Source organism: Lysobacter koreensis, assembly GCF_042677045.1.
GTDB lineage: Bacteria > Pseudomonadota > Gammaproteobacteria > Xanthomonadales > Xanthomonadaceae > Lysobacter_K > Lysobacter_K koreensis.
This window is the reverse complement of record NZ_JBHTIH010000002.1, coordinates 281,910-511,836: the sequence shown is the minus strand read 5'-3', so window position 1 is coordinate 511,836 and position 229,927 is coordinate 281,910. Positions and strand designations below refer to the sequence as shown.

Genomic DNA, 229,927 nt, shown 5'->3' with positions numbered 1-229,927 from the left:
GCGGCGTTCCACGTTCGCGCGATCGACGATCCGAAACTCGCCGCGCAGCGGGAAGCCGCCGCCGAGCGCGCGCAGGTCGCCCAGCTGCAGGCGCTCGTTGTCGCCCGCGCCGACCCGGATCATGGTCTGCAGCTCCTGAGTTTCGGTCCGGCGCAATTCCCTGGCGTTCGACGCGCGGCGGATCGCGCCGCCGATCGGCGCGTCGCCGCGCACCACCGCATCGCCACCAAGCAGGCGGTTGGCCTCGATCGCCAGCGCGCGCTGCGCGCGGTCGGTGACGAAACCCACCGACGTCACCGCGACCACCGCCAGCACCAGTGCCGCCAGCAGGATGCGCACGTCGCCTGCGACCAGGTCACGCCGCAGCTGGCGCCACGCCAGCGCGAGGATGGTCATGATCCCTGTCGCTCCTGTGCGACCAGCACACCGCTGTCCAGGCGCAGGCGCCGGCTGCAGCGCGAGGCGAGATGCTCGTCGTGGGTAACCAGCACCAGTGTCGTGCCGGCGTCGGCGTTGAGCGCGAACAGCAGTTCGATGATCGCCTCGCCGGTGTGGGTGTCGAGGTTGCCGGTGGGTTCGTCGGCGAACAGCAGCCCTGGTCGCGTCACGAACGCGCGGGCGAGGGCGACGCGCTGCTGTTCACCGCCGGACAACTGGCGCGGGTAGTGGGCCAGGCGCTCGCCCAGCCCGACCTTGTCGAGGATCGCCTTGGCCGCCGGCTCGACCTCGCGGTCGCCGCGCAGCTCCAGCGGCAGCATCACGTTCTCCAGCGCGGTCAGCGAGGGCAACAGCTGGAAGCTCTGGAACACGAAGCCGACTTTTTCGCCGCGCACCCGGGCACGGCCGTCCTCGTCCATCGCCGACAACGCCTCGCCATCGAGCATTACCGAGCCGGTGCTGGGCGTGTCCAGGCCTGCCATCAGCGCCAGCAGAGTGCTCTTGCCTGAACCGGACGCTCCTACTATCGCAACCGAATCGCCTTGGGCAATCGTGAACTCGACCCCATCCAGGATCGTGAGCTCGCCCGACGGCAACGGCACCCGCTTGCCCAGGTTGGTGACTTTCAGCGCCTCGCCATGCTGCCGCGCGAGGCGGGCATCGGTCTGGTCAGCGTTGGGTACGACGGAATCGGCCATGATCTTCCTGGTGAACAATGTTGCCGGCCGTTGTCCGGCCAGCCAATGGAGAAATGCGATGCGATCACGATATGCGGCATGGCGGTCGCGGGTTCAATGTGCCGTTGGTGGGGCCGCCGTGCTGCTGGCTTTGCTGGGCTGCGCGCCGGCGGATCAACCGACTGCTTCTGCAAAGTCGGCCCCTGCAAAGTCACTGCCTGCAGAGTCAGCGCCCACGACGGCACCGGCGGTGAACGCCAACACCGCGAACATGCGCACGGTGCTGGTGCTCGGCGATTCGCTCGCCGCCGGCTACGGACTGGCCGCTTCGCAGGGCTGGGTCGCGCTGACCGCGGACCGGATCGGCAAGACCAAGCCGGGCTGGCGCGTGGTGAATGCCAGCATCAGCGGCGAGACTACCGCTGGCGGCGCGGCGCGGATCGATGGCGAACTCAAGCGCACGCGCCCGGCGGTGGTGGTGATCGAACTGGGCGCCAACGACGGCCTGCGCGGCCTGCCGTTGGCGCAGACGCGCGCCAACCTCGACGCCATGGTGCGCGCGGCCAAGGCCAGCAACGCCCGCGTGCTGCTGATCGGCATGCGCATGCCGCCCAACCTGGGCAAGGCCTACACCCAGGGCTTCGAAGCCAACTACCGCACCGTGGCCAGCCAGCACGGGGTAGCGCTGCTGCCGTTCCTCCTCGCGCCGATCGCGCTGGATCGCAGCGCCTACCAGGCCGACAACCTGCATCCGGTCGCCAGCGCGCAACCCAAACTGCGCGACCACGTCTGGCCGGCGCTGGAGCCGCTGCTGAAATAGCGCATCGTCGACCCTCAGGGTTCGGCAATCTCGCGGTCTGTCAACGGCTTACGCCAGCGCGCTGGCATTGCCACAATCGATGCATCCCGGCCGCGCCGGTTCATTCGACGGAAGCAATGCACGACATCAGCCCCAGGCTCGCCCGCACGATCGCCCAGACCATCGCCACCGAGATCGGCGCCCAGCCCGCGCAGGCGCTGGCCGCCATCGGCCTGCTCGACGAAGGCGCGACCGTGCCGTTCATCGCGCGCTACCGCAAGGAAGTGACCGGTGGCCTCGACGACACCCAATTGCGCAACCTCGAAGTCCGCCTGGGCTACCTGCGCGAGCTGGAAGACCGCCGCGCCACGGTGCTGGCGAGCATCGCCGAGCAGGGCAAGCTGAGCGACGAACTGCGCGGCGAGATCGAAGCGGCCGACAGCAAGGCGCGCCTGGAGGACCTGTACCTGCCGTACAAGCCCAAGCGCCGCACCAAGGCGCAGATCGCGCGCGAAGCGGGGCTGGAGCCGCTCGCCGACGGCCTGCTGGCCGATCCGATGCTGACCCCGGAAACCTTCGCTGCCGGCTTCGTCGATGCCGACAAGGGCGTGGCCGATACCAAGGCCGCGCTCGAAGGTGCGCGCGCGATCCTCATGGAGCGCTGGGGCGAGAACGCGGCGCTGGTCGGCGAACTGCGCGGCTGGCTCAGCGAGGTCGGCGTGATCCGCGCCCGCCTGGCTGAGGGCAAGGAGAACGAAGGCGCGAAGTACCGCGACTACTTCGACCACGCCGAATCGCTGGCGAAGATCCCGTCGCACCGCCTGCTGGCGCTGTTCCGCGCGCGGCGCGAGGAGGTCCTGTTCCTCGACCTGGAGCCGGGCACCGATCCCGACCCCGGCCACGCCCAGGCGGAAGGCCGCGTCGCCCACCATGCCGGCATCCAGGCGCAGGGCAGGCCCGCCGACAAGTGGCTGCTCGACGCCTGCCGCCTGACCTGGCGCGCCAAGCTGCACCTGCACCTGCTGCTGGACCTGTTCGGCCAGGCGCGAGAGCGCGCCGAAGCGCAGGCGATCGACGTGTTCGGCGACAACCTCAAGGACCTGCTGCTGGCTGCGCCGGCCGGACCGCGCGCGGTGCTCGGACTCGATCCGGGCATCCGCACCGGCGTCAAGGTCGCCGTGGTCGACCGCACCGGCAAGGTGGTCGCCACCGACACGATCTACCCGCACGAGCCGCGCAAGCAGTGGGATGCCTCGGTGCACACGCTGCGCGCGTTGTGCGCCCAGCACGCGATCGAACTGATCGCGATCGGCAACGGCACCGCCTCGCGCGAGACCGACAAGCTCGCAGGCGACGTGATCAAGCTGTGCCCGGAACTCAAGCTGCAGAAGATCGTGGTCAGCGAGGCCGGGGCGTCGGTGTACTCGGCCTCCGAGCTGGCCGCGCGCGAGTTCCCCGAGCTCGACGTCAGCCTGCGCGGCGCGGTCTCGATCGCGCGGCGCCTGCAGGACCCGCTGGCTGAGCTGGTGAAGATCGAGCCCAAGGCGATCGGCGTCGGCCAGTACCAGCACGACGTCGACGGCTACCGGCTGGCACGCGCACTGGATGCCAAGGTCGAGGACTGCGTCAACGCGGTCGGGGTGCACGTCAATACCGCGTCGGCGGCGTTGCTGACGCGCGTGTCGGGCCTGTCGGCGACGGTCGCCGAGAACATCGTCCGCCATCGCGACCAGCACGGGCCGTTCCGCTCGCGCCGCGCGCTGCTCGACGTGCCGCGGCTGGGCGACAAGACGTTCGAACAGTGCGCGGGCTTCCTGCGCATCGCCGACGGCGAACAGCCGCTGGATGCATCGTCCGTGCACCCGGAGGCCTATCCGCTGGTGCAGCGCATCGTCAAAAGCTGCGGCCGCGAAGTAAAGCAGGTGATCGGCGACGGGGCGTTCCTGCGCACGCTCAGGCCCGAGCAGTTCACCGACGAGCAGTTCGGCGTGCCCACCATCCGCGACATCCTCAAGGAACTCGAGAAGCCCGGCCGCGACCCACGCCCTGAGTTCAAGGCCGCGCGCTTCGCCGACGGCGTCGAATCCCTGAAAGACCTGCAGGTCGGCATGATCCTGGAGGGGGTGGTCACCAACGTCGCCGCGTTCGGCGCGTTCGTCGACATCGGCGTGCACCAGGACGGGCTGGTGCATATCTCGGCGTTGTCCGACCGCTACATCAAGGACCCGCGCGAGGCGGTCAAGGCCGGTGACATCGTCAAGGTCCGCGTGCTGGAGGTGGATATCCCGCGCAAGCGCATCGCGTTGACCCGGCGCCTGGACGACAGCGTGCCCGCGCCGCAGGCGCCGCGGCCCGCGCAGCGAGAGGCGTCGCGCCCAGCGCGGCCGTCCGAACGCAGCCGCGAGGGCCGATCCGGACGCAATCCCGAGGCGGCCAAGCCTGTCCTGGCCAACAACGCGCTGGCGGACGCCTTCGCGCGGGCCAAGCGCACGGAATGAGCACGGGGTTGGCGAGGTTGGCCGGGCGACGGACACGCCATTGCCGCCCCGCGCGCCGCGCCTTCACGCTTCGGGCTTGTATGCTCTGAGCGGAATGGACGCGAATCGATCCTCGGACTCTCCCGTGTTGAGCGGCCTGCTGCCGCGCGGGGGCTACCTGTTTGCCCTGGCGGTGTTGCTGGGTTCGCTGGCGTTGGTTTTCGCGACCTGGCAGAACGCGCGCGAGCGCGAGCTGCATGCCGCCGAGCTCGAGTTCGTCGGCAAGACCGACGAGGTGGTCGACCTGATCCGGCAGCGCCTGGTGAACTACGAGTTGGTGACGCGCGGCGGCGCGGCCCTGTTCGCCTCGGTGGCGCGGCCGACGCCCCGGCAGTGGCAGGCCTATGTAGAGGGAATGCAGATCGGCGAGCGGTTCCCGGCCATGCTCGGGCTGGGATTCGCGGGCTATGTCAGCGGCGGGGGCCTGGGCGAGCTGCAGCTCGAATGGCGCGATGCGGGCTACGGCATCCTCGACGTGCGCCCGCACGGACGACGCCCGTTCTACGGGCCGATCCTCTACCTGGAGCCGCGCACGATCGCGAACGTGCAGGCGGTGGGCTTCGACATGTACTCGGAGGCGACCCGACAGGCTGCGATGCAGGCGGCGGCGGAAAGCGGGGAGGCGCGCATGACCGGCTCCGTGCACCTGATCCAGGACGCCGCCGAGAAAAAGACCGGACTGCTTCTGTACCTGCCGGTCTATCGTGGTGGCGACCGTCCGGCAAGCGTCGCGGCGCGGCGTGAGTCGCTGCAGGGCTGGGTCTACGTGCCGTTCCGGCTGGATCCGTTCCTGGCCGCCGCGTTGGGTAGCACCGCGTACCGGGATGCGCGATTTCGCGTCTACGACATCACCGGCGGGGCCGAGGAGCTGCTGTTCACGACGGCCATCGCGTCCGGCGAGGAAGCGCCGGCGTTCCAGCACAGCACCACTGTCGAATCCTACGGCCGGCAGTGGCGAGTCGAGTTCGATTCGCCGCCCGAGTCGCTGGCGGCGCCCAAGTTGCAGGGGCTGCAGAACATGTTGGGGCTGGGGCTGTTCGCTTCCTTGCTGATGTACGGCCTGGCCTGGATGCTCGCGCGCACCGAGGGCCGGGCGCAGGCGATCGCGACCCGCATGACCGAGGAGTACCGCCGCAGCGAACTGCGCTTCCGCGTCGCGATGCAGTACTCGGCGATCGGCAAGGCGTTGCTGGACAGCGAGGGCAGGATCGTCGAGGCCAATCCGGCACTGGCGGCGATCGTCGGCCAATCGCCGGACGTCCTGGCCGGAAGCCGCTTCGACGCCCTGTTCGAGGACGACGATACCGACACCCGCACCACCCGCCGGTTCGTGGCGACCGACGAGCAGGGCGTGTACCGGTCGACCCGTCGCCTGCACAGGGAAGGCGGCGTCCCGCGCCATGCCCAGCTGACCTTCGCTCCAGTGCCAGGCAACATCGACCAGGACATCGCCGGGCTGGTGCAGGTCGAGGACGTCACCGAGCGCGTACGCGCCGAAGCCCGCGTACACGCGCTCAATCGCACGCTCGAAGCGCGCGTCGCGTTGCGCACGCGTGAACTGAGTCTGGCCAACCAGGAACTGGAGGCGTTCGCCTACACCATCTCCCACGACCTGCGCGCGCCGCTGCGCGCGATCGATGGCTTCAGCCGGATCCTGTTCGAGCGCTACGCGGGCGCCGTCGACGAGCATGGACGCGACTACCTGGGCCGGGTGCGCAAGGCTGCCGCACGCATGGGCGAACTGATCGATGCGATGCTGAAGATGTCGCGGCTCACCCGCAGCGAACTCAAGCTCGAGCGCATCGACCTGAGCCAGGTCGCGACGGAGATCCTCGAGGAGCAGCACCTGGCCGATCCCGGACGGGTGGTGGAACGGCATATCCAGCCAGGGCTGGAAGTGACCGGCGATGCGGCGTTGCTGCGCAACCTGATGTCGAACCTGCTGGTCAACGCCTGGAAGTTCACCCGCGACCAGCCGGCGGCCCGCGTCGAGGTGGGCTTCACCGATGACGCGGACGGGGGCGAATTCTTCGTGCGCGACAACGGTGCGGGCTTTTCGCAGGACTATGTCGACAAGCTGTTCCGGCCATTCCAGCGCCTGCACAGCCAGGGCGAGTTCGCCGGCCACGGCATCGGCCTGGCGTCGGTCAAGCGCATCGTCGAGCGCCACGGCGGCATGATCCGCGCCGAGGGCCGCGAAGGGCAGGGCGCGACCTTCTATTTCACGCTGCCCAATCCAACGCGCGTGGAGTAACGCCGCCCCCAGCGATGCTCGCGCTCGGCGCGCTCAGGCGTTCCGGTTGTGGCCGCGCATCACGCGCAGCTTGTCGCGCGCCCAGTCGCGGTCCTTGCTGGCAGCGCGCTTGTCGTGGTCCTGCTTGCCCTTGGCCAGCGCCAGCTCGATCTTGACCTTGTTGCCCTTCCAGTACAGCGCGGTGGGCACCACGGTGTAGCCGTCGCGCTGGATCGAGCCGATCAGGTTGTCGATCTCGCGACGGTGCATCAGCAGCTTGCGGGTGCGGCGCTCCTCGGCGACCACGTGGCTCGAGGCCGAGATCAACGGCGTCATCTGCGCGCCGACCAGGAACATCTCGCCGCCGTGGACGACCGCGTAGCTGTCGCCGATGTTGGCGCGGCCGGCGCGGATCGACTTCAGCTCCCAGCCCTGCAGGGCCAGGCCGGCCTCGAAGCGTTCCTCGAGCTGGTAGTCGTGGCGCGCGCGCTTGTGCAGCGCGATCGTCTTGACCGCAGGCGCGGCTTTGCCCGCCGCGCCGCCGCCGCCCTTTCCTTTATCCTTGCCTGTCTTGGTGCTTGTGTTCTTGGCCATCGCGCCATTGTCCCCGATTGCACGGCCCTTTAGCGAACCGACCGCCCGTTCATGCCGACCATCCGCCGTTCCGCCCTAGTCGAACACTCCACCGCGCGCATGTTCTCGCTGGTCAACGACGTGGCCGCGTATCCGCGCCGCTTCGACTGGTGCGACGCCGCGCAGGTGCTGGAAGCCAGCGATGCGCACATGGTCGCGCGCCTGGAGTTGGGGCTGGGCGCACTCCGAACCTGGTTCACCACCCACAACACGCTGGCGCCACCGCACCACATCGACCTAAAGCTGGTCGACGGGCCGTTCCGTAGCCTCAGCGGGCGTTGGGAGTTCCACGCACTCGACGAATCGGCGTGCAAGGTCACCCTGATCCTGAACTTCGAGCCGACCGTGAAGCTGCTGGCCCCGGCCATGGCGCTGGGCTTCCAGAGCCTGGCCGACCGCATGGTCGACGATTTCATCCGGGTGGCCGACAGCGACGCGGATGTGACCGAGGCGGAGGAAGCGCTTCTGCAAGCCGAAGGCACAGGCGAGCCCGGCGACAGCGGCTCGGTTCGATGAAGATCGAAGTGGTGCGCGCGTGGCCGCGGCGATTCGAGAGCGTCGAACTGGAATTGCCGCAAGGCAGCCGGGTAGCCGACGCGCTGGCCGCGGCAGGGTGGGTCGATCAGGCCGACACGCTGGCCTACGCGGTACACGGCGTGCGCGTGGATCGGGCTACCGGCCTGAAGGAAGGCGACCGGCTGGAGTTGCTGCGGCCCTTGCAGGTCGACCCGATGGACGCACGTCGGCGTCGCGCGCAGGCGCGGAAAACGCCCGGCTAGGTCGCCCGCTTAGGTCGGTGATCGGTTGGTAGCCGCGTTCGAGCCGGCCACGCCGGGGCCGTCGCAGCGCTGAAGCGAAAAGCAGCGAGCGCTCAGCCGCCGCCGCGCTTCTTCTTCTTGTCCTTGGCCAGGTTGCGGCCAAACTGCTTCACCGAGGACTTGGCCAAGGCCTCGTCCTGCTCGGGGAAGTAGTCGCCTTCCCACTTGCTCAGGGCATCGCCCTCGAACCACAGCGTGAGGTTCTTGGCCTCGACGCGCCCGGTGCGGCCGACGCGCTGCGTGGCCGTGTAGTCCCAACGCTCCTGATGGAACGGGTCAGCGATCGACGGGGTACCCAGCAGCAACGTCACCTGTTGCTTGCTCATGCCGGCCTGCAACTGGTCGACCGCAGCCTTCTCCAGCAGGTTGCCCTGGTAGATCGGCTGGCGGTAGATGACGCCGCAACCGGCGGTCAGCAGGGCAACGAGCAGTACGGGCAGGAGCTTGCGCATGAGGTGTCTGGGCCACTCGCGGCGGCAGTCGAATAGTCGGCCGATGATACACTGAAGCCATCGCCGCGGACCCTCGCGGCGGCCGCGTTCATGCGGCGTTCGGGGCGATTTTTACCCCAGCCCGGCGTGGCAATCCCAGAGGATCGACATGGAATCGCAGGACCTGCGCAACGCCGGACTCAAGGTCACCCATCCGCGGATGCGGATCCTAGAGTTGCTCGAGCAAGCCAAGCCGCGGCACATGACGGCCGAGGACATCTACCGGCTGCTGCTCGACCAGAGCGAGGACATCGGGCTGGCGACCGTGTATCGCGTGCTGACCCAGTTCGAGGCGGCCGGCTTGGTGCTCAAGCACAACTTCGAGGCCGGGCAGTCGGTGTACGAACTCGACCGCGGCCAGCACCACGACCACATGGTCGACATCGAGACGGGCAAGATCATCGAGTTCGAAAGCAGCGAGATCGAAGAGCTGCAACGCAAGATCGCGGCCAAGCTGGGCTACGAGATCGAGGAGCACTCGCTGGTGCTGTACGTGCGCAAGAAGCGCTGAGCGCGCCGCGATAGCGCCGCGAAACGCTAACAGCCCTAGCGGGAATGAGCGCGTCGCAACGCGCGGAGATATCGAGTCACCAGGCCTTCTTGGCGATCAGACCACGTCGCTGAGCAACCGCTTCGCCGCCGCCCGCGCCTCGCGGGTCAGCTCGACGCCGCCGAGCATCCGCGCCAGCTCCTCTTCGCGTTGCTTCGCGTCCAGCGACGCCACCGCGCTCTGGGTCACTCCTTCGTTGGCCGCCTTGCTGACGCGGTAGTGGCCGTGGCCCTGGGCAGCGACCTGCGGCAAGTGGGTCACGCATAGCACCTGGCGCTTGGCGCCGAGCGCACGCAGCTTCTGGCCGACGATCTCGGCCACGCCGCCGCCGATGCCCGAGTCCACCTCGTCGAACACCATGGTCGGCACCGCGTCCAGGCCCAGCGCGGCGACCTCGATCGCCAGCGAGATCCGCGACAGCTCGCCCCCGGACGCGACCTTGCGCAGCGCGCGGGCCGGCTGGCCGGGGTTGGCGGCGACCAGGAACTCGACGCGCTCGCTGCCGTTCGGGTCCGGGCGGTCGCCGTCCTGCGGCTCGATCGCGATGTCGAAACGCCCGCCGCCCATGCCCAGCTCCGCGATCAGCGCGGTGGTCGACGCCGACAGCGATTCGGCGGCTTTGCGCCGCGCCGCGCCGAGCGTGGCCGCTGCCGCGCGCCAGGCCTCGCGGGCGGCATCGATTTCCGTATCGAGCTTGAGCAGGCGTTCGCCGGCGCCGCGCAGGGTTTCCAGTTCGGCCGCGATCGCGTCGCGCTGGCCCGCCAACTGCTCGGGTGCGACGCGGTGCTTGCGGGCCAGCTCGTGGATGCGGCCCAGCCGGCGTTCCAGCGTCTCGAACGCCGACGGGTCCAGGTCGAGGTCGCTGCGCACGCGGTCTAGCTGGGCGAGGGCCTCGTCGAGCTGGATCGCGGCGTTGTCGAGCATGCCGTCGACTTCCAACAGGCGCGGTTCGTGCGCGCTGACGCGCTGCAATTCGCCGCGCACCTGCTGCAGCGAGCGCGACAGGGACGGGCCGTCGTCGCCGCCGAGCTGGGCAAAGGCGCTCTCGCACGCAGCGATCAGGTCCGAGGCGTGGCCCTGCCGGCGGTGGTCCGATTGCAGCTTGGCGATCGACTCCGGGTCCAGGGTTTCGCGCTCGAGTTCGCCGTGCTGGTGCTCGAGCCACGCGATGCGGTCGGTGACGTCGCCCGCCGCGGACAGCGTGTCGCGCTCGCGCAGCAGCGCGTTCCACGCCTGCGCCGCCCCGACCACCACCGAGCGCTGCGCGTCGGTGCGGCCGTAGGCGTCGAGCAGGGCCAGTTGGCTGGGTTTGGACAGCAGCGCCTGGTGCTCGTGCTGGCCGTGGATCTCGACCAGGTAGGCCGTGAGCTGCGTGAGCTGGGCCAGGGTCACCGGGCGGCCGTTGATCCAGGTCCGCGAGCCGCCGTCGGCACGGATCACGCGGCGGATCTGGCACGCCGCCTCGGGCGGGCGGACGCCTTCGTCGCTGTCCTCGTCGGTCTGGTCGAGTTCGTTCTCGCGCAGCCACGCCAGCGCCAGTGGGGCATCGTCGAGGCTGAAGTCGGCGACCAGCTCGGCGCGCTGCGCACCGTGCCGGACCACGCCGCTGTCGGCGCGCAGGCCCGAGAGCAGGCCCAGTGCATCGACGAGCAACGACTTGCCCGCGCCAGTCTCGCCGGAGATCACGGTCAGGCCCGGGCCGAAGGTAAGTTCGGCCGCGCTGACCACGGCGAACTGCTTGAGGGAGAGGTGGGTAAGCATTGGCCGCGATTCTAAGGGTGGATGGCGCCGTTGTTGCGGCGAGCCTGATCGGCGGGCGTCGCTGAACCTGAGATTCGCGCTGCCTACCCGGTCCGACAGCGGCGATCACGTCGGCTTGCGCGACCCGCGCCGGCGACGTATATCCAGCCCATGTCCCGCAAACCCGCCGACCCCAGCCTCGACCCGCGCGCGCGCCAGCTGTTGCGCACGCTGATCGGGCGCTACATCCGCAGCGGCGAGCCGGTCGGTTCGCAGACGCTGATGCGCCACGCCGGGCTCGACGTCAGCGCGGCGACGATCCGCAACATCCTGGCCGACCTGGAGGACGTGGGCCTGCTCAGTGCCCCGCACACCTCGGCCGGACGGGTGCCGACCGCGCAGGGTTACCGGCTGTTCGTGGATTCGCTGCTGCAGGTGCGGCCGCTGCCCGAGAGCGAGATCGCGCGCCTGCGCAGCGAGCTGCCGGCCGGGTCGGGCACCCAGGCCCTGCTGGGCAGCGCGTCCGAGCTGCTCTCGGCGATGACCCATTTCGTCGGCGTGGTCAGCGTGCCCAAGCGCGAGCAGTTCGCGTTCCGGCGGATCGACTTCGTGCCGCTGGACGGGCAGCGCGTGCTGGCGATCCTGGTGTTCGCCGACAACGACGTGCAGAACCGCATCATCCAGACCCGCCGCGCCTACGAGGCCGGCGAGCTGGAGCGCGTGGCCAACTACCTCAACAGCCACTTCGCCGGCCGCAATGCCGCCGACATCCGCGCGACCTTGCTGCACGAACTCAAGTCCGCGCAGGCGGAGATGGAAGTGCTGCTGAGCCAGTCGATCGAGCTGGCCGAGCAGGTGCTGGTGCCTGGCCACGACGACATGGTGCTGGCCGGGCAGACCCGGCTGATGGGCCTGCAGGAACTGACCGACGTCGACCGCCTGCGCGAGCTGTTCGAGGCGTTCGCGCGCAAGCGCGAAATCCTGCAACTGCTCGAACGCACCGTGCATGCGCCCGGGGTGCGGATCTTCATCGGCGAGGAGACCGGGCTGGCGCCGCTGGAGGGGGTTTCGCTGGTGACCGCGCCATACACCGCCGGCGGCCAGGTGCTGGGGGTGCTGGGCGTGATCGGGCCAACCCGGATGGCCTACGACCGGGTGATCCCGGTGGTTCAGGCCGCGGCTGATGCCCTGGGCAGTGCCTTCGACCCGCCCTGAACGCCTGCGGTAGCGCGCCCGGCGCGCCGTGAGTCCCACCGCGCGCACCGGCCAGTCCCGGCACCATCGCGATGGGCCCACGCTGTTCCCTTGAAGCCCCCTCACCCCGCCCCCATAGCGGTGGGGTGTTGCGCACCGGCGCGCAAGAAGGACGAGCTGAGAGCATGATGACGACGATCGACCCCACGCAAGACGCGGCCGCCGAGGCCACCACCGAATCCACCAACCCGCTGGCCGCCGAACTCGAAGCCGCCCAGGCCGAGCTGACCCGCTTGCGCGAAGACTCGCTGCGCGAGCGCGCCGAGCTCGACAACCAGCGCAAGCGGCTGTCGCGGGATGTCGACATGGCCCGCAAGTTCGCCAACGAGCGCTTGTTGGGCGACCTGCTGCCGGTGATCGACAGCCTCGAGGCTGGCCTCAACGTGCCCGGCGACACCGCCGCGCACCTGCGCGAGGGCATGGAGCTGACGTTGCGGCAACTGCTCAAGGTCGCCAGCGACAACGGCCTGACCGCCGTCGATCCCGCCGGCCAGGCCTTCAATCCCGAGCACCACCAGGCGATGAGCATGGTCGAAAGCCCCGAGCACGCCCCCGGCCACGTGGTGCAGGTCTACCAGAAGGGCTGGCTGCTGAACGAGCGCCTGCTGCGCCCGGCGCTGGTGGTGGTCAGCAAGCACGATTGATCCAGCACGAATGGGGGTAGGGCGGGTTTTAGCCTGCCGACTCTCAAACGGCGGGCTAAACCCGCCGTCCAAAAATGGGGTTGGCGCTTGAAGTGCCTGCGGCCGACCCCAAATCACGCACATCGGCGGCCCGACCGCCACGTACATCAAAGAACCACAGAGGAAACAACCCCATGGGCAAGATCATCGGCATCGACCTGGGCACGACCAATTCGTGCGTTGCGGTCATGGAAGGCGGCAAGGCCAAGGTCATCGAAAACGCGGAAGGCGATCGCACCACGCCATCCATCGTCGCCTACACCAAGGACGGCGAGATCCTCGTCGGCGCCTCGGCCAAGCGCCAGGCCGTCACCAACCCCAAGAACACGTTCTACGCGGTGAAGCGCCTGATCGGCCGCAAGTTCACCGACGCCGAAGTGCAGAAGGACCTCGGCCTGGTGCCGTACGGCATCGTCGCGCACGACAACGGCGACGCCTGGATCAAGACCCTCGACGGCAAGACCATGGCCCCGCAGCAGATCTCCGCTGAAGTGCTGGCCAAGATGAAGAAGACCGCCGAGGCCTACCTGGGCGAGACCGTCACCGAGGCGGTCATCACCGTGCCGGCGTACTTCAACGACAGCCAGCGCCAGGCGACCAAGGACGCGGGCAAGATCGCGGGCCTGGAGGTCAAGCGCATCATCAACGAGCCGACCGCGGCCGCGCTGGCCTACGGCATGGACAAGAAGGGCGGCGACCGCAAGATCGCGGTCTACGATCTGGGCGGCGGCACGTTCGACGTGTCGATCATCGAGATCGCGTCCGTCGACGGCGAAATGCAGGTCGAGGTGCTGGCCACCAACGGCGACACCTTCCTGGGTGGCGAGGACTTCGACAAGCGCGTCATCGATTACCTGGTGGAAGAGTTCCAGAAGGACCAGGGCATCGACCTGCGCAAGGACCCGCTGGCACTGCAGCGCCTCAAGGATTCGGCCGAGCGCGCCAAGATCGAGCTGTCGTCCGCGCAGCAGACCGAGGTCAACCTGCCGTACGTCACCGCCGACGCGTCCGGCCCGAAGCACCTCAACATCAAGCTGACCCGGGCCAAGCTCGAGTCGCTGGTCGAGGACCTGGTCAAGAAGACGATCGAGCCGTGCCGCATCGCGCTCAACGACGCCAGCCTGCGCGCCAGCGACATCAGCGAAGTGATCCTGGTCGGCGGCCAGACCCGCATGCCCAAGGTCAGCCAGGCGGTGGCCGATTTCTTCGGCAAGGAGCCGCGCAAGGACGTCAACCCGGACGAGGCCGTGGCCGTGGGTGCCGCGATCCAGGGCGGCGTGCTGCAGGGCGACGTCAAGGACGTGCTGCTGCTCGACGTGACCCCGCTCAGCCTGGGCATCGAGACCCTGGGCGGGGTGTTCACCAAGATCATCGAGAAGAACACCACCGTCCCGACCAAGGCCTCGCAGACCTTCTCGACCGCCGAGGACAACCAGTCCGCGGTGACCGTGCACGTGCTGCAGGGCGAGCGCGAACAGGCCCGCTACAACAAGTCGCTGGCGCGCTTCGACCTGGCCGGGATCGAGCCGGCGCCGCGCGGCATGCCGCAGGTCGAGGTGTCGTTCGACATCGACGCCAACGGCATCGTCCACGTGACTGCCAAGGACAAGAAGACCGGCAAGGAGCAGAAGGTCGAGATCAAGGCCGGCTCGGGCCTGTCCGAGGAAGAGATCGCCAAGATGGTCGCCGACGCCGAGGCCAACCGCGAGGAAGACCAGAAGTTCCACGAACTGGTGCAGGCGCGCAACCAGGCCGACGGCCTGATCCACATGGCCCGCAGCACCATCAAGGAACACGGCGAGAAGCTGCCCGGCGAAGCCATCGGTGCGGCCGAGGGCGCGATTGCCGAGCTGGAAACGGCGATGAAGGGCGACGACAAGGGCCAGATCGAGGCCAAGTCGAAGGCGCTGGAAGCCGCCTCGCAGGCGCTGTTTGCGGCGGTCCAGACGCAGCAGCCGGGTCCGGATGCCGAGGGTCCGGGCGCGGGCGCGGGTGCGGGCAAGTCCGATGACGTGGTGGACGCCGAGTTCACCGAGGTCAAGGACGACAAGCAGGCCTGATCGAGCCGGCTTGATCAAGTCGACTGGGACCAGGCTATCAGCAACGACAACGCAACAGCGCGACGGGCAGGCCACCACGGCCTGCCCGTCTGTTTAGGGAACAACGGCAGCATCGATGAGCAAGCGCGACTACTACGAAGTTTTGGGCGTGGCCCGCAACGCCTCCGACGAGGACCTGAAGAAGGCCTATCGCCGCAGCGCGATGAAGCACCACCCTGACCGCAACCCGGGCGACCACTCGTCCGAGGCCGCGTTCAAGGAGTGCAAGGAGGCGTACGAGGTGCTGACCGACGCCGGCCGGCGCCGCGCCTACGACCAGCATGGCCACGCCGCGTTCGAGCACGGCATGGGCGGCGGTGGCCAGGGCCACGCCGACATGGGCGACATCTTCGGCGACATCTTCGGCAACATCTTCGGAGGCGGTGGCGGCGCGCGCGCACCGCGCCGCGGCGCCGACATCGGCTACGTGATGGAGCTGTCCCTAGAGGAGGCCATCAACGGGGTCGAGAAACAGATCGAGATCCCCACGCTCGACGAATGCGACAGCTGCGATGGCAGCGGATCCGCCGACGGCAAGGTCGAAACCTGCGCCACCTGCCACGGTCGCGGCCAGGTGCGTTTCCAGCGCGGCATCTTCTCGATGCAGCAGGCCTGCCCGCATTGCGACGGCCGCGGCCAGAGCATCTCCAACCCGTGCGGCGACTGCCGCGGCCAAGGTCGCGTCGAGCGCACCAAGACCCTGCAGGTCAAGATTCCCGCCGGCGTCGACAACGGAGATCGCATCCGCCTGGCGGGCGAGGGCGAGGCTGGCCCGGCCGGTTCGCCGCCCGGTGATCTGTACGTCGACGTGCGCGTGCGCGAGCACGAGATCTTCCAGCGCGACGGCGACGACCTCCATTGCGACGTGCCGATCCGGATCTCGCAGGCCGCGCTCGGCGACACCATCCGCGTGCCCACGCTGGGCGGCGAAGTCGAATTGCGGATCCCGTTCGAGACCCAGACCGGCAAGCTGTTCCGGTTGCGCGACCAGGGCGTGAAATCGGTACGCAGCCGCAAGGTCGGCGACCTCTACTGCCGGGTCGTGGTCGAGACCCCGGTCAACCTGACCCCGGAACAACGCGAGCTGCTCGAGAAATTCGAAGCGACGTTCGTCGGGGAGGGGGCACGCAAGCATTCGCCGCGTTCGTCCACCTTTCTAGATGGCGTCAAGGGCTTCTGGGATCGCATGACCTCGTGATCGCATCGCGGGCGGCTGCTGCGCCCGCGCTTGTCGCCCCGTGCCGGCACCGCTAGCCTGCACGCATGACTTCGAGCACCACCAAGACCGGCACCACGATCCGCATCCTGATCCACGGCGCGTCCGGGCGCATGGGCCAGGCCTTGCTTCGCCTGGCGGCCGAGCGCGACGACGCCAAGGTCGTGGCCGCGGTGTCACGCGCGCAGCCCGCGCAGCGGGTGGTCGACGGCGTGCCGTACTTCGCGGCCAAGGAGATGCACGGCGTGCCGGCGTTCGACGTCGCGATCGACTTCAGCCTCGCAGGAGGGTTCGACGGCATTCTGGGCTTGTGCGCCGAGCGCGACGCAGCGTTGGTCTCGGGGACAACTGGGCTCAGCGACGCCCAGCGCGCCGCGCTCGAATCCGCCGCGACCCGCATCCCGGTTTTGTCGTCGGCCAACTTCAGCCTGGGCGTGGCGGTGCTGAGCGAACTGGTCGAGCGCGCCGCGGCGGCGCTGCCGGGCTGGGATTGCGACATCGTCGAGGCCCACCACGTGCACAAGAAAGACGCACCCTCCGGCACCGCGCTGGCCCTGGGTGCCTGCGCCGAACACGGTGGCGCATCCCCGCGTTACGCCTCGCTGCGCGCCGGCGATATCGTCGGTGAACACTTCGTTCAATTCACCGCCGCCGGCGAGCGCATCGAGCTGAACCATCGCGCCACCAACCGCGACATCTTCGCCCGCGGCGCGCTGCACGCCGCCACCCGCCTGCCTGCGCGCGTGCCCGGCCTGTACCGGTTGCGCGACCTGCTGGCCTGATCCGTGCCCTCGAATGGCGCAAATCACCGAATTTGATGCTGGCTTTGGCGGCCGCTCGCCGCTAGAATTCTCGCTCGCCTGAACCCCGCCCGCCGGACCGGTCCCGCACCGAGTCCGTGTTTTGCTGCAACCCGGTTTTTCCGGGGCGCGCTCGGCGGTTTCAGTACCCCCGGCAGCCAAGGCGAACCCCCGTGACCCATCCCGCAATCCTCGCGCTCGAAGACGGCACCGTTTTCGAGGGCATTTCCGTAGGCGCGCCCGGCCTTTCCGTCGGCGAGGTGGTGTTCAACACTGCGATCACCGGCTACCAGGAAATCCTGACCGACCCCTCCTACGCGCGCCAACTGGTGACGCTGACCTATCCGCACGTCGGCAACACCGGCTGCACCGACCAGGACGACGAGGCCGGCAAGGTCTGGGCCTCGGGCCTGATCGTGCGCAACGTGCCGCGCCGGCCGAGCAACTGGCGCAGCCAGGTCGCGCTGCCGGAGTGGCTGGCCAAGCGCGGTGTGGTCGCGATCGCCGACATCGACACCCGCAAGCTGACGCGCCTGCTGCGCGACAGCGGCGCGCAGAACGGTGCGCTGATGGCGGGCGAGGGCATCGACGCGGCCAAGGCGATCGAGGCGGCGCGGCAGTTCCCCGGCCTCAAGGGCATGGACCTGGCGAAGGAAGTCTGCACCCGCGAGCGCTACGAATGGCGCGACGGCCAGCTCGACCTCGACAGCAACACGTTTGCGCAGGCCGATGCGAAGTTCCACGTGGTCGCCTACGACTTCGGCTGCAAACTCAACATCCTGCGCATGCTCGCCGAGCGCGGCTGCCGCGTGACCGTGGTGCCGGCGCAGACGGGCGCCGAGGAAGTGTTCGCGCTCAAGCCCGACGGCGTGTTCCTGTCGAATGGTCCCGGTGATCCGGCCCCGTGCGACTACGCGATCGCCGCGATCAGGGAGTTCGTCGAGCGCAAGGTCCCGACCTACGGCATCTGCCTCGGCCACCAGCTGCTCGGCCTGGCGGTCGGCGCGCAGACGGTCAAGATGAAGTTCGGCCATCACGGTGCCAACCACCCGGTACAGGACCTCGACACAGGCCGGGTGATGATCACCAGCCAGAACCACGGCTTCGCGGTCGACGAGACGACGCTGCCAGCCAACGCACGTGTCACGCATCGCTCGCTGTTCGACGGCAGCAACCAGGGCATCGAACTGACCGACGCGCCCGCCTTCAGCTTCCAGGGTCACCCGGAAGCCAGCCCCGGCCCGCACGACGTCGCGCCGCTGTTCGACAAGTTCGTCGCACTCATGAAGGAAGTCCGTTGAACGCTTTTCTGCGCAGTATGTGCCTGTTGTTGTTGTGCTTCCCGTCCATCGCAGCGGCCGACGCACCGACACCGCAAAGCATCGTGGCCGTGGAGCGGATGCTCGGCCTCGACGTGACGATCGACTACGTGCTTGCCAAGCTGTTTGAGACGGATGCAAGTTTCGAGGTGTTTCCGCCGGGCCAGCGCAAATGCCTTCTCGATTCGCTGACCGAGAACGCGCACGCCGATATGCGGCAGAGCATCGGTTCGATGTTCGGCGACGACGCCACGGCGGTCGCATGGATCGCGTTTGCGAAGACCCCGGGCGGCAGCAAAGTGCTCGGGGCGATGCGCGACATGACGATCGCCCAGGTCAAGGGGCAGCCCGTTCCTGACATGGCGGCAGTAGAGGCCGGCCTGGGTGCCGCGGAACGCCAGGACATTGCGGCTTTCATGCAGACTCCTGCCGCTGAAGTGATGCAGAAGAAATTCCCGTCGTTCGGCTCAGCGGATCAGGACGCCGCCGCCGTTGAGGTGGCTGCGCAAAACTGCGGGATCGTGCGCAAGTAAGGAACCCTGCGACTGGATACGCGTCGCCCACCGGCGCTGCGTGACAACGAGTCGAACCAGCAATGTCGGGCTGCCACGGTGCGCCCGAAGAATCCATGAGGAAGCCATGCCCAAGCGCACCGACATCAAGACCGTCCTGATAATTGGCGCCGGCCCGATCGTGATCGGCCAGGCCTGCGAGTTCGACTACTCCGGCGCGCAGGCGTGCAAGGCGCTGCGTGACGAGGGTTACCGTGTGGTGCTGGTCAACAGCAATCCGGCCACGATCATGACCGACCCGGACATGGCCGACGCCGTGTACATCGAGCCGATCAACTGGCAGACGGTCGAGAAGATCATCGCCAAGGAAAAGCCTGACGCACTGCTGCCGACCATGGGCGGCCAGACCGCGTTGAACTGCGCGCTCGACCTCGCCGACAACGGCGTGCTGGAGAAGTACGGCGTCGAGCTGATTGGTGCGAAGCGCGAAGCGATCATGATGGCCGAGGACCGCGAACTGTTCCGCGTGGCGATGGCCGAGATCGGCCTGGACTGCCCGAAGGCGGAGGTCGCCAAGACCCTCGAGCAGGCGCTCGATATCCAGACGCGGGTTGGGTATCCGACCATCATCCGTCCGAGCTTCACCCTCGGTGGCAGCGGCGGCGGCATCGCCTACAACCGCGAGGAGTTGGTCGAGATCGTGACCCGCGGCCTGGAGCTTTCGCCGACCACCGAAGTGCTCGTCGAGGAATCGGTACTGGGCTGGAAGGAATTCGAGATGGAGGTGGTCCGCGACACCAAGGACAACTGCATCATCGTCTGCTCGATCGAGAACTTCGACGCGATGGGCGTGCACACCGGCGACTCGATCACCGTCGCGCCAGCGCAGACCCTGACCGACAAGGAGTACCAGCGCCTGCGCGACGCCTCGATCGCGGTGCTGCGCAAGATCGGCGTCGACACCGGCGGCTCCAACGTACAGTTCGGCATCAACGCGCAAAACGGGCGCGTGGTGGTGATCGAGATGAACCCGCGCGTGTCGCGTTCCTCGGCGCTTGCCTCCAAGGCGACCGGATTCCCGATCGCCAAGATCGCCGCCAAGCTGGCCGTGGGCTACACGCTCGACGAATTGCGCAACGAGATCACCGGTGGCGCGACCCCGGCGTCGTTCGAACCGACGATCGACTACGTCGTCACCAAGATCCCGCGCTTCGCCTTCGAGAAGTTCCCGCAGGCCGACGCGCGCCTGACCACGCAGATGAAGTCGGTCGGCGAGGTGATGGCGATGGGTCGCACCTTCCAGGAATCGCTGCAGAAGGCGTTGCGCGGCCTGGAAACGGGCAAGGTCGGCCTCGACCCGACCGGCCTGGACCTGGGCAGCGAAGCCGACCTGACCAAGCTCAAGCGCGAGATGAAGGAGCCCGGGCCGGAGCGCATCTTCTATATTGGCGACGCCTTCCGCGCCGGCATGAGCGTCGAGGACGTGCATGCGCTGTCGTTCGTCGACCCGTGGTTCCTCGACCAGATCGAGGAGATCATCGCGACCGAGAAGGACGTGGCCGACGCCGGCCTGTCCGCGCTCGACGCCAAGCGCATGCGCGCGCTCAAGCGCATGGGCTTCTCCGATGCACGCCTGTCACAGCTGACCGGCACCGACGAGACCGCGGTGCGCAGCCTGCGCCGTGCGTTCGGCGTGCGTCCGGTTTACAAGCGCGTGGATTCCTGCGCGGCCGAGTTCGCCACCGACACCGCCTACCTGTACTCGACCTACGAGAACGAGTGCGAGGCCAAGCCGACCGGCCGCGACAAGATCATCGTGCTCGGCGGCGGCCCGAACCGGATCGGGCAGGGCATCGAGTTCGACTATTGCTGCGTGCATGCCGCGCTCGCGCTGCGCGAGGACGGCTATGAAACCATCATGGTCAACTGCAACCCGGAGACCGTGTCGACCGATTACGACACCTCCGACCGCTTGTACTTCGAGCCGCTGACGCTCGAGGACGTGCTGGAGATCTGCGACCTGGAAAAGCCCAAGGGCGTGATCGTGCAGTACGGCGGCCAGACCCCGCTCAAGCTGGCGCAGGCGCTGGAAGCCAATGGCGTGCCGATCATCGGCACCTCGCCCGATTCGATCGACCTGGCCGAGGACCGCGAGCGTTTCCAGCAGCTGGTCCAGCAGCTCGGCCTCGCCCAGCCGCTCAACCGCACCGCGCGCAACCCCGAGGAGGCGCTGCGACTGGCATCGCAGATCGGCTATCCGCTGGTGGTGCGCCCGAGCTACGTGCTCGGCGGCCGCGCCATGGAAATCGTGCACTCCGACGCCGACCTCTCGCGCTACATCCGCGACGCGGTCAAGGTCTCGAACGACTCGCCGGTGCTGCTCGACCGCTTCCTGGACAACGCGGTCGAGGTCGACATCGACATCATTGCCGACCGTGAAGGCCACGTGCTGATCGGCGGCGTGATGGAGCACATCGAGGAGGCTGGCGTGCATTCGGGCGACTCGTCGTGCTCGCTGCCGCCGTACTCGCTGTCTGCCGCGACCCAGGCCGAACTGCGCAAGCAGGTGGTAGCGCTGGCCAAGGCATTGAACGTGGTCGGGCTGATGAACACCCAGTTCGCGGTGCAGACCGACGAGCACGGCCGCGACACGATCTTCCTGATCGAAGTGAACCCGCGCGCCTCGCGCACGGTGCCGTTCGTGTCGAAGGCCACCGGCATGCCGCTGGCCAAGATCGCCGCGCGCTGCATGGTCGGGCAGACGCTCGCGTCGCAGGGCGCGCTCAAGGAGATCGTGCCGGACTACTACTCGGTCAAGGAAGCCATCTTCCCGTTCGCCAAGTTCCAGGGCGTCGACCCGATCCTGGGGCCGGAGATGCGTTCGACCGGCGAGGTCATGGGCGTCGGCCGCAACTTCGGCGCGGCGATGGCACGCGCGCAGGAAGCCGGCGGCATCAAGGCGCTGCCGGCGACCGGCAAGGTGTTCATCTCGGTGCGCGACCCCGACAAGCAGCGCGTGCTGCCGGTGGCGCAGGACCTGATCGGACGCGGCTACACGCTGGTCGCCACCCACGGCACCGCCGCGTTCCTGCGCGAGCAGGGGCTGGCCTGCGCGGCGATCAACAAGGTCACCGAGGGCCGGCCGCATATCGTCGACCTGATCAAGAACGGCGAGATCGTCTACATCATCAACACCACCGAGGGTCGCCAGGCGATCACCGACTCGTTCTCGATCCGCCGCGAGGCCCTGCAGCACCGCCTGACCTACTCGACCACGGTCTCCGGCGCGCGTGCGCTGGTGCATTCGCTCGAGTACCGCGGCACCGGCCCGGTGTGGTCGTTGCAGGAACTGCACGCGGAGCTGAAGGCCACGGCCTGATGGATCCCTGGCCGCCATTCCCGTGAAGAGGGGGTGGCGGCCACGACGCCAACGCGAGGTCGTTCCGGGCACAATCGGGCGTCCCCAACGAACTGGTCGGCCGTGCGCCGACGCGAGGAACAGGCAATGAGAGCACCGTTGACGGTGAAGGGCGCGCAGCGTTTGCGCGCCGAGTTGGAAGAACTGAAGTCGGTCAAGCGACCGGCGGTGATCCATGCGATCTCGGAAGCGCGCGCCCACGGCGATCTCAAGGAGAACGCCGAGTACCACGCCGCGCGCGAACAGCAGAGCTTCATCGAGGGCCGCATCAAGCAGCTCGAGTCGGAGCTCTCGCATGCGCAGGTGATCGACATCGCCGCGCTCAACGCTGGGTCGCGGGTCGTGTTCGGCGCGACAGTCGAGCTGGCCGACACCGAGACCGACGAAGAGCGCACCTACCAGATCGTTGGCGACCTCGAGGCCGACATCAAGCAGGGCCTGATCGCGATCTCGTCGCCGGTGGCGCGCGCGCTGATCGGCAAGCACGAGGGCGACAGCGTCACCATCGAAGCGCCGGGCGGCACCCGCGAGTACGACATCGTCGGCGTCAGCTACGTTGCCTGAGCGCGGCGACTCCGGGCTTCGCGACCCCGCCGTGGCCGCCTGACGTGGCGAGCGCCACGCTGCTGCTGCCCGAACGCAGCCGACTGGCACCGCAGCGGCTGCCCCCGACGCTCGCCACCTGGCTGGGGCGCGCCGATCGCACACTCGAAGGCGGCACCCAGGTGGCGCGCGCGTTCGACGTGTTGCCGCGCGGCTGGCCGGTCGCGGCGGCCACCCGCCAGCGCGACGTCGGCGACGCCGCGCATGCGATGTGGCTGCGCGCCGACCCGGTGCACGTGCGTCCTGACATCAACGGTGCACGCCTGCTGGCGTTCGGTGACGCGCTGTCGATCACCACGGAAGACAGCACCGCATTTCTGCCGGCACTGAAGCCGTTGTTCGGCGACGCCGGTTTCCCGATCGACGCGCCCACGCCGACACGCTGGTACCTGCAACTGCCACGCGGCGCGAAGTTGCCGGCGTTCACCAGCCCCGACGACGCGCTCGGCGCCGACCTGTTCGAGCAGTTGCCGGGCATCAGCGACAGCGCGGGCAGCGAGGGCCGCCGCTGGCGCGCGTTGCTCAGCGAGGCGCAGGTGGTGCTGCACAACCACCCGCGCAACGCGCAGCGCGCCGCGGCCGGCCTGCCGACGATCAACTCGCTGTGGTTCTGGGGCGCCGGCGCCGTGCCCGACCACGTGCGCATGCCGTTCGACCGGGTCCAGACCGACGACGACGCGATGCAGGCGTTCGCCGCCCTCGCCAAGGTCGCTGCCGTGCACCTGCCGCCGCGTTGGCAATCGGTCGAGGGCAACAGCATCGTCGACCTGCGCCAGGCGCGCGACCTGGCCGCGTTGGCGAACGACTGGCTGCTGCCGTTGCGGGCCGACCTGCAGGCGCGGCGACTCGGGCGCGTGCGCTTGGATTTCGCCGACGGCGCGCAGTTCGATCTCGCCCCCAGCCAGCGCTGGCGCTTCTGGCGCCGCCCGCTGCCAGCACTCGACGCATGAACGGCGACGGCGCCTTGCCCGGCCCGCGGCTGCGTCGCCGCACCACCGCCGACGCGGGCCGTTGGCCCGAGGCGGTGCCGCCGCTGCTGCGCCGGCTTTATGCCGCGCGTGGCGCCACCGCCATCGAACAGGCGCAGCCACGCCTGGCACAGCTGCTGCCGCCCGATTCGCTCGGCGGACTCGACGCGGCCACCGCCTTGCTCGTCGATGCGATTGCCCGCGACCGCCACATCGTCGTCGTCGGCGATTTCGACTGCGATGGTGCCACGGCGTGTGCGGTAGGCGTGCGTGGCCTGCGCCTGCTGGGCGCGAAGCGCGTCTCGCACGCGGTGCCCAATCGCATGGTGCACGGCTACGGCTTGTCGCCGGCGCTGGTGGAAGAACTTGCCGGGTTGCAGCCCGATCTGCTGGTCACCGTCGACCACGGCATCGCCTGTCACGCGGGCATTGCCGCGGCCAAGGCGCGCGGCTGGCAGGTGCTGGTTACCGACCACCATTTGCCCGGTGAAACCTTGCCGCCGGCCGACGCCATCGTCGACCCGAACCTGCGCGGCGATGCATTCCCGAGCAAGGCGCTGGCCGGCGTCGGGGTGATGTTCTACGTGCTGCTGGCCTTGCGCCGGCACCTGCGTGCGGTCGGCGCATTTGCCGCGGCCGAACCGGATCTGGCCGTGTTGCTGGATCTGGTGGCGGTCGGCACGGTGGCCGACCTGGTGCCGCTGGATGCGAATAATCGCGCCTTGGTTGGCGCGGGGCTTCGCCGCCTGCGCGCGGGGCAGGGCTGCGCGGGCTTGCGCGCGCTGATCGAAGTCGCCCAGCGTGACGCGCGCCGGCTGACTGCGGCCGACATCGGTTACGGCATCGCCCCGCGCCTCAACGCCGCCGGTCGGCTCGAGGACATGGCGCTGGGCATCGAATGCCTGCTTACCGACGACCTGGCGCAGGCCCGCGACATCGCCGCGACCTTGAACGAGATCAACGGCGAGCGCCGCGCGGTGCAGCAGCAGATGACCGAGGACGCCGAGATCGCCCTGGCGCGCGTCTCGCTAGTCGATGGGGCAGTGCCCGCTGCGGTCTGCCTGTTCGATGCGCAGTGGCATCCGGGGGTGGTCGGCCTGGTCGCGTCCAAGATCAAGGAACGCCTGCACCGGCCGGTGGTGGCGTTTGCGCCGGCCGAACCCGGGAGCGGCACGTTGCGCGGCTCCGCGCGTTCGATTCCCGGGTTCCACATCCGCGATGCGCTGGCCGAGGTCGACGCCCGGAACCCCGGGCTGATCGAGCGCTTCGGTGGCCACGCGATGGCGGCCGGGCTGTCGCTGCCGGCCGAGGCGCTGGACGCGTTCGAGCGCGCGTTCCAGGTCTGCGCGGAGCGCCTGCTGACCCCCGAGCTGTTGCAGGCCAATGTGCTCAGCGATGGCGAGCTCGCCGGCGACGAGTTCAACCGCGACAGTGCGCAGGCGCTGCGCGATGGCGGGCCGTGGGGGCAGGGGTTCCCCGAACCGCAGTTCGACGGCGAATTCGAGGTGCTGGCCACGCGCGTGGTCGGCGAGCGCCACCTCAAGCTGGAGCTGGGGCTGGTGAAGCCCGGCCACGCCGGCCTGCGTTTGAACGCGATCGAGTTCGGCGGCTGGAATGGGGTGGTGCCCGCCGGTCGCATCCGCATCGCCTACCGGCTCGAGCCGGACGACTACCGCGGCGGCAACGCGATCCAGCTGGTGGTCGTGCACCGCGAACCGGTCTGAGCCTCCCAGGCGTCCTGCACGGCGGTCGCTGTTAACCCCATCGCCGAAACCCGTGCGTTGGATAGCGCGACGGTTATCAACCCCGGGGGATGCGATGCGCGCAACGACGATGTGGATGGGTGTGCTGCTGGCGGTGGTCGCCGCCGGCGGAGTGGCGCAGGTGCGCGGCCCGGTGACCGCGCCGCCGTTGATCTCCAGCGACGGCGCGGAGATGCCGATCGTGCTGCAGTCCGCGCAGCTGTCGGTGCAGGCGGACGGCGGCATCGCCCGCAGCACGATCGAACTGGTGCTGCGTAACCCCAACGCGCGCCAGCTCGAAGGCCAGCTGCAGTTCCCGCTGTTGCCGGGGCAGCAGGTGGTGGGGTTCGCGCTCGACTTCGACGGCCAGCTGCGCCCAGCGGTGCCGGTGCCGAAGGCGAAGGGACGGCAGGTGTTCGAGGCGATCGAACGGCGCGGGGTCGATCCGGCACTGCTGGAGCAGACCCAAGGCCAACATTTCCGCCTGCGGGTGTATCCGATCCCGGCCCGCGGTACGCGGAGAGTGCAACTGACCTTCATCGAGCCGATGCAGCGCGAAGCAGGCGGCTGGTTGCTGCGGTTGCCGCTGCAGTTCGCCGCCCCCGCCAACGGCGTGGACCTGCGCGTGGCCGGTGGCAGCGCTATGCCGCGGATTACCGGCACGTTCGCGCCGGTCGCGCTGCGCAGTGACGGCGCCGGTTACGTCGCGCGGTTGCCGCGCACCAGCTACCGCGCCGACACCGCGCTCGACCTGCATTTCGCCGGCGCCACCCAGGCGCGCGCGTACACGCAGGCCCTTGAAGGCGAGCACTACTTCTTCGCTGAAGTGCCGCTGGCGGTCGTCGGTGCCGCACGGCCACTGCCGAAGGTGCTCGGCCTGCTCTGGGACAGTTCGGGCTCGGGCCGGCAACGCGACCACGCCGGCGAACTGGCCTTGCTGGATCGCTATCTGCGCGCGGCCGGCGACATCGAGGTGCGCCTGATCCGCCTGCGCGATCGCGCCGATCCGATCGAGCGTCACGTCGTGCGTGGCGGCGATTGGAGCGTGCTGCGCCGTTCCCTGCAGGCGACGGTCTACGACGGCGCCACCGACCCGGGCGGCTGGACGGTCGAGCGCGACGTCGGCGAGTACCTGCTGGTCAGCGACGGCCTGTTCAACTACGGCCAGCGTCGCCTGCCGGCGTTGCGCAAGTCGCAACGGCTCTACACGTTGAATTCCGTCGGCGCCGCCGCCGACAACGTGCGCCTGTCGGCGTTGGCGCAGGCTGCTGGTGGGCGCGCGATCACGTGGCAAGGCGCGGGCGAGATCGAGCGCGCCGCGCAGGAACTGCTGCACGACGGCCCGCGCGTGATGGCCCTGGACGCCAGCGGTGCCGACGGACTGGCAATGGCGTCCGACCGCGCCGATGCGGGCTACCTGCGCATCGCCGGCCGCCTGACGCAGCCGCAGGCCCGCGTGCGGATCCGGATCGCCGAGGCCGGCCGCACGCGCAGCATCGAGCTGCCGGTCGCAGCCGATGGCAGCGAAGGTGGGCTCGCCGCGCATCTGTGGGCCGACTACACGTTGCGGACCCTGCGCGCCGACCCCGAACGCAACCGCGCCGCGATTGCGCGGCTGGGCCAGCGCTTCGGCATCGTGACCCCGGAGACCTCGCTGATCGTGCTCGATACCGTCAGCGACTACGTGCGTTACGACATCGCGCCGCCGGCGGCATACCGCGCCGAGTTTGCCCGCCTCAAGGCCGAGCAGGGCAAGGCCGAGCACGCGTCGCGCCAGCAGCACCTCGACGGCATCGCGGCCGAGTACGCCGAGCGCATCCGCTGGTGGTCGACCGCGTTTCCGAAGGACCGGCCGGCCGCCAAGCACGTCGACCTGCGACCGATGGCCACCGCGGTGATCGCCCAGGCGTCGGCCGAGGCGGCGACCAGCCAGCGCGAAACACCCGCGCCTCCGCCGGCACCGTCCGCGGCGCCGGCCAGCGCCCGCAGGCAGCTGCGCGCGGCCTCGCCCGCATCCGCCGACAGCCTCGATCGCATCGAAGTAACCGGTTCGCGCATCGATGCGTCCGCCGCGGCCAGCGGCGGCGACGAAGGCGCCGGCGCGAGCATCGCCCTGCAGGCGTGGCAGCCCGATTCGCCGGTCGCGCGTCGCCTGCGCGCCGCCGCCCCGGGTCGCGTCTACGCGCTGTACCTGGACGAACGCGATTCGTACGCCAACAGCACGGCGTTCTACCTCGACGTGGCCGACGTGCTGTTCGCGATCAAGCAGCCGCGACTGGCGCTGCGCGTGCTGTCCAACCTCGCCGAACTGGAGCTGGAGAACCGCCAGGTATTGCGCGTGCTCGGCTACCGTTTGCTGCTGGCCGGGCAGCCGGGCTTGGCGCTGCCGGTGTTCGAGCAGGTGGCGCGGCTGGCCGAGGAAGAGCCGCAGAGTTTCCGCGACCTCGGCCTGGCCCATGCTGCGGCCGGCCAGCCACAACGCGCGGTCGACACACTCTACGAGGTCGTGCAGCGGCCCTGGGACGGACGCTTCTCCGGCGTGGCGATGATTGCGCTGGCCGAGCTCAACGCGGTGATCGCAACCGCCCACACGTCCCTGGACACGGCCCGCATCGACCCGCGCCTGCGCCGCAACCTGCCGCTGGATCTGCGCGCGGTGCTGAGCTGGGACAGTGACAACAGCGACATGGACCTGTGGGTGACCGATCCCGACGGCGAACGCTGCTACTACTCCAACCGCAACACCCACCAGGGCGGCCGCCTGTCCAACGACTTCACCGGCGGCTACGGCCCCGAGGAGTTCGTGCTGCGCGAAGCCAAGCCCGGCAAGTACAAGGTCGAGGCGAACTTCTTCGGCGACCGCCAGCAGCTGGTCACCGGCGCGACGACCCTGCACCTGTGGCTCAGCACCGGCTTCGGCACCGTCCGCCAGGACGACCAGAAGGTCACCTTGCGGCTGCGCGAGCGCTCGGAGACCGTGCTGGTCGGCGAGTTCGAGGTTCGGTGAACGGCAGCCGGAAGCCGGGCGCTGACAGGCTTCCGGCCTTGGCCGCGGCCGCATCGTGGACTGGGCCGCGGTCCTGCAGCCCGCACCGCTGGTAGAATTGCCGACCGCCAACCGCAGCAAGACAACCGGACATGATCGAACTCAATCCCGTCCGCCAGCGCATCGCCGACCTCAAGGGTCGGCTGGACTCGCTCAGGGGGTATCTTTGACTACGACAGCAAGGTCGAACGTCTCGAAGAAGTAAACCGGGAGCTCGAGAGCCCGGATATCTGGAACAACGCCGAACGCGCCCAGACCCTGGGCCGCGAGCGCTCGGCGCTGGAGAAAGTGGTGCTGGGCATCCGTCGCCTGACCGAGGGCCTGGTCGGCGCCGACGAACTGCTCGAACTGGCCGAGATGGAAGACGACGAGGGCACCGCGCTCGCCGTGGTCGCCGACATCGACACATTCACCAAGGACGTCGAGAAGCTGGAGTTCCAGCGCATGTTCTCCGGCAAGATGGACAGCAATTCGGCGTTCGTCGACATCCAGGCCGGCGCCGGCGGTACCGAGGCCCAGGACTGGGCCGAGATCCTGTTGCGCATGTACCTGCGCTGGGCCGAGTCGCGCGGCTGGAAGGCCGAGTTGATGGAAGTCAGCGGCGGCGATGTCGCCGGCATCAAGTCGGCGACGTTCCGGGTCGAGGGCGACTTCGCCTACGGCTGGCTCAAGACCGAGACCGGCGTGCACCGGCTGGTGCGCAAGTCGCCGTTCGACTCCGACAACCGCCGCCACACCAGCTTCACCTCGGTGTTCGTGTCGCCGGAAGTCGACGACAACATCGACATCGTGATCAATCCCGCCGACCTGCGCACCGACGTCTACCGCGCCTCCGGCGCCGGTGGCCAGCACGTCAACAAGACCGAGTCGGCGGTGCGCATCACTCACGTGCCGACCAACACCGTCGTCGCCTGCCAGACCGGTCGCAGCCAGCACGCCAACCGCGACACCGCGATGAAGATGCTGGCGGCCAAGCTGTACGAGCTGGAAGTGCAGAAGCGCAACGTCGAGCGCGACGCGCTCGAGGCGACCAAGTCCGACATCGGCTGGGGCAGCCAGATCCGCAACTACGTGCTCGACCAGAGCCGGATCAAGGACCTGCGCACCGGCATCGAGCGCAGCGACACCCAGAAGGTGCTCGACGGCGACCTCGACGAGTTCGTCGAAGCCAGCCTGAAGTCCGGCCTCGAGGCTGGCGCCAAACGCATCGACCACGTTTGACGTTCGTGATCCCCGCGCAGGCGGGGATCCAGCGAACTTGGTTCTGCTTGCGAATCCGAAACGCGATCGCCCTGGATCCCACCCTCCGCGGGGTGCCGATCAAAACCAACCCCAAAGCACCTATCCCGCCATGACCGACAACGCCGCACCGACGCACGCCGACGAGAACTTCCTGATCGCCGAACGCCGCGCCAAACTCACGGCGCTGCGCGGGCAGGGCGTCGCGTTCCCGAACGATTTCCGCCGCGCCGACTACGCCGGCGACCTGCAGGCGACTTACGCGGATGCGGGGCAGTGGACCGCCGAGACGCTGGAAGCGACGGGCCAGCGCGTCGCGGTCGCCGGCCGCCTGCTGCTCAAGCGGGTGATGGGCAAGGCCAGCTTCGTGCAGATCCAGGACGAGTCGGGGCGGCTGCAGCTGTTCCTGCAATCCAACGCACTGGGCGAGACCTACGACGCGTTCAAGGGCTGGGACGTGGGCGACATCATCGCCGCCGAAGGCGCGTTGACCCGCACCAAGACCGGCGAACTGTCGGTCAGGGTCGACACGCTGCGGCTGCTGACCAAGGCGCTGCGGCCGCTGCCAGACAAGTTCCACGGGCTGTCCGATGTCGAGCAACGCTACCGCCAGCGCTACGTCGACCTGATCGTGTCGCCGGAGGCACGCGAGGTGTTCGTCAAGCGTTCCAAGCTGATCCGCGCGATGCGCGAGTGGCTGGATTCGCGGCGTTTCCTCGAGGTCGAGACGCCGATGATGCATTACATCCCCGGTGGCGCCGTGGCCAAACCCTTCGTCACCCACCACAACGCGCTCGACCTGCAGTTGTACCTGCGCGTGGCGCCGGAGCTGTACCTCAAGCGCCTGGTGGTCGGCGGCCTGGAGCGCGTCTACGAGATCAACCGCAACTTCCGCAACGAGGGCGTGTCGACCCGGCACAACCCCGAATTCACCATGCTCGAGCTGTACGAGGCCTACGCCACCTACACCCAGATCATGGACCTGACCGAGGGCATGATCCGCGACATCGCCCAGTCGGTGCTCGGCACCACCGCGCTGAGCTGGGACGGCCACCCGATCGATATCGGCCCGGCGTTCCGGCGCTGGTCGATGACGGATGCGGTGCTCGAGCACAACCCGCAGATCCAACGCGAAGAACTGCGCGACCTGGAAAAGATGCGCGCCCACTGCGCGGCCCTCGGCATCCCGGTCAAGCCCGGCTACGGCTGGGGCAAGCTGCTGCTGGAGGTGTTCGAGAAGACCGTCGAGCACACCCTGATCGCGCCGACCTTCATCACCGACCACCCGGTCGAGGTCAGCCCGTTGGCCCGTGCCTGCGACCGCGACCCGGAGCTGACCGACCGCTTCGAACTGTTCATCGGCGGCAAGGAACTGGCCAATGGCTTCTCCGAGCTCAACGATCCGGAAGACCAGGCAGCGCGTTTCCAGGCCCAGGTCGACCAGAAGGAAGGCGGCGATGACGAGGCGATGCACTTCGACGCCGACTACATCCGCGCCCTGGAGGTCGGCTTGCCGCCCACGGGCGGGCTGGGGGTCGGCATCGACCGGCTGGTGATGCTGATGACCGATTCGGCCTCGATCCGCGACGTGCTGCTGTTCCCGTACATGCGCCCCGAGACCGGCGGCTGACCCGTTCCCGTGGCGTGAAAACAGCGCGGCTGCCAGAACCGCGGCCGCGATGTATTCTCATGCCGTAGCCATCACGGATCGATGGCGCCACCCAGGTACCTGCGTGAACGTCGTCATCGTCGATGATCAAACCTCCGCGCGCACCATGCTGCGCCACATCGTTGAAGACATCGCGCCCGAGCTCGCGGTGCACGACTTCGGCGAGCCGGAGGTCGCGCTGGGTTGGTGCGAGAGCCACCATCCCGACCTGCTGTTGCTGGACTACCGCATGCCCGTCATCGACGGGCTCGAGTTCGCGCGCCGCTTCCGCCGACTACCGCTGAACCGCGACATCCCGATTATCCTGGTGACGGTGGTCGGCGACGAGCCGATCCGGCAGGCCGCGCTCGATGCCGGGGTGATCGATTTCCTGGTCAAGCCGGTGCGCCCGCGCGAGCTGCGCGCGCGCTGCCGCAACCTGTTGCAGCTGCGACAGCAGTCCGAGAACGTCAAGCAGCGCGCGCTGTCGCTGGAGCAGCGGCTGCTGTCGAGCATGCACGAGGTCGAGGAACGCGAGCGCGAGACCCTCTCGCGGCTGGCCCGCGCGATCGAGTACCGCGACACCGGCACCAGCGCTTACCTCGAACGCATGGCCCGCGTCGCCGGCCTGGTCGCCGAGCAGTTGGGCATGTTCGAGGACGAGGTGCGGATGATCGAGATGGCCGCGCCCTTGCACGATATCGGCAAGATCGCCATCCCCGACGCGGTGTTGATGAAGCCCGGCCCGCTGAGCGAGGAGGAGACCGCGGTCATGCGCCGGCATCCGCTGATCGGACACGAGTTGCTCAGCGGCAGCCAGAACCGTTTCATCCAGACCGGCGCGCTGATCGCGCTGCGCCACCACGAGCGCTTCGACGGCAGCGGCTACCCCGATGGCCTTGCCGGCGAGGAGATCCCGTTGGAAGCAAGGATCGTGGCCGTGGCCGACGTGCTGGATGCCTTGATCTCCCCGCGGCCGTACAAAAAGGCCTGGGACCTGGACGCCTCCTTGGCCTACCTAATCGACCAGCGCGGCCGGCTGTTCGATCCGCGTTGTGTGAACGCGCTGCTGGACAGTCGATCGCGACTGGAGGATATCTGCCAGCGATTCTCGGCCACAGCGCGACGCCCGGGCCTGTCGTGAGTCCATGAACCACCTGATTGCCGGCCTGAAACGACGCCTCTCCGATCGCCCCGACAGCGAGCATGGGCAGGCGTTGGTGCGGCTGGTGATCGCCTGCCTGATCGTGGCCTACCTGTGGGGTCTGCGTGGGGTCGGCGACCGGGGCAGCGCCAGCGAGACCATGTTGCTGGTCATGCTGGCCGAGGCGGTGGTGGGGCTGGCCCTGCTCGCCGCGATCGTGATCGCGCCGGGTGTCTCGCACCCGCGCCGCTGGATCGGGATGCTGGCCGATTACACGACGCTGGCGACGCTGATGTCGCTGGATGCCCCCTCGTTGGCGCCGCTGTACGTGCTGATCCTGTGGGTGACCATCGGCAACGGCTTGCGTTACGGCCCCACCTACCTGTACTCGGCATCGGCGCTGGCGTCGGTGGCATTCCTGGCGGTCGTGCTCGGCGCGGACTACTGGCGCGCGCAACCCTATCTGGCGGGTGGGCTCGCGCTGGGCCTGGTTGCGATCCCGGCCTATCTCTCGTCGTTGTTGCGCAGCCTGCAGAAGGCCACCGAGGAGGCCGAGCGCGCAAACGCCGCCAAGAGCCGGTTCCTGGCCAACATGAGTCACGAGTTCCGCACGCCGCTCAACGGCATCATCGGCATGGCCGAGTTGATGCACGGAACCCGGCTGGCCCCGGATCAGCGCGAGTACGCCGAGGTCATCCACACCTCGGCGCAGTCGCTGCTGTTGCTGGTCAACGACGTGCTGGACATCTCCGCCATCGAGGCGGGCAAGCTCCAGCGCAAGGACGTCGATTTCAACCTGCAGGAAATTCTGCAGCGCCTGCAGAAGATGCTCCAGCCGCTGGCAACCACCAAGGGGCTGTCGCTCAAGGTTGACATCGGGCAAGACGTGCCGGTGCGCCTGCATGGCGACAGCGGGCACCTGGCCCAGATCCTGCTGAACCTGATGCACAACGCGATCAAGTTCACCGAGGAGGGCAGCGTGGCCCTCTCGGTGAGCCTGGTCGAAACCGACAGTGACCCGCTGCGCCTGCGTTTCTCGGTGCGCGATACCGGCATCGGCGTGCCGGATGGAGACATGGACAGGATCTTCCTCGCCTTTGAGCAGAGCGAGACAGGTCCGACCCGCCGGTTCGGAGGCACCGGCCTGGGGACCACGATCGCCAAAACCCTGAGCGAACTGCTCGGCGGGCGGATCGGACTGGAGGCCAACCCTGGTGGTGGAAGCCACTTCTGGGTCGAGTTGCCGATGCAGCTCCAGGACATCACCCTGGTGCAATCCGGCCTGGACCGGGATCAGGGGAACAAGGTCGTCTCGTTCGACGACCCGTTCATTCGCCACCGGACCCGCGTGCGCGGCCTGCGGGTGCTGATCGCCGACGACCAGTCCGCCAACCGCATCGTGCTGACCCGGATACTCGAGCGGGCAGGCCATCGCGTGCAGGCGGTGGTCGATGGCGAACAGGCGCTGGATGCGCTTGAAGGCAATCCGTTCGATCTGGCCGTGCTGGACATGCACATGCCCGGGCTCAGCGGCCTGGATGTGATTCGCCAGCTGCGCTTCATGCAAGCCGGCAGCGCGACGAGGACGCCGTCGATCGTCCTGAGCGCCGATGCCACGGTGCAGGCAGCGGAAGCGGCCAGCGAGGCGGGTGCGCGGGCGTTCCTCACCAAGCCGGTCGTGGTAGGCCGCTTGCTGGAGACCATCGCCGAGGTCATGGACGTGCAGAAGCTGCCGGCCGTGCGCGCGATCAGCGATGTCGTGCGCCCGGTCACCAACCCGGCGGTGCTGCAGGAATTGGCGGACATGGGGTTGGGCGCGACATTCCTGCGCGATTTCGTCGAGCAATGCATCAAGGACGCCAACGCCTGCCAGGCAGATCTCGCGAAAGCGGGCGCGACCGGCGACTGGGAGCAGTTCCGCGAAATCGCCCACGCCTTGAAAGGCATCTCGGAGAACCTCGGCGCGCACTCGATGGCCGAGCGTTGCTCGCAGATCATGCGCGCCAACGAAGATGCCCTGGCGCGCGAGCAGCACAAGCTGGTGACCGAAATGTCCAACCAGCTTTCAGCGGTAGCCGAACTCAGCCGGCAGGAAGTCACCCGGCTCACGCGGACCGGCCGCAGCACGGATGTTCCCGACGTTTCCTGACCGCGGTCGCGGAGGATCCTGCCACGTCAGATGACGTGGCTGGATCCACTTCCCCCCAACAGATCCAGCGAGCTTGGTCAGGCGGATGCAGAGATCTGCGGGCTGGCTTCGGCACGTTTCTGCTGCGCGCGAATCAGGCGTTCCATGGTTTTCAGGCCACGGTCGTTGAGCCGCATCGCCGCGTCGACCCATTCGGTGGTCACCGACAACAGCTCATCCAGGCTCACCGGGCGACACGCCTGTCGGACCGTGTTCATCGCGCGCAGCGAATTGCCCATGCGCTGGTGGCGCTTGATCAGGTCGCGGGCGGCCTGCATGCCTTGGCCTTTGGGCACCACCATGTCCACCACCCCCATCCGGAGCAGTTCCTCGACCGGATAGACGCGGGCGTCGAGCATCATCCGCTCGGCTTGGGTCGGCGTTACCCGCCGGGTCAGGAACGTGTAGGCGCCCATTCCGGGGAAGAGGTCGAACAGCACCTCGGGGAAGCCCATGCCCGCACCTTCCTCGGCAATGATCGTGTGGCAGCACAACGCCGCCTCGAACCCACCTCCGAGCGCGTCACCCTGGATGACTGCGATGCTATGTACACGGTCTTCATACAGCCGATAAAAGTTGAACGCGACCTCGACGCACAGCCGTGCGTACTCGAGCAGCCGGCCGCGATTGTTGCTGCGGATCAGATGGGCGAACAACGACAAATCGCCGCCAAGGTTGAACACGTCTGCGTCGGACGCCAGCACCAGGTGGTGGATGCCTGCCTGCGGATTCTGGTCGGCGGCCAGGTCGCGACGGATCCGGTCCTGGGTGCGCTTCATTTCCTGCAGCAGGCGCTCCGAGAAGCAGGGGTGGTACACCGGCGAGGGGTTGGCGTGCATGTAGCACCAGTCCACCTGCCCGGAGGCTTCGGTGACCTGGCGGAACAACGCAGGATCGGCATTGACATGGAGGCGAGTAGGGATCGACATGGTAGAGCTCCGGAGGACGTAAGCAGGCTAAAGCGCCTGCATTTCGATGCTACACCTGGCTCCGGACACAAATGAAAAACCCCTCCGGAGAGGGGTTTTTCTTCATGAATCCCGGCTCTTGCGAGGTTCAGGAAGCCGGTGGATCGCGCAGTTCACGACGCAGGATCTTGCCGACGTTCGTCTTGGGCAGTTCGGTGCGGAACTCGACGAACTTGGGGTGCTTGTATCCGGTGAGATTGGTGCGGGCGTGCGCCTTGACCTGCTCGGCGGTGAGCGCGGGATCCTTCTTGACAATCACGACCTTGACCGCTTCGCCGGACTTGTCGTCTGGGACGCCCACCGCGGCAACCTCAAGCACACCGGGCATCATCGCGATCACGTCCTCGATCTCGTTGGGGTACACGTTGAAGCCGGACACCAGGATCATGTCCTTCTTGCGGTCGACGATGAAGAAGAACCCGTTCTCGTCCATCTTCGCCATGTCGCCGGTGTGCAGCCAGCCGTCCGCGTCCATCACCTGCGCGGTCTCCTCGGGCCGCTGCCAGTAGCCCTTCATCACCTGCGGGCCCCTGATGCACAGCTCGCCGACTTCGCCCATCGGCATCTCGTTGCCGTTCTCATCCTTGACGCAGGCATCGGTGGACGGGATCGGCAGGCCGATCGCGCCGTTGTACTCGGCCAGGTCCATCGGGTTGATGCACGCCGCCGGGGAGGTTTCGGTCAGGCCATAGGCTTCGAGCAGGGTGCTGCCGGTGACCTGCTTCCAGCGCTCCGCGACCGCCCGTTGCACGGCCATGCCACCGCCGAGGGTCAGGTGCAGCTTGGAGAAATCGACCTGGTCGAAGCCCGGGGTGTTGAGCAGTCCGTTGAACAAGGTATTCACGCCGGTGATCGCGGTGAACGGGACCTTCTTCAGTTCCTTCACGAACCCGGGCATGTCGCGCGGATTGGTGATCAGGTGGTTGAGCCCGCCGAACTTCATGAAGACCAGGCCGTTCGCCGTCAACGCGAAGATGTGGTACAGCGGCAGCGCGGTGATGATGATTTCCTCGCCGAGCTTGACGTTGGTGCCGACCCACGCGGCGGCCTGCTGCATGTTCGCCACCAGGTTGCGGTGGGTCAGCATCGCGCCCTTGGCCACGCCGGTGGTGCCGCCGGTGTACTGCAGGAAGGCGATGTCCTGCGGGTCGATCTTGATCTCCGGCAGGGTCTGCATCTGGCCCAGCGTCAGCGCGTCCTTGAAGCGGATCGCGCCGGCGATGTCGTAGTCGGGGACCATCTTCTTCACGTGTTTGAGCACGAAGTTGACGATCGAGCCCTTCGGGAAGCCGAGCATGTCGCCCAGACCGGTGGTGATGACCTGCTTGACCTGGGTACCGCCGATCACTTCCTGGACGGTGGTGCCGAAGTTGTCGAGCACCACGATCGCGCTGGTACCGGAATCCACCAGCTGGTGCTTGAGCTCGCGCGCGGTGTACATCGGATTGGTGTTGACCACCGTCAGCCCGGCGCGCAGCACGCCGAAGGTGGCGATCGGATATTGCAGGCAATTGGGCATCATGATCGCGACGCGATCGCCCTTCTTGAGCTTGAGTTCGCCCAGCAGGTAGGCGGCAAACTGCGCGCTGAGCTTGTCGATCTGCGCGTAGGTCAGGGTCTTGCCGAGGTTGGCGAACGCGGGGCGGTCGCGGTAGTTGGCGACCGCGGCTTCGAACACGGAGACGATCGAGGGGTACTCATCGACGTCGATCTGCGCGGGAACCCCTGCCGGGTACTGGGCCAGCCACGGACGTTCAATACTCATCGCGATCCCCTTGTTGCTCGCTGTTGTCGTTGCACGCCGGTCGCGGATGCGCTGCCGTACGGTCGTTGCAAGGATTGGAGCATAGGCTCTAGGGACTGGCAAGGCGGCCACGGAGGGTTCGTGCAGCCGATACTGTCGGCATCCGCGGCCACGCAGCGTGTGTCCGGTAGAACTGGGAGTGATGGACCATGCTCGCTTCGCGAACGATCCATGCCTGCTGGGTCGGAGTGCTCCTGATGCTGCTGGCGGTCGGGTGCGGCCGCACGTCGCCGAAGCAGCGATTGCGCGACTCTCTGGACGGGTTGAAGGCATCGCTGGAAGCGCGCGACGTCGCGGGGATGCAGCAGTGGCTCGCGGACGATTTCATCGGCCCCGAAGGGCTCGATCGCACCGGCGCAAAGCGGATTGCGCAGGGAGTGTTCCTGCGCCATGGCGACATCGGAGTGAACGTGGGTCCGCTGGACGTTTCACTGCGGCCGCGCCACGCCACGGTGAGCTTCAGCGCGGCGCTGACCGGCGGTTCCGGCGGCATGCTGCCGGAGACAGCGCAGCTGTACGACGTCGAGACGGGCTGGCGTCTGGACGACGGCGAATGGCGTTTGACCAGCGCTCGCTGGACGCCGCGACTCTAGCTTTCGCGAAGCGCGAGGGACGAAACGAAAAGAGCGGCCGTAGCCGCTCTTTTCGCACCCACCGAGCATCGGCAAGAAAGCGTGGTTTACGCCGCTTTTTCGCCGCCAGTTGGCGCAACAAGTAGTAATGCAGGATGCCGCCGTGGTGGCTGAGTCAGGGTGTTTGCGAACCATTGGTTCGCGCCCTGACGAAGACCGGCGGCCATGCCGCCGGCGGGCTTCCGCCCCTCAACTTGCGATCAGGCTGCCTTCCTTGCTGCCAACTGCCGCAGGACGTAGTGCAGGATGCCGCCGTGGCGGAAGTACTCGACTTCCTTCGGCGTCAGCAGCAGCACCTTCACTTCAAACGTCTTTTCGCTGCCGTCGGCCTTGCGGGCCACGATGGTCGCGGTCTTGGCAGCGCCATCGGCGAGGCCGACCACGTCGATCGTCTCCGAACCATCGAGGCCATGCGACTTGGCGTTCTCGCCGGCATGGAACTGCAGCGGCAGCACGCCCATGCCGACCAGGTTGGAACGGTGGATGCGCTCAAAGCTCTCGGCCACGACCGCCTTCACGCCCAGCAGGTTGGTGCCCTTGGCCGCCCAGTCGCGCGACGAGCCGGTGCCGTACTCCTTGCCGGCGAACACCACCAGCGGCACGCCGTCGGCCTTGTACTTCATCGCCGCGTCGTAGATCGCCAGCTTCTCGCCAACGCTGCCGGTTTTGTCGAAGTACAGGGTGTTGCCGCCTTCCTCGCCACCGAACATCAGGTTCTTGATGCGGATGTTGGCGAAGGTGCCGCGCACCATGACGTCGTCGTTGCCGCGACGCGAACCGTAGCTGTTGAAGTCGGCCGGCTGCACGCCGCGCGCCTGCAGGAAGCGGCCCGCCGGCGAGTCTTTCTTGATGTTGCCCGCTGGGGAGATGTGGTCGGTGGTGATCGAGTCGCCGAACAGGCCCATGACGCGGGCGCCATGGACGTCGTCGATCGAGCCGACCTGCATGGTCATGCCATCGAAGTAGGGCGGGTTCTTGATGTAGGTCGAGGACTCGTCCCACTGGAACGATTCGCCTTCCGGCGAGGCGATCTGGTTCCAGCGGCTGTCGCCCTTGAACACGTCGGCGTAGTTCTGCGCAAACAGCTCCGGACCCACGGTCGCGGCGATCATGTCGCCGATTTCCTTGTTGGTCGGCCAGATGTCGCGCAGGTAGACCGGCTTGCCGTCGGGCGTGTGCGCCAGCGGGTCGTTGGTCAGGTCGATGTCGACCGTGCCGGCGATCGCGTAAGCCACCACCAGCGGCGGCGAGGCAAGGTAGTTCATCTTCACTTCGGAGTGCACGCGGCCCTCGAAGTTGCGGTTGCCCGACAGTACCGACGCCACTACCAGGTCATTCTCGGCGATGCCCTTGGACACCTCGTCCGGCAGCGGGCCGGAGTTGCCGATGCAGGTGGTGCAGCCGTAGCCGACGACGAAGAAGCCGAGCTTCTCCAGGTCGTCCATCACCCCGGCCTTCTTCAGGTAGTCGGTGACCACCAGCGAGCCCGGCCCGAGCGAGGTCTTGACCCACGGCTTGGCCTTGAGGCCGAGGCGCGCGGCGTTGCGTGCCAGCAGGCCGGCACCGAGCATCACTGCCGGGTTGGAGGTGTTGGTGCAGGAGGTGATCGCGGCGATCACCACCGAGCCGTCGTTGAGGTCGCAATCCTGGTCGTGGATGCGGATGTTCGACTTCGGCTTGGCGGCCAGGTGTTCGGCCTGCGGCTGGTCGCCGCCTTCGGCGTCCATGCGCTTGACCTCCGTCTTGCGCGCCGGCCGGTTGGCGGTCAGGCCTTCGAGGTTGGCGTGGAAGTTGTCCTTCATGCCGCTGAGCAGCACGCGGTCCTGCGGGCGCTTGGGGCCGGCCAGCGACGGCTTGATCTCCGCCAAGTCGAGTTCCAGCGTGGCCGAGTAGCTCGCGTGCGGCGAGTTGGCGTCGTGCCACAGGCCCTGGGCCTTGGCGTAGGCCTCGACCAGCGCGATCTGCTCCTCGCTGCGACCGGACAGGCGCAGGTAGTTCACGGCCTCGGCATCGATCGGGAAGATGCCGCAGGTTGCGCCGTATTCCGGTGCCATGTTGGCGATCGTGGCGCGATCGGCCAACGGCAGGTGCTGCAGGCCTTCGCCGAAGAACTCGACAAACTTGCCGACCACGCCGAGCGAACGCAGCATCTGGGTGACGGTCAGCACCAGATCGGTGGCGGTGGTGCCCTCGGGCAGCTTGCCGGTCAGCTTGAAGCCGACCACCTGCGGGATCAGCATCGACGAGGGCTGGCCGAGCATCGCGGCCTCGGCCTCGATGCCGCCCACGCCCCAACCGAGCACGCCGATGCCGTTGATCATGGTGGTATGGCTGTCGGTACCGAACACGGTGTCCGGAAACGCCTGCAGCACGCCGTCGACCTCACGGCCCATGACCACGCGGGCCAGGTTCTCCAGGTTCACCTGGTGGACGATGCCGGTGTTCGGCGGCACCACCTTGAAGTTCTCCAGCGACTTCTGGCCCCAGCGCAGGAAACTGTAGCGCTCCAGGTTGCGTTCGAACTCGATCTTGCCGTTGAGTTCCAGTGCATCGGCGCGGCCGAACACGTCGACCTGCACGGAGTGGTCGATGACCAGTTCGGACGGTATCAGCGGGTTGATCTGGTTCGGGTTGCCGCCCAGCTTGGTGACCGCGTCGCGCATCGCGGCCAGGTCGACCACGCACGGCACGCCGGTGAAATCCTGCAGCACCACGCGCGCCGGCATGAAGGCGATCTCGGTGTCCGGCTCGGCCTTGCAATCCCACTGGGCGACGGCTTCGATGTGGTCCTTGCCGACCGTCATGCCGCCATCTTCATGGCGCAGCAGGTTCTCGAGCAGGATCTTCATCGAGTAGGGCAGCTTCGACAGGTCGAAGCGCTGGCCCAGGATGGGCAGGCTGAAATAGGTGTACGACTTGCCGTTGACGTCGAGTTGCGCGCGGGTGGCGAAGGAGTCTGCCATTGGGGGCTCCGTGGCTGCAGCTAAAGGGGAAAGCGCGGGAGACAACACCGCGAGAAAGCCCCGTAATTATGCCGCAAACGCCGGCGTGTTGCCCGCGCCCGACCCTGTACTTTCGTCCTGCGACGCCGATACGAGACGCAACGCGACGCCCGCCCGGTGGTCGTACGCCGTTGGATCCGAGGCTTGCCCGGACCGATTCGTGGTTGAGCCTGAAGAGCGATCCGAGCGCGGCTCGGATCTGCGACACGGGCGCCAGTCAGCCCAGGTGCGCGCGCACCGCGGCCGCCAATTCGCCCCGACGCAACAGGAAATCCCAGAGGCTGCCGCCGAGTTGCCGCCACAGCACCGCCGAACGCACCGCGGCCAGCAGCACCGCGCGGACTTCGGCAACCACCGTTGCCTGCCCCAGGTAATGCGGGTTGCCCTGCACCTGGACCCGCGGACGCAGGTGGCTCAGGGTCTCGGAGTACAGGCCGCCGAGCGCCGCCAGCACTTCGGGGTGGGTGCTGCTGCCCAGGCGTTGCGCGGCGGCGGCTTGCGCGCGGATGCCGGCCTGCACGCGGCGCGCCATCGCGTCGTCGCGGACGAAGCGCCGTTCCAGCTGCATCACCGCCAGCGCGAGCCGCGGCAACTGCTCGTCGCGCGACTGGCTGGTGAAGTAGTCGCGCAGCAGCATCAGGCCTGGCCGCAGCGCAGTGCTGTCGCCGTAGACGTCGGCCGGTGAGTCCGCATCGATGCGGAACACCGAGTCCAGCGCGGTCCCCAGCACGCTGGCATCGGCGTGGCCGGTGTCGGCGATGCGGCGCACCTGGGCCAGCGCCTGCACCAGCCCGGCCAGCGCGAGCACGCGCCCGGACATCGGGTTGAACACCACCGGGCTGAACCCGGCCTGCGTGACCCGTGCTCCGGCGCCGGATTCTGGGGTAGGGGATTCGGTCATGCAGCAGCGGCCTTCATTCGGAGTTCGAGTGGTGCGTCGGTGGCGGCGATCACCGCGCCGCCGAGGCAGATGTCGTCGTGATACAGCACCAGCGACTGGCCAGGCGTGACCGCGCGTTGCGGGCGGGCGAAGCGCACCTGCACGGTACCGTCGGTCTTGAGCATCACCTCGCAGGCCTCGTCGGCTTGCCGGTAGCGGGTCTGCGCCGTACATGCGAAGCGGCTTGCCGGTGGTGCCCCCGCGACCCAGTGCGCCGTTTCCGACCACAGCACCTGCGACTGCAACCACGGGCTGTCGATGCCCTGTTCTACGTACAGCACGTTGCCGGCGACGTCCTTGCCGACGACATACCACGGCGCCGGTTCGAACCCGCGCACACCGCCGATGTTCAGCCCTTCGCGCTGGCCGAGTGTGAAATAGAACACGCCAGGGTGCTGGCCCACGACGCGGCCGTCCGGGGTGCGGATCTCGCCCGCGCGGGCGGGCAGGTAGCGCGCGAGGAACTCGCGGAAATCGCGCTCCCCGATGAAGCAGATGCCGGTGGAATCCTTCTTCGCCGCGGTCGGCAGGCCGGCGTCGCGGGCGATCGCACGAATCTCGCTTTTCAGGATGCTGCCCAGGGGAAACCGGGTTGCCGACAACTGCGCCTGGCCCAGCTGGTGCAGGAAATAGCTCTGGTCCTTGCTGCGGTCGATCGCGCGCAGTAACTGGAACTCGTCGCCCTGGCGTTCGACGCGGGCGTAGTGGCCGGTGGCGATGAACTCCGCGCCCAGTTCGCGCGCGGCGTCAAGGAAGTGCTTGAACTTGATCTCGCGGTTGCACAGCACGTCGGGGTTGGGGGTGCGACCCGCCGCGTACTCGGCGAGGAAGTGCGCGAATACGCCTTGCCAGTACTCGCCGGAGAAATCGCGGAAGTGGATCGGCAAGCCCAGCCGCCCGCACACCGCGACCGCGTCGCGGCGGTCGTCGTCCGCGCGGCAGTCGCCGCTGCCGTCGTCGGCCCAGTTCTGCATGAACAAGCCGGCCAGCGGTTCGCCGGCATCGCGCAGCAGCAACGCCGCCACCGACGAGTCGACGCCGCCGGACATGCCGACGATGGTGCGAACGCCCGGGACCGGCGCCGCCTTGGCAGGCATCGGGCTCATGCCAGGTGCTGCATCAGGTCCAGCGGGTGGCGGCGCCCGGCCAGGAAGTCCGTCGCCGTGCGCCAGACCAGCGGGCTGCGATGACGGACGCGTTCGGCCTCCAGCTCGGCCGGGGACAGCCACAGGGCGCGGACGATGCCCTCGTCGAGGTTGCGCGACGGGTCGTGGGCAACCGGCTCGGCGGCGAACGCGAAGCGCAGGTAGTGGCGACCACCGCTGCCGTCCGGTTGCGACGGTGCTTTCCACTGGTAGGCACCGACGAACGCGGTGAGGCGCACGTCCCAGCCGGTCTCCTCGCGGGTTTCGCGCAAGGCGGCCTCGACCAGGCTCTCGTCGGGCTCCAAGTGCCCGGCCGGCTGGTTCAACACCAGGCGGCCGGCAACGGTCTCCTCGACCATCAGCAGCCGGCCGCCGTCGACGACGACCGTGGCAACGGTGACGTCAGGTTGCCAGAAGCGGCCTTCGCGATAGCTCACGGGGGATTGATCCTCGTCCATCCAACACGAAACGTGTTCCACGGCATTTTGCAGCCCGCCTGCCGGGGCGTCCATGTGGTTTTTTCCCGAATGGGCGCCGACGGGCCCGGCTTATAATCGCCGCCATGCCCAAGCACACCGAACAAGAACACGAGCACGGCCACGGCGCGATGGTCGAAACCAGCAAGCCGGAGGTGGCACGGCCGCCGCTGTTTTCCGTCCTGCTGCTGAACGACGATTACACCCCGATGGACTTCGTGGTCGAGGTGCTGCTGCGCTTTTTCCCGCTCAACGTCGAAAAAGCCACCCAGATCATGCTGCACGTCCACACCCGGGGCCGCGGCGTATGCGGCGTGTTCACCCGCGAAGTGGCCGAATCCAAGGTGGCGCAGGTGAACGAATTCTCCAGGCTCAACCAGCACCCCTTGCTGTGCACGATGGAAAAGGCCTAGAACGTCAGGAAACAAGGCCTGAAAGGCCCGCGGGGGACGTCTGTAGCAAGTGAGGGAACGAGTTCGCAGGGCCCGGGTCAAAGGCTGGTGACTCGGTGACATGTCGGGGCCGGTTGGTCATGCTGGCTTGAGCAGGCCGGCTTGAGCAGGCCGGCAGGAGTGGTGTCAGGAAAGCGCGGCATGGAAATGCCGCGGTGCGTCCCCATCTAGGATCGCAGTAGCTTCCGGAGACTTTCGTCCCATGTTCAGCAAGGATCTCGAATACAGCATCGGCCAGTGCTACAAGCGCGCCCGCGAGGCGCGCCACGAGTACATGACGGTCGAACACCTGCTGTTGGCACTCCTAGACAATCCCTCGGCCGAAGGCGTGCTCAAGGCCTGCGGCGCCGATTTTGCGCGCCTGCGCAGCGACCTCGAGCAGGCGATCGAGACCTCGGTCTCGGTGCTGCCCGAGGACATCGACCGCGACACCCAGCCGACGCTGGGCTTCCAGCGCGTGCTGCAGCGCGCGGTCTACCACGTGCAGTCCTCCGGCAAGAAGGAAGTCACCGGCGCCAACGTGCTGGTCGCGATCTTCGGCGAGAAGGACTCGCACGCGGTCTATTTCCTCAACCAGCAGGACGTGGCGCGGCTCGACGTCGTCAACTACCTGTCGCACGGCATCGCCCGCCACGGCTCGGACGAGGGCTCGTCCTCGGACGACAGCGAGGCCAAGCCGGCCGAGGGAGGCGAGGGCGAGGGCAAGTCCGACGCCCTGGCCGAGTTCGCCGTCAACCTCAACCAGCTTGCGCGCGACGGCAAGATCGACCCGCTGGTCGGCCGCGCCGACGAGGTAGAGCGCACCATCCAGGTGCTGTGCCGCCGCCGCAAGAACAACCCGCTGTACGTAGGCGAGGCCGGCGTCGGCAAGACCGCGATCGCCGAGGGCCTGGCCAAGCGCATCGTCGACGGCGACGTGCCCGAGGTGCTGGCGAACGCAACGATCTTCGCCCTCGACCTGGGCGCACTGGTTGCCGGCACCAAGTACCGCGGCGACTTCGAAAAGCGGCTGAAGGCGGTGCTCGCGCAGCTCAAGAAGTTGCCCGAATCGGTGCTGTTCATCGACGAGATCCACACCATCATCGGGGCCGGCAGCGCCAGCGGCGGCACCATGGACGCGAGCAACCTGATCAAGCCGGCGCTGTCGTCAGGCGACCTGCGTTGCATCGGCTCGACCACCTTCCAAGAATACCGCGGAGTGTTCGAGAAGGACCGCGCGCTCGCGCGGCGCTTCCAGAAGATCGACATCGTCGAGCCGACCGTGGGCGAGACCTTCGAGATCCTGCAGGGTCTGAAGCCCAAGTACGAGGCGCACCACGGCGTGACCTACGCCGACGAAGCGCTGCAGGCGGCGGTCGACCTGTCGGTCAAGCACATCGGCGACCGGTTGCTGCCGGACAAGGCGATCGACGTGATCGACGAGGCGGGCGCCCGCCAGCGCTTGCTGCCCGAGTCGGTGCGCAAGAGCCGGATCGACACCGAGGAGATCGAGGCGATCGTGGCCAAGATGGCGCGCATCCCGGCCAAGCAGGTGTCGGCGTCGGACAAGGACGTGCTCAAGAACCTCGAGCGCAACCTGAAGATGGTGATCTTCGGCCAGGATCCGGCGATCGGTACCCTGACCTCGGCAATCAAGCTTGCGCGCTCGGGGTTGGGCAACCCGGACAAGCCGATCGGCAACTTCCTGTTTGCAGGGCCCACCGGCGTCGGCAAGACCGAGGTCACCAAGCAACTCGCGCTGCAGCTGGGCATCGAACTGGTGCGTTTCGACATGTCCGAGTACATGGAGCCGCATTCGGTCAGCCGCCTGATCGGCGCGCCCCCGGGCTATGTCGGTTTCGACCAGGGCGGTCTGCTGACCGAGAAGATCGTCAAGACGCCGCACTGCGTGCTGCTGCTGGACGAGGTCGAGAAGGCGCACCCGGACATCTTCAACATCCTGCTGCAGGTCATGGACCGCGGCGTGCTGACCGACACCAACGGGCGCGAGGCGAACTTCCGCAATGTGATCCTGGTGATGACCACCAATGCCGGCGCGGCGCTGGCGGCAAGGCGCTCGATTGGTTTTACCCAGCAGGACCATTCGACCGATGCGATGGAGGTGATCCGCAAGGGCTTCACCCCGGAGTTCCGCAACCGCCTGGATGCGGTGGTGCAGTTCCAGGCGCTGGGCTTCGAGCACATCCTGCGCGTGGTCGACAAGTTCCTGATCGAGCTGGAGGCGCAGCTGCACGACAAGAACGTGACGCTGTCGGCGACCCCGACCGCGCGCGACTGGCTGGCGCAGCACGGCTTCGATCCGCTGATGGGAGCGCGGCCGATGGCGCGTGTGATCCAGGAGAAGATCAAGCGCCCGCTGGCCGACGAGTTGCTGTTCGGCAAGTTGACCGGCGGCGGCCGCGTGTCGATCGACGTGCGCGACGACGAACTGGTGGTCGACATGCAGTCCGAGCCGGAGAAGCTGCTGCCAGTGACGGTGTAGGACCGGCCCGAGGCCGTTCCACAAAAAAGGCGGCCAATGGCCGCCTTTTTTATCAATAACTTACCGCGATTACTTCATGCGATAAGTGATCCGACCCTTGCTCAAGTCGTAGGGGGTCATCTCAATCTTCACCTTGTCGCCGGTCAGGATGCGGATGTAGTTCTTGCGCATCCGCCCGGAGATGTGGGCGATGATCTCGTGGCCGTTCTCGAGGCGCACGCGGAACATGGTGTTCGGAAGGGTCTCCGCCACCGTGCCCTCGAATTCGATCACGTCATCTTTTGCCATGTGTTTCCTGGATTCACTGTATAGACGGGCACAACGCGCCCGCGAAGCCCGGCATTCTGACACGCGCCCCGGGGTCGGCGCAAAAGGCACCTGCGGATCTGCCAGCGGGGTTCAGGTCGACGGATCCGCCAGGAGCCGTGCGGGCCAGGTACCGAAGCGCGACGTCCAGGCGTTAGGGGGCTCGGGCATCTGCGTCTGCACCGCGACCTGGGCGAGGAAATCGTCGCGCGGCCACAGCTCGGCGCCGAGGCTCAGCAGGTGCGCGTTCTCGACCTGCGCATCGAGCAGCGGCCAGTCCCAGCCGTGCAGGCACCGGGCGAGGGCTGCCAATGCGACCTTGGAGCCGCCCGATTGCGTGCTGAACATGCTTTCGCCGAAGAACATCCGGCCCACCGCCACCCCATAGATGCCGCCCACCAATTGCTGGCCGTCGAACACCTCGACCGAATGCGCGTGGCCACGGTGGTGCAACTCGACATAGGCCGCGCGCATCTGCGCGGTAATCCAGGTGCCGTGCTGGCCGTCGCGGGGGATTCGCGCACAGGCGTCGATCACCTGCTCGAATGCCGTGTCGGCGCGCACGCTCCAGCATGAGCGCCGCAGCTCGCGCCGGAAGCGCGACGACAGCCGCACACGTCCAGTGCGGAACACGGTGCGTGGATCCGGGCACCACCACAGGATCGGCTGGCCATCGGAATACCAGGGGAAGATCCCGTGGCGATAGGCGTTGAGCAGCCGCGGCGGTGTCAGGTCGCCGCCGATCGCGAGCAGGCCATCGGGCTGCCGCAACGCCGACGCGCCCGGCGGGAACGGCGCATCGGGGTCAGCCGGCAGCAGGGGCGGGCGCAGGGCCATCGCGTTCCTCCGTGGCGTGATCGCCCTTGAAGGGCGAGTGCGCGGCGAGGGTAGCGGCGTAGCGTCGCACCGACGCGGATTCCTGTGCGCACCACGGCCGCAGCGCGTCGCGAAAACCCTCGTGGGCCAGCCAGTGCCGGCTGCGCACGAGCGTCGGCAGGAAACCGCGCGCGAGCTTGTGTTCGCCCTGCGCGCCGGGTTCGAAACGGGCCAGGCCTTCGCGCAGGCAGTAGTCGATGCCTTGGTAATAGCAGGTCTCGAAATGCAGGCCGGGCAGGGGTGCGGTCGCACCCCAGTAGCGCCCGAACAAGGTATCGCCGCCGCGCAGGCACAGCGCGCCCGCGATCGCACTGCCGTCGCGCTCGGCGAAGAACATCACCAGTGCCTGCGGCATCGCCTCGGCCAGATGGCGCAGGAACTCCAGCGTCAGCGCCGGGTGGTTGCCGTACTCGGCGAACGTCTGCAGGTAGAAGCTGTGCATCGCCGCGAGGTCGGATTCGCTGGCCTGCGCGCCTTCCACAATGCGGAAGCTCACGCCGGCGCGGGCGACCTTCGCACGCTCCTGGCGGATGTTCTTGCGGTGCTTGTGGTCGAAGGCGGCCAGGAACTGGCCAAAGTCCTGCCAGCCATCACGGTTGTGCCAGTGGTACTGCACATCGACCCGGGCCAGCCAGTGTTCCGCGAACGCGGTGTCGTCTTGTGCTTCATGGAAATTGACGTGCGCCGACGACCAGCCCTGGCGTTCGCAGAGGCCGGTCATGGCCTCGAGCAACTGCTGCCGACGGGCCTGCGTGGTTGCCAACAGACGCGGACCGGTGACGGGCGAGTAGGGCACCGCGCACAGCCATTTGGGGAAATAGTCGAGGCCGTGCTGGGCGTAGGCGTGCGCCCAGGCATGGTCGAACACGAATTCGCCGTGCGAGTTTTCCTTCAGATAGGTCGGCGCCGCCGCGACCAGCTGGTCGCCGTCCCAGAGCGTGAGGTGGCGTGGGCTCCAGCCCCATTGCGGGCGCAGGCAGCCGTGCTGTTCCAGCCCAGCCAGGAACGCGTGCGCGACAAACGGGTTGCGGCCGTCGTGCAGCGCGTCCCAATGCGCCGCCGATACATCGGACAGCGCGCCAAGGATGCGCGCGTCCGTCATGGGCCGCTGAACGGCATCAGCCGTCCTTGTCGAGGAACTTCTCGGCGTCCAGCGCGGCCATGCAACCGAAGCCGGCGGAAGTGATCGCCTGCCGGTAGACCTGGTCGGCGACGTCACCGGCGGCGAACACGCCGGGCACCGATGTCTGCGTCGCGTTGCCGTGCAGCCCCGTCTGGATGGTCAGGTAGCCGTTCTTCATCTCCAGCTGGCCTTCGAACAGCGTCGTGTTCGGCGTATGACCAATCGCGACGAACAGGCCGTGGATGGCGATCTCGCGGGTCGACTCGTCCTGCACCGATTTCACCCGCAGGCCGGTCACGCCGGCGTCGTTGCCGAGCACCTCGTCGACCTGGTGGTGCCAGATCGGCTCGATCTTGCCGCTCTGGATCTTGGCCTGCAGCTTGTCCTGCATGATCTTCTCGGCGCGCAGCGTGTCGCGGCGATGCACCAGGTAGACCTTGCGGGCGATGTTCGACAGGTACAGCGCTTCTTCGACGGCGGTGTTGCCGCCGCCGATCACCGCTACGTCCTGGTCCTTGTAGAAGAAACCGTCGCAGGTCGCGCAGGCGGAGACGCCGCGGCCCTTGAACGTCTCTTCCGACGGCAGGCCCAGATACTTCGCGGTCGCGCCAGTGGCGATGACCAGCGCGTCGGCGGTGTAGTCGCCGTTGTCGCCCTTCAGCCGGAACGGACGCTGCGAGAGGTCGGCGGTGTGGATGTGGTCGAACACGGTTTCGGTGTCGAAACGCTCGGCATGCGCCTGCATGCGCGCCATCAGGTCAGGGCCCATCAGGCCGTGGGCATCGCCGGGCCAGTTGTCGACTTCGGTCGTGGTCATCAGCTGGCCGCCCATCTGCAGGCCGGTGATCACCAGCGGCTTCAGGTTGGCGCGCGCGGCGTACACGGCCGCGGTCCAGCCGGCAGGGCCGGAGCCGAGGATGACGAGACGGGAGTGCTTCGATGGGGTCATGGGTATAATCGCGGTCGATTTTGGGACGCGCCGGATGCGCGGAACTGGCCACCGGACGATGTCGTGTGACGGTGGGCGTGCGAACGCCATAGCTTGGAGGCGGCGTCCCGGCAAAACAAGGCGCGCAGCGACTCGACAGTGCCTCGTCGACGTTTCGCGCACCATCGGACAACCTGGCCTGGGATGCGCCGCGGACGCGGCGTTTTTTCTGGACCGCAACGGAGAGATCGTGATGCGTATTGGCGTACCGAAGGAAACCAAAACCCTGGAAGGGCGTGTCGCGCTGGTGCCAGAAGCGGCGGGCGACCTGATCAACCGCGGCCACGAAGTGTGGTTGGAGAAGGACGCGGGCATCAAGAGCGGCTTCAAGGACGAGCAGTACACCCGGCTCGGGGTCAAGATCGCGCCCGATGCCGCCGCGCTGTACGAAAAAGGCGAGCTGATCGTCAAGGTCAAAGAACCGATCGAAGGCGACCTGGCGCTGCTGCGCAAGGACCACCTGCTGTTCTGCTACCTGCATCTGGCGCCGCTGCCCGCACTGACCAAGCGGCTGCTGGATATCGGCCTGACCGGCGTCGCGTTCGAGACCGTCGAACTGCCCAACGGCGACCTGCCGCTGCTCGCGCCGATGTCGATCATCGCCGGCAAGATCGCGGTGCAGGTCGGTACCCACCTGCTGCACCAGCCCATGGGCGGCAAGGGCAAGCTGCTCGGCGGGCTGCCGTCGACCGAGCGCGGCAAGGTCGTGGTGTTCGGCGCCGGTGCTGCCGGCGGCAACTCCGCCGCGCTGGCCGCGGCCGGCGGCTCGAACGTGGTGGTGTTCGAAAAGCGCCACGACCGCATGGAAGAGATGATGCGCCTGGGCAACAACGTCACTGCGCTGTTCCCGTACGCTGAAGTGGTCGCGCGCGAGGTAGCTTCGGCCGACCTCGTAATCGGCGCGGTGCTGGTCACCGGCGCGGTGGCGCCGCACGTCCTCACCCGCGAAATGCTCAAGCACATGGAAGACGGCAGCGTGGTCGTCGACATCTCGATCGACCAGGGCGGCTGCTTCGAGACGTCGCGTCCGACCACCTGGAAGGAGCCGACCTACGTCGAAGAGGGCGTGACCCACTTCGCGGTGACCAACATGCCCGGTGCGGTGCCGCAGACCTCATCGCAGGCGATCTGCGCGGCGATCCTGCCGTGGGTGAACAAACTGGCCTGGGGCGACACGCCCGGCCACAGCTGGCGCGACAACCCGGCGCTGGTGCGCGGGATCAATGTCGAGGGCGGCCAGTTGGTTCACCCGGCGTTGCAGGGCATGAAGCTCTGATCGGCCCCTGATCGAACCCTGTCATTTGGCAGGGTTCCGCCGTATATTCAATAACTAACGGAACCTAGCTCAGGCAGAACATCATAGTGGCGCAAGCGTCCACCGCAAGTCGCAAGAAGAGCCCGGCCGCGGATGCCGCCAAGCGTGCGCCACCGTCGCCGCGGCGGCAGCGGCTGATGCGCGACATCGCGCTGATCGTGATCGCGCCGTTCCTGCTGTACCTGCTGGTCAGCCTGGTCACGTTCTCGCCGCAGGATCCGGGCTGGTCGCAGTCGGGCAGCGTTACCGCGCCACTGCACAACGCCGGCGGCCACGTCGGTGCCTGGATCGCCGACGTGCTGCTGTACCTGTGCGGTTATGTGGCGTTCCTGTTGCCGGTGATGCTCGGCCTGATCGCGTGGATCGCGTTGTTCGGCATGGATGCGGATGGCGATGGCGATGCCGACCTCGGGCCGGCGCTGCGCCTGGTGGGCATCGTCGGCTTCCTCGTCGCCGCGACCGGCCTGCTGGAGCTGCGTGTCGGCCTGGCCGCGGATTTCTCCGCGCGCAGCGGCGGCATCCTCGGGCAGTTGGTCGGCAAGTCGCTGTACAGCGGCTTCGGCCCGGTCGGCGGCAACCTGTTCCTGCTGGCGTTGCTGCTGGTGTCGGTGACGCTCGCCACCGGCATTTCGTGGCTGGCGGTGATGGACCGGATCGGTCAGTGGACGCTGTCGCTGGGTCCATTGCTGGGCAAGCTGTTCCGCCGCGGCAGCCAGCAGGCGACCGAATGGCAGCAGACGCGGGCACTTCGCGAGGAGCGCGAGGAAGTGCGCAAGGTCGACACCGAACTGCGCGCGAAGCGGGCGCCGGTCAGGATCGAGCCGCCGCCGGCGCCGGTCGTCGAGAAAAGCGACCGCGCCAAGCGCGAGCAGCAGATCCCGCTGTTCCACGTCGGCGACGGTAGCGGCATCCCGCCACTGGCCCTGCTCGACGATCCCAAGCCGCAGCCCAAGGGCTACAGCGAGGAAACGCTGGAGACGATCTCGCGGCAGATCGAGTTCAAGCTCAAGGATTTCCGCATCGACGCGCAGGTGGTCGGTGCCTACCCGGGGCCGGTGATCACCCGTTTCGAGGTGCAACCCGCGCCGGGCATCAAGGTCAGCCAGATCAGCTCGCTCGACAAGGACATCGCCCGCGGCCTGTCGGTGAAGTCGGTGCGCGTGGTCGACGTGATTCCGGGCAAGTCGGTGATAGGCCTCGAAACGCCGAACACCACGCGCGAGATGATCTACCTGTCCGAGCTGCTGCGTTCGAAGGAATACGACAAGTCGACCAGCCCGCTAACGCTGGCGCTGGGCAAGGACATCGCCGGCCGGCCGACCGTGGCCGACCTGGCGCGCATGCCGCACCTGCTGGTCGCCGGCACCACCGGTTCGGGCAAGTCGGTCGCGGTCAACGCGATGGTGCTGAGCCTGCTGTACAAGGCATCCGCGAAGGACCTGCGGATGCTGATGATCGACCCGAAGATGCTCGAGCTCAGCGTCTACCAGGGCATCCCGCACCTGCTGGCGCCGGTGGTCACCGACATGAAAGAGGCCGCGAATGGTCTTCGCTGGTGCGTGGCCGAGATGGAGCGCCGCTACAAGCTGATGAGCACCGTCGGCGTGCGCAACCTGGCCGGCTTCAACAAGAAGGTCAAGGACGCGCGCGACAGCGGCCAGCCGATGATGGACCCGCTGTTCAAGCCCAATGCCGAGTTGGGCGAGGCGCCGCGGCCGCTGGAGGAACTGCCGTTCATCGTGATCTTCATCGACGAATTCGCCGACATGATGATGATCGTCGGCAAGAAGGTCGAAGAGTTGATCGCACGCCTGGCGCAGAAGGCGCGCGCGGCCGGCATCCACCTGATCCTGGCGACCCAGCGGCCGTCGGTAGACGTGATCACCGGCTTGATCAAGGCCAACATCCCGACCCGCATCGCGTTCCAGGTATCGAGCAAGATCGACTCGCGCACCATCCTCGACCAGTCCGGTGCCGAGACCCTGCTGGGCCACGGCGACATGCTCTACCTGCCACCGGGGACGGCCATGCCCGAGCGCGTGCACGGCGCGTTCGTCAGCGACGAGGAAGTGCACCGCGTGGTCGAGCACCTCAAGCAGATCGGCGGCGGCCCGGACTACATCGACGGCGTCCTCGACGAAGTGCAGACGATGGGCGACGGCGTCGTGGTCGGCGCGACCGGATTGCCGGAAAGCGGTGGCGGGGCAGGGGACGAGTCTGACCCGCTCTACGACGAGGCGGTACGCATCGTCACCGAGACCCGACGCGCCTCGATCTCGGGCGTGCAGCGGCGGCTCAAGATCGGCTACAACCGCGCCGCCCGCCTGGTCGAGGCGATGGAGGCAGCCGGCATTGTTTCCCCGCAGGAACACAACGGCGACCGCAGCGTGCTGGCGCCGCCGCCACCCAAGCCCTAAGCTGCCGGCGGGGGACCACGCGTTTCGACTCGAGGAAGGTCAGTCATGACAGTTCCGGGAAGTCCGATATTCGCCGCCGCCGTATTTGCCACCAGCGTCGCTTCGTTGTTGGCCGCACCTCCGGCCCGTGCGCAGGAATGGCTTCGGTGGCAGCACCCATCCATTCCGCTGGGCGTCGACCCGGCCAAGCAGGTTTTGCCGGCAGCGCCACCCGCCAGCGCATCGTCGACGATATCCCGAGCGGCTCCGCAGCCTGCGTTGTCCGCAGCCGCGACGCGCCAATCCCGCGTGCCCGGACAAAAGGCCCGCGCAGCCTTAAAAACTGGCTCGACCCAGGCACTGCTGACGCCGGTGCTCACCAATCCGGTTGGGCTGCCCGAACCGTTGCCAGCCCCCGTTCGTACAGCCGTCGAAACGACGACGCTGTCGGACTTGCACCTCCAGCCCGCAGCGAGCGGGGAAGCATCGGAAACGTCGATGCACACCGATCCGTGCGAAGAGGCCGATGGCTGCGGACGCTTGGAGACGACGCGTTCCGGCGTGGGCGTCAGCAGCGCACCGGAAACCGAAGACGCCAAGCGCAAGCCGGAAACCGCGGCCAAACGGCACGTCATGCAAGCGGTGCGATCGGTGTGGTGACGGAAATGGCGGACTGAACGAACACGGTTGTGGTCTGATGGCCGCCGTTGCCCGACAAGGCCTATTCAGCTGGCCCGGGGCAGACTCGCCGCATACGCAACCGGAGTGACCCATGATTCGTTTCGCTCGCTACACCGTGCTCGCCACCGCGTTGTTTGCCACGACCGCTTTCGCCGGCGCGCGCGACGACCTGAATACCTTCACCAAGGGGTTGAAGGGCCTCGACGGCCAGTTCAGCCAACAGGTGTTCGACCCCAAGGGCAAGCTCAAGGAAGCCTCGAGCGGCAAGGTCGCGCTGTCCGCGCCACGTTTGTTCCGCTGGGAGTACGTCAAGCCGTTCCCGCAACTGATCGTGGCCGACGGCAAAAGCGTGTGGGTGTACGACCCGGACCTCAAGCAGGCAACCAAGCGCGCTCAAGGCGCCGAGGAGCAGAACAGCCCGCTGTCGGCGCTGATCGACCCGGGCAAGCTCGATGCGCAGTTCGTGGTCAAGGATGCGGGCAATGCCAATGGCCTCAGTTGGCTGACGCTCGCACCCAAGGGCAACAAGGAAGCCGGCTTCAGCTCGGCGCGGCTGGGCTTCGGCAAGGGCGGTCTGGCCAGGATGGATGTGGTGGACGCGCTCGGCCAACGCACTCAGATCATCTTCAGTGGCTGGAAGCGCAACCCGGCCTTCGCCAAGGGCACCTTCAAGTACAGCCCCGCCAAGGGCGTGGACGTGATCGGCGGCTAAGGCAGTCTCGATCGGTTGGCGAGGCGAAAGGCGGGCTCAGGCCCGCCTTTCGTTTATGTAGCTGACAAAGCGTTCAGCAGGCCTCGCGCCGATCACGGTCCATCCACAAGCAGGCCTTGAGAGTGGCTGCAAGCTTCGCCACCGGCGGGCAACAGCAGGATCCGGCCATGCGTCGTTCGGCACTCACCCTCGCACTCGTCCTGGTCGGCGGATTGACTTTGTCCACGGCAGTCGCCCAAGCCGATGGCACCAGCAAGCAGGTAGCGATCCAGGCGCAATCGCTTGACCGACAGCCGGAGTCGCGCATCGAGGGGGATGAAGCCATGGACGGCGCCGTCGCCGCGGCCGTGATTGGTGCCGTCGCGCGCCAGTTCGGCGAACGTGAGGTCGGGGTCAAACTAGACTCCGTGGCGGTGATGCCGGCCAGCGTGCGTGATCGCGACGTCAGTGGTAGCGGTCGCCTGCGGATCGGCGACGACGAAGCCTGGATCCCGTTCCGCTTCACCGCGCTGTACGACACCAGCGCCACCAGCGTCAGCCAGCCCTACCTGGTGATTGGCGACACCGCGGGCGGCGAGCCGATTGCGAACGACTCCAAGCTCGCTCTCGCGTTGTCCGATCGGGTCGGTTCGTCTCTTCGCGACGAGTTTGCGCAGCAACCGGTGCGCCTGTTGATGGACCAGGTGACCACCAATGCCGCCGGTAGCCGCTACCTGCGCGTGCAGGGCATCGGCACGGCCGACTTCGGCCGCGAAGGCGCGACCACCGCACAGATCGAAGCCCTCTACGACCGTCGCAGCGGGCAGTGGTTGCGGGTCGATTACGAACTGGGTACCACCGCCAACTGGGATGAGGTTTCCACGCGTCCGCTGGCCAGCCGCTGACGGAGTGAGCTTCGTCGCTGCTTGATGGAACCAAGCGTCATCCCTGGCATATCCGCACAGGGCATTGACCCTCATCCTTGGGTGGTGCGTAGGCCAAACCCCCTCGGTTTGTACCAGCGGCAACTTGATATCGTGTCGGCTTCGATCGACCTGCAGCATTGCCAGCACCCGTGCCCCGACGCCCCTCTGCGCCATCCCTCCCGTCCCCGGACTTGTTGAGCGTCGATCGCGACGCCATGCGGCCGCTGGCCGAGCGCATGCGGCCACGCACGCTCGACGAGATGGTCGGGCAGCGGCGCTTGCTCGCCGCAGGTTCGGCGTTGCGCCGCGCGGTCGAGTCCGGCCACGTGCACTCGATGATCCTGTGGGGACCTCCGGGCTGCGGGAAGACCACGCTGGCGTTGCTGCTCGCGCGCTATTCGCAGGCCGAGTTCCGGGCGATCTCGGCGGTGCTGTCCGGCTTGCCCGAGGTGCGCCAAGTGCTGGCCGAGGCTGCCCACCGTTTCGCCGAAGGCCGGCGCACGGTGCTGTTCGTGGACGAGGTGCACCGCTTCAACAAGACCCAGCAGGACGCGTTCCTCCCGCACATCGAGCGCGGCACGATCCTGTTCGTCGGCGCGACCACCGAGAACCCTTCGTTCGAGCTCAACTCGGCCTTGCTGTCGCGCTGCCGCGTGCACGTGATGGAGGCGGTGTCGGCCGACGACATCACCGCGGCCCTGCGCAGCGCGTTGAAGGACGACGCGCGAGGCCTGGGTAGGCAGGGGCTGTCGGTGTCCGACGCATCCCTGTCGCAGATCGCCAGTGCCGCCGACGGCGACGTGCGCCGTGGGCTGACCCTGCTTGAGATCGCCGCGGAGCTGGCGCAAGGCGAAGACGGGCAGATCACCGAGGCCACGCTGATGCAGGTGCTGGCCGACCGCACCCGTCGGTTCGACAAGGGCGGCGACCAGTTCTACGACCAGATATCGGCGCTGCATAAATCGGTACGCAGCTCCAATCCGGACGCGGCGCTGTACTGGTTCGCGCGCATGCTCGATGGCGGCTGCGACCGCAGCTACCTCGCCCGGCGCTTGACGCGGATGGCGGTGGAAGACATCGGGCTGGCCGATCCGCGCGCGCTGCAGATGGCCATCGAATCGTGGGACGCCTACGACCGTCTGGGCAGCCCCGAAGGCGAGCTCGCGCTGGCGCAGCTGGTCGTCTATCTGGCGAGCACGGCCAAGTCGAACGCGGCCTACGTGGCTTTCAACGCTGCCAATCGTGACGTGCACGAATACGGCACCCAAGAGGTGCCCATGCACCTGCGCAATGCACCGACCAAGCTGATGAAGCAACTCGGTCATTCGAAGGGCTACCAGTACGACCACGACGCCAGCGGCGGCGTGGCACTGGACCAGACCGGGTTTCCCGACGCGATGGGCGAGCGCATCTACTACGAGCCGGTCGAGCGCGGGCTGGAAATCAAGCTCGGCGAGAAGCTCGCACGCTTGCGAGATTCGCGCCGCGCCTCCAGGGGACCGGCGGACGACGACGAGGCGGCGCGCTAGCAGCCTGTACGGAACGTCGACGAGGCGCCTTTTCGTGCCAACGCCTGACCGTCCAATATTCGCCAGACGCCGCGCGGTAGCGATCACGTAACGACCAAATGGGATGCAACTTCGCTTGCAAGCCCTTGATCTGCCTTGGGGTGGACCTAGGGCCTGGTAGTGGACAGGGCTTCGCGTTGCAGCCTTGATACGTCCTGCGTAATCGCCCCAAGGAACCGGCTATCTGCAGCGGATCAGGGCGTTATCGCTGCTATTGCGAGCGGCGCTTCAAGCATTAGCCACACGAGATGGTTTCAATCCTGAAACCTCAGTCCGCCATTCAATTTGGATTTATCGACAGAATGCGTCTGCGCGGCTTTGTCTGGCGAATAAACCACACAAAATCAATCTGTTGCGCGCACGAACCGCGAGTGGCGCCGGATATGCATGGTATTGAGTGCCGCCGTATCGGACGCCTTCCCCCGGCGTGATGCCGGCGCGCAGGAGAACTCCTAATGGCTATTCGCAAAACCATCATCGCGACGGCAGTGCTCTTGGCAATTGGATCCCTGGGATCCGTCTGGGCCGCGGAAAACACCGAGAACGGCCCCGGACAGAACTGGGCACAGATCGCGATCGACTCGATCGACGACAACAGTGACAACTCCGACAACTCCGACAACTCCGACAACAGCACGGGCGACAACCGCGACAATGACGGCGAAGCCGACGCGGATGGCGGCTACGGCAATGCCGCGGCCAACAACGGATCCACCGCGACATCCAATTTCTCCAACTCCTTCAATCGCAACAAGGCGATAGCCGAGACTGAACTCAACGGATACGTGTCCGACAACAACGTCCACGACATCGGCAACTACGCGAACAACAGCGGCAATGCCAATGGTGGTTCGGGCGGCGACGGCGGCGACGGCTACGGTGGCGACGGCTACGGCGGCGAAGGCAACGGCGGCGGCGGCTCCGGCGGCGATGGCGGCAACGGCGGCAGCGGCGGTGACGGCGGCAACGGCGGCAACGGCGGCAGTGCCTCCAACGGCAGTGCGACAGCCGGCGCAGCCAGCAACGGCGGCACCAGCATCGGTGATGCCACCGCAGGCAACGGCGCCCGCGGCGGAGACTCCTATGACAACGAAAGCGGCCGTGGCGGCGACGGCGACGGCGACGGCGGTGATGCCGGAGCGGCAAGCCTGGCAGCCGGCGGCGACTCCGCTGCACTCGGAGCCGGTGGTGACGCCGGAGCCGGTAGCGACGCAGACGGTGGCGACGGGATCGGCCTCGGAGCCGGGCTGGGTGCTGGCGGGGACGCTGGCGCCGGTAGCCTCGCCGGTGGCGGCGGTGGCGGTGGCGGCGGCGGCGGCGGTGACGGCGGCGACGACGCCGGTCCCGGCCGTGCTGGCGACGGCGGCGACGGCGGCGCAGGTGGTGCGGGTGGTACCGGAACCGCTGGTGATGCGACCGCCACGGGCGGCGACGGCACCGGTACGGGTACCGGCACCGGCACCGGCGGCGACGGCACCGCAGGCTCGGCCACGGCAAGTGGCGGCAGCGGCTCCGGCACGAGCACTGGCGGCGCGGGTTCGTCCGGCGCAGCGACTGCCACGGGCGGCGCAGGCACGGGCACCGGCGGAGACAGCGGTGCGGTAGCCAGCACGGCCGGTGACGGCGGTGATGGCGGTGCGGCGACCAATGGCGACGCCGACAACGGCGGCTCCTCGACCAGTGCCACCAACGGCAGCGCGACTGCCGGCAACGGCGCGGTGGGTGCGGCCGGTGCGGCCGGTGCGACTGGCGGTGCGGGCGGCGTCGGCAACGGCGGCGACGGCAACGGCGGTGAAGGCAACGGCGGCGTCGGCAACGGCGCAGTCGGTGGTGCAGGCGGGGCGGGCGGTTCGATCGCCGTCGACGCCGGCAGCTTCGACATGTCGAACCAGATGAACGGTTCCGCCAACGCGGCAGCCGGCCTGATGGTGATGGCGCAGAACAGCGGTGCCTCCTCGCTCATCCAGCAAGGCGTGACCGTGCAAGCCAACTTGAACGTCGGTAACTAAGCGTTCCCTCGATGCGTCGTGGTTGCCCCCGCACCACGGCGCATCGTCGCGCACGTCCGGCTCTGCTGCGCTTCGGCGTTAGCCCGAGAGTTGGACACGGCGAGAAGCCTTCGTCGTGCCGTGCGCGGACCAGCGGGAACCCACGGGTGAAGGAGATTACCCATGCGATCGTTCAAGTCCATTGCCCATGCGGGCGCTGCCGCCCTGGTGGCGACGCTCGGCCTCATCCAAGTCGCGGGCGCCACCGATCTGGGCGCGGCGGCGTCCCCTGTTTATCTCGCACCTCTCCCCGTCGCGGCTGATCTGGGCGCGATGGCGCTGGAAGCCAGCCAACCGCCCAGCCAGGTCGACGGCATCGGCCAGGCGCTGGACAGCGGCGAGTTGGAGGACTTCCGCGGCGGCGACGAGAGTTTCCAAGAAGTCGACATCAACGGCCAGGTCACCGGCAACACGGCCAACCGTATCGTCAGCGGCGGCAACTCGGTGTCGGACGGCGCGTTCGGCAACGCCAGTGGCATCAACACCGTGATCCAGAACAGCGGATCGAACGTGCTGATCCAGAACGGCATGATCGTCAACGTGCAGTTCGTGGACCCGGGGCTGTGAAGCAAGCCGCGCTGTCCTTGGTGATGGCAGGGATGCTGGCCCTGGCGGGCGCCGCGTCGGCGTCGACGGTGGACCTGCGCGTTCCCCATGGCGCCAGCTACAAGGTGCAGCTGACCAGCCTCAAGGAAGCACGCTTCCGGACCACGGTGCCGCAGCGCTACGATTTCAGTTGCGGTTCGGCCGCCACCGCGACCTTGCTGACCTACCAGTACGGCCATCGCGTCACCGAAGCCGATGTGTTCACCAAGATGTACGCATCGGGCAACAAGGCAAAGATTCGCGCCGAGGGGTTCTCGCTCCTCGACATGCGCCGCTACCTGCTGTCGCAGGGCTTCGAGGCGGACGGATTCGATCTGCCGCTGGAGAAATTGCTGGAGGAGGGACTGCCTGCGATCGTCCTCCTCAACGATCGCGGCTACCGCCACTTCGTGGTGATCAAGGGAATGAAGGGAGGCCGGGTCCTGATTGGAGATCCCGCGCGCGGCACGCGCGCAATGACGCGCCCGCAGTTCGAACGCCTGTGGGATAACCGCGTGCTCTTTGTCGTCCACAACCGGCGCGAGGTCGCGCAGTTCAACCTCTCGCGCGATTGGCGCACCGCGCCGCCGGCGCCCATGGAGATGGGCGTGCAGCGCGACGGGTTGCGCAACATCGTCATGCCCAGGCGCGGCCCGGGAGACATCTGACCATGAAACGCATCGCACGCCTGATGGGCATCTTCGGCGCCTTGGCGGTCACGGGCTTGGGCTACGCCGACCTGGCGCACGCCCAGCAGGCACATACGCCGCTGGGCCTGGAATGGGTCGCCGTCGACCTCGACCGGCTTGACGGCATGCGCGGCGGCTTCGTGACACCGACCGGAATGATGCTGTCGTTCGGCATCGAACGGGTGGCTTTCATCAACGGCGAGCTGGTCGCGGCGGCGCGCATCAACATCCCCGACATCAGCACCATGACCGTGGAGCAGGCGCAGGGGCTGTCGGCGCTCAACGAGACGCTGCTGGTGCAGGTGGGGGCGGACAACACCTTCCAGCCCTCCGGGATGCAGGGCGTGGTGATCCAGAACACGCTCGACGGGCAGCAGATCAGCACGCTGACCACGCTCAATGTCAGCGTCAGCACCTTGGGCATGTTCCAGGAAATGAATACTTATGGCGCCTTACACGGCGCCTTGATCAACGCTGCGGGCGGACCGTAGGCGTATGGGGACTTTCAGCAGGGGATGGCCATGAAGCGGACGACCACCACCACGGCCACTTCGCTGGTGCTCGCCAATTGCGTGTCGCTGGCCCTCGTTGGCCTGGCGCATGCGCAAACGGCCCCAGCCACCACCGAAGAAGCCAGCGGCGACGCGCGCCTCGACCAACTCGAACACCTGGTCAAGGCCCAGACCGAGCAGCTCGAAGCGCTGCGCGACACCCTGGCCGAGCAGGAACGCAACGTCGCCGAACTGCGCAGCGCCTTGGCCGAGGAGCGCCTGGACAACGTGCGCGGCTTGGGCGGGGTGAGCGGGCAGGCCGGGGCGCTGCCGCTACTGACGCTGGATGCGGCGGCCGCCGCGACGGGCGCGCAGCAACTCCCCGCCAATCCACCCCGCGAACCGGTCCAGGAATCCAAGACGCAGCAACCGGTGGGCCGCGCGCCCGCGGAAGCGGAGCGGCCGCCGGAAGTCGCGCAGATCTTCGATCAGCCCGGTGTCTTGACCCCGAGGGGCAAGTTCGTCGTCGAGCCGGCGGTGCAGTTCGGCTACTCGGCCAACGATCGCGTCGCGCTGGTCGGCTTTACGGTGATCCCCGCGATCCTGATCGGCCTGATCGATGTCCGCCAGGTCAAGACCACCAGCGCCAATGTCTCGCTGACCGGCCGCTACGGCCTGACCAACCGCCTCGAAATCGAGGCGAAGGTGCCGTACGTCTACGTCAACGGCGACACCGTCAGCCGCGAGATCTTCACCGGCTCGGCGCAGGACAAGGTGTTCAACGCCAGCGGCCACGGCATTGGCGATGTCGAGGTCACCGCGCGTTACCAGCTCAACCGCGGTGCAATGGACCGTCCGTTCTACGTCGGCTGGCTGCGCTACAAGAGCCGCACCGGCAAGGACCTGTTCGAGGTTGTCACCGACTGCGTCACGCGTTGCGTTGCCAATGCGACAGGCACCGGCCTGCCGCTGGAACTGCCCATCGGCAGCGGCTTCGAATCGATCCAGCCCGGCCTGACCTGGTTGTACGCGTCCGACCCGGTGGTGTTCTTCGGCAGTTTCAGCTACCTCTACAACTTCCCGCGCAAGAACGTCTCGCGCACGGTGCTGTCGGGCGCACCGCCGCCGTTTTCGCCGACCAGCACCGAGTTCATCGGCGAGGTCAAGGCCGGCGACATCATCGGCTTCAACGTTGGCCTGGGCCTGGCCTTGAACGAGAAGGCCGCGATCAGCATCGGCTACGACCAGAACCTGGTCGGCAAGACCGAACAGAACGGCATGGACGTGCCCGGTTCGGTGCGGGTGATTCTGGGCACGCTGCTGCTGGGAGGTTCCTATCGGTTCAACGAACGGGTCAGCCTCAATGTCGCGCTCGGCGTGGGCGTGACCCGTGACACCCCGGACGTATCGCTTACGGTGCGCGTGCCGATCACGTTCTAGAAGGCGGGGGATCGCTTTCCGCGCGGTGTCGTCGCGCGGACGTAGCTGAGATTCGTATGTCGGCCGTTGCCAGCGACCGCCACTGGCGTTCACGCCGACCTACGCCCGGGTATGGTTTTTTCGTCGATGCGGACCGAGACAAGCCACCGTCGACGCCGCACAATTCGACTTCCCAACCCAGCCATCCACGATGACTCGACCTTCCTCGTTCGACTACGAGCAGTTGCTCGCCTGCGCCCACGGCGAGATGTTCGGTCCCGGCAACGCGCGCTTGCCACTACCGCCGATGCTGATGTTCGACCGCATCACCCGGATCGCGACCGAAGGCGGGCAGTACGGGAAGGGCGTGATCCACGCCGAGCTCGACATCCATCCGGACCTGTGGTTTTTCGAGTGCCACTTCGAAGGCGACCCGGTAATGCCCGGTTGCCTGGGCCTGGATGCGTTGTGGCAGCTCGCCGGTTTCTACCTGCCGTGGCTCGGAGAACCCGGCCGCGGCCGCGCGCTCGGCGTCGGCCAGGTGAAGTTCACCGGACAGGTGCTGCCAAGCGCCAAGCTGGTGCGTTACGAGATCGACATCCGCCGGGTAATGCGCGGCAAGTTGGCCTTGGTGATCGCCGACGGACGCATGCTCGTGGACGGCCGCGAGATCTACGTCGCCAGCGACTTGCGCGTGGGGCTGTTCAGTTCGACCGAGGGTTTCTGAGCATGGGCCAGGCATCTACGCCCGCTGTGGGCAGGCGCGTCGTCATCACCGGCATGGGTATCGTCTCGTGCCTGGGCAACGACCAGGACACCGTATCGGCGTCGCTGCGCGAAGGCCGTGCCGGCATCCGCCACGTGCCCGAGTACGCAGAACTGGGCATGCGCAGCCAGGTTGCCGGCATACCGGACATCGACCTGGACGCGCAGATCGATCGCAAGCTCAAGCGCTTCATGGGCGACGCGGCGGGCTACAGTTATGTCGCGATGCGCGACGCGATCAGCGATGCCGGCCTCAGCGACGCGCAGGTCCGCGATGTGCGCACCGGCCTGATCGCCGGCTCCGGTGGCGGCTCTGCCCATTGGCAGATCGAGACCGGCGACCTGCTGCGCAACAAGGGCGTGCGCAAGGTCGGGCCGTACATGGTGCCGCGTACGATGTGCTCGACGGTGTCGGCGACGCTGGCCACCGCGTTCGGCATCCGCGGCGTCAGCTATTCGATCTCCGCCGCGTGCGCGACCTCCGCGCACTGCATCGGCGCGGCCGCCGACCTGATCCGCCACGGCGCGCAGGACGTGATCCTTGCCGGCGGCGGCGAGGAAGTGCACTGGGGCATGACCTCGCAGTTCGATGCGATGGGCGCGCTGTCCACGCACCACAACGACACCCCGCAATCCGCGTCGCGGCCGTACGACATCGACCGCGACGGCTTCGTCATCGCCGGCGGCGGTGGCATGCTGGTGCTGGAAAGCCTCGAGCACGCGCAGGCGCGCGGCGCGCGCATCCTCGCCGAACTGGTCGGTTACGGCGTGACCTCCGATGGCGTCGACATGGTCGCGCCGTCCGGAGAGGGCGCGGTGCGCTGCATGCGCATGGCGTTGGCCGGCGTCGACGCGCCAATCGACTACCTCAACACCCACGGTACTTCGACGCCGCTGGGCGACGTGGTCGAGCTGCAATCGGTGCGCGAAGTGTTCGGCACCGACGTGCCACCACTGTCGTCCACCAAGGCGCTGTCCGGCCACTCGCTGGGCGCGGCGAGCGTGCACGAGGCGATCTATTGCCTGCTGATGCTGAAGGATGGATTCCTGGCCGGTTCGGCCAACATCGCCCAGCTCGACCCGGCCGCGGAAGGCTTCCCGATCCTGCGTGAAAGCCGGGCGGGGCAGGTCGATACGGTGATGTCGAACAGCTTCGGTTTCGGCGGCACCAACGGCAGCCTGGTACTGGCGCGCTATCGCGGTTGACCTCGCCCAAACCCCAAGCCCGCAGTTACGCTGCGCGTTGACAGGGACGAGGATTCACCGATGAAGGACCAGATTGGATCGCGCAGCATCGCGTCGGCGTGCGCGTTGGCACTTTTGCTGCTCGCGCAGTTGCCTGGATCCGCGCGTGGCCAGGCCGTCTACAAATGCGTCGCCAAGGGCAGGCCACCGAGCTACCAGAGCCAGCCGTGCCCATCCAGCTCGAGGATCGCTGCGATTCGCGAGTACCGGCCCGAAGCGCCGCCAACCCACGAGCAGCTGCTGGAGAGGCGTCGCCGGGAAGCCCAAGGCCGTCAGGACTCGGCATACCTGTCGCGCATCGCCGGGACCGATCGACAAGCTGGGCGGCAACGCGACAGCGCGCGCGGTCACGTGCTGCCAACCGGCGGCAACGCATGCGAAAGCGCGAAACGCGACCGCGATGCGTGGGAACGCCGCGTAGGGCTGTCGCGATCATATGACGCGCTGCGGGCGTGGAACGACACCGTGCATCGGGCGTGCCGGTAGGGGAGGAAGCAGAGAAAAGGCGAGGATAGGCACACGCCCGGAAATCTCCCGATCCCAGGTCGATTCGAGCGGCCGCTTTCACGCAGGCCTGACGAGGCGCTGGTAATGCTCCACCGCTCTGAAGCTTGGAGCGACGTGGTGTTCAAGCCCCTGATTCTCGCTGCTCTGTCCGCGGCTACGTCTGCCTCTTCCGGACTCGCGAACAAGCCGATCGGCGCGCTGGATCTGACCCGTTACGCCGGCACCTGGCATGAGATCGCGCACCTGCCGATGTACTTCCAGCGACATTGCGTGGACACGATCACCGCCACTTACACTCCGCGCAGCGATGACACGATCGAAGTGCGCAACGCTTGCCGCACCCAATCGGGCGAGATGGATGAATCGGTCGGCGCCGCGCGCCCGGTCGCAGGCTCGCCCGGGGCGCTGAAAGTTCGCTTCGCGCCCGAGTGGCTGTCGTGGCTACCGGTTGTCTGGGCTGATTACTGGGTCGTGGACCTGGATAGCGACTACCAGTGGGCGGTGGTTGGCGGCCCGTCCAGGAAATACCTGTGGGTGCTGTCACGTCAGCCGGACATGGATCGCGCGGTGTTCGAAAGCATCAAGGCACGGGCGGCCAAGCGCGGTTATCCCGTAGATCGCCTGAAAATGGCGGCACCGCTGCGCTGAACGGCATGGGGAATCGCCTTGATCCTTGGCCTAGGGCTCGCGACCGGGGGGGGGTGAGCGCCGGTGATGCGCGCTCAGCCGCACTTCGAACGCGAAGCGCTGCAGGCCGATGTGGATGTAATCCAGCAGGCCTACGAGGCCCTGCATCCAGAACTGTACCGTTACAACACCCCCGCATCCATGCGCGCCCATTTCGCCGCGCTGCGTGCTGACCTCGACGGCCACCGCATCTTGGCCGACACCTATCTGGCGCTGGCGCGTTTCGCGGCGCAGGTTCGCTGCGGACATAGCTACGCTGATTTCAGGGTGGAATCAGACGGTGGACTAGGGGGAAAATTGGCGGCCTGACCAGCATCGCCGTGAGGAGGCGACGGCTGAGATTCAGCGGCACAGCCACAAGTGCGTGCATGCTTTACTTCGCATAATGCATATTATGTAAATAAGTCCGCTAGTGGGTCGGTCAGAACCCGGAGGCCCCGCTAGAACCAGACTCGAACGCCCACCACCACCTTGGTTTCTTCGACGTCCTCTCCCGCAGCGCGGCGGAACCCTGCAGTGCCGCCGTAGCCGCGCTCCCAGACCACGCCAAGGTACGGCGCGAACTGCCGGGTGAATTCGTAACGCAGGCGCAGCCCGGCTTCGACGGTGCTCAGGCCCGAGCCAATCCCGCGACGTGCGTCGTCCTTGCCATGGAACTCGGCTTCGGCTTGCCATTGCAGGATCAGCCGGTTGGTCAGCAGCGTGTCGTACTCGGCTTCCACTCGTGCCGCGGTCTGGCCGGACTGGCCGAAATAGGCGGTGGCTTCGACCTCGAATTTCTGCGGCGCCAGGCCCATCACGCCTATGGCCGCAAACGTCTGCGACGGACCTTCGCCAAAGTCGTGGCGGACGCCGGCGACCACGTCCCACCAGCGGTCGACGCTGCGGCCGTACAGCACCTCGACTTCGGCGGACTCGGTGTCCACATCGACCTGTTCGCCTTCGCTGCGCAGCCAGGCACGGTTGAGGTCGGTGCCGACCCAGGCCAGCGCCTCCCAGCCGATACCGCGGCCTTCATCGGCGTCCCAGCTCTCCAGGCGATCGAGCAACCAGTACGAGTGGACGGTCTGGTCGTGGGCGCCGTGACCGGCGACATCGGGAAACGCGGCGATGCGGTCGGCTTCCGTCACCACCGGGATGGGTTCTCGTGGCTGGCTCTCCGGCATCGGCGTGCCGTGGCCCATCGCCGCGTGATCCAGCGGTGGCGCGGGATCCTGCGCCACGGGCGGCGCATGGCCCATGGCGGCATGGTCCTCAGCTGAAGGCGCGGGCACCGGCGCCGCCGGCATCGCGTGACCCGCGTGCGGATCGGCGGCAGGTTTCTTCGAGACGGGTTTCTCGGCGGCGGTCTTTGTCGCCGGAGATGAAGCCGGCGGCAGGTGCATGGAGTGATCGACCTCCTGCGCAAATGCAGGACCACCACCGATCGAGACAGCGAACGCCACTCCAAGCAAGCGCAGCCGTGGCACCGAAAGCACCGAGGCCATGGCGCTCATTCCCGCACCTCCACTTCCCGCATCATTCCCGCTTCCATGTGATACAGCAGGTGGCAGTGGTAGGCCCAGCGGCCGAGTGCGTCGGCGCGCACGCGGTAGCTGCGCTTGCTGCCCGGTGGCATGTCGATGGTGTGCTTGCGAACGAGGAAGTTGCCGTGCTCGTCCTCGAGGTCGCTCCACATGCCATGCAGGTGGATCGGGTGGGTCATCATCGTGTCGTTGACCAGCACGATGCGCATCCGCTCGCCGTAGTTGAGCTTCAATGGCTCCGCGCCGGAGAACTTGATGCCGTTGAACGACCACGCAAACTTTTCCATGTGGCCGGTGAGGTGCAACTCGACCGTGCGACTGGGCTCGCGGCCATCCGGGTCGGCGAAGCTGCTCTTGAGCATCGCGTAGCTGAGGACTTTGCGGCCGTTGTCGCGCAGGCCAATGCCGGGGTCGTCGAGCTTGGGCACCGGCGCCATTGTCTGCATGTCGACCAGCGGGTTGCCCGCCTCGCTGGCCGGATGCGACTGCATCTCCCCTGCCCCGTGGTCCATGGCCGGCATGTCGTGGCCACGGTGATCCGTGCCGGCGGAGTCCGTCTTCGCGCCCGACGATGCTGGCATCGTATGCCCCATGTTGGCGCCGCAACCGCCTTCCATGCCCTTCATGTTCGACATGTCATGGCCGCCGCCCATGCCGCCGTGACCCATGTCGTCCATGGTCAGGATTGGGCGCGGATCCACCACGGGCACCGGCGCGCGCAACCCTTCGCGCACCGCCAGCGTGCCGCTGACGTAACCGGTGCGCCCCATGTCCTGCGCAAAGATGGTGAACGCATCCTGGCCCGACGGCTCGACGATGACGTCGAAGGTTTCCGCCACCGCGATGCGGAATTCGTCGACCGACACCGGATGCACGTACTGGCCATCGGCGGCGACCACGGTCATCTTCAGGCCCGGGATGCGCACGTCGAAGTACGTCATCCCCGAGCCGTTGATAAAACGCAGGCGAACCTTCTCGCCTGAGCGAAACAGGCCGGTCCAGTTGCCCAGCGCGGTCGTACCGTTCATCAGGTAGGTGTAGGTGTTGGCGTTGACGTCCGACAGGTCGGTCGGCGTCATGCGCATCTCGCCCCACAACTTCCGGTCCGCCAGCGTCGCCTTCAGGCCGTGGCGTTGCGCATCGCGCAGGAAGTCGCCGACGGTGCGCTTGGAGCGGTTGTCGTGATCCGACATCTTCTTCAGTCGCGCGAACAACGCCGCCGGGCTGAGGTCGGTCCAGTCGCTGAGCAGCACCACGTAGTCGCGATCGAAGCGGAAAGGCTCCGGTTGCTCGGGGTCGATGATCAGCGCGCCATACAGCCCCGCCTGCTCCTGCAGCGCCGAGTGGCTGTGGTACCAGTAGGTGCCGCCCTGACGCACGTCGAAGCGGTAGTGGTAGGTCTCGCCGCGATGGATGCCGTTGAAGCTGATGCCCGGCACGCCGTCCATGTTGGCCGGCAACAAGATGCCGTGCCAATGGATCGACGTCTCGTGGCCGTGGATCGAGTTGGCGGGCAACTGGTTCGACACGCGTAGGTTAACGGTCGTGCCTTCGCGCCAGCGCAGTACCGGTGCAGGCAGCGAGCCGTTGACGGTAATCGCCGATCGCGTGCGTCCGGTGAAGTTCAGCGGCGTCTCGCCGATGGCCAGGTCGAACTCGGTGCCGACCAGCACCTGGGTAGTGCCCGGCGACTTGAGCGCCCAACTCGGCTTCGGCCACAGGCCGAGTCCCGCGATCGCCCCGCCCGCGGCCACGCCCTGGACGAAGCGACGGCGGGATGGCTGCGGCAGTTCCTGGGACCAAGAATCCGGAAAATCGGAGGACACGGGACACTCCTTCAAGGGTTGGAACACCGCGCTGGCACCTGCGCGCTTCGATGCGGATCATCGCGCGCGAACCGCCGCCCCATCGCAGTGGACGAGAACCAAACAAAAAGGCCGCAATCCGTCGGGATTCCGGCCTTTCTGATGTCGCTACAGCCGCAACTACAGCTTAAATGGTGGAGGTGGGGGGAATTGAACCCCCGTCCGAAGGCACTCCATCCCCGGCACTACATGCTTAGCGCTCCGTTAGATCTCGCCCCTGGACAGCACGGCGCGCAAAGCGCATCCCGGGGCCAGCCTGCTTTGGGTTAACCGGTGACTGGCAGGCGGCCATCTCCGGCGATTCCGTGATAATGACCCTACGTCGCGAGCACGGACACAAGCGATTTCGGGGCTTAGGCCTTAAGCGGCCAGTGCGTAGTTGTCGTCGTTGGCAACTAGAGTTTTGCAGCTGGATTAACGAGGAAAGCTACCCCCTCGGCATGCGCCAAGTGATTTCGCGACCCCCGTCGAAGCCAGTGCACCCCCGGGGAAAACGATTTCGCTAGCCCGGCCAGTATAGGGGCGTCTGGCCCGCACACAAGGCACGAGCCGCCGGCTGCCAGCCCGCGTTCACCGATCCGCGCTCACCCGGCCGATACGGCGTTCGCGCTTTGCTGGCGCCCTTCCCTCCCCGCGATCGCCCATGCCTTCCTTCGACTTCGCGCCATCGGTCCGTCCTTCATGGACCTGAAAAGCGGCTATCCGTTCTGGGCCATCAAGAACGGGCTGATGCACGCATTCCCACCCCTCCAGGCCGATCTGCGCTGCGAGGTGGCGGTGGTTGGCGCCGGCATCAGCGGCGCATTGATTGCCGATGAATTGGCGCGCCACGGCCACGAAGTGGTGGTGATCGAGGAGCGCGAGGTCGGCTGGGGCAGCACCGCGGCGAGCACTGCGCTGCTGCAGTACGAGATCGACACCTCGATGGTCGACCTGGCCAAGCAGTACGGCGAGGCCGATGCCGCACTGGCCTACCGCGCCTGTGCCGAGGCGATCCCGATGCTGCAAGCGCTGGCCAGCGAAATCCGCGACGTGGATTTTGCCCGAATGCGCAGCCTCTACTACGCCAGCAAGGCGCGGCATGTCGGGGCGATGCAGGACGAACTCGCCCTGCGCCGCCAGTACGGTTTCGCGGTCCGCTGGTTGGGCGCGGACGCGCTACGCGACGAGTACGGGATCGACGCCCCAGGCGCGATCCTCAGCGCGCTGGCGGCGCGGATCGACCCCTACCGGCTGGCTTACCGGTTGCTGGCGCGGCTGCGTACGCGCGGCACCGCCGTGTACGACCGCACCCGGATCGATCACCTCGTCGCGACCGCGCGCGGCGTCACCTTGCACACCGACTACGGCCACCGCGTGCACGCGCGGCACGTGGTGATGGCGACGGGCTACGCCGCCCAGCGCTGGCTCAAACAGCGGGTAGCCAGCAACCGCAGCAGCTACGCCTACGTCACCGACCCGATCGACGATGCCGCGCTGGGCGAGTTGCGGCGGACGATGGTCTGGGAATCCGCCCGCCCCTACCTTTACCTGCGCAGCACCGGCGACGGGCGGCTGGTGGTCGGCGGCGAGGATGACGCGGTCGACGTGCCCGCCCGCCGCGATGCGCGCGTGCAGGCCAAGTCGAAGCGGCTGATGAAGAAGTTGCACCGGCAATTCCCCCATCTCGACGTGACGCCGACATTCGCGTGGGCGGGCACGTTCGCCGAGACCGAGGACGGGCTGCCCTTCATCGGGGCTCATTCGCAGTATGGAGCGCGGGTGCTGTTCGCGATGGCCTACGGTGGCAACGGCATCACCTACAGCATGGCCGGTGCGCCCCTGCTGCGGGCCTTGATCGAAAGGCGGCGCCACCCGCTGGCGCCCCTGTTCGGCTTCGATCGGTTGAAGTAGCGGAAACGAAACGGCCGGGCGATCCCCGGCACGGAAAAGGCGGGGCATTCGCATGCCCCGCCTTTTCTTTTGTTCATCACCGGGTTGCACTTCCCTGTGCGCGTGCTCGTCCCTGACATCACCCCCCGCTAGCTGGTTCTATGCAGCCGACTCACACGGCCCGGGGGCGATCCCAGGCCTGCGCGATCACGAACGCACCGGGACCAGCGTGATCTCGACCCGGCGGTTCTGCGCGCGGCCCGAATCGGTCTCGTTGCTCGCCACCGGGCGCGACTCGCCGGCGCCGGTGATGATGAAGCGCTCGCGCATCAGGCCCTTGCCCATCAGGTAGTTGCCCACGCTGTTGGCGCGCTGTACCGACAGCGTCTGGTTGTAGCCATCCGAGCCGACGGAATCCGTGTGACCCGCGACCTCGACGATGGTCTGGTTGTACTCGGTGAGCGTGCTGGCGACGCCATCGAGCACGTTGTAGAACTGCGGCTCGAGGCTGGAGCTGTTGAACGCGAACGTGATGTTGCTGGGCATGTTCAGGGTGATGTTGTCGCCCTGGCGGACCACGTCGACGCCGGTACCGGCCATGCGCTCGCGCAGGGCGCGTTCCTGGCGGTCTTGGTAGTTGCCGATCGCGCCGCCGGCCAGGCCGCCGACACCGGCGCCGACCAGCGCGCGCTGGCGGCGTTCGGTAGCGTCGTCGCCGCTGAGCAGCCCGGCGACCGCACCCGCAACGGCGCCGATGATCGCGCCCTTCTGGGTGCGGTTGTTGTCATTGTCCTGCGGCCGCGACTGGTCCGGGTACTGCTGCGGCTGGCCGCCGTAGTAGCCGCCACCGCCGGTGGCGCAACCGGCTACCAGCGCGGTCATCACCGCGGCGGCCATTGCAAGCTTGATCTGGGTCTTCATGCGTCGTTCCTTCCTGTGGCTGTGGGCCTGAAATGTCGGCCCAAAGCTAATCACGGGAACGTCGGCGGCAGGTGACGGCGCGTCTTCCCTATTCAGCTTTTGGCAGGAATGCTCAGCCGGCGACCATCGCTTCGGCCGCGGCGGCATCCAGCGTCGCGTCCCAGTTGCCCATCAGCGCCAAGTACAGCAGCTTGTCGAACTCGGCGGCGAAGCGGCCGATGATCGCGTCGGGGTCCGGTATCAGCTTGCCGTCGGCGATCAGGCCGAAGTGCACCCGGCCGTTGTAGCTCAGAATGGAGATGCCGACGCCGATCGAGCCGGTCTGCGGCACCCAGAACATCATCTCGCGCAGCGTGCAGCCGGCCATGTACAGCGGCTGCTGCGGGCCGGGCACGTTGGTCGCCACGGCGGTCGCCTTGCGGCTGAACAACTCCAGCGCGACGCCCTGCAGCGCCGACGGCGCCATACCAAGCGCGGCAAGAAGCCCATACGCCACAATCGCTTGTCGTGAATTCTTCAGGTTATTCATGCATTCGGCCACCCGCTCCACGCGCCGGATGGGGTTCCCCTCCCCGACCGGCAGGTCGAGGAACACCAGGCCGAAGTGGTTGCCCAGCTGCTTGGCATGTTCCAGCGGCCGCAGGTTGACCGGCACCGTCGCGCGCAGGGTCACGCCATCGACGTGGTCGCCGCGCTCGATCATGTAATTGCGCAGCGCGCCGGCGGCGGTCGCCATCAGCACGTCGTTGACGGTGCAGTCGCAGGCGCGGCCGACCGCCTTCACTTCCTCCAGGTCCAACGGTTCGGCCCAGGCCACCCGCTTGCTGACGCCGAGCTTGCCGCGCAGCAGCGACGGCGGGTCGTCGGACAGCGCCAGCGCATGCAGCAGTTCGCGCGCGATCTCCCCGCCCTCCTTCGCCAGCACGCCGGCCAAGCTGGGGTGGCGGTACATTTCCATGCCCTTCTCGACCACCTTGCCGCCGAGCTTCATGTACTTGTCGACCGCGCCGACGCGCCGCGCGACGTCGGCGTGGTCCTTCTTCAGCCAGGCGCGCGAGAGCTCGCTGCCCTTTTCCGGCACGCGGGTGGTGTCAGTCAGCGACAGCAGCACCTGCACCAGCGCGATGCCGTCGGCATAGCTGTGGTGGATGCGCGCCACCAGCGCGCAGCCGCCGTCGTAGCGCTCCACCAGGTGGAACTGCCACAGCGGCCGGGCGTGGTTGAGCGGGCTGGACGCGAGTTGGCTAACGAAGCGCTCGAGCGCGCGCTTGCCGCCGCGGCCGGGCAATGCGGCGTGCTGCACGTGCCATTCGAGGTCGAAGTTCTCGTCGGTCTGCCACGACGCACCTGCGGGCGTGTCGACCGCCTTCTGCTTGAAGCGGTAGTAGGCGAGGAAGCGCTGCTTGATCACGCGCCGCAATTTGTCGAGCGACATCGGCTCGGCGAACATCAGCACGCCGGTGATCATCATCGGATTGGTCGGGCGTTCCATCCGCAGCCACGCGGTGTCGACCCGCGACATCGGTTCGCGGCTGGCGCGCTTGCGCGTTGGTGCAGTCGCCATGCAACCCCTCCGAAGGTCCGGATCGAGTGAATCACGCGCCCGCGAGGTGCGTCAACGCGAGGGCCTGTCAGCGCTATCCGCGCAGCTTGCTATACGCGGCCAAGGCGCCATCGCGACCCTCGGCCAGGTCGACCACCGGTTGCAGCGGGTAGCCAGGCGCCAGCGACTGCAAGGCGCGTCGATCCCGCCATGGTGCAAACCGCAGCGGCACCGGCAAGGCGGCAAGCTCGGGCACCCAACGGGCGATGTAGCGGCCGTCGGGGTCGAACTTCTCCGCCTGCGTGACCGGATTGAACACCCGGAAGTACGGCGCGGCATCGGCGCCGGTCCCCGCCGCCCACTGCCAGCCGAGCGTGTTGCTGGCCAGGTCGGCGTCGACCAGCGTGTCCCAGAACCAGCGCGCGCCGTGGCCCCAGTGGTAGCGCAGGTGCTTGGTGAGGTAGCTGGCGACGATCATGCGCACGCGGTTGTGCATCCAGCCGGTGGCCCACAGCTCGCGCATTCCGGCATCGACGATCGGCACGCCGGTGCGCCCGTGCTGCCAGGCTTCGAGCGCAAGCGGCGAGACCCGCGCCCAGTCGAAATCGTTGAAGCGCGGGTTGAAGTTCTGGCCCGGCGTGTGCGGGAAGTGGTGCAGCAGGTAGTGGGCGAACTCGCGCCAGCCCAGCTCCTTGATCGCGGTGTCGATGTCCTGCCCGTTGGCCTCGCCGCGCCGGGCCTCGAGTGCGTGCACGACCCGCCACGGCGCGATCTCGCCGAAGTGCAGGTGCGGCGACAGCCGCGAGGTGCCGACCCGGTCCGGCCGGTCGCGCTGCGTGGCATAGCCGCGCAATGCCCCGTCGGTGAAGGTTTCCAACGCGTCGCGTGCACCGGCTTCGCCGGGCGTCCACTCGTCCCAGAACCGGCGATCCCAGTCGCGCGCCGGTGCCAGCTTCAGCGCCTGAAGTTCGACGCCGTCAGGGCCGTCGTCGAAGGCCGGCAACGAGGCCGGTGCCTCTTCCAGCGCCGCCAGCCGCCAGTCGGCCAGCGCCGCGCGCCAGAATGGGGTGAACACCTTGTACGGCGTGCCCTGCTTGGTCTGCAGCGTCCATGGCTCGAACAACAGCGCCGCATTCGCGCTCTCGGCGCGCACGCCCTGGGCGCGCAGCTTCTGCTTGATGCGGGTATCGCGTTTCTCCAGCGCCGGCTCGTAACGCCGGTTCCAGAACACTGCCTGCGCGCCGCTGGCCGCGACCAGCGTCTGCAGCGTCGCCAGGCTCGGGCCGAAGAAACAGCGCAGCCGCGAGCCGCGTCGGCGCAAGTCGGCGTCCAGCGCCGCCAGCGAGTGGTGCCGCCACGCGTCCGAGGCCGCGCCCGGCGTCCACTCGCCCTCCTCGTCGGGGGCGTGGATGTAGACCGGGATCGGCGTGTAACCCGCGTCGAGCGCGGCGCGCAGCGCGGGGTTGTCGGCCAGGCGCAGGTCGTTGCGGAACCAGACCAGGGCGAACGCCATCACTTGCTCCGTACCATCGGCCGCATCGCCAGGAGACCAAGGCCGAAGCCGATTGCTTGCCCGCCGCTCCAGCGGGCATCGTCCGACAGCGGGAACACGGCGAGCGGGGGCGCACTGTCGGCATGGCCGTGGCCGCCAAGCGGATACCGCGCGGCCATGGCCTTGCGCGCAGCGTCAGAGCCGAGCAGCTTGGCCACGGCCGGCATCTGCGTTAGCCCCATGCGGGCGGAGTCGTGCCGCGGGCCGGCGCCAATGCAGGCGAGCCACCGCGATACTCGCGCGGAATGCGGTCGTTGAGGCCGGTGAGGATCTCGTAGGGAATGGTGCCAGCACGCTCAGCCACCGCTTCTGCGCTGATGCGCTGCCCCTCCTGCTCGCCGATAAGCACCACTTCGTCCTCGTTCCACGCGCTGTCGAGACCGATGTCGACCATGAACTGGTCCATGCACACGCGCCCGACGACCGGATAGCGTTGGCTACGGATCAGCACCTCTCCTCGCGAGGACAAGGCGCGCGGGTAGCCGTCGCCATATCCGATGGGAATCGTGACCACACGGGTGTCCGTCGCCGACGCCCAAGTGGCGCCATAGCTGACCGGGTTGTTGGCCTTGACCACCTTGAAGTAGACCACCTGCGATACCAGCGACAGCGCCGGTTTGACCGTCACCGTGGGCTGCGACGCAGGATCGGGCAGCACGCCGTACAGCAGGATGCCGGGACGCACCATGTCCAGATGGGTCTGCGGAAAGTGCAGGATGCCGCCGGAATTGGCGAGATGGCGCAGCGGCATCGGTGCGCCGAGGCGGCTGATGTGTTCGCACGCTTCGAGGAACCGTTCCAACTGTTCCGCGGTCATCGGCGAGTTGGGGTCGTCGGCACAGGCCAGATGCGAATAGATGCCTTTGAGCTCGCACCACGTCGACGCCACCGCCGCCTCGATGAAGGACTTGGCGGAGTAGCTGTGCACGCCAATCCGCTCCATCCCGGTGTCGATCTTCAGGTGGATCACGGCCTTGCGGCCCAGCGCCTGCGCGGCGGCTTCCACCTGGCGCAGCTTGTCCAGCGAGGAAACGGTGATCTCCAGGTCGTGAACGATGAACTGCGCGACCTGTGGGCCGAAGATGCCGCCGAGCACAAGGATCGGCGTGGTGATGCCGGCCTGGCGCAAGGCGACGCCCTCCTCCACGAACGCCACGCCCAGTTGTTCGACGCCTTGCGCCTGCAGGTGCAAGGCCACCGGCACCAAGCCGTGGCCGTAGGCATTGGCCTTGACGATCCCCATGACCGGTACGCCGACGTGCGACCTGATGTTGGACAGGTTGAAGGTCAGGTGGTCGAGGTCCACGACGATCCGGGTGGGACGCTGGCTCGCGGGTGTGGTCATGGCGCCTGTACGTGACTGCCCACCGCGGCGGGCCATGGCCAAATTGTAGCGCCGCCTACCGCTGGCTCCACCAGTTCGAACCCAAGATGCCGATGACGCAGCAGTGAGTTGCTGGGGCCGCTACTCGAAGCTGCCGACCGAGTCGTGCGAGAGGTTGTCGAAGCGCGTGTACTCGCCGAAGAACTTCAGCTTGATCGACCCGGTCGGGCCGTTACGCTGCTTGCCGATGATGACCTCCGCCAGACCCTTGTCCGGCGAGTTTTCCTTGTTGTAGTAGTCGTCGCGGTAGATGAACACGATCACGTCGGCGTCCTGCTCGATCGCGCCGGACTCGCGCAGGTCGGCCATCACCGGGCGCTTGTCGGCGCGGCTTTCCAGCGAGCGGTTGAGCTGCGACAACGCGATCACCGGCACATTGAGTTCCTTGGCGAGGTGCTTGAGCGAGCGCGAGATCTCCGAGATCTCGGTCGCGCGGTTCTCGTTGTTGCCGGGCACCGCCATCAACTGCAGGTAGTCGATCACGATCAGGCCCAGGTCGTGCTCGCGCTTGAGCCGCCGCGCCTTGGCGCGCAGCACGTCGGGCGACAGGCCGGGAGTGTCGTCGATGAAGATCTTGGCGTCGCGCAGCATGCGGATCGCGCTGGTGACGCGGCTCCAGTCCTCGTCCTCGAGCTGGCCGCTGCGCAGTCGCTGGGCGTTGACGCGGCCATTGGACGAGATCAGGCGCAGCGCGAGCTGGCTGGCCGACATTTCCATCGAGAACACCGCAACCGCCTTCTTGGTGCGGATCGCGGCGTGCTCGGCCATGTTCAGCGCGAGCGTGGTCTTGCCCATCGCCGGACGCGCGGCGAGGATCAGCAGGTCGGTCGGCTGCAGGCCGGCCGTCATCTCGTCGAATTCGGTGTAGCCGGTCGGCAGCCCGGTAACGGTGCCGCCGTTCGCATAGCGCGTCTGCAGTACGTCGAACGCTTCCGACAGCGCCTTGTTGACCGGGGTGAAATCGGTGCGACCGCGCGCGCCGGCCTCGGCGATCGCGAACACCTGCTGCTCGGCGGCCGAGAGGATCTCGCTGCTGTCGCGGCCGTCGGGCTGGAAGCCGTCGTTGACGATGCCGGTACCGACCTCGATCAGCTGCCGCAGCACCGCCTTGTCGCGCACGATCTCGGCGTAGGCGACGATATTCGCGGCCGACGGCGTGGTGCTGGCCAGTTCGATCAGGTAGGCGCCACCGGCGACCTGCTCGGACTCGCCGATCGACTCGAACCACTCGCCCAGGGTGACCGCGTCGAAGGGTTTGTTCTTCTCCGCCAGCTCGCGGATCGCGCGGTAGATCAGCTGGTGGTCGCGGCGGTAGAAGTCGCGGTCGGTGAGCTGGTCGGCGACCCGGTCGTAGGCGTCGGGGGCGAGCATCAGGCCGCCGAGCACCGCCTGCTCGGCCTCGATCGACTGCGGCGGCACGCGCAGCTGGTCGATGCGCTGTTCGGCGCGGGTCTCGAAGCGCTTCTCGCCGCGCTCGCCGCGGAAACCAGGACGTGCATTCATTGCTATTGGGGTTTCCTTCGGCGGACGACGCGTGCGGGCAGCGCGGCCGGGATGCAGCGGCTGGTGAGGGATAGTAGAGGCCGCGTGCGCCGCGGCGTTGCAGATAAGTCTGTGGATATCAGCGGGATAACCTTTCGCTGGAAAGGTCCTGCCGTGGTCATCGCACGGCGGCGTCTCGCCGGTTGCGACCAGCGCGCAGTCTGTCGCCGTTGGTCGGAAGGCCTGCCGCAGGAACGTCGCTCGTCCCAAGCAGCTCGCGGCTACGCCCGGATCTGCGCGCACTCAGCAATACCCGACCACCGGAAACACGAAAGGCGCCTTTCGGCGCCCTTCGCTTGACCAACCGCTGATCCGATGGATCAGGCGGCTTCGCCGACCACGATCACCTTGACGGTGGCTTCGATGTCGGCATGCAGGTGCACGATGACCTCGTGCTCACCGGTGCGGCGCAGCGGGCCTTCGCCCAGCACCACTTCCGACTTCTCGACCTTGTGGCCGATCTTGGTCAGCGCTTCGGCGATGTCGCGCGGGCTGATCGAGCCGTACAGCTTGCCTTCGGCGGCGGCATTGGCGGTGATGGTGACTTCCGCGCCTTCCAGCGCGGCCTGGCGGGCTTCGGCGCCTTCCAGGTTGGCCTTGGCCTTGGCTTCGTACTCGGCGCGCTTGGCTTCGAAATCGGCCAGGTTGGCGGCGGTGGCCGGAACGGCCTTGCCGTGCGGGACCAGGAAGTTGCGGCCGTAGCCCGGCTTGACGTTGATCTTGTCGCCCAGCTTGCCGAGGTTCTGCACGTTCTGCAGGAGGATCAGTTGCATGGTGTTGCTCCGTTTTCGTTAGCGGACCTGTAGGCCCGCAGCGGGATTCGCTGTCCGAATGGGGCTGCCGCGTTGGATGCGGCGTCGCCCGTGCCCTCGCCCGCCGGAGCGGACGAGGAAAATCGGTGTCCCCTCCTCGGAGGGGACAGCGAACTCAGGCGTTGTGGTTGTCGGTGTACGGGATCAGGGCGAGGAAGCGCGCGCGCTTGATGCACGTCGCCAGCTGGCGCTGGTACTTCGCCTTGGTGCCGGTCACGCGGCTCGGGACGATCTTGCCGGTCTCGGTGAGGTTCTGGCGCAGGGTGTTGAGATCCTTGTAGTCGATCTCCTTGACGCCCTCGGCGGTGAACTTGCAGAACTTGCGGCGGCGGAAAAACTTGGACATGGGGGCGTTCCTTATGCGGCTTCGGCGTTGTCGTCGGTGGCGGAGTCGTCGGCGGACGGGGCGCTGCCCTCGTCGTCACGACGGCGGCGCTCGCCGCGCTCACCGCGCTCGGGCTTGTCGGCCTTCTCGTCCTTGAACTTCATGATCAGCGACTGCTCGGTGTCGGCCGCGTCGCGCTTCATGACCAGGTGGCGCAGCACCGCATCGTTGAAACGGAAACCGTCGACCAGCTCGTTGAGCACGGCCTGGTTGACTTCGATGTTGAGCAGGACGTAGTGGGCCTTGACCAGGTTCTCGATCGGGTACGCCAGCTGGCGGCGGCCCCAGTCCTCGAGACGGTGGATCTTGCCTTCCCCGCCCTCGATCAGCGACTTGTAGCGCTCGACCATGGCCGGGACCTGCTCGCTCTGGTCCGGATGGACCAGGAACACGACTTCGTAATGACGCATTGGGTGATTCCTTGTGGATGTCGCCCGCACCTTTCGGCGCGGGTCGGGTAGCCCCCCGCCACCCGGGCATCGCAATGCCGGGCGCGGTAGGGCAAGGTCCCGCCAGGCACAAGGCCTGTGGGAGCCGGAAAGTATGGCAGGTTCAATGGCTTAGGGGCAAATCGCGGGATCTGGAAACGCGCCACCCGCCCCCACGCGTGTCGCGGAGCCAGCAGAGGCGGTTCCGCCGACGCCGTCGGCCCCGCCCGGCGGCACTAGGGGCTTCCCCGTGGCTCAGCCCTTGGCGGGCTTGCGCGCCTGCTCCGCGATCCAGGCGTCGATATGCGCCTCCAGCGCCTGCAGCGGCACCGAACCGGTGACCAGCACCGCGTCATTGAAATCGCGCACGTCGAAACGCTCGCCCAGCGCCAGGCGGGCGCGCTCACGCAGTTCCGAGATCTTCAGCTGGCCGATCTTGTAGGCCAGCGCCTGGCCGGGCCAGCCGATATAGCGGTCGATCTCGTTGACCACGTCCTGGCGGGTCTTGGGGGCGTTGTCCATGAAGAACCCGATTGCCTGGTCGCGGCTCCAGCCCTTGCTGTGCATGCCGGTGTCGACCACCAGCCGGACCGCGCGCCACATGTCGTAGGCCAGCTGGCCCATGCGGTCGTAGGGGTCGTCGTACAGACCCATGTCGTAGCCCAGGCGCTCGGCATACAGGCCCCAGCCCTCGCCGTAGGCGGTGAAATAGCCGGTACGCCGGAACATCGGCATTTCCGGCAGCTCCATCGCCCGGCTGATCTGGAAGTGGTGGCCCGGAACGGCCTCGTGCAGCGACAGCGCCATCATTTCCCAGGTCGGGCGCACCTCCGGCTTGTACAGGTTGACGTAGTAGTAGCCGGCGCGGCTGCCGTCGATCGCGCCGCCCTGGTAGTAGGCGGTGGTGGTGTCCGGGGCGATGTTGTCCGGGATCGCTCGCACGCCGTACGGCAGGCGCGGGATGACCTTCGAGATCTTCACCAGCTGCGGGTCGATCCGCTTGGAGATCGCCTGGTAGGCCTCCAACAGCGCCTCCGGCGTCTTGTGGAAGAACTTCGGGTCGCTGCGCAGGTGGTCGAAGAACTGGGGCAGCGTGCCCTGGAAGCCGACCTCGGCCTTGACCTTCTCCATCTCGGCGCGGATGCGCGCGACTTCCTTGAGGCCGGTCTGGTGGATCTGGTCGGCGCTGAGGTCGGTGGTGGTGAACTGGGCGGCGAGGAAATCGTAGTAGGCCTTGCCATCGGGCAGGTCGGCCGCTGCGATCGATTCGCGGGTGTTGGGCAGGTACTCGTCGTTGAAGAAGGTCGCGAACTGGCGGTAGGCCGGCACCACCCGCTCGCCGATGATCTGCTTCGCCTGCGCTTGCAAGGCGGCGCGCTCGGCCTGCGGCACGGTGTCGGGGAACTTGGTGAATGGTTTGTAGAACGGGCTCTTCGCCGGATCCTCGACGACCTGCGCGGCGATCTGCCCGGTCACGCGCTGCATCAGCACCTTCGGCGGCGTGTTGCCGGCTTTCAGCCCCTCGCGCAGCAACACGGTGGTCTGCTCGACCATCGTCGGCACGGCTTCCAGACGCTTCAACCAATCGCGGTAGTCCTGGACCGTGGCAAACGGCAGCACCTCGGCAATGCCCTCCGCGGTCTGGACGCCGCCGCGCTGGCTCACCGGGCGCTGCCATTCCTTGTACTTCTGCCGCTCGACGCCGCGTTCGAGTTGCCAGGCCATGACGTCGTAGCTGAGCCGGTCGCCGGCCGACAACGCATTGCGGTCGATCGCCTTGAGGCGTTTGAGTGCATCGCGGTCGGCGGCTTCGCGGGCGGCAATCGCCGCCAGGCTGTCATCGGTCCAGCGGTCGTTGTAGCGCTTGTCGCCGCTGTAGCTGGCGCCTTCCGGGCTCTCGCGCAGGCCGCGCTCCCATTCCTCTTCGAACAGGCGGTGCAGCGATTGGCTGGCCGACGTGGCCGTGGCCGTCGGGGCGGTGCCCGACTGGGCGGCGGCAGGCGTTGCGGACAGCGCCGTCGCGATGGCGACGGCAAGCAGCAGGGATCGGATCACGGCCAAACTCCGGGAGGTCAGCGTCGGAGTCTACCGCCCGCCTACCCGCCCCGATCCATGACCGAAGCTGGCGGCTCAGCGCCTGGCCCGGAATCGCCGCCGGCCGCGCTCAGGCTGCGTCGGCGTTGGTGGTGAAGCTCTCGCCACAGCCGCATTCGGCGCTGGCGTTGGGATTGCGGAACACGAACTGCTCGCCCAGGCGCTGCTTGACCAGATCGATCTCCGTACCGTCCACCAGCGGCAGGCTCACCGCATCGACGAATACGCGCACGCCGTCCTGATCGAACACGGTGTCGCCCTCGCGCTGGTCGCGGGCCAGGTCGGCCGTGTGCTGCCAGCCCGAGCAACCGGTCTTGGTCACACCGAAGCGCAAGCCGAGCGCTTCCGGGGTCTCCACCAGGTAGCGTTGGACACGGGCCAGTGCGGAGGGGCTGAGGACAACGGCCATGCAAGATTCCTGCTTCGGTGCGCGCTGCTGCCGCGGTTGCGGTCGATGGTGGCGCTGGAGTTGCCAATGGAAGGGTGAAGTATAGCGGCGGCGGCGTGCCGCTCCGGTTAAACTCCGGCCTCTTCCATATCGGCCCGTACAGGCCAGGATTCAAGGCATGACGGTGGTCAGCCCATGACAGTCACAAGCGTGCAGCACGCGCTCGCGGGCAAGATGCCTGCCGACGGCGAAGTCACGGTCCGCGGCTGGGTGCGTACCCGGCGTGATTCGAAAGCCGGGCTGAGCTTCGTCAACGTCAGCGATGGCTCCTGCTTCGCGCCGATCCAGGTCGTAGCGCCTAATACCTTGGCCAACTACGAGTCCGAGGTGAAGCACCTCACCGCCGGCTGCTCGGTGATCGCCACCGGCACGCTGGTGCAGTCGCAGGGCCAGGGGCAATCGTTCGAGATCCAGGCCACCTCGCTGCAGGTCGTGGGTTGGGTCGACGATCCGGAAACCTACCCGATCCAGCCCAAGGCGCACTCGCTCGAGTTCCTGCGCGAGGTCGCGCACCTGCGCCCGCGCACCAACCTGTTCGGCGCGGTCACCCGCATCCGCCACTGCCTGTCGCAGGCCGTGCACCGGTTCTTCCACGAGCAGGGCTACTACTGGATCAGCACCCCGATCGTGACCACGTCCGATGCCGAGGGCGCGGGCCAGATGTTCCGGGTCTCGACGCTGGACCTGGCCAACCTGCCCCGCGGCAAGGACGGCGCAGTCGACTTCTCGCGCGACTTCTTCGGCAAGGAGACCTTCCTGACCGTGTCCGGCCAGCTCAATGTCGAGGCCTACTGCCTGGCGCTGAGCAAGGTCTACACGTTCGGGCCGACGTTCCGCGCCGAGAACAGCAACACCACGCGCCACCTGGCCGAGTTCTGGATGGTCGAGCCGGAGATCGCATTCGCCGACCTGCTGGAGAACGCGCAGGTCGCCGAGGACTTCCTCAAGTACCTGTTCCGCGCGGTGCTCAACGAGCGCGCCGACGACATGGCGTTCATCGCCGAGCGCGTGCAGCCCGACGCGATCACGCGCCTGGAGGCGTTCGTCAACGCGCCGTTCGAACGGATCGACTACGGCGATGCGATCACCTTGTTGCAGAAGTCCGGGCAGAAGTTCGAGTTCCCGGTCGAATGGGGCCTGGACCTGCAGACCGAGCACGAGCGCTGGCTGGTCGAGCAGCACGTCGGCCGCCCGGTGGTGGTGCTCAACTACCCCGAGCACATCAAGGCGTTCTACATGCGCCTCAACGACGACGGCAAGACCGTCGCGGCGATGGACGTGCTGGCGCCCGGCATCGGCGAGATCATCGGCGGTTCGCAACGCGAGGAGCGCCTCGACGTGCTGGATTCGCGCATGGCGCAGTTCGGCCTCGACCCGGTGCACTACGGCTGGTACCGCGACTTCCGCCGCTACGGCACGGTGCCGCACGCCGGCTTCGGCCTCGGCTTCGAGCGGCTGGTGGTCTACGTGTGCGGCCTGAGCAACATCCGCGACGCTATCCCCTACCCGCGCGCGCCCGGCAACGCTGAGTACTGAGTGGGTTCCTGACCGGTGATCCTGTTCCTTGCATTGTTGTTCGTCGCCATGGCCATCGCTGGCGCGACCGCGTTCGTGATCTTCTGGCCACTGGCGCTGGTGCATATCCGCGACCGGCATCCGTCGTTGCAACAGGCGCTGGGCCACGGCGCGTTCCTCAATCCCGTCGCCCTCGGCTGGCTGTTGCGTGGCCGCTATCGGCAGGCCGGTGACCGCAACCTAGACGGCCTGGCGACACCGGCGCGCATTTCCCTGATCACGATCATCGCCGGCCTGCTGCTCGCCGGTGCGTTATGGCTCCTTTCATTGGTGGTGGCATGGTGAACGACGACGCAGCCGATGACGGCATGCGCGAGCAAGGCACTCGCGACCAGTGGTGGCTGGCCACCCTGGGCCGCACGATCATCTGGGCACGACTGCGCGTGCGCGAGGCCGGTACGGCCGAAGTGTTCGACAGCGACGGCAACACCCTGGGCTACGACAGCGAGGACACCGCCCGCGCGGTGCTGATGGACGCCGAGTTCATCAGCCTCGATGGCATGGACGCCGACGACGCCCTTGCCCGCGGTTTCACGCTCGACCAGATCGTGCCGCCGGACAGCAGCGACGATTCGCGCCTGCGCGAGCTGATGGTGCAGAAGATTCCTTCGCAGCATTGACGAGCCCGGGCCCATGAGCGCATCGCATGTATAGGCCCGCGGCGTTCGCCGAAGCCGACTTGGGCGCGCTGGACGCGTTGCTCGCCGGCGACAACTTCATCACCCTGACCACGGTGCACGACGGCACTCCGGTCGTCAGCCACCTGCCCGTGCTGTACCGCCGCGATGGCGAACGCGTCGAACTGCGCGGCCACTGGGCGCGCCCGAACCCGCAGGCGCGCCACAGCGGCCGCGCGCTGGCGATCGTGCACGGGCCGCACGCGTACGTCTCGCCGGGCTGGTACCCGGACAAAGAAGCCGCCGCCCGCGTGCCGACCTGGAACTATGCCGTCGCGCACCTGGAAGGCGAACTGCAAACCTTCGATGACGAGCCGTCGCTGGCGGCGCTGGTCGACGAGCTGAGCAACCAGCACGAAGCCGCGGTCGGCAGCGACTGGCGCTTCGAACCCGAGCGCGACGATCACCGCAGCCAGCTGCGCGGCATCGTCGGCTTCCGGCTCGCGGTCGACCGGGTCACGTTGAAGTTCAAGCTGAGCCAGAACCACCCGAAAGCGAACCGGGTCGCCGTCGCGGATCGGCTGGATGCGCTGGATACCGACTCGAACCGAGCTGTCGCCGCGCTGATGCGCGCACGATTCGCGCCCTGAATCACCGCCGACACACCGCTAGAAAACGCAGGAGCGCAACATGGACCTCAACCTGAGCGGCAAGCACGCGCTCGTCTGTGGCGGCACCCAGGGCATCGGCCTGGCCACCGCCCGCGCCTTGGCCGAACTGGGCGCCGACGTCACCCTGCTCGCGCGTCGCGAGACGCTGCTGCGCGAACTGGCGGCGCAACTGCCGACGCCGCGCGCCGCGCAACAACACGGCTGGATCGCGGCCGACGCCAGCGACACGCAGGCGTTGCGCGCGCGGGTCGAGGCGCTCGCCGCGGGCAAGCCGGTGCACATCCTGGTCAACAACAGCGGCGGGCCGCCGCCGGGGACCGTGCATGGCGCCGACATCGCCGCGTTCGAATCCGCCTACCGCCAGCACCTGCTCGCCAACCACGTGCTCGCCGAAGCGGTGATCCCGGGCATGGAGCGCGACCGCTACGGCCGCATCGTCAACGTGATCTCGACCTCGGTGAAGGAGCCGATCAGCGGGCTGGGCGTGTCCAACACCACGCGCTGGGCGGTCGCCAGCTGGGCCAAGACGCTGGCCGGCGAACTGGCGCGCAAGGGCATCACGGTCAACAACGTGCTGCCCGGCTCGACCCAGACGCCGCGCATCGACCAGATCATCGACACCACCGTCGCCAGGACCGGCCGCAGCCGCGACGACGTGCACGCCGAGATGGTTGCCGCGATCCCTATGGGCCGCTTCGCCCGGCCCGAGGAAACCGCCGCGGCGATCGCGTTCCTGTGCTCGCCGGCGGCGGCCTACATCACCGGCGTCAACCTGCCGGTCGATGGCGGGCGGACCCGTTCGCTGTGAGCGCGCACGAGCCGGGCCACCCCCTGAGCGCGATCGACGAAGCCGAACGCCGCCTCGGCGAACGCCTGCCGTTCGCGGCGCGGGTGATGGTGGTGCGCGGCGAGTCGGCGTGGTTCGCCGAACTGCTGGACGTGTCCGAAGGTGGCTGCGGCATCGCGTTTCCCGCGGCGTGCACGCTGGCCGAAGAGGACGTGGTGCGCTTGTTCTTCTACCGCGATGACGATCAGCCGGCGGTGGTCGTGCCGGCCCGCGTTGCGCGCTTGACCGCCATCCGGATCGGCATCGAGTACCAGGAGCCACAGTCCATACCGCCCGGTCCGGTGCCGCGATAACCCATCGCGGCACCGCGCGCGTTAAGCTTCGCGCATGCGTCTGACCCACTGGATCAATGGCGAACCCCGCGCAGCCGACGGCAGTCGCTGGCTCGAGGTGTTTGATCCGGCCACCGGCCATGCGTTCGCCGAAGTCGCCGAAGGCGACGCCGCCGATGTCGAGGCCGCGGTGCAAGCCGCGCAGTCCGCGTTTCCCGCGTGGTCGGCCTTGCCCAACAGCGAGCGCGCGCGTTGGCTGGAAAAACTGGCCGACGCGCTCGAGGCGCAGCTCGACGATTTCGCCCATGCCGAGTCGCGCGACGGCGGCAAGCCCATCAAGCTCGCCCGCGAAGTCGAGATCCCGCGCGCGATCAGCAACCTGCGTTTCTTCGCGCACGCCGCCACCCAGTTCGCCAGCGAGTCGCACCACGGCCAGGCTGGGCTGAACTACACACTGCGTCAGCCGCTCGGCGTGGTCGCGACGATCTCGCCGTGGAACCTGCCGCTGTACCTGTTCACCTGGAAAATCGCGCCCGCGCTGGCCGCGGGCAACACCGTGGTCGCCAAGCCGTCGGAAGTCACCCCGCTGACGGCGACGATGCTCGGCGAACTGGCCGCGCAGATCGGCTTCCCGGCCGGCGTGCTCAATGTCGTCCACGGCCTGGGTCCTGGCGTCGGCGAGGCACTGGTGCTGCATCCGCAGGTCAAGGCGGTGTCGTTCACTGGCAGCACCATGGTCGGACGCCGGATCGCCGAACTCGCCGCGCCTCGCCTGAAAAAGCTCTCGCTCGAACTGGGCGGCAAGAACCCAACCCTGGTGTTCGCCGACAGCGACTGGAAAGTCCACCTCGACACGCTGGTGCGTTCGGCGTTCCAGAACTCCGGGCAGATCTGCCTGTGCGGGTCGCGGATGCTGGTCGAGCGCCGCATCTACGCGCAGGTCCGCGATGCCCTGGTCGAACGCGCGCTCGCCCTACGCGTCGGCGACCCGATCGACGAGGACAACCAGCTTGGTCCGCTGGTGTCGCAGGCCCACTTCGACAAGGTGGTCGCTGCCCTCGCCCGCGCCCGCGCCGACGGCGGCCAGGTGCTGTGCGGCGGGGTCGCGCTGGAGCGGCCCGGCTGGTTCGTGGCGCCGACGGTGATCGAGGGGCTCGGCCCGGACTGCGCGAGCAATCGCGAAGAGATTTTCGGGCCGGTGGTGACCCTGCAGCCGTTCGACGACGACGACGAAGCGCTGGCGCTGGCCAATGCCGGCGACTACGGCCTCGCGGCGTCGGTGTGGACGCGCGACCTCAACCGCGCCCACCGGTTTGCCGCGCAATTGCGCGCCGGCATGGTCTGGATCAATACCTGGTTGCAACGCGACCTGCGCACGCCGTTCGGCGGCAGCGGCGCGTCGGGCCTAGGCCGCGAAGGCGGTTTCGAGGCCATGCGATTTTTCACCGACGCCAAGAACATCGGCATTCACCTGGGATAAGCACTGCATGAGTTCGCTGGAACATCTGTTGGAGCGCAATCGCGACTGGTCCGAACGCGTCACCCGCGAGGACCCTGGGTTCTTTCAACGCCTGTCCGGTCAGCAAGCGCCGGAATTCCTCTGGATCGGCTGCTCGGATTCGCGCGTGCCGGCCAACCAGATCATCGATATGGCACCGGGCGAAGTGTTCGTCCATCGCAACATCGCCAACGTGGTCGTGCATACCGACCTCAATTGCCTCTCGGTGATCCAGTTTGCGGTCGACGTGCTGAAGGTCAAGCACATCCTGGTGGTCGGGCACTACGGCTGCGGCGGCGTGCACGCCGCGCTGCATGGCCAGCGGGTGGGCCTGGCGGACAACTGGCTGCGGCACGTCTCGGACGTGGCCGACAAGCACGCCGGCTGTATGGCGGCGGTGCAGGAGCACGAGCGCCACGACCGCCTGTGCGAACTCAACGTCATTGAACAGGTGCTCAACGTCAGCCTGACCACGGTCGTCCGCGACGCGTGGGCCCGCGGCCAGGAGCTGACCGTGCATGGCTGGGTGTACAGCCTGCAGAACGGCCGCGTCCACGACGTCGGCATGGGCATCGACGCCTACGAACAGCTCACCGCGAGCTACGACGCCGCGGTGGCGCGGGTGAACGACACGCATGGAGGCTCGCCGCGATGAGCGACCCGATCCGTGCCGTCCATGCGCCCAGGCCGGTCGGCACCTACCCGCATGCGCGTCGCGTGGGCCGGCTGCTGTTCCTGTCGGGGATCGGCCCGCGCGATCCGGCAACGAACGCGATCCTCGGCAATGTCCACGACGCCGACGGCGAGCTGCTCAGCTACGACATCGATGCCCAGTGCCGCGCCGTGTTCGCCAACGTCCGCACCGTGCTGGAGTCCAGTGGCGCGCGCTGGCAGGACCTGGTCGACGTGACCGTCTACCTCACCGACATGGAGCGCGATTTCAAGGCCTACAACGCGGTGTGGGCGGAGTATTTCCCCGACATCGACGCCGCGCCCTGCCGCACCACGGTGGGCATCACCGCGTTGCCGACGCCGATCGCGATCGAACTCAAGTGCGTCGCCGACATCGGCCGCGATGCCGGCGCGGAGGAGTGACCGCCGTGCTGCCCGCCCCGCTCAACCTGCCAGCCTGGATCGAGGAACACCGCCACCTGCTCAAGCCGCCGGTCGGCAACAAGGTGGTGTTCGATGGCGACTTCATCGTGATGGTGGTCGGCGGTCCCAACCAGCGTACCGACTACCACTGGGACGAGGGCGCGGAGTGGTTCTACCAGCTCGAGGGCGAGATGGTGCTGCGCATCCAGGAAGGCGGTGCCGTGCGCGACATCCCGATCCGTGCCGGCGAGACCTTCCTGCTGCCACCGCGCGTGCCACATTCGCCGCAGCGGATGCCCGATTCGATCGGCCTGGTGATCGAGCGCAAGCGGCTGGCGCATGAAGACGACGGCCTGATGTGGTTCTGCGAGCGCTGCAACACCAAGTTGTACGAGGAGTTCTTCCGCCTGCACGACATCGAGCGGGACTTCCCGCCGGTGTTCGAGCGCTTCTACTCCTCGCGCGAGCACCGCACCTGCAAGGGCTGCGGGCATCTGAATCCGGCGCCCGACAAGTACGTGATGCCAGACACCTAGGCCGCTGCCACCCCAGGCGCAGCGAGCACTGCGCTGTTGCCGCGGCACGGCCGAAAGCAGATCCCCACCTTCGTTCGGGATGACATCGACGAACGTTGAACCCGAACGAAACGAGATCGGAAACATCGCAATCGACATGCTGAAAATCGACACCCACGCCCACTACCTGCCGCGCGACTGGCCCGACCTGGCGCGCAAGTACGGCGACGACCGCTTCCCGGTGATCCACCACACCGACGACGGCCGCCACCGCATCTACAAGGACGGCAAGTTCTTCCGCGAGATCTGGTCCAAGACCTGGGACCCGCAGGAGCGCATGGACGACTACGCGCGCTTCGGCGTGCAGGTGCAGGTGATCAGCACGGTGCCGGTGATGTTCAGCTACTGGGCCAAGCCGCAGCACGCGCTGGAACTGCACCAGGCCCTCAACGACCACATGGCGCAGACCTGCCGCGAGCATCCGCGCCACTTTGCCGGGATCGGCACGGTACCGCTGCAGTCGCCGCGGCTGGCGGTGCAGGAACTCGAGCGCTGCATGGACCAGCTCGGCTTGCAGGGCGTGCAGATCGGCAGCCACGTCAACGACTGGAACCTGGATGCGCCGGAGCTGTTCGAGTTCTTCCAGGCCGCCAGCGAGCTGGGCGCGGCGATCCTCGTGCACCCGTGGGACATGATGGGCACCGCGTCGATGCCCAAGTACTGGCTGCCGTGGCTGGTCGGCATGCCCGCCGAGCAATCACGCGCCGCGTGCTGCCTGGTGTTCGGCGGCGTGCTCGAGCGCCTGCCCAAGCTGAAGATCATGCTGGCCCATGGCGGCGGCAGTTTCCCGTACACGATCGGCCGCATCGAGCATGGCTTCAACATGCGCCCGGACCTGGTCGCCACCGACAACCCCCGCAACCCGCGCGAGTATCTCGACCAGCTGTACTTCGATTCGTGGGTGGCCGACGACCGCGCGCTGCGCTACCTGCTCGACACCTGCGGCGTGTCGCGCGTGATGCTCGGCACCGATTACCCGTTCCCGCTTGGCGAGCAGGCGCCCGGTGCCGGCATCGCCTCGCTCGAGCTGTCGCAGGCCGACCAGGCCCGCCTCTACCACGGCACCGCGCTGGAATGGCTCGGGCTGTCGAAGTCGCGCTTCACGTGACGCGCGCAAAGGATCCCAGCAAGTGACCGACCAGCAAGTGCCCGACATGTTCTGCGAGCATCACGCCAACGCGCTCGATGCCGCTGACCCGCTGCCGACCCTGCGCGGCGAGTTCCTGATTCCCCGACATGATGGCGCGGAGATGGCGTACTTCGTCGGCAACTCGCTAGGCCTGCAGCCGCGCAGCGCGCGCGCCCACGTCGAGACCGTGCTCGACAAGTGGGAGCACGAGGCGGTGGAAGGCCATTTCACCGGCGACGCGCAGTGGATGAGCTACCACGAACTCGTGCGCGAGCCACTCGCGCGCCTGGTCGGCGCGAATCCGGCAGAGGTGGTGGCGATGAACTCGCTGACCGCGAACCTGCACCTGATGATGGTCAGCTTCTACCGGCCCACCCGCGAGCGCCCGGCGATCCTGATGGAGGCGGGCGCGTTCCCGTCCGACCGCTACGCATTGGCGTCGCAGGTCGCATTCCACGGCTTCGACCCCGCCACCGACCTGATCGAACTTGAACCCGACGAGCCCGACGGCACGTTCTCGATGGCGGCGATCGAGCGCGCGATCGCGCAGCACGGCCGCCGCCTGGCGCTGGTGCTGTGGCCGGGCATCCAGTACCGCACCGGCCAGGCCTTCGACATCCAGGCGATCACCGCCCTCGCGCACGCCCAAGGCGCGGTGTGCGGGTTCGACCTGGCCCACGCGGTGGGCAACCTGCCGCTGGCGTTGCACGACAGCGGCGTCGACTTCGCGGTGTGGTGCCACTACAAGTATTTGAACTCCGGTCCCGGCGCGGTCGCCGGTTGTTTCGTGCACGAGCGCCATGCGCACACGGATCGACCGCGTTTCGCCGGCTGGTGGGGCCACGAACCGGCCACGCGCTTCCAGATGGGTCCCGATTTCAGGCCCACCCCCGGCGCGGACGGCTGGCAACTCAGCAACCCGCCGATCCTGGGCTTGGCGCCGTTGCGCGCCTCGCTGGAGTTGTACGACCGGGTCGGCATGGCCGCGCTGCGCGCCAAGTCGCTGCGCCTGACCGGCTATCTGGAGTCCTTGATCCGCGAGCTTCTGGCCGATGTCCTGCAGATTGTCACGCCGGCCGAGCGGGAACGTCGCGGCAGCCAACTGTCGCTGCGCGTGGCAGGCGGTCGCGAGCAGGGCCGCGCCCTGTTCGACTACCTCGCCGCGAATGGCGTGCTCGGCGACTGGCGCGAACCGGACGTGATCCGCATCTCCCCCGCCCCGCTCTACAACACCCATGCCGACGTGCTGCGATTCGCACGCGCGGTGGAGGCCTGGCGCGATGTCCACTGACATGCCGATCGCGCCTCGCCACATCACCATCATCGGCGCCGGCTTGGCCGGCGCGCTGCTGGCGACCCTGCTGGCGCAGCGCGGCTGGCGCGTGGACGTCTACGAGAAACGCGGCGACCCGCGCCTGCAAGGCTATGCCGGCGGGCGCTCGATCAACCTCGCGCTAGCCGAGCGCGGCCTGCATGCGCTCAGGCTGGCCGGCGGCGACGACGAGGTCATGGCGCAGGCGGTGATGATGCGCGGGCGCATGGTGCATTTCGCCGACGGCCGCACCGACCTGCAACGCTACGGCCGCGACGACAGCGAGGTGATCTGGTCGGTGCACCGCGGTGAGCTCAACGTGATCCTGCTGGATCTCGCAGAGCGCGCCGGCGCCACGCTGCACTTCAACCGTGGCCTGGCGAGCGTCGATTTCGACGCGCGCCATGCCACCTTCAGCGACGACCGCGACGGCAGCTCGCACGGCGTCGGCTTCGCGTCGTTGGTCGGGGCCGATGGCGCCGGGTCCGCATTGCGCGCGGCGATGGGGCGCGAGATCGAACTCGGCGAGCGCACCGAGTTCCTCGGCCACTCCTACAAGGAGTTGGAGATCCCACCGGCGGCCGATGGCGGTTTCAGCATCGAGCCCAACGCCCTGCACATCTGGCCGCGCGGCCGCTACATGTGCATCGCCCTGCCCAACGACGAGCACACGTTCACGGTCACGCTGTTCCTTCCCAACCAGTCCGACGCCCCCGGCAGTCCCAGCTTCGAGACCGTGCGCGACGGCGACGACGCGCGCGCGTTGTTCGCCCGCGACTTCGCGGACGCTCTGCCGCTGATCCCGAACCTCGAACACGATTTCGAGCACAACCCCGCCGGGCTGCTCGCGACCCTGTACCTGGAACGCTGGTTCCACGACGATCGCGCGGTGCTGGTCGGCGACGCGGCGCACGCGATGGTGCCCTTCCACGGGCAAGGCATGAACTGCGCGTTCGAGGACTGCGTCGCGCTGGCCGAGCAGCTCGATCGCACGGCCGACCGCGCCGCCGCGTTCGCCGCGTTCCAGGCGCAGCGCCTGCCCAACGCGCGCGCCATCCAGGCCATGGCGCTGGAGAACTACCTGGAGATGCGCGACCGGGTCGACGATGACGACTACCTGCTGCAACGCGCGCTGGAGCAGAAGCTGTCCGCGCGCCATCCCGATCGCTTCGTGCCGCGCTACGCGATGGTGACGTTCCACCGCCTGCCGTACGCGCTGGCGTTCGAGCGCGGCAACCTGCAGCGCGGCTTGCTGGTCGAACTGACGCGCGGCCACGACTCGCTCGATACGCTGGACTGGGACGCGGTCGATGCCGCGGTCCGCGAGCGTCTCGCGCCCCTGCCCGCGGACGCCTGAGCCGATGCCGGCCAGCTTCCTGTTCTACGACCTGGAAACCTTTGGCGCCGACCCGCGCACCACGCGCATAGCGCAATTCGCGGCGATCCGCACCGATGCCGACCTCAACCCGGTCGACGAACCGATCAGCTTCTTCGTCAGGCCCGCCGACGACCTGCTGCCCTCGCCCATCGCCACCCTGATCACCGGCATTACCCCGCAGGCGGCGCGGCGCGAGGGCACGACGGAAGCCGAGGCGTTCGCAAGGATCTTCGACGAGATGGCGCGCCCGGAGACCTGCAGCGTGGGCTACAACTCGCTGCGTTTCGACGACGAGTTCGTGCGCCACGGCCTGTTCCGCAACTTCTACGACGCCTACGAACGCGAGTGGCGCGGCGGCAACTCGCGCTGGGACCTGCTTGACGTCATGCGGCTCGCGCACGCGCTGCGCCCGGACGGCATCGCCTGGCCGCGGCGCGAAGCACATGGATATGCGAGTGCCGCGGGCGCAGGACGCGCTGGAGCGGCCGAGGACGGCGCGACCTCGTTCAAGCTCGAGCACCTGGCCGAGGCCAACGGCGTGCGCGAAGGCGATGCGCACGAGGCCCTGTCCGACGTGCGCGCGCTGATCGGCCTCGCCCGCCAGCTCAAGGCCGCACAGCCCAAGCTGTGGCAGTACGCGCTCAAGCTGCGCGACAAGCGCTTCGCCGCGACCTTGCTCGACACCGTGGCGATGACGCCGGCGCTGCACGTGTCGCAGCGCTTCCCCGCCAGCCGCCTGTGCGCGGCGCCGATCCTGCCGATCGCCCGGCATCCGCATATCGACAGCCGGGTGCTGGTGTTCGACCTGGCCCAAGACCCCACCGCGTTGCTGCACCTGGAGCCGGGCCAGATCGCCGACCGCCTGTACACGCCGGCGGCCGACCTGCCCGAGGGCGAGGAGCGCGTGGCGCTGAAGGAAGTGCACCTCAACAAGTGCCCGGCGTTGATCGCCTGGGACCACCTGCGCGCGGCGGATTTTGCACGACTGGCGATCGACCCGCTGGTCGTTGCCGAACGCGCCGCACGCCTGCGCGACGCCGGCCCGGCGCTGGCGGAAAAGGTGCGCCGGGTGTTCGCCAGCGAGCGCCAGCGCGCTCCGTCAGACGTCGATGCATCGCTGTACGACGGCTTCATCGGCGACGGCGACAAGCGCTTGTTCAACCAGGTCCGCAGCACCGATCCCGGCGCGCTGGGTGCGCGCGTGTTCGGTTTCCGCGACCCGCGCCTGCCCGAGCTGCTGTTCCGCTACCGCGCCCGCAACTGGCCCGACACGCTGTCGATCAGCGAACGCGCGCGCTGGGACGAGTACCGCCGCCATCGTCTGCGCGATGAAGCCGGCTTGTCCGAGTACAGTTTCGCTCGCTTCCATGCCGAGATCGACGCCCTGCGCGCCGCGCACGCCGACGACGGTGGCAAGCTCGCGTTGCTCGACCAGCTCGAAGCCTGGGGCCGCGAGCTCGATGCCACCGTGACGTAGGATGGGTTGAGCGCAGCGATACCCATCGTGCACCCCGGCGACTGACGGCTAGAAGCCAACGTCACTGGATCCCCGCTTCCGTGGGGATGACGAGCGAAGAAAGAACACCATGGCCACTTACTTCAGCGACGCCACCTTCAAGTTCCTGCGCGGCCTCGCCCGCCACAACGACCGTGAGTGGTTCCACGCCCACAAGGCCGACTACGAGTTGCACGTGCGCGGGCCGTTCCAGCGACTGCTGACCGACCTGCAACCGGTGTTGGCGCAGTGCAGCGCGCACTACCGCGCCGAACCGAAGACCGTCGGCGGTTCGCTGTTCCGGATCCAGCGCGACACCCGTTTCGCCAACGACAAGGCGCCGTACAAATCGTGGCAGGGTGCGCGGCTGTTCCACGAGCGCGGGCGCCAGATCGAGGCGCCGTCGTTCTATCTGCACCTGCAGCCGGGCAACTGTTTCGTCGGTGCCGGCCTGTGGCATCCGCAACCCGATACGCTACGCCGGGTCCGGCATTTCATCCTCGACAACCCCGGCAGCTGGAAAGCCGCGGCGCACGACGGCAAGTTCCGTCGGCGTTTCGACCTGGACGAGAGCGAGAAACTGACGCGCGCGCCGCGCGGCTTCCCGGACGACTTCGAGTACGCCGACGACCTCCGCCGCAAGAACTTCGTCGCGTTGCGCGCCATCGACGACACCACCATCACCGGTCCGCGGCTGCTGAATACCCTCGCCACCGACCTGGCGGGACTGGCCCCCTTCACCGACTACTTGTGCGCCGCGTTGGACCTGGAGTTCTAGCGATGAAGAAGATCATGGCCTTGGCGCTGTTGCTGGGCGTGTTGCTGCTGGGTTACCTGGTCGCCGGCCCGTTCCTCGCGGTCAAGGGCATCCGCGACGCGATCCGGGCGCAGGACACTGCGGCATTGACCACGCATGTCGATTTCCCGACGTTGCGCGCCAACCTCAAGGCGCAACTCGACGACTACGTGGTGCGCAAGGCAGGCGCGGAAGCGCAGTCGAACCTGCTCGGCGCGCTGGCGCTGCGCATCGCCAGCGGCGTCACCGGCGGCACGGTCGATGCGATGGTCACCCCGGCGGGCCTGGGCGCGGTCCTGGAGGGCCGCAACCTGTGGCATCGCGCCAGCGGCGGTGGCATCAGCGACAGCGACAGCTACGCCAACCAGCCAGCGCCGGACCCGCTGAAAGACGCGCGCTACGGCTTCGAATCGACCTCGCGCTTTACCGCCACGGTCGCGAGCGACGACGGCCGGCCGGTGACTTTCGTGATCGCCCGCGATGGCCTGCGCTGGAAACTCAGCGACATCCGCCTGCCGCTGGAAGACGCGCCACGCTAGCTGCAGTTGGCGACCCCGTGCGGGACATGGCCGGCGGCGACGTGATCGCGCGCCGAGGCGATGTTGTGCTCGGAATCGTCGAAGAAGATGTCGGCGCCGAATGCATCGAGGAACGGGCCTTTTGGCCGCCCACCGAGGAACAGCGCCTCGTCCAGGCGGATTCCCCACTCGCGCAGGGTGCGGATCACCCGTTCGTGCGCCGGCACGGAGCGCGCGGTGACCAGCGCGGTGCGGATCGGCGCGTTCTCGCCGGTCGGGAAGGCCGCCTGCAGCTTGTGCAGGGCATCGAGGAAACCGCGGAACGGCCCGCCCGACAGCGGTTCGCCGGCGCGCGTGCGTTCGTGCTCGGCGAACGCGGCCAGGCCGCCCTCGCGCGAGACGCGCTCGCCTTCGTCGTCGAAGATCACCGCGTCGCCATCGAACGCGATGCGCAACTGGTCGTGGCGCTGCAACGCGGCCTTGGCCGGCAACAAAGTGGCCGCCGCGACGCCAGCGGCGAGCGCGCTGCGCACGTCCTCGGCATGCGCCGACAGGAACAGGTCGGCGCCGAACGGGCGGATGTACGGAAACGGCGGCGCGCCGTTGCTGAACGCCGCGCGCTTGATCGCCAGGCCATGGTGCGCGATCGAATTGAAGATGCGCAGGCCGGTGTCGGCCGAGTTGCGCGAGATCAGGATCACCTCGACCCGCGGCGCCTCCGGGGGCGCGCCGTGGTTGAGCGCCAGCAGCTTGCGCACCAGCGGAAAGGCGATCCCGGGTTGCAGCAGGTCGTCCTCGTGCTCGCGCTGGAACGCGGCGTAGGCGTCGATGCCGTCGCGTTCGAACAGCGCGTGGCTGTCCTCCATTTCGAACAGGGTGCGCGAGGAAATCGCGACGATCAGCGGGTTGGCATTGGCATCGGGCATGGCGGCATTGTGCCCGAGCGGCGTCGCAACCAATGCGACCAGGCAGTTCCGGGTGCGTATCAGCCGCTGGTGAACTGCTCGGCCAGCATGCGTTCCTCGAGATTGTGCTCCGGGTCGAACAGCAGGGTCACGGTGCGGTCGCGCGACTCGCGGATCATTACCTCCACCACGTCGCGGACCTCGTGCGAGTCGGCGGTCGCGCTGACCGGCCGCTTGTACGGGTCGAGCACGCGGAAGCGCACCTCGGTGTCGGCCTTCAGCACTGCCCCGCGCCAGCGCCGCGGTCGGAACGCCGCGATCGGCGTCAGCGCCATCACGTTGGTGCCCAGCGGCAGGATCGGCCCGTGCGCGGAGAAGTTGTAGGCGGTGCTGCCGGCCGGGGTGGCGACCATGACCCCGTCGCAAATCAGTTCGTCGAGGCGCTGCTTGCCGTTGAGTTCGATCGACAGGTGCGCGGCCTGGCGCGTCTGGCGCAGCAGCGAGACCTCGTTGTAGGCCAGCGAGCCCACGGTCGCGCCGGACTCGGTCTGCGCGACCATTTCCAGCGGACGCAGCACTGCCGGCTCGGCGGCGTGGATGCGCTCGAGCAGGCCCTCGCCGGCCTGGTGGTTCATCAGGAACCCGACCGTGCCCAGCTTCATCCCGTACACCGGCCGCCCGAGCGCGCCATGGCGGTGCAAGGTCTGCAGCATGAAGCCATCGCCACCGAGCGCGACCAGCACGTCCGCCTCGGCCGGCGGGTGGTCGCCGTGGCGAGCGGCCAGTTCGGCCAGTGTGCGTTGCGCATCTTCTGCGGGACTTGCGAGGAAGGCGATGCGGGGCGTCGCGGTCATCGGCGGCTCCGGGATGGTGAGTCGAGCATAACCGCGCCGCGGTATCACTTCACCTAGCACGAGGCGCAACGCGCCGCGGCGTGCTGGCAGCCAAGGCAGGCCAGCGTGGTATCGCCCGGCCGTCGTGGCACCAAGAATAAAGGCGGGTCCATCGGACCCGCCTTCTGGTTTCCCTAATGCGACGGCCGAGACGGCGGACATCGAGTACCGGTTGCTCACTCCTCTCCAGCATGCTGGAGCGGGCTCGTCATTCGTCAACTTCGGCAGGCATCGCGATGCCATTCCTGGCGCGACGTCCGCAATCTCGGATCGCCCTGCCCGGCCCTCCATGGCCGGGCGTTCGCCCAGGCGCGAGCCAGTGGCTCGCAAGCGCCTGGGTTCACCCTCGCGATGCCAGTTGCGACAAGCGCTGCACCGCGACCGACACGGTCGGATAGTCCAGCGTCTTCTGCGTCGCCAGTTCGGCGAGCATCGCCAAGGTGAAGCGCAGCGACGAGTCGTCGCGCTGCAGCCAGTGCTTGACCTTGGCGTCGGCATTCGCGCCGGGCATCGACAGCACCTGCCCGACCAGCGCGCGCTGCTGCGTGGCCAGTTCCTCGCTCAGCACGCCGCGGGCGACCGCATGCCAGCGGCCGTCGACCGCCAACGCGTCGATCTGCTGCTGCAGCCACGGCAGGCGCAGGGCCTCGCCGAGGCGGAAATGCACCTTCGCCACTTCGACCGGCTTGAGCTTGCGCTCGCGCGCCAGCTCGATGATGTCGCAGCACGGATCCAAGTACGGCAACGCCGCCAGCTGGCCGCCGAGCTCGTCGGGCACGCCCTTGGCCTTCCAGTCGCGCAGGCTCGCCTCGTAGGCGGGGCGCTGCGAGTCGGGCAGGATGCCCTGCCCGGCGCGGATGTCCTTGAAGCCGTCGTGGTAGCGCGCCACCGCGGTGGCGATGTCCGGGATCGCGCCCGGGCGCGACAGCAACCAGCGCGTGAACGAGCGCTGCAGCGACCAGATCACCTGCAACGCATCGATCTGCGTGGCTTCGGCGACCTTGCCGTCGAGCGCGTCGATCTGCGCCCACAGCGCACGTGCCTCGAGCGTTTCGCGGGTGATGGTGTAGGCCTTGGCGACCTCGCCCGGGGTGCGTCCGCTGTCTTCCTGCATGCGCAGCAGGAACGTGGCGCCCATCCGGTTGATGGTCGAGTTGGTGACCGCGGTAGCGATGATCTCGCGCTTCAGCCGGTGCTGCTCCATCGCCTTGGCGTACTTGGCCTGCAGCGGTTCCGGGAAGTAGCGCACCAGTTCCTTCGACAGGTACGGGTCTTCCGGGACGTCGGAATCGAGCATCTGCTGGAACGCGACGAGCTTGGAGTACGACAGCAGCACCGCCAGTTCCGGGCGCGTCAGGCCCTGGCCGCGCGCCTTGCGCTCGGCGATCTCGGCGTCGCTGGGCAGGAATTCGATCTGGCGATCGAGCAGGCCCTGCGATTCCAGCGTGCGGATGAAATGCTGCTTGGAGCCCAATCGCGCCAGGCTCATCCGCTCCATCAGGCTGATCGCCTGGTTCTGGCGGTAGTTGTCGGCCAGCACCAGGCCGGCGACCTCGTCGGTCATCGACGCCAGCAGCTTGTTGCGCTCCGGCAGCGTGAGCTTCTTGGCCTGGACCTGCGCATTGAGCAGGATCTTGATGTTGACTTCGTGGTCGGAGGTATCGACGCCGGCCGAGTTGTCGATGAAGTCGGTGTTGAGCAGCACGCCGTGCAGCGCCGCCTCGATGCGGCCCAGCTGGGTCAGGCCCAGGTTGCCGCCCTCGCCCACCACTTTGCAGCGCAGCTCGCGGCCGTCGACGCGCAACGCGTTGTTGGCGCGGTCCCCGACATCGGCATGGGTCTCGGTGCTGGCCTTGACGTAGGTGCCGATGCCACCGTTCCAAAGCAGGTCGACCGGCGACTTCAGGATCGCGCTCATCAGCTCGGCGGGGCTCATCGCCTCCACGTCGGCGTCGATGCCGAGCGCGGCCTTGATCTCTGGCGACAGCGGGATCGACTTGGCCGAGCGCGGGAACACCCCGCCGCCCTTGCTGATCAGCGACTTGTCGTAATCCTCCCAGCTCGAGCGCGGCACGGCGAACATGCGCGTGCGTTCCTTGAACGTCGCGGCGGCGTCCGGGTTGGGGTCGAGGAAGATGTGGCGGTGGTCGAACGCGGCGAGCAGGCGGATGTGCCTGCTCAGCAGCATGCCGTTGCCGAACACGTCGCCGGACATGTCGCCGATGCCGACGCAGGTGAAGTCCTGCTTCTGGCTGTCGCGGCCCATCGCGCGGAAGTGGCGCTTGACCGACTCCCACGCGCCCTTGGCGGTGATGCCCATGCCCTTGTGGTCGTAACCGACCGAGCCACCGGAGGCGAACGCGTCGTCGAGCCAGTAGCCGTGCTCGCGGGCGATGCCGTTGGCGATGTCGGAGAACGTGGCGGTGCCCTTGTCGGCCGCGACCACCAGGTAGGGGTCGTCCTGGTCGTGGCGGACCACGTCGCGCGGCGGCACGACCTTGCCGTCGACACTGAGGTTGTCGGTGATGTCGAGCAGGCCGTTGATGAACATCTTGTAGCAGGCGATGCCCTCGGCGAGCACCGCGTCGCGGTCGCCACCGACCGGCGGACGTTTGGCGAAGAACCCGCCCTTGGAGCCGACCGGCACGATCACGGTGTTCTTGACCATCTGTGCCTTGACCAGGCCCAGCACCTCGGTGCGGAAATCCTCGCGCCGGTCCGACCAGCGCAGGCCGCCACGGGCGACCGGGCCGAAGCGCAGGTGCACGCCTTCCACGCGCGGGCCGTAGACGAAGATCTCGCGGTACGGACGCGGCTTGGGCAGGTCCGGCACGCTGGCCGAATCGAACTTGTAGCTGACGTAGCCGCGCTCGCCGCCATCGGCTGCACGCTGGTAGTAGCTGGTACGCAGGGTGGCGTCGATCGCACCGATGAAGCTGCGCAGGATGCGGTCCTCGTCGAGGCTGGCGACGCGATCGAGCAGGCTCTTCAGCGTGCTGCGGGTGATCGCGACCTGCGCATCGCGCTTGCCGCTGCGCGCCTCGATGACCGGCTGCAGCGCCGCCAGCAGCGCGGCATCGCCGGCGGCCAGGCGCTGCAACTGCTCGCTGAAGCGCTGCATGCCGGCCTTGACCTCGGCCTTGCTTTCGCTGCCGGTGGCCGGATCGAAGCGCGCTTCGAACAACTCGACCAGCAACCGCGCCAGTAGCGGGTAGCGCGCGAACGTGGCCTCGACATAGGCCTGCGAGAACGGCACGCCGACCTGCAGCAGGTACTTGCAGTAGGCACGCAGCATCGCGACCTGGCGCCACGACAGGCCGGCGGCCAGGACCAGGCGGTTGAAGCCGTCGTTCTCGGCATTGCCGCGCCATGCCTGCGCGAACGCCTGCTCGAAGTTGTCGTCGAGGCTGGTGACGTCGACATCTACGTTGAGCGTCTCGACCTCGAAGTCCTGGATGTAGGCCGGCCGGCCGTCAACCACGATCCGGTACGGGTGTTCCGAGATCACCCGCAGGCCCATGTTCTCCATCATCGGCAACGCATCGGACAGGGGGATGTCGTCGTTCTGGCGGTAGAACTTGAAGCGCAGGCCACCCTCGCCGCCGTGGGTGCGGTACAGGCTCAGCCGCAGGTCGTCGGGCCCGGCGAGCGCGGCCAGGTGCTCGACGTCGCTGGCCGCGACCGCGGCGCTGACGCCCTCGATGTAGCCGGTCGGCAAGGCGCGGCCGTAGCTGCTGGCCAGGGCCAAGCCGCGTTCCTCGCCATGGCGCGCGACCAGCTGGTCGCGCAGGTCGTCGTGCCAGTTGCGCACAATCTCGGCCAGCTCGGCCTCGATCGCCGCGTTGTCGACCTGGATCGCCTCGCTGCCGGACTCCGGCCGCACGATCAGGTGCAGCTGCGCGAGCGGCGACTCGCCCAGCATCACCGAGGAATCGACGTGCTCGCCATGCAGCACCCGCTTGAGCATCGCCTCGATGCGCAGGCGCACGTCGGTGTTGAAACGGTCGCGCGGAATGTAGACGAGGCCGGAGAAGAAACGGCCGTAGCGGTCGCGGCGCAGGAACAACTTGCTGCGCACGCGCTCCTGCAGGCCGAGGATGCCGGTGCTGGTGCGCAGCAGCTCTTCCTCGTTGGACTGGAACAACTCGTCGCGCGGCAACGTCTCGATGATGTGGCGCAACGCCTTGCCGCTGTGGCTGTCGGGCTTCAATCCCGACTGTTCCATCACGTAGTTGTGGCGCTGGCGCACCAGCGGGATGTCCCACGGGCGGCGGTTGTAGGCACTGGAGGTGTACAGGCCGAGGAAACGTTCCTCGCGCACCGGCTTGCCCTTGGCATCGAAGCTGAGCACGCCGATGTAGTCCATGTAGCCCGGACGGTGCACGGTGGCGCGCGCGTTGGTCTTGGTCAGGATCAGCGCGTCGACCGAACCGGACTGCGGCATGTAGTGCGCCGCCAGCGACTTCAACGGGCGCGGCTTGCGGGTGTCCTCGCCGCGCAGCAGGCCCAGGCCGCTGTCCTTGACCGCGCACAGGACTTCCTCACCGCCCTGCTTGACGACCTCGTATTCGCGGTAGCCCAGGAAGGTGAAGTGGTCCCCCGCCGCCCAGCGCAGGAACTCCTGCGCCTCGCGGCGCCCCTCGTCGCTGACCGGCAGCTTACGCTCGCCCAGCTGGTCGGCCACTTCCATCATCTTGCTGCGCATCGGGGCCCAGTCGCGCACGGTGGCGCGCACGTCGCCCAGCACGTCCTGCACCGCCCGCTGGATCTGCGGCATGGCCTCGGCCGGCTGCCGGTCGATTTCCAGGTGCATCAGCGATTCGGGCACGCCCTCGCCCACGCCGACCAGCTTGCCGGCCTTGTCGCGCCGGAAGGTCACCACCGGGTGGCCGAGCACGTGCACGCCGATGCCCTTCTCGGCCAGCGCCATCGTCACCGTGTCGACCAGAAACGGCATGTCGTCGTTGGCGATCTGCAGCACGGTGTGCGGCGACTCCCAGCCGTGGGTCTTCAGGCTGGGGTTGAACAGACGCACGAGCGCGCTGCCGGTCTTGCGCGCGCGGGCGAAGTCGAGGAAATCGGTCGCCAGCGCAGCCCAGCCTTCCGGGCTGTGCTTGGGCAACTCGTCGTCGGCCATGCGCTTGTAGAACGCCTGGATGAAGGCCTCGCCCTCGGCATGGCGCGCCTTGGGCAGGCGCTGGCGCATCGCGGCGATGATCGGGTCGAGGGAGACGACGCTGTTGCGGGCCGCCGGGACGACCGCCTTGCTCGCGGTGGATTTGGCGGCGTTGACCGGCTTGGCGGTGGGGGATTTGGGCTTGCTGCTCATGGGAACGTGATGTCCGATGGTATGAGGCCCGCGCTTTCGCGCAGGCCGGGGTATGGATTTCAGTGCGCGGCGATGACGCGTCGCGGCGCGAGCGGATCGGGGACGCTGCCAATGCAGGCCTCGCCGATGCCCGCGTCAAGCGCGGCATCGGTGGAGCGGCGGCGGCAAGCCGGATCGAGGTGGCCGCCGCGCTGCCCCGGGCAGGCGGTGGGCCGCGATGAACCGAAGCGTTTCATGTGCGCTCGATGCAGGCCCGGTCTTACCGGAGCCCCGTCTCGTTGCGGGCAATCACCAGGCGCTGGATCTCGCTGGTGCCTTCGTAGATCTCGGTGATCTTGGCGTCGCGGAAGTAGCGCTCCAGCGGCATTTCCTTCGAATAGCCCATGCCGCCGTGGATCTGCACCGCCTGATGGGTGATCCACATCGCCGCCTCCGACGCGGTGAGCTTGGCCACTGCCGCCTCGGTGCTGAACCGGCCTCCGCTCTTCTCGGTCTCGCCCTTGGTCCAGGCCGCGCGCAGTGTCAGCAGCAGCGCCGCGTCGAGCTTGCACTTCATGTCGGCGATCTTGGCCTGGGTCATCTGGAACGCGCCGATCGGCTGGCCGAAAGCCTTGCGCTCCTTCACGTACTCCAGGGTCGCCTCGTAAGCGGCGCGCGCCAGGCCGATCGCCTGCGAGGCGATACCAATGCGGCCGGCATCGAGCACGCCCATCGCGATCTTGAAGCCGTGGCCTTCGTCGCCGAGTACTTCGTCGGCCTGGGCGACGTAGTCGGTGAACTCGATCTCGCAGGTGGCCGAAGCGCGGATGCCGAGCTTGGGCTCGGTCTTGCCGCGGTGGAACCCGGCGCGCTCGGCGTCGATCATGAACGCGGTGATGCCGCGCGCGCCCTTGTCGGGGTCGGTCATCGCGAACAGCACCAGGTACTTGGCGACCGGGCCCGAGGTGATCCAGCTTTTCTTGCCGTTGATCAGGTAGGTGCCGTCGGCCTGCTTGGTGGCCTTGCAGCGCATCGCAGTGGCATCGGAGCCGGACTGCGGCTCGGTCAGCGCGAACGCGCCGATCTCGCGGCCTTCGGCAATCGCGCGCACGTACAGCTGCTTCTGCGCTTCGGTGCCGAACTTGAGGATGCCGTTGCAGAACAGCGAGTTGTTGACCGAAACGATCGTGGAGTGCGCGGCATCGGCCGCGGCGATCTCGACCATGGCCAGCACGTAGCTGATCGGGTCCATGCCGGCGCCGCCGTACTCGGCCGGCACCTCGATGCCCATCAGGCCGTTCTCGCCGAGGGTGCGGATGTTCTCGAGCGGGAATTCGCCGGTGCGGTCGTGGTGCTCGGCGCTGGGAGCGATCTTTTCCTGGGCGATGCGACGCGCCACGTCCTGGATCATCAATTGCTCTTCAGTGAAGCGAAAATCCACGGCGGCACCTCGGGTTCTGATGGGCTTGGTAATGGCGTCGCGGCGTCGGCATGCATGCACGACCGCGCGCAACAGCCTTGAATTGTAGCCGCGCGTGGCCAACGACCGCACCCGGGCAGATGCAACGGCCGGATCCGGCGACCGAGGCTTGACCCTCGCGCCCCCGCCGATCAAACTTATCTCTATATCGCGATAGGTTGATACATATGGATCTGGAAGGCTGGTCGAGCCGCCTCAAGGTGTTTGCCGACGCCACCCGCGTGCGCCTGCTGGCGCTGCTGGAGCGCGAGGAACTGACCGTGGCCGAGCTGTCGGCGATCACACGCCTGGCGCAGCCGCGCGTGTCCACCCACTTGTCCAAGCTCAAGGAAGCCGGATTGGTCCGAGACCGGCGTTCCGGCGTGTCGGCCTACTACCGTTTCGACGATGCCGCGCTCGACTCGGCGCAGCGCTCGCTGTGGCAGACCCTGCGCGAAGGCAGCGACGATCCGCTGCTGCGCCAGGATGCCGAACGCGTGGCCGCCGTGCTCGCCGCGCGCGCCTCGGAGCAGAACTGGGCCGACTCGGTCGCCGGCGACATGGAACGCCACTACTCGCCCGGCCGCACCTGGGAGGCGATGGCGCGCTCGGCGCTGCCGCTGCTGCAACCCGGCGACGTGCTCGACATCGCTTCCGGCGACGGCGTGCTGGCCGAACTGCTGGCGCCGCATTCGCACCGCTATGTCTGCCTGGATTCCAGCACCAAGGTGGTGCTGGCCGCGTCCGAGCGCCTGCGTAGGCTCAAGAATGTCGAGGTCCGCGAGGGCGACATGCACGCGTTGCCGTTCCCGGCCGCGCATTTCGACCTGGTGGTGCTGATGCACGCGCTGACCTACGCGGAGCAACCGGCACAGGCCGTCATCGAAGCCGGACGCGTGCTGCGACCCGGCGGACTATTGCTGCTGACCAGCCTGGCGAAACACGAGCATCGCGGCGCGGTCGAAGCGTTCGGCCACGTCAACCTGGGTTTCGCCGAGAAGGAACTGCAGAAGTTCGCCGCCAAGGGCGGGCTCGAGGTCGTCAGCTGCGAAACCGTGACCCGCGAGCGGCGGCCGCCGCATTTCGAGGTGATCGCGCTCATCGCCCGCAAGGCGATCGGCGATGGCCCTGCCGCGCGAAGCCCGGCTTCGCGCAACGCGACCGCGCACACATCCGACACTCGCAAATCCACGAAGAAGTCCTGACATGAACACCCTCCCCTGGCTCAACCCCGCCCGCGCCGAAGCGCTGCAACAACGCCTGCGCGAACGCATCCTGGTGATCGACGGCGCGATGGGCACGATGATCCAGCAGCGCGAACTGGACGAAGCCGGCTACCGCGGCGAGCGCTTCAGCGAAGGCTACGACCGCCTGTACACCGTGCAAGACCATGCCCACGGCGCCGGCTGCGGCTGCAGCCGCGACCAGCGCGGCAACAACGACCTGCTCAGCCTGACGCAGCCGGCGATCATCGGTGACATCCACGCCGCCTACCTCGACGCCGGCGCCGACCTGATCGAGACCAACACCTTCAACTCGACCACGATCTCGCTGGCCGACTACGGCCTCGAGCACCTGGCGCGCGAACTCAACGAAACCGGTGCCCGCCTCGCCCGCGCCGCCTGCGACGCCGCCGAGGCGAAGACGCCCGAGCAGCCGCGGTTCGTGATCGGCGTGCTCGGCCCGACCAGCCGCACCGCCTCGCTGAGCCCGGACGTCAACCGCCCGGGTTTCCGCGCGATCAGCTTCGACGAACTGCGCGTGGCCTACCGCGAAGCCACCGACGGCCTGATCGACGGCGGCGCCGATGTGATCATGGTCGAGACCGTGTTCGACACCCTCAATGCCAAGGCGGCGCTGTTCGCGATCGAGGAAGCCTTCGACGCACGCGGCGCGCGGCTGCCGGTAATGGTCTCGGGCACGATCACCGACGCCTCCGGCCGCACCTTGTCGGGGCAGACCGCCGAGGCGTTCTGGTACTCGCTGCGCCACAGCCAGCCGCTTGCGATCGGCCTGAATTGCGCGCTCGGCGCCGTGGACCTGCGCCCGCACGTCGACCTGCTGTCGCAGGTGGCCGACGCCTATGTCAGCACCCACCCCAACGCGGGCCTGCCCAACGCGTTCGGCGGCTACGACGAAACGCCCGAGGACATGGCGCGGGTGCTGGGCGAGTTCGCGCAAGCCGGGCTGCTGAACCTGGTCGGCGGCTGCTGCGGCACGACCCCGGCGCATATCGCCGCGATTGCCGAAGCGGTGCGACACCACGCTCCGCGCGAGCGGCCCACGCTGGAGGCCGCGGCGTGACCCAGTTGCGTCGCCAGACCCGGCTCAGCGGCCTCGAGCCGCTGCAGATCACGCCCGAAAGCAACTTCATCAACGTCGGCGAGCGCACCAACGTCACCGGCAGCGCGCAGTTCCGCAAGCTGATCAAGGACAACCGCTACGACGAGGCGGTGATGGTCGCGCGGCAGCAGGTCGAGAGCGGCGCGCAGGTGCTCGACGTCAACATGGACGAAGGCCTGCTCGATTCCGAGCAGGCGATGGTCACCTACCTCAACCTCATCGCCGCCGAACCCGACATCGCCCGCATCCCGGTGATGGTCGACAGCTCGAAGTGGAGCGTGATCGAGGCCGGGCTGAAATGCCTGCAGGGCAAGGGCATCGTCAACTCGATCTCGATGAAGGAAGGCGAGGACGAGTTCCTGCGCCAGGCGCGCCTCGTGCGTCGCTACGGTGCCGCCGTGGTGGTGATGGCGTTCGACGAGCAGGGCCAGGCCGACACGGTCGAACGCAAGGTCGAGATCAGTTCGCGCGCCTACAAGCTGCTGACCGAACAGATCGGTTTCCCGCCCGAAGACATCATCTTCGATCCCAACGTGTTCGCGATCGCCACCGGCATCGACGAGCACAACGGCTACGGCGTCGCCTTTATCGAGGCCACGCGCGAACTCAAGCGCCGCTTCCCGCTGTCGCACGTGTCCGGCGGCGTCTCCAACGTCAGCTTCTCGTTCCGCGGCAACGAACTGGTGCGCCAGGCGATCCACACCGTGTTCCTGTACCACGCCATCAAGGCCGGCATGGACATGGGCATCGTCAACGCCGGTGCCCTGCCCCTGTACGACGATCTCGACAGCGAACTGCGCGAGGCAGTCGAGGACGTGGTGCTCAACCGCCGCGACGACGGCACCGAGCGCCTGCTCGACCTGGCCGAACGCTACAAGGGGCAAAAAGGCGAGAAGCGGGTCGAGGACCTCGCCTGGCGCGACAAGCCGGTGCAGGATCGTCTGAGCCACTCGCTGGTGCACGGCATCGACCAGTGGATCGAGGCCGACACCGAAGAGGCACGACAGCAGGCCGCAAGGCCGCTGGACGTGATCGAGGTGTCGCTGATGACCGGCATGGGCGTGGTCGGCGACCTGTTCGGCGCCGGCAAGATGTTCCTGCCGCAGGTGGTCAAGTCCGCGCGCGTGATGAAGAAGGCGGTCGCGTACCTGCTGCCCTTCATCGAGGCCGAGAAGCTGCGCACCGGCGACGTCGGCAAGTCCAACGGCAAGATCATCATGGCCACGGTCAAGGGCGACGTCCACGACATCGGCAAGAACATCGTCGGCGTGGTGCTGGCCTGCAACAACTTCGACGTGGTCGACCTGGGCGTGATGGTGCCGGCGCAGGTGATCCTGGATCGCGCAAAGGCCGAGAACGCCGACCTGATCGGCCTGTCGGGGCTGATCACGCCGTCGCTGGAGGAGATGAGCCACGTCGCGCGCGAGATGCAGCGCCAGGGCTTCACGATCCCGCTGCTGATCGGCGGCGCGACCACGTCGCGCGCGCACACCGCGCTCAAGATCGACCCGCACTACAAGCCGGCCACGATCTGGGTCAAGGACGCCTCGCGTGCGGTCGGCGTGGCGCAGGCCTTGATCAGCGTCGACCAGCGCGACGCATTCGCGGCCGGGCACGCTTCGGACTACGCCGAGATCCGCGAGCGCCACAAGAACCGCGATGGCGCCAAGCGGCTGGTGCCGCTGGCGAAGGCGCGCGCACAGCGCTTCGACGGCGACTGGGCGAACTACACTCCGCCGGCGCCGAAGCAGCCTGGGCTCCACGTGTTCGACGACTACCCGCTGGACGAGCTGGTCGGATTGATCGACTGGACCCCGTTCTTCCAGGCTTGGGAGCTGGCCGGCCGCTACCCGGCGATCCTCACCGACCCGGTGGTGGGCACCCACGCCAGCGAGCTGTTCCGCGACGCGCAGGCGATGCTCAAACGCATCGTCGACGAGAAGTGGCTGACGGCGAAGGCGGTGTTCGGGCTATGGCCGGCGAACAGCGTTGGCGACGACGTGGTCGCGCAGGTCGACGGCCAGTCGACCACCCTGCACTTCCTGCGCCAGCAGGCCGACAAGCCGCCGGAACGGCCGGACTTCTGCCTCGCGGATTTCATCGCGCCGGTCGACAGCGGCAAGCGCGACTGGATCGGCGCGTTCGCGGTCACCGCCGGGCTCGGCATCGAGCCGCGTGTCGCGCGCTTCGAGGCGGCGTTCGACGACTACAACGCGATCCTGCTCAAGGCACTGGCCGACCGCCTGGCCGAGACCCTCGCCGAGCGCATCCACCAGCGCGTGCGCACCGAATTCTGGGGCTACGCGGCCGACGAATCGCTGGATGCCGAGGCGCTGATCGACGAGAAGTACCGCGGCATCCGCCCCGCTCCCGGCTATCCGGCCTGTCCCGAGCACAGCGAGAAAGCCACGATCTTCCGCTTGCTCGATCCGCACACGAACGCCGGCATGGACCTGACCGAGAACTTCGCGATGACCCCGGCGGCGGCGGTATCGGGCTACTACTTCAGTCACCCGGGCAGCCAGTACTTCGTGGTCGGGCGGGTGTCGAAGGAGCAGGCGCAGGACTACGCCAAGCGCAAGGGGGCGTCGCTGCTGCAGGCCGAGCGCTGGCTGGCGTCGAACCTCGACTACGACCCCGAATAACGCCAAAGCCCGCATGCGGAATCCTGCATCGCGCGGCGGCGCGTTCGGGCATCGTCACAGCCCGATGGAGCCGCGGCGCGGCGTCGAATCTGGATTACGACCCGGAGTAGTGCCATACCCCGCATGCGGAATTCTGCATCGCGCAGCGGCGCGTTCGGGCATCGTCACAGCCCGATGGAGCCGCGGCGCGGCGTCGAATCTGGATTACGACCCGGAATAACCCGCACCGGGGCCTGTGCTTGGGGACGTAGGAGCGGCTTCAGCCGCGAGCTGTTCCTCTTGCTCGTGGCACAGAAGGCAGCAGCAGCTCGCGGCTGAAGCCGCTCCTACAGAGAGTCAAGGTCACCAGACCAGGTCATCGGGCACCTGGTACTGCGGGTCGGCGTAGGGATCGTCTTCGGCCGGCGCGTTCGGGTCGACCTTGAGCGCGACCGCGGGCGCGAAGACCGCCTCGGCTTGGGCGAGCAGCTCGGCGGTCACCAGCACGTAGCGGCCCTCGAGCTGCAGCACGCCCAGCTCGCCGGCGTTGAGCGCCTTGAGCTGTGGCGCGGTCACGTAGATGCGCTTGATCTTGCCGCCGTACGGGAAGTGGCGGGCGATCTCGGCGTCGGCCGCATTCAGGCCCTGGTCCTTGACCAGTTCGGCCAGCTTCGCGCGCGCCTCGCGGCGCAGGCGTGCTTCTTCCTGCTTGGCCTGCTCGGCGGCGAGGCGCTCGTCCTTCTCGCGCTGCGCGCGGATCGCGTAGGCCTTGGCCAGGTCGATGTCCTCGCGGCTGCGCGGGGTCGCGGCGCCACCGCAGCCGGCCGGGTTATGCGGGCGGGACGGGCCACCGCGGTTGGGCGCGGCGCCGGGCCGGGTGTTCGGCCTGGAATGCGGCTTGGGGCTCGCCTTGCCCGGCGCCAGCCCCTCGGCGCGGGCGGGGCCACGCCGGTCGCCGCCGGCGCGGTCCGCCTCCGGCCGACGCGATTTCGCCTGCGGGGTTTCGGGCTTGCGCTCCGGTTTCGGTGCCGGCTTGAAACCCAGCCCGAGGAGTTGGTCGCGGAGGTTGTGGCTCATCGTGTTGGTTCGCAGTCCGCGCGCGGCCGCACGCGGCCGGGCGCTCGTCAGTAGTGGGGCGGCGGCGGCTCGCTGGCCGGATCGCCGGTGAGGTCGCTCGACATCGCGCCGCGCAGCTGGCGGAGGTCTTCCAGCGCGCGGTGGAGCAGCAGCAGGTTGCGCGTGCTTTCGTCGCGGGCGGCGGCCACCGCGTCGCTCAACTCGGCCAGCGCGTGTTCCTGGAATGCCAAGCGCGTCTCCAGCTCGATCAGCCGTGGCTCGAGGGACGGATCAGTCGTCATGCGCGCAGGATCGAACGGCCGCGGCCGATGCCGTAGTAGGCGATGTCGGCGCCTTCGACTTCGTCCGGGTGGTAGAGGTTGCGGCCGTCGAAGATCACGTCATCGGCCAGCGCGTGGCGGATGCGCGCGAAGTCGGGGCTGCGGAACTGCTTCCACTCGGTGACCACCACCAGCGCGTCGGCGCCGACCAGCGCGGCGTGGGCCGAATCGCACAGGACCAGGTCGTCGCGTTCGCCGAAGATGCGCTGCGCTTCGTCGCGCGCTTCCGGGTCGTAGGCGCGCACGGTGGCACCGGCTTCCCACAGTTGCGCCAGCAGGCGGCGACTGGACGCGGCGCGCATGTCGTCGGTGTTGGGCTTGAACGCCAGGCCCCAGACCGCGAAGGTCTTGCCGCTCAGCTGACCGCCGTAATGGCGCTGGATCAGCTCGAACAGGTGGCCCTTCTGCTGCTCGTTGACCGCCTCCACGGCGTTCAGCAGCTGCGCGCGGTAGCCGTGCTGCTGCGCCGAATGCGCGAGCGCCTGCACGTCCTTGGGGAAGCACGAGCCGCCGTAGCCGGCGCCCGGGTAGATGAAGTGCCAGCCGATCCGCGGGTCCGAGCCGATACCCTGGCGCACCATCTCGACGTCGGCGCCGACCTGCTCGGCGATGTTGGCGATCTCGTTCATGAAGCTGATCTTGGTCGCCAGCATCGCGTTGGCGGCGTACTTGGTCAGCTCGGCCGAACGCACGTCCATCACCACGATGCGCTCGTGGTTGCGGTTGAACGGCGCGTACAGGCGCTTGAGCTTGTCGACCGCGGACGCGCTGCTGGCGCCGATGACGATGCGATCCGGGCGCATGCAGTCGTTGACCGCGTCGCCTTCCTTGAGGAACTCGGGGTTGGAGGCCACATCGAACGCGACGTCCGCGCCGCGCGCCGACAATTCGGCGGCGATCGCCGCGCGCACCTTGTCCGCGGTGCCGACCGGCACGGTCGACTTGTTGACCACCACCGTCGGCTTGTCCAGGTGCTGGCCGACGGTGCGGGCCACCGCCAGCACGTACTGCAGGTCGGCGCTGCCGTCCTCGTCGGGCGGCGTGCCCACCGCGATGAAGACGATCTCGCCGTGCGCGATCGCGGCGGCGGCGTCGGTGGTGAAGTGCAGGCGCCCGGCCGCGTGGTTGGCCTGCACCATCGGCTTGAGGCCCGGCTCGTAGATCGGGATCACGCCGGCGTTCAGGCCATCGACCTTGGCCGCGTCGATGTCCACGCAGACCACGTCGTGGCCGACATCGGCCAGGCAGGTGCCGGTGACCAGACCGACATAGCCGGTGCCGAAGATGGTTACGCGCATGGGGCCGTCCGGTATTCGTTGTGGGACTGCGTAGGGTTGTCCCTGTTGACGCAGTCTGGGACGGTGCCGGGCCACGACGGGCCCTGCACCGCCTCAAAACCCCTTATTGCTTGACGATGTCCAGCAACTCGACCTCGAACACCAGAGTGGCATTCGGGCCGATCGGGCCGCCCTGCGTGCCTTTCTCGCCGTAGCCGAGGCTGGCCGGCAGCCAGAAGCGGTACTTGCTGCCGACCGGCATCAGCTGGATGCCTTCCTGCCAGCCCGGCACCACCTGGGTCAGCTGGAAGGTCGCGGGCTGGCCACGGTCGTAGGAACTGTCGAAGGTCTTGCCATCGAGCAGCGTGCCCTTGTAGTGCGCGCTCACCGCATCGGTCGGCTTGGGCTTGGCACCCTTGCCCTCGGTCAGCACTTCGTACTGCAGGCCCGAGGCAGTGGTCTTGACGTTGGGCTTCTTGGCGTTGGCGGCGAGGAACGCCTGGCCATCGGCGAGGTTCTTCTTGGCGTCGGCCATCATCTTGGCGATCTGCTTGGCCTGCATCTTCTGGCCGAAGGTCTCGCCGATCTGCTGGGCCTGTTTCTCATCGAGCAGCAGCTTCTCGCCGGCCAGCGTCGACTTGATCGCCTTCATGATCACGTCCGGATCGACCTCATCCTTGATCGGGGTGAGCTGCTTGCCCATCGCCATGCCGATCATGTAGCTGGCCTGTTCCTTCTCGGTGGCCAGGCCGGGGATCGCGAGCGCGCCGTCCTTGCCCTCGGTGGTGGCGTCGGCGGTCTTGGCGGCATCGGCCTTGTCACCGGGCTTGCAGGCGACCATGGCCAGGCTCAGCGAGACCAGCGAAAGCGCGGCGACGTGTCGGGCGGAAACATGCGGGAAGAACTTCATCTATTAAAAACTCCTCGGAAATCGATCGCGGATTGATCCGGCGCTCGGGGGACCGGCAACTGTGTCGCCCCGTGCCTGAACCTGGGTTTATCTGCTGCCCGATTTGACGGGTCAGTTTGACGGGTCAGTCCAGGATCGCCAGCAGTTCGACGTCGAACACCAGGGTCGCATTCGGGCCGATCGGGCCGCCGGGCGTGCCTTTCGGGCCATAGGCCAGCTCACCCGGGATCCAGAAGCGGAACTTGCCACCGACCGGCATCATGCCGACGCCTTCGGTCCAGCCGGCAATGACCTGGTTGAGCGCGAATTCGGTCGGCTGGCCGCGATCGTAGGAACTGTCGAACACGGTGCCGTCGAGCAGCGTGCCGTGGTAGTTCACGCGGACGCGATCGGTGGCCTTCGGCCGGGTGCCGGCGCCCTGGCGCAGCACCATGTACTGCAGGCCCGATCCGGTGGTGAACACGCCCTTGACCGCCTTGTTCTTGGCGAGGAAATCCGCCCCTTCCTTGCTGTTGACCTGGGCGGCCGCGGCAGCCTTGGCCTGCATCTTGGACTGCATCTGCTGGCTGAAGGCGGTCAGCACCGTCTTCACTTCCTCGTTGGTCAACAGCGTCGGGCCACCGGCGACCGTGGTGCGGATCGCCTGCACCAGCACCGGCAACTCGATCTCGTTCTTCACCGGCAGCAGCGACGGGCCGACCATGAACGCACCAACCAGCGATCCCACCTTGTCCTTGGCTACCGCCGGCGGCGCCGTGGCCGGCTTGGCGGCGCCATCGCGCGCGGCGATGCGTGCGCGCAGTGCCTGGTCGGTGGCGCGCGCCTCATCCTCACTGAGCAGCGGCTTGCCGCCGTCGAACGCGTTCTGGATCGCGCGCTCGAACGCCGCGATGTCCAGGTCCGGGCCGATCGGCTTGATCGACCCGCCCACGTCCATGCCAATGGCGTAGCTCACTTTCTCGCGTTCGGTGGTCAGCACGGTCTTGTCCTTGGCAATGGCGGCGGCGCCGAACAGCGTGGCCGCGGTGGTCAACAACACGGCGGTGCCGCGCATGAAAGCCTTCATCGGGAATTGCTCCTGTCGGGTGGTCGCCCGCATGCACGCCGCCCTCGCGGCGCAAGACCGCCATTGTCGCGGCCGCGCGCGGCGCCGGCAATCGGCGGTGTTGGAGGGTTTACTTCCGGGCGGGTTTGCTTGAGGCCGGTCGCGGCGCGGCGAGCGCCGCTTCGATCGCCGCGATCACCTTGGCGTCGTCGGGGCGGGTCCTGCTGCCGTAGCTCGCGATCAGCTTGCCGTCTCGGCCGACCAGGTATTTGTGGAAATTCCACTTGGGCGCCTCGCCGGCGGCCTTGGCCAACTCGCGGTACAGCGGCGTCGCCTGCTCGCCGACCACGTGCACCTTCTGGAACATCGGAAACTTGACCCCGTAGGTCAGCGTGCAGAATTCCTGGATCGCCTTCTCGTCCTCGAACTCCTGCGCCTTGAAGTCGCCCGACGGGAAGCCCAGCACCGCGAAGCCCTTGCCCTTGTACTTGGCGTGCATCGCCTCAAGAGCCTCGAACTGCGGGGTGAAGCCGCACTTGCTGGCGGTGTTGACCACCAGCAGCACGTCGCCGCCGTAACTGCCTCGCAGGTTGACGGCCTGCTTGCCGGCCAGGGGGCGGAAGCTGTGATCTAGCAGGCCGCCCGCAGCAAGAACCGCGCCAGCGACCAGCGCCAGGGCGAGCAAGGACCCGCCGCGCAGGAGGGTTTTCCGGGGGAGCAGGCGCATGGGGGGATCTCTGGACTAGGGGTGGGCCAAGTATGACTTCAGTTGGGTAGCGGCCAGTTGACATGGGGTATTTTGGTGTTATAGTTGCCTACAACACCGGTCAACCAACGAGCAGGACGTTCTCCATGAACACCGACGCCATGAGCCGCAAACTCCACAACACGATCTCCGCCGTGATGGTCAGTGGCGCCGTGCTGGTGCTGGGGCTGACCGCCGCCAACCCCTCCAACGTTCCCGACCGGAGTGGCACGTCGCACGCGCAGGCCATCGCCGCCGCCATCCCGACCCTGGCCCCGGTCCACGTGCTCGGCAACGCCGCCGAAGCCAGCCGGGTCGATTTCGAATCCCAGGCCTTCGCCACGCCGCCGGGCGTAGCGAAGGCGCGTCACCGCAAGTCCGGCAACTCCAGTCGCATCCGCCAGTCCATGGCCGTGCCCTATTTTTCCTTCGTATCGCGGGGCTGAACCCATGACCGCCATCCAATGGAGCGACGGCGCTCCCATCTACCGCCAGCTGAAGGAGCGCGTCATCGCAATGATGCTCGACGGCCTCCTCAAGCCCGGCGACGCCCTGCCCTCCGTGCGCCAGGTCGCCGCCGAGTATCAGCTCAACCCCATCACTGTCTCGCGCGCCTACCAGGAGCTCGCGGACGAAGCACTTGTTGAAAAACGCCGAGGATTGGGCATGTACGTCACCGAAGAGGCTGCGAAGAAACTGCTCGTCAACGAGCGCGAGCGTTTCCTTCGCGAGGAGTGGCCGCTGGTGCTGGAGCGCATCCTGCGCCTGGGACTGAGCACGGAAGAACTGCTGGTCGCGGGCAACGCCCAGGCAGGTGTGCAATGAACGCCGACACCTTCACCTCCACTGCCACGACCGGCTCGGTGGCCACCGCGCGCAACCTGCGCAAGGCCTACAAGAACAAGCTGGCGCTCGACAACACCACGTTCGACATCCCGACCGGCCGCATCGTCGGCCTGATCGGCCCGAACGGCGCGGGCAAGACCACCGCGCTCAAGGCGATGCTGGGCCTGATCCCGTTCGAGGGCGAGCTGTCGATCCTCGGCCGCGACCCGCGCACCCAGCGCGACGAGCTGATGCGCGACGTGTGCTTCATCGCCGACGTGGCGGTGCTGCCGCGCTGGATCCGGGTCAAGGAAGCCATCGAGTTCGTCGCCGGCGTGCACCCGCGCTTCGACCGCGCCAAGTGCGAGCGTTTCCTCGCCAACACCCAGCTCAAGCCGCAGATGCGCGTGCGCGAGCTGTCCAAGGGCATGATCGTGCAGCTGCACCTGGCCCTGGTGATGGCGATCGACGCCAAGCTGCTGGTGCTCGACGAGCCCACGCTGGGCCTGGACATCCTCTACCGCAAGCAGTTCTACCAGCGCCTGCTGGAGGACTACTTCGACGAGGAGAAGACCATCGTCATCACCACCCACCAGGTCGAGGAGATCGAGCACATCCTCACCGACGTGATGTTCATCCGCGACGGCAAGATCGTGCTGCACAGCGAGATGGAAACCCTCGGCGAACGCTTCACCGAGGTGCTGGTCAACACCGAGCAGGCCACCGAGGCCCGTGCGCTCAAGCCGCTGGACGAACGCGCGCTGCCGTTCGGCAAGACCGTGATGCTATTCGACGGCGTGCCGTCCGAGCGCCTGGAAACGCTGGGAGAAACCCGCACGCCGGGCCTGGCCGACCTGTTCGTCGCCACCATGAAGGGGACCTACGCATGAACGCCATTGTTGAAAACCCCATCCCCGAACGCCCCGAACGCGACGTCCCGCACCAGCGCGCCGCGGTGGCCGCGCCCCACTCCACCCACGTCTTCAAGCTGCTGCTCAAGCGCGAGTTCTGGGAGCACAAGGGCGGGTTCCTGTGGGCGCCGATGGTGGCCGGCGCGATCTTCCTGCTGCTCAGCCTGATGGGCATCGGCGTCGGCGAGATGGCGGCGAAGAACATCCCCGAACACGCAACCGTCAACGTCGACGGCGGCAGCTTCAAGGTAGCCGGCCTCAACCTGGGCCAGATCACCGACAAGATGAGCCCCGACGAGTTGCGCGAGCTCGGCAGCGGCCTCGACATCGCCCTGGTCATGGCCTCGAGCTGGCCCTTCATCGTGCTGGCGTTCGTGGTGTTCTTCTACTGCCTGGGCAGCCTGTACGACGACCGCAAGGACCGCAGCGTGCTGTTCTGGAAATCGTTGCCGCTGTCGGACACTTCCACGGTGCTGTCCAAGGTCGCCAGCGCGACCCTGGTGGCCCCGACCCTGGCCCTGATCGCCGCGATCGCCACCTTGTTCGGCTTCATGCTGATCATCAGCGCGATCACGATGCTGCACGGCGGCAACCCGGCGACGCTGCTGTGGGGGCCGGCCAGCCCGCTGAAGATCATCGCCCTGCTGGCACTGTCGCTGCCGGTGTACGCGGCCTGGGCGCTGCCGACCGTGGGCTGGCTGCTGTTGTGCTCGTCCTGGGCGCGTAGCAAGCCGTTCCTGTGGGCGATCATGATCCCGCTGTTTGCCGGCATCTTCGTCAGCTGGTTCGACCTGATGCAGGCGTTCAACCTGGAATCGAGCTGGTTCTGGAAGCACGTGGTCGGCCGGTTGCTGCTCAGCACGGTCCCGGGCAGCGACCTGCTGTACCGCGGCGAGAACCTGCAGCTCGGCGACGACGGCCTGGAGCACATCAACCAACTGCTCTCGCTGCGTACCGCTTACGGCGCATTCGCACTGCCCGAGATGTGGGCGGGCATCGTCGCCGGCGCGGCCATGGTCTTCGGCGCAATCCGCCTGCGCCGCTGGCGTGACGAGGGGTGAGGCAGGCCGCCAGCGCGGCACTGCCGCGCGGCCTGCCAAACGACCGGCCAAGGATGGCCGGGCCGGTCGATCCCAAGCGATGAAGTCACGCCATGGATGGCTGCGTGAAAGCACAAGGTGCCGCGGCACTGCCGCGCGGCGCTCCCGAACGACCGGCCAAGGATGGCCGGGCCGGACGATCCGAAGCGATGAAGTCACGCCATGGATGGCAGCGTACAAGCACACCGTGTCGCGGCACTGTCGCGCGGCGCAACATCCCCATTACACCGCACCCCGCCCCTTCAACGCCCTGACCTGCAAAGGGAACTCCGATGAAAACCGCACCGCGCCTTGCCTGCCTCGTCCTCGCCTCGGCACTGGCTGCGTGCAGCGCCGACGCACCCACCGCGACGCAACCGGCCGCGCAACCGGCGACCGATGCCCCGCGGACCGCCCTGGGCAGGACCGTGGAGCGCGCCCTGGTCGAGGCCCGCCAGGAGCTGGCCACCGAGAACATCAGCGTCAGCGGCGACCTGCACATCCGCACCGGCCGCCACGGCAAGCATGAACGCCGCCCCGCGCGCGAGGTCGACGGCATGCCCCTTCCCGATGCCGAGATCAGCCCGGCCGGCGACCTGCTGGTCGCCGGCAAGCCCGTGCCGGTGGATGCGCGCCAACGCGCGCTGCTGCTGCAGTACCGCGGCCAGCTGATCGATGTCATCGAGGTCGGCATGTCGCTGGGCGTCAAGGGCGCCGACCTGGGGATGCAGGCGGCGGGCGAGGCGATCAAGGGCATCTTCAGCGGCGACACCGACAACATCGAACAACGCATCGAAGCGCAGGCGCACAAGATCGAGGCCGAAGCGCTGCAGCTGTGCGGCCGGCTGCCGGCCATGCTCGCCACACAGAATGAGTTGGCGACCGCGCTGCCGGCGTTCGCGCCCTACGCCACCATGACCCAGCAGGACATCGAGGACTGCGGCAACGAAAACGCATCCGGCACGCAGCGGGCGCAGATCCGGGATGAAGTGCGTGAGCAGGTCCGGCAGGAGATCCGCAGCGGCGTCCGCGCCGCCGTGGGCCGCGACGAACCCGTCCCCAATGACGCCGCGGCCGAAGCCGAAGCCGCTTCGGATACGTTGCCGTCGCGCTGAGCCGGAAACCGCAACCGACACGCCTGATCGCAAGCTCTCGACCGAACGCTTGATCTCACCGCCTGCTCGAACATCCTGGCGTCGCTGCTGGGCCTACCTCAACCGGCAACCGCACACTTGCGCAGGCCTCGAATGACGAACACCCATCTGGAACCCAATCAGGTCAGGGCGGCACGGCTCGCAGGCGCGCTGTATCTGGTCACGATGGCCACCGCGATCTTCAACCAGTCGTTTGTCCGCGGCTCGTTGCTGGTGCGGGGCGATGCGACCCGGACGGCACAGAACATCGCTGGGTCCGAGCAGCTGTTCCGGATCGGTATCGCCGCCGACATCGTCACGTTCACCGGGGTCGTGCTGCTGGTCTGGGCCTTGTACGTGTTGCTCAGGCCCGTGGGCAGAAACCTGGCCGTGCTGGCTGTGTTTCTGCGGCTTGCCGAGGTCGCCGTCCACTATGTCGCGACCCTCTTCAGCCTCGGCGCGCTCGTGCTTCTGAGCGGGGCGGAGTATCTGGCGCCGCTCGACACGGGCCAATTGCAGGCGCTGGCCCGGGCGTCCCTGAGCATGCATGGCGCGGGATTGAATCTCGGATTCGTGCTGCTGGGCCTGGGCTCGGCGGTCTTCGCCTACCTGCTGCTGAGGTCGCGCTATGTGCCCAAGGCCCTGGCCGCCTGGGGCGTGTTCGCTTCGTTGCTGCTGTCCGCGTCAGCCATCGCCGTCATTGTTTTTCCGGCGGTAAGCCCGTTCGTGATGGCTGCGATGATTCCGATGTTCATCTATGAAGTGTCGTTGGGCCTGTGGCTGCTGTTGAAGGGGCCCAGCGTCCGACTGGCTTGATCCAGATGGATTAACACGTAAAACGTGTGCCCACCCTACTTCTCACATGACCGGAAGAACCTAATGCACACCATCCGTCGCATGAGTCTCATCGCTGCACTCGCGTTCAGCGCGCCCGCATCCGCCGACAACGCCACGGTCAGTTTCTACTTCACCCACGACGCGATCCTGCAACAGGCCAATGGCGAGGCGTTGACCGCCGACGCCCACAAGGCCGCGACCGCCCAGTGGTTCGCGCAGTGCCTCGCGGGTGGCGAGTTCGCCCAGTTTGCTGGCGACTTCGCACCCGATCCGAAGATGCCGATCGGGGAGCGCCAGGCGCAAGTGGCCAAGTTCGACAACACGGCATTCGAACAAATTGCGCGCGCCGCCTGGGCCAAGGCCAATACCGCGCTGCCACAAGCCTCGTTGCGCATCTGCGTGGATCTGGCGCGCCAGGACGATGCGTTCACCCGCGATCGCATGGACGGCATCGTGGCCGTGACCGCAGGCGCCGGCCGGATCGTGCTCAAGATCCATCCGGATGCCGATTGGGCCACGTCGCTGCCCTACACCCTCGCCCACGAGATGCACCACAGCGCCTGGGCGCAGACACAGTTCGATGCGGCCAAGCCGTTTACTCTCGCCGACTATCTGGTGTTCGAAGGCCGCGCCGATTATTTCGCCGGCGCATTGTTCGAGCACCGCGCGCCCTGGACCACGGCACTCGATGACGCGGCGCATGCCGCCGCGTGGCGGGATTTTTCGAGCAAGCTCGACTCGGCCGATCCGGCCACGCTGACCGCGGCGATGTTCGGCTCGCCACAGGCGGGCATCCCGATGTGGGCGGGCTACAGCGTCGGTTACAAGCTGGTTTCGCAACGGATGGCGCGCGCGCCGAAGCTCGATTTTGCCGCGATGACGGCAGCGCCCGCGACGGAGTTCATGCCGAAGACGGAAACCACAAGCAGGTAGGGTGGGCACGCATTTCGTGCGCACCGTTCTCGGGTGGCTGGTGGGCACAAACAAGGTGCACACCCTACCTTTGTGGGAGCGGCTTCAGCCGCGAGCTTTACCTGTCGATGCAGAACAGCCAAATTCTCGCGGCTGAAGCCGCTCCTACACAAAGCAGGTCAGTCGCAGGGATGACGGCGACCTCAGCCTCCGCCGCCAGCCCCTTCGCGGATACCGCCCTTGGTCAAGGCCGTCGGATCCAACAACGCACGTAATCGCTGCTCCGACATGCCGGTCGCTTCAACTGCCACGTCCAACACCGGGCGGCCCTGCTGGTAGGCCTGCTTGGCGATCGCCGCGGCCTTTTCGTAGCCGATGACCGGGTTCAGCGCGGTCACCAGGATCGGGTTGCGGTCCAGCGCCTCGCGCACCTTGGCCTCGCGCACCTTCAGGCCGGCGATCGCCTGGTCCGCGAGCAGCCGCATCGCGTTGCCGAGCAGGCGGATCGAATCGAGCAGGTCGTAGGCGATCAGCGGCAGCATCACGTTGAGCTGGAAGTTGCCGCTCTGCCCGGCGACCGTGATCGCGGTGTGGTGGCCCATCACCTGCGCGCAGGCCATCGCCACGGCCTCGGGAATCACCGGGTTGACCTTGCCCGGCATGATCGAACTGCCTGGCTGCAAGGCCGGCAACTCGATCTCGCCCAGCCCCGCCAGCGGCCCGGAGTTCATCCAGCGCAGGTCGTTGGCGATCTTCATCAAGGCCACCGCCAGCACGCTCAGCTGGCCCGACAGTTCGACCGCGTCGTCCTGCGCCGCCAGGCCTTCGAATTTGTTGCCCGCCGATTCGAACTTGCTGCCGGCAAGCGCCGACAGCGCCTTGGCCATCGCCTTGCCGAACCGCGGGTCGGCGTTGATGCCGGTGCCAATCGCGGTGCCGCCGATCGGCAGGCGGCGCAGGCGCTTGATGGCATCCTCGATGCGGCCCTGCGCCGATTCGAGCTGCGCCGACCACGCACCGAATTCCTGCGCGAACGTCAACGGCATCGCATCCATCAGGTGGGTGCGGCCGGTCTTGGTGAGCGTACCGAGCGCACGCGCGCGGCGGTCGATGGTCTTGCGCAGGTGCTTGAGCGCGGGCAGCAGCCCCTCGACCACCGCCAACTGCGCCGACACCCGGATCGCGGTCGGGATCACGTCGTTGGAGCTCTGGCCGAGGTTGACGTGGTCGTTGGGGTGGATGCGGACCTTGCCCGCACGCGCGGCCAGGGTCGCGATGACCTCGTTGGCATTCATGTTGCTGGAGGTGCCGGAACCGGTCTGGAACACGTCGACCGGGAAGTGCGTGTCGTGCGCGCCCTCGGCCACGGCCAGCGCGGCCTTGCGGATCGCGGCGGCCGCGCCCGTGCCGAGCAGGCCGAGGTCGCCATTGACCTGCGCCGCGGCGGCCTTGACCAGCCCGAGCGCGCGGATGAACTCGCGCGGCAGCGGCGCGCCGGAGACCGGGAAGTTCTGCACCGCGCGCTGGGTCTGCGCGCCCCACAGCGCGTCGGCGGGCACCTGCAGCTCGCCCATGCTGTCGTGCTCGGTGCGGAACGCGGTGACAGCACCCCGGGGTTTCCTGGAAATCACCTTCGTCGCCATCGTCGTCTCCTTGACCACGTAGGGCGGGTTTCAACCCACCGTTGTGCAACAGCCGCTGCGCGCGACCGGCGGGTTGAGACCGCCCTACGTGCCGCGACACCCTAGCTTTCACGCCAGTGGCGAGCATAAGCCCGCGGCCGTTGAATTCCGGTGGCCGGGCTGGGCAACGCCCCGGCCTGTAGAATTGCCGGCCTGTTTCCGAACCGCGCGTGCCATGTCCGCCACCGTCGAATCCCAGCTGCTCGCCCTGTCCCCGCTCGATGGCCGCTATGCCGGCAAGGTCGACCCGCTGCGGCCGATCTTCTCCGAGTTCGGCCTGATCAAGGCGCGCGTCAAGGTCGAGGTCGAGTGGCTGCTGGCGCTGGCCGCCGAGCCGGGCATCGCCGAACTGAAGCCGTTCTCCGCCGCGGCCGTGGCCCGCCTGCGGGCGCTCGCCGACGAGCTGTCGGTCGCCGACGCCGCGCGGGTCAAGGAGATCGAGCGCACCACCAACCACGACGTCAAGGCGGTCGAGTACCTGATCAAGGAACGTCTGAAGGACGATACCGAGCTGGGCCCGGCGCTGGAGTTCGTGCATTTCGCCTGCACCTCCGAGGACATCAACAACCTCAGCTACGCGCTGATGCTCAACCAGGCGCGCAACACCGTGCTGCTGCCGAAGCTCGACGAGCTGATCCAGAAGCTGCGCGCGATGGCGCATGAACACGCCGGCCTGCCGATGCTGTCGCGCACGCACGGCCAGACCGCGTCGCCGACGACCGTGGGCAAGGAACTGGCCAACGTCGTCGCGCGCCTGCAGCGCCAGGGCGAGGTGCTCGCCGGCCTGCCGATGCCGGGCAAGATCAACGGCGCGGTCGGCAACTACAACGCCCACGTCGCCGCCTACCCCGATATCGACTGGACCGCATTCTCGCGCCGCTTCGTCGAATCGCTGGACCTGGACTGGCAGCCCTACACCACCCAGATCGAACCGCACGACGGCATCGCCGAGCTGTGCGACGCGCACAAGCGCATCGACACCATCGCGATCGACCTGTGCCGCGACATCTGGGGCTACATTTCGCTGGGCTATTTCAAGCAGGCGGTCAAGGCCGGCGAAGTCGGCAGCTCGACCATGCCGCACAAGGTCAACCCGATCGACTTCGAGAACGCCGAGGGCAACTTCGGCATCGCCAATGCCTTGTTCGAGCACTTCGCCGCCAAGCTGCCGATCAGCCGCTGGCAGCGCGACCTGACCGACTCGACCGTGCTGCGCGCGCTAGGCACCGCGTTCGGCCACGCGCTGATCGGTTACGACGCACTGCTGCGCGGGCTGAACAAGCTGACCGCGAATCCGGACCGCCTGGCCGCCGACCTCGACGCGTCGTGGGAAGTACTGGCCGAGGCGGTGCAGACCGTGATGCGCCGCCACGGCCTGCCCAATCCCTATGAGCAGCTCAAGGCCCTGACCCGCGGGCACGGCATCAACGAGCAGTCGATGCGCGAGTTCATCGCCGCGCTCGAGCTGCCCGCCGATGCCAGGCAGCGGTTGCTCGACATGACGCCGGGCAGCTACAGCGGCCTGGCGGAGCAGCTTGCCAAGGAGATCTGAGGCGCATGAACCTCAACCAGGTCACCTTGCCGGCCGTCGACGTCGGCGCGTCCGTCGCGTTCTACCGCGACATGGGGTTCAAGCAGCTCGTCGATTCACCGCCGCGCTACGCCCGCTTCGAATGCCCCGACGGCGAGGCGACCTTCTCCGTGCATCTGGTCGACACGCTATCGCCCGACTCCGGCGTGGTCGTGTACTTCGAGTGCGATGACCTCGATGCGCGCGTAACCGCGCTGCAGTCGCAGGGAATCGAGTTCGATCGCCTGCCGACCGACGAACGCTGGCTGTGGCGCGAGGCGCGCCTGAAGGACCCGGCCGGCAACGTGCTTTGCCTGTTTCACGCTGGCGAGAACCGCAAGAACCCGCCTTGGCGCATTGGTTCCTGACCGCCGCGGAGTAGCCGATGCAACTGCTGGTCAACATCGACGTCGCGGACATCGCCTCGGCCGAGGCGTTCTACACGGCCGCCTTCGGTTTGACCGTCGGCCGCCGTTTCGACAATGCATTCATCGAACTGCTCGGTGCCGGCACTCCCATCTACCTGCTGCAGAATCCGCCGGGCAGCATCGGCGCGGCGCAATCGCGGCGCGACTATGGCCGGCATTGGACCCCGGTCCATTGCGATCTGGTGGTCGATGACCTCCAGCTCGCGCTGGACAGGGCGCAGGCCGCCGGCGCGGTCGCGGAAGGCGAGGTCCGCACCCGGGCCTGGGGCCGGATCGTGCAGCTCGCCGACCCGTTCGGCCACGGCTGGTGCCTGCTGCAATTCCTCGGACGCGGCTACGACGAGATCGCCACACCATGACTTCCAAAAAACCCACCCGTAGCTCCAAGCCTGCGCGGAACCCGCGCCAGCACGAGACGGGCAAAGGCAGTCCGGGCAGGCCCGGACCTACAAGAGCGAAACGCGGCACGGCCGCCGCTCCGCCGATCGAGATCGACGCCGCCGCGCTGCCACCACTGGGGATGCCCGCCGCCGAGTTCCTGCGCGACTACTGGCAGAAGAAGCCGCTGCTGATCCGCAACGCGTTCCCGGGCTTCGTCTCGCCGATCGAGCCGGAGGACCTCGCCGGCCTGGCCTGCGAGGAAGCCGCGCTGTCGCGCCTGGTCACCCTGGAACGCGCGAGCACGCCCGAAGGCCGCGACCGCTGGCTGCTGCAGCACGGCCCGTTCGAGGAGGCGATGTTCCCGGGCATGCCGCATCAGGACTGGACGCTGCTGGTGCAGGACGTCGACAAATGGGACGCGGACATCGCGGTGCTGCTGGAGGCGTTCGCATTCCTGCCGCGCTGGCGCATCGACGACGTCATGGTGTCGTTTGCCGCGCCGGGCGGCTCGGTCGGCGCGCATGTCGACCAGTACGACGTGTTCCTGCTGCAGGCGCAGGGCCACCGGCGCTGGCAGGTCGATGCCGCACCCAACCCGCCGCTGGAGTTCCGCGACGACGTCGAACTCAAGCTACTGCGCGAGTTCCATCCTAGCCACGACTGGGTGCTCGGCCCGGGCGACATGCTCTACCTGCCGCCGGGCGTGCCGCACCATGGCGTCGCCGAGGATGCCTGCCTAACGTTCTCGATCGGGATGCGCGCGCCGTCGGCCGCGGAACTGCTCGGCGACTTCGTCGACACCCTGTCCGCTGATGCCGATGAAGCCCTGCGTTACCGCGACCCCGACCTGGCGCCGGCGCGCGACGCCGGTGAAATCGACGCCGACGCGATGAACCGCGTGGTCGAGGCGCTGAACGTGCTGCGCATGAACGATCCGGACCGCCTCGGTGACTGGTTCGGGCGCTTCATCACCATCTACCGTGCCGCCGGCGAGGTGATGCCCAGCGGCGACGAGCGTTCGCGCATCGAGATCGAATGGGACCTGCAACACGGCGGCACGCTGTGGCGGCACCCGTGGTCGCGCATGGCCTGGCGCCGGTCGCAGGGCAAGTCGCGCGGCGCGCGGCTGTACGTCAGCGGACAGGACTACGCCCTGCCCGTGCGCGACGCCCAACGCATCGCGAATGCCTCCATGCTCGACGGTCCTGGCTATGCCAGCCTGTCCGAGGTCGGCCGCGACCGCGTGTTCGAGCTGCTCGGGGCCGGCCACTACCGCCTGCAGCTCGACGACGGAGAAGAGGAATGAGCCCAACACCCGCGTTCCGCGTCGAACCCGTCGCGTATGAGATCGGCAGGGCGGAGTTGCGCGCCGTACGCGACGCGGTGTTCGTGCTCGAACAGGGCGTGCCGCTGGAGCTGGAACGCGATGCACTCGACCCGGTGTGCCACCACGTGATCGCCCGCGATGCCGCCGGCCAGCCGATCGGCACCGGGCGCCTGACGCCCGACCACCGCGTCGGCCGCATGGCGGTGCTCGCCGATTGGCGCGGCAAAGGCGTCGGCGACGCACTGCTGCTGGCGCTGATCGAACAGGCCCGGCAGCTGGGCTGGCGCGAACTGGCGCTGCACGCGCAGGTGTCGGCGATCGGCTTCTACGCCCGCCGCGGGTTCCTGCCCTACGGTGAGCGCTTTTCCGAAGCTGGCCTAGACCACCAGTCGATGCGCAGCGTGCTCGACAAGCCCAACGTCGTGGAAACCCGCGCCGCGGCCCTGGCGGCCATGCTGGCGATGATCGCGGGGACGCGCCGTTCGTTGTACCTGTACAGCCGCGAACTCGACCCCGGCCTGCTCGACGCCCCCGAGGTGCTGGCCGCGTTGCGCCGCCTGGCGACTCACGGTGGCGAGGTGCGGGTGCTGTTGCAGGACGCCGGCGCCCCGCAACGCGCGCTGGCGCCGCTGCTCAACCTGGCCCAGCGACTGCCCAGCGCGTTCGCGTTCCGTGCGGTCGAGGAGCCCGGCGACCGCGCGTATCCGTCGGCGTTCGCGGCCAACGACGCTGGCGGCTGGTACTTCCGTCCGCTGGGCCACCGCTTTGACGGCGAGGTGCGGCTGGGCGACGACGCACGCGCGCGGCAACTGCGGGCCACCTTCGAGCCGGTCTGGGAGCGGTCGCGCGCCTGCAGCGAGTACCGCGCACTGGGCTTGTGAACATCTGCCCACGGTTTCGCGGTCCCAACACCCCGCTGGGCCGAAGGCACCCGCTATAATTCCGGTTCTTGTCGCCTGAATAGCCGCCTGCGCGTCGATTCCGGGCCTCCCCGCCTTCCTCCAAGAGTTTCCCGATCGCCATCGTGGACAGTCTTCTGAAGCAGTTCTCGCAGTCCTCCCAGCTCGGCGCCAACGCCGCCTACATCGAAGACCTGTACGAGCAGTACTTGGTCTCCCCCGACAGCGTGTCGCCCAAATGGAAAGCCTATTTCGACGGCTTCAAGGGCCGTGAGGCCGGTGACGTGCCGCATTCGGCCGTGATCGACGCGATCGCCGCGGCCGGCAAGGCCGCCGCACGCGGCGTGGTCGCGACGGCCGCCGGCACCGGCGCTGGCGACGACCGCGAACGCGGGGTCGGCAAGTTGATCACCGCCTACCGCTCGCGCGGCCACCTGGCGGCCAACCTCGATCCGCTGGGCCTGCTCGAGAAGCCCGAGGCGCCGGACCTGGCGCTGGGCTTCCATCGCCTGTCCGAGAGCGACCTCAACGTCGAATTCAGCACCGGCGGCGTGGCAGGCAAAGAGCGCATGAAGCTCGGCGACCTGCTCGCCCTGCTCAAGGCGACCTACACCGGCCCGATCGGCGCCGAGTTCATGCACATCGCCGACGTCGAACAGCGGCGCTGGATGCAGGATCGGCTGGAGACTGCCGGCAACCAGTACGGCCGCAATGCCGACGACAAGCGCCGCATTCTCGAACGCCTGACTGCGGCCGACGGCCTGGAGCGCTACCTGGGCACCAAGTACGTCGGCCAGAAGCGCTTCTCGCTCGAAGGCGGCGACGCGCTGATCCCGCTGATGGACACCACCATCCGCCGTGCCGGCGAACAGGGCGTGCAGGACGTGGTGATCGGCATGGCCCACCGCGGCCGCCTCAACGTGCTGGTCAACACCCTCGGCAAGCCGCCGCGGCACCTGTTCGACGAGTTCGAGGGCAAGTTCGACCACGCCCACAACGAGCTGGCGCACACCGGCGACGTCAAGTACCACATGGGCTTCAGCGCCGACGTGGCCACGCCCGGTGGCCCGGTGCACCTGGCGCTAGCGTTCAACCCGTCGCACCTGGAAATCGTCAACCCGGTGGTCGCCGGCAGCGTGCGTTCGCGCCAGACCCGCCGCGGCGAAGCCGGGCGCGCGCAGGTGTTGCCGGTGCTGCTGCACGGCGACGCCGCGTTCGCCGGCCAGGGCGTGGGCATGGAATTGCTGCAGATGTCGCAGGCGCGCGGGTTCGCGGTCGGCGGCACGCTCCACATCGTCATCAACAACCAGGTCGGTTTCACCACCAGCGAACGCCAGGACGCGCGCTCGACGTTGTACTGCACCGACGTGGCCAAGATGGTCGGCGCGCCGGTGCTGCACGTGAACGGCGACGACCCCGAGGCGGTGGTGTTCTGCGCCGAGCTGGCGCTGGATTTCCGCAACCGCTTCGGCAAGGACGTGGTCATCGACCTGGTCTGCTACCGCCGCAACGGCCACAACGAAGCCGACGAGCCGGCCGCGACCCAGCCGCTGATGTACCAGGTGATCCGCAAGCACAAGACCCCGCGCGAGCTGTACGCCGACAAGCTCATCGCTGAAGGCACGCTCAAGGCCGAGGACGCGCAGGCGCTGGTCGACACGTACCGCGACAAGCTCGATGCCGGCGCGGTCACCACCGAGCTGGTCGACGTCGAACCCGACGAGTTCACCATCGACTGGTCGAAGTGGCTGTCGGGCAAGGCCACCGATCCGGTTGACACCCGCTTCGATCGCAAGAAGCTCGACGCGCTGGCCAGCGCGATCAACGCGATCCCGGCCGATGTCAAGCTGCACGCCCGCGTCGCCAAGATCTACGACGACCGCCGCAAGATGGCGGCCGGCGAGCAGCCCGGCGACTGGGGCTTCGCCGAGAACCTCGCCTACGCGACGCTGCTGGACGAGGGCTTCAAGCTGCGCCTGGTCGGCCAGGACTGCGGCCGCGGCACGTTCTTCCACCGCCACGCGATCCTGCACGAGCAGGCGACCGACGCCTACTACCTGCCGCTGCGCCAGCTGGTGAAGAACCCGGCCGACGTCGCGATCATCGACTCGCTGCTCAGCGAGGAAGCGGTGATGGCGTTCGAGTACGGCTATTCGACCGCAGACCCGATGACGCTCGACATCTGGGAAGCGCAGTTCGGCGACTTCGCCAACGGCGCGCAGGTGGTGATCGACCAGTTCCTGTCGTCGGGCGAGGCCAAGTGGGGCCGCCTGTGCGGCCTGGCGCTGTTCCTGCCGCACGGCTACGAGGGGCAAGGCCCGGAGCACAGCTCCGCGCGCCTGGAGCGCTTCCTGCAGCTGTGCGCGCTCGACAACATGATGGTCTGCACCCCGACCACGCCGGCGCAGGCGTACCACATGATCCGCCGGCAGATGCTGATGGCCACCCGCAAGCCGCTGGTGGTGATGACGCCCAAGTCGCTGCTGCGCCACAAGCTGGCGGTGTCGTCGCTCGACGAGTTGTCCGGTGGCAAGTTCCAGGAACTGATCCCGGCCAGCAACGTCGGTAGCGGCGCCGCCGGCGCCAAGAAGGTCAAGCGCGTCGTGGTCTGTGGCGGCAAGGTCTACTACGACCTGCTCGAGGACGCGCAGAAGCGCGGCATCGACGATGTCGCCATCGTCCGCGTCGAGCAACTGTATCCGTTCCCGCGCACCGAGCTGGCCGCCGAGATCAAGCGCTTCGGCGCCGCCACCGACGTGGTCTGGTGCCAGGAAGAGCCGCAGAACCAGGGCGCGTGGTACCAGATCCGCCACCACCTGGCGGCGTGCCTGCAGCCCAAGCAGTCGCTGCATTACGCCGGCCGCGCGCGTTCGCCGTCTCCCGCGGCCGGCCACTTCGCCGACCACGTCGCCGAGCAGGCGCAACTGGTCGCCGACGCGATGGTCAACCCGCTGCGTGGCGAGAGCTGCCCCGAGTAATCCCCTGCCGCTCGTCCCGCGCCACGCGCGGGACCTGCGGCACGCACCACGAAATCCGATTTCCATTGGTTCGGAACGACAATTCACTAAGGACGTTTTCTTCATGAGCACCGAAATCAAAGTCCCGGTCCTGCCCGAGTCGGTCTCCGACGCCACCATCGCCACCTGGCACAAGAAGGTCGGCGATGCGGTCAAGCGCGACGAGAATCTGGTCGACCTCGAGACCGACAAGGTCGTGCTCGAGGTGCCCTCACCGGTCGATGGCGTGCTCAAGGAAATCAAGTTCGACGTCGGCGCCACGGTGACCAGCGAGCAGTTGCTCGCGATCGTCGAGGCCGGTGCTGCCGCGACCGCGCCGGCGCCTGCCGCTGCACCTGCCGCCGCCGCAGTCGATGCCAAGAACGTGGCCGCCACCACTGCCGAGGCGCAGCCGGTGCAGGCCAAGGGCGCGCAGCCCCAGACCGCCGCGGCCGAGCTGCCGCCGGGCGCGCGCTTCACCGCCAGCAAGGAAGGCGTCGACCCGGCGCAGGTCGAAGGGACCGGCCGCAGGGGTGCGGTGACCAAGGAAGACATCATCAACTACGCCAGCGGCAAGACCGCCGGCGTCGGTGGCGGCGCCCGCCCGGAAGAGCGCGTGCCGATGACCCGCATGCGCGCGCGCATCGCCGAACGCCTGATGCAGTCGAAGAACTCGATCGCGATGCTGACCTCGTTCAACGAGGTCAACCTGGGCAAGGTCATGGCCATGCGCAAGGAGCTGGGCGAGTCGTTCGAGAAGGCCAACGGCATCAAGCTGGGCTTCATGAGCTTCTTCGCCAAGGCCGCCGCGAACGCGCTGCAGCGCCACCCGGCGGTCAATGCCTCGGTCGACGGCAACGACGTGATCTACCACGGCTACGCCGACATCTCGATCGCGGTGTCGACCGACAAGGGCCTGGTCACGCCGGTGCTGCGCAACGTCGAGCGGATGTCGTTCGCCGAGATCGAGTCGGGCATCGGCGAATACGCCAAGAAAGCGCGCGACGGCAAGCTGGCGCTCGAGGACCTGCAGGGCGGCACCTTCACCATCACCAACGGCGGCACCTTCGGTTCGCTGATGTCGACGCCGATCGTCAACCCGCCGCAGTCGGCGATCCTGGGCATGCACGCCATCAAGGAACGCGCGATCGTCGAGAACGGCCAGGTTATCGCCGCGCCGATGATGTACATCGCGCTCAGCTACGACCACCGCATCATCGACGGCAAGGACGCGGTGCTGTTCCTGGTCGACATCAAGAACCAGCTCGAGAACCCGCACCGGATGCTGCTGGGGATGTGATCCAGATTCGAGCCCCTCTCCCAACGGGAGAGGGGTTGGGGTGAGGGGCCGACGCGAGCGTGCAGCTCGACCAGGCCTCGGCCCCTCATCCGCCCTTCGGGCACCTTCTCCCCGGCTCTGTATAAGCTTGGGGAGAAGGGAAGAAAGCCAAGGACAAGAGAACGAACAATGAGCGAACAGCAGAACTTCGACGTAGTCGTGATCGGCGCCGGCCCCGCGGGGTACCACGCGGCCATTCGTGCCGCGCAGCTCGGACTCAAGACCGCCTGCATCGACGCGGCGCTCGGCAAGGACGGCAAGCCGGCCCTCGGTGGCACCTGCCTGCGCGTGGGCTGCATCCCGTCCAAGGCGCTGCTCGACAGCTCGCGCCAGTTCTACAACCTGCAACACCTGTTCGCTGAGCACGGGATCACCACCCAGGACGCCAAGATCGACGTCGGCACCATGGTCGGCCGCAAGGACAAGATCGTGAAGCAGTTCACCGGCGGCATTGCGATGCTGTTCAAGGCGAACAAGGTCACGCCGTTCTACGGCTTCGGCACGCTGCATGCGGGCAACGTGGTCAAGGTCAAGCAGCACGACGGTTCCGAGGTCGAGCTCAAGGGCACCAACGTGATCCTTGCGGCCGGTTCGGATTCGATCGAGCTGCCGTTCGCCAAGTTCGACAACGAGTACATCGTCGACAACGTCGGCGGCCTCGACTTCACCAGCGTGCCCAAGCGCCTGGGCGTCATCGGCGCCGGCGTAATCGGACTGGAGCTCGGCAGCGTCTGGAAGCGCCTGGGCGCCGAGGTCACCATCCTCGAAGCGCTACCCGACTTTCTCGCCCTCGCCGACACCGAGGTGGCCAAGACCGCCGCCAAGGAGTTCAAGAAGCAGGGCCTGGACATCCGGCTCGGGGCCAAGGTCAGCAAGACCGAGGTCAAGACCAGCTCGAAGAAGAATGCCGAAGTCCACGTCACCTACACCGACGCCGAAGGCGAGAAGACCATCGTGGTCGACAAGCTGCTGGTCGCCGTGGGTCGCAGGGCCGCGTCCAGCGGCCTGCTGGCCGAAGGCACCGGCGTCAAGCTCAACGGCCGCGGCCAGATCGAAGTGGACGAGCATTGCCACACCGGCGTCGATGGCGTCTGGGCGGTCGGTGACTGCGTGCGCGGCGCCATGCTCGCGCACAAAGGCTTCGAGGAAGGCATCGCCGTCGCCGAGCTGATCGCTGGCCTGCCCGGCCACGTCAACTACGACACCATCCCCTGGGTCATCTACACCGAGCCGGAGATTGCCTGGGTCGGCAAGACCGAGCAGGAGCTCAAGGCCGAGGGGACGCCGTACAAGACCGGCAGCTTCCCGTTCGCCGCCATCGGCCGCGCCGTGGCGATGGGCGAACCGGCTGGCTTCGTCAAGGTGATCGCGCATGCCGAAACCGACCGCGTGCTCGGCCTGCACCTGGTTGGCGTGGGCGTGTCGGAGCTGGTGCACGAGGGCGTGCTGACCATGGAGTTCAGCGGATCGGCCGACGACTTGGCGCGCATCTGCCACGCACATCCGACGCTGTCGGAGGCGATCCACGACGCCGCCATGGCCGTCGACAAGCGCGCGATCCACAAGGCGAACTGATCGCCGCGGCGGATCGACCACGAGCGGCGCACTTCGGTGCGCCGTTCTGGTTCTGGAGGGCGATTTCTGGAAGACGATGCTTAGCGAAGGACGGCCGATGACTCCCGACAACCCCATCCGCCACGTCTCCGACACCGCGTTGTGGGTCGCGATCTACCGCGCGATGGAAAGCGAGCGCGCGGACGCGATCTTCAACGATCCGTTCGCACGCCGGCTCGGTGGCGAGCGCGGCCAGGCGATCGTCGACGCGATGCCCAGAGGCAAGGCCATGAGCTGGCCGATGGTGGTGCGCACGGCGGTGATGGACGAAATCGTCCTGCGCTGCGTGGCGCAAGGGGCGACGACGGTGCTCAACCTCGCCGCCGGCCTCGATGCCCGCCCCTATCGCCTGCCGCTGCCCGCAACCCTGCGCTGGCTGCACGTCGACCTGCCCGACATGGTCGACTACTTCCGCACGCACATGGCCGGCGAAACACCACGCTGCCAGCTCGAGTTCATCGCCGCCGACCTGCGCGACGCCGACATTCGCCGCGACGTCTTCAGCCGCGCGGCCGGGCACGGGCCGATGCTGGTGATCAGCGAAGGGCTGCTCGTCTACCTGGACCCGGCCGACGTCGCCGACCTCGCGCGCGACCTGCACGACATTGCCCTGGCGAGATGGTGGCTGTCCGACCTCGCCTCGCCGATGCTGCTGAAGATGCTGGAACGCCAATGGCAGCCGCTGCTCGCCCAGGGCAACGCGACGTTCCGCTTCGGCCCGACGGAGGGCACGGCGTTCTTCGCTCCGTTCGGCTGGCGCGAAGTCGAGTTCCGTTCGCACTGGACCGAATCGCAGCGCCTGGGCCGCACCATGCCGAACGCCTGGTTCTGGAACACCGTGCGTGCGTTCCTGCCCAAGAGCCGCCAGCACGCGCTGGACCGCATGTCCGGCATCATCCTGCTTGAAGGAACCTGACCTGCCCATGCGTACCGTCTGCGTCTACTGCGGTTCCAACGCCGGCTCCAAACCGATCTATGCGCAGCGCGCCACCGCGCTGGGCACGCAACTGGCGCGGCAAGGCCTGGGCCTGGTCTACGGCGGCGGCAATGTCGGCTTGATGGGCATCGTCGCCGACGCGGTGCTGGCCGGCGGCGGCGAGGTGACCGGGGTGATCCCCGAGCAGCTGGTCGGCTGGGAGGTCGCGCACCGCGGCCTGACCCGGCTCGAGGTCGTCGCCAACATGCACGAGCGCAAGGCGCGCATGTTCGATCTCAGCGATGGGTTCGTGGCCCTCCCCGGCGGTTTCGGCACGCTCGACGAGATGTTCGAGATGCTGACCTGGCGCCAGCTCGGGATCGGCGACAAGCCTTGCGCGTTCCTCGATGTCGACGGCTTCTACGCGCCGCTGGTGGCGATGATGGACCGCATGGTCGCCGAGCGCTTCGTGCATGCCGAGCAGCGCCGCGACCTGTGGCATGGCGATGATATCGAGGCGATGCTGGCGTGGATGCAGGCCTACGTTCCGGTGAAGGCGGACAAATGGCTCGATGAGAAACGCCGCAAGGCATTGCGCTGAGGGTTTGACGATGACGATCCCATCCCGTTTCGACGCCTTCCGCATCCATAGCGACGCCACCGGCCACCGCAGTGGCATCGAGCAGATCTCCCTCGATGACCTGACCCCCGGCGAAGTGGTGATCAAGACCGCCTACTCCTCGGTCAACTTCAAGGACGCGCTGGCCGGCACCGGCGAAGGCAAAATCCTGCGCCGCTTTCCGCTCGTCGGCGGCATCGATGTCGCCGGCCACGTGGTCGCCTCGACCGATGCGGCATTCAAGGAAGGCGACCCGGTGCTCGTCACCGGTTGCGGCCTCAGCGAGACCCGCGACGGCGGCTACGGCCAGTACGCGCGCGTCGAGGCGCAATGGGCGATTCCCTTGCCGGCCGGTTTGAGCCTGCGCGAGAGCATGATCCTGGGCACTGCCGGCTTCACCGCCGCGCTGGCGCTGCTGCGCATGTTCGACAACCGGCAGGTGCCGGAGCTTGGCCCGCTGGCGGTGACCGGCGCGACCGGCGGCGTCGGCTCGCTCGCGGTCGACATCTTCAGCCGCGCCGGCTTCGAGGTGCACGCGATCAGCGGCAAGCCCGAACATGCCGACTACCTCAAGGCGATCGGCGCGAGCGAGGTGCTCGGGCGCGAGGCCCTGGCCACCCGCCGTCCGATGGAATCCGCGCGTTTCGGCGGCGGCCTCGACAACGTCGGCGGGCCGATGCTCGCCAGCCTGCTCGCGCAGACCGCGCCCTACGGCAACGTCGCCAGCGCCGGCCTGGCCGCATCGCACGAGCTCGCCGCAACGGTGATGCCCTTCATCATCCGCGGCGTCTCGCTGCTCGGCGTGGCGTCGGCCGGCACCGCCCGCGACATCCGTGGAGCCGTCTGGCAACACTTGGCGAGCGACTGGAAGCCGGCGCACCTGGAGCGCATCTGCACCCGCGACGTCAGCCTGGAGCAGTTGCCGCAGGTATTCCCGACGATGCTCGCCGGCGGCTCGGTCGGGCGCACCCTGGTCACGCTCTGACGCGCGCTTGCAGCAGGGCCGCTGCCCGCTACAATCGCGGCACGTTCTTGGGGAAAACACATGGCGCGCATTCTGATCGTCGACGATTCGCCGTCGCAGTTGCTTGGCATCCGTCGCATCGTCGAGAAACTCGGCCATGAGGCGCTGACCGCCGAGGACGGCGCCGCCGGCGTCGAGGCCGCCAAGCGCGAACTGCCCGACCTGGTGCTGATGGACGTGGTGATGCCGAACCTCAACGGCTTCCAGGCCACCCGCTCGATCTGCCGCGAGCCGACCACCAAGCACATCCCGGTGGTGCTGGTGACCACCAAGGACCAGGAAACCGACCGGGTCTGGGGCATGCGCCAAGGCGCCAAGGCCTACATCACCAAGCCTTTCAGCGAGAACGACCTGGCCGAGATCATCGGCCAGCTGATGCCCGGGTAAGCGCCCGGATCGTGGCTAGGCGCGACGCCAGTCGCTGCCGAACGCATCGCGCAGGGTTTCGTAGGCTTCGCGCTGCGCATCGGAGTCCGGGCGTGGTGCCAGCACTTCCAGTTCGACGATCTGGTCGCCGGCCGGTTGCTTGCCCGCCGCATCGCCGGGCAGGCCACGGCCGCGCAGGCGCAACTTGCGGCCGGCCTCGGAATTGGCGGGAATCCTGAGCTCCACCGACCCGCCCAACGTCGGCACGCTGACCACCGCGCCGAGCGCCGCTTCCCACGGCGCCAGCGGCAGCACATGGATCACGTTGCGGCCGTCGACCTCGAAGCGCGGATGCGCGGCGTACTCGACTTCCAGCAGCAGGTCGCCGTGCGCACCTTGGCCACCCAGGCGAATCACCTGCCCCGGCCTGATGCCCTTGGGAACGCGCACGTCGAGGGTCTTGTTGTTCACCGAGATGCGCACGCTCGCGCCTTCGTGCACCGCCTCCAGCGACACCGCGAGCTTGGCGCGGGTGTCGCCGCGCGGCGGCGCGGCGCGGCCGGGTTGCTGCGGGCCGTAACCACCCGCGCGACGCTGGCCGAACAGGCTCTCGAAGAAATCGCTGAAGCCACCACCGGCGCCGCCGCCGGCGAAGATCTCCTCGAAATCCACGCCACCGCGGCCGCCACCGAAGCCCCCCGGCGGCGGCTGCACGTTGTCGCCGGGGCGATAGCCGCGCGCGCGCAGCTGGTCGTAGGCGGCACGCTTCTGCGGGTCGCGCAGCGCCTCGTAGGCTTCGTTGACGGCCTTGAACTTTTCTTCCGCGCCGGCTTCCTTGCTGACGTCGGGGTGGTACTTGCGCGCCAGCCGCCGGTACGCGGTCTTGATCTCCGCCTCGCCGGCGCCGGCCTCGACCCCGAGGGTCTCGTAGTAATCCTTGAACTGCATCGGTGACTCCAGGAGCGCGGCGGAGCGTCGGGATGAAGCGCCGCGGCTAAGAACACGGCCACCACACGCGTGGGCCTGCCGCGACAGGATGGCAGCCGGCGCGTCGATTTCAAGTCACCGTGTTGACGCCGCGGCGCCCGCAGGCCGCCTACACTGCGTTCCCCACAGGAGAAAACCATGAGCATCCAGGTCGGCGACCGCATCCCCGAGGTCCCGTTGCAGCGCATCCGCGAAGGCGTCGAAACCGTCGACACCCGCACTCTGTTCGACGACCGCAAGGTGGTGTTGTTCGCGGTACCCGGTGCTTTCACGCCGACCTGCTCGGAGAAGCACCTGCCCGGTTTCGTGCGGCACTTCGAGGACTTCCGCAGCCGCGGCATCGCGGTCGCGTGCATGTCGGTCAACGACCCGTTCGTGATGCAGGCCTGGGGCCGCAGCCAGGACGTGCCCGACGGCCTGATGATGCTGGCCGACGGCAATGGCGATTTCACCCGTGCGTTGGGACTGGAACTCGATGCCAGTTCGTACGGCATGGGCACGCGCGCAAAGCGCTTCGCGCTGTATGCCGAGGGCGGCGTGGTCAAGCAGTTGCACGTCGAGGCGCCCGGCGAGTTCCGGGTGTCGTCGGCCGAACACGTGCTCGCGCAGCTGCCGTAGGGCGGGCTCAAGCCCGCCAGCTGTACATTCCGGATCGCGCATGGCGGGCTTGAGCCCGCCCTATCGCAACACCCGGAACCGCACCCGCGACCACGCACCGCTGTCGGCCAACGCCGTCAGCGTGTGCTCGCCGGGTTCGCCGAAGTCATGCACCAACGCTGCCGCGGCTGCGGTTTCGCCGATCAGGCGCCCGTCCAGCAGCCAGCGGATACGTGTCTCGCTGCCGATCGCGCGCAACGACAAACGCAACCCGGCCGGCCGCGTCGACCCGTCGCCCAGCGGCGCACGCGCCAGCGTGGCGTTGTCGTCCAACCCAACGATGCGCAGTTCCTCGGCGGCATCGCGACCGTCGGCACTGCAGTCCGGTGACAGCGACGGCAACCGCGATGCCTGGCGGGTTTCCGCCGACAACCACGGCGACGCCAACGCGGGCCACCGCGCGATTTCGCCAGCGCGCGGCGTATGCGTGGCCGAACAGTCGGCCGACAGCCGCAGACCGCTGTGCGCATCGACATGAAAGCGTTCGCGCCCGGTGTTCCACAGCCGCGCGTCACGTTCGGCGAAGGTCGGCGGAACCGAGCCAGCGAGTGTCCACGCCTGCAGTTTCTTCTGGCACAGCTGCGGCGCCCGCGGATCGGGCGGCAGGCCGAGCGGCCAGCACACCTCGATGCGTTCAACCTCCGCCGGCGGTGGCCGCAGTGCGGCATCGCCGCGCCGCGCCGGCAGGCTGTCGATCACCTCGAACAGCAACGGCAACGCCGTGACCGCGCCGTACTGGCCCGGCAGCGGCGTGCCATCGGGACGCCCGACCCACACGCCGACGCTGTAGCCGCGCGTGCTGCCTAGCGCCCAGGCATCGCGGTAGCCGTAGCTGGTGCCGGTCTTCCAGGCCACGCGCGGGCGGCCGTGGGTGTCGAAGGTGTCGGCGACGCTGCCCGGCCGCGGGTTGGCTTCGAGGATCTCGCGCACGATCCACGCCCCCCCGGGCGACAACAGCCGCCGATCGGCGCGCGGCGCCGACGCGACGTAACGCACGCGGCCCGCCAGCCCATCCCGGTTGAGCGCGGCGTAGGCACCCACCAGGTCTTCCAGCCGTGCCCCGGTGCCGCCGAGGATCATCGCCAGGTTGGGCGTGGCGCCGCGCGGCCACTTCAGCTCGATTCCCGCATGCGCCAGCCGCGCATCGAAACGCGCCGGACCGACCCGATCGAGCAGGTCCACCGCCGGCACGTTGAGCGACAGCCGCAGCGCCTGGGCCGCGCCAACCGGGCCGTTGAACGCCATGTCGAAGTTGCCCGGCCGGTAGTCGCCGAACGCCTGCGGCGCATCCACCAGCAGGCTCTCGGAATGGATCAGGCCGTCGTCGAACGCCAGCCCGTACAGGAACGGCTTGAGGGTGGAACCCGGCGAGCGCCAGGCCTTGACCATGTCGACATGGCCGAGCCGCGCGCCATCGGCGAACTCGACCGAGCCGACGTAGGCACGCGCCTCCAGGGTGGCGTTGTCGACCACCAGCAGCGCGGCCGAGGTGCGCTCCGGCAGCTGCGAGAAATACGCCGCCACGCGCTGCTCGAGGGTGCGTTGCAGCTCGATGTCGAGCGTCGAGCGGATCCGCGTCAGCCGCGGGTTGGCGGCGCGCAGGCGCTGCGCCAGCAGCGCGGCATGCCGCGGCGGTTGCAGGGCGCGCGCGACCACCGATTCGACGCGCGCCTCGGCGACCACCGCGTGCGACCACACCCCGCGCGTGGCCATGCGCGCCAGCACCTTGTCGCGGGCAACGCGCGCGCGTTCGGGTTCGCGATCCGGACGCAACCGGCTCGGCGCCTGCGGCAGCACCGCGAGCAGCGCGGCCTCGGCGTGCGACAGCCGCGACGCGGGCTTGCCGAGGTAGGCCCAACTCGCGGCCTCGACGCCCTCGACGGTGCCGCCGAACGGCGCGCGGTTGAGGTAGAGCGCGAGGATCTCGCGCTTGGACAGGTGCAGTTCCAGTTGCAAGGCGCGCAGCAGTTGCCCGAGCTTGCGCAGCGGACGGCGCGAGCCCCCACGCGACGGCGCATCGAGGATGCGCGCGACCTGCATGGTCAGGGTCGACCCACCGGAAACCACCCGGCCGCTGCGCAGCCATTGCCCACCGGCGCGCAGCAGCGCGATCGGGTTGATGCCCGGGTGCTTCCAGAACCAGCGGTCCTCGTAGGTCAGCAACGCCTGCAGGTACAACGGCGAGACCTGCCCGACGCGCACTGGGTAGCGCCAGATCCCGCCGCGGTCGGCGAACGCGCGCAGCGGGGTGCCGTCGCGTGCGACCACGACCGCACCGGCGTCGCGCGGATTGGGCAACGGCAGCGGGAACGCGATGTCGAGCAGCATGCCGGCGATCGCCAGCAGCAACAGCGCCAGCGCGACCTGCAGGCCGCGCCGCCGGTGCCGCGGCATCGGCCGCAGGCCCGGCGATGCCTGGGGCGTCATGGTGAGCAATCAGCCTCCGGGCTGCTTCACCGTCAGCGTCGCTGGCGTGGCCTTGCCGACGCCGCGCAGTTCGGGCCGGTACATGTCCTCGACCAGCGACGGCGGCACCGTGTAGGTGCCCGGCGTGACCGCGCGCACCAGGTAGAACACGCGCGCGGTGTTGCCGGTCTCGAGTTTGAGCGCGGCGACGTAGCGATCGTCGCGGAACTCCTCGTGGCGCACCTCCGCCGCGTCGTCGCGATCGGCGATCTCGATGCCGTCGACGACCACGCCAGCCCACTGCTTGGCATCGCCGAGGTTGAAGTTCTCGATCTCCAGGCCGGCGGGCAGCAGGTCGGTGAGCAGCGCATCGGGCATCGCGCGGCTAGCGGTGATGTTGACCTGCACGATCAGCGCGTCGCCCTCCTCCAGCGCGCCGCCTTCCCAGTCCTTGCCATCGGTCGTGTAGTACTTGCGCACGACCTTGATCAGCGAGGCGTCGGCGGGCGGCGCGGTGCGCGGCACGCCGGCCACTTCCAGGCTGGCGTACAGCGGCGGTTGACCGACGGGATCGAAACGCACGCCGCGGGCGAGCGCGGCGTGGTCGAACACCCGCGCGATGAGCTTGGCCGGTCCGGCGTCGGACACCGCGTCGCCGACTTTCCACCGGCCGGAGATCTGCTTGGCCTGGTCGGCCAGCAAGGCCTTGCCCAGCCGGGCCAGCGCAACCTGCTCCTGGGTGCTCAGCCACAGCCAGCCCGAGTTGCGGCGCACGTCCAGTTCGCGGCCCAGCGGCACCGCGCGTGCGTCGTACTTGGGCGTGGCCAGATCGTGCTCATGCACCAGCGCGATCATCAGTGCGTCGTCGCGCAGGCGGCTGCCGTAGTCGCCGAGGTACTCGGGTCGGGCGTCGGAACTGCGTGCGAAGCCTTCGGCGATCGCCTTGCCACCGCGCGCCTTGTCTCCCTGTAGCGTGAGTGCGAGGCCCAGGTGCACCAGCGGCAGCCCGGTCAGGCTCTGCTTGCGCTCGTTGTCGTAAAGCGCGCGCAGCGTGCCCAGCGGCGCGCGGTTGACGCGCGCGAGCACGTACCCGGCATGGGCCTGGTAGGCGAACTTGAGGTGCTCGCGGCGGTCGTAACCGAAGAATGACTCGCCGCCGGCGAGCAGGTCCTCGTTGAGCCGCTTGAGCGCCTTCTGCAGCATCGCCTCAGGCACCGCGAACCCGCCCTCGCGCGCATCGAGCAGGAACTCGACGACGTACGGCGTGATCGCCGCATTGACGTAGTCGCCATCGCCCCACATCGAGAAGTGGCCCGAGCCGATCTGCATCGCTGCCAACCGCCCGAATGCGCCTTCAATGCGCGCACGCCGCTGCTTCGCATCCAGTCCCTTGACGCCGAGCATCTTCGCCGTGGCTTCGTCGAGCTCGAGCGCCGCGAAGCCCTTGCTGGCGGTCTGCTCGGCGCAGCCGTACGGGTACTCGAGCGCGCCCTGCAGCGCGCTGGCGAACGGGATCGGCGGCAACGCACTCACCACCATCCGCGCGTTGACCGAGTCGGCCATCAGCCCGTCGGCGAAGTCGGCCGACAACTGCACCGGCGCCAGCGCGTCCAGCACCTGGGTGCGCGCACGCAGCACCGACGGCCACGCCGGGCGCACCGGCAGGTCGTAGCGGCGGTCGACCTTGAAACCGTTGCCTTCGACCCGCACGCGCACCTGCGCGGTGGTGTAGCCCTCGCGCGCGACCAGCGGGAAGATCAGCGTGGTCTTGCCTTCAACGCCGAGCTTCGCGCTGCGCGCGCCATCACTTAGCGACAAAGGTCCCTCGCCGTTGACCAGCACCTTGAATTCGCCCGGCTTGCCGGTGAAGTTCTGTACGTCCAGCGTCACGTTGCTGCGGTCGCCCGGCGCGAGCACCCGCGGCAGGCTGGCTTCGGCCAGCAGCGGCGCGCGCACCACGGTCTCGTTCGCCTTGTTGCCGTAGCGCCCGCCGGAGTACACCAGCGCCGACACGCGCAAGGTGCCGTTGAAGTCCGGCACCGGCAGCCTGATCCGCGCCAGCCCCTTGGCATCGAGCTGCACGGGACCGGCGAACAGGTCGACGGTCTGAACCCGCGACGTCGGCCGGCGCGCCTGCGGCAACGCCGCCAGTGCCATGTCGCCGCCGAAACGGATCTTGGCCAGCGTGCCTTCGAAACTCTCGATCACGCGCCCATAGATGTCGTACGCATCCACGCCGAGCCGGCGCTGGGCGAAGAAATGCCCGGCCGCGTCCGGCACCGGGAAGCGGGTGATGTTGAGGATGCCGACGTCGACCGCCGACACCGTGACGTATGCCGACTGCCCCGCCAACCGCGGCGCGCTCACGGTGACCGGCAGGTCGCGGCCGGGCCGCATCAGCTTGGGCACCGCCAGCCCGACGGCGACCTTGCGATCGCCGCGCGCCATCGGCACGTGCGCCACGCCGACCGCGCGCGCCGGGGTGATCTTGCTCGGCGCGCTGCCGCCGCGGAACACCAGCGCGGTCACGTAGACGTCGTGGCGCTCCCAGTCCTTCGTCACCGGGATCTCGAAGGTACTGCCGGGCTTGGCGTCGATCGCCTGCACGTAGAGCATCCGGTCGCTCTCGACCAGCAGCAGGCCGCGGCCAGCGTGCGGTGGGGTCAGCGTGACCTTGAGCGTGTCGCCGGCGCGATAGCCGGTCTTGTCGAGCGCGAGCTTGACCTTGTCGGGGCGCGCGTCGAGGCCGCGGTTCTGGTCGTCCCAGCTCCAGCCGGCGGTGAACGGGTAGCGCGTGGTGAGCCTGGTGTTTGGATCGAACACGTCGACCCGGTACTCGCCCCATTCCACCGGGAAATCGAAGCGCAGCGGCGCGTTGCCGGCATCGACCACGCGCGTCTGGATGTCCTCGAAGCGGCGGTTGAAGTCGTAGTCCCAGCCGCCGTCTTCGTCGTAGTTCCAATGGTAGTCGCGGTGCTCGCGGACCAGAGTCACGCGCAGTCCCTTGCCCGGGCGCGGCTTGCCGTCGCTGCCGACGCGCGCCAGTTCGAAGCCGGCGTTGGCGTTCGCGCTGGCGCCGTCCTTGTCGTCGAACAACGGCCGCACGCCGACCAGCGCGTCGGCCGGCCACAGCACGCGCTTGAGGCTGCGGTTGACGCTGCGGCCGCCGGTCTCGTAGACACTGCCGGTGATGATCGCCGCGATCGTGCTGACCGGCTTGGCCTCGCTCGGCAGCGCGATGTCCTGCCGCAGCTTGCCCTGCGCGTCGAGCGTGGTGTCGATGACGTCGCGGGCTTCCTTCGGCAGGGTCAGCGTCGGGTCGCCGAAGAAATAGCCCGGCAGTTGTTCCAGCGGGTGCTGTTCGACCGCGACCGCGAGCTTGGCGGTGAAGCGGTTGGCCGCCGCGGGCGCGCCGTAGAGGTAGGCGGCGTCGACGGCGAGGCGGATCGGTTCGCCCGGCTTGAGCACCGCCTGCGCGTCGAGGTCGAGCTTGAGGCGTTCGGGCAGGAACTCCTCGATGCGCAGGGTCATGCCCTGCACCGCCTCCTTGCTGCCCGGGTCGGTGCGGAATTCGGCGCGCCAGCGGCCGGTCGCGGCGTCCGCCGGGATCAGCTGCGCGTGGCGCACGTAACCCTGTGTGTCGGGCTGCAGGCGGGTTTCGAGGAAGGTCTTGCCGTCGGGCTGCACGTAGCGCAGGAACAGCGGCTGCAGCGCCTTGCTCTTGGTTGCGAGCGGTTGGCCGTCCTGGTCGCGCAGCAACGCCGACAGGCGCACGGTTTCGCCGGGCCGATACAGGTCGCGGCCGGACCACGCGAACACGTCGAACCAGGCCTGCTCGCGGCCGGCGACCGCGAACTCGGACAGGTCCAGCGCCGGCTGGTTGAACGGCAGCATCGACACGTCGCTGCCGCGCTGCGCCACGAGCACCTGCGCCGAATCGAGCTTGTAGGCGAGCAGCGCATTGCCGTGGCGGTCGGTCTCGCCCTTGAGCACCGCCTCGCCGGCGGCGTCGAGCACCTTCAGCTCCACCCCGCCGATCGGCGCGCCGCTTTCCAGCGACGCGGCGTGCACGAACAGCTTGTCCTTGTACGCGCGCGCGTGCAGGCCCAGGTCGCTGACGGTGAAGAACGCGGTCTCGTATTCGTCCTTGAACGCGCCGGCGCGCTTCATCACCGCGAAGTACAGGCCCGGCTTCTGCAGTTCCTCGATCTCCTGCAGCGGCAGGTAGGTCAGCACGCGTTCGTTAGGCTTGCCGCCGAGCACGAAACGGTTGACGTAGACCGGCTCGGCGAGCTTCTCCAGCGGGGTCTTGTCGCTGTAGTCGCTGCCCATCTCCCAGCTGCCGCGGCGGCCGCCGCGCTGGTATTCGGCGAAGAACTTCGGCAACTCCTTGTCGCGGATGCGCAGGAATTCGACGTCGACCTCGGGCACGTTGATCGACACCACCGGCAGGCCGCGGCTTTCGCGCGCCGGCAGCACGCTGCCCTGCGAGGCGAAGCCGACCACGGGGTCGAGCGGGCCGGTGTGGACGCTGCGCTTCTCCTCTCGGGCCAGGCGGTCGCCATCGGCCGCGGTTATCCCGGCCTTGATCGCAATGGTGTAATCGCGACCGGCTTGCACATGCGGGAAGCGCACAACCTTGCCGCCGTCGTCGAGCACCCAGCCGCCCTTGACCACCGCGCCCTTGGCGTCGGTCACCGCGAGCAGCGCATCGAACTCCTGGGTACCGACCAGTGGCCGGCTGAACTCCAGCGCGATCGCCAGCTTCTCGTCCTTCTGGTCCGGGAAGGCCGCGACCAGGCCGAAGCCCTGCACCGCCACCCGCTGCGCCTTGATCGCCTCGCCGCTGACAGCCGGCAACTGGCCGTCGTGGTCGCGCTTGCAGCCGGCCAGTAGCGCGGCCAGCAGGAAGGCGCCAGCCAGCATCCGCGCCGTCGCAGACGAGCTCTTGTCCCGGTTGACGACTCCCTTCGTCCAAAGCCTGCAGCGCATGCAAATCTCTCCCTTGATTTGGCGCGAGTATAGGGCCGACCGACGACGCCCAAGCCGGTCGCTGGAAGACGCGAGTCGTTGCCCCCGCTACCGGAAACCTCGCGGCGATGAAGCAACTCTCCCCCGACCCCTCTTTCCCAAAGAGGGGAGGAAATGCGCCGACGCGCATGCGAGCTGTCATGCGCCTGGCGTTGCTCCCGTCCCTGACAGGGAGGGGCCGCGGGAGAGTTGCGGTTGCCCTACTCGCTGCGCAAAAAAGAACGCCGCCCGAAGGCGGCGTCTTTCTCAACTCGATCAATCACTCCAAGCGGAGCGTCACTCGGCCAGGCGCGGCTCGTCGGCAACCGCCGCTGCGTCGGCGGCGACGATCTCGTCGTCGTCGTCGAGCGACGCATCCAGCCGCTCGACCGCCTGCAGGGTTTCGTCGGCCGCCAGGCGCATCAAGGTCACGCCCTGGGTGTTGCGGCTGACCTGCGAGATGCCCGAGGCACGCGTGCGCACCAGGGTGCCGCCATCGGAGATCAGCAGCACCTCGTGGTGGTCGCTGAGCTGGATCGCGCCGACCAGGTTGCCGTTGCGGTCGGAGGTCTTCAGCGCGATCACGCCCTGGGTGCCACGACCCTTGCGTGGGTACTCGCTGGCCGGCGTGCGCTTGCCGAAACCGCGCTCGCTGGCGGTCAGAATGTCGCCGTCGCCATCGATCACGATCAGGCTGCGGACTTCCTCGCCCGCCGCCAGGCGGATGCCGCGGACGCCGGTCGCGGTACGGCCCATCGAGCGCACGGAGGCCTCGTCGAAACGCACCGCCTTGCCGTTGCTGGCGAACAGCATGATGTCGCGCTCGCCGTTGGTGAGCTCGGCATTGACCAGCGCATCGCCCTCGTCGAGGTTGATCGCGATCTTGCCGCGCTGCAGGCGGTAGGCGAACTCGGTCAGCGGCGTCTTCTTGACCGTGCCGTGGCGGGTGGCGAAGAACACGAACTTGCCGTCCTCGTACTCGCGTACCGGCACCACGGCCTGCACGCGCTCGCCTTCCTCCAGCGGGATCCAGTTGATGATCGGGCGGCCGCGCGCGTTCGGGCCGGCGTCGGGCAGCTGGTACACCGACAGCCAGAACACGCGGCCGGCGCTGGTGAAGGTCAGCAGGGTGTCGTGGGTGTTGACCAGCCACAGCTTGTCGATGAAGTCCTCGTCCTTGGTCGCCGCCGCGTTGCGGCCGCGGCCGCCGCGCTTCTGCGCGCGGTAGGCGCTGACCGGCTGGCGCTTGGCGTAGCCCGAATGCGACAGCGTGACCACCACGTCTTCCGGCGCGATCAGGTCGAGGATGTCGAGGTCTTCCTCGCTCTGGCGGATCTCCGTGCGGCGCTCGTCGCCGAACTCTTCCTTGACGTTGTTGAGCTCGGTGCGGATCACGTCGAGCAGCACGTCGGGATTCTCGAGGATCTCGATCAGGCTGCGGATCGTCTCCAGCAGCAGCTTGTACTCGTCGGTCAGCTTCTCCTGCTCCAGCCCGGTCAGGCGGTGCAGGCGCATCTCGAGGATCTGCTGGGCCTGGGCCTCGGTCAGCTGGTAGGTGCCGTCGAGGAAGCCCACGCCGTCGGGCAGGTCTTCCGGACGCGAGGCGTCCGAGCCGGCCGCGGCCAGCAGCGCGCCGACCAGGCCCGGCTCCCAGGTGCGGGCGAGCATGCGCTCGCGCGCCTCGTTGGGGTTCGCCGACGTCTTGATCAGCTCGATCATGTCGTCGATGTTGGCCAGCGCGACGGTCAGGCCTTCGAGGATGTGCGCGCGCTGGCGCGCCTTGCGCAGGTCGAAGATCGTGCGGCGGGTGACCACCTCGCGGCGGTGGCGCACGAAGGCTTCGAGGATCTGCTTGAGGTTCAGCAGCTGCGGGCGGCCGTCGACCAGCGCCACCATGTTGATGCCGAACACCGACTCCATCTGCGTCTGCTGATAGAGGTTGTTGAGCACCACGTCGGCGGAGTCGCCGCGCTTGATCTCGATGAAAATGCGCATGCCGTCCTTGTCGGACTCGTCGCGCAGCTCGCTGATGCCTTCGAGCTTCTTTTCCTTGACCAGCTCGGCGATCTTCTCGATCAGCCGCGCCTTGTTGACCTGGTACGGGATCTCGGTGACCGCGATCGCCTCGCGGCCGGTGTCCTCGTTGACCTCGATCTCGGCCCGTGCGCGCATGCGCACGCGGCCGCGGCCGGTGCGGTAGGCGGCGATGATGCCGGCGGTGCCGTTGATGATGCCCGCGGTCGGGAAGTCCGGGCCGGGGATGTAGGCCATGAGGCTGTCGATGTCGATCTCGGGCTGGTCGATCAGCGCGATCGTGGCGTCGATCACCTCGGTCAGGTTGTGCGGCGGGATGTTGGTCGCCATGCCGACCGCGATGCCGGCCGAGCCGTTGATGAGCAGGTTCGGCACCCGGGTCGGCATGACCGTGGGTTCGAACTCCTTCTCGTCGTAGTTGGGCTGGAAATCGACGGTTTCCTTGTCGATGTCGGCCATCAGCTCGTGGGTGAGCTTGGCCATGCGCGACTCGGTGTAACGCATCGCCGCGGCGGAGTCGCCGTCGACCGAACCGAAGTTGCCCTGGCCGTCCACCAGCAAGTAGCGCAGCGAGAACGGCTGCGCCATGCGCACCAGCGTGTCGTACACCGACTGGTCGCCGTGCGGGTGGTACTTACCGATCACGTCACCAACGATACGCGCCGACTTGAAGTGCGCCTTGTTGCTGTGCGCGCCCAGTTCGCTCATCGCGTACAGCACGCGCCGGTGGACCGGCTTGAGGCCATCGCGGACGTCGGGGAGCGCGCGCCCGACGATCACGCTCATGGCGTAGTCGAGGTAGCTGCGGCGCATCTCGTCTTCGAGATTGACCGGGATGATTTCCTTGGCGAGTTCGGCCATCAGGGTTCCGTGCTGTGCGGTGGTCGAAGCCCTGTTTCGCCCCCCGTGGCGACGCTGCGGAAACCGCTGCGCCGCCAGCATTTCGGGGGTGGATCAGGACTCGGGAAAAGGACACGCCAGCCTATCACGAAACGCGACTTTTCGGCACCCCTATTCCTACGCAGAAACAAGCACTTGCGGGGTTTTTATGCGGGACTTATGCAGTGCCGCGCTTGCCCGACGTCGCGCATTCCGCGGGAAAGCGAGCCGCCCCGGCTCGCCCCCGCCGGATCAGGCGCCGAACGCGGTCCGCATGGCAGCTTCGTCGGGGCGCTCGATCACCCCGCGTTCGGTCACGATCGCGTCGATCAGCTCGTGCGGGGTCACGTCGAACACCGGGTTCCACGCGCCGACTTCCTCGGCGGCGGTGCGCACCCCGCCGACGCCGAACAGCTCGCCCGGGTCGCGTTCCTCGATGTGGATCTGGTCGCCGGACGGGGTCGCCATGTCGACCGTCGACGACGGCGCCGCGACCATGAACCGGACGCCGTGGTGGCGCGCGGCAATCGCGAGCTGGTAGGTGCCGATCTTGTTGGCGACGTCGCCGTTGGCGCAGATGCGGTCGGCGCCGACCACCACCCAGTGCACCGCACCGGTCTTCATCAGGTGCGCGGCGGCGGAGTCGGCGATCAGGGTCGGCGAGATGCCGTCCTGCTGCAACTCCCATACCGTCAGGCGCGCGCCCTGTAGCCACGGCCGGGTCTCGCCGGCATAGACCTTGCCGATGCGGCCCTGGGCGACGCCGGCGCGGATCACGCCCAGTGCGGTGCCGAAGCCGGCGGTCGCCAGCGAACCGGTGTTGCAATGGGTCAGCACGCCGCTTTCGGGCTCGATCAGCGCCGCACCCAGCGCGCCCATTCGCCGGTTGGCAGCGAGGTCCTCGTCGGCGATCGCCTGCGCCTCGCGCGCGAGCACGTCGCGCCAGTCGGCGCCGGCGGCGACCAGCACGCGGCGCATGCGCGCCAGCGCCCAGGCCAGGTTGACCGCGGTCGGACGCGCGGCGTTGAGACGTTGCAGGGCTGGTTCAAGCTGGGGGGCGGCCGCGTTGCCATCGGCGGCGTCGATGTCGCGCGCGGCCAGCACCACGCCCCACGCCGCGGCAATGCCGATCGCCGGGGCGCCGCGCACGGTCAGCGCGTGAATCGCCGCGGCGACCGCGTCGGCGTCGTCGCAGCGCACGTACTCGACCACGAACGGCAGCTTGCGCTGGTCCAGCAGTTCCAGCGCATCGCCGGTCCAGCGGATCGGGCGGATGCGGTCGTAGCGGTCGAAGTCGAAGGTGGGCTCGGTCATGCGCGGATTCTAGACGAGGAAGCGAAAACCGGCTCCCACGGCGAAAGGCATGGGCACCGTTCCATCGAGAGCGGCTAGCTCACCATCACCACGAATTCCGGCGTTGGCCGAATTGAAGCGCGCAACGCGCAAAAGCGCTTAGCGGCGACGCCAGAAGCGCCAGCCACGACCCCGCTTTTCGCGGACACTGACCTCGAAATCCGCGCGGCAACCGCGCTCCACCCAGATGCCGTCGCTGTCGAAGTTCCAAGTCTGGTCCTTCGCGCAGGCGGCCTTGGACAGTTGCCGCACCAGCCGCACGCCGCCTTCGGTGTCGACCGGGCAACGGGTGGGACGGCCGACGCGCGACTCGCAGCGCACGATCTGCGCGCGTGGTTTGTCGTCGTCGCGATCCGCACGACCCGTGCGCATCCGGAACTCGGCACGACAACCGCCGGACACCCAGATGCCACGCTCGTCGACGCCCCAACTGCGGTCGCGGATGCAGGCCCGGTCGGAGAGCTGGCGCACCAGTTCGATCCCGCGGCTGGTGTCGACGGCGCAATGGTTCCACCGATTGCCGCTGGAGTCGCAGCGCACCACCCGGGTGCCGTAGCCACTGCCTGCCGCGCGACCGCCGTAGCCGATCGCGAACTGCGCGCGGCAGCCGTCCTTGACCCATATGCCGTCGCCGGTTGCGCCCCAGCTCTGGCCCTCGATGCAGGCGCTGCGCGAGAGCTGGCGCGCGAGGCGGACGCCGCCGCGCGTGTCGGCTTGGCACGTGGTGGGTTGGCTGCCGATGGATTCGCAGCTCAGCATTCGCCCGCCGGGGCGATCCGCGTCAGCGGCGCGCGCGGTGGCGGGCGTGAGCGCCAGCCATCCCGCAAACCCGACTGCGAAGGCAGAAAGGAACGACCAACCCATCGCGGCATACCCCTGTGAATGCTCGTGCAACTGTAACCGGCGGATATGAACAACGTTTCACGACGCGCTGTCGTGCACATCGCTCTGGAACCGCGTTTAGCCGGCATTTCGCCAGCTGGTTCAGGCGCGCGGGAAATCGAACGCCAGCACGTCGCCGATGTGGCTGGTGCCCAGCATCGCCATCAGCAGGCGGTCGACGCCCAGGGCCACGCCGGCGCAGTCGCCCAGGCCGGCGCGCATCGCCTCCAGCAGGCGTTCGTCGCGCGGTGGCGCGGTCGCACCGCGCTGCCCGCGGGTGCGCCGGTCGTTGTCGAAGCGCCCACCCTGCTCGGTGGCATCGGTGAGTTCGTGGTAGCCGTTGGCAAGCTCCAACGGTCCCAGGTACAGCTCGAAACGTTCGGCCACCTGCGACCCGTCACCCGCATCGCGCACGCGCGCCAGCGCGCATTGCGATGCTGGGTAGTCGTGGATGGCGAGAAGCTGGTCGGGCGCGAACCGCGGTTGCAGTTGGTGCGTCATCAGCAGGTCGAGCCAGTCGTCGCGGCCCAGGCCGGCCGGATCGATGACCACGTCGCCCAGCGCCGTGCGCAGTTCGCCCTCGCTGGCGGTAGCTGGATCGATGCCGAGTTCGCGCAGGTACAAGGCGCGGTAGCTGGTCCGGCCCAGCGGCGCCGCGCGCCCGACCAGCGCGAGGGCCATGTTCACCAGCGCCGCGGTCTCGTCGATCAGGCGGTGGTGATCCCAGCCCATCCGGTACCACTCGAGCATGGTGAACTCGGGGTTGTGGCGGCCGCCGGCTTCGCCGTCGCGGAACACCCGCCCCAGTTCGTAGCAGTCTCCGAACCCCGCCGCCAGCAGGCGCTTGAGGGGGTACTCGGGCGACGTCCGCAGCCAGCGCGTGCGCGGCGCGCCGTCGGTGCGGCCGGTGAATTCCAGCGCGAACGAGGCGATGTTCGGGTCGGTGTTGCCGGCTTGCGACATCACCGGCGTTTCGACTTCGGTGACGTGGCGCTGTGCGAAGAAATCGCGGATGCCCGCGTTGAGCCGGGCGCGCAGGCGCAGGGCGTCGAACGTTGCGCTTGGTCGCCAGTCGGTGCTCATGGGGATCTTGTGGGAACGGCTTCAGCCGCGATGGGAGATTGTCCCGCGCCCCCGGATTCGATCTCGGCTGAAGCCGCTCGTACGCCGCGAAGCAAGTCCCCTTGGGGGGCGCCGCGAAGCAAGCCCCCTCGGGGGGCGCTGCAAAGCAAGTCCCCTTGGGGAACGCCGCGAAGCAAGTCCTCTTGGCGGACGCAGGCTAAGAAGAGCGGCCTCACTCGTACTTGCCCAGGAACGCCAGCAGGCGTTCCTCATCCCAGATCTCGACGCCCAGCTCCTGCGCCTTGTCAAGCTTGGAACCGGCCGCCTCGCCGGCCACCACGAAGCTGGTCTTCTTCGACACGCTGCCGGCGACCTTGGCGCCCAATGCCTCGAGCCTGAGCTTGGCGTCGTCGCGGGTCAGCGTGGCCAGGGTTCCGGTCAGCACCGCGGTCTGCCCGTCGAGCGGCCCGGCCGCGACTTCGTCGGCCAACGGGGTGATCGCGTCGAGCCGCGCCAAGGCGTCGCTCGAGGATCTCAACAAGCGCGCGTTGTCCGCCTCGGCGAGCCATGCCGCCAGCGCCTGCGCGGTGTCCGCGGGCAGGCCGGCAGTGATGAACCGGTGCTCGGGCATGTCCGGCAACGCCGCCAGCGTCGGGAGCACAGCCACCAGCTGCTCGGCGCGGATCCGGGTGAGCTTGGGGATCTCCAGGTCGACCAGCAACGTCGCCGCATCGAGTCCGTCGCGCAGTTTCGGCGACGGAGGGTGCGGGTCGGTGATCGCCACGCCGCGCGCCAGCAGGTCGTCGATCACCTGCTGGTTACCCGGCTGGTCGAGGAAGTGGCCGATCGCGCGCGCCACTTCGCCGCCGACGTCTGGCACGCGCTTGAACAGCGGCCACGGTAGTCGGCGGATGACCTCGAGATCGCCGAACCAGGTCGCCAACGCCTTCGCCGTGCTCTCGCCGACGTGCTGGATGCCGAGCGCGTACAGGAAGCGCTCCAGCGTGGTGGCGCGGCTGTGCGCGATCGCCGCGATCAGGTTCTCCGCCCACTTGGTCGCGACCTTGCCGGCCTTGACGGTCTCCGGAGTGGTGCCGTCTCGTTCATCTGCGCGCCGCTTCATCTCCAGCAGGTCGTCAAGCGTGAGCTTGTAGAGGTCGGCGATCGATTCGAGATAACCCAGGTCGGACAACGCCTCGATGAAGCGGTCGCCGAGGCCCTCGATGTCCATCGCCCGGCGCGAGGCGAAATGGCCGATGGCCTCCTTGCGCTGCGCCGCGCAGGTCAACTCACCCGAGCAACGCCACACCGCTTCGCCCTCCTCGCGCACGATCTCCGAACCGCACACCGGGCACTGCGTCGGCATCTGCCACGCCGGCGCGCCGGGGGCACGCTGTTCGGGCACGACCCGCACGATTTCGGGGATCACGTCGCCGGCGCGGCGCACGATCACGGTGTCGCCGATGCGCACGTCCAGGCGTGCGATCTGGTCGGCATTGTGCAAGGTCGCGTTGCTCACGACCACACCGGCGACCTGCACCGGCCGCAGCCGCGCCAGCGGGGTGGCCGCACCGGTGCGGCCGATGTTGATGTCGATCGCCTCCAGCACCGTGGACTGCTCCTGCGCCGGAAACTTGTGCGCGATCGCCCAGCGCGGCGCGCGCGAGACGAAGCCCATCTCGCGCTGACCGGCGTAGTCGTCGAGCTTGTAGACCACGCCGTCGATGTCGAACGCCAGCGCTGCGCGGCGCTCGCCGATGCGGCGGTAATAGCCGAGCAGACCATCCACGCCCTGCACCACATCGCTCTCGCTGCTGACCGGGAAGCCCCACTCGCGCAAGCGGCCCAGCGTCGCCGAATGGGTGGCCGGCAGCTCGCCGCCTTCGACCAGGCCCACCGCGTACGCGTAGAACGCCAATGGCCGCTTGGCGGTGATGCGCGGATCGAGCTGGCGTAGCGAGCCGGCGGCGCCGTTGCGCGGGTTGGCCAGCACCTTGCCGCCTTCGGCCAGGGCACGTTCGTTGTAGCGTCTGAATGCGGCCAGCGGCATGTAGACCTCGCCGCGCACCTCCAGCACCTGCGGCCAGTCGCTACCACGCAGCGTCAGCGGGATCGCCTTGATCGTGCGCAGGTTGGCCGTGACGTTCTCGCCGCTGGCGCCGTCGCCGCGGGTCGCACCCTGCACGAAACGGCCGTGCTCGTAACGCAGGCTGATCGCCAGGCCGTCGAGCTTGGGCTCGACCGAGAACACCGGCTCGTCGCGGTCGAGCTGCTGGGCGATGCGGCGGACGAAATCGGCGACCTCGCCGTCGCTGAACGCGTTGCCTAGCGACAGCATCGGGATCGCGTGGCGCACTTCGCCGAACGCGCCCGATGGCAGCGCCCCGATGCGCTGGGTGGGCGAGTCGGGGGTGGCCAGCTCGGGATGCGCCGCTTCCAGTTCGTCCAGTTCGCGCAGCAGGCGGTCGTACTCGGCGTCCGGGATCGTCGGGTCGTCGAGCACGTGGTAGCGGTAGTTGGCGTCATCGAGCTGGCGGCGCAGCTCGGCGATGCGGGGCGCGGGATTGGCGGTCACGTGGGAGCTGCCGGTTTGTCGCGAATCGAGGAACTGCCTGTCGCAGGAGCGGCGTTAGCCGCGATTCGAGAACTGGTCGCTTGCGCCAACTCTGCATCGCGGCCAAAGCCGCTCCCAGCAAGGTCGAAAGCTACCAGCGGGTGGGCTTGGTCAGCGGCGGCGCTTCGCGCTGGCGGTCGTACAGGCGCAGCTCGTCGCGCACCTGGCCGATGCGCGGGCGGGCCAGCGCGTTGCGCTGCTCGTCGAGCACCACGCCGTCGAGCAGTTCGGCCATGCGCTGTGCGGTCGGCAGCATGGTTTCCCATGCGTCGAGCGCGGCGATCGGCGCCGGCAGGGTCAGGAAGAACGCGATCGCCGGGGTTTCCAGCGTCTGGATCTGGGTCATATCGAAGCTGCCGGGCTTCATGATATTGGCGACGCTGAACACCGGGCCGCGCTCGGGATGGCCTTCGACCAGGCGGTGGAACACGCCCATGTGGCCGTAGACCAGGCCGGCCTTCTCGGCGGCGACCACGATGTCCGCCCCCTGCAGCTTCTCGCCCGCGCGCGCGGCCAGGTACAGGGTCACGATCTTGTCGAACTCGTCGCCGACCCGACGTCCCAGCTCGCTGTTGGCCGCAGCCGCGTTGCCCTCGAGCGTGCGCTCGAACAGGTCCAGCTCGGCCTGGGTCGTCGCCTCGCTGGCGATGTGAGCGTTGCCGCCCAGTTCGCCTTCGAGCTGCTCGCCCAGCGTCGGCTCCACCCTGCCCTCGCCGCCGGCCCGCGCGAAACCGGCCTCGCGCGCGACGCGCTTGCCCTGCCCGGGCTTGCGTGGGCGCCCGAAGAACACGATCGCCCCGATCAGGATCAAACCGGCGACCAGGATCGCGGCCCGCAGCATCGTCACGTCCGACATCGTTGCTCGTCTCCTTAAGGCTGGGCGGATGGCGCGGGCGCGACGGTCACGCTGCGCCGGCCAGGCGCGTGGCTTCGGCCAGGTCGACCGACACCAGGCGGCTGACGCCGGGCTCGCGCATGGTCACGCCCGACAGCTGCTGCGCGGCTTCCATCGTCGCCTTGTTGTGGCTGACAAAGAGGAACTGTACCTGCTCGCTCATCTCGCTGACCATCGCGGTGAAGCGGCCGACGTTGGCTTCGTCGAGCGGCGCGTCGACTTCGTCGAGCAGGCAGAACGGCGCCGGGTTCAAACGGAAGATCGCGAACACCAGCGCGACCGCGGTCATCGCCTTCTCGCCGCCGGACAGCAGCGAGATGTTCGACACGCGCTTGCCGGGGGGGCGCGCCATGATCGCCACGCCGGTGTCGAGCAGGTCCTCGCCGGTGAGCTCGAGGTAGGCATGGCCGCCGCCGAACAGGCGCGGGTAGAGTTCCTGCACGCCCGAATTGACCCGGTCGAAGGTGTCCTTGAAGCGGCCGCGCGTCTCGCGGTCGATCTTGCGGATCGCGTCCTCCAGAGTCTCCAGCGCGGTGGTGAGGTCGGTGTTCTGCGCGTCGAGGTAGTCCTTGCGCTGCGCGGCCTCGGCGTGTTCGGCAATCGCGGCCAGGTTGACCGGCTCCAGCCGGCGCAACTTGCCGTCCAGTTCGCTGACCGTGCGCTCCCACACCTGCGGCTGCATGTCGTCGGTCAGGGTGTTGACCACGTCGTCGAGCACGAACCCGGCCTCGACCACCGCCGCACTGAGCTGCTCGGCCTTGAGCACCAGCGCCTGCTGCTCGAGCCGGCGCTGGCCGATCGCCTCGCGCTGCTGCAACGCCTGCTCGTCGCGCTGGTGGCGGGTCTGCTCGAACTTGCGCAGGTCGTTGTCGATGCCGTCCAGGGTGGTGCGCGCGATGGCGAGCCTCTGCTCCGAGTCCACGCGCTGTTCCAGCGCGACCTGGCGCTGCTCCTCCAGCGTGTGCACCGGGGCGTCACCTTCGGCCAACTGCATGACCAGGTCCTCGAGCCGCGAGTCGAGCTGGCCGCGCTGCCCGCCCATGCGGTCGAGCGCCTGCGACAGGCCGATGATCTGCGCGCGCTGCGCCTCCAGCGTCAGCGCCAGCGCATGCGCGGTATCGCGCGATTCGCGCGCGGCGTTGCGGGCGGCGTCGCGAGCCTCGCCCAGCGCGCGGCGTTCGGCATCCAGGGCCAGCCGCGCGTCCTCAAGCTCGCCCATCTTCGCGACAGCGTCTTCCTGGCGCGTGCGCGCCTGGCGGGCCTGCTCGCGGCTTTCCTCGTAGGTGCCCGCCAGCTGCGCCAGCTCGGCCTCGATCTTCTCGATCCGGCCACGCGCCGAATCCAGCCGGCCCTGCTGGCTCTGCAACTGCCCGGCCAGTTCCGACACGCTCCGGTGCGCCATGTACAAGGTGCGCTGCGCGTCCTCGCGCTGCTGCTCGGCGGCGAGCAGGCGGTCGCGCAACTGGGTCAGGCCCGAATCGAGCTCGCGCTCTCGGTTTTGCAGGGACTCGATCTCGCCGCGCAGCGACTGGATTTCTCTTTCCCTGAGCAACGCGCCCTGCTTGGCCGCGCCGGAGCGCAGCACGCGCACCCAGCCGGCGCCGAGGCGTTCGCCGCCGCGGGTGATGACCGACTCGTCCGCGCCCAGCGAGGCCTGCAGCGCGCGCGCGCTGGCGAGGTCCTCGGCGGTGTGCAGGCGGGCCAGCAGCTGGCGGATCGCGGCCGGGCCCTGCACTTTCGACGCCAGCGACGTTGCCGGGTACGTGGTGGCATCGGTCTGCGGCGACACCAGCGTCAGCCGGCCTTCGCCGAGCTCGCCGATCGCATCGACCAGCGCTTCGGGCGCTTCCACCAGCACGCCTTCGATCAGCTGCCCGAGCGCGCCTTCGACCGCGTTCTCCCAACCCGCCTCGACCACCAGCGTCTCGCCCACGCGCGCGGCCGAATCGAGCCCGCGTGCTTTGAGCCAGCTCAGCGCGGCGCCCTGCTCCTGGCCGAGCGCGGCGTGCTGCAGGGTTTCCAGCGACGACAGCCGGCCACGTGCGGCCTGGGCGTTCTTGCGCACCTCGGCCAACTCGGTCTGCATCGCGCGCTGCTGCTGCTGCAGCGCGTCGACGCCGCCCTTGCGGGTCTCGAGCTCCTCGGTGAGGCTGTCCAGCGACAGCTTGCGGGTCTCGTGCTGCTCCTGCAGGCCGGCGAAGGCCTCCGCCAACGCGCTCAGGTCCAGGCCGGTGCGTTCGTTGCCGAGCAGCTCGCGGCGGCGGTCGGCGTCGAGCGCCTGCCGGTCGAGGTGCTCGATGCGGGTGCGCTCGACGTCGGCGGCGCGCGCGGCCTCGGATTGCGCACGGGTATGGGTGTCCCAGCGCTGCTGCCAGTCGTTAAGCTTGAGCTCGGCGTCGCGCAACGCTTCCTGGCGCGCGCCGTCGTCTTCGCGCAGTTGTTCGAGTTGCGGTTCGGCCTCTTCGACCGCCGCGCGCAGCACGTCCAGGCGCGACTGGTCGCTGCCGATGTGCGCGGCGATCTCGGCCAAGGCCGTCTGCGCCTCGTCGCGGGCACGCTGCAGGCGCGTGGACATCTCGCGCTGGTGCTGGATCTGCTGTTCGATGCGGGCCAGCGCGCCGCTGACTTCGTAGCTGGCGGCCTGCGCCTTGTTCAAGGACTCGGCGGCTTCCTCGCGGCGCACGCGGCCGGTCTCGATCTCGCGCTCGGCTTCGCGCTGTTCGGCGATCAGTTGCTGCAGGCGGGTTTCCTGCTGCGCCAGCTTCTCGCGCTGGCCCTGCAGCTTCTGGTCGAGGGCGCGGTGCTCCAATGCCTTCCATTCGGCGTCCTTGACCCGGCGCTCGGCCTGGATCGCCTGGTACTGCTCGGCCTGGCGGGCTTGCCTTTTCAAATGCTCGAGCTGCTTGCCGACTTCCTCGCGCAGGTCGTTGAGGCGGTCGAGGTTTTCGCGGGTGTGGCGGATGCGGGTCTCGGTTTCCTTGCGGCGCTCCTTGTACTTGGAGATGCCGGCGGCCTCCTCGAGGTACACGCGCAGATCTTCCGGCCGGGCCTCGATGATCTGGCTGATCATCCCCTGCTCGATGATCGAATAGCTGCGCGGCCCCAGGCCGGTGCCCAGGAACAGGTCGGTGATGTCGCGGCGGCGGCACTTGGCGCCGTTGAGGTAGTACTGGCTGGCGCCGTCGCGGCTGACCATGCGCTTGACCGAGATCTCGTCGAACGCGCCGTACTCGCCGGTGATGGTGTGGTCGGAGTTGTCGAAGATCAGCTCGACCGTCGCCTGCGACACCGGCTTGCGGGCCGAGGAACCGGCGAAGATCACGTCGGTCAGCGAGTCGCCGCGCAGGCGGCTGGCGGAACTCTCGCCCATCACCCAGCGCACCGCGTCGATGATGTTGGACTTGCCGCAGCCGTTGGGACCGACCACGCCGGTCATGTTGGTCGGCAGGTGGAGCGTCGTGGGATCGACGAAGGACTTGAAGCCGGAGAGCTTGATCGTGGACAGACGCATGCGCCGGGGTTGCCTCGTGGCGCGCCGCCGGGCGACGCTGCCACTCAATGTCAAGTTTGGTTAAATGTGGCGCGTAAACGATTGATTAGTAAATCAACCATGCGGTTTTTCGCGCGCAGTTCCTCGCGAGTATAGCGGCCGGGTGCGTGCACCGAGCAGGCCGGCCGCGCCGCGCCGAGCGGCAGGCGGCCTTACCGCTGGCGACCGCGGATCGGCCAAGCTGACCCGATGGGGTGCCTGGCAAACAGCGCGCCCAGGCCCGGCGCTGGCCGCCTAGCCCAGCTACCCGCGATGCCGACCGCCGACCGCTGGCGAGGCCCCATGCGTCGGACTGCCGTTGCCGATGCCCATGCCCATATTGGCCGGCATCCCTCCGCCACCGGGATTTCGATCCGCCGCACGCAACGCGCCGCGGACGCGTGCGACTATCCGGTGATGTTCAACCACGCCACCGCCACGGAAGTCGTCATCCACGAGCCGCACGCCGGCCGCTACGCGCTGCACGTGCATCGCAATGCCGAGGTCTGGACCTGGGCCAGCGCGATCGCGATCGCCGCCGAACTGCGCCGCGAACTGATGCGGCGCCCGCGTGCGCGCATGCTGGTCGCCGGTGGTGACACCCCGGCCTCGGTCTACCGCGCGCTGTCGAAGGCGCCGCTGCAGTGGGATCGGGTGGACGTGGCGCTGGTCGACGAACGCTGGCTGCAGCCGGACGACCCGGACAGCAACGCCTGGCTGGTGCGAACCCACCTGCTGCAGCACCACGCCGCGCAGGCCCGGTTCGAACCAATGACCCAACCCGGCCGCCGGATCGAGGAAGCGGTCGCGATCGCCAGCGCGCACGGCCTGCAGCCGGCCAGTGTGGCGGTGCTCGGGATGGGCAGCGACGGCCACCTCGCCTCGCTGTTTCCGCGCATGCGCGACCTCGACCGCGCACTCGACAGCCGCCAGCCCTACGTCGCGGTCGACGCCAGTGGCTGCGTCGGCGCCCAGCAGTGGAGCCGGCGCATCAGCCTGACGCCGACCGGCCTGCGCCACAGCCGCAGCCGCGTGCTGCTGATCCGGGGCCGCGAGAAGCTCGATGCGTTCGAGTACGCGCTGGCCAGCGGCGACGTTGAATCGTGGCCGGTACTGCTGGCGTTGGGCGACAGCTTCGAGGTACCCCTGCAGATCCACTGGTGCGCCTAGCGACCGGACGCCGCGTCGCCCACCCTCAGCCCGCCTCCGCCGGCGTGCGCGCCTTGATCGCGAGCGCGTGGATGTCGGTGTCCATCAGTCCGCCGACCGCGGCATACACCGCGCGGTGCCGGGCAATCGCATTGAGTCCGGCGAACGCCTCGCTGACCACGTCGACCCGGAAGTGCCCCCGGCCATCGCGCGCGCCGGCGTGTCCGGCGTGGCGGTGGCTCTCGTCCTCGATCTCCAGCCACGAAGGCGCCAGTGCGGCCTCGAGCGCGGCGCGGATCGCCTCGACGCGCTGCTCGCGCGGCAGCGAGCCGGCGATCGGCCCGGCCGGGGAACCGGCGCCGGTCACGGCAGCACCCGCTTGAACGGCCGCACCTCGACCCGGGTGTAGACGCCCGCGGCCAGGTACGGATCGGCGTCGGCCCAGGCGCGCGCGTCGGGCAGCGATTCGAATTCGGCGATCACCACCGAACCGCTGAAGCCCGCCGGACCGGGGTCCTCGGCGTCGATCGCCGGGCACGGGCCGGCCAGCATCAGCCGTCCGGCGTCGCGCAACGCGGTCAACCGCGCGACGTGCGCCGGCCGTGCGGCCAGCCGTTGCGGCAGCACATCGGCGCCGTCGTAGCCTTCAATCACGTACCACATGCTCGGGGCATCCTCGATCGCCCCGGACGGGGCCTGCCTGAATTGTAGCCACGCGCCCGCGAAGCACCCCACGATCCGGCTGGACAATGCCCGGCGCCACCCCGTAACCTAGGCCGCAATTGCCCAAGGCCGGAAGCAGCGGCCCATCTCGATCCCGGCTTCAGGCCCATTGCCTCCCGCCCATCGCGATGCCCCGTGTCCCCACACACGGCCAGCTGCGCCACACCGGCCCGCACCCGACGCTTCTTATCGCCATCCGCCGCCACGCCCTGCGTGACGCGCATGCCGGGGATGTTTTTGGCGACCTGATTGGGTCAGCCCAGACTTTTGCAGTCTCGCCTTACCTGCCGTCTTGCGTTCGACGTGGCCGCACCCGCGCCGCCCGCACCGTAGTGAACCGCTGTACCCCAGCCGCAAGGCAGGCCCGCGAGGGCTGACCCGCATGGCCCCCGGAGGGGCCAGCCCCGAATGACCGACGACCCCGCGCCCGCCGCGACCGCGCAAGACACCGCGCACAACCAGGCTCCCGCGCAGCCGCATGCGCAGCCGCCGGCACCACAGCAGCACGAGATGCCGCTGGCGATGCTGCATGGCCAGCCGGTGCTGCAGATTCCGCAGGACCTGTACATCCCGCCCGACGCGCTGGAGGTCATCCTCGACGCGTTCGAAGGCCCGCTCGACCTGCTGCTGTACCTGATCCGCCGCCAGAACCTCGAGATCCTCGACATCCCGGTCGCCGAGATCACCAAGCAGTACGTCGACTACATCCAGGCCATGCACGAGATGCGCTTCGAGCTGGCCGCCGACTACCTGGTGATGGCCGCGATCCTGGCCGAGATCAAGTCGCGCATGCTGCTGCCGCGCGCGGCCACCGAGGAAGGCCTGGAGGACGACCCGCGCGCGGAACTGGTGCGCCGCCTGCAGGAATACGAGCGCTTCAAGAAGGCGGCCGAAGACATCGACACCCTGCCCCGGCAGGACCGCGACACGGTGCCGGTCAGCGCCTTCGTGCCCGACCGCGCCGCGGTCAAGCTGCCGCCGCCGGTCGACCTCAAGGAAATGCTGTTGGCGCTGCACGACGTGTTCAAGCGCGCCGAGCTGTACACCCAGCACGCGATCAAGCGCGACGCGCTGAGCGTGCGCCAGCGCATGGGCGAGCTGCTCACGCGCCTGGCAGACGGCTCGTTCCACCGCTTCGAGTCGCTGTTCACTGTCGAGGAAGGCAAGCTCGGCGTGGTGGTGACCTTCCTCGGCCTGCTCACGCTGGCCAAGGAGCAGTTGGTCGAGATCGTCCAGGAAGGCAACCTGGCGACGATCTACGTCAAGTCGCTGGCGCTGACCGTCGACCCGACCGAGATCGAGCTGAGCAGCGAGTTCGACGAGGACGCGGCCAACGATGACGCCGCGCCGTGAGCTTTCGTTCGTCGAAGCCACTTCGATAACCCAACGCAACAACCCAGTCGCCGGATACCCACCTTCGCGGGTATGACGGCAACCGCAGACGCAGAGAACCAATGGACCAAGCCCTCATCACCCGCATCGTCGAAGCCGCCCTGCTCGCGGCCAACCAGCCGCTGACGCTGGCGCAGCTGCATGGCCTGTTCGCCGAGGACCAGCCGGCGCCGGCCGACAGCGTCGAGCAGGCGCTCGAGACCTTGCGCGGCAACAGCGCGGAGCGCGGCGTCGAGCTGGTGGAGCTCGCATCGGGCTTCCGCTACCAGGTCCAGGCCGACGTGCACCCCTGGGTCGCGCGGCTGTGGACCGATCGCAAGACCAAGTACACCCGCGCCACCCTGGAAACCCTGGCGCTGATCGCCTATCGCCAGCCGATCACTCGTGGCGAGATCGAGCAGGTCCGCGGCGTGGCGGTCAGCAGCAACATCATCCAGTCGCTGGAAGAGCGCGAGTGGATCCGCGTGGTCGGCCACCGCGACGTGCCCGGCAAGCCGGCGCTGTTCGGCACCACCAAGGCCTTCCTCGACTACTTCGGCCTCAAGCGCCTGGACGAGCTGCCGCCGCTGTCGGAGCTCAAGGACATCGGCGAACTCGAGCCGCAGCTGCAGTTCGACGGCATCCCTGCCGACGGCAAGCCGATCAGCGCCGGCGGCATCGCCAGCGGCGCGGGCGTCGAAGCCTCCAACGCTGACGCCAACGATGACGGCGGCGACGACGGTTTTGACACCAGCGAAGCCAGCGCCGGTGCGGACACCGATCTCAGCACCACCGAACACCCCGAACCCACCGCCCCCACGGCCGCGCCCAGCGCGGACGACGAGGGCGATCCCGATGCCGCGCCGGGCGAGCGCGCGGCGGACGTGAACGATCCCGATCAAGACACCCACGCCGTCGAGACGACGACCGATGCCTTCAATGGGAATGCCACCGAAACACAGACCGAGTCCGATGAACTCGACCGGTCGGAGCAGCAAAAATGACTGACGAAAAACCCCGCAAGCTGTCCCTCAAGCGCAGCGGCGACACCACCGGCCCCGACACCCCGCGCATGGAAGAACGCCTGCACAAGGTGCTCGCCCAGGCCGGCCTCGGCTCGCGCCGCGCGCTGGAACAGCGCATCGCCGACGGCCTGGTCAAGGTCAACGGCGAAGTCGCGCAGGTCGGCCAGAGTATCGGGAGCGGCGACAAGATCGAGCTCGACGGGCGCCAGTTCGTCGCCAGCGCGCTGACCGAACCGGCCCGCGTGCTGATGTACAACAAGCCCGAAGGCGAAGTGACCACGCGCGAAGATCCCGAGGGTCGCCCGACGATCTTCGAAGCACTGCCGGCCCTCAAGGGCGCGCGCTGGATCGCGATCGGCCGCCTCGACATCAACACCACCGGCCTGCTGCTGCTGAGCACCGACGGCGAGCTGGCCAACGCGCTGATGCACCCGTCGTTCGAAGTCGAACGCGAATACGTCTGCCGCGTCCGCGCGCCGGAAGGCCAGGACAAGGTCCCCGACAACCTCGTCGACCGCCTCGCCCGAGGCGTCGCCCTGGATGACGGCCCAGCCAAGTTCGACGAGATCGAGCGCATCGGCGGCAGCGACTCGCACGACTGGTTCCGCGTGCTGCTCAAGGAAGGCCGCAACCGCGAAGTCCGCCGCCTGTGGGAGTCGCAGGGTTGCCAGGTCAGCCGGTTGAAGCGGATCCGCTACGGCAGCGTCGAACTGCCGCGCGAACTCCTGCGCGGCCAGACCCAGGAAATGGCCAGCGACAAGGTCGAGAAGCTGCGCACCGAACTCGGCCTCGAGGACGGTACGCCGTCGGCGCTGACGCTGCAGCCGGTGATCGGCCAGCGCAAGGCCGCCAAGTCGACCGTGCACCTGACCGGCGAGCGTTCGGCCGGCTACGTCGGCGGCCCCAGCCGCGCCGATGAAGGCCGAGAGCTGCGCCGCTTCGACCACGTCCGCGAGGATCGCGGCGGCCGTTTCGGCAACAAGAAGCCGCACGGCGGCCTGACCGTCAGCGGCGACGCGGCGGCCAAGCAGTCGCACAAGCCGTTCAAGCAGCGTCCGGAGAAGGGCAACCGTGCCCTGCCCGAAGGCAACCCGGCGGCGTTCCGCACCTGGTTCGTGCCCGAGGGCGTCGACACCGGTCCCAGCGGCCACCGCAACGCCGATGGCCAGGCGCCGCGCAAGCCCTACGGCGGCAAGCCCGGCGGCGCGCGTCCCGGCGGCCAAGGTCGTCCGGGCGGCGGCGGTGGCTACCAGGGCCGCAGCGAGCGCGGCCCGGGTGGCGGCGGCAGCCCGTATGGCGGTGGCGCCGCGCGCGGCCCCGGTGGTCCCGGCGGCGAGCGGGGCCCGCGCGGTCCGGGTGGCGGCGGTGGTGGCTACGGCAGCGAGCGTCGCGGGCCCGGCGGCGGCCAGGGTCAGGGCCAGCGCAGCCCGCGCCCGTATGGGCACCCGGGCAACGCGCCGAGCTTTCCGTCCGACCACGCCAATCCCGGCGCGTTCAATCCCTACGGCGACAAGCCGCGGGCCCCGCGTCCCGGCGGTCCCGCCGGCGCCCGCGGCCCGCGTCCGGCCGGCGGCAAGCCGGGCGGCGCCCCGCGTCCGAGCGGCCCGCGCCCCGGTGGTCCGCGCGGCGGCGGCCGTCCCGGCGGCGGGCGCGGCCCGCGCGGCGCGTGATCGCTGACGCCAGTCTTCGGTAATAAACAAAGGGCGCTTCGGCGCCCATTGTTTTTGTCTTTTCCCTGAGCAGGAGCGATGCCTGCGTGCGCAGCGGACTACACCAGCGAAAACGCGTCGCCGTCGAGCATCGCCGGGAAGCGCTCGCGGTGGGCGAGCAGCTCGGCCGCCTGCAAGGTGGTCGTGACCACGACCTCCTCATCGGTGCATTCACTGACCGGGTGGCCGAGGAAATCGATCACCGCGCTGTCGCCGGCGTAATGCAGGCCGTTGCCGTCGGTGCCGACCCGGTTGAGGCCGGCGACGTAGCTCAGGTTCTCGATCGCGCGTGCGCGCAGCAGGGTCTTCCACGGGTAGGCACGCGCCGAGGGCCAGTTGGCGACGTACAGCAGCAGGTCGTAGTCGAGCCCGCCGGGGCGCTCGACGTCGAAGCGGTTGCGCGAGTACACCGGGAAGCGCAGGTCGTAGCAGACCAGCGGGCAGATCCGCCAACCCTTCCATTCCACCGTCAGGCGCTCGCGGCCCGCGGCGTAACGCTCGTGTTCCTTGGCGTAACGGAACAGGTGGCGCTTGTCGTAGGTCTGCAGCTGCCCATCGGGGGTGGCGAACAGCAGCCGGTTGAACACGCCGCCCTCGTCGCGCAACTGCACGCTGCCGGTGACCGCGGCGCCCAGGCGCGCGGCCTGCTCGCGGATCCAGGCGACGGTCGGGCCGTCCATGGTCTCGGCGCTGTCGAGCGCCTCGTTGCTGAAGCCGCTGGTAAAGGTTTCCGGCAGCAACACCAGATCGGTGATGCCGCGCAGCTGCGAGAGCAGATGGCCGTAGTAGTCGCGATTGCCGTCCGGGTCGAGCCAGCGGGTGGCGCCCTGGACGAGGGAGATGCGGAGGTTTTGCATGGCGGTATCCGGATTCCGGCTTTCGTAGGAGCGGCTTCAGCCGCGAGCTTCTGCCGTTGTTCGGTGGGTGCACATCGTTGAAGGGGCTGGGTATCGCGACTGAAGTCAATCCTGAAATGAAGCAGGCTTCATCGCTATCTGATCGGAGGCCTCGCGGCTGAAGCCGCTCCTACTGGACATCACAACTTCTGCAAACGTTCGATGGCCGCGTCCAAGGTCGCCTCGTTCTTGGCGAAGCACAGCCGCGCCAGGCGCTGGCCCGGCGGCGGGGCGCCGTAGAACGGCGACAGCGGGATCGCCACCACGCCCTTCTCCACCGTCAGCCAACGGCAGAACGCGGCGTCATCGAGGTCGCTGACCGCCGAGTAGTCGACCAGCTGGAAGTAGCCGCCCGGCACCGGCAGCGGCTTGAGCTTCGTCGTCAGCAGCTGCTCGCGGAAGCGGTCGCGCTTTTCCTGGTAGAACGCGCCCAATTGCTCGTAGTGCTCCGGCTGCGCCTCGATCATCTCGGCGAACGCCCACTGCGCCGGAGTGAAGCTGCAGAAGGTGTTGTACTGGTGGACCTTGCGCAATTCGACCGACAGCGCCGGCCGCCCGATGCAGTAGCCGATCTTCCAGCCGGTGCAGTGGTAGGTCTTGCCGAAGCTGGAGACCACGAACGCGCGCTCGCGCAGTTCCGGGTAGCGCAGCACCGACTCGTGGATCGCGCCGTCGAACACGATGTGCTCGTAGACCTCGTCCGAGAGCAGGATGATGTCGGTGCCGCGCAGTAGCTCGGTCAACGCGCGGATGTCGTCGGCGTCGAGCATCGCCCCGGACGGGTTGTGCGGCGAGTTGATCATCAGCATCCGGGTCTTGGCGGTGACCGCGTTGCGGACCAGCTGCCAGTCCGGCGCGAAGCTGCGCGGATCGAGCGGCACGTGCACCGCGACCCCACCGGCCAGCTCGATCGCCGGCTCGTAGCAGTCGTAGCACGGGTCGAGCACGATCACCTCGTCGCCGGGGCGCACCACCGCGTGCACCGCGTCGAAGATCGCCTCGCTGGCCCCGGATACCACGGTGACCTCGCTGTCGGCGTCGGGCATGTAGCCGTAGCAGCGCTCGGTCTTGGCCGCGATTGCCTGGCGCAGCGCGGGGATGCCGGTCATCGGCGAGTACTGGTTCTTGCCCTCCTGCATGGCGCGGGCGAGCGCCTCGACCAGGCGCGTGGGCACGTCGAAATCCGGGAAGCCTTGGCCCAGGTTGACCGCACCGTGTTCGATCGCCAGCTGCGACATCACGGTGAAAATGGTGGTGCCGACCTTGGGCAGCTTGGTCTCGGGGGTCATCGTGCGCGTGGGTGCGGTGGTCATCAGGCGTAGTCGTGCGGCAGGCTGGGGTGGCACCGAGTTTACGGAATGCCGGTGGCACCGCGCAGCCCGCGTTTGCGCGCGGGCGGCAACGGCAGGACACTGCGCCGATGCACGAACTGCAAGTCGTCGACGCTGCCGAACTGGCCACCGCCTACGCCGCCGCCCGCTACTGTGTGGCGCTGGACGGCGACACGTTCGCGCTGCGCGTCGGCGAACCGGCGCTCGACTTGGAGGCCTACTGGCCGGCCACGCGCTACGTGTTTATCACGGCCTGGAACCCGGCCTCGGAACCGCGGTCGGACAGCGCCAACGAGACCGCGGATGCCTTGCTGGTCGCGCAGCTGGACGCGGCCGGCGCGTCGCGCCAGCCGGCGTGGGCCGAGGACGTCGACGGCGACTGGCGCGAGCCGGGCTGGCTGGTCGCCGACCTGGATCCGGCCACCCGCGACACGCTGGCCTGCGAGTTCGGCCAGGCCGCGGTACTGGCCTGGGAACGCGGCCAGCCGGTGCGCCTGCGGATGCTGATGCCGCGCCCCGCGGAGATGGCCGTTGGCGACGCCACCGACTGGGTAGAATGACGGCCCTGCGGTCCACCGGCCGCTAGCGCCTGATCGATGACCCCCACCGACCGACCCGCCCCGCCGCTGCTCGAAGCCCGCAGCCTGCGTTTCGCCCGCAACGACGAACCCGTTTTCGGCCCCCTCGATTTTTCCGTCGATGCCGGCGAGGCGTTGCTGGTGCAGGGCGATAACGGCGCCGGCAAGACCACTCTGCTGCGCGTGTTGGCCGGGTTGCTGCGCGCCGATGGCGGCGAAGTCCACATCGACGGCCAGCGCGCCCGCGCCGGGCGCCGCGCCCGCGCGATCGCCTACCTGAGCCATCTGCCGGGCCTCAAGGCCGACCTGGGCGCGCTGGAAAACCTCGAGTTCCTATGCGGGCTGCAGGGCCGCCGCCGCGCGCAGTCGCCGGCCAGCGCGCTGGGCATTGTCGGCCTGGCCGGCTACGAGGACACCCTCGCCCGGCAATTGTCGGCCGGCCAGAAGAAGCGCCTGTCGCTCGCCCGGTTGTGGCTGTCGCCGGCGCCGCTGTGGTTGCTCGACGAGCCGTACGCGAACCTCGACCTGGAGGGCATCGAACTGGTCAACCGCATGGTCCAGGCGCACCTGCGCGACGGCGGCGCCGCCCTGGTCACCACCCACGGTGCCTACGCCGCGCCGCCGGTGCGCACGCGGATGCTGGTGCTGGAGAAAGGCGCATGAACACCCGTCTTTCGAGTCCCGAGCCCATTTCGAGCAACCGAAGCTCGCGCCTCAGTGGCGTCGCCGTCCCCGGCCTGGCCGGTGCAGCTCGGGCGCTGATGGTGCGCGACCTGCGCCTGTTGTGGCGCCGCCGCGGCGATGCGTTGCAGCCGGCGTTGTTCGCGCTGCTGGTGGTGGTGCTGTTCGCATTGGCGCTGGGTGGCGAGAACGCCAGCGTGTCGAAGGTCGCCGGCGCGGTGCTGTGGCTGGCGGTGCTGCTGGCCGGGCTGCTGGCGCTGGACACGCTGTTTCGCGGCGATGCCGAGGACGGTTCGCTCGAGCAGTGGATGCTGGCGCCGGTGCCGCTGGCGTGGCTGGTCGGCGTGCGCACGTTCATGCACTGGGCGACCACGGCGCTGCCATTGCTGCTCGCCACCCCATTCCTGGCCGAACTGCTGCACCTGCCGCGCGGCCAATTGCCGGTGTTGCTGGCGTCGCTGGCGCTGGGCACGCCTTTGCTGAGTCTGCTCGGCGCGGTGGTCGCCGCGCTGACGGTCGGCATGAGGCGCTCCGGTATACTTGTCGCCCTGTTGGCGCTGCCGTTGTACGTGCCGGTGCTGGTGTTCGGCGCAGGCAGCGTGGCCGCCTCGGCCCAGGGACTGGATCCGGTCGGCGCGCTGCTGCTGCTGGGCGCGGGGCTGGTGGTTTCGCTGGTCCTGGCACCGCTGGCGGCGGCCGCTGCCATACGGATTGCATTGAATTGAGTCAGGTCAAGTCGCCGTGGAATGCCGCCGGCGAAACTATCGCTACCCAGTCCAAACCCTGTTCCGCCGCCCGGAGCGGAGTCTGAAACCATGAATCCACTCCTGCGCTGGTTCCACAAACTCGGCTCGCCCCCCTACTTCGACCGCTTCGCCGCGCGCTGGGCGCCGTGGGCGTACGCGCTGGGCGTGCTGGTGATGGCCTGGGGCCTGTTCGGCGCGCTGTTCCAGGTGCCGGCCGACTACCAGCAGGGCGACAGCTTCCGCATCCTCTACATCCACGTGCCCAGCGCGTGGATGAGCCTGTTCGTGTTCGGGCTGATGGCGTTCTACGCCGCGATCGCGCTGGTCTGGCGGATCAAGCTGTGCGAGATCCTGGCGATGGCCTGCGCGCCGATCGGCGCCGCGTTCACCCTGATCACCCTGCTCACCGGCTCGATCTGGGGCAAGCCGATGTGGGGCACGTGGTGGGACTGGGATCCGCGCCTGACCACCGAGCTGATCCTGCTGTTCCTCTACCTGGGCGTGATCGGCCTGTACAACGCGATCGACGACCGCCGCGCCGCCGCGCGCGCCGCCGGGCTGCTCGCGATCGTCGGCGTGGTGCTGCTGCCGGTGATCCGCTACTCGGTGGTGTGGTGGAACTCGCTGCACCAGGGCCAGACCATCCGCCTGTTCGGCGAGTCGAGCATGGACGCGAGCATGGTGCAGCCGCTGGTGTGGATGATCGTCGGCACCAAGCTGTGGTTCATCGGCGCGCTGCTCGCGCGCGCGCGCGCCGACAACCTGCGCCGCGAGTCGGGCAAGGCCTGGGTCGCCGAACTGGCCGGGCCGAAGCTGGCCGCCGCCACGACCGCAGGCAAGCCGGCATGAGCTATCTCAATTACGTGATCGCCGCCTACGCGGTATTCGTGGTCGTGCTGGGCTGGGACTTCGTCGCCACCCGCCTGCAGCTGCGGCGCGAGCTGCGCAACGCGCGCCTGCGCGCCGCGCGCAAGTCCGACGGCGCGGCGGCGCGCACCGCTGCCAGCGAGTTGAGCCGATGAACCCGATCCGCCGCCGTCGCCTGCTTTGGGTGCTGGCCCTCGTCGTGGCCGCCAGCATCGCCGCGGTGCTGGTCGCGATGGCCCTGCAGCGCAACATCGCCTACCTGTACACCCCGGTCGAAGTGCTGCGCGGAGAAGCCGGCGCGCACGCGCGCTTCCGCCTCGGCGGCATGGTCGCCAAGGGCTCGTTCCAGCGCATGCCCGGCACCCTCGACGCGCGTTTCCGCGTCACCGACGGCGATGCCGAATTGCCGGTGCTCTACAGCGGCATCCTCCCCGACCTGTTCCGCGAGAACCAGGCGGTGGTCGCCACCGGTCGCATGCAGGGCGCGGAATTCGTCGCCGAGGAAATCCTCGCCAAGCACGACGAGACCTACATGCCCAAGGAAGTGGCCGACAAGATGGGCCAGGCGCACCAGAAGCACGACGTCGAAGCGCCGACGCCGGCCAGCAACCCGGGCGCGCGGTAAGTGCTGCCCGAACTGGGTCAAGTCGCGCTGATCCTGGCGCTGTTGGTATCGGCGCTGCAGGCGGCGTTGCCGCTGGCCGGCGCGCAGCGCGGGATCGGCAGCTGGATGGCCGTGGCGCGTCCGGCCGCGTACGCGCAGTTGGCGCTGGTATTCGTCGCGTTCGTGATCCTGACCCAGGGCTTCGTCGGCCAGGATTTCTCGCTGGCCTATGTCGCCCAGAACAGCAACTCGCTGCTGCCGATGGTGTACCGCTACACCGCGGTCTGGGGCGCGCACGAGGGTTCGTTGCTGCTGTGGGCGCTGATCCTGGCGCTGTGGACGGCCGCGGTCGCGCGCTTCTCGCAGCGGTTGCCGGTCGACGTGATCGCGCGCGTGCTCGGGGTGATGGGCGTGGTCAGCGTCGGCTTCCTCGCGTTCCTGATCTTCACCAGCAACCCGTTCGAGCGCCTGCTGCCGGCGGTCGCCGAAGGCCGCGACCTCAACCCGCTGCTGCAAGACCCGGGCATGATCATCCACCCGCCGATGCTGTACGTCGGCTACGTCGGCTTCGCGGTGCCGTTCGCGTTCGCGATCGCCGCCCTGCTCGACGGCCGCGTCGACGCGCGCTGGCTGCGCTGGACGCGGCCGTGGACCAACATCGCTTGGGCTTTCCTGACGTTCGGCATCGCGCTGGGTTCGTGGTGGGCGTATTACGAGCTGGGCTGGGGCGGCTGGTGGTTCTGGGACCCGGTCGAGAACGCCAGCTTCATGCCGTGGCTCGCCGGCGCCGCGCTGCTGCACTCGCAGGCGGTCACCGAGAAGCGCGGCAGCTTCCGCGGCTGGACGCTGCTGCTGGCGATCGCGACGTTCTCGCTGTCGCTGCTGGGCACGTTCTTGGTCCGCTCGGGCGTGCTGACCAGCGTGCACGCGTTTGCATCCGACCCGACCCGCGGCTTGTTCATCCTGATCTTCCTCGGCATCGTCATCGGCGGCTCGCTGCTGCTGTATGCGCTGCGCGCGCCGTCGAACGAGGGCGAAGGCCAGCCGTTCGCGGCCAGCTCGCGCGAGACGCTGCTGCTGGCCAACAACCTGCTGCTGTCGACCGCCTGCGCGATGGTGTTGCTCGGCACGCTCTACCCGCTGCTCGCCGACGCGCTGGAGCTGGGCAAGATCTCGGTCGGCCCGCCCTACTTCGCGCTGATGTTCGTGCTGCTGATGGCGCCGCTGGTGCTGCTGCTGCCGTTCGGCCCGGTCACCCGCTGGCAGCGCGAGCAGGTCTCGCGGCCGCTGGCGATGTTGCTGCCGTGGGCCGGGCTCGCGCTGGGCGCCGGTATCGCCGCGTTCTTCCTCGCCCCGCAAGGCGCGTGGAAGGTGGCCGCAGGCGTGCTCGGCGCGGTCTGGCTCGGCGCCGGCACGGCGCGTTTCGTCTGGTCGCGGCTGCGCAGCAGCGGCACGCGCTTTACCGCCGAGATGCTCGGCATGACCCTGGCGCACCTGGGCGTTTCGGTGTTCCTGGTCGGTGCATTGCTGACTGAGGGGCTCAGCCAGCAACGCGAGCTCGCCGTGGCGCAGGGCCAGACCGTCGAACTGGGCCGCTACGCGTTCCGCTTCGACGGAGTGTCCCACCGCATCGGCCCGAACTTCGAAGCCGACCGCGGCACCGTGACCGTATTCGAGAACGACCAACCGCTGACCGTGATGCACCCGGAAAAGCGCACCTACGCCAGCGGCGGCCAGGTGATGACCGAGGCCGCCATTGATCCCGGCGTCACCCGCGACTTGTACGTCGCGCTCGGCGAACCGCTCGGTGGCGGCGCGTGGGCGCTGCGCGTGCACACCAAGCCGTTCGTGCGCTGGATCTGGGGCGGCGCGCTGCTGATGATGCTCGGCGGCCTGGTCACTGCCACCGACCGGCGATTCCGCGTGCCGAAGCCTTTGCCCGTGCCGCGCGACGCCGCGCCCGACGCCGTTCCGGAGCCTGCCCGATGACCGACAATCCGACGTCCCCGCCGCGCAAGTCGCCGATGCGCTGGCTGCCGCTGGCGGTGGTCGCCGTGCTCGGCGTGCTGTTGTTCGCCGGCGTGCGGCTGAGCCGCAACCCGGACCGCGAGGCGCTGCCGTCGCCACTGATCGGCAAGCCCGCGCCCGAGTTCAGCCTGCCGCTGCTGCACGAAGCCGGACGCCTGGTGTCGTCCTCCGACCTGCGCGGTGCGCCGTACCTGCTCAACGTCTGGGGCAGCTGGTGCCCGGAATGCCGTGTCGAGCACCCGGTGCTGACCCGTTTCGCCGAGACCAAGCGCGTGCGCGTGATCGGCTACAACTGGAAGGACGAACACGCCGACGCGCTGCGCTGGCTGGAGCAGTTCGGCAACCCGTATTTCATGGTGCTGACCGACTACGAAGGCAAATCCGCGATCGACTGGGGCATCTACGGCGCGCCGGAGACGTTCCTCGTCGATGGCGCCGGCGTGATTCGCTGGAAGCACGTCGGGCCGCTCAGCGACGCGGTCGTCAACGACGAACTGCTGCCGATGTTGGCCGAGATCGAGAAGGCGCGATGAAGCTCTGGCTGCTCTCGGCGCTGCTGTTCGCGTTGCTCGCGTCGCCTCCAGCGTTCGCGCAGGCCGGCAGCGATGCCACCCCGCCGCAGTTCACCAGCGCCGCCGAGGAGCGTCGTTTCCACGCGCTGGTCGCCGAACTACGCTGCGTGATGTGCCAGAACCAGTCGCTCGCCGATTCCAACGCACAGATCGCCCGCGACCTGCGGCGCGAGGTGCTCGAGTTGATGCGGCAGGGCAAGAGCGACCGCGAGGTCAAGCAGTTCCTGGTCGCGCGCTACGGCGAGTTCGTCCTCTACCGCCCGCAGGTGGAGTCCAAGACCTGGCTGCTGTGGTTCGGCCCGGCCTTGCTGCTGCTGGCCGGCGGCGCCGTGGTCGCCGGCGTGGTGCGCAAGCGCGCGGGCAAGCCGGTGCCGCCCGCGCGCGACGACGCCCGCCATGGCAGCGGGATCGACGACGGCGGGGAGTGGTGAGATGACCGCGTTCCTAGTCGCCAGCGCCGCGCTGGTGCTGCTGGCCCTGGCCTTCGTTCTGCGCCCGCTGTGGCAGGCCAAGCCGCTGGCCGGGATCGGCGTGTTCGCGGCCCTGGCGCTCGCCACCGGCCTGACCTACGCGCTGGTGGGCACGCCTCAGGCGCTCGATCCCGCGCAGCGGCAGTCGCCGCAGACGCTGGCCGATGCGGTGACCCAGCTCGAGACCGAACTCCAGCGCGACCCCAACCAGGTCGAAGGCTGGCGCCTGCTGGCCCGCGCGTACGCCGCGGAGTCGCGCGCGACCGAGGCCCGCGATGCCTTCGCCAAGGCCATCAAGCTGGCGCCGGACGATGCCGATCTGCTCGCCGAAGGCGCCGAGGCGCGCGCGCTGGCGACGCCTGGACGCCAGTTCGATACCGAGGCGGTGGCGATGCTGCAACACGCCTTGACCCAACAACCCATGCACCAGCGCGCGCGCTGGTTCCGTGGCATCGCGCAACGCCAGGCCAAGCAACCGGCCGAAGCGGCGAAGACCTGGGAGCCGTTGCTCGCGATGGTCGATGCGAAGACCGCGGCCAGCCTGCGCCCGCAAATCGACGCCGCGCGCGCCGAGGCCGGCCTGCCGCCGTTGCCGGCCACCGCCGTCGCGGCGACCCGCAGCATCACGGTCAGGGTCTCGCTGGCGCGGGCGCTGGCCGCGCAACTGCCCGTCGATGCCAGCCTGTTCGTGCTCGCGCGCCAACCCGGCGGCCCGCCGATGCCGGTGGCTGCCGAGAAACTGCCGGCGCGCGGTTTCCCGATCGACGTCACCCTTGACGACGGCGACAGCCTGATGCCGACCCTGAAACTGTCGCAACTCGACCGGGTCGAAGTCAGCGCGCGCATCTCCGCCAGCGGCGATGCCACGCCGCAGGCCGGCGACCTGGAAGGCACTCCCCAACCCGCAGGCAAGGACGCTGGCACGATTGAACTCGTGATCGACCGCGTCCGCCCGTAGCCCACTGAAGCCGACGCAATGACCGAATTCATTCCGCCCGGAACGCTGTTCGTCGACCTGCCCTCGCCGCTCCCGATGAAGCGCGGCGGCGCGCTGTACGGCGCGCGCGCGGCCTACGAGACCTGGGGCACGCTCAACGCCGCGCGCGACAACGCGGTGCTGATCTTGACCGGCCTGTCGCCCGACGCACATGCGGCGGCCAATGCCGGTAATCCCGACCCCGGCTGGTGGGAGGCGATGCTCGGTCCGGGTAAACCGATCGACACCGATCGCTGGTTCGTGGTCTGCGTGAACTCGCTGGGCAGCTGCAAGGGCTCGACCGGGCCGGCCTCGGTCAACCCCGCCACCGGCGACCTGTACCGGCTCGACTTCCCCGAGCTGTCGGTCGAGGACGGCGCCGATGCAGCCGCGCACGTAGTGCGAGCGCTGGGCATCGACACGCTGGCCTGCCTGATTGGCAATTCGATGGGCGGCATGGTGGCGCTGGCGTACCTGCTGCGCCATCCGGGCGGCGCGCGCGCGCACATCAACATCTCCGGGGCGGCGCACGCACTGCCGTTCTCGATCGCGATCCGCTCGTTGCAGCGCGAGGCGATCCGCCTCGACCCGCAGTGGAACCACGGCCAGTACGACGACACCCATTACCCGGAGTCGGGCATGCGCATGGCGCGCAAGCTCGGCGTGATCACGTACCGCTCCGCGCTGGAATGGGACGGACGCTTCGGCCGCGTGCGCCTGGACCAGGCCACCCAGAGCCCGGACCGCCCCGACGACGAGCCGTTCGGGCTCGAATTCCAGGTCGAAAGCTACCTCGAAGGCCACGCCCGCCGCTTCGTGCGCCGCTTCGACCCGAACTGCTACTTGTATCTCAGCCGTTCGATGGACTGGTTCGACCTGGGCGAGTATTGCATGGAGAAATCCGGCGACAGCGATCGCGATACGCGCCTCGGACTCGCCCAGATCCACGTCGACAAAGCGCTCGCGATCGGCGTGCACACCGACATCCTGTTCCCGCTGCAGCAGCAGCAGGAGATCGCCGATGGCCTGCGCGCAGGCGGCGCCGACGCGCAGTTCCTGCCGCTGGAGTCGCCGCAGGGGCACGACGCGTTCCTGGTCGACATCGCCCGCTTCGGCCCGGCGGTCGGCCAATTCCTCGCCGCGTTGCCGGCGGCGTAAACTTGAGTCCATGAACATGAACGATGCGCAGTCCAATCCTTGTCCCGACGTGGATTTCCCCGGCCACGACAAGCTGGTCGCCGCACTGGACGCCGCGGTCACCAGCGGCGACGAACACGCGGTGACCAAGGCGCTGCGCAATACGCTGTGCACGATGATCCGGGACCGCGACGTGCACCTGCCGGCGTGCGTGCACGAGCCGATCGAGGACCACTACGCGCGCCGCGAGATCTACCGCAGCCCGACCCACGGCTACAGCGTGGTCGCGATGACCTGGGCCCCGGGCCAGGGCACGCCGGTCCACGACCATTGCGGTCTGTGGTGCGTCGAGGGCGTTTGGGACGGCGAGTTGGAGATCACCCAGTACGAACTGCTCGAACGCGACGGCGAGCGTTTCCGCTTCCGCGCCGCCGGCGGCATGCAGGCCGGCCCCGGCAGCGCCGGCAGCCTGATCCCGCCGCACGAGTACCACACCATCCGCAACGCCAGTTCCGACCATGTCGCCGTGACGCTGCACATCTACAAGGCGCCGATGGAGGCGTGCTCGATGTTCGTGCCGCAGGACGGCGAGTGGTTCGCGCGCCTCGACAAGACCCTGTGCACCGACGACACCGAGTAGTTTCCTGTAGTTCCGAGTCGGGCTCGGCACGCGGTTGAGCGAATCCACGGAAAGGCGTCCGAGCGAGGCTCGGACCTACAGGGGCGAACCCGATGCTGACCGACCTGCTGCTCGCCTCCTTGCACCACCTGCTGGTGTTCGCGCTGGTGGCGATGCTGGTCGCGGAATCGGCGCTGCTGCGCGGCACGGTCGACGTCCCGGCCTTGCAACGACTTGCGCGGCTCGACCAGGGGTACGGCCTGGTCGCCGGGCTGTTGCTGGTGGCCGGCCTGGTGCGGGTCTTCCACGGCATCAAGGGCCAAGATTTCTACCTGCATAACCCGTGGTTCCACGCCAAGCTCGGCGCGTTCGTGCTGGTCGGCCTGCTGTCGATCCTGCCGACCGTGCGCATCGCGCGCTGGCGCAAGGCGCTGGCCGGAAATCCCGGTTACCTGCCGGAGGCGGGCGAAGTCGCCAAGTTGCGCGGCATCGTGCGCTTCGAGTTGGTCCTGGTCGCGGCGATCTTCGTGCTGGCCGCCGCGATGGCCCGTTACGGCGGCTTCTGAATCTGCGACCGCGCATCGGGCTGACCTGCGCCACCGCGCTCGGCTATACTGCGCGCCCGCTGCCGGAGTGGCGGAATCGGTAGACGCAGCGGACTCAAAATCCGCCGCCCTTAAAAGCGTGTGGGTTCGAGTCCCACCTCCGGCACCACGTAACCGGGTCAGCAAGCCAAACGCTGGCGCCTCGCCAACCGAAGGCCGAAGGCGTTCCGGAGCGGTTGATTGAAGGGCCCGCCTCGGCGGGCGTTTTCTTTTTCAGGCCGAGAATGCCAATCGCACTGGGCGACAAATTCGCTGCCCAGGTGGGGCGCGCCGACAACCAGACATAGAGAAGGCCCAGTCTCGGCGAGGATTTACTCTCGGGTGGCTGAGCCTTCCGTGTCGGATGCGGGCTTCGGGCTTGCGCCTTCTGCGATTTCCTCCGACGCCTGCGACTTTAGTCCCGTCGCTGTTATCGCAAGGTAAAAAAGCCCGTGCCGTTCGTCGGTCGGTTACCACGGCCACCAGCCGTGGCCCGTCATCGCATAGCGATCGGCGGCGCGTTCGAAGCGGTTGCGGACGCTGACCCCGCCGCAGACGAGGTACAGCGGCAGGAACAACGGGCCCAGCGCCATGTACTGGTAGACATGCGCGCGTTCATGGTCGGACAGCAGGATGTGCGGCTCGTCGCCGTGGCCGGCGCGGTGGGCGTAGGTCACGCATGGCGAATCGAGGGTGTCGCCGGTATGCAGGATGACGTTGCCCAGGGTGATCGCCCCGCCCGGCCCCCACGGCCAGCGGTGAAACACGAGGGCCATGTCGCCACGTCGCAGGTGCACGTGCGCGCCGAACGCCAGGCCCACGCCACCACCGATCAGGCCGAGCACCGTGTTTGGCAGCGCCCACAGCATGCCCAGCGCCAACACCGGCGTCCGCAGCCACCGCCTGGGATGCCGTTCGCTCAGTTGCCCTCTTCCGGCATCAGCAGCCATGCGATCAGGTAAACGAGGATGCCGGGGAACGCCACCGACGCGATCGAGGCGATCACGTAGATCGCGCGCAGCAGCGTCGAGTTCCAGCCGTAGCGCTGGGCGATGCCGCCGATCACCCCGGCGATCATGCGGTCGTGGCGGGAACGGGCGAAGGGTCGAGATGTGTTCATGGCGGCTCGGTCCTGGCAGCGATGGCAACGAGTCTAGCGCCTCAGCGTGATGGCGCGGTGCGGCGGATCTCGGCCAGCTTCGCGCGCAACCACGCCGCCGAAGCGACCGGCGGCCGGCCCGGGCAGCGCACTTGGTAAGCGCGGCCACTGAGGCTGCTTTCGCTGCCGGCGCGCTCGATGAATTGCTCGGCGCTGGCAACCATGTGGCGCTTGTGCAGGTACGCGTATTTCTTTCGCAGGTGGGCCTGCGCCTGCGCGGCATCGTGCCAGCTGCCGTTGCGCTGGAACTGGCACCCCGATGCGCCCAGCGCACTGATCAGCTGCTCGATCTCGCGTTCGGGACTGGCGATCGGCGCCGCGGCGGCAGTCGTGCTGACCAGCAACGCAAGGACCAGGGCGCACGGCAGGCGGCGGGCTTTCATGTGCGCATCAACCGCGTGTCACCGCCCGGCAGCCCAACGCGCGATCAGCGCGATCAGCGCGCCCGCTGCGCGAGCCAGTCATGGATTGCGCTGGGCACTTCGCGCTGCGCGCGACCCGACACGTAGATCCCGATGTGGCCGCCCTTGAACGACAGTTCGCTGTAGTCGTCGGTGCCGACCAGTCCCGCCAATGCCTTGGACGCCGCCGGCGGCACCAGGTGGTCCTGCTCGGCGAAGATGTTGAGCACCGGCATCGCGACATCGCCCAGGTGCACTTCGCGGCCGCCGATGTCGATGCCGCCATTGACGAAGCCGTTGCTTTGGTAAAACTGCTTGACGAACTGGCGGAACGCCTCGCCGGCCTGGTCGGGCGAATCGAAGATCCACTTCTCCATGCGCAGGAAATCCTCCAGCGCGGCCTTGTTGTCGAGGATGTCGACCATCCCCACGTACTTCTGCACGAACAGCCGCCACGGCTTGAGCGTGAGGTAGGTCATGTTCATCAGGTCGGCCGGCACGTTGCCGAGCGTGTCGACGAACAGGTCGACGTCGAGCCCGCGGGTCCAGTTGCCCAGCATGTTGTCGTCGGTGTGGAAGTCCACCGGGGTGACCATGGTGATGAGGTTGCGGACCTTGGCCGGGTTCAGCGCGCTGTAGCACAACGAGAACGCGCCGCCCTGGCAGATTCCAAGCAGGTTGATCGCATCGAGACCGAACGTACGGCGCAGATGGTCGACCGCGCCGCCGAGGAAACGCTGGATGTAGTCCTCGAGTTCGAGGTAGCGGTCGGACCGGTCGGGGTAGCCCCAGTCGAGCACGTAGACGTCCTCGCCGCGCTCGAGCAGGCCACGGACGATCGACTTGTCGGCCTGCAGGTCGACCATGTACGGGCGGTTGACCAGCGCGTAGCAGATCAGCAGCGGCACCTTCGCCGATGGCGCGTGCGCGCCGCGGAAGCGGTACAGCACCACCTTGCCGTCGCGCCAGACTTCGTCTTTGGCGGTGGCACCGTAGGTCACGTCGTCGACGTCGCGCAGGGTGCCCAGGCCGGCCTGCAGCTTGGCTTGGGTGCTGGATGCTTCCTGCGCCAGCGATTCGGCGGTGAAGTTGAGCGGGCCGTTGAGGTCGAAACCGTTCATGTCAGCGCTTCCCCTTCGGCTTCGACGCGTTCGCTACCGCACTGCGCTTGGCCGCAGGTGCGGCGTCCTTCCGGTCGGGTTTGGCCGGCGTTGTCGTGGTTTTGCCAGCGCGCTGCGCGGCATCACGCTTGCTGACGCGCTGGACCGCGCCGGGCTTCGCCACGTCGGACTTGGTCGCAGCCGGTTCGACAACCGGCTTGGCGGCGTCGCGTTCTGTCATCGCCTCGCGCAACCGGCGTAGCTCGCGCTCCAGCTGCACGATCTTGCGATGCGCCGAATCGATCTCGGTGCGGGTTGGCATCCCGAGCACGCCGCTGGCCTGCTCGATCTCGCGCTGCACGCCGGCGCGCAGGCGCATCTGCGAGTTGACCAGGTCGCCGTACACCTCGCGGAAGCGCGACGACAACGCGATCTTCGCGTAGGCCTCCTCGGCCGCATCGATCCACAGGTCGAACAACGCGCGCGCGGTCGTCAGTTGCCGGCCCGGTTCGCTGCGTTCGGCGAGCTTGGCCTCGAACACTTCGAATGCGCGCTGCCCAGCCTCGCCCATCAGCGCGTTGTAGGCCTGGGTTTTTTCCTGGTAATCGGCCTGCGCCTGGGCGAGTTGCTGCCAGCGCTCCTGGTGTTCACGCGCGAAGCCGAACGCCGGCGTAGCCTGCCACGACTGGCTGCCGCGCTGCCAGGCTTCCAGCCCCTGCAGGTAGGGCTTGGCCTGCTCGAACCATTGCCCGACGCCGTGCTGGCCGGGGCCTTGCATGTGGCTGAACATCTCGGCGAACGGGTTGCCGCCCTGCCCGCCCATCGCCTGCTTCCAGGCGCCGGCGATATCGGCGGCGCCCGCGTCCTGGCCGGCGAACTGCGCCGCTAGCTGCTGCATCTGCGCGTACCAGCCGCGCGCTTGGCTGTTGAAGCGATCCAACGTGTCGTTGACCCCGGAATGGCCAGCGCCGCTCGCGCCGGCAGACATGCCTGGGAACCCGGGCGCGCCCTTGGCCAGCTGCGACCACCAGGCGATCGCCTGGTCCCAGCCCGGCACGGCCGGCTGCGCGGGCGGCTGGGCAGCGCGCATCGACTCGCCCCACGCGTTCCAGTACTGCCGCGCCATCGCGTCGAAATCGGTGTTGGCCATCGCATCCTCCGGGTCGTCGCGGAATGATAGCAACGCGGCTGTTGCGGGCGCCGCGGCCCCGCGACTCAATAGATCCGAGCCCGCTCGGATCGCTCTTGCGGTCGGCCCGAGATGCGATCCGAGTAGGCTCGGATCTACAACGGTTCTTTTTCTAGGGTTTGGGGATACGCAGGGTCTTGCTGATCATCAGCGAGCCGGAGACGAAGAACATCAGCACCAGCGGGTGGAACTGCCAAGGCCCGAACTGGACCATGCCAAACCACAGGTTGTCGCCGATGGCGCCCTGCCAGGTCGCGATTGCGAGCACCACCACCAGCACCAGGCTGGTCGGGATCGGCGTGCCTTCGAAGTACTTCACCTTGTCGCCGTCACCTGACAGCGCTTCGGCGGTGACGTTGTAGCGTGCCAGCCGGCTGACGCCGCAACCGACGAAATAGCTCAGCACGATCCAGTCCCAGCCGCCCTGCAGCCCGCAGGCATACGCCAGCGCGGCCGGGGCGACGCCGAACGAGATCACGTCGGCCAGCGAGTCCAGTTCGCGCCCGAGCGTGGAGGCCGACTTGCGCCAGCGTGCGACGTTGCCGTCGAGCGCGTCGAGGATGAAGGCCAGCGGGATCAGCGCCATGCCGATCAGCAAGTCGCGCACGCCGCCTTCCTGCAGGAAACGCATCGCGGCGAAGACCGCGCCGGTGCCGCAGAACGCGTTGCCGAGGGTGAACCAGTCCGCGAGGTGGAATTCGCGGAGCATCGAGAAGTGGCGCTTCATGCGGCGGTCCGTGGTTGGCCGTTCCGGGGAACGAAGGTCACAGCCTGCCAAAGTTGGCGTGAAGCCGGCAAGTAAGCGCGCTCGGGGCCGCCGTGAAGCCTTCGGCCAACGGCCCTCGTCATCCGCTAACGCGGCAGTGCCAGATGCGTCGCGTCCAGCGCCTTGCCGGCCCCGCGCGGCGTGGTGTCGACCACGGTGCTGGCGGGCAAGGCGGCGGCGCCGTCGAGGTGCGCCTTCACCCGATCCAGCGCGGCATAGACGTAGGGCAGCAGCGGGACGTAGCGCGCGGCGTAATCAGGCAGGCCGAGGAACGCGTCGAAATGCTGTGCGTTGCGCACCTGCCAATAGCGCACGTCGCGGCCGGCGCCCTGCGCCATGGCCACGTATGGCGCACTGCTGAATGCGGCGGGGATCAGGCCGTCGTCGAGGCCGTGGACCACGATGACCGGCAGGCCGGCGCGCGGCGACGCGGCACGGGTTTCGTCGATGCCGCGGCGCACCCGCTGCGCGTCGGCGTGCGAACCACTCCAAAGCCCGCGCAGGCATCGAAGTGATGTCAGCGGTGGCGAGCCTGCTGGCGTGGCATCGACCAGGCCCACCCCGGCGCCGGGCGGAATGCCGCTGGCGTCGCTCCACCACGCAGCACGCTCGGCCGCGCTGGCGACGCGCGCGCTGCCGTCGGGATTGGTCGCCGAGAACACATACCCGCAGGGATGGGCGCCCGCGGCGTACCGGCCGTAGGCCGACGCGTAAGTGGCAGCGACCGCGCGCCACAGGTCGAATCCCACCGACAACGCGCCGCTGCGAAGTGCCGCGTCGGTCCAGCCGACCGAGCGCAGGCGCGCATGCGCGAAGCTGGCCTGAGCTGCCACGCTGTCGCCCTCGACCAGTCCGGCGGCCTTGAGGGCGGCGCAGTGCTGGGTCCACGCCGGCGTCGCCTGCGCCGCGAGCGGCGGCTGCGGCAGCGGCGCCAACGCGGCGTCGAGCAACGCGCACGGCATCAGCAGCGCGGCCTCGGTGGTGTAGTCGTAGAGGGCGCGGCTGCCCTCGCCCACCACGTACACGTTCGGTTCGCCGGCGACCACCGCATCCAGCCAGTCACCGTCCAACTCCGCGGCGCGCAGCACCGCGCCGCCGCCGTTGGAGATGCCGACCGCGATCACCCGCGTGTTGTCGAAGGTGAATGGCGCGGCCTGCGGGAAAGCTTCGCCCAGGGACTGCAGCGCGAACTGCGCGGCCTGCTGCACGTGCCGGCCCCAGTCCGCCTCCGGGTTGTCCTGCGAATGCGCGTGCTTGAACGCGACGCCGGACGCCGCCGTCGCCTGCGCTGCGAACGCGAGGCCATCGCCGCGTGGGCCGGTGGTGCCATCGGCGCGTGCGCCCTGGTCGGCATCGAGGTCGAAGTAGTCCGTGCCCGCGCCCTTGTCGGTGTAGGCCACCGCGCAGCCTTTCGGCAGGCCCCAGGCACCGGCCACCGCAATCGCCCCGTAGATGCCGCGCGAGCCCGACGACGCGGTCACCACCACGCAACGCTTGCCGACATCGAAGCCGTCCGGCACCTGCGCGAGCACGCGGTGCGGATGGGTGGCGCCGGGCACGGTCGCCAGCGCGCTGAACTCTCGTCCTGGCACATCGGCGGTGCTGCCGTAGAGGTCGCCGTAGCCACCGCCGGGCGCGAGGTCGGCGATGCCACGCCAGTTCTGCCACAGCGCGCGACGGCGCAGTTCCGTCGACGTCGGACGTTCGGGGTCGGCGAACGCAGGCGCCAGCATCGCGCGCAATCCGTCGCGACCAAGACCAGCGGTGAGCAGGTCGTCGCCGTTGCGATGCTCGGTGACCCGCGGCGCGCTGAACATCGGTGTGGTCTCGCGGGTTGGATGCGGGCCGCGCGTGCTGCACGCGGCCAGGAGCAGCAGCAGGACGGGCGCGGCACTGGCCGCGGCGACACGGAACGGAGAATTAGCCATGCCGGCAGCCTAACAAGCCCGTCGGCGCGGCCCATCGTACTTTGGTACCAGCGCCTGCATGCGCACGCGTGCACCGCGCTTGCTAGTCTGGTTGCGATATCCCATCGCGCCACGCCGCCGCTGCCCATGCCCTCCCTGTTGATCGCCGATGACCACCCGCTGTTCCGCGCGGCGCTGCGCCAGGCCGCGGTGGACGCGGTGCCGGGCACCGATATCCGCGAGACCGGCAGCCTCGACGGCGTGCTTGCCGCGCTCGAGGCCGAGCCGGGGATCGACCTGGTGCTGCTCGACCTGCACATGCCGGGCAACCACGGCTTGGCCGGGCTGGCGGCGATCCGCGCGCAGCATCCCGGGGTGGCAGTGGTAGTGGTGTCCGCGAACGACGATCCGCGCGTGGTGCGGCGCGCGCTTGACCACGGCGCGGCCGGTTTCCTACCCAAGAGTTCAGGGCTGGACGAACTGCGCGACGCGATCCGCGCGGTGCTCGCCTGCGAGCAGTGGTTGCCGGCCTCGCTGCGCGCGAGCGTCGCGCGCACCCACAGTTCCAGCCACGATGCCGACCTCGCCGCGCGCCTGGCCAGCCTGTCGCCGCAACAGTTCCGGGTGCTGACGCTGGTGGCCCAGGGGCTGCTCAACAAGCAGATCGCCGACCGCCTGGACGTGCAGGAACGCACGGTCAAGGCGCACTTGTCGGCGATCTTCGAGCGGCTTGGCGTGCGCAACCGCACCCAGGCCGGCGTGGTGCTGCGCGAGCTGGAACTCACCGACCCGGCGCGGCAGCTCGCGTCGTAGGGCGGGTTTCAACCCGCCGTCGCCATGCACGGTGTGCCGGTACCTACGGATGTCGCTACGACGTCGCGACTCCTCGCGATCTGCTGGGGCGGGATGGCGGGTTGAAGCCCGCCCTACGTCAGTTGCACCTCGCGCGCGGCGAGCAGCCTGTCCAGCACCGACTTCAGGGCCAGCGGCTTCATCGGTTTGGCCAGCAGCGGCAAGCCTGCCTCGTGGACTGCGCGGCGTACCGCTGCGCTGGTGTCCGCGCTCAGAATCACTGCCGGTCGCGGCTCGAAGCACGCGCCCAGCCGGGCGACCAGCGCGGTGCCGGTGTCGCCGTCGTCGAGGTGGTAATCGAACAGCCACAGCGCCGCCGCACCTGCCGCCAGCGCCTGCTCGGCGGCACCGGCACCGGCGGCGGTGACGACATCGCAACCCCAGCCTTGCAGCAGGCTCGCCGAGGCGGCCAGCGCCAACGGGTCGTTGTCGACCAGCAGCACGCGCGTGCCGGCCAACCCACGGCGCGGCCCGGCGGGCGCCTCGGCGCGACCGACGGCCACGTGCGCGACCTGCACCGAAAACACCGTGCCGCGGCCCACGCGGCTGCGCAGCGCCAGCGGCGCGTGCAGCAGCTGGGCGATGCGGTCGGCGATCGCCAGGCCCAGTCCAAGCCCCTGCCCCGACGCGTCGTCGCCGCGACGGAACTCCTCGAAAATCGTCGCCTGCTGCTCGAGGGCGATGCCGGCGCCGGTGTCGTGCACCTCGATGCGCAGGCCCTCGTTGTCGCGGCGCACGCCCAGCAGCACGCTGCCTGTGGCGGTGTAGCGCACCGCGTTGGCGAGGAAGTTCTGTAGCACGCGGCGCAGCAGCTGCGGGTCGCTGCGCGTCCACGCATCGCTGGCGACGAAGCGGAAACGCAGGCCCTGCGCCGCGGCGATCGCGCGGAACTCCGACGCCAGCGGCTCGAGCACCTCGGCCAGCGGGAAGTCGCGCGATTGCGGCACCAGCCCGCCGGCGTCGAGCCGCGACATGTCCAGCAGGCCCAGCAGGAGGTCGCTGGTGGAATCGAGCGCGCCGCTGATCTGTCCGATCGTGGCGTGCTGTTGCGCAGCATCCACGTGGTCGCTGCTGGTCTGCTGCAGCAGCGCGTCGGTGAACAACTGCGCCGCGTGCAACGGCTGCATGAGGTCGTGGCCGATCGCGGCGAGGAAGCGGCTCTTGGCCTCGTTGGCGCGCTCGGCCTCGCGCGTGGCCGCGGCGAGATCGGTGGTGCGGGTGGCGACGCGCTGCTCGAGCGTCTCGTTGGCCTGGATCAGGCCGGCCTCGGCGCGACGGAACGCGGTGACGTCGGTGAAGGTGGCGACGAACCCGCCGCCGGGCATCGGGTTGCCGCGGATCTCGACGATGCTGCCGTCGGGGAGCACGCGCTCGGACAAGTGCGGCGTGCCGGCGCGCATGAACGCCATCCGCCGCTCCAGCACCTGTTCCAGATCGCGTTCACCCCGTTGCGGTGGCAGGCGTTGCAACGCCCAGCGCGAGAGTTCGGCGATCGGGCGCCCCACCTGCAGCAACTCCTCGGGGAAGCCGAACAGCTCGGCATAGCGGCGGTTCCAGGCGACCAGGCGCAGCTGCGCATCGACCACGCTGATGCCCTGGCTCATGTTCTGCAGCGCCGCCTCGAGCACGCGCTGGTTGAAACGCAGGTCGGCCGAGGCCTCGCCGACGATCGCCGCGACGGTGTCGAGATGCCCGGCCTCGCGTCGCGCCGCGTCCAGCAGCACGCGCGCCGAGGCCGAACCCAGCACCGCGGCGAGCTCGCGCTCCACGCGTTCTTCGGTCTGCAGCGGCACCGCGCCGGCCGCGGGCGCGCCCTGCAGCAGTTGCGCGACCCGCTCGCGCGGCAGGAAGCGCCGCCCCGCCTCGCCCAGGGTCCGCGCATCCAGGCCGCGCTGCGTGCGCCGCGGGGCTTCGCGCCGCCAAAGCGACGCCAGCACGGTCGCGAACGTGCCCACGAACAGGCTCGCGCCCACCGCGCGCCCGAGCCGGCTCCAGCCGGTCAAGCCAAACAGTCCGTCGGGCGACAGGAACGCGATGCCGAACGGCCCGCCTTCCAGCCATGCCGGTGTTCCGCCGCGCAACTCCAGCGTCATCGGCAGCAGCAGCACCCACGCCCAGGTCGCGAAGCCGGCCAGCACCCCGATCACCGCCGCACGCGGCGAGGTCTGCGGCCGCCACACCGCGAACCCCAGCGCCGGCGCCAGCGTGGCCAGCGCCGAGAACGACACTGCGCCGACGTCGGCCAGCGCGTCGCTGCCGGCCAGCAGGCGGCTGTATGCCCACGCCAGCAGCATGATCACGGCGATGCCGGCGCGGCGCAGCGTGAGCACGCGCCCGCGCAGGTCGCTGCCGTCGTTGCGCGCCCATGCGCCGCGCAGCAGGCCCGGGGCGAACCAGTGATTGCCGATCATCAGGCTCAAGGCCAGTGTGCTGACCACGACCATGCCGGTCGAGGCGCTAAGTCCACCGAGGAATGCGAACAGCGCCAGACCCTCGTGCCCTTGCGACAACGGCAATGCCAGCACGTACAAGTCCGACGGCACCCCGCTGCCGCCGAGCAACGCCTGCCCGGCTTTCGCCAGCGGCAGCACCGGCAGCGCGATCAGCACCAGGTACAGCGGGAACAGCCAGCGCGCGGTGCGCACGTCGCGCTCGTCGCGGCACTCGACCACACCGACGTGGAACTGGTGCGGCAGGATGAACATCGCCAACGCGCCCAGCAACACCAGCGGCGCGAAGCCGCCGGTGGCCGCCGGCGGCATCGCCTGCGGCGTCGGCGCCGGCAGTGCATCCAGCCCGAACCACACGAAGATGCCCAGCGACAGCATCGCCGCCAGCTTGAACAGCGACTCGAACGCCATCGCCAGCACCAGGCCGCGGTTGTGCTCGGCGGCGCTGGCGCGGCGCGTGCCGAACAGCATCGCGAACGCCGCCATCGCCAGCGCCACGTACAGCGCGCTGTCCTGCCAGGCCGGCAGCGCATGCCCTTGGCTGTCGCGCGTGGTCAGCATCGCCACGCTCATCGCGACCGCCTTCAGCTGCAGCGCGATGTACGGCACCAGCCCCAGTGCGGTGACCAGCGTGACCGTGGCCGCGAGCCACGCGTCCTTGCCCAGGCGGGTGGCGATCAGGTCGGCCAGCGAGGTCGCGTTGGTCTCGCGCGCCAGGCGCACCAGCCGCACCATGAAGCCGACCGCGAACGCGTACAGCAGGATCGAACCGAGGAATGTCGGTGGCAACGGCCAGCCGTAGCGCGCAGCCTGGGTGACCGTGCCGTAGAACGTCCACGAGGTGCAGTGCACCGCCAGCGACAGCGCGTAGACGTGGTGCCAATGCTTGGCCAGCACGCTCGGGCGGCGCTCGGCGTACAACGCGGTGCCGAACATCAGCGCAAGCCAGGCCAGGCTCGCGAGTGCCACCGCGGCGAGACTCAACATGGGTGCCTGTCGTCAGTCGTCGCCATCACCTGCTTTCAACCGCTCTCCTGCCCAGCCGCAGAGTATCGAAAAAAAGACGGCGGGCCGAAGCCCGCCGTCAGCTGACCGCTTCGGGGTCGGTCAGAAGCTGTAGCGCGCCGTCAGGCTGTACTGGCGCGGCGGGCCGTAGAAGCCGGTGAGGACCCCCAGGGTCGGGATGTTGTAGCCGGTGGTGCGGTATTCCTCGTCGGCCAGGTTGCTGCCCTGCAGCGACAGCGACCACGCGTCGTTGACCCGCCAGTTCACACCGGCATTGACCAAGCCGTAACCGTCCTGGCGGATGGCGGGGCTGAGGTCGGTGGTCGGCCACACTTCGCTCTGGTAGCTGTAGCCGACCCGCGCGGACAGGTTGCCGCCGCCCGCCAGGTCGGTGCGGTACTCAAGGTTGATCGCACCCGAGAATTCCGGGGCATTGGTAAAGCGTTGCGAATCGGCGATATCGATCTGGACCGGCGGCCGGGTCGCGGTGGTGGTGAGGAACTCGTCGTACTGCGCGTCCAGCCAGGCCAGGTTGCCCGACAGCAGCCAGTTCCGCGTCGGCAGCCACTGGTACTCGACCTCGACGCCCTGCACCGTACCCTTGCCGGCGTTGGTGAAGTCGCCGAAGAACGCGTCGTCGACGCCATCGCCGTTGCTGTCGAACGAGGTGAACACCGACAGCTGGATGTCCTCGTACTGGTTGTGGAAGTACGCCAGGTTGAGCAGCAGGCTCTGGTCGAAGAACGCCATCTTGCTGCCCACTTCGAAGCTGTCGACGACCTCGTCCTCGAACGGCTCGGCCGAACGCGGCACCGCCGTGGCATTGGCGCGGATGTTGAAGCCACCGGACTTGAAGCCGCGCGCTGCCAGTCCGTACACCATGATTTCCGGGGTTACCTGGTAGTCGAGCGAGACCTTCGGCGAGGTGTTCTTGAAGTTGATCGTCTTGTCGAAGTTCGCCGATACGACGCCGTTCGGGCGGGTGTAGGTCGCGTCGGTGTATCCGCGGTTGAGCACGCGGGCGTTCTTGTCCTCGTCGGTGTAGCGCGCACCGACGTCGAGCTTGAGCTGATCGGTCAGGTCGAAGGTCCAGTCGGCGTAGAGCGCGACGCTTTCGGTAAACACGGTGCCCTGGGTGTCGCCGAACAGCAGGTTGAAGAAGTTGTTGCGCACCTGGCCACCGGCCTGGCCGTCGAAGGCGTAGATGCCCATCACGCCACGCATGCGCCCGCCGGCGTCGTAGTTGGCCTGCAGCTCGTGGCTGACCTGCTCGTCGGCGTAAAACGCCTTCACGTCAGCGAGCTTGTTGGGCAGCGTGTCGAAGTCGATGTTGGTCTCGGTATCGGACTCGCGCTTGGCCATTACGTACTTGAAGCCCCAGTCCTCGCTCGCACGCCAATTGGCCACCGCCGACGCACCCCGGATCGAGGTGTCGTTGATGTTGGGCATGCCGTTGCGTACGTCGTAGCGGCTGTCCAGGGGCGCCACGCCGGATGCGAAGCGGTTCGGCGCCAGCATCTTCGCGCCGCGCACGCCGGACTGGTCGTCCATCCAGTCGAACGCGAACTGGAAGTTCAGGTCGTCGCTGACGTAGGCGCCAAGCTGGCCGCGCAACGCGAGGATTTCCTTGTCGCTGACCTCCTGGTTGGTGATCACGTTCTCGCCGAAGCCGTCGCGGTTCAGGCTGGCCACGGCAATGCGGGCGCGCAGCGCGTCGTCGCCCCCGATCGGGCCGCCGATCGCGGCCTTGACGTCGAGCTGGCCGTAGTTGCCGACGGTGACCGAAGCGAAGCCGTCGGTCGAGGTCGGCAGGCCACGCGAGATGTACTTGATCGCGCCGCCGATGGTGTTTTTGCCGTACAGCGTGCCCTGCGGGCCGCGCAGCACTTCGACGCGCTCGACGTCGAGCACGTCCAGCAACGCACCCTGCGGTCGCGCGATGTAGACGTCGTCCATGTAGATGCCGACGCCCGGGTCGACGCCCCACAGCGGGTCGGCCTGACCGACGCCGCGGATGTAGGCGGTCACCGTGCTGCTGGAGCCGCGCGCGGCATAGATGGTCAGGTTCGGCACCTGCGCGTCGAGGTCACCGAGGTCCTGGATGTTGAGCTTGTCGAGCGCATCGGCCGTGAACGCGGTCACCGCGATCGGCACGTCCTGGATCGTTTCCTCGCGCTTGCGCGCGGTCACGGTCACTGCGCCCAGCGTGGTCGCATCGCTCGTTGCCTCCTGCGCCGGCGCGGCGTCCTGCGCCCAGGCGGTCGGCGCGAGCAGCGCGCAGGCAATGGCGATGCTCAGATGCTTGCGGCTGTTGTTGATACGACCCATCACCACGCTCTCCCCTCGAGAATATGCAGAAACCCGGGCGTTGGCCCAAGACATCCGGCTGGCAGTCGATCTGCCATCTGCGGCAAAGACTAGGAGGACACCGCTACGGGCGGCAGCTGTACCTTCGGACAATGCCCCGCCCCGGCGTTGTTGCCGACACTCCCCGGCCATAGCGGAAGCCCCGGAGGGTGGAATGGCGTTTGTGATCGTGCTGGCCGCGCTGGTGTTCCTGATGTTCGTCGCCTACCGCGGCTACAGCGTCATCCTGTTCGCGCCGGTGGCGGCGCTGGGCGCGGTGATGCTGACCGACCCGTCGCTGGTCGCGCCGATGTTCACCGGGCTTTTCATGGACAAGATGGTCGGCTTCCTGAAGCTGTACTTCCCGGTGTTCCTGCTCGGCGCGATCTTCGGAAAACTCATTGAACTTTCGGGGTTCTCCAAGTCCATCGTCGCCGCGACGATCAAGCTGTTCGGCGCCGGCCGCGCGATGCTGTCGATCGTGGCGGTGTGCGCGCTGCTAACCTACGGCGGCGTGTCGCTGTTCGTGGTGGTGTTCGCGGTGTACCCGTTCGCGGCCGAGCTGTTCCGCCAAAGTGACATCCCCAAGCGGCTGATCCCGGGCACGATCGCGCTGGGTGCGTTCACCTTCACCATGGACTCGCTGCCGGGCACGCCGCAGATCCAGAACATCATCCCGGCCTCGTTCTTCGGCACCGATACCTGGGCCGCGCCGGTGCTCGGCACGCTCGGTGGCGTGTTTATCCTGGTCGTCGGCCTGCTCTATCTCGACTGGCGACGCCGCGTGGCGCTCAAAGCTGGCGAAGGTTACGGCGATGCCACGCTGTTGCTCAACGAACCGGCGCCGTTCGTTGGCGGCGCGCTGGCCAATCCGATGCTCGCGATCCTGCCACTGGTGCTGGTCGGCGTGGCCAACAAGCTGTTCACCACGTGGATCCCGCAGTTCTACGGCGACAGCCACTCGTTCGATCCGGCGGTGATCGGAAACGCCGCGCCGGTGGTGCAGGAAGTGGCGAAAGTCGCGGCGATCTGGGCGGTTGAAGGCGCGCTACTGGTCGGCATTCTCGCCGTGCTCGCGTTCGCGTGGAAGCCGGTGATGGCGAGCTTCGCAGACGGTACCAAGTCGGCGATCGGCGGTGCGCTGCTGGCTTCGATGAATACCGCATCGGAGTACGGATTCGGCGCGGTGATCGCGGCATTGCCAGGCTTCCTGATCGTCGCCAACGCGCTCAGCGCGATCCCGGACCCGTTGGTCAACGAAGCGGTCACTGTCACCGCGCTGGCCGGCATCACCGGTTCGGCGTCGGGCGGCATGAGCATCGCGCTGGCGGCGATGGCCGACACCTTCATCGCCAACGCCAACGCGGCCGGCATCCCGATGGAGGTGCTGCACCGGGTCGCGGCGATGGCGTCCGGGGGCATGGACACCCTGCCCCACAACGGCGCGGTCATCACCCTGTTGGCGGTGACCGGCCTCACCCACCGCCAGGCCTACAAGGACATCTTCGCCATCACGATCATCAAGACGCTGGCGGTGTTCGTGGTGATCGGGGTGTTCTACGGCACCGGGTTGGTCTGAGGCAGCCTCGCCGCCATCGCCCGGGTGGCTCCACCAACCCGGCGCTCCATTCGCGATGGGAATCGCTGGGTTGATGGAGCCAACCCAGCCTAAGCTTGCGGATCGGCCGGAATCCGCCGTGCGTACTCCGCCTCCAGGCGCGTGTGCGTCGACCAGAACGGCTGCGGTTGCCGGCCCGAAAGACGATCGATCAGGATGCCGACGTGGGCGTGCCATCCGGCCGCGACGCTGAGCAGCTCATCGCGCGAGGCGAGGCGGCGATGCGTCAGCACCAGCAGGACGTTGCCGCCGTCGTGCGCGCTCAACTCGAAGCTCACCTCCGAGTCCTCGCCGTTGCCTTCGAACCAGGTGTAGCTGAGCAGGCGCGGTGGCTCGCAGGCGGTGACCCGGCCGTGCATGCGACTTTCGTGGGCGTGCTGCGCGTACTTGGGTGGAGGCAGGTCATCGGGGGCGGTCAGGTCGGCGTTGCGGAACACGTGTTCGACCTTGCCACCCACGTGCAGCTCCATCTCGCCGGACGCCAGCCAAGTGCCGCGCTTGTCCGAATCGGTGAGGTACGCCCACACCCGTTCGATCGGCCCGGGCAACACACGCTCAAGACGCAAGGTGCCAGGTTGCGTGATTACGCCGAAATCGTTCATTGCCGCATCCTCGAGGGTTCGTTGAAACGTGGCGCGCGGATCGGTGTCCGCGATCGGAATCGATCGAGTACGCGTTCATGGACGGTCCGGGGCCGTTGCTCATCACTTGCGCCTCGCCTTGCCAGGCTTGACGGCCGCCGACCGATCTTCGGCTTGCAGCGCCGCGTCGAGTGCGTCCAGGCGATCGGTCCAGAAACGCTCGTAGAAGCGCAGCCACTGGTCTGCCTGCGCCAGGGCGGCCGGTTCGATGCTGCACAGGTGCGTGCGCCCCAGCACCGTGCGCCGCACCAGGCCTGCGCGCTCTAGCACCTTGACGTGCTTGGACGCCGCGGCGAGCGACATCCGGTACGGCGCCGCCAGCTCGCCGACATTGAGCTCCCGCGTCGACAGGCTGCGCAGCATCGCGCGCCGCGTCGGGTCGGCGAGCGCGCCGAAGATGTGATCGAGCCGTGCTGATTGTTCAACCATGCGGTTGCATTTAATCCCGGCGCGAATCATTGTCAACCATACGGTTTAACTTAAATGCGAGCGTGGAACCCACGCGCTGTTCGCCCGCTGCCCATCCCATCGACAAGACTCCGGGCCGCTCACCGGGCACCGGCTATCATCGGGCCAGACCTACCGGAGCCCCGACATGTCCATCACTTCGAAAGCCCGTCGCGACGCCCGGAAACGCAAGCTCGCCAAGGCCCGCAACGCGCCTACGGTCGCCGCCGCGCCGATCGAGCCGCACGCGGACCTGCGCGACGAGCACGGCCAGCTGCTCGGCGGCATCGTCCGCCGCGACGACGAGTGGGTGCTGGGCATGGGCGGCAAGATCGCCGGCGGTTCCGACAGCGCCGCGCGGGTGCTGGCCATGCTCAAGCGCGCCGCGGCGCTGCACGAGAGCCAGGGCACCGCGGTGCGCCTGAATGTGTCGACGATGCTGGGAGACGCGGCGCAGCGTGAAGTATCCGAGCAAGGTTTGAGCTTCGAGCAGTTCGAAGCCCGCCTCGCCCAGGAGATGGCCAGCGGCAACGCCCCGCCCCTACATCGCGTGGACGCCGACAACGAAGTTCGCCACTGATTGGCATCGGCCGCCGGCCATGCCCGGACCGCTGTTGCTCGTTCGGATCAACACAAAGAAAAAGCGGGCCGAAGCCGGCCCGCGAGCAAGTACCACCACAGTGAGAACGATGCCGCGCCTGCGGCCCAAGACCAATTAGCAGCAAGAACGAAAAAAGCGGGCCGAAGCCCGCTTTTTTCAACGCAGCAACGACGCGCGCGGCTTACTCGGCCGTCACGCCCTCGCCTTCTTCCACGGCCTTGATCGACAGGCGGATGCGGCCCTGCTTGTCGACTTCCAGCACCTTGACCTTGACCAGGTCGCCTTCCTTGAGCTTGTCGCTGACCTTCTCGACGCGCTCGCTGGAGATCTGCGACACGTGCACCAGGCCGTCCTTGCCCGGCAGGATCGTCACGAACGCACCGAAGTCCATGATCTTTGCGACCTTGCCCTCGTAGATGCGGCCCGGCTCGACGTCCGAGGTGATCTGCTCGATGCGCGCCTTGGCGGCTTCGGCAGCGGCGGCATTCACCGACGCGATCACGATGGTGCCGTCGTCCTGAATGTCGATCTGGGTGCCGGTTTCCTTGGTGATGGCCTGGATGGTCGAGCCACCCTTGCCGATCACTTCGCGGATCTTGTCCGGGTGGATCTTCATCGTCAGCAGGCGCGGAGCGAACTCCGACAACTCGGTGCGCGACACGGTGATCGCGTTCGCCATCTCGCCCAGGATGTGCAGGCGACCGACCTTCGCCTGCGCCAACGCGGCCTTCATGATTTCCTCGGTGATGCCCTGGATCTTGATGTCCATCTGCAGCGCGGAGATACCTTCCGAGGTGCCGGCCACCTTGAAGTCCATGTCGCCGAGGTGATCCTCGTCACCGAGGATGTCGGACAGCACGACGAAGTCGTTGCCTTCCTTCACCAGGCCCATCGCGATGCCAGCCACCGGTGCCTTGATCGGCACGCCGGCGTCCATCAGGGCGAGCGACGAACCGCAGACCGACGCCATCGACGAGGAGCCGTTCGACTCGGTGATCTCCGAGACGATGCGGATCGTGTACGGGAACGCTTCCATCGTCGGCATCACCGCAAGCACGCCGCGCTTGGCAAGGCGGCCGTGGCCGATCTCGCGACGCTTCGGGCCCATCATGCGGCCGGCTTCGCCCACCGAGTACGGGGGGAAGTTGTAGTGGAACAGGAAGTGTTCCTTGTACTCGCCCGAGACGGCGTCGATGATCTGGCCATCGCGCGCGGTGCCCAGGGTGACTGCGACAATCGCCTGGGTCTCGCCGCGGGTGAACAGCGACGAGCCGTGGACGCGCGGCAGGATGCTGACCTTGGAGGCGATCGGACGCACGGTGTCGAGTGCGCGGCCGTCGATGCGGATCTTGCTGCTGAGCACGGCGCCACGCATGGTCTCGTACTCGAGTTCGCTGAACTCCTTCGCCAGGTCGGCGGCCTTCCACTCATTGGCTTCGCACTGCGGCGCCAGCGAGGCCAGCACGTCCTTCTTCAGCGCCGAGATCGCATCGCGGCGTTCGGCCTTGTCGCGGATCTGGAACGCGGCGCCAAGGCGATCGCCGATCGCGGTCGTCAGCGCACCGACGATGGCGTCGTGCCGCGCCGGAGCGGTCCAGCTCCACTTCGGCTTGCCGCCTTCGGCGACCAGCTCGTTGATCGCGTTAATCGCGACCTGCATCTGCTGGTGGCCGAACATGACCGCGCCGAGCATCACGTCTTCGGACAACTCCTGCGCTTCGGACTCGACCATCAGCACCGCGTCGGCGGTGCCGGCGACCACGAGTTCCAGCTTGGAATCGAGCAGTTCGGTCTTGGTCGGGTTGAGCAGGTACTGGCCGTCCTTGTAACCGACCTTGGCGGCGCCGATCGGACCGTCGAACGGCGCACCCGACAGCGACAGCGCGGCGGACGCGCCCAGCAGCGCCAGGATGTCGCCATCGACTTCCGGGTTCATCGACATGACGGTCGCGATGATCTGCACTTCGTTGCGGAAGCCGTCCGGGAACAGCGGGCGGATCGGACGGTCGATCAGGCGCGAGATCAGCGTTTCCTTCTCGGTCTGGCGACCTTCGCGCTTGAAGAAGCCGCCCGGGATGCGGCCGCCGGCGTAGAACTTCTCCTGGTAGTCGACGGTCAGGGGGAAGAAGTCCTGGCCTTCACGCGCGGTCTTGTTGGCGACCGCACTGACCAGCAGCACGGTGCCATCGCACGAGACCATGACGGCACCGCCGGCCTGGCGGGCGATCTCGCCGGTCTCGAGGGTGACGGTCTGGTTGCCGTACTGGAAGGTCTTGGTAATTTTTGCCACGTTGGAATTTCCTCGGTTCGATGCGTTCCGGTCGGGGCCCTTGCCCCGCTCCGGTCGGCCGCGGCAGGGCGGCCTGTGTTCGGTGTTGCGTGTTCGTTGAAACCGATCTCGCAAAAACAAACCGCGGCGCATCTCTGCGCCGCGGCGGGTATCTCGTTTAGCGACGCAGGCCGAGCTTCTCGATCAGTGCCTTGTAGCGCACGTTGTCCTTGCGCTTCAGGTAGTCGAGCAGGCTGCGGCGGCGGTTGACGATCATCAACAGACCGCGTCGGCTGTGGTGGTCCTGCTTGTGCAGCTTGAAGTGGCCGGTCAGGTGCTCGATGCGGGCGGTCAGCAGCGCGACCTGGACTTCCGGGGAGCCGGTGTCGTTGTCGGCGCGCTTGTGGGTTTCGATGACTTTGCTGGTGTCGATGGACATGTGGTTACCTTGTCGATGCGTGGCCTGCAGAACGCGAATCGGCAGCGGATGACCGCCCCGACGCACCGCCTGGCTCGCCGTTTGCTTGAGGAATCTTGCTGGGTGTAGCGGCCTTGCGTGCTTGCAAAGCGCGCGAATTGTAGCCCGCGACCCTTGTCCGAACAAGGCTTTACAGCTCAACCGGCGCGGTCGGCGATCCAGGTGAACAGGCGCTGCGGACGCAGCGCGCCGGTGGGATCCAGATAGCCCAGTCCCAAGGCCCGTCCGGTTGCATCGTGCAGCGCGATCGGCCCGGTCGGGGCTGGCGCGGGCGCCGGGTCAAGGCGGACCGCCTGCCCCATGCCGAGCCGCGCAGCCGTGGCCGCGTCGATCTCCAACTGCGGAAACCCGACCAGGCCGGCCTCGATCGGCAGCAGGCATTCTTCCAGCGCCTGCGGGGGTTGTTCGGCCAGCGCCCGCAGCTCGTCCAAGGTGAACATCCGCGGCTTCGTGAACGGGTCGACCCACGAGCGGCGCAGCACCGCGACATGCGCGCCGCAGCCCAGGGCCTCGCCCAGGTCACGGACCAGGCTGCGGATGTAGGTGCCCGAGCCGCACTCGACCTGCAGCCGCAGGTGCGGGCCGTCGCGCTCGAGCAGGCGCAGGTCGTGGACGAGCACGTCGCGTTCCGGGGCCTCGATCGCCTCGCCGCGACGCGCCTTGGCGTACAGCGGCTCGCCGCCCTGCTTGAGCGCCGAGTAGATCGGCGCGCGCTGGCGGATCGCGCCGCGCAGCGGTGCCAGCGCAGCTTCCAGGGTGGCATCGTCGAGCGCAGGCACCGTACGCTCCAGCAGCACTTGGCCGTCAGCGTCGTCGGTATCAGTAGTCGCGCCGAGAACCGCGACGGTCTCGTAAGCCTTGCGCGATCCGAGCAGCAGCCCGGCGATCTTGGTCGCCTCGCCGAAGCAGATTGGCAGCAGCCCGGTCGCGAGCGGGTCGAGGCTGCCGGTGTGTCCGGCCTTCTCGGCGCGGAACAGGTGGCGCGCCTGCTGCAGCGCCTGGTTCGAGCTCAAGCCCGCAGGCTTGTCGAGCAGCAGCAGGCCGTGGAGCGCGCGGAACACGGTGCGAGGCGGCTTGCTCATCGGGTCACTCCAGGAGGCATCGCGCGGGCGCGGCCACGGCGATGTCGGAACCGACGGCGTCGGCTGGAAAACAAAAAGGCGGCGTATTCGCCGCCTTGCATGCGAACGGACTGCGTCCGATCAATCCCGGCTACGGCCCGCGTCGTCGTCACCCTTTGCAGCAGCCACGTCGTCACCCTCGCCCTCGACGTCGCCGTCTTCGGCCTCGTCGCTGGTCGGCGGGTTGTCGCGCAGCAGGTTGCCGATGCGCTCGCCACGGTCGACCGAATCGTCGTAGTGGAAATGCAGTTCCGGCACATGCCGCAGCTTCATTGCGCGTCCCAGCTGGTAGCGCATTTCCGGGGTCAGCGCCTTCAACGCCTTGACCGCCTCGGCCGAGCTGTCCTGCAACAGCGCGGTCACGAACACCTTGGCGTGCGCGAGGTCACGGGTGACCTCGACGTCGGACACGCTGAGCGACGGCAGGCCGTGCTCGCGGACGGTTTCGTGGACGATCTTGCCCAGCTCGCGACGGAGCTGGGCGGAGACGCGATCACTGCGGTAGAACGATTTCTGCGCCATGACTTAGAGCGTGCGCTGCACTTCGATACGCTCGAAGCACTCGACCTGGTCGCCCGGCTTGATGTCGTTGTACTGCTTGACGCCGATGCCGCACTCGGTACCGTTGCGCACCTCGTCGACGTTCTCCTTGAAGCGGCGCAGCGATTCCAGCTCGCCCTCGAAGATCACGGCGTTGTCGCGCAGCACGCGGATCGGCTTGTTCCGCTTGACCACGCCCTCGACCACCATGCAGCCGGCGACCGCACCGAACTTGGAGCTGCGGAACACGTCGCGGACCTCGGCGGTACCGATGATCTCCTCGCGGATCTCGACGCCCAGGATGCCCGAGGCGACCTGCTTCACCTGGTCGATCACGTCGTAGATGATCGAGAAGTAGCGCAGGTCGACGCCATTGGATTCGATCACCCGGCGCGCGGACGCATCGGCGCGGACGTTGAAGCCGATAATCGTGGCCTTCGAGGTCGCCGCCAGCGTGGCGTCGGACTCGGTGATGCCACCAACGCCACCGCCGATCACGTTGATGCGGATCGCCGGCGTGGTCAGCGCCACCAGCGCCTCGCGCAGGGCCTGCACCGAACCCTGCACGTCCGCCTTGACCACCAGGTTGAGCGACAGCTGGCCTTCGCCCTGGCCCATCTGCGCGATGATGTCTTCCATGCGGTTGCCCGCGGCCGCGACCAGGCGCGACTCGCGGCGCTTGGCGTCGCGCTGCTGCGCCACGTCCTTGGCCAGGCGCTCGTCCTCGACCACGACGAAGTCGTCGCCGGCGTCGGGCACGCCCGACAGGCCGAGCACCTGTACCGGGATCGACGGGCCGGCTTCGTCCACCTGCTTGCCGGTCTCGTCGAACAGCGCACGCACGCGGCCGTACTGCACGCCGCAGACCAGGTAATCGCCCTTCTTCAGGCTGCCCTGCTGCACCAGCACGGTCGCGACCGGGCCGCGGCCCTTGTCGAGCGAGGACTCGATGACCACGCCAACCGCGCGGCCTTCGGAGATGGCCGACAACTCCAGCACTTCGGCCTGCAGCGAGATCGCATCGAGCAGGTCGTCGACGCCGGTGCCGGCCTTGGCCGACAGCTCGACGAACTGGGTGTCGCCGCCGAATTCCTCGGCGACCACGTCGTGCGCGAGCAGTTCGTTCTTGACGCGCAGCGGATCGGCGTCGGACTTGTCCATCTTGTTGATCGCGATGATCAGCGGCACGCCGGCCGACTTGGCGTGCTGCACTGCCTCGATCGTCTGCGGCTTGACGCCGTCATCGCCAGCAACCACCAGCACCACCACGTCGGTGAGCTTGGCGCCGCGTGCACGCATCGAACTGAACGCGGCGTGGCCCGGGGTGTCGAGGAAGGTGATGACGCCCTTGCCGGTTTCGACGTGGTACGCGCCGATGTGCTGGGTGATGCCGCCGGCTTCGCCGGACGCCACCTTGGTGCGCCGGATGTAGTCGAGCAGCGAGGTCTTGCCGTGGTCGACGTGGCCCATGATCGTGACCACCGGCGGACGCGCGGTCTTCTCGCCCTGGGTGTCCTCGACGTGCGCCAGCAGCGCGTCCTCGGCGTCGTCGGCGCCACCGCGCACGACGGTGTGGCCGAGTTCCTCGGTCACCAGCGACGCGGTGTCGAAGTCGATCGACTGGGTGATGGTCGCCATCACGCCCATCTTGAACAGCGCCTTGACCACGTCGCCGCCCTTCAGCGCGAGCTTCTGCGCGAGGTCGGCCACGGTGATCGTCTCGCCGATCGACACTTCGCGCACGATCGGCGCGGTCGGGCGCGAGAACCCGTGCGGGCCGGCACCGGCGCGCGACTGGTCGGCGTGGCGGCGCGGCGGCTTGGGCTTGCCGCGGGCGCTGGTGCTGCGGCGCGCGCGGTCGGAGGCACTGAGGTGCATCTGCCCGGCGAAACGGTTGGTACGGTCGTCGTCCTCGACCCCGGCGACCATCGCGTGCGAGCCGCGGGTCTTGTGCTTCGGGTCGGCGGCGCGCGGCGCCTCGACGCGCGGCGCGGCCGGCTTCGGATGGCCATGGCCATGGGTCGCCGGCGCCTTGCGCGGCGTCTCGTCGTCGGAAGCGACGGCGCTGGCATCGGCGAGCGCGGCCTGCTTGGCCTCCTCGGCCTGGCGCGCGGCTGCCTCGGCTTCCAGACGCGCGGTCACGATCGCGTCGGCGCGGCGCTGGTCGTCGGCGGCCAGCTTCTGCTGCTCGGCGAGGTTGCGCTGCTTGGACTCCTCGAGCTTGCGCAGGATCTCGGCGCGCTCGTCGGTCGGCGACATCGCGGTGCGGGCCGGGTCGACCAGGGTCACCTTCTTGCGCACGACCACGTCGACGGTGGTGCGGTTCTTGCCGCCACCGACGGTGAGTTCCTGCTTGCGGCTGCGGTTGAGCGTGATCTTCTTCGAAGCATCGCTGCCGTCGGCGGTGGTCTTCTCGACCTTGCCGTGGGCGCGCTTCAGGAAGCCGAGCAGCTTGACTTTCTCGATGCTGGTCACGACCTGGTCGGGGCCGCTGAAGCTCATGCCGGCCTCGGCCAGCTGCTCCAGCAACTTCTCGACCGGCGTGTTCACCAGTTCAGCGAGCTTGCGGATGGTGGTTTGCTGCGACATTCGGATTCCGTGTCCTCGTGGCGTGGGACGCATCCCGCGCGTGATGGAGCAATTGTAGGGCGGGTTTCAAGCCGCCGGACAACGAACGGCGGGCCAGAGGGCCCGCCTTACAGCTAGTTGCTACTCGAACCAGTGCTTGCGCGCTTCCATGATCAGGGCGGCGGCGCGTTCAGCGTCGACGTCCTCCAGATCGCTGAGCTCGTCGACCGCGAGGTCGGCCAGGTCGTCGCGGGTGACCACGCCGCGCGCGGCGAGCGCGAACGCGGTGGCCTCGTCCATGCCCTCCAGCGAAAGCAGGTCCGCGGCCGGCTGGTGTTCGTCGAGCTCTTCCTCGGCGGCCAGCGCCTCGTTGAGCAGCGCGTCGCGGGCACGGGCGCGCAGTTCCTCGACGATGTCCTCGTCGAAGCCCTCGACCGCCAGCAACTCGCCGACAGGCACGTAGGCGATTTCCTCGACCGTGCTGAAGCCTTCCGACACCAGGATTCCGGCGATCTCCTCGTCGACCTCGAGCTTGTCGATGAACAGCTGGCGCGCGGTGGACTGCTCGGCCTCGGACTTCGCGGTGACCTGGTCCTGGGTCATCACGTTGAGCTGCCAGCCGGTCATGCGGCTGGCCAGGCGCACGTTCTGGCCGCCCTTGCCGATCGCTTGCGCCAGGCGGTCTTCCGCCACCGCCAGGTCCATCGAGTGCTTGTCCTCGTCGACGACGATCGACTGCACCTCGGCCGGCGCCATCGCACTGATCACGAACTGCGCCGGGTTGTCCGACCACAGCACGATGTCGACGCGCTCGCCATTGAGCTCGTTCGACACCGCCTGCACGCGCGAACCGCGCATGCCGATGCAGGCGCCGATCGGATCGGTGCGGTTGTCATGCGCGAGGACGGCGATCTTGGCGCGGTCGCCCGGGTCGCGCGCACAGGCGCGGATCGACACCAGGCCCTGGCCGACTTCCGGCACTTCGATCTTGAACAGTTCGATCATGAATTCCGGCGCGGCGCGGCTGATGAATAGCTGCGGTCCCCGCGGCTCGGGACGCACGTCGAACAGGTAACCGCGGACACGGTCGCCGGCGCGCAGCACGTCGCGCGGGATGCCCTTGTCCTTGGTGATGATCGCCTCGGCGTTGCCGCCCAGGTCGACGTAGATGTTGCCGCGCTCGACGCGCTTGACGATGCCGGTGACCAGCTCGCCGACCCGGTCTTTCCACGCGTCGATGACCTGCGCGCGCTCGGCTTCGCGCACCCGCTGCACGATGACCTGCTTGGCGGCCTGCGCGGCGATGCGGCCGAAATCCGGGTTCTCGATCTGTTCTTCGATGTAGTCGCCCAGGTCGACGCCTTCGGCCTCGTCGACCGCGTCCATCATGCGGATCTGGCGGTCGGGCGACTCCATCACGACGTCGTCGGCCACCACTTCCCAGCGGCGGAAGGTCTCGTAGTTGCCGTCCTTGTGGTCGATGGACACGCGCACCAGCACGTCCTGCTCGTGGTAACGCTTCTTGGCGGCCGAAGCCAGCGCGGCCTCGATCGCGTCGAAGATCACTTCGCGCGGCACGCCCTTCTCGTTTGCGACTGCATCAACGACCAGCAACAGTTCCTTGCTCATCTGCTTACTCCGCACGGGTCGGCTTGTCGGCCGCCGGCTTTTGGGTTGGCTTGTTGGTTTGATTCTTGGTTTTGCTGTCTTCCGGACGCGCACCGCGGCCCGGCTTTTCCTGCTTGGGCGGGCCAACCGGCTTGGTCGGCGCCAGCCCCAGCGCGGCCCAGTCGGGGACCAGTCGCGCCTTGTCGATATTGTCGAACGCCACCACGAACTCCGCGCCGTCGAGCACGAACACCACGGCGTCGCCCTCGATGCGGGCGATCTGCGCCTGCAGGCGGCGACGGCCGTTCTGCGGCAGCTTCAGGCCGACCTTCGCGGTCTCGCCGATGAAGCGCGCGAACTGGTCGATCGTGAACAACGGCCGGTCGATGCCGGGGGAGGATACCTCCAGCGTGTAGTTGCCGCTGATCGGGTCCTCGACGTCGAGCTGCGCCGACACTTCGCGGCTGACCGCCTCGCAATCCTCGATCGCGACGTAGCGCGGTTCGGCACCTTCGGCGGTCACTTCGCCGGCCGGCACGTCGATGTACAGCCGCAACACCGCGCCGCCGGGGGACGGCAGGTACTCGGCGCCCATCAACTCCACGCCCAGCGACGCCACCGTCGGGGCGAGCAGTCTGGCGATTTCGGTGGCTTTGTCCGTCACGGGCGCGGCTCTCCTGCGGTTACGACATCAGCGTTGTGCGGCGTGTGCATTTACTACCGGCATGGTGAAACTTTCGAAAAAACGGCGTTGCGACATGCAGTGCTTCGAATCGCGGCACCCTGAAAACAACAAGGGGCCCGATGGGCCCCTTGTCCGGTACTGCTGGATTTCGGTGTCGCCGCGCGAGCAGAGCGCGACTACAAAGCCCGAGCCTACTGGCCAAAAAAGAAAGCCTCACGAAGAGGCTTTCAGCAAGCTGCCTGAAACATTTCAGCTTGCGGCCAAAGCTGGTAGCGGGGGCAGGATTTGAACCTGCGACCTTCGGGTTATGAGCCCGACGAGCTGCCAGACTGCTCCACCCCGCATCAGGCCGATCATATTAACGAACGACGTAAACCTTGGCAAGCCCAATTCATCAATTGGCTTGAATATCTTTGCGTCACCCAGCGAACGCGCGCTGGCACCACGCCATGATCGGGTTCCAGCCGAACCCAAGCGCGAGCAGGGCGAGCGCATTGACCCCGAACACGACCCGCATGGGGCGGTCGTTGACCGGCTCGGGCATCGCGCCTTCCGGTTCATCGAAGTACATGGCCTTGACCACGCGCAGGTAGTAAAACGCGCCCACCACCGCGAACATCACGCCGACGATCGCCAGCCAGAGCATGTCGCCCGCCAGCGCGGCGCGCAGCACCGCCAGCTTGGCCCAGAAGCCCAGGAACGGCGGCACCCCGGCCAGCGACGCCATCACGCACAGGATCAGGCCAGCCAGCCACGGATCGCGCGCGTTCAGACCCTTGTAGTCGTCGATGCGGTCGGCCTCGAAGCCGCGGCTCGACAACACCACGATCGCACCGAACGCCGCCGCCGCCATCAGCGCGTAGCTGATCGCGTAGAACATCGCCGCCGCGAAGCCCTGCGCCCCGCCGCCGGCGATGCCGACCAGCAGGAAGCCGACATGCGAGATGGTCGAGTACGCCAGCAGGCGCTTGAAGTTGCCCTGCACCATCGCGGTCAGGTTTCCGATCGCCAGCGACGCCACCGCGACACCGGCAATCAGCAGGCGCCAGCGCTCGTCGAGCGGGCCGGCGCCGACTTCCAGCAGGCGATAGGCCATGCCGAACGTCGCCAGCTTGGGCGCGGAACCGATGAACAGCGTGATCGGGGTCGGCGCGCCGTGGTAGACGTCGGGCAACCACATGTGGAACGGCACGCCGCCGAACTTGAACGCGATGCCGGCGACCAGGAACACCACGCCGGTGATCAGCAGCATCGTCGACTGGGTCTGCTGCGCGACGGCGCCGATGGTGGCCAGGTCGAGCGATCCGGTCGCGCCATAGATCAGCGACATGCCGTACAGCAGCAGGCCCGAGGCCAGCGACCCGAGCACGAAGTACTTGATCGCCGCTTCCGAGGCCAGCGGACTGTCGCGATCGGTGGCGACCAGCGCGTACGAGCACAGCGCCAGCATCTCCAGCCCGAGGTAGGCCATCACCAGGCTGCCGGCGGAGACCATCAGCATCATGCCGGCGACCGCGAACAGCATCAGGATCGAGACCTCGCCCTGGTACAGCCCGCGCTGGCGCAGGTACGGCCAGGTGTAGACCATCGACAGGATGCTGGTAACGCCGATCGCGATCTTCAGCACATCAGCGGCGATGTCGCGCACGAACATGCCGTTGAGCACGGTGCCCTGCCCGCCCACGCCAAACGCCAGCATCGCCACCACCACCGCGAGCGTCACCATCGCCAGCACGTGGGTGACCACGCGGCGGCGCTCGGGCAGGAACAGGTCGAGCATCAGCAGCGCGAAGGCCGCGCCGATGAGCACCAGCTCGGGCAGCAGCGGCAGCAGGTCGGCGGCGGTCGGCATGTTCGGGGTCATTGCTAGCTCTTTGAAGGTTGCTTACAGCTTCGAGACCGCGATCTGGCTCGCCAGGTTGGCGATCGACGGCTCCATCAGGTCGGTCAGCGGTTTCGGCCACAGGCCGACGAACAGCACGCCGGCGGCGAACACGCCCAGCACGAAGGCCTCGCGCGGGTTGATGTCCTCCAGCTCGGCGACGTGCGCGTTGGCGACCTCGCCCCAGAGCACGCGCTTGACCAGCCACAGCGTGTAGCCGGCGCCGATCATCAGCGTGGTCGCCGCGGCGAACGCGATCAACGGATGCTTCTGGAAGCTGGCCAGGATCACCATGAACTCGCCGACGAAGCCCGAGGTGCCCGGCAGGCCCGAGTTGGCCATCGCGAACAGCACGTAGAACACCGCGAACCACGGCATCACGTTGGCCACGCCGCCGTAGTCCTTGATCCGGCGCGTGTGCATGCGGTCGTACAGCACGCCGACGCAGCTGAACATCGCGCCGGAGATGAAACCGTGGCTGATCATCTGCACCATCGCGCCCTGCAGGCCCAGGCGCGCGGCGTCGACGTTGCCGTAGTCGCGCACCAGGCCGAACGCGATGAACGTGCCCAAGGTGACGAAGCCCATGTGCGAGACCGACGAATAGGCGATCAGCTTCTTCATGTCGTCCTGCGCCAGGGCGACCAGGCCGACATAGATCACCGCGATCAGGCTCAGCGCGATCACCAGCCAGGCGTACTCGTGGCCGGCGTCGGGCACGATCGGCAGGGTGAAGCGCAGGAAGCCGTAGCCGCCGATCTTCAGCATCACCGCCGCCAGCACGACCGAACCGGCGGTCGGCGCCTCGACGTGCGCGTCCGGCAACCAGGTGTGCACCGGAAACATCGGCACCTTGACCGCGAACGCGACCAGGAAGCCGAAGAAGATCCACATCTGCTCGGTCGAATTCAGCTGCAGCTGGTACAGGTCGGCCAGCTGCCAGCTGCCGCCCTTGAGGTACAGGTAGATCAGCCCGACCAGCATGAACAGCGAGCCGAGGAAGGTGTAGAGGAAAAACTTGATTGACGCGTACACGCGCCGCGGGCCACCCCAGACGCCGATGATGATGAACATCGGGATCAGCATGCCCTCGAAGAACACGTAGAACAGCATCGCGTCGAGCGCCGAGAACACGCCGACCATCAGGCCTTCGAGCACAAGGAACGCGGCGTAGTACTGGCTCACGCGCTTGTCGATCACCGTCCACGCGCCAATCAACACCAGCAGCGAGGTCAGCGTGGTCAGCGCGATCAGCGCCACCGAGATGCCGTCCGCGCCCAGGTGGTAGCGGATGTCATACGACGGGATCCAGGCGTGGTCCTCGACAAACTGCATGCCGGGGGCGACGAAGTCGAAGCCGGTGAACAGCAGCACGCTCAAGGCCAGCGCGACCGTCGCGATCGCGGTGGCGAACCAGCGGGCGGCGCCCGCGCGCTCGTTGCCGAACGCAAGGGTGGCGAAACCGCCGAGGATCGGCAGCCAGATCAGCAGGCTCAGCAAGGGAAAGGCACTCTGCAAGGGCTCGGGGCTCACGTCACGGTCCCTGTGGTTATTGCCAATAGCGGATGAGCACGGCCAACAACACGATCAGGCCGAGGATCATCGCAAAGGCGTAGTGGTAGAGGTAACCCGATTGCGCGCGGCGCACCAGGTGCGCGACCAGATCGACCGCGCGCGCGCTGCCGTTGACCCCGGCGCCATCGATGACGTGGGTGTCGACCGCGCGCGAGGCTTTGCCCAGCGCGAGGCTGCCACCGGCGAAACCGCCGATCCACAGGTCGTCGAATCCGTACTTGTTCTCGAGCACGCGCACCGGCCAAGCGAACAGCTTGCGGGCCTTGGCCGGCAGCTCCGGTTTCCACCAGTACATGACCGTGGCAAGCGCGAAGCCAGCGAAGGCAAGCCAGAACGCGGGAGCCTGGAAGCCGTGCAGCGCGAACGCGACCGGACCGTGGAACTCCTTGGCCAGCGCGCCGACGACGTCGCGCGCGGCCGGCACGTCGATCGCGCCGAGGAAGAACGGCAACTGTTTCGCGTGGCCGAGCATGTCGGTGCCGAACAGCATCGGACCGACCGTGAAGAAACCGATGAGGATCGACGGGATCGCCAGCAGAACCAGCGGCAGCGTCACCACCCACGGCGATTCGTGCGGGGTGTGCGCGTGGTGGCCATGGTCGTCGTGACCATGCGCCTCGGCCAGCGCAGCCTCGTGCTCGCTCGAATCGGCTTCGGGCGCGACGTAGTGGTCGGGCACCGGATCGTGGAAACGCTCCTTGCCATGGAACGTCAGGTACAGCAAGCGGAAGCTGTAGAACGCGGTCACGAACGCACCGAGCAACACCGCCCAGTAGGCATAGGTCGCCACCCAGTGGTGCGCCTCATGGGCGTTGTGCGCGGCGGCCTCGATGATGGTGTCCTTCGAGTAGAAGCCGCTGAAGAACGGCGTGCCGACCAGTGCCAGGGTGCCGATCAGCATCGTCCAGTAAGTGATGGGCATGTACTTCTTCAGGCCGCCCATGCGGCGCATGTCCTGCTCGTGGTGCATGCCGATGATCACCGAGCCGGCCCCGAGGAACAGCAGCGCCTTGAAGAAAGCATGCGTCATCAGGTGGAACACGCCGGCACTGTAGGCCGACACCCCGAGCGCGACAGTCATGTAGCCCAGCTGCGACAGCGTCGAGTACGCGACCACGCGCTTGATATCGTTCTGCACGATGCCGATCAGGCCGGTCCAGAACGCCGTGGTGGCGCCGATGAACAGGATGAAGTTGAGCGCGGTCTGCGACAGCTCGAACAGCGGCGACATGCGCGCGACCATGAAGATGCCGGCGGTCACCATCGTCGCGGCGTGGATCAGCGCCGAGATCGGGGTCGGGCCTTCCATCGAGTCGGGCAGCCACACATGCAGCGGCACCTGCGCCGATTTACCCATGGCGCCAATGAACAGGCAGATGCAGATCACCGTCGCGACCGACCACTCGTGGCCGGCGAAGATCGCGATGGTGTTGCCGGCGATGGTCGGCGCGTTGGCGAACACGGTCGCGTAGTCCAGCGAGCCGAACATCAGCAGCACGCCGGCGATACCGAGCAGGAAACCGAAGTCGCCGACGCGGTTGACCAGGAACGCCTTGAGGTTGGCGAACACCGCGGTCGGGCGCTTGAACCAGAAACCGATCAGCAGGTACGAGACCAGGCCGACCGCCTCCCAGCCAAAGAACAGCTGCAGGAAGTTGTTGCTCATCACCAGCATGAGCATCGAGAAGGTGAACAGCGAGATGTAGCTGAAGAAGCGCTGGTAGCCGTCGTCCTCGGCCATGTAGCCGATGGTGTAGATGTGCACCAGCAGCGAGACGAAGGTGACGACCACCATCATCATCGCGGTCAGCTTGTCGACCATGAAGCCGACGTGGGCGTCATAGCCGGCCACCTGGAACCAGGTGTAGACGTTCTCGTTGAACGGCGCGGCGCCCTGCCCGACCAGCTGCCAGAGCACGTAACCCGACAGCACGCAGCTGGCGGCCACGCCGGCGATGGTGACGGCGTGCGCGCCTGCGCGCCCTATGCGGCGGCCGAACAGGCCGGCGAGGATCGCGCCGAGCAACGGGGCGAGGACGATCAGAAGCAGATGGAGTTTAGAGATCGCCATGAGTTATCCGTTGCGAGGTCCTGTCGTACTTCAATGCCGCCGTCCATGGCGAACCGCCATTGCTTCCGGGTTGTCCGCCCCGGCCATCCATGGCCGGGCGTTCGCCAACGCGCGAGCCAATGGCTCGCAAACGCGTTGGCTCACCCCTTCATCGAATCGATCTCGGCGACGTTGATCGTGCGCCGGTTGCGGAACAGCGTGACCAGGATCGCCAGGCCGATCGCGGCCTCGGCCGCGGCCACGGTCAGGATGAAGAACACGAACACCTGGCCGGCGGGATCGCCGAGCTGCCGCGAGAACGCCACGAAGTTGATATTGACCGCGAGCAGCATCAGCTCGATCGACATCAGCAGCACGATGACGTTCTTGCGGTTGAGAAAGATGCCGGCCACGCTGATGCAGAACAGCGCCGCGCCGAGCGCGAGGTAGTGGCCCAGGGCAATGCCTTCGCCGAGGAACATCATGGCTGGGCCTCCTCGCTGGCCGCGACTTGCGGCGGCAGCGGCTTCACCGCCTCCATCTTGACCATGCGCAGGCGGTCGCTGGAACGCACGCGCGCCTGTGCCGACGGGTCCTGGTGCTTGGCACCGACGCGGCGACGCAGGGTCAGCATCACCGCCGCGATTACCGCGATCGTCAGGATCACCGCGGCGACCTCGAACGGCAGCAGGAAGTCGGTGAACAGCGAGCGCGCCAGCCACGTGGTGTTGGGCACGTCCGCCGCCGTCACGGCCTGCGCCGCGTTGGACGCGAACGGGCTGGCCATGCTCGCCTTGGCGCCGATCAGGGTCAGCATTTCGACCAGCATCACCACCGCGACCAGCAGCCCGACCGGCAGGTAGCGCACGAAGCCCTCGCGCAAGGGCGTGACGTCGATGTCGAGCATCATCACCACGAACAGCAGCAACACCATCACCGCGCCGACATAGACCAGGATCAGCGCGATGCCAAGGAACTCGGCGCCGGCGATGATCCAGGTGCATGCCACCGAGAAGAACGTCAGCACCAGGAACAGCGCGGCATGCACCGGGTTGCGGACACTGATCACCGCCAGCGCGGACATCACGGTCGCGGCAGCGAAGGTCAGGAAGGCGATCTGGGCGAAATCCATGGCGTGCACTCAGCGGTGAATTCTTATCGAAACCGCGCGTCGGCGGCGCGGCGCTCGGCGATCTCGGACTCGAGACGGTCGCCGATCGCCAGCAACTGCGGCTTGGTGAGGATGTTCTGGCCACGCTGCTCGAAGTGATACTCGTGGATATGGGTCTCCACGATCGAGTCGACCGGGCAGGATTCCTCGCAGAACCCGCAGAAGATGCACTTGAACAGGTCGATGTCGTAGCGCGTGGTGCGGCGGCTGCCGTCCTCGCGCTTTTCCGAGTCGATCGTGATCGCCAGCGCCGGACACACCGCCTCGCACAGCTTGCAGGCGATGCAGCGCTCTTCGCCGTTCGGGTAGCGGCGCAGCGCATGGATCCCGCGGAAGCGCGGCGACTGCGGCGTCTTCTCCATCGGGTACATCAGCGTGTACTTCGGCTTGAACAGGTACTTGAGCGTCAGCCCAAGCCCCTGCGCCAACTCGATGAGCAGCAGGCTTTTCAGATAGGAAACGATGCGAGTCATGCCTGTCTCATTGCCCCGGCGTGAAGACGTTGTAGTACGCAAGCAACGCGGTCACGCAGATCCACGCGATGGTGATCGGGATGAACACCTTCCAGCCCAGCCGCATGATCTGGTCGTAGCGGTAACGCGGGAACGACGCGCGGAACCAGATGAAGCAGCTGGCGAAGAAGAACACCTTGGCCAGCAGCCACCACCAGCCATCGACCGACAGCAACGGGATGCCCAGGCCTTGGAACGGGCTGAGCCAGCCGCCGAGGAAGAACAGCGAGACCAGGAAGCTGATCAGGATCATGTTCGCGTATTCGGCGAGGAAGAACAGCGCGAACGCCGACCCCGAATACTCGACCATGTGACCGGCCACGATCTCCGACTCGCCCTCGACCACGTCGAACGGTGCGCGGTTGGTCTCGGCCACGCCGGAGATGAAGTAGATGACGAACAGCGGCAGCAGCGGCAACCAGAACCATTCGAACGCGCCGGCGTTGCCGGACTGCGCCATCACGATCTCGGTGAGGTTGAGGCTGCCGGCAGCGATCAGCACGCCGACCATCGCGAAGCCCATCGCGATCTCGTACGAGACCATCTGCGCCGCGGCGCGCATCGCGCCGAGGAACGCGTACTTCGAGTTCGATGCCCAGCCGGCGAGGATGATGCCGTACACGCCCATCGAGGTCATCGCCAGCAGGTACAGCAGGCCGGCGTTGGCGTTCGACAGCACCAGCTTCGCGTCGAACGGCACCACCGCCCACGCCGCGAATGCCGGCGCCAGCGCCAGCAGCGGCGCCAGCTTGAACAGGAAGCGCTCGGCGCGGGTCGGCTGGATCACTTCCTTGAACAACAGCTTGAACACGTCGGCGAACGCCTGCAGCACGCCCATGCCGACGTACATCGGGCCGCGGCGCACGTGCATCCAGCCGATCAGCTTGCGCTCCCAGACCACGTAGAACGCCACCGTGATGATCACCGGCATCGCGATCGCGAGGATCTTCAGCACGATCCAGGCGACCGCGCCGACGTCACCGAACGACAGCAGCCAGTCGCGGAACGGGTCGGTAATCATGCCCACCATGCTCACGCCCTCCCCGCCTTCACGCGGCCGCTGCCCAGCGGCGCGGTCGCGCCGTGCCCGCTTTCGATCCAGACGGTGCCACGTGCGACCTTGTCGCTGAGCACGACCGGCAGAGTGGCCGTGCCCGCGGCGGCGCCGAACTTGCCGGTGTCGCCTTCGGCCAGCGAAAGCGTCTCGGCATCGGCCGGATGGAGCACCGCACGCGGTGCCAGGTTGAGCGGGTGCGATTGCAGTGCAGCGCAGCGGCGCACCACCGCGTCGCTGCGGTAGATGGCGACGCTCGCGGCGATCTCGAGGCCTTCGCCCGACGCATTCGCGGCCTGGCCGGCGACCGGCTGCACCTCGCGCATCTGCATGCCATCGCGCAAGCCAGCCAGATCGGTGAACTCAAAGCCATCGGCGGCCAGTTCGCCACCCAGCGCACGCAGCACGCGCCAGCCGGCACGCGCCTCACCCGGCAGCTTGCCGCCGGCGACCGTGGCCTGCTGGCGGCCATCGAGGTTGGTCAGGGTCGCGTCGATCTCCGGCAGCAGGCCGATCGGCAGGATCACGTCGGCGATGGCCTTGGTCGAGCGGCAGGCGAAGTGGCTGAAGGCCACGACCTGCGCCGCACCCAGCGCCGTCAGCGCCGTTGCGGTGTCGGCGAAATCCAGTCCCGGCTCGATGCCGTAAACGACGTAGGCCGACCGCGGCTCGGCGAGCATCGCCCGCGAATCGCGCGTGGTCGGCAGCACACCGTAGTCGGACAGGCCGACTGCGTTCGCGCCTTGCGGGATGCGGCACAGCTTGGCGCCGGTCGCGTTGGCGAAGTCGGCGGCAGCCTGGCGGATCGCCGCGGCGTGCGGACCGTTCTCGGCGAGCGCGCCGACGATGATCGCGGCGCTGCCGGCGGCCGTCACGGCCTCGCGCAGCGCGGCGTCGCCGAGGGCGGCGGCCAGCTGCGACGGAGCGACGATCTGCTTGCCGGCGACATCGAAGGTGAAATCGAAATCGACCGGATTGACCACGTACACCTTGGCGCCACGGGTCCAGGCCTTGCGCACGCGCTGGTTCACCAGCGGCAGCTCGTGGCGCAGGTTGGCCCCGACGATGACGATCGCACCGGCGTGTTCAAGGTCGGCCACCGGCATCTCGAAGGTTTCGGCGACGGCGGCGTCGGACAGGTCGGTCTGGCCGATGCGGTGATCGAGGTTGCCGGTGCCCAGCGCGTCGGCCAGACGGGCGAGCAACGCGCCCTCCTCGTTCGAGGTCGAAGGATGCACCAGCACGCCGAGCGCATCGGCGCCGTTGTCGCGCAGGATCTTCGCGGTCTTGGCCAGCGCCTCGTCCCACGAGGCTTCGCGCCAAGCGTCGCCATCCTTGACCAGCGGATGGGTCGCGCGGTCCTGCGCGTACAAGCCCTGGTGCGCGTAGCGGTCGCGGTCAGACAGCCAGCACTCGTTCACCGCTTCGTTGTCGCGCGGCACACTGCGCAGCACTTCGCCGCGGCGAACGTGGTGGAACAGGTTGCTGCCGAGCGCGTCGTGGTAGCCGAGCGACTCGCGCGCGACCAGCTCCCACGGACGGGCCTTGAACTGGAAGACCTTGTTGGTCAGCGCGCCGACCGGGCAGACGTCGATGACGTTGCCGGACAACTCGGTGGTCAGCGGCTTGCCGTCGTAGGTGCCGATCTGCAGGTTCTCGCCGCGGTACATGCCGCCCAGCTCGTAGGTGCCGGCGACTTCCGCGGTGAAGCGCACGCAGCGCGTGCACTGGATGCAGCGGGTCATCTCGGTGGCGACCAGCGGACCCATGTCCTCGTCCGGCACCACGCGCTTGCGCTCGGCGAACCGGCTGACCGAGCGGCCGTAGCCGATCGACAGGTCCTGCAGCTCGCACTCGCCGCCCTGGTCGCAGATCGGGCAGTCCAGCGGGTGATTGACCAGCAGGAACTCCATCACGTTGCGCTGCGACTTGAGCGCTTTCTCGCTGCGCGTGGTGACCTTCATGCCGTCCATCACCGGCGTGGCGCAGGCCGGAGCGGGCTTGGGCATCTTCTCCACTTCGACCAAGCACATGCGGCAGTTCGCCGCGATGCTGAGCTTGTCGTGGTAGCAGAAACGCGGGATCGGGATGCCGGCCTTGTCGGCGGCATTGATGATCATCGAGCCCTTGGGCGCGGCCATCTCGACACCGTCGATGAAAACGGTGACGTGGTCGGGCGCCAGGTTCGGATTGACGGGTTGAGCACTCACGCCGCGACTCCTTCAGGCATAGCGACGACGGTGCCGGCGCGCTGGTCGTCGACCAGGAAGCGCTTGTTGACGATCGCGTACTCGAACTCGGCCCAGTAGTGGCGCAGGAAGCCCTGCACCGGCCACGCCGCGGCTTCGCCGAACGCGCAGATGGTGTGGCCCTCGATCTGGCCGGCGGCGGCGCGCAGCATGTGCAGGTCTTCCAGCGTGGCCTGCTTCTCGACGATGCGCGTGAGCATGCGGTACATCCAGCCGGTGCCCTCGCGGCACGGCGTGCACTGGCCGCAGCTCTCCTTGAAGTAGAAGCGCGCAATGCGCTGGCAGGCGCGGACCATGCAGGTGGTCTCGTCCATGACGATGACCGCGCCCGAGCCGAGGCCGGACCCGGCCTTCTGGATCGAGTCGTAGTCCATCGTCAGCGCCATCATCGTCTCGGCCGGCAGCACCGGCATCGACGAACCGCCCGGGATCACGCCCTTGAGGGTGTGGCCGTCGCGCACGCCGCCGGCCATCTGCAGCAACTCGGCGAACGAGGTGCCCAGGCGGATCTCGTAGTTGCCCGGCTTATTGACGTGGCCGGACACCGAGAAGATCTTTGGGCCGCCGTTGTTCGGCTTGCCCAGGTTGAGGAACCACTCGGCGCCGTTGCGGATGATCGCCGGCACCGAGGCGTAGGTCTCGGTGTTGTTGATCGTGGTCGGCTTGCCGAACAGGCCGAAGTTGGCCGGGAACGGCGGCTTGTAGCGCGGCTGGCCCTTCTTGCCTTCCAGCGACTCCATCAGCGCGGTCTCTTCGCCGCAGATGTAGGCACCCGCGCCCAGCGCGTTGTACATGTCGACGTCGACGCCACTGCCCTGCACGTTCTTGCCGAGCCAGCCGTTCTCGTAGGCCTCGGCCAGCGCCGCCTCCAGGTGCTCGAACGGCTCGTGGTGGAACTCGCCGCGCAGGTAGTTGTAGGCCACGGTCGAGCCGGTCGCGTAACACGCGATCGCCATGCCCTCGATCACCGCGTGCGGGTTGTAGCGCAGGATGTCGCGATCCTTGGCGGTGCCCGGCTCGGACTCGTCCGAGTTGCACAGGATGTACTTCTGGGTGCCGCTGCCCTTGGGCATGAAGCTCCACTTCAAGCCGGTCGGGAAGCCCGCGCCGCCGCGACCGCGCAGGCCGGACTGCTTGACCATCTCGATCACGGCCGCCGGCTCGATCTTCTCGGCCAGGATCTTGCGCCAGGCGCTGTAGCCGCCGGTCTTGAGGTAGTTCTCGTACGACCACGGCTTGTCGAAGTGCAGCGTGGTGTAGACGACGCTGTGCTCCTGCGGAGCAGGACCGACCGGGCCGTAGCCTTCGGAATAGTGACTGTGATGCGCCATCGGTCTATCGCCTCACTTCAGGCCATCAAGAATCTCGTCCACCTTGGCGGTGTCGAGCTTCTCGCGGTAATGACCGTTGACCACCACCACCGGCGCACCGCAGCACGCGGCCAGGCACTCTTCCTCGCGCTTGAGGAAGATGCGGCCATCGCTGGTGGATTCGCCCAGCTTGCAGCCCAGCCTCTTCTCGGCGTGCTTCACCAGGTCTTCGGCGCCGTTGAGCCAGCAGCTGATGTTGGTGCAGAACGCGACGTTGTGGCGGCCGACGGGCTGCGTCTCGAACATCGAATAGAAGCTCGCGACCTCGTACGCCCACACCGGCGGCAGGCCGAGGTACTTGGCCACCGCGGCAATCAGTTCGTCGGACAGCCAGCCGCCATTTTGTTCCTGCGCGGCGTGCAGGCCCTGCAGCACCGCCGAGCGCTTGCGGTCCGGCGGAAACTTGGCCAGCCAGTGGTCGATGTGCGCGCGGGTCTGCTCGGACAACGCGACCATCGGGTCGACGTGCTGACAGGCCTCGAAATTTCCGGTCGCCTTCATTCGCTCAAATTCCTAGTCGATCGGACCGCTTAGCGGTCGATCTCGCCGAATACGACGTCGTAAGTGCCGATCATCGCCACCACGTCGGCCAGCATGTGGCCCTTCACCACCTCGTCCATAGACGACAGGTGCGCGAAGCCCGGTGCCCGCAGCTTGCAGCGGAACGGCTTGTTGGCGCCGTCGGAGATCAGATAGCAGGCGAACTCGCCCTTGGGCGCCTCGACCGCCGCGTAGGTCTCGCCTTCGGGCACGCAGTAGCCTTCCGAGAACAGCTTGAAGTGGTGGATCAACGCTTCCATGTCGTCTTTCATCCCCTCGCGGGACGGCGGCGCGACCTTGAAGTTGTCGACGATCACCGGGCCGGGGTTCGCCTTCAGCCACTTCACGCACTGCTGGATGATGCGCGTGGACTCGCGCATCTCGGCCACGCGCACCAGGTAACGGTCGTAGCAGTCGCCGTTCGTGCCCAGCGGGATGTCGAAATCGACCTCGGCGTACTTCGCGTACGGCTGCTTCTTGCGCAGGTCCCAGGCGATGCCCGAGCCACGCACCATCGGGCCGGTCATGCCCCACGCCAGCGCGGTTTCCGGGCTGATCACGCCGACGCCGACGGTGCGCTGCTTCCAGATGCGGTTCTCGGTCAGCAGCGTCTCGTACTCGTCGACGCGCTTGGGGAAATCGTTGGCGAACGCCTCGAGGTAGTCGAGCAGCGAGCCCTCGCGCCATTCGTTGAAGCGCTTGAGGCTGCCGCCCTTGCGCCACGGCGATTCCTTGTACTTCGGCATCCGCTCCGGCAGGTCGCGGTAGACGCCGCCGGGACGGTAATAGGTCGCGTGCATGCGCGCGCCACTGACCGCCTCGTAGCAATCCATCAGCTCTTCGCGCTCGCGGAACGCGTACAGGAACACCGCCATCGCACCGAGATCGAGCGCGTTCGAACCGACCCACATCAGGTGGTTCAGGATGCGGGTGATCTCGTCGAACATCGTGCGGATCCACAGCGCCCGCTCCGGCGCCTCGATCCCCATCAGCCGTTCGATCGCAAGCACGTAGGCGTGCTCGTTGCACATCATCGACACGTAGTCCAGGCGATCCATGTAGCCGATCGACTGGTTGAACGGCTTGGACTCGCACAGCTTCTCGGTGCCGCGATGCAGCAGGCCGATGTGCGGGTCCGCGCGCTGCACGACCTCGCCGTCCATTTCCAGGATCAGGCGCAGCACGCCGTGCGCGGCCGGATGCTGGGGGCCGAAGTTCAGCGTGTAGTTGCGGATCTCGGCGTTGTTGAGGCCGGAAGTATTCAGGCTGGAGGTCGGGACGGCGCTCACTTCTTCACCTCGGCGCGCTGCGCGGCCTCGCCCACGGCGGTCTGGTAGCGGGCGTCATCGCGGATCACGCGCGGCACCAGCACGCGCGGCTCGATCGAAACCGGCTCGTAGACCACGCGCTGCTTCTCGGCGTCGTAGCGCACCTCGACATTGCCGATCAGCGGGAAATCCTTGCGGAACGGATGTCCGACGAAACCGTAGTCGGTCAGGATCCGGCGCAGGTCCGGGTGGCCGTCGAAGATGATGCCGAACAGGTCGAACGCCTCGCGCTCGAACCAGTTCACGCCCGGCCATACCGAGGTGAGCGAGGCCACCACCGGCATGTCGTCGTTGTCGGCGAACGTGCGCAGGCGCAGGCGCTGGTTGTGCTGGTACGACAGCAGATGCGCGACCGCGGCATAGCGGTGCTCGGGTGCCATCGCCGCGCCGTTGACCGCCTCGCCCCAGGCGAACCGGCCGGCGCCCTTGCCTTCGACGCCGCGCGAGAAACCTTCCGAGGACACGTCGGTGTCCCACTCGTCGCTGCCGTAGCTCAGGTAGTCGACGCCGCTGACGTCGACGCACTGTTCGAAGCCGAACTCATCGCGCAGCGCGCGAGCGGTGGTGAGCCAGTCGGCTGCCGGCACTTCCAGGGTAACTTCGCCGCGCGGTTCGGCCACGACGACCCGGCCCTCGGCAAAGCGCGCGCGCAGGCGCTCGGCGAACGCGCCAGCGGACATTCTTTCAGCAGGCTGGCCCATGTCAGCGCACGCCCTGCTTGTTGTCGCCGAAGTTGGTGCCGCGGCGGATCTTGCGCTGCAGCTGCAGGATCCCGTAGACCAGCGCTTCGGCGGTCGGCGGGCAGCCCGGAACGTAGACGTCGACCGGAACGATGCGGTCGCAACCGCGCACCACCGCGTAGGAGTAGTGGTAGTAGCCGCCGCCGTTGGCGCAGCTGCCCATCGAGATCACCCACTTGGGGTCGGGCATCTGGTCGTAGACCTTGCGCAGCGCCGGGGCCATCTTGTTGACCAGCGTGCCGGCGACGATCATCACGTCGGACTGGCGCGGCGACGGGCGGAACACCACGCCGTAGCGGTCCAGGTCCAGGCGCGAGGCGCCGGCGTGCATCATCTCGACCGCGCAGCAGGCCAGGCCGAACGTCATCGGCCACATCGAGCCGGTGCGCGCCCAGTTCCACAGCGTGTCGAGGTTGGTGGTGACGAAGCCCTGCTGCAGCAGCGGGTTGTCGCCTTCCGGGCGCAGGATGTCGTCGAGGCGACCTTCCGGCAGCGGGTTGTGCATGAGCCCGGAGACGGTGTCGCCGACCTTCTGGATCACTCCCATTCGAGCGCTCCCTTCTTCCAGACGTAGACGAAGCCGATCACCAGCAGCGCGAGGAACACGCCCATCTCGATCAGGCCGAACAACCCGAGTTCGCGGAACACCAGCGCCCACGGGAAGACGAAGGCGATTTCCAGGTCGAAGACGATGAACAGGATCGCGATCAGGTAGTAGCGCACGTCGAACTGCATGCGCGCGTCGTCGAACGGCGCGAAGCCGCATTCGTATGGGGAGAGCTTTTCCGCGTTCGGGCGCCGCGGCCCGAGCAGCTTGCCCACCAGCAACAGGGCGACGCCGATGCCGCTGGCGACGATCAGGAACAGCAGGGTCGGCAGGTATTCGGCCAGCACTTGTGTTCTCTCGGCTCTACGTGTGGCAGGGCCGCGTTGCCGCGGCTGTGGGCTATTGCCGCGTTTCCGCGGCCTTGGCTCGGCGGCGTCTCGGCGCCGCGCAGACGGCCCGCCGCGCGGGCCACCTTCAGTGGAGTTGTTGCGGTGTCGGTGTCGCCATGGAACGTGTTGCGGGTGTTGCTGGTTTGGTGCCCAAAGGGGGACTCGAACCCCCACGACCTAAGTCGCTACCACCTCAAGGTAGTGCGTCTACCAATTCCGCCATCTGGGCATTTAAGACTTCTGCATGCCGCTGCCAGGAGCGCAGCAGCTTGCGATCATCGCTGACCGCCACCTTGGCCATTCATCGCCACGGTGTTGAAACCAATTGTATCGGGTCGCTTCAGTTGCCCGAAGCGGGATCCGGTTTGGCGGGGGCCGCCGCTTCGGTTGCTGGTGCGGACGGTTGCGTCACCGTTGCCGCGCTGTCCGCGGCCGGCGCGACCGGAACCGTCGAGACGGGGGCAACCGCTGCCGCTGCTGGCGGAGCAACCGGCACCGCGGCGTTGCCGGCAGGCGCCGGAGCCGGGGCCGCAGGGACCTGCGACATCAAGCCCAGGTCGCGGGCATCCGGGGCCGCGGCGTTGCGCGTAGCGTTCCACGCCATGAACAGGCTGATCGCGAAGAACGCGATCGCCAGCCACTTGGTGCTCTTGGACAGGAAGTTGGACGCGCCGCGCGCGCCGAACACGGTGCCGGACGCGCCGCCGCCGAAGCCCGAGCCCGCCTGCGCACCGGCGCCGCGTTGCATCAGGATCAGCGCGATCATCGCGATCGCGATCAGCACATAGATGACGTTGAGGAACAACAGCATCAGCGAAAACTCTTCAAGATTGGGTCCACCGGACGGGTCCGATGAAGTCAGGCCGCCGCTCTCGCGATGGCAAGGAAATCGGCGGCCACCAGCGAGGCGCCACCCACCAGGCCGCCGTCGACGTCGGGCTGCGAAAACAGCGCGGCGGCATTATCGGCCTTCACGCTACCGCCGTACAAGATCGGTAGCGAGCCGGCGATTCTAGCATCGTGCGCCGCTATTTCGCTACGGATGAATGCGTGCACGGCCTGCGCCTGCTCGGGCGTGGCGGTCTTGCCGGTGCCAATCGCCCAGACCGGTTCGTAGGCGACGATCGCGCCGTCGAGCGCCATCGCACCGCCGAGCTCGAACAGCGGCTCCAGCTGCTCCTGCAGGCGCCACTCGGTCTGGCCGTTCTCGCGCTCGCCGAGCGTCTCACCGATGCACAGGATCGGGGTGAGGCCAGCGGCTTTTGCCGCGAAGAACTTGCGCGCCACCAGTTCGCTGCCTTCGTGGTGGTGCTGGCGGCGCTCGGAATGGCCGACCAGGCCGTAACGCGCACCGACATCCACCAGCATCGCCGCCGAAACCTCACCGGTGTACGCGCCCTTCTCGTTCACGCTGACGTCCTGGGCGCCAAAATCCAGGCCCTTGGCGGAATAACGCTCGACCAGGTCGCCCAGGTACGGCAGCGGCGGCAGGATCACGCGCTCGACGCCCGCGGGAGCCGCTTCGGCGGCAACGGCATCGAGCAGCGCGAAAGCGAACTGGCGATCGCCGTGCAGTTTCCAGTTACCGGCAACGATTCGGCGGCGCATCGGCCACTCCCTGAATGCGAAGGCGCGAAGTTTACAGCAGCGCACCTAGAATCCGGCCATGCCCACCCTCCAGGGACTTCCGCCGATCGCCAATGCCGACGCCTGCGTGCTGGTCCTGGGCAGCATGCCCGGTGCTGCGTCGCTGCAGGCCGGCCAGTATTACGCACACGGCCGGAACCGGTTCTGGCGGTACATGGGCGAACTGGTCGGCGCGAACCCGGCGCTGCCGTACGCAGAGCGGGTGCAACGGCTAGGCGAGGCCGGGATCGCGGTGTGGGACGTGATCGGCCAATGCCGGCGCGTGGGCAGCCTGGACAGCGCGATCCGCGACGAGACCGTCAACGATTTCGCGGAATTCCTCGCCTCGCATCCACGCGTCGGCACGGTGCTGTTCAACGGTGCCAAGGCCGAGGCGAGCTTCATGCGGCACGCCCTACCGTCACTGGCTCGCCCGGACCTCGCGTTTCACCGGCTGCCCTCCACCAGCCCGGCGAACGCCTCGCAATCCGACCAGTTCAAGTTGGATGCGTGGCGTAGCGCGCTACAGCAAGCGGGCGTCCGCCTGGCCGGATGCCAACCCGCTACTTGAGCTTGATCTCGCGCAGCCGTTCCTCGAGGTAGCCCTGCGCGGTGATCGGCTCGGGGTAGCGACTCGGGTTTTCCGGCGTGATCGTCGAGGGGAGCACGTCGATCACGAAATCCGGGTTCGGATGCAGGAAGAACGGGGTCGAATACCGCGGCTGGCGCGCCTTCTCGCCCGGCGGGTTGACCACGCGGTGGGTCGTGGACGGGTACACGTGGTTGGTCAGGCGCTGCAGCATGTCGCCGATGTTGACCACGATGGTGTCGGCATCGGCGGTGAACGGCACCCACTCGCCCTTGCGGGAGCGGACTTCCAGGCCTTCGGCGCTGGCGCCGACCAGCAGGGTGATCAGGTTGATGTCCTCGTGCGCGCCGGCGCGCTCGTTGGGGATGTCGTCGGTGGTGATCGGCGGGTAGTGGATCGGGCGCAGGATCGAGTTGCCCGAGTCGGTCTTGTCGACAAAGTAGGTCTCCGCCAGGCCGATATGCAGTGCCAGCGCGCTGAGCACGCGCGAGCCGAGCTGGTCGAGCGCCTGGTACAGCCCGTAGGCCTGTTCGCGGAACTCCGGGATCTCCTCGGGCCACAGGTTCGGCGGCATGACGTCGGCGTATTTGGAATCGCGCGGGATCTCGCGACCAACGTGCCAGAACTCCTTGAGGTCGGAGTACTGCGCGCCCTTGGCGGTCTCGACGCCGAACGGGGTGTAGCCGCGCGCGCCACCGCCGCCGGGCACGTGGTACTTGCGTTTGGCGTCCTCGGGCAGCGCGAAGAAACGCTTGAACGCCTCGTACGAGGCATCGATCTGCGCCGCCGGGATGCCGTGGCCGCGGATGCCGGCAAAACCCCATTCGCGGTAGGCCGCGCCGAGTTCGGCGACGAAGGCGTCCCGGTCTGTGTCTAAACGGCGGATGTCGAGGGTGGGGATCTGCGGGCTCATGGGCGACTCATAGGGTTTTGTATACCGGAGCTTGCTTCGCCGCTTCCGGGACGAGCCGGGCGAGCCCGGCAACACCAGGTTATTGCGCGGCCGCGCGCACCGCATCGGCCAGGCGATCGAGCGTGGATTGCATCAGGGCCGCGTCATCGGCCTCGACGGTGACGCGCACCACCGGCTCGGTCCCCGACGGGCGCAGGAAGGCGCGGCCGCGCCCGTTGACCGCCGCCTGCGCGTGCGCCAGCGCGTCCTGGACGGCCGGCGCATCGGCAGGCTTGGAGGCGCCCGCATAACGCACGTTGACGGTCTGCTGCGGCACCTTGCTGAAGCCTTCCAGCGCGGCCTTCAGCGAGACCCCGCGGCGGCGCAGCACCTCCAGCACCTGCAACGCACTGACGATGCCGTCGCCGGTGCTGGCCCGGTCCAGGCACAGCAGGTGGCCCGAGGCCTCGCCACCGAGCACGCCGTCGTGCGCGATCAACTGCTGGTGCACGTAGCGGTCGCCGACCTTGGCGCGCACGAAGCCGATGCCGCGCTGTTCGAACGCGCGTTCCAGCCCGTAGTTGGTCATCAGCGTGCCGATCACCGGCCCGCGCAGGCGGCCACTGGCGAGCCAGTCGTTGGCCAGCACGTACAGCAGGTCGTCGCCGTCGCAGACGCGGCCCTCGTGGTCGACGAACAGCACCCGGTCGCCGTCGCCGTCGAAGGCGATGCCCAGGTCGGCGGCGGTCGCGCGCACGTGCGCGGCGAGGGTCTCCGGATGCGTGGAGCCGATCCGGTCGTTGATGTTGACGCCGTTGGGATCGATTCCGATCGCATCGACAAGCGCACCCAGCTCGCGCAGCACCAGCGGCCCGAGCTGGTAGGTCGCACCGTTGGCGCAGTCCATGGCGATGCGCATGCCGCCCAGGTCGAAACCCTTCGGCACCGAGGTCTTGCAGGCCTCGATGTAGCGGCCCAGCGCGTCGCGGGTACGCACCGCCTTGCCCAGCTGCTCGGACGGCACGGTGCGGAACGGCTGCTCGAGCGCGGCCTCGATAGCCAGTTCGGTGGCGTCGTCGAGCTTCTCGCCCTCGGCGGAGAAGAACTTGATGCCGTTGTCGTGGTGCGGGTTGTGCGAGGCCGAGATCACGATGCCGCCGTCAGCGCGCATTGAGTGGGTGAGGTGGGCGACGGCCGGGGTCGGCATCGGCCCCATCAACTGCACGTCGACGCCGGCGGCGACCAGCCCGGCCTCGAGCGCGGCCTCGAACATGTAGTTGGAGATGCGCGTGTCCTTGCCGATGATCACCACCGGCTTGCGCCACTCGCGGCCCTCGTAGGCGCGGGTCAGCGCGTGGCCGTAGGCATTGCCCAGGCGCAGCACGAAATCGGCCGAGATCGCGCCCTCGCCCACCCGTCCGCGGATGCCGTCGGTGCCGAAGTACCTGCGGCTCACGCAACGACCTCGGCGTCGTCTTCGGGCTGCGGCTGTTTCATCATCAGCGCCAGCAGGTGCGACAGGCGGTCGCGCATCTCGCGGCGGTCGCAGATCTGGTCAATGGCGCCGTGTTCGACCAGGAACTCGCTGCGCTGGAAGCCTTCGGGCAGCGTCTCGCGCACGGTCTGCTCGATCACGCGTGGGCCGGCGAAGCCGATCAGCGCCTCGGGTTCGGCCATGTTGATGTCGCCGAGCATCGCGAACGAGGCCGACACGCCGCCGGTGGTCGGATGCGTCATCACCGACACGTACGGCAAGCCCGCCGCACGCAGCCGGCCGAGCGCAGCCGAGGTCTTGGCCATCTGCATCAGCGAGAACAGGCTTTCCTGCATGCGCGCGCCGCCGCTGGCGGAGAAGCTCACGAACGGGCAGCCGATCTCCAGCGCGGTCTCGGCGGCGCGCGCGAAGCGCTCGCCGACCACCGAGCCCATCGAGCCGCCCATGTAGGCGAAGTCGAACGAACACGCGACCAGCGGCCGTTGTCTCATCGTGCCGCGCAGCGCGATCAGCGCGTCGCGCTCGCCGGTGGCCTTCTGCGCCGCCTTGATGCGGTCGGAGTACTTCTTCTGGTCCTTGAACTTGAGCACGTCGACCGGGCCCAGCTCGGCGGCAATCTCGGTGGTGCTGCCAGCATCGAACAGTGCGGCCAAGCGCGCGCGCGCGCGGATCGGCATGTGGAAGTTGCACTTCGGGCAGACCTCGAGGTTCTCCTCGAGCTCGGGTCGGTACAGCACGGCGCCACAGCGGTCGCACTTTTCCCACAGGCCCTCGGGCACGCTGCGGCGCTTGCCCGCGCCCGCGCCCGCGGCGTCGGTGCGGATGCCGGTGCGGCTGCCGGATGGCATGAGTTTCTTGAGCCAGGACATCGATGCAGGGTTCCCGTGTTGAGGCAGGTGGCGGCCCGCGGCAATTCCCGCGGCCGGCCCAGTGGGTCAGTTTAGCGCAGGGTCCACACCTGCCTGCGGACCGCCATCCAGCGCGGCCCGCAGCGGCGCGAGGAACGCGCGGGCCGCGGCGGCCGGGTCGGCCGCACCGTCCAGCGCGGCCACCAGGGCGCTGCCGACGACCACGCCATCGGCCTGGCGGGCCATCGCTGTCGCACTTGCGGCGTCCTTGATGCCGAACCCGGCGACCACCGGCACCGCGCTGCGCGCGCGGATCATCTGCAGGCGTTCGCTGGCGGCGCCGGTGTCGAGCTGGTCGCCGCCGGTGACCCCGGCGAAGCTCACGTAGTAGAGGTAACCCGCGGCATCGGCGCACAGTTGCGCGATGCGCTCGTCGGAGGTGGTCGGCGCGGCCAGCAGGATTAGCGCCAGGCCGGCGGCCGCGAAGGCGACGCGGAACTCGCCGGATTCCTCCGGCGGCAGGTCGACCAGCAGCACGCCGTCGACGCCGGCGGCCACGGCCTCGGTCGCGAAGCGCTGCGCGCCCCGGATTTCCACCGGGTTGAGGTAGCCCATCAGCACGACCGGGGTGTCGGCGTCGGATACGCGGAAGCGGCGCACCGTCTCGAACACGTATTCCCGCCCCGCCCCTCGAGCCAGCGCGCGCTCGGAGCTGCGCTGGATGGTCGGGCCGTCGGCCATCGGGTCGGAAAAGGGAACGCCCAGTTCGATCACATCGGCGCCGGCCTCGACCAGCGCGTGCATCACCGGCACGGTGGTTTCCAGCGACGGGTCGCCGGCGGTGATGAACGGCACCAGCGCCTTGCGGCCGCTGGCCTTGAGCTGGGCGAAACGGGTGTCGAGTCGGTTCATCACAGTGCTTTTGTCCCCCAAGAGGACTTCCTTTGGGCGTAGGAGCGGCTTCAGCCGCGAGCCTTTTTGTAGCAGATCAACAGATCGCGGCTGAAGCCGCTGCTACAAGTGCAGGCCTTCGCGCGCGGCGATGGTGTGCACATCCTTGTCGCCGCGCCCGGACAGGTTGCACAGCACGATCGCGTCCCTGGGCAGCTCGCGCGCGAGCTTCGCCGCCTGCGCGAGCGCGTGGCTCGACTCCAGCGCCGGCAGGATGCCCTCGGTACGCGCCAACTGGTGGAACGCCGCCATCGCCTCGTCGTCGCTGACGCCGACGTACTGCGCGCGGCCGGTGTCCTTGAGGAACGCGTGCTCGGGGCCGACCCCGGGGTAGTCCAGGCCGGCGGACACCGAATGGGTCTCGATGATCTGGCCGTCGTCGTCGCACAGCACGTAGGTGCGGTTGCCGTGTAACACGCCCGGGCGGCCGGCCGCGAGCGAGGCGGCGTGGCGGCCGCTGGCGATGCCCTCGCCCGCCGCCTCGGCGCCGACGATGCGTACGCCGGGGTCGTTGAGGAACGCGTGGAAGATGCCGATCGCGTTGCTGCCGCCGCCGACGCAGGCGGTGACCGCGTCGGGCAGGCGACCGTACTCGGCCAGCATCTGCGCGCGCGCCTCGCGGCCGACGATCGCGTTGAAGTCACGGACCATGCGCGGGTACGGATCGGGACCGGCGACGGTGCCGATGATGTAGAACGTGTCGCGCACGTTGGTGACCCAGTCGCGCATCGCCTCGTTGAGCGCGTCCTTGAGCGTCGCCGAACCGCTGGTGACCGGCACCACGGTCGCGCCGAGCAGCTGCATGCGGTAGACGTTGATCTTCTGGCGCTCGATGTCGGTCGCGCCCATGTAGACCACGCATTCCAGCCCGAGGCGCGCGGCCACCGTGGCCGACGCCACGCCGTGCTGGCCGGCGCCGGTTTCGGCGATGATCCGGGTCTTGCCCATGCGGCTGGCGAGCAGCGCCTGGCCGATGGTGTTGTTGATCTTGTGCGCGCCCGTGTGGTTCAGGTCCTCGCGCTTGAGCAGGATGCGCGCGCCGCCGACTTCGCGGCTCAGCCGCTGCGCGAAGTAGATCGGGCTCGGACGGCCGACGTAGTGCGCCAGGTCGCGGTCGACCTCGGCGATGAAGGCCGGGTCGACGCGGGCGGCGTCATAGGCCGCGGCCAGTTCCTGCAGCGGCCCCATCAGCGTTTCGGCGACGAAGCGGCCGCCGAAGCGGCCGAAGTGGCCGGCCGCGTCCGGGTAGGCGTGAAAATCGAGGGGTTGTTCGGAGGACATGCGACCGGATCGTGGAAGAAGGGGAAGTCGCGCCGCCAGCGCGACGTGGAGGCACAGTCTAGGGCAAGCCTGATTCGGCCAAGCCTGACGAGCGCCGAGCCCGGTCCGCGTGCCGTAGCGCGGCGCCTGCGCCCACCGCCACGCCGGCGGGGACGCCCACGCTCAGTCGTTGTGGCAATCGGCGCGCCGCACCTGCTCGACGAAGTGGCGCATCTTGTCGCCGTCCTTCAGGCCGGGCGCGGTTTCGATGCCGCTGGACACGTCCACGCCCCAGGGCAGGGTCGCGCAGATCGCATCGAACACGTTGTCGGGGGTCAGGCCGCCGGCGAGCATGAACGGCTTGTGCATGCCGGTTGGCACCCGCGACCAGTCGAATGCGCGGCCGCTGCCGCCGGCCTCGCCCTCGGCGTGGCTGTCGAACAGGAACCCGGATGCTGTCGGGTAGCGCCGGTGCAGGTCCAGCGCATTGCCTGCATTGGGGTCGCCCATCGCGACGGCCTTCATGTACGGCAAGCCGAAACCGCGGCAGAACGCGTCGTCTTCGCCGCCATGGAACTGCAGCAGGCTGGGCCGCACGTGGCGGATCACCTCGCGGACCTCCTCGACCGGGTTGTCCATGAACAACGCCACCGCATCCACCAGGGGCGCGAGCGCGTGGCGCATAGCGCGGGCTTCCTCGGCCTCGACCCGGCGCGGGCTCTTGGGCGCGAACACGAACCCGATAGCGTCGACGCCCAGCTCGCTGGCCAGGCGCACGTCACCCGGCCGGGTCAGGCCGCAGAATTTGATGCGGGTGCGGAACAGGGTGCGGTTCATCGTGGCTGGTCCAAGGCAGGGGTGGTCACCGGGGTGAGTCGGCGTCGGCGGTCACAGCGTGACCTCGGCGGGAAGCTGCCATTGTGCGGGGTAGCGTGGGCCAAGGAACACCAGCCCGGCCGATGGTGCGGTCGGCCCGGCGACCGTGCGGTCGCGGCCGGCGAGCAGCTCGCCGACCCAGCCCTCGTGCTGCTCGCCGCGCCCGACCGGCAGCAGGCTGCCGACGATGTTGCGGACCATGTGGTGCAGGAAGGCGTTCGCCTGGACCTCGATCGCGACCACGTCGCCGTCGCGGCGCACGCTGATGTGCTGCAGGTCGCGGCGGGCGTGCGGCGCCTGGCAGTGCACGGTGCGGAACGCGGAGAAGTCGTGCTCGCCCAGCAACGCCTGCGCGGCGCGGTGCATCGCGTCGGCGTCGAGCGGCTTGCGCTCCCAGCTTAAATATTGCCGCTCCAGCGCCGGGCGCACGGTGCGGTTGAGGATGCGGTAGCGGTAGCGGCGCGCACGCGCTGAGAAGCGCGCATGGAAATCCGCCGCGACCGGGAGGCACCAGCGCACGCACACCGCCGGGGGCAACCGCGAGGTGGTGCCTAGCATCCAGCCGCGCGGGTCGCGCTGCGCCGGTCCATCGAAATGCACGACCTGCGCGGCCGCGTGCACGCCGGCGTCGGTGCGGCCGGCGCAGACGACCTCGGTCGGGCGCCCGGCGACGAAAGACAGGGCTTCCTCGAGGGAGGCCTGGATCGTCGGTTCGCCGCGAAGATCGGGCTCTCCCGGCTTGCTGAGCCGCTGCCAGCCGGAAAAACCGCTGCCGTCGTACTCGATGCCCAGCGCGTAGCGGCGAAGAACCACCTCGCCGTCCGCCGGTTGCGGGACCAACACCGCCTACTCCAGTTCGCGCAGCATCCGCGTCGCTTGCTGGCGGGTGGCATGGTCGCCGTTGACGGCCACTTCGCTGAGCAGCTGGCGCGCACTGTCGCGGTCGCCGAGGTCGAGGTAGGCCTGGGCCAGCTCGAGACGCTCCGCAGCGGCGGCATCGCTGACCGGTAGCGGCGCGGCCGGCGGAGCATCCATGCGGGCTGCGCCGCCGGTGTGCCAGGCCGGTGCGGCGGCGGGCGCGGCCACGCGGCCACCGGACATCTGGCTGCGTTCGCGACGATCCCAGAACGGCAACGGGTCGGTCTCGGCTGCCGACGCCGGCTCAGATGCAGATGCAGATGCAGATACAGGCGCGGGCTTCGCGGCCGGCGCGGGTGCGGGCGGCGTCTTCGGTGCAGGGACCACCGTCAGCGCCGGTACCGCAACTGCCGCCGGGGTTGCCGGGGCTGCCATTCGCGCGCCGTCGGCTGCCGGTTCCGGCGCTGACGGGAAGGCGGCCGCCAGCGGCGACGGCGCGGTGTGGGGCACCCGGAAACCCGGCTTTGGCTTGCTGCGGCCGCGCATCCACCAGCCGCCGACCAGCATGACCAGCAGCAGTCCCGCGCCGCCGAACACCCACGGCAGGGTCGAATCGTTCGTGGTCGCGGTGGCGGGCGGTGGCGTCGCAGGCGTCGCCTGCGACGTCGCCAGGCGCTGTTGCGCGGCCGCCAGCTCGCTGTCTTTCAGTGCCATCAGCTGCTGCTGATCGGCCTGCAGCTTCTCCAGGTCGGCGATCCGGCTCTTGAGTTCCTGCAGCTCCGCGTCACGTGCGGCCAGGGATTCCTTGGTCTCTTGCAGTTCCTGTCGCAGCATCTTGCCCTCGCCGCCGGCGTTGATACCGGATTGTGTTCCTGCCCGCATCGCCCGGCTGGCGCCGGGTGGAGCAATCTCGAGCCGCGCGCCGCCGCTGCGCGGCGCGCTGGCGTTGCCTGCCATGGTCGATGCCTTGCTGCTGGCCGAGTCCGCGCTCGCGGCGCTCGCCGGCTGCGGCACCGCACGACGCGCGTCGCGCCATTGCCGGACCTGGCCGCGCACGATCTCGCTGGCCTGTGCCGCGTCGATCGCCGTCAGCGCATCGCTGTCGGGCACGCGCAGCACCGCGCCCTGCTTCAACTGGTTGAGATCGCCGCCGATAAAGGAGTCCGGATTCGCGCGCAGCAGCGCGACCATGGTCTGGTCAAGGCTGGCGCCGCCGACGTCGAGGCGGCCGGCGACCTGCGACAGCGATTCGCCGCGCTTGACCGGGCCGTATTCGTTGCTGGGTGCGGCCGCTGGCGCCTGCGGCGTTGCTGCCGGCACCGGGGTCGGGGGCACGCCGATCGTGGTGTCCGGGGCGCGGCTCGGCGCCGGCTGGGTGGCGATCGGCGTGGCATTGGCGGACGGTGGCGGGAATGATTGGACCGGCCGTTCGATCACGTTCGGCGGGGCCACCACCGGCGCCTGGATCGCCGGCTGCGACGGCGCCGACACGGTCTGCGGGGTATCGATCAGCGCCGAGTACTCGCGCACCAGGCGCCCCTGCCCCCAGTCGACCTCGACCAGGAAGGTCAGCAGCGGCTGGGTGACCGGCTCGGCGCTGGTGACGCGGATCACCGGACTGCCTGAGTTGTCCAGCGCCACCGTGAATTGCAGCCCGGAGACGATGCCCTGCGGCGGCTGCAGGCCGACGCGGGTGAAAGTATCAGGCGACGCCAGCCGCGCCTGCAGCTGCTCCAGTTCGGCCGGGTCGTTGGACACGATCGGGATTTCGGCCAGCAAAGGCTGCCCGGACCGCGACTTCACGTCGATCTGCCCGAGGCCGAGCGCGGCCGCGGTGCTGCTGGCCAGAGCCAGCGCGATTGCCAACGCCATCTTCAACGATGGATGCCGCGTGCAGTGCTTCACAGTCCATCCCATAACAATCCCCTGACGGCGACTCTAGCGGTCGCCGCGCCCCATGCGCAATCCAATGGCGTCGCGGTTCAGGCTTCGCGCAGCACGAGTTCGGCCAGCTGGACCGCGTTCAGGGCAGCGCCCTTGCGGATGTTGTCGGCCACCACCCACAGGTCCAGCCCGCGCGGATGCGAGATGTCCTCGCGGATGCGGCCGACGTACACCGGGTCGTTGCCCGAGGCGTGGGTGACCGGCGTCGGGTAGCCGCCGCCGACCTGCTCGTCGACCACCTCGACACCCGGCGCCTTCTCCAGCAGCGCGCGTGCCTGCGCCGCGGTGATCTTCTCGCGGGTCTCGATGTGCACCGCCTCGGAGTGGCCGTAGAACACCGGCACCCGGACTACGGTCGCATTCACCCCGATCGAGTCGTCGCCGAGGATCTTGCGGGTCTCCCAGACCAGCTTCATCTCCTCGCTGGTGTAGCCGTTGTCGAGGAAGTCGCCGCCGTGCGGAATCACGTTGAACGCGATCTGCACCGGATACACCTCCGGCTCGACCTCGCGGAAGTTGAGCATGCCGGCGGTCTGCTTGCCGAGCTCCTCCAGCGCACGGCGACCGGTGCCGGACACCGACTGGTAGGTGGCAATGTTGATGCGTTCGATCCCGACCGCGCGGTGGATCGGCGCCAGCGCGACCATCAGCTGCATGGTCGAGCAATTGGGGTTGGCGATGATCCCGCGCGGGCGGTTGCGTGCCGCCTCCGGGTTCACTTCGGCAACCACCAGCGGCACGTCGTCGTCGCCGCGGAACACCGAGGAGTTGTCGATCACCACCGCGCCGGCGGCGGCGAACTTAGGTGCGTACTCCTTCGAGATGCTGCCGCCGGCGGAGAACAGCGCGATGTCGACCCCGGTCGGGTCGAACGTGGCCAGGTCCTGCACCACCAGCTGTCGGGCGCCGTATTCGAGCTTCTCGCCGGCCGAACGCTCGCTCGCCAATACGTGCAGGGTGCCAACCGGGAACTGGCGTTCGGCCAGGATTTTCAGCAGGGTCTCGCCGACGGCGCCGGTGGCACCGACGATGGCTACGGTGACGGTCTTGCTCATATGTTGCGTGTCCTTGGACTGGAGCGAATGGCGGGTAGCGCCCGATTGTGCGCGAACCCGCCCCGCGGGAATGAGGGGCCGGATG

Annotated in this window: 198 protein-coding genes, 3 tRNA genes, 1 other RNA gene and 1 pseudogene (1 of these 203 running past the window's edge); 103 read left to right on the top strand and 100 right to left on the bottom strand. The window is 68.2% G+C overall.

Annotation, left to right across the window (positions count from 1 at the left end):
- Positions 1–396 carry the 5' end (the start) of an ABC transporter permease gene (locus ACFQZQ_RS02505; RefSeq protein ID WP_386811100.1) on the bottom strand. Its footprint begins 2,121 nt before the window's first position, so 396 of the gene's 2,517 nt are visible here — the first part of the coding sequence; it begins with the start codon at positions 394–396; its stop codon lies beyond the left edge, outside the window.
- Positions 393–1,136: an ABC transporter ATP-binding protein gene (locus ACFQZQ_RS02500; RefSeq protein WP_386811099.1), complete on the bottom strand. Its 744-nt coding sequence runs from the start codon at positions 1,134–1,136 to the stop codon at positions 393–395. The genes ACFQZQ_RS02505 and ACFQZQ_RS02500 overlap by 4 nt, the downstream gene beginning before the upstream one ends.
- A gap of 229 nt (positions 1,137–1,365) precedes the next feature.
- Between ACFQZQ_RS02500 and ACFQZQ_RS02495 the strand changes: the two genes are divergently transcribed.
- From ACFQZQ_RS02495 to ACFQZQ_RS02485, 3 genes are all read left to right on the top strand, one after another.
- Positions 1,366–1,935 carry an arylesterase gene (locus ACFQZQ_RS02495; protein ID WP_386811098.1) on the top strand — a complete coding sequence of 190 codons (570 nt, stop codon included), beginning with the start codon at positions 1,366–1,368 and terminating at the stop codon, positions 1,933–1,935.
- 116 nt (positions 1,936–2,051) lie between these two features.
- Entirely contained in the window at positions 2,052–4,412 is a 2,361-nt protein-coding gene (locus ACFQZQ_RS02490) for a Tex family protein (RefSeq protein ID WP_386811097.1), read from the top strand.
- Between the two features lie 124 nt (positions 4,413–4,536).
- Complete coding sequence (locus ACFQZQ_RS02485) at positions 4,537–6,705, top strand: CHASE domain-containing protein (RefSeq protein WP_386811096.1); 2,169 nt, start codon at positions 4,537–4,539, stop codon at positions 6,703–6,705.
- A gap of 33 nt (positions 6,706–6,738) precedes the next feature.
- Here ACFQZQ_RS02485 and smpB read toward each other — a convergent pair whose 3' ends face one another.
- A complete protein-coding gene (gene smpB / locus ACFQZQ_RS02480; protein ID WP_386811095.1) occupies positions 6,739–7,278 on the bottom strand; it encodes an SsrA-binding protein SmpB in 540 nt (179 codons plus the stop codon).
- Between the two features lie 51 nt (positions 7,279–7,329).
- Between smpB and ACFQZQ_RS02475 the strand changes: the two are divergent.
- Together ACFQZQ_RS02475 and ACFQZQ_RS02470 are read left to right on the top strand one after the other, a co-directional pair.
- Positions 7,330–7,746: pseudogene (locus ACFQZQ_RS02475) on the top strand (type II toxin-antitoxin system RatA family toxin); the annotation flags it as partial.
- Between the two features lie 83 nt (positions 7,747–7,829).
- Entirely contained in the window at positions 7,830–8,096 is a 267-nt protein-coding gene (locus tag ACFQZQ_RS02470) for an RnfH family protein (RefSeq protein ID WP_386811094.1), read from the top strand.
- A gap of 92 nt (positions 8,097–8,188) precedes the next feature.
- On the opposite strand, the gene ACFQZQ_RS02465 is transcribed toward ACFQZQ_RS02470, so the two are convergent.
- Positions 8,189–8,587 (bottom strand): outer membrane protein assembly factor BamE, encoded by a 399-nt coding sequence (locus tag ACFQZQ_RS02465; RefSeq protein ID WP_386811093.1) that lies wholly within the window; start codon positions 8,585–8,587, stop codon positions 8,189–8,191.
- Positions 8,588–8,735: 148 nt separating this feature from the next.
- Here ACFQZQ_RS02465 and fur point away from each other — a divergent pair, with 148 nt between their 5' ends.
- A complete protein-coding gene (fur, locus tag ACFQZQ_RS02460; RefSeq protein WP_386811092.1) occupies positions 8,736–9,137 on the top strand; it encodes a ferric iron uptake transcriptional regulator in 402 nt (133 codons plus the stop codon).
- 96 nt (positions 9,138–9,233) lie between these two features.
- On the opposite strand, the gene recN is transcribed toward fur, so the two are convergent.
- Positions 9,234–10,937: a DNA repair protein RecN gene (recN, locus tag ACFQZQ_RS02455; RefSeq protein WP_386811091.1), complete on the bottom strand. Its 1,704-nt coding sequence runs from the start codon at positions 10,935–10,937 to the stop codon at positions 9,234–9,236.
- Positions 10,938–11,087: 150 nt separating this feature from the next.
- Here recN and hrcA point away from each other — a divergent pair, with 150 nt between their 5' ends.
- The 16 genes from hrcA to ACFQZQ_RS02375 all read left to right on the top strand — a co-directional run bounded on the left by hrcA (position 11,088) and on the right by ACFQZQ_RS02375 (position 34,756).
- Positions 11,088–12,131 carry a heat-inducible transcriptional repressor HrcA gene (hrcA, locus tag ACFQZQ_RS02450; protein ID WP_386811090.1) on the top strand — a complete coding sequence of 348 codons (1,044 nt, stop codon included), beginning with the start codon at positions 11,088–11,090 and terminating at the stop codon, positions 12,129–12,131.
- A gap of 167 nt (positions 12,132–12,298) precedes the next feature.
- Complete coding sequence (grpE, locus tag ACFQZQ_RS02445) at positions 12,299–12,814, top strand: nucleotide exchange factor GrpE (RefSeq protein ID WP_386811642.1); 516 nt, start codon at positions 12,299–12,301, stop codon at positions 12,812–12,814.
- Between the two features lie 173 nt (positions 12,815–12,987).
- Entirely contained in the window at positions 12,988–14,913 is a 1,926-nt protein-coding gene (gene dnaK, locus ACFQZQ_RS02440) for a molecular chaperone DnaK (RefSeq protein ID WP_386811089.1), read from the top strand.
- A 115-nt stretch (positions 14,914–15,028) separates the two neighbouring features.
- Entirely contained in the window at positions 15,029–16,150 is a 1,122-nt protein-coding gene (dnaJ, locus tag ACFQZQ_RS02435) for a molecular chaperone DnaJ (protein ID WP_386811088.1), read from the top strand.
- A gap of 65 nt (positions 16,151–16,215) precedes the next feature.
- Positions 16,216–16,950, top strand: coding sequence for a 4-hydroxy-tetrahydrodipicolinate reductase (gene dapB / locus ACFQZQ_RS02430; RefSeq protein WP_386811087.1), 735 nt, complete (start codon positions 16,216–16,218; stop codon positions 16,948–16,950).
- A gap of 191 nt (positions 16,951–17,141) precedes the next feature.
- Positions 17,142–18,269, top strand: a complete 1,128-nt coding sequence (gene carA / locus ACFQZQ_RS02425) for a glutamine-hydrolyzing carbamoyl-phosphate synthase small subunit (protein ID WP_386811086.1) — start codon at positions 17,142–17,144, stop codon at positions 18,267–18,269.
- Positions 18,266–18,820 carry a hypothetical protein gene (locus ACFQZQ_RS02420; RefSeq protein WP_386811085.1) on the top strand — a complete coding sequence of 185 codons (555 nt, stop codon included), beginning with the start codon at positions 18,266–18,268 and terminating at the stop codon, positions 18,818–18,820. The genes carA and ACFQZQ_RS02420 overlap by 4 nt, the downstream gene beginning before the upstream one ends.
- A 106-nt stretch (positions 18,821–18,926) precedes the next feature.
- Complete coding sequence (gene carB / locus ACFQZQ_RS02415) at positions 18,927–22,178, top strand: carbamoyl-phosphate synthase large subunit (RefSeq protein ID WP_386811084.1); 3,252 nt, start codon at positions 18,927–18,929, stop codon at positions 22,176–22,178.
- Between the two features lie 126 nt (positions 22,179–22,304).
- The gene (gene greA, locus ACFQZQ_RS02410) at positions 22,305–22,781 is read left to right on the top strand and encodes a transcription elongation factor GreA (RefSeq protein ID WP_386811083.1); all 477 of its coding nucleotides are present in this window, start codon (positions 22,305–22,307) and stop codon (positions 22,779–22,781) included.
- A gap of 44 nt (positions 22,782–22,825) precedes the next feature.
- Positions 22,826–23,770, top strand: a complete 945-nt coding sequence (locus tag ACFQZQ_RS02405; RefSeq protein ID WP_386811082.1) for a phosphoglycerate mutase — start codon at positions 22,826–22,828, stop codon at positions 23,768–23,770.
- Positions 23,767–25,512, top strand: a complete 1,746-nt coding sequence (recJ, locus tag ACFQZQ_RS02400; protein ID WP_386811081.1) for a single-stranded-DNA-specific exonuclease RecJ — start codon at positions 23,767–23,769, stop codon at positions 25,510–25,512. Before ACFQZQ_RS02405 ends, recJ begins: the two co-directional genes overlap by 4 nt.
- Positions 25,513–25,606: 94 nt before the next feature.
- The gene (locus ACFQZQ_RS02395; protein WP_386811080.1) at positions 25,607–28,537 is read left to right on the top strand and encodes a VIT domain-containing protein; all 2,931 of its coding nucleotides are present in this window, start codon (positions 25,607–25,609) and stop codon (positions 28,535–28,537) included.
- A 131-nt stretch (positions 28,538–28,668) separates the two neighbouring features.
- Positions 28,669–29,797, top strand: a protein-coding gene (gene prfB / locus ACFQZQ_RS02390; protein ID WP_386811079.1) for a peptide chain release factor 2 whose coding sequence is annotated in 2 segments (ribosomal slippage) — positions 28,669–28,743 and positions 28,745–29,797 — 1,128 coding nt in all. Because the reading frame shifts where the segments join, the coding sequence is not laid out codon by codon here.
- Positions 29,798–29,927: 130 nt separating this feature from the next.
- On the top strand, positions 29,928–31,445 hold the full coding sequence (gene lysS / locus ACFQZQ_RS02385) for a lysine--tRNA ligase (RefSeq protein WP_386811078.1): 1,518 nt from the start codon (positions 29,928–29,930) through the stop codon (positions 31,443–31,445).
- A gap of 49 nt (positions 31,446–31,494) precedes the next feature.
- Complete coding sequence (locus tag ACFQZQ_RS02380; RefSeq protein WP_386811077.1) at positions 31,495–32,607, top strand: HD domain-containing phosphohydrolase; 1,113 nt, start codon at positions 31,495–31,497, stop codon at positions 32,605–32,607.
- Between the two features lie 4 nt (positions 32,608–32,611).
- Positions 32,612–34,756 (top strand): ATP-binding protein, encoded by a 2,145-nt coding sequence (locus ACFQZQ_RS02375; protein ID WP_386811076.1) that lies wholly within the window; start codon positions 32,612–32,614, stop codon positions 34,754–34,756.
- A 77-nt stretch (positions 34,757–34,833) separates the two neighbouring features.
- Here the strand turns inward: ACFQZQ_RS02375 and ACFQZQ_RS02370 are convergent, their stop codons facing one another.
- Both ACFQZQ_RS02370 and ACFQZQ_RS02365 read right to left on the bottom strand, forming a co-directional pair.
- Positions 34,834–35,682, bottom strand: a complete 849-nt coding sequence (locus ACFQZQ_RS02370) for a crotonase/enoyl-CoA hydratase family protein (protein ID WP_386811075.1) — start codon at positions 35,680–35,682, stop codon at positions 34,834–34,836.
- Positions 35,683–35,851: 169 nt separating this feature from the next.
- Positions 35,852–37,528, bottom strand: coding sequence for a long-chain fatty acid--CoA ligase (locus ACFQZQ_RS02365; protein WP_386811074.1), 1,677 nt, complete (start codon positions 37,526–37,528; stop codon positions 35,852–35,854).
- A gap of 236 nt (positions 37,529–37,764) precedes the next feature.
- Here ACFQZQ_RS02365 and ACFQZQ_RS02360 point away from each other — a divergent pair, with 236 nt between their 5' ends.
- The gene (locus ACFQZQ_RS02360; RefSeq protein ID WP_386811073.1) at positions 37,765–38,160 is read left to right on the top strand and encodes a nuclear transport factor 2 family protein; all 396 of its coding nucleotides are present in this window, start codon (positions 37,765–37,767) and stop codon (positions 38,158–38,160) included.
- Between the two features lie 239 nt (positions 38,161–38,399).
- Here ACFQZQ_RS02360 and acnA read toward each other — a convergent pair whose 3' ends face one another.
- From acnA to ACFQZQ_RS02340, 4 genes are all read right to left on the bottom strand, one after another.
- The gene (acnA, locus tag ACFQZQ_RS02355) at positions 38,400–41,162 is read right to left on the bottom strand and encodes an aconitate hydratase AcnA (protein ID WP_386811072.1); all 2,763 of its coding nucleotides are present in this window, start codon (positions 41,160–41,162) and stop codon (positions 38,400–38,402) included.
- A gap of 256 nt (positions 41,163–41,418) precedes the next feature.
- Positions 41,419–42,021 (bottom strand): high frequency lysogenization protein HflD, encoded by a 603-nt coding sequence (gene hflD / locus ACFQZQ_RS02350; protein ID WP_386811641.1) that lies wholly within the window; start codon positions 42,019–42,021, stop codon positions 41,419–41,421.
- Between the two features lie 77 nt (positions 42,022–42,098).
- Positions 42,099–43,238 carry a tRNA 2-thiouridine(34) synthase MnmA gene (mnmA, locus tag ACFQZQ_RS02345; protein ID WP_386811640.1) on the bottom strand — a complete coding sequence of 380 codons (1,140 nt, stop codon included), beginning with the start codon at positions 43,236–43,238 and terminating at the stop codon, positions 42,099–42,101.
- A gap of 5 nt (positions 43,239–43,243) precedes the next feature.
- Positions 43,244–43,723: an NUDIX hydrolase gene (locus tag ACFQZQ_RS02340; protein WP_386811071.1), complete on the bottom strand. Its 480-nt coding sequence runs from the start codon at positions 43,721–43,723 to the stop codon at positions 43,244–43,246.
- Between the two features lie 125 nt (positions 43,724–43,848).
- Here ACFQZQ_RS02340 and clpS point away from each other — a divergent pair, with 125 nt between their 5' ends.
- The gene (gene clpS / locus ACFQZQ_RS02335) at positions 43,849–44,175 is read left to right on the top strand and encodes an ATP-dependent Clp protease adapter ClpS (RefSeq protein ID WP_386811070.1); all 327 of its coding nucleotides are present in this window, start codon (positions 43,849–43,851) and stop codon (positions 44,173–44,175) included.
- A 241-nt stretch (positions 44,176–44,416) separates the two neighbouring features.
- Complete coding sequence (gene clpA, locus ACFQZQ_RS02330) at positions 44,417–46,696, top strand: ATP-dependent Clp protease ATP-binding subunit ClpA (RefSeq protein ID WP_386811069.1); 2,280 nt, start codon at positions 44,417–44,419, stop codon at positions 46,694–46,696.
- A 69-nt stretch (positions 46,697–46,765) separates the two neighbouring features.
- On the opposite strand, the gene infA is transcribed toward clpA, so the two are convergent.
- The 4 genes from infA to trxB form a co-directional block, all read right to left on the bottom strand.
- Entirely contained in the window at positions 46,766–46,984 is a 219-nt protein-coding gene (gene infA, locus ACFQZQ_RS02325; RefSeq protein ID WP_386811068.1) for a translation initiation factor IF-1, read from the bottom strand.
- Between the two features lie 111 nt (positions 46,985–47,095).
- Positions 47,096–47,839 carry a leucyl/phenylalanyl-tRNA--protein transferase gene (gene aat, locus ACFQZQ_RS02320; RefSeq protein WP_386811067.1) on the bottom strand — a complete coding sequence of 248 codons (744 nt, stop codon included), beginning with the start codon at positions 47,837–47,839 and terminating at the stop codon, positions 47,096–47,098.
- Positions 47,808–48,980, bottom strand: coding sequence for a GNAT family N-acetyltransferase (locus ACFQZQ_RS02315; protein WP_386811066.1), 1,173 nt, complete (start codon positions 48,978–48,980; stop codon positions 47,808–47,810). The genes aat and ACFQZQ_RS02315 overlap by 32 nt, the downstream gene beginning before the upstream one ends.
- 16 nt (positions 48,981–48,996) lie before the next feature.
- The gene (gene trxB, locus ACFQZQ_RS02310; RefSeq protein WP_386811065.1) at positions 48,997–49,950 is read right to left on the bottom strand and encodes a thioredoxin-disulfide reductase; all 954 of its coding nucleotides are present in this window, start codon (positions 49,948–49,950) and stop codon (positions 48,997–48,999) included.
- 232 nt (positions 49,951–50,182) lie between these two features.
- On the opposite strand from trxB, the gene ACFQZQ_RS02305 reads away from it, so the two are divergent.
- The 16 genes from ACFQZQ_RS02305 to ACFQZQ_RS02230 all read left to right on the top strand — a co-directional run bounded on the left by ACFQZQ_RS02305 (position 50,183) and on the right by ACFQZQ_RS02230 (position 66,311).
- Positions 50,183–51,265 carry an alanine dehydrogenase gene (locus ACFQZQ_RS02305; RefSeq protein ID WP_386811064.1) on the top strand — a complete coding sequence of 361 codons (1,083 nt, stop codon included), beginning with the start codon at positions 50,183–50,185 and terminating at the stop codon, positions 51,263–51,265.
- Between the two features lie 86 nt (positions 51,266–51,351).
- Positions 51,352–53,721 (top strand): DNA translocase FtsK, encoded by a 2,370-nt coding sequence (locus ACFQZQ_RS02300; RefSeq protein WP_386811063.1) that lies wholly within the window; start codon positions 51,352–51,354, stop codon positions 53,719–53,721.
- Positions 53,722–53,766: 45 nt separating this feature from the next.
- Positions 53,767–54,360 (top strand): hypothetical protein, encoded by a 594-nt coding sequence (locus ACFQZQ_RS02295; RefSeq protein WP_386811062.1) that lies wholly within the window; start codon positions 53,767–53,769, stop codon positions 54,358–54,360.
- A gap of 112 nt (positions 54,361–54,472) precedes the next feature.
- Positions 54,473–55,093 (top strand): outer membrane lipoprotein chaperone LolA, encoded by a 621-nt coding sequence (gene lolA, locus ACFQZQ_RS02290; RefSeq protein WP_386811061.1) that lies wholly within the window; start codon positions 54,473–54,475, stop codon positions 55,091–55,093.
- A gap of 167 nt (positions 55,094–55,260) precedes the next feature.
- A complete protein-coding gene (locus tag ACFQZQ_RS02285) occupies positions 55,261–55,977 on the top strand; it encodes a hypothetical protein (RefSeq protein WP_386811060.1) in 717 nt (238 codons plus the stop codon).
- 236 nt (positions 55,978–56,213) lie between these two features.
- Entirely contained in the window at positions 56,214–57,527 is a 1,314-nt protein-coding gene (locus tag ACFQZQ_RS02280; RefSeq protein WP_386811639.1) for a replication-associated recombination protein A, read from the top strand.
- A gap of 494 nt (positions 57,528–58,021) precedes the next feature.
- Entirely contained in the window at positions 58,022–59,575 is a 1,554-nt protein-coding gene (locus ACFQZQ_RS02275) for a hypothetical protein (RefSeq protein WP_386811059.1), read from the top strand.
- Between the two features lie 162 nt (positions 59,576–59,737).
- Positions 59,738–60,181, top strand: a complete 444-nt coding sequence (locus ACFQZQ_RS02270) for a hypothetical protein (RefSeq protein WP_386811058.1) — start codon at positions 59,738–59,740, stop codon at positions 60,179–60,181.
- Positions 60,178–60,867: a C39 family peptidase gene (locus ACFQZQ_RS02265; RefSeq protein WP_386811057.1), complete on the top strand. Its 690-nt coding sequence runs from the start codon at positions 60,178–60,180 to the stop codon at positions 60,865–60,867. Before ACFQZQ_RS02270 ends, ACFQZQ_RS02265 begins: the two co-directional genes overlap by 4 nt.
- A gap of 2 nt (positions 60,868–60,869) precedes the next feature.
- Positions 60,870–61,379, top strand: a complete 510-nt coding sequence (locus ACFQZQ_RS02260; protein WP_386811056.1) for a hypothetical protein — start codon at positions 60,870–60,872, stop codon at positions 61,377–61,379.
- 30 nt (positions 61,380–61,409) lie between these two features.
- The gene (locus ACFQZQ_RS02255; protein WP_386811055.1) at positions 61,410–62,819 is read left to right on the top strand and encodes an acetate kinase; all 1,410 of its coding nucleotides are present in this window, start codon (positions 61,410–61,412) and stop codon (positions 62,817–62,819) included.
- Between the two features lie 190 nt (positions 62,820–63,009).
- Positions 63,010–63,525 carry a 3-hydroxyacyl-[acyl-carrier-protein] dehydratase FabA gene (fabA, locus tag ACFQZQ_RS02250; RefSeq protein ID WP_386811054.1) on the top strand — a complete coding sequence of 172 codons (516 nt, stop codon included), beginning with the start codon at positions 63,010–63,012 and terminating at the stop codon, positions 63,523–63,525.
- Between the two features lie 2 nt (positions 63,526–63,527).
- Positions 63,528–64,769, top strand: coding sequence for a beta-ketoacyl-ACP synthase I (gene fabB / locus ACFQZQ_RS02245; RefSeq protein WP_386811053.1), 1,242 nt, complete (start codon positions 63,528–63,530; stop codon positions 64,767–64,769).
- A gap of 60 nt (positions 64,770–64,829) precedes the next feature.
- A complete protein-coding gene (locus ACFQZQ_RS02240; RefSeq protein WP_386811052.1) occupies positions 64,830–65,294 on the top strand; it encodes a hypothetical protein in 465 nt (154 codons plus the stop codon).
- Between the two features lie 138 nt (positions 65,295–65,432).
- Complete coding sequence (locus ACFQZQ_RS02235) at positions 65,433–65,963, top strand: lipocalin family protein (protein ID WP_386811051.1); 531 nt, start codon at positions 65,433–65,435, stop codon at positions 65,961–65,963.
- 66 nt (positions 65,964–66,029) lie between these two features.
- Positions 66,030–66,311, top strand: a complete 282-nt coding sequence (locus ACFQZQ_RS02230) for a hypothetical protein (RefSeq protein WP_386811050.1) — start codon at positions 66,030–66,032, stop codon at positions 66,309–66,311.
- 131 nt (positions 66,312–66,442) lie between these two features.
- On the opposite strand, the gene ACFQZQ_RS02225 is transcribed toward ACFQZQ_RS02230, so the two are convergent.
- From ACFQZQ_RS02225 to ssrA, 3 genes are all read right to left on the bottom strand, one after another.
- Positions 66,443–67,243, bottom strand: a complete 801-nt coding sequence (locus tag ACFQZQ_RS02225; protein WP_449284325.1) for a copper resistance protein B — start codon at positions 67,241–67,243, stop codon at positions 66,443–66,445.
- Between the two features lie 251 nt (positions 67,244–67,494).
- Positions 67,495–69,354 carry a copper resistance system multicopper oxidase gene (locus ACFQZQ_RS02220; protein WP_386811049.1) on the bottom strand — a complete coding sequence of 620 codons (1,860 nt, stop codon included), beginning with the start codon at positions 69,352–69,354 and terminating at the stop codon, positions 67,495–67,497.
- A 171-nt stretch (positions 69,355–69,525) separates the two neighbouring features.
- Positions 69,526–69,879: a transfer-messenger RNA gene (ssrA, locus tag ACFQZQ_RS02215) on the bottom strand.
- Positions 69,880–70,074: 195 nt separating this feature from the next.
- Between ssrA and ACFQZQ_RS02210 the strand changes: the two genes are divergently transcribed.
- A complete protein-coding gene (locus ACFQZQ_RS02210; RefSeq protein WP_386811048.1) occupies positions 70,075–71,286 on the top strand; it encodes an NAD(P)/FAD-dependent oxidoreductase in 1,212 nt (403 codons plus the stop codon).
- 186 nt (positions 71,287–71,472) lie between these two features.
- Here the strand turns inward: ACFQZQ_RS02210 and ACFQZQ_RS02205 are convergent, their stop codons facing one another.
- The 11 genes from ACFQZQ_RS02205 to ACFQZQ_RS02155 all read right to left on the bottom strand — a co-directional run bounded on the left by ACFQZQ_RS02205 (position 71,473) and on the right by ACFQZQ_RS02155 (position 82,335).
- On the bottom strand, positions 71,473–72,186 hold the full coding sequence (locus tag ACFQZQ_RS02205) for an OmpA family protein (protein WP_386811047.1): 714 nt from the start codon (positions 72,184–72,186) through the stop codon (positions 71,473–71,475).
- Between the two features lie 112 nt (positions 72,187–72,298).
- Positions 72,299–73,750 carry a WS/DGAT/MGAT family O-acyltransferase gene (locus ACFQZQ_RS02200; protein ID WP_386811046.1) on the bottom strand — a complete coding sequence of 484 codons (1,452 nt, stop codon included), beginning with the start codon at positions 73,748–73,750 and terminating at the stop codon, positions 72,299–72,301.
- A 73-nt stretch (positions 73,751–73,823) separates the two neighbouring features.
- Complete coding sequence (locus tag ACFQZQ_RS02195) at positions 73,824–75,242, bottom strand: cryptochrome/photolyase family protein (protein WP_386811045.1); 1,419 nt, start codon at positions 75,240–75,242, stop codon at positions 73,824–73,826.
- A complete protein-coding gene (locus ACFQZQ_RS02190; protein WP_386811044.1) occupies positions 75,242–75,439 on the bottom strand; it encodes a hypothetical protein in 198 nt (65 codons plus the stop codon). Before ACFQZQ_RS02190 ends, ACFQZQ_RS02195 begins: the two co-directional genes overlap by 1 nt.
- 14 nt (positions 75,440–75,453) lie before the next feature.
- Positions 75,454–76,626: an alanine racemase gene (alr, locus tag ACFQZQ_RS02185; RefSeq protein ID WP_386811043.1), complete on the bottom strand. Its 1,173-nt coding sequence runs from the start codon at positions 76,624–76,626 to the stop codon at positions 75,454–75,456.
- Positions 76,627–76,746: 120 nt separating this feature from the next.
- A complete protein-coding gene (locus ACFQZQ_RS02180; protein WP_386811042.1) occupies positions 76,747–78,168 on the bottom strand; it encodes a replicative DNA helicase in 1,422 nt (473 codons plus the stop codon).
- A gap of 359 nt (positions 78,169–78,527) precedes the next feature.
- Positions 78,528–78,980, bottom strand: coding sequence for a 50S ribosomal protein L9 (gene rplI, locus ACFQZQ_RS02175; RefSeq protein ID WP_386811041.1), 453 nt, complete (start codon positions 78,978–78,980; stop codon positions 78,528–78,530).
- Positions 78,981–79,134: 154 nt separating this feature from the next.
- The gene (gene rpsR, locus ACFQZQ_RS02170; RefSeq protein ID WP_386811040.1) at positions 79,135–79,365 is read right to left on the bottom strand and encodes a 30S ribosomal protein S18; all 231 of its coding nucleotides are present in this window, start codon (positions 79,363–79,365) and stop codon (positions 79,135–79,137) included.
- An 11-nt stretch (positions 79,366–79,376) separates the two neighbouring features.
- Positions 79,377–79,814 (bottom strand): 30S ribosomal protein S6, encoded by a 438-nt coding sequence (gene rpsF, locus ACFQZQ_RS02165; protein WP_386811039.1) that lies wholly within the window; start codon positions 79,812–79,814, stop codon positions 79,377–79,379.
- Positions 79,815–80,087: 273 nt separating this feature from the next.
- On the bottom strand, positions 80,088–81,887 hold the full coding sequence (locus ACFQZQ_RS02160) for a DUF885 domain-containing protein (protein WP_386811038.1): 1,800 nt from the start codon (positions 81,885–81,887) through the stop codon (positions 80,088–80,090).
- Between the two features lie 109 nt (positions 81,888–81,996).
- On the bottom strand, positions 81,997–82,335 hold the full coding sequence (locus ACFQZQ_RS02155; RefSeq protein ID WP_386811037.1) for a HesB/IscA family protein: 339 nt from the start codon (positions 82,333–82,335) through the stop codon (positions 81,997–81,999).
- Between the two features lie 174 nt (positions 82,336–82,509).
- On the opposite strand from ACFQZQ_RS02155, the gene asnS reads away from it, so the two are divergent.
- The 16 genes from asnS to ACFQZQ_RS02075 all read left to right on the top strand — a co-directional run bounded on the left by asnS (position 82,510) and on the right by ACFQZQ_RS02075 (position 96,173).
- Positions 82,510–83,910 carry an asparagine--tRNA ligase gene (asnS, locus tag ACFQZQ_RS02150; protein ID WP_386811036.1) on the top strand — a complete coding sequence of 467 codons (1,401 nt, stop codon included), beginning with the start codon at positions 82,510–82,512 and terminating at the stop codon, positions 83,908–83,910.
- A 15-nt stretch (positions 83,911–83,925) separates the two neighbouring features.
- Entirely contained in the window at positions 83,926–84,234 is a 309-nt protein-coding gene (locus ACFQZQ_RS02145) for a hypothetical protein (protein WP_386811035.1), read from the top strand.
- A gap of 23 nt (positions 84,235–84,257) precedes the next feature.
- Positions 84,258–84,569: a hypothetical protein gene (locus tag ACFQZQ_RS02140; RefSeq protein ID WP_386811637.1), complete on the top strand. Its 312-nt coding sequence runs from the start codon at positions 84,258–84,260 to the stop codon at positions 84,567–84,569.
- A gap of 26 nt (positions 84,570–84,595) precedes the next feature.
- On the top strand, positions 84,596–85,216 hold the full coding sequence (locus tag ACFQZQ_RS02135; protein ID WP_386811034.1) for an FMN-binding negative transcriptional regulator: 621 nt from the start codon (positions 84,596–84,598) through the stop codon (positions 85,214–85,216).
- A gap of 40 nt (positions 85,217–85,256) precedes the next feature.
- Positions 85,257–86,045, top strand: a complete 789-nt coding sequence (locus tag ACFQZQ_RS02130; protein WP_386811033.1) for an SDR family oxidoreductase — start codon at positions 85,257–85,259, stop codon at positions 86,043–86,045.
- Positions 86,042–86,377, top strand: coding sequence for a PilZ domain-containing protein (locus tag ACFQZQ_RS02125; RefSeq protein WP_386811032.1), 336 nt, complete (start codon positions 86,042–86,044; stop codon positions 86,375–86,377). The genes ACFQZQ_RS02130 and ACFQZQ_RS02125 overlap by 4 nt, the downstream gene beginning before the upstream one ends.
- Positions 86,378–86,411: 34 nt before the next feature.
- Positions 86,412–87,836 (top strand): aldehyde dehydrogenase, encoded by a 1,425-nt coding sequence (locus ACFQZQ_RS02120; RefSeq protein ID WP_386811031.1) that lies wholly within the window; start codon positions 86,412–86,414, stop codon positions 87,834–87,836.
- A gap of 7 nt (positions 87,837–87,843) precedes the next feature.
- Positions 87,844–88,509, top strand: coding sequence for a carbonate dehydratase (gene can / locus ACFQZQ_RS02115; protein WP_386811030.1), 666 nt, complete (start codon positions 87,844–87,846; stop codon positions 88,507–88,509).
- The gene (locus tag ACFQZQ_RS02110; protein ID WP_386811029.1) at positions 88,506–88,949 is read left to right on the top strand and encodes a RidA family protein; all 444 of its coding nucleotides are present in this window, start codon (positions 88,506–88,508) and stop codon (positions 88,947–88,949) included. Before can ends, ACFQZQ_RS02110 begins: the two co-directional genes overlap by 4 nt.
- Positions 88,950–88,954: 5 nt before the next feature.
- Complete coding sequence (locus ACFQZQ_RS02105; protein WP_386811028.1) at positions 88,955–89,485, top strand: 3-hydroxyanthranilate 3,4-dioxygenase; 531 nt, start codon at positions 88,955–88,957, stop codon at positions 89,483–89,485.
- 136 nt (positions 89,486–89,621) lie between these two features.
- The gene (locus ACFQZQ_RS02100) at positions 89,622–90,632 is read left to right on the top strand and encodes an amidohydrolase family protein (protein ID WP_386811027.1); all 1,011 of its coding nucleotides are present in this window, start codon (positions 89,622–89,624) and stop codon (positions 90,630–90,632) included.
- A 46-nt stretch (positions 90,633–90,678) separates the two neighbouring features.
- The gene (kynU, locus tag ACFQZQ_RS02095; RefSeq protein ID WP_386811636.1) at positions 90,679–91,944 is read left to right on the top strand and encodes a kynureninase; all 1,266 of its coding nucleotides are present in this window, start codon (positions 90,679–90,681) and stop codon (positions 91,942–91,944) included.
- 1 nt (position 91,945) lies between these two features.
- Positions 91,946–93,322 carry an FAD-dependent oxidoreductase gene (locus ACFQZQ_RS02090; protein ID WP_386811635.1) on the top strand — a complete coding sequence of 459 codons (1,377 nt, stop codon included), beginning with the start codon at positions 91,946–91,948 and terminating at the stop codon, positions 93,320–93,322.
- A gap of 4 nt (positions 93,323–93,326) precedes the next feature.
- On the top strand, positions 93,327–94,820 hold the full coding sequence (sbcB, locus tag ACFQZQ_RS02085; protein ID WP_386811026.1) for an exodeoxyribonuclease I: 1,494 nt from the start codon (positions 93,327–93,329) through the stop codon (positions 94,818–94,820).
- A 109-nt stretch (positions 94,821–94,929) separates the two neighbouring features.
- Complete coding sequence (locus tag ACFQZQ_RS02080; protein ID WP_386811025.1) at positions 94,930–95,616, top strand: DUF2461 domain-containing protein; 687 nt, start codon at positions 94,930–94,932, stop codon at positions 95,614–95,616.
- 2 nt (positions 95,617–95,618) lie between these two features.
- Complete coding sequence (locus tag ACFQZQ_RS02075; RefSeq protein WP_386811024.1) at positions 95,619–96,173, top strand: DUF2939 domain-containing protein; 555 nt, start codon at positions 95,619–95,621, stop codon at positions 96,171–96,173.
- Here ACFQZQ_RS02075 and ACFQZQ_RS02070 read toward each other — a convergent pair.
- From ACFQZQ_RS02070 to ACFQZQ_RS02050, 5 genes are all read right to left on the bottom strand, one after another.
- Entirely contained in the window at positions 96,170–97,078 is a 909-nt protein-coding gene (locus tag ACFQZQ_RS02070; protein WP_386811023.1) for a 5'-nucleotidase, read from the bottom strand. The genes ACFQZQ_RS02075 and ACFQZQ_RS02070 overlap by 4 nt on opposite strands.
- 59 nt (positions 97,079–97,137) lie before the next feature.
- Positions 97,138–97,911 carry an NAD kinase gene (locus ACFQZQ_RS02065; protein WP_386811022.1) on the bottom strand — a complete coding sequence of 258 codons (774 nt, stop codon included), beginning with the start codon at positions 97,909–97,911 and terminating at the stop codon, positions 97,138–97,140.
- 379 nt (positions 97,912–98,290) lie between these two features.
- On the bottom strand, positions 98,291–103,279 hold the full coding sequence (locus ACFQZQ_RS02060) for an NAD-glutamate dehydrogenase (protein ID WP_386811021.1): 4,989 nt from the start codon (positions 103,277–103,279) through the stop codon (positions 98,291–98,293).
- A 59-nt stretch (positions 103,280–103,338) separates the two neighbouring features.
- Positions 103,339–103,515 carry a hypothetical protein gene (locus ACFQZQ_RS02055; protein ID WP_386811020.1) on the bottom strand — a complete coding sequence of 59 codons (177 nt, stop codon included), beginning with the start codon at positions 103,513–103,515 and terminating at the stop codon, positions 103,339–103,341.
- A 23-nt stretch (positions 103,516–103,538) separates the two neighbouring features.
- The gene (locus tag ACFQZQ_RS02050; protein ID WP_386811634.1) at positions 103,539–104,732 is read right to left on the bottom strand and encodes an acyl-CoA dehydrogenase family protein; all 1,194 of its coding nucleotides are present in this window, start codon (positions 104,730–104,732) and stop codon (positions 103,539–103,541) included.
- A gap of 173 nt (positions 104,733–104,905) precedes the next feature.
- On the opposite strand from ACFQZQ_RS02050, the gene ACFQZQ_RS02045 reads away from it, so the two are divergent.
- The 3 genes from ACFQZQ_RS02045 to metH are packed head-to-tail and all read left to right on the top strand — an operon-like array spanning position 104,906 to position 109,705.
- A complete protein-coding gene (locus ACFQZQ_RS02045; RefSeq protein ID WP_386811019.1) occupies positions 104,906–105,922 on the top strand; it encodes an ArsR/SmtB family transcription factor in 1,017 nt (338 codons plus the stop codon).
- A gap of 1 nt (position 105,923) precedes the next feature.
- Complete coding sequence (locus tag ACFQZQ_RS02040) at positions 105,924–107,021, top strand: homocysteine S-methyltransferase family protein (protein WP_386811018.1); 1,098 nt, start codon at positions 105,924–105,926, stop codon at positions 107,019–107,021.
- Between the two features lie 5 nt (positions 107,022–107,026).
- Entirely contained in the window at positions 107,027–109,705 is a 2,679-nt protein-coding gene (gene metH, locus ACFQZQ_RS02035; RefSeq protein WP_386811633.1) for a methionine synthase, read from the top strand.
- Positions 109,706–110,047: 342 nt separating this feature from the next.
- Here metH and ACFQZQ_RS02030 read toward each other — a convergent pair whose 3' ends face one another.
- The 6 genes from ACFQZQ_RS02030 to ACFQZQ_RS02005 form a co-directional block, all read right to left on the bottom strand.
- Positions 110,048–110,761 (bottom strand): DUF2058 domain-containing protein, encoded by a 714-nt coding sequence (locus ACFQZQ_RS02030; protein WP_386811017.1) that lies wholly within the window; start codon positions 110,759–110,761, stop codon positions 110,048–110,050.
- Between the two features lie 47 nt (positions 110,762–110,808).
- Positions 110,809–111,042, bottom strand: coding sequence for a SlyX family protein (locus ACFQZQ_RS02025; protein WP_386811016.1), 234 nt, complete (start codon positions 111,040–111,042; stop codon positions 110,809–110,811).
- Positions 111,039–112,379, bottom strand: coding sequence for a UDP-glucose dehydrogenase family protein (locus ACFQZQ_RS02020; protein WP_386811015.1), 1,341 nt, complete (start codon positions 112,377–112,379; stop codon positions 111,039–111,041). Before ACFQZQ_RS02020 ends, ACFQZQ_RS02025 begins: the two co-directional genes overlap by 4 nt.
- Before the next feature lie 103 nt (positions 112,380–112,482).
- The gene (locus tag ACFQZQ_RS02015; protein ID WP_386811014.1) at positions 112,483–113,268 is read right to left on the bottom strand and encodes an FKBP-type peptidyl-prolyl cis-trans isomerase; all 786 of its coding nucleotides are present in this window, start codon (positions 113,266–113,268) and stop codon (positions 112,483–112,485) included.
- Positions 113,269–113,392: 124 nt separating this feature from the next.
- On the bottom strand, positions 113,393–114,334 hold the full coding sequence (locus ACFQZQ_RS02010) for an FKBP-type peptidyl-prolyl cis-trans isomerase (protein ID WP_386811013.1): 942 nt from the start codon (positions 114,332–114,334) through the stop codon (positions 113,393–113,395).
- 109 nt (positions 114,335–114,443) lie between these two features.
- Positions 114,444–115,040 (bottom strand): glutathione peroxidase, encoded by a 597-nt coding sequence (locus tag ACFQZQ_RS02005; protein ID WP_386811012.1) that lies wholly within the window; start codon positions 115,038–115,040, stop codon positions 114,444–114,446.
- A gap of 125 nt (positions 115,041–115,165) precedes the next feature.
- Between ACFQZQ_RS02005 and ACFQZQ_RS02000 the strand changes: the two genes are divergently transcribed.
- From ACFQZQ_RS02000 to ACFQZQ_RS01970, 7 genes are all read left to right on the top strand, one after another.
- A complete protein-coding gene (locus ACFQZQ_RS02000) occupies positions 115,166–115,504 on the top strand; it encodes a hypothetical protein (RefSeq protein ID WP_386811011.1) in 339 nt (112 codons plus the stop codon).
- A 4-nt stretch (positions 115,505–115,508) separates the two neighbouring features.
- Positions 115,509–115,883: a GntR family transcriptional regulator gene (locus tag ACFQZQ_RS01995; protein WP_386811010.1), complete on the top strand. Its 375-nt coding sequence runs from the start codon at positions 115,509–115,511 to the stop codon at positions 115,881–115,883.
- Positions 115,880–116,773 carry an ABC transporter ATP-binding protein gene (locus ACFQZQ_RS01990; RefSeq protein ID WP_386811009.1) on the top strand — a complete coding sequence of 298 codons (894 nt, stop codon included), beginning with the start codon at positions 115,880–115,882 and terminating at the stop codon, positions 116,771–116,773. Before ACFQZQ_RS01995 ends, ACFQZQ_RS01990 begins: the two co-directional genes overlap by 4 nt.
- Positions 116,770–117,855 (top strand): hypothetical protein, encoded by a 1,086-nt coding sequence (locus tag ACFQZQ_RS01985; RefSeq protein ID WP_386811008.1) that lies wholly within the window; start codon positions 116,770–116,772, stop codon positions 117,853–117,855. Before ACFQZQ_RS01990 ends, ACFQZQ_RS01985 begins: the two co-directional genes overlap by 4 nt.
- A gap of 311 nt (positions 117,856–118,166) precedes the next feature.
- Positions 118,167–118,988, top strand: coding sequence for a hypothetical protein (locus tag ACFQZQ_RS01980; protein ID WP_386811007.1), 822 nt, complete (start codon positions 118,167–118,169; stop codon positions 118,986–118,988).
- A 132-nt stretch (positions 118,989–119,120) separates the two neighbouring features.
- The gene (locus ACFQZQ_RS01975; protein WP_386811006.1) at positions 119,121–119,822 is read left to right on the top strand and encodes a DUF4386 domain-containing protein; all 702 of its coding nucleotides are present in this window, start codon (positions 119,121–119,123) and stop codon (positions 119,820–119,822) included.
- Between the two features lie 24 nt (positions 119,823–119,846).
- A complete protein-coding gene (locus tag ACFQZQ_RS01970; protein ID WP_386811005.1) occupies positions 119,847–120,776 on the top strand; it encodes a DUF2268 domain-containing putative Zn-dependent protease in 930 nt (309 codons plus the stop codon).
- Between the two features lie 182 nt (positions 120,777–120,958).
- Here ACFQZQ_RS01970 and ACFQZQ_RS01965 read toward each other — a convergent pair whose 3' ends face one another.
- The gene (locus ACFQZQ_RS01965; protein WP_386811004.1) at positions 120,959–122,398 is read right to left on the bottom strand and encodes a class II fumarate hydratase; all 1,440 of its coding nucleotides are present in this window, start codon (positions 122,396–122,398) and stop codon (positions 120,959–120,961) included.
- A gap of 214 nt (positions 122,399–122,612) precedes the next feature.
- Here ACFQZQ_RS01965 and purB point away from each other — a divergent pair, with 214 nt between their 5' ends.
- The 12 genes from purB (at position 122,613) to ACFQZQ_RS01905 (ending at position 135,937) form a co-directional block, all read left to right on the top strand.
- Positions 122,613–123,989, top strand: coding sequence for an adenylosuccinate lyase (gene purB / locus ACFQZQ_RS01960; protein WP_386811003.1), 1,377 nt, complete (start codon positions 122,613–122,615; stop codon positions 123,987–123,989).
- A 5-nt stretch (positions 123,990–123,994) separates the two neighbouring features.
- Entirely contained in the window at positions 123,995–124,375 is a 381-nt protein-coding gene (locus tag ACFQZQ_RS01955) for a VOC family protein (protein ID WP_386811002.1), read from the top strand.
- A 17-nt stretch (positions 124,376–124,392) separates the two neighbouring features.
- Positions 124,393–124,794: a VOC family protein gene (locus tag ACFQZQ_RS01950; RefSeq protein ID WP_386811001.1), complete on the top strand. Its 402-nt coding sequence runs from the start codon at positions 124,393–124,395 to the stop codon at positions 124,792–124,794.
- The gene (locus ACFQZQ_RS01945) at positions 124,791–126,122 is read left to right on the top strand and encodes a JmjC domain-containing protein (RefSeq protein WP_386811000.1); all 1,332 of its coding nucleotides are present in this window, start codon (positions 124,791–124,793) and stop codon (positions 126,120–126,122) included. Before ACFQZQ_RS01950 ends, ACFQZQ_RS01945 begins: the two co-directional genes overlap by 4 nt.
- A complete protein-coding gene (locus ACFQZQ_RS01940; RefSeq protein ID WP_386810999.1) occupies positions 126,119–127,024 on the top strand; it encodes a GNAT family N-acetyltransferase in 906 nt (301 codons plus the stop codon). Before ACFQZQ_RS01945 ends, ACFQZQ_RS01940 begins: the two co-directional genes overlap by 4 nt.
- 143 nt (positions 127,025–127,167) lie before the next feature.
- The gene (locus tag ACFQZQ_RS01935; protein ID WP_386810998.1) at positions 127,168–130,020 is read left to right on the top strand and encodes a 2-oxoglutarate dehydrogenase E1 component; all 2,853 of its coding nucleotides are present in this window, start codon (positions 127,168–127,170) and stop codon (positions 130,018–130,020) included.
- Positions 130,021–130,123: 103 nt separating this feature from the next.
- Positions 130,124–131,338 (top strand): dihydrolipoyllysine-residue succinyltransferase, encoded by a 1,215-nt coding sequence (gene sucB, locus ACFQZQ_RS01930; RefSeq protein WP_386810997.1) that lies wholly within the window; start codon positions 130,124–130,126, stop codon positions 131,336–131,338.
- A 168-nt stretch (positions 131,339–131,506) separates the two neighbouring features.
- Complete coding sequence (lpdA, locus tag ACFQZQ_RS01925; RefSeq protein ID WP_386810996.1) at positions 131,507–132,952, top strand: dihydrolipoyl dehydrogenase; 1,446 nt, start codon at positions 131,507–131,509, stop codon at positions 132,950–132,952.
- 97 nt (positions 132,953–133,049) lie between these two features.
- Positions 133,050–133,907, top strand: a complete 858-nt coding sequence (locus ACFQZQ_RS01920; RefSeq protein WP_386810995.1) for a class I SAM-dependent methyltransferase — start codon at positions 133,050–133,052, stop codon at positions 133,905–133,907.
- A gap of 7 nt (positions 133,908–133,914) precedes the next feature.
- Complete coding sequence (locus ACFQZQ_RS01915) at positions 133,915–134,508, top strand: LOG family protein (protein WP_386810994.1); 594 nt, start codon at positions 133,915–133,917, stop codon at positions 134,506–134,508.
- A gap of 10 nt (positions 134,509–134,518) precedes the next feature.
- Positions 134,519–135,511 (top strand): YhdH/YhfP family quinone oxidoreductase, encoded by a 993-nt coding sequence (locus ACFQZQ_RS01910; protein WP_386810993.1) that lies wholly within the window; start codon positions 134,519–134,521, stop codon positions 135,509–135,511.
- A 60-nt stretch (positions 135,512–135,571) separates the two neighbouring features.
- A complete protein-coding gene (locus ACFQZQ_RS01905) occupies positions 135,572–135,937 on the top strand; it encodes a response regulator (RefSeq protein ID WP_386810992.1) in 366 nt (121 codons plus the stop codon).
- A gap of 15 nt (positions 135,938–135,952) precedes the next feature.
- On the opposite strand, the gene ACFQZQ_RS01900 is transcribed toward ACFQZQ_RS01905, so the two are convergent.
- Positions 135,953–136,864: a DnaJ C-terminal domain-containing protein gene (locus ACFQZQ_RS01900; protein ID WP_386810991.1), complete on the bottom strand. Its 912-nt coding sequence runs from the start codon at positions 136,862–136,864 to the stop codon at positions 135,953–135,955.
- Between the two features lie 177 nt (positions 136,865–137,041).
- Here ACFQZQ_RS01900 and ACFQZQ_RS01895 point away from each other — a divergent pair, with 177 nt between their 5' ends.
- The gene (locus tag ACFQZQ_RS01895; RefSeq protein ID WP_386810990.1) at positions 137,042–137,521 is read left to right on the top strand and encodes a peroxiredoxin; all 480 of its coding nucleotides are present in this window, start codon (positions 137,042–137,044) and stop codon (positions 137,519–137,521) included.
- Positions 137,522–137,581: 60 nt separating this feature from the next.
- Here ACFQZQ_RS01895 and pbpC read toward each other — a convergent pair whose 3' ends face one another.
- The 9 genes from pbpC to smc all read right to left on the bottom strand — a co-directional run bounded on the left by pbpC (position 137,582) and on the right by smc (position 158,206).
- A complete protein-coding gene (pbpC, locus tag ACFQZQ_RS01890; protein WP_386810989.1) occupies positions 137,582–139,987 on the bottom strand; it encodes a penicillin-binding protein 1C in 2,406 nt (801 codons plus the stop codon).
- Between the two features lie 9 nt (positions 139,988–139,996).
- Positions 139,997–144,892 carry an alpha-2-macroglobulin family protein gene (locus ACFQZQ_RS01885; RefSeq protein WP_386810988.1) on the bottom strand — a complete coding sequence of 1,632 codons (4,896 nt, stop codon included), beginning with the start codon at positions 144,890–144,892 and terminating at the stop codon, positions 139,997–139,999.
- A gap of 381 nt (positions 144,893–145,273) precedes the next feature.
- Positions 145,274–147,871, bottom strand: coding sequence for a DNA gyrase subunit A (gene gyrA / locus ACFQZQ_RS01880; protein ID WP_386810987.1), 2,598 nt, complete (start codon positions 147,869–147,871; stop codon positions 145,274–145,276).
- 270 nt (positions 147,872–148,141) lie between these two features.
- The gene (gene mtnA, locus ACFQZQ_RS01875; RefSeq protein WP_386810986.1) at positions 148,142–149,203 is read right to left on the bottom strand and encodes an S-methyl-5-thioribose-1-phosphate isomerase; all 1,062 of its coding nucleotides are present in this window, start codon (positions 149,201–149,203) and stop codon (positions 148,142–148,144) included.
- 138 nt (positions 149,204–149,341) lie between these two features.
- Positions 149,342–150,001, bottom strand: coding sequence for a DUF3011 domain-containing protein (locus tag ACFQZQ_RS01870; protein ID WP_386810985.1), 660 nt, complete (start codon positions 149,999–150,001; stop codon positions 149,342–149,344).
- A gap of 225 nt (positions 150,002–150,226) precedes the next feature.
- Positions 150,227–151,207: an EF-P lysine aminoacylase EpmA gene (gene epmA / locus ACFQZQ_RS01865; protein ID WP_386810984.1), complete on the bottom strand. Its 981-nt coding sequence runs from the start codon at positions 151,205–151,207 to the stop codon at positions 150,227–150,229.
- Positions 151,208–151,418: 211 nt separating this feature from the next.
- A complete protein-coding gene (ligA, locus tag ACFQZQ_RS01860) occupies positions 151,419–153,761 on the bottom strand; it encodes an NAD-dependent DNA ligase LigA (protein ID WP_386810983.1) in 2,343 nt (780 codons plus the stop codon).
- 130 nt (positions 153,762–153,891) lie between these two features.
- Positions 153,892–154,656, bottom strand: coding sequence for a cell division protein ZipA (gene zipA / locus ACFQZQ_RS01855; protein ID WP_386810982.1), 765 nt, complete (start codon positions 154,654–154,656; stop codon positions 153,892–153,894).
- Positions 154,657–154,702: 46 nt separating this feature from the next.
- Positions 154,703–158,206 carry a chromosome segregation protein SMC gene (gene smc / locus ACFQZQ_RS01850; protein WP_386810981.1) on the bottom strand — a complete coding sequence of 1,168 codons (3,504 nt, stop codon included), beginning with the start codon at positions 158,204–158,206 and terminating at the stop codon, positions 154,703–154,705.
- Between the two features lie 321 nt (positions 158,207–158,527).
- Here smc and pgl point away from each other — a divergent pair, with 321 nt between their 5' ends.
- On the top strand, positions 158,528–159,394 hold the full coding sequence (pgl, locus tag ACFQZQ_RS01845; RefSeq protein ID WP_386810980.1) for a 6-phosphogluconolactonase: 867 nt from the start codon (positions 158,528–158,530) through the stop codon (positions 159,392–159,394).
- Between the two features lie 25 nt (positions 159,395–159,419).
- Here the strand turns inward: pgl and ACFQZQ_RS01840 are convergent, their stop codons facing one another.
- Both ACFQZQ_RS01840 and ACFQZQ_RS01835 read right to left on the bottom strand, forming a co-directional pair.
- Positions 159,420–159,698 (bottom strand): BolA family protein, encoded by a 279-nt coding sequence (locus tag ACFQZQ_RS01840; protein ID WP_386811632.1) that lies wholly within the window; start codon positions 159,696–159,698, stop codon positions 159,420–159,422.
- Between the two features lie 38 nt (positions 159,699–159,736).
- Positions 159,737–160,036 carry a YciI family protein gene (locus ACFQZQ_RS01835; RefSeq protein ID WP_386810979.1) on the bottom strand — a complete coding sequence of 100 codons (300 nt, stop codon included), beginning with the start codon at positions 160,034–160,036 and terminating at the stop codon, positions 159,737–159,739.
- Positions 160,037–160,504: 468 nt separating this feature from the next.
- On the opposite strand from ACFQZQ_RS01835, the gene ACFQZQ_RS01830 reads away from it, so the two are divergent.
- The 3 genes from ACFQZQ_RS01830 (at position 160,505) to ACFQZQ_RS01820 (ending at position 164,162) form a co-directional block, all read left to right on the top strand.
- Positions 160,505–161,449 carry a segregation and condensation protein A gene (locus ACFQZQ_RS01830; protein ID WP_386810978.1) on the top strand — a complete coding sequence of 315 codons (945 nt, stop codon included), beginning with the start codon at positions 160,505–160,507 and terminating at the stop codon, positions 161,447–161,449.
- Positions 161,450–161,550: 101 nt separating this feature from the next.
- Positions 161,551–162,471: an SMC-Scp complex subunit ScpB gene (scpB, locus tag ACFQZQ_RS01825; protein ID WP_386810977.1), complete on the top strand. Its 921-nt coding sequence runs from the start codon at positions 161,551–161,553 to the stop codon at positions 162,469–162,471.
- Entirely contained in the window at positions 162,468–164,162 is a 1,695-nt protein-coding gene (locus tag ACFQZQ_RS01820) for a pseudouridine synthase (protein ID WP_386810976.1), read from the top strand. Before scpB ends, ACFQZQ_RS01820 begins: the two co-directional genes overlap by 4 nt.
- 98 nt (positions 164,163–164,260) lie before the next feature.
- On the opposite strand, the gene ACFQZQ_RS01815 is transcribed toward ACFQZQ_RS01820, so the two are convergent.
- Complete coding sequence (locus ACFQZQ_RS01815) at positions 164,261–165,058, bottom strand: amidohydrolase (protein WP_386810975.1); 798 nt, start codon at positions 165,056–165,058, stop codon at positions 164,261–164,263.
- Between the two features lie 179 nt (positions 165,059–165,237).
- The gene (locus ACFQZQ_RS01810) at positions 165,238–166,386 is read right to left on the bottom strand and encodes a pyridoxal phosphate-dependent aminotransferase (protein ID WP_386811631.1); all 1,149 of its coding nucleotides are present in this window, start codon (positions 166,384–166,386) and stop codon (positions 165,238–165,240) included.
- 131 nt (positions 166,387–166,517) lie between these two features.
- Here ACFQZQ_RS01810 and ACFQZQ_RS01805 point away from each other — a divergent pair, with 131 nt between their 5' ends.
- The 14 genes from ACFQZQ_RS01805 to ACFQZQ_RS01740 all read left to right on the top strand — a co-directional run bounded on the left by ACFQZQ_RS01805 (position 166,518) and on the right by ACFQZQ_RS01740 (position 176,420).
- Entirely contained in the window at positions 166,518–166,988 is a 471-nt protein-coding gene (locus ACFQZQ_RS01805; RefSeq protein WP_386810974.1) for a DUF3293 domain-containing protein, read from the top strand.
- Positions 166,989–167,024: 36 nt separating this feature from the next.
- The gene (gene ccmA, locus ACFQZQ_RS01800) at positions 167,025–167,669 is read left to right on the top strand and encodes a heme ABC exporter ATP-binding protein CcmA (protein ID WP_386810973.1); all 645 of its coding nucleotides are present in this window, start codon (positions 167,025–167,027) and stop codon (positions 167,667–167,669) included.
- Between the two features lie 98 nt (positions 167,670–167,767).
- Positions 167,768–168,412 (top strand): heme exporter protein CcmB, encoded by a 645-nt coding sequence (gene ccmB / locus ACFQZQ_RS01795; protein ID WP_386811630.1) that lies wholly within the window; start codon positions 167,768–167,770, stop codon positions 168,410–168,412.
- 90 nt (positions 168,413–168,502) lie between these two features.
- Complete coding sequence (ccmC, locus tag ACFQZQ_RS01790) at positions 168,503–169,282, top strand: heme ABC transporter permease CcmC (protein WP_386810972.1); 780 nt, start codon at positions 168,503–168,505, stop codon at positions 169,280–169,282.
- Positions 169,279–169,455, top strand: coding sequence for a heme exporter protein CcmD (locus ACFQZQ_RS01785; protein ID WP_386810971.1), 177 nt, complete (start codon positions 169,279–169,281; stop codon positions 169,453–169,455). Before ccmC ends, ACFQZQ_RS01785 begins: the two co-directional genes overlap by 4 nt.
- Positions 169,452–169,925, top strand: coding sequence for a cytochrome c maturation protein CcmE (gene ccmE / locus ACFQZQ_RS01780; RefSeq protein ID WP_386810970.1), 474 nt, complete (start codon positions 169,452–169,454; stop codon positions 169,923–169,925). The genes ACFQZQ_RS01785 and ccmE overlap by 4 nt, the downstream gene beginning before the upstream one ends.
- Positions 169,926–171,893, top strand: a complete 1,968-nt coding sequence (locus ACFQZQ_RS01775; protein WP_386810969.1) for a heme lyase CcmF/NrfE family subunit — start codon at positions 169,926–169,928, stop codon at positions 171,891–171,893.
- Positions 171,890–172,465: a DsbE family thiol:disulfide interchange protein gene (locus ACFQZQ_RS01770; protein WP_386810968.1), complete on the top strand. Its 576-nt coding sequence runs from the start codon at positions 171,890–171,892 to the stop codon at positions 172,463–172,465. Before ACFQZQ_RS01775 ends, ACFQZQ_RS01770 begins: the two co-directional genes overlap by 4 nt.
- Complete coding sequence (locus tag ACFQZQ_RS01765; protein WP_386810967.1) at positions 172,462–172,935, top strand: cytochrome c-type biogenesis protein; 474 nt, start codon at positions 172,462–172,464, stop codon at positions 172,933–172,935. The genes ACFQZQ_RS01770 and ACFQZQ_RS01765 overlap by 4 nt, the downstream gene beginning before the upstream one ends.
- A 1-nt stretch (position 172,936) precedes the next feature.
- Positions 172,937–173,932: a tetratricopeptide repeat protein gene (locus ACFQZQ_RS01760; RefSeq protein WP_386810966.1), complete on the top strand. Its 996-nt coding sequence runs from the start codon at positions 172,937–172,939 to the stop codon at positions 173,930–173,932.
- An 18-nt stretch (positions 173,933–173,950) separates the two neighbouring features.
- A complete protein-coding gene (metX, locus tag ACFQZQ_RS01755; RefSeq protein WP_386810965.1) occupies positions 173,951–175,108 on the top strand; it encodes a homoserine O-acetyltransferase MetX in 1,158 nt (385 codons plus the stop codon).
- A gap of 10 nt (positions 175,109–175,118) precedes the next feature.
- Positions 175,119–175,727, top strand: a complete 609-nt coding sequence (locus ACFQZQ_RS01750) for a cysteine dioxygenase family protein (RefSeq protein ID WP_386810964.1) — start codon at positions 175,119–175,121, stop codon at positions 175,725–175,727.
- Between the two features lie 92 nt (positions 175,728–175,819).
- Entirely contained in the window at positions 175,820–176,272 is a 453-nt protein-coding gene (locus tag ACFQZQ_RS01745; protein WP_386810963.1) for a DUF2214 family protein, read from the top strand.
- Positions 176,273–176,333: 61 nt separating this feature from the next.
- Positions 176,334–176,420 (top strand) — tRNA-Leu (locus ACFQZQ_RS01740).
- A gap of 340 nt (positions 176,421–176,760) precedes the next feature.
- On the opposite strand, the gene ACFQZQ_RS01735 is transcribed toward ACFQZQ_RS01740, so the two are convergent.
- From ACFQZQ_RS01735 to ACFQZQ_RS01705, 7 genes are all read right to left on the bottom strand, one after another.
- Positions 176,761–177,240 (bottom strand): hypothetical protein, encoded by a 480-nt coding sequence (locus ACFQZQ_RS01735; protein ID WP_386810962.1) that lies wholly within the window; start codon positions 177,238–177,240, stop codon positions 176,761–176,763.
- Positions 177,210–177,410, bottom strand: coding sequence for a PspC domain-containing protein (locus ACFQZQ_RS01730; protein WP_386810961.1), 201 nt, complete (start codon positions 177,408–177,410; stop codon positions 177,210–177,212). The genes ACFQZQ_RS01735 and ACFQZQ_RS01730 overlap by 31 nt, the downstream gene beginning before the upstream one ends.
- 41 nt (positions 177,411–177,451) lie before the next feature.
- Positions 177,452–177,832 carry a DUF5329 family protein gene (locus ACFQZQ_RS01725; RefSeq protein ID WP_386810960.1) on the bottom strand — a complete coding sequence of 127 codons (381 nt, stop codon included), beginning with the start codon at positions 177,830–177,832 and terminating at the stop codon, positions 177,452–177,454.
- Between the two features lie 53 nt (positions 177,833–177,885).
- On the bottom strand, positions 177,886–178,971 hold the full coding sequence (locus ACFQZQ_RS01720; protein ID WP_386810959.1) for a class III poly(R)-hydroxyalkanoic acid synthase subunit PhaC: 1,086 nt from the start codon (positions 178,969–178,971) through the stop codon (positions 177,886–177,888).
- 1 nt (position 178,972) lies between these two features.
- Complete coding sequence (phaE, locus tag ACFQZQ_RS01715; protein WP_386810958.1) at positions 178,973–180,100, bottom strand: class III poly(R)-hydroxyalkanoic acid synthase subunit PhaE; 1,128 nt, start codon at positions 180,098–180,100, stop codon at positions 178,973–178,975.
- Between the two features lie 151 nt (positions 180,101–180,251).
- Entirely contained in the window at positions 180,252–180,866 is a 615-nt protein-coding gene (locus ACFQZQ_RS01710; RefSeq protein WP_386810957.1) for a CDP-alcohol phosphatidyltransferase family protein, read from the bottom strand.
- Positions 180,867–180,991: 125 nt separating this feature from the next.
- Positions 180,992–182,833, bottom strand: coding sequence for a 3-hydroxybutyrate oligomer hydrolase family protein (locus ACFQZQ_RS01705; RefSeq protein WP_386810956.1), 1,842 nt, complete (start codon positions 182,831–182,833; stop codon positions 180,992–180,994).
- 126 nt (positions 182,834–182,959) lie between these two features.
- Here ACFQZQ_RS01705 and ACFQZQ_RS01700 point away from each other — a divergent pair, with 126 nt between their 5' ends.
- Complete coding sequence (locus tag ACFQZQ_RS01700; protein ID WP_386810955.1) at positions 182,960–183,625, top strand: response regulator transcription factor; 666 nt, start codon at positions 182,960–182,962, stop codon at positions 183,623–183,625.
- Between the two features lie 113 nt (positions 183,626–183,738).
- Here the strand turns inward: ACFQZQ_RS01700 and ACFQZQ_RS01695 are convergent, their stop codons facing one another.
- Positions 183,739–187,101 carry a hybrid sensor histidine kinase/response regulator gene (locus ACFQZQ_RS01695; RefSeq protein ID WP_386810954.1) on the bottom strand — a complete coding sequence of 1,121 codons (3,363 nt, stop codon included), beginning with the start codon at positions 187,099–187,101 and terminating at the stop codon, positions 183,739–183,741.
- 120 nt (positions 187,102–187,221) lie between these two features.
- Positions 187,222–189,447 (bottom strand): TonB-dependent receptor, encoded by a 2,226-nt coding sequence (locus ACFQZQ_RS01690; protein ID WP_386810953.1) that lies wholly within the window; start codon positions 189,445–189,447, stop codon positions 187,222–187,224.
- Between the two features lie 193 nt (positions 189,448–189,640).
- On the opposite strand from ACFQZQ_RS01690, the gene ACFQZQ_RS01685 reads away from it, so the two are divergent.
- A complete protein-coding gene (locus tag ACFQZQ_RS01685) occupies positions 189,641–191,044 on the top strand; it encodes a GntP family permease (RefSeq protein WP_386810952.1) in 1,404 nt (467 codons plus the stop codon).
- A gap of 89 nt (positions 191,045–191,133) precedes the next feature.
- Here the strand turns inward: ACFQZQ_RS01685 and ACFQZQ_RS01680 are convergent, their stop codons facing one another.
- Entirely contained in the window at positions 191,134–191,685 is a 552-nt protein-coding gene (locus ACFQZQ_RS01680; RefSeq protein ID WP_386810951.1) for an SRPBCC family protein, read from the bottom strand.
- Positions 191,686–191,787: 102 nt separating this feature from the next.
- Positions 191,788–192,183 (bottom strand): ArsR/SmtB family transcription factor, encoded by a 396-nt coding sequence (locus ACFQZQ_RS01675; protein WP_386810950.1) that lies wholly within the window; start codon positions 192,181–192,183, stop codon positions 191,788–191,790.
- A gap of 136 nt (positions 192,184–192,319) precedes the next feature.
- On the opposite strand from ACFQZQ_RS01675, the gene ACFQZQ_RS01670 reads away from it, so the two are divergent.
- Positions 192,320–192,751: a hypothetical protein gene (locus ACFQZQ_RS01670; protein ID WP_386810949.1), complete on the top strand. Its 432-nt coding sequence runs from the start codon at positions 192,320–192,322 to the stop codon at positions 192,749–192,751.
- A gap of 202 nt (positions 192,752–192,953) precedes the next feature.
- Here the strand turns inward: ACFQZQ_RS01670 and pnp are convergent, their stop codons facing one another.
- The 25 genes from pnp to tpiA all read right to left on the bottom strand — a co-directional run bounded on the left by pnp (position 192,954) and on the right by tpiA (position 219,056).
- Positions 192,954–195,062, bottom strand: coding sequence for a polyribonucleotide nucleotidyltransferase (pnp, locus tag ACFQZQ_RS01665; protein ID WP_386810948.1), 2,109 nt, complete (start codon positions 195,060–195,062; stop codon positions 192,954–192,956).
- A gap of 157 nt (positions 195,063–195,219) precedes the next feature.
- The gene (gene rpsO, locus ACFQZQ_RS01660) at positions 195,220–195,480 is read right to left on the bottom strand and encodes a 30S ribosomal protein S15 (RefSeq protein ID WP_386810947.1); all 261 of its coding nucleotides are present in this window, start codon (positions 195,478–195,480) and stop codon (positions 195,220–195,222) included.
- Between the two features lie 176 nt (positions 195,481–195,656).
- Positions 195,657–196,601 (bottom strand): tRNA pseudouridine(55) synthase TruB, encoded by a 945-nt coding sequence (gene truB, locus ACFQZQ_RS01655; protein WP_386810946.1) that lies wholly within the window; start codon positions 196,599–196,601, stop codon positions 195,657–195,659.
- Between the two features lie 120 nt (positions 196,602–196,721).
- On the bottom strand, positions 196,722–197,162 hold the full coding sequence (gene rbfA, locus ACFQZQ_RS01650; protein ID WP_386810945.1) for a 30S ribosome-binding factor RbfA: 441 nt from the start codon (positions 197,160–197,162) through the stop codon (positions 196,722–196,724).
- A 3-nt stretch (positions 197,163–197,165) separates the two neighbouring features.
- Entirely contained in the window at positions 197,166–199,769 is a 2,604-nt protein-coding gene (gene infB / locus ACFQZQ_RS01645; protein WP_386810944.1) for a translation initiation factor IF-2, read from the bottom strand.
- 120 nt (positions 199,770–199,889) lie between these two features.
- Positions 199,890–201,377, bottom strand: a complete 1,488-nt coding sequence (gene nusA / locus ACFQZQ_RS01640; RefSeq protein WP_386810943.1) for a transcription termination factor NusA — start codon at positions 201,375–201,377, stop codon at positions 199,890–199,892.
- A gap of 4 nt (positions 201,378–201,381) precedes the next feature.
- Positions 201,382–202,020, bottom strand: coding sequence for a ribosome maturation factor RimP (locus tag ACFQZQ_RS01635; RefSeq protein WP_386810942.1), 639 nt, complete (start codon positions 202,018–202,020; stop codon positions 201,382–201,384).
- A gap of 288 nt (positions 202,021–202,308) precedes the next feature.
- A tRNA-Met gene (locus ACFQZQ_RS01630) sits at positions 202,309–202,385 on the bottom strand.
- Positions 202,386–202,459: 74 nt separating this feature from the next.
- On the bottom strand, positions 202,460–203,905 hold the full coding sequence (nuoN, locus tag ACFQZQ_RS01625) for an NADH-quinone oxidoreductase subunit NuoN (RefSeq protein ID WP_386810941.1): 1,446 nt from the start codon (positions 203,903–203,905) through the stop codon (positions 202,460–202,462).
- Between the two features lie 21 nt (positions 203,906–203,926).
- Positions 203,927–205,441: an NADH-quinone oxidoreductase subunit M gene (locus tag ACFQZQ_RS01620; RefSeq protein ID WP_386811629.1), complete on the bottom strand. Its 1,515-nt coding sequence runs from the start codon at positions 205,439–205,441 to the stop codon at positions 203,927–203,929.
- Positions 205,442–205,472: 31 nt separating this feature from the next.
- Complete coding sequence (gene nuoL, locus ACFQZQ_RS01615; protein WP_386810940.1) at positions 205,473–207,569, bottom strand: NADH-quinone oxidoreductase subunit L; 2,097 nt, start codon at positions 207,567–207,569, stop codon at positions 205,473–205,475.
- Positions 207,570–207,709: 140 nt separating this feature from the next.
- On the bottom strand, positions 207,710–208,030 hold the full coding sequence (nuoK, locus tag ACFQZQ_RS01610) for an NADH-quinone oxidoreductase subunit NuoK (protein ID WP_386811628.1): 321 nt from the start codon (positions 208,028–208,030) through the stop codon (positions 207,710–207,712).
- Positions 208,030–208,680, bottom strand: a complete 651-nt coding sequence (locus ACFQZQ_RS01605) for an NADH-quinone oxidoreductase subunit J (RefSeq protein ID WP_386810939.1) — start codon at positions 208,678–208,680, stop codon at positions 208,030–208,032. Before ACFQZQ_RS01605 ends, nuoK begins: the two co-directional genes overlap by 1 nt.
- 23 nt (positions 208,681–208,703) lie before the next feature.
- On the bottom strand, positions 208,704–209,192 hold the full coding sequence (gene nuoI, locus ACFQZQ_RS01600; protein WP_386810938.1) for an NADH-quinone oxidoreductase subunit NuoI: 489 nt from the start codon (positions 209,190–209,192) through the stop codon (positions 208,704–208,706).
- Positions 209,193–209,199: 7 nt separating this feature from the next.
- Complete coding sequence (nuoH, locus tag ACFQZQ_RS01595; RefSeq protein ID WP_386810937.1) at positions 209,200–210,252, bottom strand: NADH-quinone oxidoreductase subunit NuoH; 1,053 nt, start codon at positions 210,250–210,252, stop codon at positions 209,200–209,202.
- A gap of 11 nt (positions 210,253–210,263) precedes the next feature.
- Positions 210,264–212,495: an NADH-quinone oxidoreductase subunit NuoG gene (gene nuoG, locus ACFQZQ_RS01590; RefSeq protein WP_386810936.1), complete on the bottom strand. Its 2,232-nt coding sequence runs from the start codon at positions 212,493–212,495 to the stop codon at positions 210,264–210,266.
- Positions 212,492–213,865: an NADH-quinone oxidoreductase subunit NuoF gene (gene nuoF / locus ACFQZQ_RS01585; protein ID WP_386810935.1), complete on the bottom strand. Its 1,374-nt coding sequence runs from the start codon at positions 213,863–213,865 to the stop codon at positions 212,492–212,494. The genes nuoG and nuoF overlap by 4 nt, the downstream gene beginning before the upstream one ends.
- A 12-nt stretch (positions 213,866–213,877) precedes the next feature.
- Positions 213,878–214,405, bottom strand: a complete 528-nt coding sequence (nuoE, locus tag ACFQZQ_RS01580) for an NADH-quinone oxidoreductase subunit NuoE (RefSeq protein ID WP_386810934.1) — start codon at positions 214,403–214,405, stop codon at positions 213,878–213,880.
- Positions 214,406–214,434: 29 nt separating this feature from the next.
- Complete coding sequence (locus ACFQZQ_RS01575; RefSeq protein WP_386810933.1) at positions 214,435–215,733, bottom strand: NADH-quinone oxidoreductase subunit D; 1,299 nt, start codon at positions 215,731–215,733, stop codon at positions 214,435–214,437.
- Complete coding sequence (locus ACFQZQ_RS01570; protein ID WP_386810932.1) at positions 215,730–216,452, bottom strand: NADH-quinone oxidoreductase subunit C; 723 nt, start codon at positions 216,450–216,452, stop codon at positions 215,730–215,732. Before ACFQZQ_RS01570 ends, ACFQZQ_RS01575 begins: the two co-directional genes overlap by 4 nt.
- Before the next feature lie 22 nt (positions 216,453–216,474).
- Complete coding sequence (locus ACFQZQ_RS01565) at positions 216,475–217,059, bottom strand: NuoB/complex I 20 kDa subunit family protein (RefSeq protein ID WP_386810931.1); 585 nt, start codon at positions 217,057–217,059, stop codon at positions 216,475–216,477.
- Positions 217,050–217,406 carry an NADH-quinone oxidoreductase subunit A gene (locus tag ACFQZQ_RS01560; RefSeq protein WP_386810930.1) on the bottom strand — a complete coding sequence of 119 codons (357 nt, stop codon included), beginning with the start codon at positions 217,404–217,406 and terminating at the stop codon, positions 217,050–217,052. The genes ACFQZQ_RS01565 and ACFQZQ_RS01560 overlap by 10 nt, the downstream gene beginning before the upstream one ends.
- Before the next feature lie 186 nt (positions 217,407–217,592).
- A tRNA-Leu gene (locus ACFQZQ_RS01555) sits at positions 217,593–217,677 on the bottom strand.
- 111 nt (positions 217,678–217,788) lie between these two features.
- On the bottom strand, positions 217,789–218,262 hold the full coding sequence (gene secG / locus ACFQZQ_RS01550; RefSeq protein WP_386811627.1) for a preprotein translocase subunit SecG: 474 nt from the start codon (positions 218,260–218,262) through the stop codon (positions 217,789–217,791).
- A gap of 44 nt (positions 218,263–218,306) precedes the next feature.
- Entirely contained in the window at positions 218,307–219,056 is a 750-nt protein-coding gene (gene tpiA, locus ACFQZQ_RS01545) for a triose-phosphate isomerase (RefSeq protein ID WP_386810929.1), read from the bottom strand.
- Positions 219,057–219,114: 58 nt separating this feature from the next.
- Between tpiA and ACFQZQ_RS01540 the strand changes: the two genes are divergently transcribed.
- Positions 219,115–219,645 (top strand): DNA-deoxyinosine glycosylase, encoded by a 531-nt coding sequence (locus ACFQZQ_RS01540; RefSeq protein ID WP_386810928.1) that lies wholly within the window; start codon positions 219,115–219,117, stop codon positions 219,643–219,645.
- Here the strand turns inward: ACFQZQ_RS01540 and ACFQZQ_RS01535 are convergent.
- The 9 genes from ACFQZQ_RS01535 to ACFQZQ_RS01495 all read right to left on the bottom strand — a co-directional run bounded on the left by ACFQZQ_RS01535 (position 219,638) and on the right by ACFQZQ_RS01495 (position 229,842).
- Positions 219,638–220,576, bottom strand: a complete 939-nt coding sequence (locus ACFQZQ_RS01535; protein WP_386810927.1) for an isopenicillin N synthase family dioxygenase — start codon at positions 220,574–220,576, stop codon at positions 219,638–219,640. The two genes, ACFQZQ_RS01540 and ACFQZQ_RS01535, sit on opposite strands and share 8 nt — an antisense overlap.
- 79 nt (positions 220,577–220,655) lie before the next feature.
- Complete coding sequence (gene glmM, locus ACFQZQ_RS01530; RefSeq protein WP_386810926.1) at positions 220,656–222,011, bottom strand: phosphoglucosamine mutase; 1,356 nt, start codon at positions 222,009–222,011, stop codon at positions 220,656–220,658.
- Positions 222,008–222,919 (bottom strand): acetyl-CoA carboxylase, carboxyltransferase subunit beta, encoded by a 912-nt coding sequence (accD, locus tag ACFQZQ_RS01525; RefSeq protein WP_386810925.1) that lies wholly within the window; start codon positions 222,917–222,919, stop codon positions 222,008–222,010. Before accD ends, glmM begins: the two co-directional genes overlap by 4 nt.
- A gap of 66 nt (positions 222,920–222,985) precedes the next feature.
- Positions 222,986–223,810, bottom strand: coding sequence for a tryptophan synthase subunit alpha (trpA, locus tag ACFQZQ_RS01520; RefSeq protein WP_386810924.1), 825 nt, complete (start codon positions 223,808–223,810; stop codon positions 222,986–222,988).
- A gap of 102 nt (positions 223,811–223,912) precedes the next feature.
- Entirely contained in the window at positions 223,913–225,130 is a 1,218-nt protein-coding gene (trpB, locus tag ACFQZQ_RS01515) for a tryptophan synthase subunit beta (protein WP_386810923.1), read from the bottom strand.
- Positions 225,131–225,292: 162 nt separating this feature from the next.
- Positions 225,293–225,946 carry a phosphoribosylanthranilate isomerase gene (locus ACFQZQ_RS01510; RefSeq protein ID WP_386810922.1) on the bottom strand — a complete coding sequence of 218 codons (654 nt, stop codon included), beginning with the start codon at positions 225,944–225,946 and terminating at the stop codon, positions 225,293–225,295.
- A 51-nt stretch (positions 225,947–225,997) separates the two neighbouring features.
- On the bottom strand, positions 225,998–226,798 hold the full coding sequence (gene truA / locus ACFQZQ_RS01505) for a tRNA pseudouridine(38-40) synthase TruA (RefSeq protein ID WP_386811626.1): 801 nt from the start codon (positions 226,796–226,798) through the stop codon (positions 225,998–226,000).
- Positions 226,799–226,831: 33 nt separating this feature from the next.
- A complete protein-coding gene (locus ACFQZQ_RS01500; protein WP_386810921.1) occupies positions 226,832–228,760 on the bottom strand; it encodes a FimV/HubP family polar landmark protein in 1,929 nt (642 codons plus the stop codon).
- Positions 228,761–228,825: 65 nt separating this feature from the next.
- Positions 228,826–229,842 (bottom strand): aspartate-semialdehyde dehydrogenase, encoded by a 1,017-nt coding sequence (locus tag ACFQZQ_RS01495; RefSeq protein WP_386810920.1) that lies wholly within the window; start codon positions 229,840–229,842, stop codon positions 228,826–228,828.
- Between the last annotated feature and the right edge of the window lie 85 nt (positions 229,843–229,927).

Excerpts from the sequence above, each read along its gene's own strand:
- ACFQZQ_RS01920 (WP_386810995.1), top strand. The coding sequence starts at position 133,050 with ATGACTCCCGACAACCCCATCCGCCACGTCTCCGACACCGCGTTGTGG.
- ACFQZQ_RS02070 (WP_386811023.1), bottom strand. The coding sequence starts at position 97,078 with ATGCCCGATGCCAATGCCAACCCGCTGATCGTCGCGATTTCCTCGCGC.
- carB (WP_386811084.1), top strand. The coding sequence starts at position 18,927 with ATGCCCAAGCGCACCGACATCAAGACCGTCCTGATAATTGGCGCCGGC.
- ACFQZQ_RS02040 (WP_386811018.1), top strand. The coding sequence starts at position 105,924 with ATGAACACCCTCCCCTGGCTCAACCCCGCCCGCGCCGAAGCGCTGCAA.
- ACFQZQ_RS01995 (WP_386811010.1), top strand. The coding sequence starts at position 115,509 with ATGACCGCCATCCAATGGAGCGACGGCGCTCCCATCTACCGCCAGCTG.
- ACFQZQ_RS02230 (WP_386811050.1), top strand. The coding sequence starts at position 66,030 with ATGCGCGCTCAGCCGCACTTCGAACGCGAAGCGCTGCAGGCCGATGTG.
- ACFQZQ_RS01835 (WP_386810979.1), bottom strand. The coding sequence starts at position 160,036 with ATGTGGTACGTGATTGAAGGCTACGACGGCGCCGATGTGCTGCCGCAA.
- ACFQZQ_RS02140 (WP_386811637.1), top strand. The coding sequence starts at position 84,258 with ATGCGCGAGCAAGGCACTCGCGACCAGTGGTGGCTGGCCACCCTGGGC.
- rpsO (WP_386810947.1), bottom strand. The coding sequence starts at position 195,480 with ATGTCCATCGACACCAGCAAAGTCATCGAAACCCACAAGCGCGCCGAC.
- sucB (WP_386810997.1), top strand. The coding sequence starts at position 130,124 with ATGAGCACCGAAATCAAAGTCCCGGTCCTGCCCGAGTCGGTCTCCGAC.
- ACFQZQ_RS02075 (WP_386811024.1), top strand. The coding sequence starts at position 95,619 with ATGAAGAAGATCATGGCCTTGGCGCTGTTGCTGGGCGTGTTGCTGCTG.
- ACFQZQ_RS02490 (WP_386811097.1), top strand. The coding sequence starts at position 2,052 with ATGCACGACATCAGCCCCAGGCTCGCCCGCACGATCGCCCAGACCATC.
- ACFQZQ_RS01905 (WP_386810992.1), top strand. The coding sequence starts at position 135,572 with ATGGCGCGCATTCTGATCGTCGACGATTCGCCGTCGCAGTTGCTTGGC.
- ACFQZQ_RS01985 (WP_386811008.1), top strand. The coding sequence starts at position 116,770 with ATGAACGCCATTGTTGAAAACCCCATCCCCGAACGCCCCGAACGCGAC.
- ACFQZQ_RS02395 (WP_386811080.1), top strand. The coding sequence starts at position 25,607 with ATGCGCGCAACGACGATGTGGATGGGTGTGCTGCTGGCGGTGGTCGCC.
- ACFQZQ_RS02465 (WP_386811093.1), bottom strand. The coding sequence starts at position 8,587 with ATGCGCAAGCTCCTGCCCGTACTGCTCGTTGCCCTGCTGACCGCCGGT.
- dnaK (WP_386811089.1), top strand. The coding sequence starts at position 12,988 with ATGGGCAAGATCATCGGCATCGACCTGGGCACGACCAATTCGTGCGTT.
- mnmA (WP_386811640.1), bottom strand. The coding sequence starts at position 43,238 with ATGCCTGCCAAGGCGGCGCCGGTCCCGGGCGTTCGCACCATCGTCGGC.
- ACFQZQ_RS01760 (WP_386810966.1), top strand. The coding sequence starts at position 172,937 with ATGACCGCGTTCCTAGTCGCCAGCGCCGCGCTGGTGCTGCTGGCCCTG.
- ACFQZQ_RS01770 (WP_386810968.1), top strand. The coding sequence starts at position 171,890 with ATGACCGACAATCCGACGTCCCCGCCGCGCAAGTCGCCGATGCGCTGG.
- mtnA (WP_386810986.1), bottom strand. The coding sequence starts at position 149,203 with ATGACCGAGCCCACCTTCGACTTCGACCGCTACGACCGCATCCGCCCG.
- ACFQZQ_RS01705 (WP_386810956.1), bottom strand. The coding sequence starts at position 182,833 with ATGGCTAATTCTCCGTTCCGTGTCGCCGCGGCCAGTGCCGCGCCCGTC.
- ACFQZQ_RS01950 (WP_386811001.1), top strand. The coding sequence starts at position 124,393 with ATGCAACTGCTGGTCAACATCGACGTCGCGGACATCGCCTCGGCCGAG.
- ACFQZQ_RS02060 (WP_386811021.1), bottom strand. The coding sequence starts at position 103,279 with ATGAGCAGCAAGCCCAAATCCCCCACCGCCAAGCCGGTCAACGCCGCC.
- asnS (WP_386811036.1), top strand. The coding sequence starts at position 82,510 with ATGACAGTCACAAGCGTGCAGCACGCGCTCGCGGGCAAGATGCCTGCC.
- fabB (WP_386811053.1), top strand. The coding sequence starts at position 63,528 with ATGGGCCAGGCATCTACGCCCGCTGTGGGCAGGCGCGTCGTCATCACC.
- smpB (WP_386811095.1), bottom strand. The coding sequence starts at position 7,278 with ATGGCCAAGAACACAAGCACCAAGACAGGCAAGGATAAAGGAAAGGGC.
- pgl (WP_386810980.1), top strand. The coding sequence starts at position 158,528 with ATGCGTCGGACTGCCGTTGCCGATGCCCATGCCCATATTGGCCGGCAT.
- ACFQZQ_RS02100 (WP_386811027.1), top strand. The coding sequence starts at position 89,622 with ATGCTGAAAATCGACACCCACGCCCACTACCTGCCGCGCGACTGGCCC.
- ACFQZQ_RS01725 (WP_386810960.1), bottom strand. The coding sequence starts at position 177,832 with ATGAAAGCCCGCCGCCTGCCGTGCGCCCTGGTCCTTGCGTTGCTGGTC.
- dnaJ (WP_386811088.1), top strand. The coding sequence starts at position 15,029 with ATGAGCAAGCGCGACTACTACGAAGTTTTGGGCGTGGCCCGCAACGCC.
- lpdA (WP_386810996.1), top strand. The coding sequence starts at position 131,507 with ATGAGCGAACAGCAGAACTTCGACGTAGTCGTGATCGGCGCCGGCCCC.
- tpiA (WP_386810929.1), bottom strand. The coding sequence starts at position 219,056 with ATGCGCCGCCGAATCGTTGCCGGTAACTGGAAACTGCACGGCGATCGC.
- nuoE (WP_386810934.1), bottom strand. The coding sequence starts at position 214,405 with ATGAAGGCGACCGGAAATTTCGAGGCCTGTCAGCACGTCGACCCGATG.
- ACFQZQ_RS02135 (WP_386811034.1), top strand. The coding sequence starts at position 84,596 with ATGTATAGGCCCGCGGCGTTCGCCGAAGCCGACTTGGGCGCGCTGGAC.
- clpS (WP_386811070.1), top strand. The coding sequence starts at position 43,849 with ATGCCCAAGCACACCGAACAAGAACACGAGCACGGCCACGGCGCGATG.
- ACFQZQ_RS02255 (WP_386811055.1), top strand. The coding sequence starts at position 61,410 with ATGAAGCGGACGACCACCACCACGGCCACTTCGCTGGTGCTCGCCAAT.
- ACFQZQ_RS01820 (WP_386810976.1), top strand. The coding sequence starts at position 162,468 with ATGACTGACGAAAAACCCCGCAAGCTGTCCCTCAAGCGCAGCGGCGAC.
- ACFQZQ_RS01570 (WP_386810932.1), bottom strand. The coding sequence starts at position 216,452 with ATGTCCGCTGGCGCGTTCGCCGAGCGCCTGCGCGCGCGCTTTGCCGAG.
- ACFQZQ_RS01870 (WP_386810985.1), bottom strand. The coding sequence starts at position 150,001 with ATGCTGAGCTGCGAATCCATCGGCAGCCAACCCACCACGTGCCAAGCC.
- lysS (WP_386811078.1), top strand. The coding sequence starts at position 29,928 with ATGACCGACAACGCCGCACCGACGCACGCCGACGAGAACTTCCTGATC.
- ACFQZQ_RS01680 (WP_386810951.1), bottom strand. The coding sequence starts at position 191,685 with ATGAACGATTTCGGCGTAATCACGCAACCTGGCACCTTGCGTCTTGAG.
- ccmB (WP_386811630.1), top strand. The coding sequence starts at position 167,768 with ATGGTGCGCGACCTGCGCCTGTTGTGGCGCCGCCGCGGCGATGCGTTG.
- ACFQZQ_RS01955 (WP_386811002.1), top strand. The coding sequence starts at position 123,995 with ATGAACCTCAACCAGGTCACCTTGCCGGCCGTCGACGTCGGCGCGTCC.
- ACFQZQ_RS01900 (WP_386810991.1), bottom strand. The coding sequence starts at position 136,864 with ATGCAGTTCAAGGATTACTACGAGACCCTCGGGGTCGAGGCCGGCGCC.
- infB (WP_386810944.1), bottom strand. The coding sequence starts at position 199,769 with ATGTCGCAGCAAACCACCATCCGCAAGCTCGCTGAACTGGTGAACACG.
- ACFQZQ_RS01495 (WP_386810920.1), bottom strand. The coding sequence starts at position 229,842 with ATGAGCAAGACCGTCACCGTAGCCATCGTCGGTGCCACCGGCGCCGTC.
- ACFQZQ_RS02360 (WP_386811073.1), top strand. The coding sequence starts at position 37,765 with ATGCTGCTGGCGGTCGGGTGCGGCCGCACGTCGCCGAAGCAGCGATTG.
- ACFQZQ_RS02155 (WP_386811037.1), bottom strand. The coding sequence starts at position 82,335 with ATGGCCGTTGTCCTCAGCCCCTCCGCACTGGCCCGTGTCCAACGCTAC.
- ACFQZQ_RS01785 (WP_386810971.1), top strand. The coding sequence starts at position 169,279 with ATGAGCTATCTCAATTACGTGATCGCCGCCTACGCGGTATTCGTGGTC.
- ACFQZQ_RS01535 (WP_386810927.1), bottom strand. The coding sequence starts at position 220,576 with ATGAGCCCGCAGATCCCCACCCTCGACATCCGCCGTTTAGACACAGAC.
- ACFQZQ_RS02020 (WP_386811015.1), bottom strand. The coding sequence starts at position 112,379 with ATGCGCGTAACCATCTTCGGCACCGGCTATGTCGGTCTGGTCACCGGC.
- ACFQZQ_RS02500 (WP_386811099.1), bottom strand. The coding sequence starts at position 1,136 with ATGGCCGATTCCGTCGTACCCAACGCTGACCAGACCGATGCCCGCCTC.
- scpB (WP_386810977.1), top strand. The coding sequence starts at position 161,551 with ATGGACCAAGCCCTCATCACCCGCATCGTCGAAGCCGCCCTGCTCGCG.
- rpsR (WP_386811040.1), bottom strand. The coding sequence starts at position 79,365 with ATGTCCAAGTTTTTCCGCCGCCGCAAGTTCTGCAAGTTCACCGCCGAG.
- ACFQZQ_RS02180 (WP_386811042.1), bottom strand. The coding sequence starts at position 78,168 with ATGAATGCACGTCCTGGTTTCCGCGGCGAGCGCGGCGAGAAGCGCTTC.
- ACFQZQ_RS01975 (WP_386811006.1), top strand. The coding sequence starts at position 119,121 with ATGACGAACACCCATCTGGAACCCAATCAGGTCAGGGCGGCACGGCTC.
- ccmE (WP_386810970.1), top strand. The coding sequence starts at position 169,452 with ATGAACCCGATCCGCCGCCGTCGCCTGCTTTGGGTGCTGGCCCTCGTC.
- ACFQZQ_RS02205 (WP_386811047.1), bottom strand. The coding sequence starts at position 72,186 with ATGAAGACCCAGATCAAGCTTGCAATGGCCGCCGCGGTGATGACCGCG.
- ACFQZQ_RS02380 (WP_386811077.1), top strand. The coding sequence starts at position 31,495 with ATGTATTCTCATGCCGTAGCCATCACGGATCGATGGCGCCACCCAGGT.
- nuoF (WP_386810935.1), bottom strand. The coding sequence starts at position 213,865 with ATGGCGCATCACAGTCACTATTCCGAAGGCTACGGCCCGGTCGGTCCT.
- nuoL (WP_386810940.1), bottom strand. The coding sequence starts at position 207,569 with ATGGCGATCTCTAAACTCCATCTGCTTCTGATCGTCCTCGCCCCGTTG.
- ACFQZQ_RS02225 (WP_449284325.1), bottom strand. The coding sequence starts at position 67,243 with ATGGGCCATGCGCCGCCCGTGGCGCAGGATCCCGCGCCACCGCTGGAT.
- ACFQZQ_RS01745 (WP_386810963.1), top strand. The coding sequence starts at position 175,820 with ATGCTGACCGACCTGCTGCTCGCCTCCTTGCACCACCTGCTGGTGTTC.
- accD (WP_386810925.1), bottom strand. The coding sequence starts at position 222,919 with ATGTCCTGGCTCAAGAAACTCATGCCATCCGGCAGCCGCACCGGCATC.
- nuoI (WP_386810938.1), bottom strand. The coding sequence starts at position 209,192 with ATGACTCGCATCGTTTCCTATCTGAAAAGCCTGCTGCTCATCGAGTTG.
- ACFQZQ_RS01815 (WP_386810975.1), bottom strand. The coding sequence starts at position 165,058 with ATGCAAAACCTCCGCATCTCCCTCGTCCAGGGCGCCACCCGCTGGCTC.
- ACFQZQ_RS01685 (WP_386810952.1), top strand. The coding sequence starts at position 189,641 with ATGGCGTTTGTGATCGTGCTGGCCGCGCTGGTGTTCCTGATGTTCGTC.
- ACFQZQ_RS02280 (WP_386811639.1), top strand. The coding sequence starts at position 56,214 with ATGCGGCCGCTGGCCGAGCGCATGCGGCCACGCACGCTCGACGAGATG.
- ACFQZQ_RS02305 (WP_386811064.1), top strand. The coding sequence starts at position 50,183 with ATGCGTATTGGCGTACCGAAGGAAACCAAAACCCTGGAAGGGCGTGTC.
- ACFQZQ_RS01735 (WP_386810962.1), bottom strand. The coding sequence starts at position 177,240 with ATGGCTGCTGATGCCGGAAGAGGGCAACTGAGCGAACGGCATCCCAGG.
- ACFQZQ_RS02285 (WP_386811060.1), top strand. The coding sequence starts at position 55,261 with ATGCGTCGTTCGGCACTCACCCTCGCACTCGTCCTGGTCGGCGGATTG.
- ACFQZQ_RS01915 (WP_386810994.1), top strand. The coding sequence starts at position 133,915 with ATGCGTACCGTCTGCGTCTACTGCGGTTCCAACGCCGGCTCCAAACCG.
- acnA (WP_386811072.1), bottom strand. The coding sequence starts at position 41,162 with ATGGCAGACTCCTTCGCCACCCGCGCGCAACTCGACGTCAACGGCAAG.
- nuoH (WP_386810937.1), bottom strand. The coding sequence starts at position 210,252 with ATGATTACCGACCCGTTCCGCGACTGGCTGCTGTCGTTCGGTGACGTC.
- trpA (WP_386810924.1), bottom strand. The coding sequence starts at position 223,810 with ATGAACCGACTCGACACCCGTTTCGCCCAGCTCAAGGCCAGCGGCCGC.
- ACFQZQ_RS01750 (WP_386810964.1), top strand. The coding sequence starts at position 175,119 with ATGAACATGAACGATGCGCAGTCCAATCCTTGTCCCGACGTGGATTTC.
- pbpC (WP_386810989.1), bottom strand. The coding sequence starts at position 139,987 with ATGACGCCCCAGGCATCGCCGGGCCTGCGGCCGATGCCGCGGCACCGG.
- greA (WP_386811083.1), top strand. The coding sequence starts at position 22,305 with ATGAGAGCACCGTTGACGGTGAAGGGCGCGCAGCGTTTGCGCGCCGAG.
- fabA (WP_386811054.1), top strand. The coding sequence starts at position 63,010 with ATGACTCGACCTTCCTCGTTCGACTACGAGCAGTTGCTCGCCTGCGCC.
- ACFQZQ_RS02240 (WP_386811052.1), top strand. The coding sequence starts at position 64,830 with ATGAAGGACCAGATTGGATCGCGCAGCATCGCGTCGGCGTGCGCGTTG.
- recJ (WP_386811081.1), top strand. The coding sequence starts at position 23,767 with ATGAACGGCGACGGCGCCTTGCCCGGCCCGCGGCTGCGTCGCCGCACC.
- ACFQZQ_RS02210 (WP_386811048.1), top strand. The coding sequence starts at position 70,075 with ATGGACCTGAAAAGCGGCTATCCGTTCTGGGCCATCAAGAACGGGCTG.
- ACFQZQ_RS02015 (WP_386811014.1), bottom strand. The coding sequence starts at position 113,268 with ATGAAGTTCTTCCCGCATGTTTCCGCCCGACACGTCGCCGCGCTTTCG.
- ACFQZQ_RS02000 (WP_386811011.1), top strand. The coding sequence starts at position 115,166 with ATGAACACCGACGCCATGAGCCGCAAACTCCACAACACGATCTCCGCC.
- can (WP_386811030.1), top strand. The coding sequence starts at position 87,844 with ATGAGTTCGCTGGAACATCTGTTGGAGCGCAATCGCGACTGGTCCGAA.
- nusA (WP_386810943.1), bottom strand. The coding sequence starts at position 201,377 with ATGAGCAAGGAACTGTTGCTGGTCGTTGATGCAGTCGCAAACGAGAAG.
- ACFQZQ_RS01730 (WP_386810961.1), bottom strand. The coding sequence starts at position 177,410 with ATGAACACATCTCGACCCTTCGCCCGTTCCCGCCACGACCGCATGATC.
- ACFQZQ_RS02295 (WP_386811062.1), top strand. The coding sequence starts at position 53,767 with ATGACAGTTCCGGGAAGTCCGATATTCGCCGCCGCCGTATTTGCCACC.
- ACFQZQ_RS01940 (WP_386810999.1), top strand. The coding sequence starts at position 126,119 with ATGAGCCCAACACCCGCGTTCCGCGTCGAACCCGTCGCGTATGAGATC.
- ACFQZQ_RS01510 (WP_386810922.1), bottom strand. The coding sequence starts at position 225,946 with ATGAACCGCACCCTGTTCCGCACCCGCATCAAATTCTGCGGCCTGACC.
- ACFQZQ_RS01675 (WP_386810950.1), bottom strand. The coding sequence starts at position 192,183 with ATGATTCGCGCCGGGATTAAATGCAACCGCATGGTTGAACAATCAGCA.
- ACFQZQ_RS02120 (WP_386811031.1), top strand. The coding sequence starts at position 86,412 with ATGCGTCTGACCCACTGGATCAATGGCGAACCCCGCGCAGCCGACGGC.
- ACFQZQ_RS01540 (WP_386810928.1), top strand. The coding sequence starts at position 219,115 with ATGCCCACCCTCCAGGGACTTCCGCCGATCGCCAATGCCGACGCCTGC.
- ACFQZQ_RS02030 (WP_386811017.1), bottom strand. The coding sequence starts at position 110,761 with ATGAGCCACAACCTCCGCGACCAACTCCTCGGGCTGGGTTTCAAGCCG.
- ACFQZQ_RS01990 (WP_386811009.1), top strand. The coding sequence starts at position 115,880 with ATGAACGCCGACACCTTCACCTCCACTGCCACGACCGGCTCGGTGGCC.
- ACFQZQ_RS01885 (WP_386810988.1), bottom strand. The coding sequence starts at position 144,892 with ATGCTGGCTGGCGCCTTCCTGCTGGCCGCGCTACTGGCCGGCTGCAAG.
- rbfA (WP_386810945.1), bottom strand. The coding sequence starts at position 197,162 with ATGGCGCAGAAATCGTTCTACCGCAGTGATCGCGTCTCCGCCCAGCTC.
- rplI (WP_386811041.1), bottom strand. The coding sequence starts at position 78,980 with ATGCAACTGATCCTCCTGCAGAACGTGCAGAACCTCGGCAAGCTGGGC.
- aat (WP_386811067.1), bottom strand. The coding sequence starts at position 47,839 with ATGGCCCTGCGCCCGCCCCTGCTGCCGGCTGACCCCGATGCGCCGTTC.
- ACFQZQ_RS01670 (WP_386810949.1), top strand. The coding sequence starts at position 192,320 with ATGTCCATCACTTCGAAAGCCCGTCGCGACGCCCGGAAACGCAAGCTC.
- ACFQZQ_RS01965 (WP_386811004.1), bottom strand. The coding sequence starts at position 122,398 with ATGGCGACGAAGGTGATTTCCAGGAAACCCCGGGGTGCTGTCACCGCG.
- ACFQZQ_RS01895 (WP_386810990.1), top strand. The coding sequence starts at position 137,042 with ATGAGCATCCAGGTCGGCGACCGCATCCCCGAGGTCCCGTTGCAGCGC.
- truB (WP_386810946.1), bottom strand. The coding sequence starts at position 196,601 with ATGAGCAAGCCGCCTCGCACCGTGTTCCGCGCGCTCCACGGCCTGCTG.
- zipA (WP_386810982.1), bottom strand. The coding sequence starts at position 154,656 with ATGTCGGACGTGACGATGCTGCGGGCCGCGATCCTGGTCGCCGGTTTG.
- ACFQZQ_RS01720 (WP_386810959.1), bottom strand. The coding sequence starts at position 178,971 with ATGAACGGTTTCGACCTCAACGGCCCGCTCAACTTCACCGCCGAATCG.
- sbcB (WP_386811026.1), top strand. The coding sequence starts at position 93,327 with ATGCCGGCCAGCTTCCTGTTCTACGACCTGGAAACCTTTGGCGCCGAC.
- ACFQZQ_RS01765 (WP_386810967.1), top strand. The coding sequence starts at position 172,462 with ATGAAGCTCTGGCTGCTCTCGGCGCTGCTGTTCGCGTTGCTCGCGTCG.
- ACFQZQ_RS02010 (WP_386811013.1), bottom strand. The coding sequence starts at position 114,334 with ATGAAGGCTTTCATGCGCGGCACCGCCGTGTTGTTGACCACCGCGGCC.
- ACFQZQ_RS01830 (WP_386810978.1), top strand. The coding sequence starts at position 160,505 with ATGACCGACGACCCCGCGCCCGCCGCGACCGCGCAAGACACCGCGCAC.
- ACFQZQ_RS01690 (WP_386810953.1), bottom strand. The coding sequence starts at position 189,447 with ATGGGTCGTATCAACAACAGCCGCAAGCATCTGAGCATCGCCATTGCC.
- ACFQZQ_RS01910 (WP_386810993.1), top strand. The coding sequence starts at position 134,519 with ATGACGATCCCATCCCGTTTCGACGCCTTCCGCATCCATAGCGACGCC.
- fur (WP_386811092.1), top strand. The coding sequence starts at position 8,736 with ATGGAATCGCAGGACCTGCGCAACGCCGGACTCAAGGTCACCCATCCG.
- ACFQZQ_RS02470 (WP_386811094.1), top strand. The coding sequence starts at position 7,830 with ATGAAGATCGAAGTGGTGCGCGCGTGGCCGCGGCGATTCGAGAGCGTC.
- dapB (WP_386811087.1), top strand. The coding sequence starts at position 16,216 with ATGACTTCGAGCACCACCAAGACCGGCACCACGATCCGCATCCTGATC.
- clpA (WP_386811069.1), top strand. The coding sequence starts at position 44,417 with ATGTTCAGCAAGGATCTCGAATACAGCATCGGCCAGTGCTACAAGCGC.
- ACFQZQ_RS02200 (WP_386811046.1), bottom strand. The coding sequence starts at position 73,750 with ATGGCGACTGCACCAACGCGCAAGCGCGCCAGCCGCGAACCGATGTCG.
- ACFQZQ_RS02270 (WP_386811058.1), top strand. The coding sequence starts at position 59,738 with ATGCGATCGTTCAAGTCCATTGCCCATGCGGGCGCTGCCGCCCTGGTG.
- ACFQZQ_RS02055 (WP_386811020.1), bottom strand. The coding sequence starts at position 103,515 with ATGAAACGCTTCGGTTCATCGCGGCCCACCGCCTGCCCGGGGCAGCGC.
- ACFQZQ_RS01500 (WP_386810921.1), bottom strand. The coding sequence starts at position 228,760 with ATGGGATGGACTGTGAAGCACTGCACGCGGCATCCATCGTTGAAGATG.
- gyrA (WP_386810987.1), bottom strand. The coding sequence starts at position 147,871 with ATGGCCGAACTCGCCAAGGAAATCATCCCGGTCAATCTCGAAGACGAG.
- ACFQZQ_RS02275 (WP_386811059.1), top strand. The coding sequence starts at position 58,022 with ATGGCTATTCGCAAAACCATCATCGCGACGGCAGTGCTCTTGGCAATT.
- ACFQZQ_RS02130 (WP_386811033.1), top strand. The coding sequence starts at position 85,257 with ATGGACCTCAACCTGAGCGGCAAGCACGCGCTCGTCTGTGGCGGCACC.
- infA (WP_386811068.1), bottom strand. The coding sequence starts at position 46,984 with ATGGCAAAAGATGACGTGATCGAATTCGAGGGCACGGTGGCGGAGACC.
- smc (WP_386810981.1), bottom strand. The coding sequence starts at position 158,206 with ATGCGTCTGTCCACGATCAAGCTCTCCGGCTTCAAGTCCTTCGTCGAT.
- lolA (WP_386811061.1), top strand. The coding sequence starts at position 54,473 with ATGATTCGTTTCGCTCGCTACACCGTGCTCGCCACCGCGTTGTTTGCC.
- trxB (WP_386811065.1), bottom strand. The coding sequence starts at position 49,950 with ATGACCCCATCGAAGCACTCCCGTCTCGTCATCCTCGGCTCCGGCCCT.
- ACFQZQ_RS02195 (WP_386811045.1), bottom strand. The coding sequence starts at position 75,242 with ATGGCGTTCGCCCTGGTCTGGTTCCGCAACGACCTGCGCCTGGCCGAC.
- ACFQZQ_RS02365 (WP_386811074.1), bottom strand. The coding sequence starts at position 37,528 with ATGAGTATTGAACGTCCGTGGCTGGCCCAGTACCCGGCAGGGGTTCCC.
- ACFQZQ_RS01810 (WP_386811631.1), bottom strand. The coding sequence starts at position 166,386 with ATGACCCCCGAGACCAAGCTGCCCAAGGTCGGCACCACCATTTTCACC.
- nuoK (WP_386811628.1), bottom strand. The coding sequence starts at position 208,030 with ATGTTCCTCGGCGAAGGCATTGCCCTGGGCCACTACCTCGCGCTCGGC.
- ACFQZQ_RS02315 (WP_386811066.1), bottom strand. The coding sequence starts at position 48,980 with ATGACGGACGCGCGCATCCTTGGCGCGCTGTCCGATGTATCGGCGGCG.
- ACFQZQ_RS02260 (WP_386811056.1), top strand. The coding sequence starts at position 60,870 with ATGAAACGCATCGCACGCCTGATGGGCATCTTCGGCGCCTTGGCGGTC.
- alr (WP_386811043.1), bottom strand. The coding sequence starts at position 76,626 with ATGACCACACCCGCGAGCCAGCGTCCCACCCGGATCGTCGTGGACCTC.
- metX (WP_386810965.1), top strand. The coding sequence starts at position 173,951 with ATGACCGAATTCATTCCGCCCGGAACGCTGTTCGTCGACCTGCCCTCG.
- hflD (WP_386811641.1), bottom strand. The coding sequence starts at position 42,021 with ATGTCCGGGCGCGTGCTCGCGCTGGCCGGGCTGGTGCAGGCGCTGGCC.
- ACFQZQ_RS02025 (WP_386811016.1), bottom strand. The coding sequence starts at position 111,042 with ATGACGACTGATCCGTCCCTCGAGCCACGGCTGATCGAGCTGGAGACG.
- trpB (WP_386810923.1), bottom strand. The coding sequence starts at position 225,130 with ATGTCCTCCGAACAACCCCTCGATTTTCACGCCTACCCGGACGCGGCC.
- ACFQZQ_RS02005 (WP_386811012.1), bottom strand. The coding sequence starts at position 115,040 with ATGCGCCTGCTCCCCCGGAAAACCCTCCTGCGCGGCGGGTCCTTGCTC.
- nuoN (WP_386810941.1), bottom strand. The coding sequence starts at position 203,905 with ATGACCCCGAACATGCCGACCGCCGCCGACCTGCTGCCGCTGCTGCCC.
- ccmA (WP_386810973.1), top strand. The coding sequence starts at position 167,025 with ATGACCCCCACCGACCGACCCGCCCCGCCGCTGCTCGAAGCCCGCAGC.
- purB (WP_386811003.1), top strand. The coding sequence starts at position 122,613 with ATGTCCGCCACCGTCGAATCCCAGCTGCTCGCCCTGTCCCCGCTCGAT.
- ACFQZQ_RS02065 (WP_386811022.1), bottom strand. The coding sequence starts at position 97,911 with ATGACCGCGACGCCCCGCATCGCCTTCCTCGCAAGTCCCGCAGAAGAT.
- rpsF (WP_386811039.1), bottom strand. The coding sequence starts at position 79,814 with ATGCGTCATTACGAAGTCGTGTTCCTGGTCCATCCGGACCAGAGCGAG.
- ACFQZQ_RS01805 (WP_386810974.1), top strand. The coding sequence starts at position 166,518 with ATGCACGAACTGCAAGTCGTCGACGCTGCCGAACTGGCCACCGCCTAC.
- kynU (WP_386811636.1), top strand. The coding sequence starts at position 90,679 with ATGTTCTGCGAGCATCACGCCAACGCGCTCGATGCCGCTGACCCGCTG.
- ACFQZQ_RS02090 (WP_386811635.1), top strand. The coding sequence starts at position 91,946 with ATGCCGATCGCGCCTCGCCACATCACCATCATCGGCGCCGGCTTGGCC.
- ACFQZQ_RS01945 (WP_386811000.1), top strand. The coding sequence starts at position 124,791 with ATGACTTCCAAAAAACCCACCCGTAGCTCCAAGCCTGCGCGGAACCCG.
- ACFQZQ_RS01695 (WP_386810954.1), bottom strand. The coding sequence starts at position 187,101 with ATGTTGAGTCTCGCCGCGGTGGCACTCGCGAGCCTGGCCTGGCTTGCG.
- recN (WP_386811091.1), bottom strand. The coding sequence starts at position 10,937 with ATGCTTACCCACCTCTCCCTCAAGCAGTTCGCCGTGGTCAGCGCGGCC.
- phaE (WP_386810958.1), bottom strand. The coding sequence starts at position 180,100 with ATGGCCAACACCGATTTCGACGCGATGGCGCGGCAGTACTGGAACGCG.
- ACFQZQ_RS01710 (WP_386810957.1), bottom strand. The coding sequence starts at position 180,866 with ATGAAGCGCCACTTCTCGATGCTCCGCGAATTCCACCTCGCGGACTGG.
- grpE (WP_386811642.1), top strand. The coding sequence starts at position 12,299 with ATGACGACGATCGACCCCACGCAAGACGCGGCCGCCGAGGCCACCACC.
- ACFQZQ_RS01565 (WP_386810931.1), bottom strand. The coding sequence starts at position 217,059 with ATGGGAGTGATCCAGAAGGTCGGCGACACCGTCTCCGGGCTCATGCAC.
- ACFQZQ_RS02080 (WP_386811025.1), top strand. The coding sequence starts at position 94,930 with ATGGCCACTTACTTCAGCGACGCCACCTTCAAGTTCCTGCGCGGCCTC.
- hrcA (WP_386811090.1), top strand. The coding sequence starts at position 11,088 with ATGTCCCGCAAACCCGCCGACCCCAGCCTCGACCCGCGCGCGCGCCAG.
- ACFQZQ_RS02110 (WP_386811029.1), top strand. The coding sequence starts at position 88,506 with ATGAGCGACCCGATCCGTGCCGTCCATGCGCCCAGGCCGGTCGGCACC.
- ACFQZQ_RS01700 (WP_386810955.1), top strand. The coding sequence starts at position 182,960 with ATGCCCTCCCTGTTGATCGCCGATGACCACCCGCTGTTCCGCGCGGCG.
- ACFQZQ_RS02375 (WP_386811076.1), top strand. The coding sequence starts at position 32,612 with ATGAACCACCTGATTGCCGGCCTGAAACGACGCCTCTCCGATCGCCCC.
- ACFQZQ_RS01980 (WP_386811007.1), top strand. The coding sequence starts at position 118,167 with ATGAAAACCGCACCGCGCCTTGCCTGCCTCGTCCTCGCCTCGGCACTG.
- epmA (WP_386810984.1), bottom strand. The coding sequence starts at position 151,207 with ATGAGCACCGACTGGCGACCAAGCGCAACGTTCGACGCCCTGCGCCTG.
- ACFQZQ_RS02045 (WP_386811019.1), top strand. The coding sequence starts at position 104,906 with ATGGATCTGGAAGGCTGGTCGAGCCGCCTCAAGGTGTTTGCCGACGCC.
- ACFQZQ_RS01605 (WP_386810939.1), bottom strand. The coding sequence starts at position 208,680 with ATGGATTTCGCCCAGATCGCCTTCCTGACCTTCGCTGCCGCGACCGTG.
- ccmC (WP_386810972.1), top strand. The coding sequence starts at position 168,503 with ATGAATCCACTCCTGCGCTGGTTCCACAAACTCGGCTCGCCCCCCTAC.